238 protein-coding genes and 4 pseudogenes (2 of these 242 running past the window's edge) are annotated in these 222,866 nt (G+C 59.7%); 148 read left to right on the forward strand and 94 right to left on the reverse strand.

Annotation, left to right across the window (positions count from 1 at the left end; genetic code table 11):
* The 10 genes from CS390_RS10655 to CS390_RS10700 form a co-directional block, all read right to left on the reverse strand.
* On the reverse strand, window positions 1-109 hold the beginning of the coding sequence (locus tag CS390_RS10655) for a hypothetical protein (RefSeq protein ID WP_256587598.1). It extends 413 nt beyond the left edge of the window; only the first 109 of its 522 coding nucleotides appear in the window; its start codon is at window positions 107-109; the stop codon falls past the left edge of the window.
* Window positions 109-720: a hypothetical protein gene (locus CS390_RS10660; RefSeq protein WP_099774318.1), complete on the reverse strand. Its 612-nt coding sequence runs from the start codon at window positions 718-720 to the stop codon at window positions 109-111. Before CS390_RS10660 ends, CS390_RS10655 begins: the two co-directional genes overlap by 1 nt.
* 68 nt (window positions 721-788) lie before the next feature.
* Window positions 789-1,607 (reverse strand): DUF2303 family protein, encoded by an 819-nt coding sequence (locus CS390_RS10665; protein ID WP_099774319.1) that lies wholly within the window; start codon window positions 1,605-1,607, stop codon window positions 789-791.
* A 44-nt stretch (window positions 1,608-1,651) separates the two neighbouring features.
* Entirely contained in the window at window positions 1,652-1,999 is a 348-nt protein-coding gene (locus CS390_RS10670; RefSeq protein WP_099774320.1) for a hypothetical protein, read from the reverse strand.
* A gap of 43 nt (window positions 2,000-2,042) precedes the next feature.
* The gene (locus CS390_RS10675) at window positions 2,043-2,282 is read right to left on the reverse strand and encodes a pyocin activator PrtN family protein (protein WP_099774321.1); all 240 of its coding nucleotides are present in this window, start codon (window positions 2,280-2,282) and stop codon (window positions 2,043-2,045) included.
* Window positions 2,279-2,650: a hypothetical protein gene (locus CS390_RS10680; RefSeq protein WP_099774322.1), complete on the reverse strand. Its 372-nt coding sequence runs from the start codon at window positions 2,648-2,650 to the stop codon at window positions 2,279-2,281. Before CS390_RS10680 ends, CS390_RS10675 begins: the two co-directional genes overlap by 4 nt.
* Window positions 2,647-2,928 (reverse strand): phage antirepressor KilAC domain-containing protein, encoded by a 282-nt coding sequence (locus tag CS390_RS10685; protein WP_157767131.1) that lies wholly within the window; start codon window positions 2,926-2,928, stop codon window positions 2,647-2,649. The genes CS390_RS10680 and CS390_RS10685 overlap by 4 nt, the downstream gene beginning before the upstream one ends.
* A gap of 9 nt (window positions 2,929-2,937) precedes the next feature.
* Window positions 2,938-3,510 (reverse strand): deoxynucleotide monophosphate kinase, encoded by a 573-nt coding sequence (locus CS390_RS10690; protein WP_099774323.1) that lies wholly within the window; start codon window positions 3,508-3,510, stop codon window positions 2,938-2,940.
* Entirely contained in the window at window positions 3,507-3,695 is a 189-nt protein-coding gene (locus CS390_RS10695; protein ID WP_099774324.1) for a hypothetical protein, read from the reverse strand. The genes CS390_RS10690 and CS390_RS10695 overlap by 4 nt, the downstream gene beginning before the upstream one ends.
* A 116-nt stretch (window positions 3,696-3,811) precedes the next feature.
* Window positions 3,812-4,624: a helix-turn-helix transcriptional regulator gene (locus CS390_RS10700; protein WP_099774325.1), complete on the reverse strand. Its 813-nt coding sequence runs from the start codon at window positions 4,622-4,624 to the stop codon at window positions 3,812-3,814.
* A gap of 118 nt (window positions 4,625-4,742) precedes the next feature.
* Here CS390_RS10700 and CS390_RS10705 point away from each other — a divergent pair, with 118 nt between their 5' ends.
* From CS390_RS10705 to CS390_RS10730, 6 genes are all read left to right on the forward strand, one after another.
* A complete protein-coding gene (locus CS390_RS10705) occupies window positions 4,743-4,952 on the forward strand; it encodes a helix-turn-helix transcriptional regulator (RefSeq protein WP_099774326.1) in 210 nt (69 codons plus the stop codon).
* Window positions 4,953-5,093: 141 nt separating this feature from the next.
* Window positions 5,094-5,582, forward strand: a complete 489-nt coding sequence (locus CS390_RS10710) for a phage regulatory CII family protein (RefSeq protein WP_099774327.1) — start codon at window positions 5,094-5,096, stop codon at window positions 5,580-5,582.
* Complete coding sequence (locus CS390_RS10715; protein WP_099774328.1) at window positions 5,575-5,778, forward strand: TraR/DksA C4-type zinc finger protein; 204 nt, start codon at window positions 5,575-5,577, stop codon at window positions 5,776-5,778. The genes CS390_RS10710 and CS390_RS10715 overlap by 8 nt, the downstream gene beginning before the upstream one ends.
* Window positions 5,775-8,471 (forward strand): bifunctional DNA primase/polymerase, encoded by a 2,697-nt coding sequence (locus CS390_RS10720; protein WP_099774329.1) that lies wholly within the window; start codon window positions 5,775-5,777, stop codon window positions 8,469-8,471. Before CS390_RS10715 ends, CS390_RS10720 begins: the two co-directional genes overlap by 4 nt.
* Before the next feature lie 328 nt (window positions 8,472-8,799).
* Window positions 8,800-9,276: a hypothetical protein gene (locus CS390_RS10725; RefSeq protein ID WP_256587599.1), complete on the forward strand. Its 477-nt coding sequence runs from the start codon at window positions 8,800-8,802 to the stop codon at window positions 9,274-9,276.
* Between the two features lie 188 nt (window positions 9,277-9,464).
* Window positions 9,465-9,812, forward strand: coding sequence for a phage holin family protein (locus CS390_RS10730; RefSeq protein ID WP_099774330.1), 348 nt, complete (start codon window positions 9,465-9,467; stop codon window positions 9,810-9,812).
* Between the two features lie 49 nt (window positions 9,813-9,861).
* Here CS390_RS10730 and CS390_RS10735 read toward each other — a convergent pair whose 3' ends face one another.
* Complete coding sequence (locus CS390_RS10735) at window positions 9,862-10,110, reverse strand: hypothetical protein (protein WP_099774331.1); 249 nt, start codon at window positions 10,108-10,110, stop codon at window positions 9,862-9,864.
* Between the two features lie 120 nt (window positions 10,111-10,230).
* Here CS390_RS10735 and CS390_RS10740 point away from each other — a divergent pair, with 120 nt between their 5' ends.
* The 28 genes from CS390_RS10740 (at window position 10,231) to CS390_RS10875 (ending at window position 33,109) form a co-directional block, all read left to right on the forward strand.
* The gene (locus tag CS390_RS10740; protein ID WP_099774332.1) at window positions 10,231-10,536 is read left to right on the forward strand and encodes a hypothetical protein; all 306 of its coding nucleotides are present in this window, start codon (window positions 10,231-10,233) and stop codon (window positions 10,534-10,536) included.
* A 179-nt stretch (window positions 10,537-10,715) separates the two neighbouring features.
* Window positions 10,716-11,312, forward strand: a complete 597-nt coding sequence (locus CS390_RS10745; protein ID WP_099774333.1) for a terminase small subunit — start codon at window positions 10,716-10,718, stop codon at window positions 11,310-11,312.
* Between the two features lie 4 nt (window positions 11,313-11,316).
* The gene (locus CS390_RS10750) at window positions 11,317-13,341 is read left to right on the forward strand and encodes a phage terminase large subunit family protein (protein WP_099774334.1); all 2,025 of its coding nucleotides are present in this window, start codon (window positions 11,317-11,319) and stop codon (window positions 13,339-13,341) included.
* 1 nt (window position 13,342) lies between these two features.
* Window positions 13,343-13,549 carry a phage head-tail joining protein gene (locus CS390_RS10755; protein ID WP_099774335.1) on the forward strand — a complete coding sequence of 69 codons (207 nt, stop codon included), beginning with the start codon at window positions 13,343-13,345 and terminating at the stop codon, window positions 13,547-13,549.
* On the forward strand, window positions 13,546-15,027 hold the full coding sequence (locus tag CS390_RS10760) for a phage portal protein (protein WP_099774336.1): 1,482 nt from the start codon (window positions 13,546-13,548) through the stop codon (window positions 15,025-15,027). The genes CS390_RS10755 and CS390_RS10760 overlap by 4 nt, the downstream gene beginning before the upstream one ends.
* Window positions 15,024-16,193: a head maturation protease, ClpP-related gene (locus CS390_RS10765; protein WP_099774337.1), complete on the forward strand. Its 1,170-nt coding sequence runs from the start codon at window positions 15,024-15,026 to the stop codon at window positions 16,191-16,193. The genes CS390_RS10760 and CS390_RS10765 overlap by 4 nt, the downstream gene beginning before the upstream one ends.
* Window positions 16,190-16,537, forward strand: coding sequence for a head decoration protein (locus CS390_RS10770; RefSeq protein WP_099774338.1), 348 nt, complete (start codon window positions 16,190-16,192; stop codon window positions 16,535-16,537). Before CS390_RS10765 ends, CS390_RS10770 begins: the two co-directional genes overlap by 4 nt.
* 62 nt (window positions 16,538-16,599) lie before the next feature.
* Window positions 16,600-17,595 carry a major capsid protein gene (locus CS390_RS10775; protein ID WP_099774339.1) on the forward strand — a complete coding sequence of 332 codons (996 nt, stop codon included), beginning with the start codon at window positions 16,600-16,602 and terminating at the stop codon, window positions 17,593-17,595.
* A gap of 2 nt (window positions 17,596-17,597) precedes the next feature.
* The gene (locus CS390_RS10780) at window positions 17,598-17,912 is read left to right on the forward strand and encodes a hypothetical protein (protein WP_099774340.1); all 315 of its coding nucleotides are present in this window, start codon (window positions 17,598-17,600) and stop codon (window positions 17,910-17,912) included.
* Window positions 17,909-18,577 (forward strand): hypothetical protein, encoded by a 669-nt coding sequence (locus CS390_RS10785; RefSeq protein WP_099774341.1) that lies wholly within the window; start codon window positions 17,909-17,911, stop codon window positions 18,575-18,577. Before CS390_RS10780 ends, CS390_RS10785 begins: the two co-directional genes overlap by 4 nt.
* The gene (locus CS390_RS10790) at window positions 18,570-19,070 is read left to right on the forward strand and encodes a hypothetical protein (protein ID WP_099774342.1); all 501 of its coding nucleotides are present in this window, start codon (window positions 18,570-18,572) and stop codon (window positions 19,068-19,070) included. Before CS390_RS10785 ends, CS390_RS10790 begins: the two co-directional genes overlap by 8 nt.
* Window positions 19,067-19,627, forward strand: coding sequence for a phage baseplate assembly protein V (locus CS390_RS10795; RefSeq protein WP_099774343.1), 561 nt, complete (start codon window positions 19,067-19,069; stop codon window positions 19,625-19,627). The genes CS390_RS10790 and CS390_RS10795 overlap by 4 nt, the downstream gene beginning before the upstream one ends.
* Window positions 19,628-19,675: 48 nt before the next feature.
* Window positions 19,676-19,912, forward strand: a complete 237-nt coding sequence (locus CS390_RS10800) for a hypothetical protein (RefSeq protein WP_099774344.1) — start codon at window positions 19,676-19,678, stop codon at window positions 19,910-19,912.
* 4 nt (window positions 19,913-19,916) lie between these two features.
* On the forward strand, window positions 19,917-20,243 hold the full coding sequence (locus CS390_RS10805) for a GPW/gp25 family protein (protein WP_099774345.1): 327 nt from the start codon (window positions 19,917-19,919) through the stop codon (window positions 20,241-20,243).
* On the forward strand, window positions 20,240-21,121 hold the full coding sequence (locus CS390_RS10810) for a baseplate J/gp47 family protein (RefSeq protein WP_099774346.1): 882 nt from the start codon (window positions 20,240-20,242) through the stop codon (window positions 21,119-21,121). The genes CS390_RS10805 and CS390_RS10810 overlap by 4 nt, the downstream gene beginning before the upstream one ends.
* A 2-nt stretch (window positions 21,122-21,123) precedes the next feature.
* A complete protein-coding gene (locus CS390_RS10815; protein ID WP_099774347.1) occupies window positions 21,124-21,735 on the forward strand; it encodes a phage tail protein I in 612 nt (203 codons plus the stop codon).
* Window positions 21,728-23,617, forward strand: coding sequence for a phage tail protein (locus tag CS390_RS10820; RefSeq protein ID WP_099774348.1), 1,890 nt, complete (start codon window positions 21,728-21,730; stop codon window positions 23,615-23,617). Before CS390_RS10815 ends, CS390_RS10820 begins: the two co-directional genes overlap by 8 nt.
* A complete protein-coding gene (locus CS390_RS10825) occupies window positions 23,614-24,042 on the forward strand; it encodes a phage tail assembly chaperone (protein ID WP_099774349.1) in 429 nt (142 codons plus the stop codon). The genes CS390_RS10820 and CS390_RS10825 overlap by 4 nt, the downstream gene beginning before the upstream one ends.
* 90 nt (window positions 24,043-24,132) lie before the next feature.
* Window positions 24,133-25,296: a phage tail sheath family protein gene (locus tag CS390_RS10830; RefSeq protein WP_099774350.1), complete on the forward strand. Its 1,164-nt coding sequence runs from the start codon at window positions 24,133-24,135 to the stop codon at window positions 25,294-25,296.
* 12 nt (window positions 25,297-25,308) lie between these two features.
* Complete coding sequence (locus CS390_RS10835; protein ID WP_099774351.1) at window positions 25,309-25,818, forward strand: phage major tail tube protein; 510 nt, start codon at window positions 25,309-25,311, stop codon at window positions 25,816-25,818.
* A 12-nt stretch (window positions 25,819-25,830) separates the two neighbouring features.
* The gene (locus tag CS390_RS10840) at window positions 25,831-26,133 is read left to right on the forward strand and encodes a phage tail assembly protein (protein ID WP_099774352.1); all 303 of its coding nucleotides are present in this window, start codon (window positions 25,831-25,833) and stop codon (window positions 26,131-26,133) included.
* A 141-nt stretch (window positions 26,134-26,274) separates the two neighbouring features.
* The gene (locus CS390_RS10845; protein ID WP_099774353.1) at window positions 26,275-28,896 is read left to right on the forward strand and encodes a phage tail tape measure protein; all 2,622 of its coding nucleotides are present in this window, start codon (window positions 26,275-26,277) and stop codon (window positions 28,894-28,896) included.
* Between the two features lie 9 nt (window positions 28,897-28,905).
* Entirely contained in the window at window positions 28,906-29,751 is an 846-nt protein-coding gene (locus tag CS390_RS10850) for a phage tail protein (RefSeq protein ID WP_177442400.1), read from the forward strand.
* Complete coding sequence (locus CS390_RS10855; RefSeq protein ID WP_099774354.1) at window positions 29,726-29,932, forward strand: tail protein X; 207 nt, start codon at window positions 29,726-29,728, stop codon at window positions 29,930-29,932. The genes CS390_RS10850 and CS390_RS10855 overlap by 26 nt, the downstream gene beginning before the upstream one ends.
* A 64-nt stretch (window positions 29,933-29,996) precedes the next feature.
* Complete coding sequence (locus CS390_RS10860) at window positions 29,997-31,043, forward strand: phage late control D family protein (protein WP_099774355.1); 1,047 nt, start codon at window positions 29,997-29,999, stop codon at window positions 31,041-31,043.
* Between the two features lie 41 nt (window positions 31,044-31,084).
* Window positions 31,085-31,636, forward strand: coding sequence for a glycoside hydrolase family 19 protein (locus CS390_RS10865; RefSeq protein WP_099774356.1), 552 nt, complete (start codon window positions 31,085-31,087; stop codon window positions 31,634-31,636).
* Entirely contained in the window at window positions 31,633-32,160 is a 528-nt protein-coding gene (locus tag CS390_RS10870) for a lysis system i-spanin subunit Rz (RefSeq protein ID WP_099774357.1), read from the forward strand. The genes CS390_RS10865 and CS390_RS10870 overlap by 4 nt, the downstream gene beginning before the upstream one ends.
* A 154-nt stretch (window positions 32,161-32,314) precedes the next feature.
* Window positions 32,315-33,109, forward strand: a complete 795-nt coding sequence (locus CS390_RS10875; RefSeq protein WP_099774358.1) for a DNA adenine methylase — start codon at window positions 32,315-32,317, stop codon at window positions 33,107-33,109.
* A 52-nt stretch (window positions 33,110-33,161) separates the two neighbouring features.
* Here the strand turns inward: CS390_RS10875 and CS390_RS10880 are convergent, their stop codons facing one another.
* The gene (locus CS390_RS10880) at window positions 33,162-33,854 is read right to left on the reverse strand and encodes an SOS response-associated peptidase family protein (protein WP_099774359.1); all 693 of its coding nucleotides are present in this window, start codon (window positions 33,852-33,854) and stop codon (window positions 33,162-33,164) included.
* Between the two features lie 101 nt (window positions 33,855-33,955).
* Between CS390_RS10880 and CS390_RS10885 the strand changes: the two genes are divergently transcribed.
* On the forward strand, window positions 33,956-34,381 hold the full coding sequence (locus CS390_RS10885; RefSeq protein WP_099774360.1) for a LexA family transcriptional regulator: 426 nt from the start codon (window positions 33,956-33,958) through the stop codon (window positions 34,379-34,381).
* Window positions 34,374-35,648, forward strand: a complete 1,275-nt coding sequence (gene umuC / locus CS390_RS10890) for a translesion error-prone DNA polymerase V subunit UmuC (protein ID WP_099774361.1) — start codon at window positions 34,374-34,376, stop codon at window positions 35,646-35,648. The genes CS390_RS10885 and umuC overlap by 8 nt, the downstream gene beginning before the upstream one ends.
* A 348-nt stretch (window positions 35,649-35,996) precedes the next feature.
* Here the strand turns inward: umuC and CS390_RS10895 are convergent, their stop codons facing one another.
* The 23 genes from CS390_RS10895 to CS390_RS11005 form a co-directional block, all read right to left on the reverse strand.
* A complete protein-coding gene (locus tag CS390_RS10895; RefSeq protein WP_099774362.1) occupies window positions 35,997-37,409 on the reverse strand; it encodes a hypothetical protein in 1,413 nt (470 codons plus the stop codon).
* Between the two features lie 753 nt (window positions 37,410-38,162).
* Window positions 38,163-38,810: an RloB family protein gene (locus CS390_RS10905; RefSeq protein WP_099774363.1), complete on the reverse strand. Its 648-nt coding sequence runs from the start codon at window positions 38,808-38,810 to the stop codon at window positions 38,163-38,165.
* Between the two features lie 16 nt (window positions 38,811-38,826).
* On the reverse strand, window positions 38,827-40,104 hold the full coding sequence (locus CS390_RS10910) for an ATP/GTP-binding protein (RefSeq protein ID WP_099774364.1): 1,278 nt from the start codon (window positions 40,102-40,104) through the stop codon (window positions 38,827-38,829).
* Between the two features lie 456 nt (window positions 40,105-40,560).
* Window positions 40,561-40,767, reverse strand: coding sequence for a hypothetical protein (locus CS390_RS10915; RefSeq protein ID WP_099774365.1), 207 nt, complete (start codon window positions 40,765-40,767; stop codon window positions 40,561-40,563).
* 557 nt (window positions 40,768-41,324) lie between these two features.
* Window positions 41,325-42,374, reverse strand: coding sequence for a tyrosine-type recombinase/integrase (locus tag CS390_RS10920; RefSeq protein ID WP_099774366.1), 1,050 nt, complete (start codon window positions 42,372-42,374; stop codon window positions 41,325-41,327).
* A gap of 1 nt (window position 42,375) precedes the next feature.
* Window positions 42,376-42,618: a DUF4224 domain-containing protein gene (locus CS390_RS10925; RefSeq protein ID WP_099774367.1), complete on the reverse strand. Its 243-nt coding sequence runs from the start codon at window positions 42,616-42,618 to the stop codon at window positions 42,376-42,378.
* Window positions 42,619-42,663: 45 nt separating this feature from the next.
* On the reverse strand, window positions 42,664-43,146 hold the full coding sequence (locus CS390_RS10930; RefSeq protein WP_256587600.1) for a hypothetical protein: 483 nt from the start codon (window positions 43,144-43,146) through the stop codon (window positions 42,664-42,666).
* A gap of 52 nt (window positions 43,147-43,198) precedes the next feature.
* Window positions 43,199-43,432 (reverse strand): hypothetical protein, encoded by a 234-nt coding sequence (locus CS390_RS10935; protein ID WP_099774368.1) that lies wholly within the window; start codon window positions 43,430-43,432, stop codon window positions 43,199-43,201.
* Between the two features lie 43 nt (window positions 43,433-43,475).
* Entirely contained in the window at window positions 43,476-43,970 is a 495-nt protein-coding gene (locus tag CS390_RS10940) for a hypothetical protein (RefSeq protein WP_099774369.1), read from the reverse strand.
* An 84-nt stretch (window positions 43,971-44,054) separates the two neighbouring features.
* Complete coding sequence (locus CS390_RS10945) at window positions 44,055-44,978, reverse strand: DNA cytosine methyltransferase (protein WP_099774370.1); 924 nt, start codon at window positions 44,976-44,978, stop codon at window positions 44,055-44,057.
* On the reverse strand, window positions 44,975-45,979 hold the full coding sequence (locus CS390_RS10950) for an RNA-directed DNA polymerase (protein ID WP_256587601.1): 1,005 nt from the start codon (window positions 45,977-45,979) through the stop codon (window positions 44,975-44,977). Before CS390_RS10950 ends, CS390_RS10945 begins: the two co-directional genes overlap by 4 nt.
* A gap of 354 nt (window positions 45,980-46,333) precedes the next feature.
* The gene (locus CS390_RS10955; RefSeq protein WP_099774372.1) at window positions 46,334-46,690 is read right to left on the reverse strand and encodes a four helix bundle protein; all 357 of its coding nucleotides are present in this window, start codon (window positions 46,688-46,690) and stop codon (window positions 46,334-46,336) included.
* Window positions 46,691-46,744: 54 nt separating this feature from the next.
* Entirely contained in the window at window positions 46,745-47,359 is a 615-nt protein-coding gene (locus CS390_RS10960) for a DUF1566 domain-containing protein (RefSeq protein WP_099774373.1), read from the reverse strand.
* A 65-nt stretch (window positions 47,360-47,424) separates the two neighbouring features.
* The gene (locus tag CS390_RS10965; RefSeq protein ID WP_099774374.1) at window positions 47,425-48,024 is read right to left on the reverse strand and encodes a DUF1566 domain-containing protein; all 600 of its coding nucleotides are present in this window, start codon (window positions 48,022-48,024) and stop codon (window positions 47,425-47,427) included.
* Window positions 48,025-48,044: 20 nt separating this feature from the next.
* Window positions 48,045-48,860, reverse strand: a complete 816-nt coding sequence (locus CS390_RS10970; RefSeq protein ID WP_099774375.1) for a DUF2303 family protein — start codon at window positions 48,858-48,860, stop codon at window positions 48,045-48,047.
* A gap of 26 nt (window positions 48,861-48,886) precedes the next feature.
* Entirely contained in the window at window positions 48,887-49,234 is a 348-nt protein-coding gene (locus CS390_RS10975; RefSeq protein WP_099774376.1) for a hypothetical protein, read from the reverse strand.
* A 91-nt stretch (window positions 49,235-49,325) separates the two neighbouring features.
* Window positions 49,326-49,490, reverse strand: coding sequence for a hypothetical protein (locus tag CS390_RS24945; protein WP_157767132.1), 165 nt, complete (start codon window positions 49,488-49,490; stop codon window positions 49,326-49,328).
* Window positions 49,487-50,032, reverse strand: coding sequence for a MerR family transcriptional regulator (locus tag CS390_RS10980; RefSeq protein ID WP_099774377.1), 546 nt, complete (start codon window positions 50,030-50,032; stop codon window positions 49,487-49,489). Before CS390_RS10980 ends, CS390_RS24945 begins: the two co-directional genes overlap by 4 nt.
* Window positions 50,029-50,298 (reverse strand): hypothetical protein, encoded by a 270-nt coding sequence (locus tag CS390_RS10985; protein WP_099774378.1) that lies wholly within the window; start codon window positions 50,296-50,298, stop codon window positions 50,029-50,031. Before CS390_RS10985 ends, CS390_RS10980 begins: the two co-directional genes overlap by 4 nt.
* Before the next feature lie 264 nt (window positions 50,299-50,562).
* Window positions 50,563-50,748 (reverse strand): carbon storage regulator CsrA, encoded by a 186-nt coding sequence (gene csrA / locus CS390_RS10990; protein WP_099774379.1) that lies wholly within the window; start codon window positions 50,746-50,748, stop codon window positions 50,563-50,565.
* A gap of 59 nt (window positions 50,749-50,807) precedes the next feature.
* Window positions 50,808-51,029, reverse strand: a complete 222-nt coding sequence (locus CS390_RS10995) for a hypothetical protein (protein ID WP_099774380.1) — start codon at window positions 51,027-51,029, stop codon at window positions 50,808-50,810.
* Window positions 51,026-51,466, reverse strand: coding sequence for a tellurite resistance TerB family protein (locus CS390_RS11000; protein WP_099774381.1), 441 nt, complete (start codon window positions 51,464-51,466; stop codon window positions 51,026-51,028). Before CS390_RS11000 ends, CS390_RS10995 begins: the two co-directional genes overlap by 4 nt.
* Window positions 51,467-51,535: 69 nt before the next feature.
* On the reverse strand, window positions 51,536-51,742 hold the full coding sequence (locus tag CS390_RS11005) for a hypothetical protein (protein ID WP_099774382.1): 207 nt from the start codon (window positions 51,740-51,742) through the stop codon (window positions 51,536-51,538).
* Between the two features lie 667 nt (window positions 51,743-52,409).
* Here CS390_RS11005 and CS390_RS11010 point away from each other — a divergent pair.
* Both CS390_RS11010 and rhuM read left to right on the forward strand, forming a co-directional pair.
* Entirely contained in the window at window positions 52,410-52,727 is a 318-nt protein-coding gene (locus CS390_RS11010) for a DUF1654 domain-containing protein (RefSeq protein ID WP_256587602.1), read from the forward strand.
* A gap of 88 nt (window positions 52,728-52,815) precedes the next feature.
* A complete protein-coding gene (rhuM, locus tag CS390_RS11015) occupies window positions 52,816-53,847 on the forward strand; it encodes a RhuM family protein (RefSeq protein ID WP_099774383.1) in 1,032 nt (343 codons plus the stop codon).
* 61 nt (window positions 53,848-53,908) lie between these two features.
* On the opposite strand, the gene CS390_RS11020 is transcribed toward rhuM, so the two are convergent.
* Window positions 53,909-54,760, reverse strand: a complete 852-nt coding sequence (locus CS390_RS11020) for an XRE family transcriptional regulator (protein ID WP_099774384.1) — start codon at window positions 54,758-54,760, stop codon at window positions 53,909-53,911.
* Window positions 54,761-54,848: 88 nt separating this feature from the next.
* Between CS390_RS11020 and CS390_RS11025 the strand changes: the two genes are divergently transcribed.
* The 43 genes from CS390_RS11025 to CS390_RS11230 all read left to right on the forward strand — a co-directional run bounded on the left by CS390_RS11025 (window position 54,849) and on the right by CS390_RS11230 (window position 86,015).
* Window positions 54,849-55,025 (forward strand): Cro/CI family transcriptional regulator, encoded by a 177-nt coding sequence (locus tag CS390_RS11025; RefSeq protein ID WP_099774385.1) that lies wholly within the window; start codon window positions 54,849-54,851, stop codon window positions 55,023-55,025.
* Window positions 55,026-55,090: 65 nt separating this feature from the next.
* On the forward strand, window positions 55,091-55,513 hold the full coding sequence (locus tag CS390_RS11030; RefSeq protein WP_099774386.1) for a phage regulatory CII family protein: 423 nt from the start codon (window positions 55,091-55,093) through the stop codon (window positions 55,511-55,513).
* Between the two features lie 350 nt (window positions 55,514-55,863).
* Window positions 55,864-56,532 (forward strand): phage regulatory protein/antirepressor Ant, encoded by a 669-nt coding sequence (locus CS390_RS11035; RefSeq protein WP_099776639.1) that lies wholly within the window; start codon window positions 55,864-55,866, stop codon window positions 56,530-56,532.
* 11 nt (window positions 56,533-56,543) lie between these two features.
* Window positions 56,544-57,311 (forward strand): helix-turn-helix domain-containing protein, encoded by a 768-nt coding sequence (locus CS390_RS11040; protein ID WP_099774387.1) that lies wholly within the window; start codon window positions 56,544-56,546, stop codon window positions 57,309-57,311.
* Window positions 57,308-57,976, forward strand: coding sequence for a replication protein P (locus tag CS390_RS11045; RefSeq protein WP_099774388.1), 669 nt, complete (start codon window positions 57,308-57,310; stop codon window positions 57,974-57,976). The genes CS390_RS11040 and CS390_RS11045 overlap by 4 nt, the downstream gene beginning before the upstream one ends.
* The gene (locus tag CS390_RS11050; protein ID WP_256587603.1) at window positions 57,973-58,176 is read left to right on the forward strand and encodes a hypothetical protein; all 204 of its coding nucleotides are present in this window, start codon (window positions 57,973-57,975) and stop codon (window positions 58,174-58,176) included. Before CS390_RS11045 ends, CS390_RS11050 begins: the two co-directional genes overlap by 4 nt.
* Window positions 58,173-58,469, forward strand: coding sequence for a DUF1364 domain-containing protein (locus CS390_RS11055; RefSeq protein WP_099774389.1), 297 nt, complete (start codon window positions 58,173-58,175; stop codon window positions 58,467-58,469). The genes CS390_RS11050 and CS390_RS11055 overlap by 4 nt, the downstream gene beginning before the upstream one ends.
* On the forward strand, window positions 58,466-58,894 hold the full coding sequence (locus CS390_RS11060; protein WP_099774390.1) for a VRR-NUC domain-containing protein: 429 nt from the start codon (window positions 58,466-58,468) through the stop codon (window positions 58,892-58,894). The genes CS390_RS11055 and CS390_RS11060 overlap by 4 nt, the downstream gene beginning before the upstream one ends.
* On the forward strand, window positions 58,891-60,192 hold the full coding sequence (locus CS390_RS11065; protein ID WP_099774391.1) for a site-specific integrase: 1,302 nt from the start codon (window positions 58,891-58,893) through the stop codon (window positions 60,190-60,192). The genes CS390_RS11060 and CS390_RS11065 overlap by 4 nt, the downstream gene beginning before the upstream one ends.
* Window positions 60,189-60,506, forward strand: coding sequence for a hypothetical protein (locus CS390_RS11070; protein ID WP_099774392.1), 318 nt, complete (start codon window positions 60,189-60,191; stop codon window positions 60,504-60,506). Before CS390_RS11065 ends, CS390_RS11070 begins: the two co-directional genes overlap by 4 nt.
* 10 nt (window positions 60,507-60,516) lie before the next feature.
* Window positions 60,517-61,203: a hypothetical protein gene (locus CS390_RS11075; RefSeq protein WP_099774393.1), complete on the forward strand. Its 687-nt coding sequence runs from the start codon at window positions 60,517-60,519 to the stop codon at window positions 61,201-61,203.
* Between the two features lie 386 nt (window positions 61,204-61,589).
* A complete protein-coding gene (locus CS390_RS24950) occupies window positions 61,590-61,760 on the forward strand; it encodes a hypothetical protein (RefSeq protein WP_157767133.1) in 171 nt (56 codons plus the stop codon).
* Between the two features lie 106 nt (window positions 61,761-61,866).
* Window positions 61,867-62,073, forward strand: coding sequence for a hypothetical protein (locus CS390_RS11080; RefSeq protein ID WP_157767134.1), 207 nt, complete (start codon window positions 61,867-61,869; stop codon window positions 62,071-62,073).
* A 287-nt stretch (window positions 62,074-62,360) separates the two neighbouring features.
* Window positions 62,361-62,696 carry a phage holin, lambda family gene (locus CS390_RS11085; protein WP_099774395.1) on the forward strand — a complete coding sequence of 112 codons (336 nt, stop codon included), beginning with the start codon at window positions 62,361-62,363 and terminating at the stop codon, window positions 62,694-62,696.
* Window positions 62,693-63,019: an HNH endonuclease signature motif containing protein gene (locus CS390_RS11090; protein WP_177442401.1), complete on the forward strand. Its 327-nt coding sequence runs from the start codon at window positions 62,693-62,695 to the stop codon at window positions 63,017-63,019. Before CS390_RS11085 ends, CS390_RS11090 begins: the two co-directional genes overlap by 4 nt.
* Before the next feature lie 136 nt (window positions 63,020-63,155).
* Complete coding sequence (locus tag CS390_RS11095) at window positions 63,156-63,623, forward strand: phage terminase small subunit P27 family (protein WP_099774397.1); 468 nt, start codon at window positions 63,156-63,158, stop codon at window positions 63,621-63,623.
* The gene (locus CS390_RS11100; protein WP_099774399.1) at window positions 63,583-65,391 is read left to right on the forward strand and encodes a terminase large subunit; all 1,809 of its coding nucleotides are present in this window, start codon (window positions 63,583-63,585) and stop codon (window positions 65,389-65,391) included. Before CS390_RS11095 ends, CS390_RS11100 begins: the two co-directional genes overlap by 41 nt.
* The gene (locus tag CS390_RS11105; protein ID WP_099774401.1) at window positions 65,388-65,576 is read left to right on the forward strand and encodes a hypothetical protein; all 189 of its coding nucleotides are present in this window, start codon (window positions 65,388-65,390) and stop codon (window positions 65,574-65,576) included. The genes CS390_RS11100 and CS390_RS11105 overlap by 4 nt, the downstream gene beginning before the upstream one ends.
* Window positions 65,577-65,578: 2 nt before the next feature.
* Window positions 65,579-66,850: a phage portal protein gene (locus CS390_RS11110; protein WP_099774403.1), complete on the forward strand. Its 1,272-nt coding sequence runs from the start codon at window positions 65,579-65,581 to the stop codon at window positions 66,848-66,850.
* A complete protein-coding gene (locus CS390_RS11115) occupies window positions 66,847-67,821 on the forward strand; it encodes a S49 family peptidase (protein ID WP_099774405.1) in 975 nt (324 codons plus the stop codon). Before CS390_RS11110 ends, CS390_RS11115 begins: the two co-directional genes overlap by 4 nt.
* A gap of 61 nt (window positions 67,822-67,882) precedes the next feature.
* The gene (locus tag CS390_RS11120) at window positions 67,883-69,196 is read left to right on the forward strand and encodes a phage major capsid protein (RefSeq protein ID WP_099774407.1); all 1,314 of its coding nucleotides are present in this window, start codon (window positions 67,883-67,885) and stop codon (window positions 69,194-69,196) included.
* 54 nt (window positions 69,197-69,250) lie between these two features.
* Window positions 69,251-69,508: a hypothetical protein gene (locus CS390_RS11125; RefSeq protein WP_099774409.1), complete on the forward strand. Its 258-nt coding sequence runs from the start codon at window positions 69,251-69,253 to the stop codon at window positions 69,506-69,508.
* 2 nt (window positions 69,509-69,510) lie between these two features.
* Complete coding sequence (locus CS390_RS11130; protein ID WP_099774411.1) at window positions 69,511-70,062, forward strand: hypothetical protein; 552 nt, start codon at window positions 69,511-69,513, stop codon at window positions 70,060-70,062.
* Window positions 70,063-70,064: 2 nt separating this feature from the next.
* Window positions 70,065-70,448, forward strand: a complete 384-nt coding sequence (locus CS390_RS11135; RefSeq protein WP_099774412.1) for a head-tail adaptor protein — start codon at window positions 70,065-70,067, stop codon at window positions 70,446-70,448.
* Window positions 70,426-70,950, forward strand: a complete 525-nt coding sequence (locus tag CS390_RS11140) for a hypothetical protein (protein ID WP_099774414.1) — start codon at window positions 70,426-70,428, stop codon at window positions 70,948-70,950. Before CS390_RS11135 ends, CS390_RS11140 begins: the two co-directional genes overlap by 23 nt.
* Before the next feature lie 57 nt (window positions 70,951-71,007).
* Window positions 71,008-71,607, forward strand: coding sequence for a hypothetical protein (locus CS390_RS11145; RefSeq protein WP_099774416.1), 600 nt, complete (start codon window positions 71,008-71,010; stop codon window positions 71,605-71,607).
* Window positions 71,604-71,777: a DUF2635 domain-containing protein gene (locus tag CS390_RS11150; RefSeq protein ID WP_083199776.1), complete on the forward strand. Its 174-nt coding sequence runs from the start codon at window positions 71,604-71,606 to the stop codon at window positions 71,775-71,777. The genes CS390_RS11145 and CS390_RS11150 overlap by 4 nt, the downstream gene beginning before the upstream one ends.
* Window positions 71,774-73,273 (forward strand): phage tail sheath subtilisin-like domain-containing protein, encoded by a 1,500-nt coding sequence (locus CS390_RS11155; RefSeq protein WP_099774418.1) that lies wholly within the window; start codon window positions 71,774-71,776, stop codon window positions 73,271-73,273. The genes CS390_RS11150 and CS390_RS11155 overlap by 4 nt, the downstream gene beginning before the upstream one ends.
* Before the next feature lie 57 nt (window positions 73,274-73,330).
* A complete protein-coding gene (locus tag CS390_RS11160; RefSeq protein ID WP_099773777.1) occupies window positions 73,331-73,678 on the forward strand; it encodes a phage tail tube protein in 348 nt (115 codons plus the stop codon).
* Window positions 73,678-73,992, forward strand: coding sequence for a phage tail assembly protein (locus CS390_RS11165; protein WP_099773778.1), 315 nt, complete (start codon window positions 73,678-73,680; stop codon window positions 73,990-73,992). Before CS390_RS11160 ends, CS390_RS11165 begins: the two co-directional genes overlap by 1 nt.
* Before the next feature lie 129 nt (window positions 73,993-74,121).
* Window positions 74,122-76,263, forward strand: coding sequence for a phage tail tape measure protein (locus CS390_RS11170; RefSeq protein ID WP_218195297.1), 2,142 nt, complete (start codon window positions 74,122-74,124; stop codon window positions 76,261-76,263).
* The gene (locus CS390_RS11175) at window positions 76,260-77,630 is read left to right on the forward strand and encodes a DNA circularization protein (RefSeq protein WP_099774420.1); all 1,371 of its coding nucleotides are present in this window, start codon (window positions 76,260-76,262) and stop codon (window positions 77,628-77,630) included. Before CS390_RS11170 ends, CS390_RS11175 begins: the two co-directional genes overlap by 4 nt.
* 3 nt (window positions 77,631-77,633) lie before the next feature.
* Window positions 77,634-78,746: a phage baseplate assembly protein gene (locus CS390_RS11180; protein WP_099774422.1), complete on the forward strand. Its 1,113-nt coding sequence runs from the start codon at window positions 77,634-77,636 to the stop codon at window positions 78,744-78,746.
* Window positions 78,743-79,234, forward strand: coding sequence for a phage baseplate assembly protein V (locus tag CS390_RS11185; protein ID WP_099774423.1), 492 nt, complete (start codon window positions 78,743-78,745; stop codon window positions 79,232-79,234). Before CS390_RS11180 ends, CS390_RS11185 begins: the two co-directional genes overlap by 4 nt.
* Before the next feature lie 7 nt (window positions 79,235-79,241).
* Window positions 79,242-79,637 (forward strand): phage GP46 family protein, encoded by a 396-nt coding sequence (locus CS390_RS11190; protein WP_371917257.1) that lies wholly within the window; start codon window positions 79,242-79,244, stop codon window positions 79,635-79,637.
* Window positions 79,627-80,664, forward strand: a complete 1,038-nt coding sequence (locus tag CS390_RS11195; RefSeq protein ID WP_099774425.1) for a baseplate J/gp47 family protein — start codon at window positions 79,627-79,629, stop codon at window positions 80,662-80,664. The genes CS390_RS11190 and CS390_RS11195 overlap by 11 nt, the downstream gene beginning before the upstream one ends.
* Entirely contained in the window at window positions 80,655-81,257 is a 603-nt protein-coding gene (locus CS390_RS11200; protein ID WP_099774427.1) for a YmfQ family protein, read from the forward strand. Before CS390_RS11195 ends, CS390_RS11200 begins: the two co-directional genes overlap by 10 nt.
* A complete protein-coding gene (locus CS390_RS11205; RefSeq protein WP_099774429.1) occupies window positions 81,258-82,850 on the forward strand; it encodes a hypothetical protein in 1,593 nt (530 codons plus the stop codon).
* 1 nt (window position 82,851) lies between these two features.
* The gene (locus CS390_RS11210) at window positions 82,852-83,286 is read left to right on the forward strand and encodes a phage tail assembly chaperone (RefSeq protein WP_099774431.1); all 435 of its coding nucleotides are present in this window, start codon (window positions 82,852-82,854) and stop codon (window positions 83,284-83,286) included.
* A 40-nt stretch (window positions 83,287-83,326) separates the two neighbouring features.
* Window positions 83,327-83,821, forward strand: coding sequence for a glycoside hydrolase family 104 protein (locus tag CS390_RS11215; protein WP_099774433.1), 495 nt, complete (start codon window positions 83,327-83,329; stop codon window positions 83,819-83,821).
* On the forward strand, window positions 83,818-84,348 hold the full coding sequence (locus CS390_RS11220) for a lysis system i-spanin subunit Rz (protein WP_099774435.1): 531 nt from the start codon (window positions 83,818-83,820) through the stop codon (window positions 84,346-84,348). Before CS390_RS11215 ends, CS390_RS11220 begins: the two co-directional genes overlap by 4 nt.
* A gap of 125 nt (window positions 84,349-84,473) precedes the next feature.
* Window positions 84,474-85,697 carry a ubiquitin-like protein gene (locus CS390_RS24955; RefSeq protein WP_157767135.1) on the forward strand — a complete coding sequence of 408 codons (1,224 nt, stop codon included), beginning with the start codon at window positions 84,474-84,476 and terminating at the stop codon, window positions 85,695-85,697.
* Between the two features lie 114 nt (window positions 85,698-85,811).
* Window positions 85,812-86,015 (forward strand): hypothetical protein, encoded by a 204-nt coding sequence (locus CS390_RS11230; RefSeq protein WP_099774437.1) that lies wholly within the window; start codon window positions 85,812-85,814, stop codon window positions 86,013-86,015.
* 489 nt (window positions 86,016-86,504) lie between these two features.
* On the opposite strand, the gene CS390_RS11235 is transcribed toward CS390_RS11230, so the two are convergent.
* From CS390_RS11235 to CS390_RS11245, 3 genes are all read right to left on the reverse strand, one after another.
* Complete coding sequence (locus CS390_RS11235; RefSeq protein ID WP_099774439.1) at window positions 86,505-86,957, reverse strand: hypothetical protein; 453 nt, start codon at window positions 86,955-86,957, stop codon at window positions 86,505-86,507.
* Window positions 86,958-87,409: 452 nt separating this feature from the next.
* Window positions 87,410-87,718, reverse strand: coding sequence for a hypothetical protein (locus CS390_RS11240; protein ID WP_256587604.1), 309 nt, complete (start codon window positions 87,716-87,718; stop codon window positions 87,410-87,412).
* Between the two features lie 310 nt (window positions 87,719-88,028).
* Complete coding sequence (locus tag CS390_RS11245; RefSeq protein WP_371918248.1) at window positions 88,029-88,643, reverse strand: RBBP9/YdeN family alpha/beta hydrolase; 615 nt, start codon at window positions 88,641-88,643, stop codon at window positions 88,029-88,031.
* A gap of 56 nt (window positions 88,644-88,699) precedes the next feature.
* On the opposite strand from CS390_RS11245, the gene CS390_RS11250 reads away from it, so the two are divergent.
* Window positions 88,700-89,158, forward strand: coding sequence for an Lrp/AsnC family transcriptional regulator (locus tag CS390_RS11250; RefSeq protein WP_099776646.1), 459 nt, complete (start codon window positions 88,700-88,702; stop codon window positions 89,156-89,158).
* 441 nt (window positions 89,159-89,599) lie between these two features.
* Here CS390_RS11250 and CS390_RS11255 read toward each other — a convergent pair whose 3' ends face one another.
* Window positions 89,600-89,812 (reverse strand): hypothetical protein, encoded by a 213-nt coding sequence (locus CS390_RS11255; protein ID WP_065757889.1) that lies wholly within the window; start codon window positions 89,810-89,812, stop codon window positions 89,600-89,602.
* 309 nt (window positions 89,813-90,121) lie between these two features.
* On the opposite strand from CS390_RS11255, the gene CS390_RS11260 reads away from it, so the two are divergent.
* On the forward strand, window positions 90,122-90,439 hold the full coding sequence (locus tag CS390_RS11260; protein WP_065757797.1) for a DUF2513 domain-containing protein: 318 nt from the start codon (window positions 90,122-90,124) through the stop codon (window positions 90,437-90,439).
* Window positions 90,440-90,595: 156 nt separating this feature from the next.
* Here CS390_RS11260 and CS390_RS11265 read toward each other — a convergent pair whose 3' ends face one another.
* A complete protein-coding gene (locus tag CS390_RS11265) occupies window positions 90,596-91,435 on the reverse strand; it encodes an oxaloacetate decarboxylase (protein WP_099774441.1) in 840 nt (279 codons plus the stop codon).
* A 114-nt stretch (window positions 91,436-91,549) separates the two neighbouring features.
* Window positions 91,550-91,897 (reverse strand): hypothetical protein, encoded by a 348-nt coding sequence (locus tag CS390_RS11270; protein WP_065757799.1) that lies wholly within the window; start codon window positions 91,895-91,897, stop codon window positions 91,550-91,552.
* A gap of 257 nt (window positions 91,898-92,154) precedes the next feature.
* Between CS390_RS11270 and CS390_RS11275 the strand changes: the two genes are divergently transcribed.
* Window positions 92,155-92,355 (forward strand): hypothetical protein, encoded by a 201-nt coding sequence (locus CS390_RS11275; protein ID WP_065757800.1) that lies wholly within the window; start codon window positions 92,155-92,157, stop codon window positions 92,353-92,355.
* Between the two features lie 134 nt (window positions 92,356-92,489).
* Here the strand turns inward: CS390_RS11275 and CS390_RS11280 are convergent, their stop codons facing one another.
* Entirely contained in the window at window positions 92,490-93,281 is a 792-nt protein-coding gene (locus CS390_RS11280; protein WP_099774443.1) for a PhzF family phenazine biosynthesis protein, read from the reverse strand.
* Window positions 93,282-93,468: 187 nt separating this feature from the next.
* On the opposite strand from CS390_RS11280, the gene CS390_RS11285 reads away from it, so the two are divergent.
* The 6 genes and pseudogenes from CS390_RS11285 (at window position 93,469) to CS390_RS11310 (ending at window position 97,150) form a co-directional block, all read left to right on the forward strand.
* Window positions 93,469-93,933, forward strand: a complete 465-nt coding sequence (locus CS390_RS11285; RefSeq protein WP_099774445.1) for a DUF3429 domain-containing protein — start codon at window positions 93,469-93,471, stop codon at window positions 93,931-93,933.
* Window positions 93,930-95,249 (forward strand): AarF/ABC1/UbiB kinase family protein, encoded by a 1,320-nt coding sequence (locus CS390_RS11290; protein WP_099774447.1) that lies wholly within the window; start codon window positions 93,930-93,932, stop codon window positions 95,247-95,249. Before CS390_RS11285 ends, CS390_RS11290 begins: the two co-directional genes overlap by 4 nt.
* 88 nt (window positions 95,250-95,337) lie before the next feature.
* Window positions 95,338-95,547 (forward strand): annotated as a pseudogene (locus tag CS390_RS25300) (LysE family translocator); the annotation flags it as partial.
* Between the two features lie 101 nt (window positions 95,548-95,648).
* On the forward strand, window positions 95,649-96,119 hold the full coding sequence (locus CS390_RS11300) for an anti-virulence regulator CigR family protein (protein ID WP_065757805.1): 471 nt from the start codon (window positions 95,649-95,651) through the stop codon (window positions 96,117-96,119).
* Between the two features lie 109 nt (window positions 96,120-96,228).
* Window positions 96,229-96,705 carry a hypothetical protein gene (locus CS390_RS11305; RefSeq protein WP_099774449.1) on the forward strand — a complete coding sequence of 159 codons (477 nt, stop codon included), beginning with the start codon at window positions 96,229-96,231 and terminating at the stop codon, window positions 96,703-96,705.
* 238 nt (window positions 96,706-96,943) lie between these two features.
* Complete coding sequence (locus tag CS390_RS11310) at window positions 96,944-97,150, forward strand: hypothetical protein (RefSeq protein ID WP_065757807.1); 207 nt, start codon at window positions 96,944-96,946, stop codon at window positions 97,148-97,150.
* A 227-nt stretch (window positions 97,151-97,377) separates the two neighbouring features.
* On the opposite strand, the gene CS390_RS11315 is transcribed toward CS390_RS11310, so the two are convergent.
* The 10 genes from CS390_RS11315 to CS390_RS11360 form a co-directional block, all read right to left on the reverse strand.
* Window positions 97,378-97,938 (reverse strand): UPF0149 family protein, encoded by a 561-nt coding sequence (locus CS390_RS11315; protein ID WP_099774451.1) that lies wholly within the window; start codon window positions 97,936-97,938, stop codon window positions 97,378-97,380.
* 177 nt (window positions 97,939-98,115) lie between these two features.
* Entirely contained in the window at window positions 98,116-99,444 is a 1,329-nt protein-coding gene (locus CS390_RS11320; RefSeq protein ID WP_099774453.1) for a hypothetical protein, read from the reverse strand.
* A gap of 214 nt (window positions 99,445-99,658) precedes the next feature.
* The gene (locus tag CS390_RS11325) at window positions 99,659-100,438 is read right to left on the reverse strand and encodes an SDR family oxidoreductase (protein WP_099774455.1); all 780 of its coding nucleotides are present in this window, start codon (window positions 100,436-100,438) and stop codon (window positions 99,659-99,661) included.
* Complete coding sequence (locus tag CS390_RS11330) at window positions 100,438-101,226, reverse strand: SDR family NAD(P)-dependent oxidoreductase (protein ID WP_099774457.1); 789 nt, start codon at window positions 101,224-101,226, stop codon at window positions 100,438-100,440. The genes CS390_RS11325 and CS390_RS11330 overlap by 1 nt, the downstream gene beginning before the upstream one ends.
* Entirely contained in the window at window positions 101,219-102,043 is an 825-nt protein-coding gene (locus tag CS390_RS11335) for a molybdenum cofactor biosynthesis F family protein (RefSeq protein WP_099774459.1), read from the reverse strand. Before CS390_RS11335 ends, CS390_RS11330 begins: the two co-directional genes overlap by 8 nt.
* Before the next feature lie 60 nt (window positions 102,044-102,103).
* A complete protein-coding gene (locus tag CS390_RS11340) occupies window positions 102,104-102,796 on the reverse strand; it encodes a helix-turn-helix transcriptional regulator (RefSeq protein WP_099774461.1) in 693 nt (230 codons plus the stop codon).
* 27 nt (window positions 102,797-102,823) lie between these two features.
* Window positions 102,824-104,122 (reverse strand): FAD-binding oxidoreductase, encoded by a 1,299-nt coding sequence (locus CS390_RS11345; RefSeq protein WP_099774463.1) that lies wholly within the window; start codon window positions 104,120-104,122, stop codon window positions 102,824-102,826.
* A gap of 110 nt (window positions 104,123-104,232) precedes the next feature.
* Window positions 104,233-104,673, reverse strand: a complete 441-nt coding sequence (locus tag CS390_RS11350; RefSeq protein WP_099774465.1) for a heme-binding protein — start codon at window positions 104,671-104,673, stop codon at window positions 104,233-104,235.
* Between the two features lie 49 nt (window positions 104,674-104,722).
* Entirely contained in the window at window positions 104,723-105,982 is a 1,260-nt protein-coding gene (locus tag CS390_RS11355; protein ID WP_218195298.1) for an MFS transporter, read from the reverse strand.
* 99 nt (window positions 105,983-106,081) lie between these two features.
* Entirely contained in the window at window positions 106,082-107,569 is a 1,488-nt protein-coding gene (locus CS390_RS11360) for an aldehyde dehydrogenase family protein (protein ID WP_099774467.1), read from the reverse strand.
* Between the two features lie 358 nt (window positions 107,570-107,927).
* Between CS390_RS11360 and CS390_RS11365 the strand changes: the two genes are divergently transcribed.
* The 6 genes and pseudogenes from CS390_RS11365 to feaR all read left to right on the forward strand — a co-directional run bounded on the left by CS390_RS11365 (window position 107,928) and on the right by feaR (window position 114,543).
* Window positions 107,928-109,097, forward strand: a complete 1,170-nt coding sequence (locus tag CS390_RS11365) for a p-hydroxyphenylacetate 3-hydroxylase oxygenase component (RefSeq protein ID WP_099774469.1) — start codon at window positions 107,928-107,930, stop codon at window positions 109,095-109,097.
* Window positions 109,098-109,172: 75 nt separating this feature from the next.
* Window positions 109,173-110,111 carry a p-hydroxyphenylacetate 3-hydroxylase reductase component gene (locus CS390_RS11370; RefSeq protein ID WP_065757819.1) on the forward strand — a complete coding sequence of 313 codons (939 nt, stop codon included), beginning with the start codon at window positions 109,173-109,175 and terminating at the stop codon, window positions 110,109-110,111.
* Between the two features lie 537 nt (window positions 110,112-110,648).
* Window positions 110,649-111,188 (forward strand): annotated as a pseudogene (locus CS390_RS25655) (methyl-accepting chemotaxis protein); the annotation flags it as partial.
* A 214-nt stretch (window positions 111,189-111,402) separates the two neighbouring features.
* Window positions 111,403-112,902, forward strand: a complete 1,500-nt coding sequence (locus CS390_RS11380; protein WP_099774473.1) for an APC family permease — start codon at window positions 111,403-111,405, stop codon at window positions 112,900-112,902.
* On the forward strand, window positions 112,883-113,467 hold the full coding sequence (locus tag CS390_RS11385) for a DUF3156 family protein (RefSeq protein WP_099776650.1): 585 nt from the start codon (window positions 112,883-112,885) through the stop codon (window positions 113,465-113,467). Before CS390_RS11380 ends, CS390_RS11385 begins: the two co-directional genes overlap by 20 nt.
* A gap of 113 nt (window positions 113,468-113,580) precedes the next feature.
* Entirely contained in the window at window positions 113,581-114,543 is a 963-nt protein-coding gene (gene feaR, locus CS390_RS11390; protein WP_065757823.1) for a transcriptional regulator FeaR, read from the forward strand.
* 260 nt (window positions 114,544-114,803) lie between these two features.
* Here the strand turns inward: feaR and CS390_RS11395 are convergent, their stop codons facing one another.
* Both CS390_RS11395 and CS390_RS11400 read right to left on the reverse strand, forming a co-directional pair.
* Window positions 114,804-115,169 carry a cupin domain-containing protein gene (locus CS390_RS11395; protein WP_065757824.1) on the reverse strand — a complete coding sequence of 122 codons (366 nt, stop codon included), beginning with the start codon at window positions 115,167-115,169 and terminating at the stop codon, window positions 114,804-114,806.
* A 33-nt stretch (window positions 115,170-115,202) separates the two neighbouring features.
* Window positions 115,203-116,501, reverse strand: a complete 1,299-nt coding sequence (locus tag CS390_RS11400; protein WP_065757825.1) for an FAD-binding oxidoreductase — start codon at window positions 116,499-116,501, stop codon at window positions 115,203-115,205.
* A gap of 336 nt (window positions 116,502-116,837) precedes the next feature.
* Here CS390_RS11400 and tyrS point away from each other — a divergent pair, with 336 nt between their 5' ends.
* Complete coding sequence (tyrS, locus tag CS390_RS11405; protein ID WP_099774475.1) at window positions 116,838-118,073, forward strand: tyrosine--tRNA ligase; 1,236 nt, start codon at window positions 116,838-116,840, stop codon at window positions 118,071-118,073.
* Window positions 118,074-118,138: 65 nt separating this feature from the next.
* Here the strand turns inward: tyrS and CS390_RS11410 are convergent, their stop codons facing one another.
* From CS390_RS11410 to CS390_RS11450, 9 genes are all read right to left on the reverse strand, one after another.
* Window positions 118,139-119,593, reverse strand: a complete 1,455-nt coding sequence (locus CS390_RS11410) for an NAD-dependent succinate-semialdehyde dehydrogenase (protein WP_099774477.1) — start codon at window positions 119,591-119,593, stop codon at window positions 118,139-118,141.
* Between the two features lie 15 nt (window positions 119,594-119,608).
* Window positions 119,609-120,412, reverse strand: a complete 804-nt coding sequence (gene hpaI, locus CS390_RS11415; protein WP_065757828.1) for a 4-hydroxy-2-oxoheptanedioate aldolase — start codon at window positions 120,410-120,412, stop codon at window positions 119,609-119,611.
* 10 nt (window positions 120,413-120,422) lie between these two features.
* Window positions 120,423-121,226 (reverse strand): 2-oxo-hept-4-ene-1,7-dioate hydratase, encoded by an 804-nt coding sequence (gene hpaH / locus CS390_RS11420; protein WP_065757829.1) that lies wholly within the window; start codon window positions 121,224-121,226, stop codon window positions 120,423-120,425.
* Between the two features lie 13 nt (window positions 121,227-121,239).
* The gene (locus CS390_RS11425; protein WP_065757830.1) at window positions 121,240-122,544 is read right to left on the reverse strand and encodes an MFS transporter; all 1,305 of its coding nucleotides are present in this window, start codon (window positions 122,542-122,544) and stop codon (window positions 121,240-121,242) included.
* Window positions 122,545-122,590: 46 nt separating this feature from the next.
* Window positions 122,591-122,983 carry a 5-carboxymethyl-2-hydroxymuconate Delta-isomerase gene (locus CS390_RS11430; protein ID WP_065757831.1) on the reverse strand — a complete coding sequence of 131 codons (393 nt, stop codon included), beginning with the start codon at window positions 122,981-122,983 and terminating at the stop codon, window positions 122,591-122,593.
* A gap of 55 nt (window positions 122,984-123,038) precedes the next feature.
* Window positions 123,039-123,896, reverse strand: coding sequence for a 3,4-dihydroxyphenylacetate 2,3-dioxygenase (gene hpaD / locus CS390_RS11435; RefSeq protein ID WP_099774479.1), 858 nt, complete (start codon window positions 123,894-123,896; stop codon window positions 123,039-123,041).
* A gap of 119 nt (window positions 123,897-124,015) precedes the next feature.
* Window positions 124,016-125,476, reverse strand: a complete 1,461-nt coding sequence (hpaE, locus tag CS390_RS11440; RefSeq protein ID WP_065757833.1) for a 5-carboxymethyl-2-hydroxymuconate semialdehyde dehydrogenase — start codon at window positions 125,474-125,476, stop codon at window positions 124,016-124,018.
* Window positions 125,477-125,481: 5 nt separating this feature from the next.
* On the reverse strand, window positions 125,482-126,249 hold the full coding sequence (locus tag CS390_RS11445) for a fumarylacetoacetate hydrolase family protein (RefSeq protein ID WP_099774480.1): 768 nt from the start codon (window positions 126,247-126,249) through the stop codon (window positions 125,482-125,484).
* 11 nt (window positions 126,250-126,260) lie between these two features.
* Entirely contained in the window at window positions 126,261-126,920 is a 660-nt protein-coding gene (locus tag CS390_RS11450) for a fumarylacetoacetate hydrolase family protein (protein ID WP_099774482.1), read from the reverse strand.
* A gap of 201 nt (window positions 126,921-127,121) precedes the next feature.
* On the opposite strand from CS390_RS11450, the gene hpaA reads away from it, so the two are divergent.
* The 13 genes from hpaA (at window position 127,122) to CS390_RS11515 (ending at window position 141,526) form a co-directional block, all read left to right on the forward strand.
* Window positions 127,122-128,024 (forward strand): 4-hydroxyphenylacetate catabolism regulatory protein HpaA, encoded by a 903-nt coding sequence (gene hpaA / locus CS390_RS11455; RefSeq protein ID WP_099774484.1) that lies wholly within the window; start codon window positions 127,122-127,124, stop codon window positions 128,022-128,024.
* Window positions 128,025-128,202: 178 nt separating this feature from the next.
* A complete protein-coding gene (locus tag CS390_RS11460) occupies window positions 128,203-129,459 on the forward strand; it encodes a Bcr/CflA family multidrug efflux MFS transporter (RefSeq protein WP_099774486.1) in 1,257 nt (418 codons plus the stop codon).
* Window positions 129,460-129,558: 99 nt separating this feature from the next.
* The gene (gene hpaR, locus CS390_RS11465; protein WP_083199727.1) at window positions 129,559-129,981 is read left to right on the forward strand and encodes a homoprotocatechuate degradation operon regulator HpaR; all 423 of its coding nucleotides are present in this window, start codon (window positions 129,559-129,561) and stop codon (window positions 129,979-129,981) included.
* Between the two features lie 92 nt (window positions 129,982-130,073).
* Window positions 130,074-130,274: a hypothetical protein gene (locus tag CS390_RS11470; RefSeq protein ID WP_099774488.1), complete on the forward strand. Its 201-nt coding sequence runs from the start codon at window positions 130,074-130,076 to the stop codon at window positions 130,272-130,274.
* A 76-nt stretch (window positions 130,275-130,350) separates the two neighbouring features.
* Window positions 130,351-131,574 carry a DUF1269 domain-containing protein gene (locus CS390_RS11475; RefSeq protein WP_256587606.1) on the forward strand — a complete coding sequence of 408 codons (1,224 nt, stop codon included), beginning with the start codon at window positions 130,351-130,353 and terminating at the stop codon, window positions 131,572-131,574.
* A gap of 10 nt (window positions 131,575-131,584) precedes the next feature.
* Window positions 131,585-134,041: an AAA family ATPase gene (locus tag CS390_RS11480; RefSeq protein ID WP_099774490.1), complete on the forward strand. Its 2,457-nt coding sequence runs from the start codon at window positions 131,585-131,587 to the stop codon at window positions 134,039-134,041.
* A 266-nt stretch (window positions 134,042-134,307) separates the two neighbouring features.
* A complete protein-coding gene (locus CS390_RS11485; protein WP_099774492.1) occupies window positions 134,308-135,084 on the forward strand; it encodes an ABC transporter ATP-binding protein in 777 nt (258 codons plus the stop codon).
* The gene (locus CS390_RS11490) at window positions 135,081-135,803 is read left to right on the forward strand and encodes an ABC transporter ATP-binding protein (protein WP_065757843.1); all 723 of its coding nucleotides are present in this window, start codon (window positions 135,081-135,083) and stop codon (window positions 135,801-135,803) included. The genes CS390_RS11485 and CS390_RS11490 overlap by 4 nt, the downstream gene beginning before the upstream one ends.
* A gap of 108 nt (window positions 135,804-135,911) precedes the next feature.
* Window positions 135,912-137,126, forward strand: a complete 1,215-nt coding sequence (locus tag CS390_RS11495; RefSeq protein WP_099776653.1) for an ABC transporter substrate-binding protein — start codon at window positions 135,912-135,914, stop codon at window positions 137,124-137,126.
* A gap of 73 nt (window positions 137,127-137,199) precedes the next feature.
* The gene (locus CS390_RS11500; protein WP_065757844.1) at window positions 137,200-138,087 is read left to right on the forward strand and encodes a branched-chain amino acid ABC transporter permease; all 888 of its coding nucleotides are present in this window, start codon (window positions 137,200-137,202) and stop codon (window positions 138,085-138,087) included.
* A 2-nt stretch (window positions 138,088-138,089) separates the two neighbouring features.
* Entirely contained in the window at window positions 138,090-139,094 is a 1,005-nt protein-coding gene (locus tag CS390_RS11505) for a branched-chain amino acid ABC transporter permease (RefSeq protein WP_065757845.1), read from the forward strand.
* 94 nt (window positions 139,095-139,188) lie between these two features.
* A complete protein-coding gene (locus CS390_RS11510) occupies window positions 139,189-140,457 on the forward strand; it encodes an OprD family porin (protein WP_065757846.1) in 1,269 nt (422 codons plus the stop codon).
* Between the two features lie 175 nt (window positions 140,458-140,632).
* Window positions 140,633-141,526 (forward strand): EamA family transporter, encoded by an 894-nt coding sequence (locus CS390_RS11515; RefSeq protein WP_065757847.1) that lies wholly within the window; start codon window positions 140,633-140,635, stop codon window positions 141,524-141,526.
* A gap of 98 nt (window positions 141,527-141,624) precedes the next feature.
* On the opposite strand, the gene CS390_RS11520 is transcribed toward CS390_RS11515, so the two are convergent.
* Window positions 141,625-142,119, reverse strand: a complete 495-nt coding sequence (locus CS390_RS11520) for a DUF934 domain-containing protein (protein WP_065757848.1) — start codon at window positions 142,117-142,119, stop codon at window positions 141,625-141,627.
* Window positions 142,103-143,761: a nitrite/sulfite reductase gene (locus CS390_RS11525; protein ID WP_099774494.1), complete on the reverse strand. Its 1,659-nt coding sequence runs from the start codon at window positions 143,759-143,761 to the stop codon at window positions 142,103-142,105. Before CS390_RS11525 ends, CS390_RS11520 begins: the two co-directional genes overlap by 17 nt.
* 219 nt (window positions 143,762-143,980) lie before the next feature.
* Here CS390_RS11525 and CS390_RS11530 point away from each other — a divergent pair, with 219 nt between their 5' ends.
* A complete protein-coding gene (locus CS390_RS11530) occupies window positions 143,981-145,063 on the forward strand; it encodes an ABC transporter substrate-binding protein (protein WP_065757850.1) in 1,083 nt (360 codons plus the stop codon).
* A 417-nt stretch (window positions 145,064-145,480) separates the two neighbouring features.
* On the opposite strand, the gene CS390_RS11535 is transcribed toward CS390_RS11530, so the two are convergent.
* Together CS390_RS11535 and metH are read right to left on the reverse strand one after the other, a co-directional pair.
* Window positions 145,481-145,699 (reverse strand): DUF2970 domain-containing protein, encoded by a 219-nt coding sequence (locus CS390_RS11535; RefSeq protein ID WP_065757851.1) that lies wholly within the window; start codon window positions 145,697-145,699, stop codon window positions 145,481-145,483.
* Window positions 145,700-145,808: 109 nt separating this feature from the next.
* Window positions 145,809-149,516, reverse strand: a complete 3,708-nt coding sequence (metH, locus tag CS390_RS11540; RefSeq protein ID WP_099774496.1) for a methionine synthase — start codon at window positions 149,514-149,516, stop codon at window positions 145,809-145,811.
* A 156-nt stretch (window positions 149,517-149,672) separates the two neighbouring features.
* Between metH and CS390_RS11545 the strand changes: the two genes are divergently transcribed.
* Both CS390_RS11545 and nfuA read left to right on the forward strand, forming a co-directional pair.
* Window positions 149,673-151,973 carry a fatty acid cis/trans isomerase gene (locus tag CS390_RS11545; RefSeq protein ID WP_065757853.1) on the forward strand — a complete coding sequence of 767 codons (2,301 nt, stop codon included), beginning with the start codon at window positions 149,673-149,675 and terminating at the stop codon, window positions 151,971-151,973.
* A 152-nt stretch (window positions 151,974-152,125) separates the two neighbouring features.
* A complete protein-coding gene (gene nfuA, locus CS390_RS11550) occupies window positions 152,126-152,710 on the forward strand; it encodes a Fe-S biogenesis protein NfuA (RefSeq protein ID WP_099774498.1) in 585 nt (194 codons plus the stop codon).
* Between the two features lie 179 nt (window positions 152,711-152,889).
* Here nfuA and CS390_RS11555 read toward each other — a convergent pair whose 3' ends face one another.
* The 7 genes from CS390_RS11555 to CS390_RS11585 form a co-directional block, all read right to left on the reverse strand.
* The gene (locus tag CS390_RS11555) at window positions 152,890-153,699 is read right to left on the reverse strand and encodes a gamma-glutamyl-gamma-aminobutyrate hydrolase family protein (RefSeq protein WP_065757855.1); all 810 of its coding nucleotides are present in this window, start codon (window positions 153,697-153,699) and stop codon (window positions 152,890-152,892) included.
* Between the two features lie 331 nt (window positions 153,700-154,030).
* Entirely contained in the window at window positions 154,031-154,819 is a 789-nt protein-coding gene (locus CS390_RS11560) for an amino acid ABC transporter ATP-binding protein (RefSeq protein WP_065757856.1), read from the reverse strand.
* Window positions 154,820-154,838: 19 nt separating this feature from the next.
* Window positions 154,839-156,080, reverse strand: coding sequence for an FAD-binding oxidoreductase (locus CS390_RS11565; protein ID WP_065757857.1), 1,242 nt, complete (start codon window positions 156,078-156,080; stop codon window positions 154,839-154,841).
* A 27-nt stretch (window positions 156,081-156,107) separates the two neighbouring features.
* On the reverse strand, window positions 156,108-156,818 hold the full coding sequence (locus CS390_RS11570; RefSeq protein WP_065757858.1) for an ABC transporter permease: 711 nt from the start codon (window positions 156,816-156,818) through the stop codon (window positions 156,108-156,110).
* Window positions 156,815-157,534: an ABC transporter permease gene (locus tag CS390_RS11575; RefSeq protein WP_065757859.1), complete on the reverse strand. Its 720-nt coding sequence runs from the start codon at window positions 157,532-157,534 to the stop codon at window positions 156,815-156,817. Before CS390_RS11575 ends, CS390_RS11570 begins: the two co-directional genes overlap by 4 nt.
* 115 nt (window positions 157,535-157,649) lie before the next feature.
* Window positions 157,650-158,408, reverse strand: coding sequence for a transporter substrate-binding domain-containing protein (locus CS390_RS11580; protein ID WP_065757860.1), 759 nt, complete (start codon window positions 158,406-158,408; stop codon window positions 157,650-157,652).
* Window positions 158,409-158,439: 31 nt separating this feature from the next.
* Window positions 158,440-159,309, reverse strand: coding sequence for a MurR/RpiR family transcriptional regulator (locus CS390_RS11585; RefSeq protein WP_065757861.1), 870 nt, complete (start codon window positions 159,307-159,309; stop codon window positions 158,440-158,442).
* 147 nt (window positions 159,310-159,456) lie between these two features.
* Between CS390_RS11585 and CS390_RS11590 the strand changes: the two genes are divergently transcribed.
* From CS390_RS11590 to CS390_RS11630, 9 genes are all read left to right on the forward strand, one after another.
* Window positions 159,457-160,488, forward strand: coding sequence for an Ldh family oxidoreductase (locus CS390_RS11590; protein ID WP_099774500.1), 1,032 nt, complete (start codon window positions 159,457-159,459; stop codon window positions 160,486-160,488).
* A 136-nt stretch (window positions 160,489-160,624) separates the two neighbouring features.
* Entirely contained in the window at window positions 160,625-161,827 is a 1,203-nt protein-coding gene (locus tag CS390_RS11595) for an amino acid aminotransferase (RefSeq protein ID WP_099774502.1), read from the forward strand.
* Window positions 161,828-162,111: 284 nt separating this feature from the next.
* Entirely contained in the window at window positions 162,112-163,389 is a 1,278-nt protein-coding gene (locus CS390_RS11600) for a serine/threonine transporter (RefSeq protein WP_099774503.1), read from the forward strand.
* 826 nt (window positions 163,390-164,215) lie between these two features.
* The gene (tpx, locus tag CS390_RS11605; protein WP_099774504.1) at window positions 164,216-164,716 is read left to right on the forward strand and encodes a thiol peroxidase; all 501 of its coding nucleotides are present in this window, start codon (window positions 164,216-164,218) and stop codon (window positions 164,714-164,716) included.
* A gap of 216 nt (window positions 164,717-164,932) precedes the next feature.
* A complete protein-coding gene (locus CS390_RS11610; RefSeq protein ID WP_099774505.1) occupies window positions 164,933-166,225 on the forward strand; it encodes an MdtA/MuxA family multidrug efflux RND transporter periplasmic adaptor subunit in 1,293 nt (430 codons plus the stop codon).
* Window positions 166,222-169,317, forward strand: a complete 3,096-nt coding sequence (locus CS390_RS11615) for an MdtB/MuxB family multidrug efflux RND transporter permease subunit (RefSeq protein WP_065757867.1) — start codon at window positions 166,222-166,224, stop codon at window positions 169,315-169,317. Before CS390_RS11610 ends, CS390_RS11615 begins: the two co-directional genes overlap by 4 nt.
* Window positions 169,318-169,339: 22 nt before the next feature.
* Window positions 169,340-172,450 (forward strand): efflux RND transporter permease subunit, encoded by a 3,111-nt coding sequence (locus CS390_RS11620; RefSeq protein WP_099774507.1) that lies wholly within the window; start codon window positions 169,340-169,342, stop codon window positions 172,448-172,450.
* Window positions 172,447-173,934, forward strand: coding sequence for an efflux transporter outer membrane subunit (locus CS390_RS11625; RefSeq protein WP_065757869.1), 1,488 nt, complete (start codon window positions 172,447-172,449; stop codon window positions 173,932-173,934). The genes CS390_RS11620 and CS390_RS11625 overlap by 4 nt, the downstream gene beginning before the upstream one ends.
* Window positions 173,935-174,105: 171 nt before the next feature.
* On the forward strand, window positions 174,106-176,187 hold the full coding sequence (locus CS390_RS11630) for a bifunctional diguanylate cyclase/phosphodiesterase (protein ID WP_099774509.1): 2,082 nt from the start codon (window positions 174,106-174,108) through the stop codon (window positions 176,185-176,187).
* Between the two features lie 3 nt (window positions 176,188-176,190).
* Here CS390_RS11630 and CS390_RS11635 read toward each other — a convergent pair whose 3' ends face one another.
* Window positions 176,191-176,448 carry a DUF1652 domain-containing protein gene (locus tag CS390_RS11635; protein ID WP_065757871.1) on the reverse strand — a complete coding sequence of 86 codons (258 nt, stop codon included), beginning with the start codon at window positions 176,446-176,448 and terminating at the stop codon, window positions 176,191-176,193.
* Between the two features lie 303 nt (window positions 176,449-176,751).
* On the opposite strand from CS390_RS11635, the gene CS390_RS11640 reads away from it, so the two are divergent.
* Window positions 176,752-177,948 carry a pyridoxal phosphate-dependent aminotransferase gene (locus tag CS390_RS11640; protein WP_065757872.1) on the forward strand — a complete coding sequence of 399 codons (1,197 nt, stop codon included), beginning with the start codon at window positions 176,752-176,754 and terminating at the stop codon, window positions 177,946-177,948.
* On the opposite strand, the gene CS390_RS11645 is transcribed toward CS390_RS11640, so the two are convergent.
* Window positions 177,937-178,584, reverse strand: coding sequence for a DUF1345 domain-containing protein (locus CS390_RS11645; RefSeq protein WP_099774511.1), 648 nt, complete (start codon window positions 178,582-178,584; stop codon window positions 177,937-177,939). The two genes, CS390_RS11640 and CS390_RS11645, sit on opposite strands and share 12 nt — an antisense overlap.
* A gap of 80 nt (window positions 178,585-178,664) precedes the next feature.
* On the opposite strand from CS390_RS11645, the gene CS390_RS11650 reads away from it, so the two are divergent.
* From CS390_RS11650 to CS390_RS25310, 3 genes and pseudogenes are all read left to right on the forward strand, one after another.
* Window positions 178,665-179,336: a DUF3313 domain-containing protein gene (locus tag CS390_RS11650; protein WP_065757874.1), complete on the forward strand. Its 672-nt coding sequence runs from the start codon at window positions 178,665-178,667 to the stop codon at window positions 179,334-179,336.
* Window positions 179,337-179,598: 262 nt separating this feature from the next.
* Window positions 179,599-180,444, forward strand: coding sequence for a tyrosine recombinase XerC (xerC, locus tag CS390_RS11655; RefSeq protein WP_371918261.1), 846 nt, complete (start codon window positions 179,599-179,601; stop codon window positions 180,442-180,444).
* Window positions 180,445-180,568: 124 nt separating this feature from the next.
* Window positions 180,569-180,664, forward strand: a pseudogene (locus CS390_RS25310) (hypothetical protein); the annotation flags it as partial.
* On the opposite strand, the gene CS390_RS11665 reads toward CS390_RS25310, so the two are convergent.
* Window positions 180,658-181,323 carry an HAD family phosphatase gene (locus CS390_RS11665; protein ID WP_099774512.1) on the reverse strand — a complete coding sequence of 222 codons (666 nt, stop codon included), beginning with the start codon at window positions 181,321-181,323 and terminating at the stop codon, window positions 180,658-180,660. The pseudogene CS390_RS25310 and the gene CS390_RS11665 overlap by 7 nt on opposite strands.
* Window positions 181,324-181,424: 101 nt before the next feature.
* On the opposite strand from CS390_RS11665, the gene lexA reads away from it, so the two are divergent.
* The 6 genes from lexA to CS390_RS11695 all read left to right on the forward strand — a co-directional run bounded on the left by lexA (window position 181,425) and on the right by CS390_RS11695 (window position 188,740).
* Window positions 181,425-182,042: a transcriptional repressor LexA gene (lexA, locus tag CS390_RS11670; RefSeq protein ID WP_065757877.1), complete on the forward strand. Its 618-nt coding sequence runs from the start codon at window positions 181,425-181,427 to the stop codon at window positions 182,040-182,042.
* A complete protein-coding gene (gene imuA, locus CS390_RS11675) occupies window positions 182,042-182,659 on the forward strand; it encodes a translesion DNA synthesis-associated protein ImuA (RefSeq protein WP_065757878.1) in 618 nt (205 codons plus the stop codon). The genes lexA and imuA overlap by 1 nt, the downstream gene beginning before the upstream one ends.
* A 6-nt stretch (window positions 182,660-182,665) precedes the next feature.
* Entirely contained in the window at window positions 182,666-184,081 is a 1,416-nt protein-coding gene (locus CS390_RS11680) for a DNA polymerase Y family protein (protein WP_099774514.1), read from the forward strand.
* The gene (locus CS390_RS11685) at window positions 184,057-187,155 is read left to right on the forward strand and encodes an error-prone DNA polymerase (RefSeq protein WP_218195299.1); all 3,099 of its coding nucleotides are present in this window, start codon (window positions 184,057-184,059) and stop codon (window positions 187,153-187,155) included. Before CS390_RS11680 ends, CS390_RS11685 begins: the two co-directional genes overlap by 25 nt.
* A 193-nt stretch (window positions 187,156-187,348) precedes the next feature.
* Window positions 187,349-188,047, forward strand: a complete 699-nt coding sequence (locus tag CS390_RS11690) for a CoA transferase subunit A (RefSeq protein WP_099774517.1) — start codon at window positions 187,349-187,351, stop codon at window positions 188,045-188,047.
* A 36-nt stretch (window positions 188,048-188,083) separates the two neighbouring features.
* Window positions 188,084-188,740 carry a CoA transferase subunit B gene (locus CS390_RS11695; RefSeq protein WP_065757882.1) on the forward strand — a complete coding sequence of 219 codons (657 nt, stop codon included), beginning with the start codon at window positions 188,084-188,086 and terminating at the stop codon, window positions 188,738-188,740.
* Window positions 188,741-188,828: 88 nt separating this feature from the next.
* On the opposite strand, the gene CS390_RS11700 is transcribed toward CS390_RS11695, so the two are convergent.
* On the reverse strand, window positions 188,829-189,713 hold the full coding sequence (locus tag CS390_RS11700; protein WP_099774519.1) for a dihydrodipicolinate synthase family protein: 885 nt from the start codon (window positions 189,711-189,713) through the stop codon (window positions 188,829-188,831).
* Window positions 189,714-189,738: 25 nt separating this feature from the next.
* Window positions 189,739-190,521: an aldolase gene (locus CS390_RS11705; protein ID WP_099774521.1), complete on the reverse strand. Its 783-nt coding sequence runs from the start codon at window positions 190,519-190,521 to the stop codon at window positions 189,739-189,741.
* A gap of 160 nt (window positions 190,522-190,681) precedes the next feature.
* Between CS390_RS11705 and CS390_RS11710 the strand changes: the two genes are divergently transcribed.
* Together CS390_RS11710 and CS390_RS11715 are read left to right on the forward strand one after the other, a co-directional pair.
* Entirely contained in the window at window positions 190,682-191,224 is a 543-nt protein-coding gene (locus CS390_RS11710) for a helix-turn-helix domain-containing protein (protein WP_065757885.1), read from the forward strand.
* A gap of 26 nt (window positions 191,225-191,250) precedes the next feature.
* Entirely contained in the window at window positions 191,251-192,036 is a 786-nt protein-coding gene (locus tag CS390_RS11715) for an AraC family transcriptional regulator (RefSeq protein ID WP_099774523.1), read from the forward strand.
* On the opposite strand, the gene CS390_RS11720 is transcribed toward CS390_RS11715, so the two are convergent.
* Window positions 192,025-192,612, reverse strand: a complete 588-nt coding sequence (locus CS390_RS11720) for a LysE family translocator (protein ID WP_065757887.1) — start codon at window positions 192,610-192,612, stop codon at window positions 192,025-192,027. The genes CS390_RS11715 and CS390_RS11720 overlap by 12 nt on opposite strands.
* A gap of 272 nt (window positions 192,613-192,884) precedes the next feature.
* Here CS390_RS11720 and CS390_RS11725 point away from each other — a divergent pair, with 272 nt between their 5' ends.
* Entirely contained in the window at window positions 192,885-194,456 is a 1,572-nt protein-coding gene (locus tag CS390_RS11725; protein ID WP_099774525.1) for a TerC family protein, read from the forward strand.
* Here the strand turns inward: CS390_RS11725 and rarD are convergent.
* Together rarD and CS390_RS11735 are read right to left on the reverse strand one after the other, a co-directional pair.
* On the reverse strand, window positions 194,419-195,306 hold the full coding sequence (gene rarD / locus CS390_RS11730) for an EamA family transporter RarD (protein ID WP_099774526.1): 888 nt from the start codon (window positions 195,304-195,306) through the stop codon (window positions 194,419-194,421). The genes CS390_RS11725 and rarD overlap by 38 nt on opposite strands.
* 49 nt (window positions 195,307-195,355) lie before the next feature.
* Entirely contained in the window at window positions 195,356-196,927 is a 1,572-nt protein-coding gene (locus CS390_RS11735; protein ID WP_099774528.1) for an EAL domain-containing protein, read from the reverse strand.
* Window positions 196,928-197,354: 427 nt separating this feature from the next.
* Between CS390_RS11735 and hppD the strand changes: the two genes are divergently transcribed.
* Entirely contained in the window at window positions 197,355-198,431 is a 1,077-nt protein-coding gene (hppD, locus tag CS390_RS11740) for a 4-hydroxyphenylpyruvate dioxygenase (protein ID WP_065758954.1), read from the forward strand.
* A gap of 84 nt (window positions 198,432-198,515) precedes the next feature.
* On the opposite strand, the gene CS390_RS11745 is transcribed toward hppD, so the two are convergent.
* Complete coding sequence (locus CS390_RS11745) at window positions 198,516-199,307, reverse strand: CSS-motif domain-containing protein (RefSeq protein ID WP_065758955.1); 792 nt, start codon at window positions 199,305-199,307, stop codon at window positions 198,516-198,518.
* 168 nt (window positions 199,308-199,475) lie between these two features.
* Window positions 199,476-200,171 carry a type 1 glutamine amidotransferase domain-containing protein gene (locus CS390_RS11750; protein ID WP_099774530.1) on the reverse strand — a complete coding sequence of 232 codons (696 nt, stop codon included), beginning with the start codon at window positions 200,169-200,171 and terminating at the stop codon, window positions 199,476-199,478.
* A gap of 156 nt (window positions 200,172-200,327) precedes the next feature.
* On the opposite strand from CS390_RS11750, the gene CS390_RS11755 reads away from it, so the two are divergent.
* Both CS390_RS11755 and CS390_RS11760 read left to right on the forward strand, forming a co-directional pair.
* Window positions 200,328-200,777, forward strand: coding sequence for a nucleoside deaminase (locus CS390_RS11755; RefSeq protein ID WP_099774532.1), 450 nt, complete (start codon window positions 200,328-200,330; stop codon window positions 200,775-200,777).
* 36 nt (window positions 200,778-200,813) lie between these two features.
* Window positions 200,814-202,064, forward strand: coding sequence for a nitrogen regulation protein NR(II) (locus tag CS390_RS11760; RefSeq protein ID WP_157767137.1), 1,251 nt, complete (start codon window positions 200,814-200,816; stop codon window positions 202,062-202,064).
* 23 nt (window positions 202,065-202,087) lie between these two features.
* Here CS390_RS11760 and CS390_RS11765 read toward each other — a convergent pair whose 3' ends face one another.
* From CS390_RS11765 to mexE, 4 genes are all read right to left on the reverse strand, one after another.
* Complete coding sequence (locus tag CS390_RS11765; protein ID WP_099774536.1) at window positions 202,088-203,140, reverse strand: tetratricopeptide repeat protein; 1,053 nt, start codon at window positions 203,138-203,140, stop codon at window positions 202,088-202,090.
* Between the two features lie 181 nt (window positions 203,141-203,321).
* Window positions 203,322-204,746, reverse strand: coding sequence for an efflux transporter outer membrane subunit (locus CS390_RS11770; protein ID WP_099774537.1), 1,425 nt, complete (start codon window positions 204,744-204,746; stop codon window positions 203,322-203,324).
* Entirely contained in the window at window positions 204,743-207,922 is a 3,180-nt protein-coding gene (locus CS390_RS11775; RefSeq protein ID WP_099774540.1) for an efflux RND transporter permease subunit, read from the reverse strand. Before CS390_RS11775 ends, CS390_RS11770 begins: the two co-directional genes overlap by 4 nt.
* 12 nt (window positions 207,923-207,934) lie before the next feature.
* Window positions 207,935-209,176, reverse strand: coding sequence for a multidrug efflux RND transporter periplasmic adaptor subunit MexE (gene mexE / locus CS390_RS11780; RefSeq protein WP_099774542.1), 1,242 nt, complete (start codon window positions 209,174-209,176; stop codon window positions 207,935-207,937).
* Between the two features lie 230 nt (window positions 209,177-209,406).
* Here mexE and CS390_RS11785 point away from each other — a divergent pair, with 230 nt between their 5' ends.
* On the forward strand, window positions 209,407-209,532 hold the full coding sequence (locus CS390_RS11785; RefSeq protein ID WP_371918250.1) for a hypothetical protein: 126 nt from the start codon (window positions 209,407-209,409) through the stop codon (window positions 209,530-209,532).
* Window positions 209,533-209,592: 60 nt separating this feature from the next.
* On the opposite strand, the pseudogene CS390_RS11790 reads toward CS390_RS11785, so the two are convergent.
* Window positions 209,593-210,262 (reverse strand): annotated as a pseudogene (locus CS390_RS11790) (Fic family protein); the annotation flags it as partial.
* A gap of 271 nt (window positions 210,263-210,533) precedes the next feature.
* A complete protein-coding gene (locus CS390_RS11795) occupies window positions 210,534-211,145 on the reverse strand; it encodes an LLM class flavin-dependent oxidoreductase (protein WP_256587607.1) in 612 nt (203 codons plus the stop codon).
* Here CS390_RS11795 and CS390_RS11800 point away from each other — a divergent pair.
* The 7 genes from CS390_RS11800 to CS390_RS11830 all read left to right on the forward strand — a co-directional run bounded on the left by CS390_RS11800 (window position 211,144) and on the right by CS390_RS11830 (window position 218,318).
* Window positions 211,144-211,326 (forward strand): 4-oxalocrotonate tautomerase, encoded by a 183-nt coding sequence (locus CS390_RS11800; RefSeq protein WP_099774546.1) that lies wholly within the window; start codon window positions 211,144-211,146, stop codon window positions 211,324-211,326. The two genes, CS390_RS11795 and CS390_RS11800, sit on opposite strands and share 2 nt — an antisense overlap.
* 133 nt (window positions 211,327-211,459) lie before the next feature.
* The gene (locus CS390_RS11805; protein ID WP_177442402.1) at window positions 211,460-211,732 is read left to right on the forward strand and encodes an acyl-CoA dehydrogenase family protein; all 273 of its coding nucleotides are present in this window, start codon (window positions 211,460-211,462) and stop codon (window positions 211,730-211,732) included.
* 15 nt (window positions 211,733-211,747) lie between these two features.
* Window positions 211,748-211,945 carry a hypothetical protein gene (locus CS390_RS11810; protein WP_157767138.1) on the forward strand — a complete coding sequence of 66 codons (198 nt, stop codon included), beginning with the start codon at window positions 211,748-211,750 and terminating at the stop codon, window positions 211,943-211,945.
* 3 nt (window positions 211,946-211,948) lie between these two features.
* Window positions 211,949-213,034, forward strand: a complete 1,086-nt coding sequence (locus tag CS390_RS11815) for an efflux RND transporter periplasmic adaptor subunit (RefSeq protein ID WP_099774550.1) — start codon at window positions 211,949-211,951, stop codon at window positions 213,032-213,034.
* 9 nt (window positions 213,035-213,043) lie between these two features.
* A complete protein-coding gene (locus CS390_RS11820) occupies window positions 213,044-216,130 on the forward strand; it encodes a MexW/MexI family multidrug efflux RND transporter permease subunit (RefSeq protein ID WP_099774552.1) in 3,087 nt (1,028 codons plus the stop codon).
* 4 nt (window positions 216,131-216,134) lie between these two features.
* Window positions 216,135-217,574 carry an efflux transporter outer membrane subunit gene (locus tag CS390_RS11825; protein ID WP_099774554.1) on the forward strand — a complete coding sequence of 480 codons (1,440 nt, stop codon included), beginning with the start codon at window positions 216,135-216,137 and terminating at the stop codon, window positions 217,572-217,574.
* Between the two features lie 384 nt (window positions 217,575-217,958).
* Window positions 217,959-218,318: a helix-turn-helix transcriptional regulator gene (locus CS390_RS11830; RefSeq protein ID WP_065758978.1), complete on the forward strand. Its 360-nt coding sequence runs from the start codon at window positions 217,959-217,961 to the stop codon at window positions 218,316-218,318.
* A gap of 30 nt (window positions 218,319-218,348) precedes the next feature.
* On the opposite strand, the gene CS390_RS11835 is transcribed toward CS390_RS11830, so the two are convergent.
* Together CS390_RS11835 and CS390_RS11840 are read right to left on the reverse strand one after the other, a co-directional pair.
* The gene (locus CS390_RS11835) at window positions 218,349-218,540 is read right to left on the reverse strand and encodes a hypothetical protein (protein WP_177442403.1); all 192 of its coding nucleotides are present in this window, start codon (window positions 218,538-218,540) and stop codon (window positions 218,349-218,351) included.
* Between the two features lie 245 nt (window positions 218,541-218,785).
* Window positions 218,786-219,700, reverse strand: coding sequence for a LysR family transcriptional regulator (locus CS390_RS11840; RefSeq protein WP_099774556.1), 915 nt, complete (start codon window positions 219,698-219,700; stop codon window positions 218,786-218,788).
* Window positions 219,701-219,893: 193 nt separating this feature from the next.
* Here CS390_RS11840 and CS390_RS11845 point away from each other — a divergent pair, with 193 nt between their 5' ends.
* On the forward strand, window positions 219,894-220,916 hold the full coding sequence (locus CS390_RS11845; protein WP_099774558.1) for a zinc-dependent alcohol dehydrogenase family protein: 1,023 nt from the start codon (window positions 219,894-219,896) through the stop codon (window positions 220,914-220,916).
* A gap of 58 nt (window positions 220,917-220,974) precedes the next feature.
* Here the strand turns inward: CS390_RS11845 and CS390_RS11850 are convergent, their stop codons facing one another.
* A complete protein-coding gene (locus CS390_RS11850; protein WP_099774560.1) occupies window positions 220,975-222,006 on the reverse strand; it encodes a hypothetical protein in 1,032 nt (343 codons plus the stop codon).
* Window positions 222,007-222,369: 363 nt separating this feature from the next.
* On the opposite strand from CS390_RS11850, the gene CS390_RS11855 reads away from it, so the two are divergent.
* Window positions 222,370-222,866, forward strand: the 5' portion of a protein-coding gene (locus tag CS390_RS11855) for an OmpW family protein (RefSeq protein WP_099774562.1). Its footprint extends 109 nt past the window's final position; the window shows 497 of its 606 coding nt (coding positions 1-497); the start codon lies at window positions 222,370-222,372; its stop codon lies off the right edge, out of view.

The raw sequence follows: 222,866 nt of genomic DNA on the forward strand, positions 1-222,866 counted from the left end.
TGTTCGAGCAATGCCAGTGCTCCTGGATCGGTACCGCCTGGAAAATTTTCTGTGCCAAAGTGGACTGGCTATCCAACATTTGCTGGTGACGAGATGCGGTCATAGCCATTAGCTCTGCACCTGCGTTCGGTCCAGGCGCTCGATCTCGGCCAGGATCAGGGCGCAGGCCTTGACCAGCATGCGGCGTGGGGCTTCCTTCTTTACTGGCCAGCGACAAATGTTATTCAGAGGGGGCCATTCTGGAGTGGTTCCAATCCCAAGCAGGGTGATTACAGCAGCGGCTTTGGCCAACTCACCGGATTTGTAATGTTCGTCGTGCTCCGGCGTGTAGCCTTTTTCCTTAATCTGTCGACGCCGTTCGGCCAGTACTTCTCGAGCTGCGGTGGCATGTATGTTGGCGCGAGGCTTGCCGTGCCAGACTGGATGATCAGCATTGCGCGTCTGGGCATTGCTACCGCATTCCCCGCAGACCCAGCTAGCGGCGTCTGCGTCCAGTTCTGCCAGTTTTGCGCGCAAGCTCTCGCACTCGGCGCCGGTTTTGGCCAGCTCCCCTTCAAGTTCCTCGATCTCAAGTGCATGCAGTGCGTGCCGTTTTGCGAGGCCATCTTCAAAGCCAGCGGTGCTAGCGCGGTGGCGGGTTGTGGCGAACAGGAACGGGAGGAATGCTAGAGTGAACAACCAAAGGGCTACAAGGGCGAGGATGTAGTGCTGCTGTTGCATGTGCTGCGCTCCGTATAGGGTGCCCGCCGCCGTGATCTTTGGTGAGAGGTCGGCGGCGGGCGATGGTGTTACTTGCCTACGCTGAAGGTGCCCAGGGTGAGGGTGGCTGCGCTGCCGACTTCCTGGCTGAGGACTGCTTTGAACTCTTGGGCGATTTCTTCCTGCTGCACTTCTTTGCCCACCCAGCGGAGCTTGAGCGCTGGTTTGTCGCCGCCAGTCAGGATGCTGAGCTTGAGGGTAAAGGTGCGCTCGCCCAGGCCTTCATAGGGAGCGAAGGTGAAGTGCAGGGCGTCGATGCGGATGTCATCGCTGGCCGCTTCGATGCTGTCCATGGCGCTGCGTGAGGCTCCGAAGTTGTGTTCGGAGTGGTTCGCGGCGGAACTTGCCTTGATGGTGATGTTGCGCACGGCGTTCACAGCCGCGCCGATGGCGAGCTGGGTGCCAGTGTCTTGGATCGCGGCCAGGCTGGCGTGCCAGTCTTCCATCCATTCGGCCAGCTCGCGCTGAGTGAGCTGCTTGCCGGCGATGGCAGTCAGCGCCTGGTAAGCGGCGGTTGGCTTCAGCGCCAGTTTGGCCAAGTCGTCGCCATGGCCCGGCAGGTTTGAGTCACCCAGGTTGAAGAAGACAGTGCAGCTCATGCTGTCCTGATCGACAAAGCCTCGAGCGGTGGTCTCCGAGGATTGCGCCAGCACGTAGTCCGCGAAGTCGTGAAGGCTATTTGTGTTCAGCATTCCACGGAAGCGCGACCGATGCAGCTGGAGGTGTTCCAGGCTGCGGACCTGGACGTTATCCGGTAGGGCGACTACGGGCACATGAGTCAGCGGCAATTCTCGCGCTGCTGCTGCGTTGTCGATGATCAGTTCGAGGGTGTCTTTATTCAGGGACATCAGGTATTTCCTTTTTGGTGAGAGGTTTTGGTGCAGCACGGGGTTTAAACTTCGCGGGCCTTGACCGGGGCTTCGTCGCGGGTAAACAGCTGTGCGGTCGGGTCTGTCTGGAACAGGGTCAGCCCTTGAGCTGTTACGTAAAGCGGAGTGTCCAGGGTGGTGTCTTCGCGGCGCTTGCCACGCTTGGTGGGCTCGACAAAGTCCAGGGTGTGGCTGATGGCGACTTGGTTGCTCTGGCCGATCTGTTTGATCTTGAGCTTGATGGTCACTTCCCCGACCTTGCTGTGGTCAACAACGCCGGCGGCAACGTCCGAGAGGGCGCGGCCAATCTGCTGGCTGAATACGCCAGCATTGAGTGAGTTGAAAAAGTCGTTGGTATCAGTTGCTTTCATGTGCTGTGCTCCTGGTTAATGCCCCTGTAGGCCGGGGCCGCCGTCATGCTGCTTGCTGTGCCTGTGCATCCAGGTAGGCGGCAAGGTCGTGCAGATAAACCACAGGCTTGGCGCGTGCCGAGCCGTGCAGCTTGGTGAGCTTGAGTTTGATCCGGCCTGCCCTGATCTCGTCCCGCAGATGGCGATCGGTTCGGATGTGCGGAAAATAGTGCTCCCGAATAGCGGTCAGAGTTGGGCAGGGCGTTGTCCATTGGCGGCGTAGCTGGTTAAGCGTGTCGCTCATGGGGTCTCCCCACGCCCCTCAGTGGGCGGCAGCAACTTGAGGCGGATCAGTTCTGCCAGCCCCTCTTTGGTCTTTCCTGATGCGGCTGCGCAGACTTGCCCCTTGGCATCGGCTACCACTGCGCCCAGAGGGAACTCTGGCGAGTTGGTTGGCGTGACGTAGGCAACCTGGCCTTCAGCGATCACCTGTTCTACGCAGCGAAAGGCTTCGATCAGTTCGACTGCTGCTGGGGGAAGACCCTCCAGCAGTGTTAGGGCCTCAGCAGCTGCACCGGTGAGAGTGGCGCGACTGATCACCGTAGGGTGATTGAGGAACATGGGTACCAGCTTCAGGGCACCGACTGCAGAGGTGATAGCGTTTTGGCTCATGCCACGTTGTCCTTGCTCTGTTGGGTCACTTCGATGCCGAGTTGCTTGGCGAGCCAGGCGACGCCTTTCTCTTTCACGATGACCACGCTGTAGTGGCTGAAGGTGTTGATGCTGGGGTTCCAGCGGCTGCGTGCGTCGACGTACATGTAGCCCCGATCTCGGTGTTTGCTTGCAAGCTCGCCGGATTGGGTCAGGATGCCGATTTCACGCAGACGTTTACGGAATGTCCGTGGCTTCAGGCCGAGCAGGGCGGCGGTCGCGTCGAGGGTTCGATTCATGGCTGTGCCTCACGCTGCAAAGCGCTGAGCGCGTTTAACCAGCACATGTACGAACTCGTCGATCTGGCCGTACAGGTCATCCAGCGAACCGATGTTGTGCAGCACCAGGTCGTTGTCCTGAATGCCAATACCTAGTTCGCTGCTGTGAGGATTGACCTCTGGGGTGTCAGGGCGGATGAGGTGAATAACCACGCCTCCACGCTTGCGGACAAACTCGGCTTCATTCTCGAAGCGCAGATCGCTGATGACGAAGCCCGATGCGGTGTCATACGTTTCAGCCAGGAATGCGAGATTTTGTTCTGCGACCAAGAGCCAGAGTTCCGGGTGGACCAAGTTGCGGCCCCACTCTGTACCGATGGATTGCATCAGCTCGCGTGGCGATTTGCCGAGCCAGCCAATCGACTGCTCCTTGCGATCACCATCAAAGTCGCAGGGGCTCAGGTTGAAGATGTTCATCAGGCCGTCACGCAATGGGTCTGCGAACGCGTATGCCTGGAGATTGTGAGTGTTGACCAGGTGCTTTGCTGCGGTGTCTTTGCCGGAGCGGGCGCGGCCAGCGAGGCCAATCAGAAGTTTGGTCATGCTACGTCACCCCCGAATGGGGCGCCGATGGCATTGCTGGCTTTTACGGCTTTGGCGCGGCCTTTAGGGGAGGTGATGATCAGCAGGCCGGTACGGCGCTGGATAGCCTCAACCGCTGCGCGGGAGCTGCAGGCGGCTGGGTGCAGGTACACCTGGCAGGGTGCGTTGTGCTGTGTGGAATTCATGTCACGTACTCTGTGGTGAGGGGGTACGCGACAAAATTAGTGCCACTGCTTTATTATGTCAACAGTGATACTTATATTTTGGTGTAAAAATTAGGGCGCTTCTCGGCGCCCTATGGTTACAGTAGTACGGAATACCAGAAAACCTTGCCGATTACCTGAATGTGGGACTCCACGTAGTCTCCATCGTAACGCTCGTCTGGATGCTCATCGGAATTGTAACTCCGCAGACGTAGGCCACCACCAGGCATCCTATAGAGCAGCTTCACGCGCAATTGGCCGTCATGATTGATAGCGTACATTTTGCCGTCCTGAACCTGAGTCGCTGCGGTATCTACTCCCACAGTACTTCCGTCAGGCAAGACGGGTTCCATGCTATTGCCGGTAACCGGGACGCAACCGGCAGATGCTGGGTCGATCTGCTTTCTTTGCAGCGTCCGTTTACCAAAGCGCAACTTACGGCCATTTGTCTCCAGCATAACCTCTGAACCCTTACCAGCTGACAGCTCAACTTCCTTGAAAAATGGCAGCTCTACTTCGTCGCTACCGAGCGGCGTGCTGTCGTCCCAAACCTCGATTGGAATGAGTTCCGATCTGATCTCGGGCTTGGATGCTTCACCAATGCTTGGGGCAAAACTATCGTGTGGGGCTCCCAGTACTGGCATACGTGCGAGCTTTGCCAGGCGAGGGCTGACTTCGTCGATCTGGAAATTTAGGAATGCGGCGAGTCGGTACAGGGCGCTAATGTTCAGTGGAATTTTGCCGTTCATGTACTGGCTCACCACGCTCTGACCAGCCCAGCCACAGGCATCTGCAAGCTTCTCTTGGGTTAGAGAGGGATCCTCACGCTTTCTAGCCTGATAGATAGCCTTGAGGCGCGCAGCTTCAGCGCTTCGTATTTCGGGGGTCGGAGTAAGCGGGTCGTAGGTCATACCATCAAATTTATAAGCGAAGCTTATTTTAACCAAACAGTAGGGCTGATTTTTTTGCTTGCGACAATAAAGAAGTAACACTAATATCTGTTGCTGGCAGCCTCTCGAGGACGTAGGTATGAGCAACGAGATTGGTATTCCCCTTTGCGAGTTCGCCAAGGGTAGAACGCAGCCAGAGCTTGCTGCACTGCTGTGCGTATCGCAAAGCGCGGTATCACAGATGATTAACTCGGCTCGCGACATAAGGATCAGAGTCAACGATGCCGGGGAGTGTACGGCCGTGGAAATACGGCCCATTGGAAATCGCAAAAAAACGAATGCTGCTTAAAAGACGCCGGGCCGGGACCCTCTCACCACAAGATCACCCCGGCCCAGCTACGACGACACACAGCACATGCACATCGGTCGTAGTCATAGGATAGGGCGTGCCCGCTTTTATGGCTACACCGTAAACAGGGGATTTACGGTTATGAGTCGCACAGACCTACTGCCGGACGCTGGTCCGGTTCTGTCTTTGCGTCAGGCGCTTTATCGTGCCGGGCGCGACTTCAAGGGCGGTGTTACCGCTCTTGCCTTTCAAATGGTAATCGACAACGACGCCTTACAGAAAAAGCTGAAGCTCGATGAGGAGCGCCGGTGGCTCACCCCAGATGAACTGGAAGAGGTCATTCGCCTTACGGCGGATCCGCGATTGCTGGATGCACTTGTGCGCCCGGCAGGTGCTGTGTGGTACCGCCCGGTACCAGTGCCTGCGACCCATGAGGCTCTGAAGGCCGTAGGCAAACTACTGGAAGAGGCTGGAGAGTTTGTTGCCAGCATGCACGATGGTGCAGCCGACAAACGATGGGAGCAGCACGAAGTGCTCGACCTGGAGCAGCGCGGTATGGACGTCATTCGCGAGGTGCTTGGCATCATGGCCGGCGCACGTAAATCGATGGAGGACCGTCTCCATGGCTGACATCGCTGATCTGGCCAATGAACAGGCCGACTACCACTTGCAGGTCGCGCTGGGGCGCCACAAGCGCCAGGGCGCCAAGCCAAGTGCCGAGTTCTGTGTTGATTGCGATGAGTCCATTCCGTTGCGTCGTCAGCAGTCTGTGCCAGGCTGTGAAACCTGCATCAGTTGCCAGGAACTGCGGGAGCGTTGCAGATGACTGAGCGCAATGGAATGCCTATATCTGCTTGGGCTCGGCGTTACATTGAAACATTCGGTCTCGCGTTGGTGCCGATCGAGCCCGGCGAAAAAGGACCCAAAGGCAAAGGTTGGAACCAGCCAGGTGGCTACATTACCGACGCTCAGGCAGCTGAGGCATTCTGGCAAGACAACCCATCGCACAATCTTGGTGTCGTACTGGGGCCGAGTCGGGTCTGTTCCCTAGACGTCGACGACGTTGAATGGACCCGCTTTGTCTTGCGTGAACAGCTGGGGATGGATCTGGATGCGCTTGCGGAGGCTCACCCTACGGTGGTGGGAAACCCGGCGCGTTTTCGTGTGTTGTTCCGAGTACCCGACGGCATTGATCTCACCCGTCACTCCTTGAGCTGGCCCAATCAGAGTGATCCCGATGGGGCGATATGGAAAGGGCTGATGGCCCAGGCTAAGGCCGCGAAGGATGCTGGTGATTTTGAGCGCGAAGCTGTAATGCGGGCAGCTGCGGATCCTTTTAAAAAGTTCACTGTGCTCGAGCTGCGAGCAGGCCTAGTTCAAGATGTCATGCCGCCTTCAATTCATCCTGGTACCGGTAAGCCTTACACCTGGCGAAACCCGCCAAAGCCAGAGGGGCTGCCGGACTTGCCGTCCGATCTGTTGGCGATCTGGCAGGGTTGGGACGAGTTCAAGCGTGGCGCTGAGGCAGTTTGCCCGTGGGTGCCCAAGGCTGCGTCAATGGCGAAGCCCGCAGTTACAGAGCCTCACCGCATAGCCCCTCGCAGCGGTCGTGAGCTGCCCAAGGTGATCGACGAGTTCAATCGTTCCCACGACATTGAGTCGCTGATCACTGCGCATGGCTATACACGCCACGGTGCCAAGTGGTTGTGTCCTCACAGCAGTAGCGGTCTGCCCGGGATCACCATTACCGATGGAAAGCTGTACTCCCATCACAGTTCAGACCCGCTGGCCAACGGGCATCAAAACGATGCTTTTGATGTGTTTTGCGTGCTTGAGCATGGCGGTGACGTGCAGGCTGCAACCCGCGCTGCTGCTCGCATTCTCGGGTTGAATGCTCCCGTTCGAGTGCCTGCGCCGCCACCAGTTGGTGAGCTTCCCCGCGCCCCATCAGACGACAGCGATCCCGGCGCGGGCCGCTCCTCTGACAATGGGGGCGCGGGGGAGGGTGATGCTCTAGGTATCGAACAATTGCGCCGCCGCTTTGCCTTGGTCGAGGGAACCACTCATGTGTGGGATCTGGATAAGACCAAGGTAATGAAGAAGTCGGGCTTTGAGGCTCTGGTCGGTAAGGCTTTGGCCAAAGAGTGGATCGAGCGGCAAGACAAAAGACTGATTTCGCCTGATCAGGTACAGGAGTTCGAGCAGGCGCGGCGCATGACCACCAAGAAGGGCGGTGCGCTGCAGATGTCGCCGATCGACAGGTACGTCTATATCGACGGTACCAAGGATGTTTGGGACCGAGAAAAGAAGCGCCGTATCGCTGAGGGTGCTGTCAAGATGGCGTTAGGAGATGCCTATGCGCTATGGCTGAACAGTGCGGAAAGGCGGGTTGTCGATGTCGACCATATCGTCTTCGACCCAACTATGACCAAAGACCCGAATCTCTACATCAATACCTTCGAGGGGCTGCCTCTTGAACCTGTGAGAGACGACGCAGCCTGTGAGAACTTGCGCTGGCTGATTTCGTTCCTTTGTAACAATGACGAGCGGGCCGCCGACTGGCTGACCAAGTGGCTTGCATACCCATTGCAGCACTTGGGCGCCAAGATGGACACCGCTGTGTTGATGCACTCCATCATGGAGGGCTCCGGTAAGAGCCTGCTGTTCGCTGATGTATTTGGTGCCCTTTATGGGCAATACGCCGCGACCGTCGGACAGACGCAGTTGGAAGGCAGTTTCAACGCTTGGCAGAGCCGCAAGCTTTGGGCTGTGTTCGAGGAAGTTGTCAGCCGCGACCAGCGCTACAACCAAGTCGGCAAGATCAAGCACATGATCACCGGCAAGACGGTGCGTATGGAGTCGAAGTTCATTAATGGCTGGGAAGAGTCCAACCACATGAACGCCGTCTTTCTGAGCAATGAAATCCTGCCTTGGCCGATCAGCGACAGCGACCGGCGCATGCTGGTGATGTGGCCCACGGAAACCTTGCCTGTCGAACGACAGAAAGCCATTGGGCATGAGTTGGCGAACGGTGGGGTGGCTGCGTTGTATGGCTGGCTGCTGAGTGTCGACCTTGGCGATTTTAACCAGCGCACGAGGCCACCGAAGACTGAGGCGAGGGAGCGTTTGGTTGCGCTGAGCCGGGCTGCTTGGCAGACCTTTCTGCACCTCTGGCGGTGTGGTGACCTGGGGCAGGGTCTGTGGGGCAGTTGCACCACTTCGGACTTGTACGCGCTGTTTCTGGAATGGTGTCAGCGCAACAAGGAGCATTCGATGAGTCAGACGAAGTTCTCTCTGTTCATCAGCTCGGTCGTGGAAAAGACGCGGCCCATTCCCTGGACAGATGGCAACAACAGAAGGTTTGCCGCGTTCTTTTTCCCTGATGACCCCGAGGCTTCCCTGCCCCCATCACTGACAGCGGCCGACCTGGGCAAAGCTGTTGTCGCTTGGCGTGCCAATGCCAAGTTGGCAGGTTGGAATGTGGATGCCTGGGACCATGTGAAGGGGCTTGCCGCATGAGTACGACCTTGGGTGTGGTGGGTGTGTTGGGTTTGTGTTGGGTGGAATTGGTTGTGGCAACACACTGTAAGTGCGCATTTTGCGCGGATTTGCGGTGTGCTGATTGGGGTGTGTTGGGTTTTGCGTCGCGCACGCGCATGCGCGTTGTATTCAGGCAGGGTAATAAGGAGAAAAACATTCCACATGCGAACCCTCAAAAACTCAACAAACCCAACACACTAAACACAGAGCCTCTGAATCTATTGAAATCATTGGTGTTCGGTTGTGTTGGGTTTGTGTCGGGTAGTGCTGTTTTGTGTTGGGTACAGGTTTTTTGGGGGATTCAGGGATGATTGACGACATCGAGAGCTTGATGCGGCATTGGGGCGAGCAGCACGCCCGGCTCGGCCACGAAGCCAGCCTGGGCAGCCAGATGGGCGCGATCATGGACTGGAAGGGCAGCGCGCCGCGTGGCACGCCAGGTACTCGTCCACTCCTGGGTGGCGGATCGGGGATGGACTACGCAGCCGCAGAGGTTGATGCAGCTGTTGCTGAGTTGGAGCGCCGCGATGAGCGCGGGCAGAAACTGGCGCACCTGGCCCGACTCCGTTACCGCCATAGCGTGACGGTGCGTGAACAGATGCAAGAGATTGGTCTGGCTGAAGGGGCGGACCGCACTTATCGCAATTGGGTTCAGGCGCTACACCAACAGGTCGTGGTGATCCTGATGGCTAGGCAAGGTGTGGTTCGCGGCTATACCGTTCGTCGGAGTGACATGCGTCAGAGTTGCGCCAAAGTTGCGTCAAAGTCGCGTCGAAGCGAATGACCGAAAACTGCCTCTTTTCGGTTTTTCCGGTAGGGGGTAAAACGTCGCCACGATATGCGAATTGCGCTTAGGCGCTCCCCAGGCACTGTGCTGTGCAAACCCGCCCCGAGTTGTCGGAGCATCGAGAACCCTGCCATCTGGCGGGGTTTTCTTTTTTCGGCGCCGTGCATTCGACCTATGAGGCCCTCATGACCAATGAGCAACAAGCGTTAATCGAAATGCCAATCTGGATGGTCGTCGTGCTGTCCCTGGTTGGCGGCGTGTCTGGTGAAATGTGGCGGGCTGACAAGGCTGGTGCAAGGGGCTGGGGTTTGGTGCGACGCATCGCGTTGCGGTCAGGTGCCTGCATTGTCTGCGGCCTGTCGACCATCATGCTCATGTACTCCATGGGCGTGTCGATTTGGGCGGCAGCATCCATTGGTTGCCTGACGGCAATGGCCGGTGCCGATGTCGCCATCGGGCTTTACGAACGCTGGGCCGCCAAGCGCCTGGGCGTTTGCGATGTGCCTCCGCCCAGTCACCCTGGTGCTGAGTAAGACGAGCCATCCGGGCTAGCGGACTGTCTCGATCCTGCTGTCGATTAGGTTAGCAGTCGACCTCCTTGATGGTGGGGTTGAACGTGTCCGCGTAGTAACCGCGCACTTTAATCGCTTGCAGCACGTCGTCTTTGTTTATGCCGGTGGGCAGTTCGTCGAAGTCAGCATCGATGTCGCGAGTTGGTTTCAAACCCACCAGAAAGGCCGGCTCGTTAATCGATAGCTTGTGAATGTCCTGGCCCTTTTCAACGATCAGAAGTTTCTCAAGCGCCTGATCGCGATAGATATCTAACTGCATTGTTAAGTCCTTTTTGATGAGAGTGTCGGGCTGACGCTTCTCAACCGGACTTGTTATCACGATTGATCTTTCTTTCACAGCTCGCCATGTCGGTGAGCCATTCGTTAATGGGGTGTGCCTATGAGTAAGCAGGTTTTCTCTGTTTTTCTTCCTGACCGTCGTTCGCCTATTCGCGTCGAAGCTGAAAAATTCCGTTATTTCGGTTGCGAGCTGGCGCTGGAGAATGGCGATGAAGTGGTTGCGCGCTCTTCTGATCGCGGCTTCGTTGTTCGTGACGACGCGGTCATTGATTTCGACTCGGGGCTTGAAGCTGCCCCGCTCGCTGTTTCTGAGATTAAAAGCCATCCTGCCCCTGTATGGCCGTTTTTGGCAGGTGTCGGTGCGGCATTGGCTGCCCTCTATGGGGTCGCGAGCTGGTTGGTGTGATGAGGTGCCTCGGTCGCTGCTGGCTAGGGCCGGGGAGGCCGGGGACCCTGGGGGATTTTCCAGGGTACGGGGTCGGAAACCCGCGGGAAAGTGTTAGCCGCAGGGGTGCCAGCTTACTGAAATTCAATCCATTGAAATTGAAAGGTTCCCATTGAAAAGCCGTTGAAAAAGGAGGGCTCATGACAGAACCGCTTTACATGTCAAAGAGCACCTTCGCGGCTCGTATCGGAAGGTCGCCAAGTTACATCACCTGGTTGAAGGATAACGATCGGCTGGTGCTGTCGCCCGATGGCAAGAAGGTCGACGTCCTTGCCACCGAGGCCCGTATCCACGAAACCGCTGACCCCAGCAAGGCCGCTGTAGCTGCTCGACACCATCAAGACCGGCTTCAAAGAGACGTTTACAGCCAGCTAAGCCCATCGGCCGAGCCGATTCCCACGGCTGCGCCGGAGCATCTGCCTTCGGCTCAGCTACCTGACTTTCACAAGGCTCGGGCATTGCGTGAGCAAAGTCTTGCCGCGATGAGCGTCATTGAGTTGCGCACTAAGCAGGGGTCATTAGTTGAGCGTGAAGCTGTCGAAACAAGCGCATACAACGCTGGCCGATTGCTGCGCGATCAACTGCTACGGCTGTCGTCTCAGCTGGCATCGGAGCTGGCGTCCATGACCGATCCTTGGGAGATCGAACGGCACCTGACGGCGGAGTTGCGTCGTACGCTTGAAGACGCTGAGCGGCTCTCTACGTCAGATCTCCAAAAAGCAATTTCAGCGAGCTAACTTCATGTCTGCCGAATTCCCTGACGGTGCAGAGGTGTACCGCGAGTCGTTTTTCCGTGGCCTTAAACCGGACCCAGACCTTTGGGTCGACGAATGGGCCGATGAGTACATGCGGATTCCAAAGGATACGGGAGCGCCGGAGCCCGGCCAGTATCGCACTGCGCGCACCCCCTATGCCCGTGAGCCTATGCGTTGCTTGTCTCCGGCCCACCCGTGCCGTCGGGTGGTCACAATGGTGGCCTCGCAGTTGATGAAAACCCAGATCGCCTTGAACTGGATTGGCGCCCTGATCCACATGGCCCCTTCAAACATTCTTGCTCTGCTGCCCAACTTGACCCTGGCCAAACGTGTATCTGGGCGCATCAAAAAAACGATCAAGGCAACACCCGTTTTGAGTGAGCGTGTTGCGTCCATCCGTTCTCGCGATACATCCAACACGATGGACACTAAAGAGTTCGAGGGCGGCTCTTTGTACGTCAACACCGCAGGTTCTGCAGCCAACCTATCCGAGCTTTCTGCACGTTACATTTACGGGGATGAGGTGGATCGCTGGATTAACGATGTAGGCCAAGAGGGTGATCCGGTTGCGCTGGCCGAGACTCGAGCAACAAACTTTGGTCGCAACGCAAAGATTTACTTTTCCAGCTCCCCAACCATCAAGGGCGAGTCACGTATTGCAGCCCTCTTCGAGGCCAGTGATCAACGCTACTACTACGTACCATGTCCCACTTGCGGCTTCATGCAGGTGTTGGAGTGGGAGCGGCTGCTCTATGGGGAAGACTTCAGCAATGTGCATTACCAATGCGCCGGTCCAGAGTGTGATGTTCTCATCGAGGAACATCACAAGAGCACCATGCTCGCTCGTGGCGAATGGCGTGCCCATGGTAAAGAAAACTCTCAGACGGTCGGTTTCCACCTGAACGCACTGTATTCGCCAATCGGGTGGCTGTCTTGGAAGTCGCTGGCAATGGAGTTTGAGGAAGCAAAGAAAGAGCAGAAAAGCGGCGAAATGGGCCTGATGCAGGTGTTCTATAACACTCGTCTCGCAAAAGTGTGGGATAGCGCGCAGGAGCAGACCAAGGCCGAAGTGTTGCGTGACCGTGCCCGCCTGGAGCGCTATACGCTCGGTTCAATGCCGGCTGATGTGCTGATACTGGTAGGTTCGGTAGACGTGCAGGCCAATCGTCTCGAAATGATGGTGATGGGTTTCGGTGTTGGCATGGAGCGTTGGCTTGTTGATTTTCAGGTGATATGGGGTGATCCATCCAAGGAGAGCACCTGGTTATTGTTGGACGAAAAACTCAAGGCACGCTACCGACACCCATGCGGCGTGGGTCTGGCAATCCTCGCGGCTGGCATTGACTCGGGTGGTCACCACACCGATGAGGTCTACCAGTTTTGTCGCCTTCGCCGGTGGCGCAACATCTTTGCTGTGAAAGGTGCCAGCAAGCCAGGTAAGCCAGTGATCGCCCAGCGCCCGTCAATGATGGATGTGACGTGGAAAGGCCAAACCGAACGCAACGGTGTCGAGCTCTGGTTTGTAGGTACAGATACGGCGAAGGACTGGATTTACAACCGCTATCCATTTGAGTCTGGACCTGGTGCGCTTCACTTCCCTAATGATCTGCCAGATGAGTTTTTTGATCAGTGCGTAGCGGAGCATAAGGTCGCTCGAAAGGTTAGAGGCCGAGTGCGCACCGAGTGGGTGAAAGGGCATGGGGTCAGGAACGAAGGCCTAGACCTGATGGTGTATTGCCTTGCCATGGCTCATTACTTGGGCATCAATCGTTATCAGGCACACGACTGGGAGCGGGTGCGTCAGGCCTTGGCCCAGGCGGGCCTCTTTGATGAGCCTGAAGCGAGCAAGCAGGCCAATGCACAACCCTCAGTCACTGCTGAGGCTCAAGTAGATCACCCGGTACCAGCACCGCCGTCACCAGTCCGGCACACGGCCCCTCCAGTTACCCGACCAGCACCGCAACCCTTGCAACGCCGCGCTTCAACCAGCGGCTATCTGAAGAGACGTTGATATGGCCTACACCCAGAAGCACCTCGACGCCGTCGAGGCGGCGATCGCACGCGGTGAAAAAACCGTGCGCTACGCCGATCGTACCGTGGAGTACCGCTCGGTTGACGAGTTGCTCCAGGCCCGCGACGTCATTCGTACCAGCCTGGCCAATGCGGCTGGGCCGCGCTCCCGCGTGGTACGGTTTTATCACGGAGGCAAGGGATTGTGACGACACGTTATCCCACGCTGACCCGCTCCGGGTTCCTCCTGCCTGAGCGGCTCAAGGCCAGTTATGAAGGCGCCGCCGATGGGCGGCGTTCTGCAAGCTGGGATGCGCCCGACCTGGGCGTCAACAGCCTGATCATGCCGGCCTTGCGCAATCTGCGCTCCCGTTCTCGGGCAGCAGTGCGTAATGACCCGTACGCGGCCAACGCGATTGATCGCCGCGTCAGCAACCTGATCGGTACCGGCATCACGCCTCAGCCTCGGCTGAAGGATAAAGAGCTGCGCACGCTGCTGCAGGAGGTTTGGGAGGACTGGGTCGACGAGTCCGATGCCGACCAGTTGACTGACTTCTATGGCCAGCAAGCCCTGGTGGCCCGCACCGTCGAGCAGTCGGGTGAGTGTTTCATTCGTCTGCGGCCACGTCGGCAAGAGGACGGTCTTGCGGTACCGCTGCAACTGCAGTGCCTGGCCCCTGAGTTTGTCCCGCACGACAAGTTCGAGGTGACCAGCAACGGCAACGTTATCCGCGCCGGGATCGAATTCAACGGATTCGGTCAACGGGTGGCCTACTGGGTATATCGCTCGCACCCCAGTGACCTGGCCTCGCTCAACGCGGGGCATAACCTGTTGGTGCGTATCCCGGCCAGCCAGATGCTGCACATCTTTGAGCCCGTCGAGCCCGGCCAGTTGCGTGGCGTGCCCCGACTGGCGCCGGTGCTCAAGCGCTTGCGTAGCCTGGACAACTACGACGACGCAGTGCTGTTCCGCCAAGAGGTGGCCAACCTGTTTGCCGGCTTCATTCGCAAGCCTTCTGCCGATGGCCCGCCGATGTTGGACCCGGTCACGGGGGCTCCGATTAAGACAGGCGCTGATGGGTTCACGCCTATGGTGGCGTTGGAGCCCGGCACCATGCAGGAGCTGCTGCCCGGGGAAGAGGTCGAGTTTTCCTCACCACCAGATGGTGGCAACAACTATCCCGACTTCATGCGGCAGCAACTGATGGCTGCGGCAGCCGGGGCGGGGCTGCCGTATGAGCTGATGACCGGCGATATGCGTGAGGTGAACGACCGGGCTATTCGCGTGGTGCTCAACGAGTTTCGTCGCCGGTTGGAGCAACTGCAATTCAGTGTGTATGTACACCAGTTGTGTCGCCCCGTTCGGGCGGCCTGGCTCGACATGGCTGTGCTATCCGGCGCGTTGCCACTGGATGACTACGCGCAGCGGCGGCGCGAGTACTTGCGCACGCGCTGGGTGCCACAGGGCTGGGCCTATATCCATCCCGTTCAGGACGTGCAGTCGCGGACGATGGAAATCAATGCCGGCTTGGCCTCGCGTAGCGAGATGTGCCTGCGCTCCGGTACCGATGCCGAAATTGTGGACGAAGAAAACGCCGCCGATGCGGCGCGTGCCCATGCCTTGGGCCTGAACTACAGCACCTTGTCGGCCTTCGATGAGGATCCCGACGAGAAGGAGAAACCATGAAACCGCTGATGCCGTTTCGCATTTTCAACAAGGCCAAGACCGCCTTGCCGGTCGAAGATCAACACTGGTACCGGATCAAGGCGGAAACCCAGGCTGAACAAACGACCATCGAGATCTATATCTACGGCGAGATCGGTGGCTGGGGCATCACGGCCAACCAGTTCATTCAGGACCTCAAGGCTTTGGACGACGGAGTCTCTCCCGTGGTCGTCGCGTTCAACACCATCGGTGGCGACTTGTTTGACGGCCTGGCCATCCACAATGCGCTGAGCCGTTTGGGCGAACGCTGCACCGCACGCATTGACGCATTGGCCGCCAGTGCTGGCAGCGTTGCGGCGTGCGGGGCACACCGTATGGTCATGGCCTCCAACGCCATGTTGATGATCCACAACCCCTGGACCTACACGGCAGGCGATGCCGAAGACCTGCGCAAGGTCGCGGATGTGCTCGATCAGACCTTGGAGGCCATCATTGCGGCCTATAAGGCGAAGTCACCTGACATCGACGATGCCGAGCTGCGACGCATGGTCAACGCGGAGACCTGGCTGACGGCGCAGGAAGCGCTGGCCTTGGGGCTGGCCGATGAGATCGGTAACGGTGTCGAGGTCAAAGCCTGCCTTGGACAGGGCGCCGCTATGCAGCGCTACCGACAGACGCCCAAGGCGTTGCTCGACCAGCTCAACGCTGTGGTGCCCGAGCCAGATCCTACAGACCCACCGGCTCAACCCGATCCCGAAGATCCGCCGAGCTCGGACGTAACCAACTCGGCCAAGCTGGCCCTGATGATCACCCAAGCTTGCGCAAAGGCAGGCATCAGCAACCTGGTCGAATCGTTGATTGCCTCGACCAAGTTGGCCGACGAAGCCACGGTTCAGGCCGCAATCACCCAGGCCAAGAGCGTGCGTGACCTGTGTGTCGCGGCGCGATTGCCTGAGCTGGCAGTCGAGTTCGTCAAAGCTGGCTTAGACAAGCAAGCCGTGCAGGCACGGCTGTTCGACAAGTTGGTCAGCAGTGGTAAGGGCTTCGAGATCGACAACAGCCTGCCACCGGCCGATGACGAGCCTGAGAAGGTCAAGGCTCAGCTACCCAATCCCAGTTCGATCTGGTCTGCCCGTCGGCAGGCAACGGCTGGTAAATCCAACTCCAGCAAAGGAGCACGTCCATGAGCAATATCAAACAAGAGCCGGTACACGCCGGGGAGTTCCTGCTTAGCGAAGGCGCCGGGAAGATCTCCCGCGAGGCCATCAACGTCGTAGCGGGGCCTGCAGTGATGGCCGGTCAAGTCCTCGGCATGGTCGCCGCCACGGGGGAGTTTGCGCCATACAACCCGGCTGCTGAGGATGGCAGCGAGAATGCCGCCTGCATCCTTTTTGCCTCGCTGGGTGAGTCCGATGTGACGCGGCGCGGTCGTGCAGTAGTGCGCTTGGCCGAGGTGAGCGAGGTCTTGCTGACAGGCCTGGACCCGGATGCCGAGAAAGCCCTGGCCGCCAACTTCATCATCGTTCGCTGACGCGCTCGAAACCTTTTTCTAGACCCCGCCCTGAGCGGGGTTTCTTCTTTCTGGAGTACCCCATGGCTGATATCGCCATTTTTGAAGACGACGCCTTTGGTGTCGCTGCGTTGACCGCTGCCATCAATGAGCAGGAGTTTGTCCCTGGTCGCCTGGCCAGCCTCGGCTTGTTTGAAGAGGAGGGCGTGACCACCCTGACTGTGCAGATCGAGAAGGACGGTGACAAGCTGGCCTTGGTACCGGCTGGTGAGCGCGGCACCTCTGGCTTGGTGGTTGGTGGCAGCAAGCGCATTTTGCTGCCATTCAACACTATTCACCTGCCCGAGCGCTTTACCATCAAGGCGGATGAGATCCAGGGCATTCGTGCCTTCGGTACCCAGACCGAGCTACAGGCGGTTCAGGATGTGGTCAACAAGCGTCTCGACAAGGCGCGTCGCCAGTTGGATGCCACCCACGAATTTCATCGGATGGGAGCGCTTAACGGCAAAGTGTTCGATGCTGATGGCAAGACGGTGTTGCTGGACATCTATGATCGCTTTGGCGTCCAGCGCCAAACCATGTCGATGGGCCTGAATGATCCTGAGACCAACGTGCAGGTGCAGTGTGTTGAAGCGCTCGACATGCAGGAAGATGCACTGGGCAACGTCACCACGACCTCGTCGCGTGCTTTCTGCGGCAAGACCTTCTGGAAGAAGTTGATCGCGCATAAATCTGTGGTCAGAACCTACGAAGGTAGCCAGCAGGCAGCGGCCCTGCGCGGTGATGCTCGCGAAGCCTTTGAGTTCGGCGGTATCACCTGGGAGCGCTATCGCGGCAAGGTCGCTGGTATTGCGTTCATTGCTGAGGATGAAGCCCGCCTGGTGCCAGAGGGTGTTCCTGAGATGTTCCTCTCGGCCTATGCACCGGCTGACTACATGGAGACAGTCAACACCCAGGGGCTGCCGTACTACAGCAAGCTCGAACCCTTGCCGTTCGGCAAGGGTGTTGCCGGCGAGGCTCAGTCCAACCCGTTGCACATCTGCACCCGGCCTCGCGCAGTTATTCGCCTGACGCTCTGATCATGGGCTTTCGCGACCTGATCGACAGTATCGATGGCGCAGTATTTGAAGCGCTTGGCGATACCGCTTACATCGAGGGGCGTGAGGTGCTGGGCATATTCTCGGCACCTTGGCTGCAACCGAAGTTTGGCGGCATCAACACGGCCTTGCGTGAGCCGCACCTGGTGATTCGTGTTTCAGACTCGGCCGGTGTCCAGGTGCGGCAGCAGGTCCGCGTCGAGTTGCCTGCCCATGATGGCGGTGGCGAATACACTTTGACCCGCCTTGAGCCTGGTGGTGATGGACTGGTCACCTTGATTCTGAGGATCAACCCATGAGCGTTGGCAGCTATTACAAGCAGTCAGCCAGCCAGGGCATGATCACCCTGCAGGCTAATCCGGAACACCTCAAGACGTTTCAGGACTTCTCAGTTCTGGTACCCAAGGCGATTGCTGCGGCCCAGCGGCGAGCGATCAACAAGACCCTGCGCTGGCTGCGTACGCACATTGCGCGGGCCGTCAGCCAGAAGGAACGAATTGCGGTCACCGCTGTGCGGCAGCGTTTGCGTGCGTACCCAGTGAGCGGCAAGGGTCAGGGCAAGCTGTGGTTCGGGATCAACCCCATCGAGGCCAGTCGCACCGGCCGGCCCAGGCAGTCTCGGGCTGGCGTGTCTGTGGCGGGGCGCCGCTATAAGGGGGCGTTCTACAAGAAGGTATACGGCGGTCAGGCTGACATCTGGATCCGTACGGCCAGCAAACACTTTAGGGCCAGCGACTACCCCGACAGCGATGTGTCGATGGTGGACGGGGTCAGCACTGGCTGGATCTCTGAAGGCGGCAATGACAGTCGATTCCCTCTGGCCAAGGCCAAGGTCTCGCTTGAAGACGTTCGCCCCCAGTTTGAGTCTTGGACCAATCGTGCTCACCACCGGCTGCTCGAGGTCATGCAGCAAGAGCTGAACTATGAGCTTCAGAAGTACCTGGGGGGTATAAAACGTGTCTGATGAGCCGTTTAGCTTGGATGTCCTGTATGACGCCATTGAACAGCATATTCGCGATGCCATCGCGGGGCTGGCCTATGTGGGGACCATGCCGGACATGCTTGAGCGCGTAGCCCTTCCGGCAGTGGTGTTGGAGCTTACCGAGCTGGAGCCCGGAGAGGATCAGGGCACTGGCGAAGTGGCCCTGATCGCTCGGTTTGAGGCCCGTGTGATTGTGGGGTCTGAGCTCGAACAGTGTCATCAGAAAGCCGCATTCGCTGCGTCCCAGCTTGCGGTGCTGCTGCGCATGCAGACGTGGGGCTTGGCTGTTGGGCATGCCGAGTTTGTGCGTGCAGCACAGGACTGGACGCGCCCCGAGCTTGATGGCTATGCCGTCTGGGTTGTTGAGTGGACTCAGCCGATCTGGCTTGGTACGGAGGAATGGCCTTGGCCGGATGAATTCGGGGGTTACCTGAAATTCACCGACTACCCGGACGATCAGGAGGGGGCCGCATGAGTTCAGCCGTTGCCGAGCATGACCGCATGATCGCATGCCTGATCATTCCGTGCCGCGTAGTCGATGTTGATTTGCTTGAGGCGATGGTGCGGGTTTCTGACGGTGCTGGCTGGACCAGTGCCTGGGTGCGTTGGCACAGCCAGGCCGCTGGCAAAGCCCGTCATTGGCGAGTGCCAAGCATGGGTGAGCAGGGCATTTTGAAATGTCCCAGCGGCGACCCCGCGCAGGGTACTTTCGTTCCAGGGCTTTACGGTAACGCCGGTGCCCCGCCGGACAACCGCGACCACGTCGAGGTGTGGCGCTTCGATGATGGCGGTTCGCTGGTCTACGACTGGAAAGCCAAGAGTTACACCATCAGTGTGCCCAGCGGCACCGTGGCCATCAAGGTCGGTGGCAGTAGTGCGGTCGTTACGGATAACGCGATTGATGCTGCAGCCGCCAACATCACGTTGACTGGTGCCGTACATATCAACGGCCCGTTACGGGTAACGGGCGACATCAACGGCGACGGAAAGATCATCGACGCCGGTGGCAACACCGCAAACCATAAGCACTAGATCAACCCAAGCCCGCCAAGTGCGGGCTTTTTCTTACCTGGAGAAATCATGGCAAAACCAGATGAAGACTCAACACCGGCTGAGCGGCTGCCTACTCCGGCGGGCGTATCGAAGCCAGGCAGTACCGGCCTGTTCCGTGACACTGCCTACACCTCCCGCGTGTTGATCCTGCCGGATGGTCGCCAGTTGGCGGTCGCCCGTGGCCGGGTATCGGTGCCGCCTGACGACATCGTCGCCCTGGAATACCTCGGCAAACACCCGGACATGAAGCCGCTGCAGGAGTAATCCCATGATCGGAGTGGACCGACGCACAGGCCAACCGCTGTCTGGCATCGAGCATCTGCGGCAGTCCATCGAAGACATTCTCAGCACACCCATCGGCAGTCGGCGCATGCGCCCAGAGTACGGCAGCAAGCTACGGCGCTTTGTTGACCTGCCGGTAAACGACGGTTGGAAGAGCGCGGTTCAGGCTGAGGTGGCGCGTGCGCTGGGTCGCTGGGAGCCGCGCCTGAAGCTGGAGCGCGTTCGGGTGATTGCCGTAGTGGGCGGCAAGATCACGTTCCAGCTGAATGGGCAGTACCTGGGCGACAGTGCAATTTTGGAGGTGACGGCATGAGTACCGTGGATTTGTCGGCGCTGCCCGCGCCCCCGGTGCTGGAAGACCTCAACTTTGAAGAGGTCTATCAGGAAGACCTTTCGACCTTTCGGTTGCACATGGCTGATAACTGGAGCGCGGGAGTGGAAAGCGACCCAGTGACCAAGCTACTGGAAGTCGGTGCCTACCGGAAGCTGGGTAACCGGGCACGGGTCAACGATGCCGCCAAGGCGCTCATGCTGGCTCATGCCAAGCGAGGCGACCTTGATCAGCTGGCCGCTAACGTTGACCTCGAGCGGCTGGTGGTACAGGCCGAGGATCTGACGGCCGTTCCGCCCGTTGCTGAAGTCCTGGAGGAAGACGACGCCCTGCGCGAACGGATACAGCTGGTGTACGAAGGCCTGACCACGGCAGGGCCACGCAACAGCTACATCCTGCACGCGCGCAATGCCTCGGGCCTGGTGGCTGACGCTTCGGCTGAGAGCCCTTCACCGGCGACGGTTGTGGTTACGGTGCTTGGCTTGCTCGGTGACGGTGTGGCCGACGACGAGCTGCTGGACGTGGTGCGCGACGGCCTGAGTGACGAAGACGTAAGGCCGCTGGGTGATCGGGTGATTGTGCAGTCTGCCGAGATCCTGCCGTATCGCATTGATGCCGTGGTTTACATGGCCGGTACTGGTTCGGAGAACGAGGCCATTCTTGCCGAGTGCGAGAAGCGCCTGAAGGCGTGGATCAATCCACGGCGCCGGCTCGGCGTCGAAGTGTCGCGCTCGGCCATCGATGCGCAATTGCATATCAATGGCGTGGTAAGGGTGGAACTGACGGGCTGGGCGGATATAAAGCCCACCAAAGCCCAAGCGGCCTGGTGTACTGGCCTTGACGTTGTGCGGGGGCGGTAGACATGAAAAGCCTTCTTCCGCCCAACAGCACATCACTGGAGCGGGCGATTGAAGCCGCTGCCTATGAAAGCCCCGAGATACCCCTACGGACGCTGTACAACCCGGACACCTGCCCAGCGCATTTGCTGCATCAGCTTGCATGGGCCTGGTCGGTCGACCGCTGGGACGAAACATGGTCGGAAGCGGTCAAGCGCTCCGTCTGCCGCTCGGCGTTCTTTGTGCATTCCCGAAAGGGCACCATCGGCGCGATTCGCCGCGTGGTCGAGCCCTTGGGCTATCTGCTCAAGGTCACCGAGTGGTGGCAGACCGAACCCATGGACGAGCCCGGCACCTTCGCCCTGGAGGTGGGCGTGCTCGATACCGGCATCAGCGAGGAAATGTACGCCGAGCTGACCGCGCTGATCGATGACGCCAAGCCGGTCAGTCGGCACATGAAGGGGCTGAACATCAGCCTCGAAACGCCCGTGAACAGCTATGTCGGTATTGCGGTGTATGACGGCGATCAGATCGACGTGTACCCGTGGGAAAACCCCGATATCGACGTGCAGGTGCAGGGCTTCCAAGGCGTGAATGACTACACCCTCGACGAACAGGATGTATACCTGAATGGTTAATCAAAACTCGATCTTCGGCGGCATGCTGACTACGGTCGGCGCCGCCAAGAAAACCAACTGCGATGCCCTCGGGGTGCCGTGGCAGCCGAGCCATATGTTGATCGGCGATGCCAATGGCGCTGATCCGGTACCGAACCCGGGGCAGACCAAGCTGATCAATCAGGTCTACCGCGCACCGCTGAACCAGCTGTATGTGTCGCCGACTGACCCGAACGTGCTGGTGGCCGAGCTGGTGCTGCCGCCCAATGTCGGTGGCTGGTGGATTCGTGAGCTGGCCCTGGAGGACGTCGATGGTGTTTTCTCGGCGGTGGCCAATTGCGCACCGAGCTACAAGCCGCTGCTGCTGCAAGGCTCCGGTCGTAACCAAGTTGTGCGGATGCACATCGTTACCAGCGGCACGGCCAACATTCAGCTCAAGATCGATCCGAGCGTCGTGTTGGCAACGCGTGAGTACGTTGATACCGCGATCATCGCTGCCCTGAACAAACAGGACTTCAAGAATTCGGTGCTGGTAGCGACCACCGAGGCCATCACGCTCAATGGTCTGCAGTCCGTTGACGGCATTCCGGTACCGGTCGGCGCTCGGGTGCTGGTCAAGAACCAGCTTGTAGGCAAGGACAATGGCTTCTATGTAGCAGCGGCCGGTGCATGGGTTCGTTCGGTTGATGCCGACGCCAGTGTAGAGGTAACGCCCGGCCTGTTCGTTCACGTCGAGCAGGGCGCGACCAACGGCGACAGTGTCTGGCAATTGACCTCCGACGCACCGATTACCCTGGGCACTACCGCGCTGACATTTGAGCAGGTGGTGGGGCGTACCGGTGTCGCAGCGGGCACCTACACCAAGGTGACCATCGACAAGAATGGCCGTGTAGTTGCCGGGACGAACCCGACAACATTGGCGGGGCTTGGTATTACTGATGCGTACACCAAGCCCGAGGTGGATTCGATAGTCGCCCAGTCCTCGGCGCTGCCGGTAGGTTCGGTGCTGGCGTTTACGAAGGCCGCCGTGCCGCCAGGGTTCCTTGAGCTTGATGGCAGCGTGCAAAGCAGTGCTGCTTATCCTGATCTGGCCGCTTACCTCGGTACGACGTTCAACCAGGGCAACGAGCCTGTCGGTTACTTCCGGTTGCCGGATTCGCGTGGCGAGTTCCTACGGGGCTGGGATCATGGTCGAGGAGTCGATGCGGGTCGGGCTTTGAGCAGCCTGCAGCTTGATGCTGCGCAGAAAATAACTGGCAAGCTCGGCCGCGTCGTTTCTACTGCTAGTGAAACAGATACGAGTGGACCGTTTACGCCAGGCGACGTGCTAAACGGCATTACCTCTGGCTCTGTAGCCTTGCGATACGTGAACTTTGACAACTCGCTAGTTGCTCGAACTGCAGCTGAAACTCGTCCTCGTAACTTGGCAGTCATGTGGTGCATCAAGGCCTGGAATGCGCCGGTCAATCAGGGGAACATCGACGTGGCGGCCCTGGCACCCTTAGCGGCCAAGGCAACTGAGATCAACTTGGGCGTATCGAAGATTGGTTCCCAGGCACAGGTTGATGCCGGCGAAGTAGACGACGTGATCGTTACACCCAAAAAATTGCGCTGGGGGTTCAATGCGATTTGGGGGGTTAATGGTGGGATTGCGTTCCCGTCGTGGCTCGGTGGATGGATTGTGAACTGGGGGCTTCAGGCCTCAGCACTGTCAGGGACTATCAGCTATCCCATTGCGTACACGACCAGAGCATATGGGATTCAGGGTCAGTACACCCACGCTACCCCGAGCAATGTCAATTACAACATCACATTCAAGGATCTCGCGCTCTCTGGCTTGTCCTCTGTTCCATTCGTATCGGGGATCGCTAACCAATTTCAATGGTGGGGGTTTGGTAAATGAGCAGGTTTTATAGCCCCTCTACGGGGTCGATCTACTTTGCTGCCGTACACGCTTTGATGCCTGATGACGTAATACCGATCGACGCTGAGACCATTGATAAGGTGATTGCAAATCCCCCTATGGGGAAGATGCGTGCGCACCGGCAAGACGGCACCCCCTACCTTGTCGATCTTGTTCTGACCCCTGAAGAAGTTGCCGCGCTGGAGCGCGCATGGCGAGACAGTGTGCTGGCCCAGGCGGTCTGGTTGAGAGATCGCCACCGCGATCAACTGGAAATCGGCGGTAGCACCACGCTGACAGCTGAGCAGTTCCAGGAGCTGCTGGTTTACATGCAATCTCTACGGGATTGGCCGCAATCGCCTGACTTCCCATTGACCGAACACCGGCCAGTGGCGCCGCCCTGGATCGCCGAGCAACACCAATAACGCCCCGCACTGTCGGGGCGTTTTCGTTTCTGGCTTCACCCTTTCAAAAGCCCCGCACGCCGGGGCTTCTTCATGTCTGGAGATTGTTCTATGAGCTTCTTTCACGGCGTTACCGTAACGAACGTCGATACGGGGTCGCGCACGATCTCGCTGCCGTCGTCCTCGATCATCGGTCTGGTCGACACCTTCACCGAGGCTCCGGCCTTCAGCGCCAAGGTTAATGACCTGATGCTGATCACCAGCGAGCGTGAAGCCATCGCGGCGTTTGGCCCCGACTCGGCCATCACCAAGGCCTGTCAGGCCATCTACCTGCGCGCCAAGGCCGTGATCGTCGCCTGTGGCGTGGCCAAGTTGGAAGACCCCGCGCAGCAAACCTCGGCGATCATCGGCGGTGTCAAACTCGACGGTACCCGTACCGGCCTGCAGGCGCTGCTCGACGGCAAAAGCCGTTTCAACGCGCAACCGCGCTTGCTGGTTACCCCCAAACACAGTTCGACCCTTGCGGTCGGTACCGCGCTGGTGGCGCTGGCTGACAAGCTGCGCGGCCTGGCCATCCTCGACGGGCCGAACACCACCGATGAGGCGGTGATGGAATACGCCGAGAACTTCGGCGCGAAGCGTGCCTACCTGGTCGACCCCGGTGTGCAGTATTGGGATACCACGGAAAGCGCAACGGTCAACGCTCCGGGCTCGGCCTGGGTGGCGGGCCTGTTCGCCTGGAGCGATAACGAATATGGCTTCTGGGCCTCGCCGTCGAACAAGGAGTTCGTCGGTATCACCGGCACCACGCGTCCGGTCGAGTTTCTGGACGGCGACGAAACCTGCCGTGCCAACCTGCTCAACAACGCGAATATCACCACCATCATTCGTGATGACGGCTTCCGCCTGTGGGGCAACCGTACCCTGTCCAGCGATCCGAAATGGGCGTTCGTTACCCGTGTGCGGACGATGGACATCGTCATGGACGCGATCCTCTACGGCCACAAGTGGGCAGTCGACCGCTCGATCACCGCGACCTACGTCAAGGACGTGACCGACGGCCTGCAGGCGTTCATGCGCGACCTGAAGAACCAAGGCGCAATCATCAACTTCGAGGTCTTCGCGGACACCGAGTTGAACACCGCCAGTCAGCTGGAGCAGGGCAAGGTGTTCTGGACCATCCGTTTCACCGATGTGCCGCCTGCCGAAAACCCAACCTTCCGGGTCGAGGTCACCAATCAATGGCTGACCGAAGTCCTCGATGCCGCCGCTTAAGGAGCGCACACCATGGCAATGATTCCTCAAACCCTGGCGAACATGAACCTGTTCGCCGACGGCATCAGCTTCCAAGGCGATGTGCCCAGCCTGACCCTGCCCAAACTGGCCCTCAAGACCGAGGAACACCGTGCCGGTGGCATGGATATGGCGGTCGAGCTTGACCAGGGCATGGAGAAGATGGAGGCCGGGTTTGTCACCACCGGCGTGCGGCGTGAGTCGCTGAAGTTCTTCGGCCTGGCGGATAGCACGGCGTTCAATGGCACGTTCCGGGGTTCTTTCAAAGGCCTCAAGGGCAAGATCACCCCGGTCGTGGTCACCCTGCGCGGCATGCTGAAAGAGGTCGATCTGGGCGACTGGAAGGCCGGAGACAAGGCCGAGATTAAACACAACGTGGCGGTCACCTACTACAAGCTGGAGATCGATGGCCGCGTGATGTACGAAATCGACCCGCTTGGCATGAAGCGCGTTATCGATGGTGTCGACCAGCTCGCCGCCCAACGTTCGGCCCTTGGCCTGTAAGGAAAACCCCCGATGACTCAAGCAAAGAAAACCCCTAGCTGGCTGACCCTGAGCGCTGACCGCGTGGTGGTCAGGCTCTCCCGCCCCGTTGAGGCCAATGGCGTGCAGGTTGATAGCTTGTCCCTGCGAGCGCCGACAGTGCGTGACATTCGCAACGCACAGTTGACTGCAGGCACTGACGAAGAGCAGCGCGAACTGAACCTGTTTGCATCTCTGGCCGAAGTCAGTCCAAAGGATCTGGAGGGGGTGGCGCTGAAGGACTACAGCCGTCTGCAGACCGCCTACTTTCGCCTGGTGCAAGACGACGAACTTTGACCCGACCGTGCAAAAGATGGTGGCAAAGCGGCTCGCCAAGGAGCTGAACTTTTCCGCCGCCGAACTCATGACCATGTCGTTTTCCGACATGGTCTGGTGGCTCACGGATTGAGCCTGCTTTCGCACGCATAGGGGGTTCCGATGGCGAACAAGATCGCGTTAGGGCTGGTGATCGGCGGCGCCGTCAGTGCGACGGTGGGCGCCGCCTTCAGTACGGTCAAAGGCCATATCAAAAAACTGGAGCAGCAGGGCAACAACGCCAAGGTGTTGAAGAACACCATCGGCGAAACCATGCGCTTACGTGATGAGTGGAAGAAAGCGCATGACAGCGGCTCGGCCTCGGCCAGTGGCCTGCTGCGCAAGCTGGAGTCCAATCTGGACAGCCTGCGCAAGCAGGGCGTGGAAGTCGGGCGACTGGCCAAGGAGTACCAAGCTCTCGGCCGGATAGCCAAGGGCGCTGATCTGCAGATGAAAGGCCATCAGCAGATCGAGCAGGGCAAGGCCAGCCTCAAGTCGGGGATTGGCCAGGCGGTAGCCGGTGTCGGTGCGGTGGCGGTACCGACCACGATCAGCGCGGGCTATCAGGCGATCATCCGCGACATTGCGATCAAGGCCGACGTGGCCAACAAGCCACAAGAACAGGAAATGACCCGCGCCATTATCCAGACCTCGCAGGATACGGGGATGGGGCGCAATGACGTGGCTGACCTGGTGAACCAACTGGTCGGCGCCGGTATGGAGCTGGACAAGGCGCTGGCCTATGCGCCGGTGGCGGCGAAGTTCGCCGTAGGCCAGGGGGCAAGCGGCGTCGATACAGCCAATATGATTCAGGCGCTGCAGCAGAACGCCAAGATCAGCGACCCCAAGGTCATGGAGAAAGCCCTGGAGGGCATTGCGCTGCAGGGGCAGGCCGGTAGCTTTGAAGCTGCCGACATGGCCAAGTGGTTTCCGCAACTGCTCGCTGGCATGGAGAAGCTGGGTATCAGTGGCCCGGACTCGGTTGCTCAACTGGGTTCGATGCTGCAGGTGCAGATGAAGACGGCCGGCAGTTCGGATGAAGCGGCCAACAACCTCAAGAACTGGATGGAGAAAATCGGTTCGGGGGATGTGGTCAAGGCCTACAAGGATGCTGGCATTGACTACAACGGGTCGCTGAACACCGGCATACAGAACGGTATGTCGACGCTGGAGTCGAGCTTTGCCCTGGCGCAACGCTACGTCGAGGCGACCAATCCCGAGCAGGCCAAGAAGATGGCCGAGGAGACGGCCAAGATCAGCAAGGAGACTGATCCGGCCAAGGCCCAAGCCATGCTCGATGCGCTGGGCAAAGCGCTGCGTACTGGCGATATCTTCGCTGACATGCAGGTCAAGGCGGCGCTGACTGCCTACTCAGCCAACCGAGGCTTGTACGAGAAGCTGAAAAACGACGCCAAAGACGCCACCGGCATTCTCGACAAGAACCTGGCCGAGCGCCGGGAAACCTCGGCGCAGATGTGGACGGAGATGGGGCATGCGGTGGACGACAGCATGCGTGCCATTGGCGATGCCATCCGCCCGGCAACGGACATGGCAGCGCAAGGCCTGACGTGGGTGGCCCGTTCGCTGACCCGCGTTACTGAATCGGCCTCGCCGCTGGTACTGGGGGTTACTGCACTCGGCGCCGGTTTCATCGCCCTGAAGAACGCGATGGCCGTGCTCAAGATCGGCAAGGGCATGCTCAACGTCGCCCGTGGCTCGATGATGGGCGACCCCAAGGTCGTGCAGCGCGTGTTCGTCACCAACGCCCCGGCGTCTGGCGGGGGCGGCGGCGCGGGTGACCTTGGCGATGCGGATGGCAAGCGTGACAAGCGCAGCAAGGGCGGCAAGGGGCGCGCCGGTGGCGGTCTGAGCGTCGGCAGCGTGGTCAAAGGTGCAGCCGCCATCGCGGTTGTTGATGCGGGCATGAAGGCCGTCGACACCTACCAGAACGCCGAAACCCGAGACGAGAAAGCCGAGGGTTATGGCGAGGCGGCAGGCGGTCTGGCAGGAACTCTGGCGGGTGCTGCTGCCGGTGCTGCGGTAGGCTCACTGGTGCCGGTTATCGGTACCGCCGTGGGCGGTGTGGTCGGCGGTATCCTGGGCTCAATGGGCGGGACGGACCTCGGCGGCTGGCTGGGTAAAAAGCTGTTCGGGGGCGAGGATGATCCGGCTGCTGAAGCACCTGCTGCGGTACCGATCTCGCTGCTCAAGCCGGTTCAGGTTGGTCCAGCCGTGCCAAGCCTTGGTGCGACGGCGCAAGCCTTTGCCCCGAAGGCCGGGCCGATTGCTGCTCATGCGGTTGGGCCCGTGTCGCAACCCGTCGTGGCCTCAACGCCGGTGTCCTATGACCCGCGCGACCCTGGCTCAAAAGATCCGTTCCTGCTGCCCGCGCTGACCAACAAGGTCAGGTATCCGGGCGCCGCACCGGTGCGGCCTGATTCGCTGCCACCGCCGCCAAACATGGGGGATGTGGTGCGCTCGATGGCGGTGGCCAAGCCTGCTGCCGAGGCGGTACCGGCGATCCTCAAGGCGCCGGAGGCGAGCAAGCCCGAGCCGAAGCCGGAGCCGCCCAAGATCGACCAGCAGTTCACGTTCTCCCCGGCGCTGTCTGTGACGGTTCAGGGCGATGTGAAAGACCCGGCGCAATTGGCTCGGGATCTCTCGCCGCACCTGCAACGCATGTTCGATGACTTCAGTCGCCAGGCTGCAGCCCGTCAAATGTTTGATGCCCCGCATGTGGGCTAAGGAGGTGTTATGGCCTATGCCGAGCAGATGCAGTCGGCGCTGAAGTCCCTGGTGGCAGCGGGTGAAGCAGGGCGTCGCAATATGGACGACATGCTGGGCCCCATGAACGGTGCCATCAGCGACATGACCGGCGCGGCCTCGGAGCTGGAGAACGTGCCGTTCGTGGGGCCAGCTCTGGGTGAGAAGCTGCAGCGGACCATGCGCGGTATCAACGCCGCGCAAGCCAAGGTCGGTCAGGTGGTGGCCACCTACTCGCGGGCTACCACTGCCATGTCGCAAATTCAGGAGCGTATGGGGGCAATGAAGGAGCAGGCGGCCCGAGCGGGCGCTGCGATCAACCGCATCGCTGGCAAGGTCAGTCCGTCCCTGGCCAACATCCTGCCGACCGGCAGCTTTGCCACCGAGATGACACCAGCCGCCGAGGCGGTGAAGCCGTTCCCGCACCTGCTGATCATTCAGCCGCTCAAGCCCGAGGCGCAGCCGTACTACTTCAACCTGGACACGGCGGCCTTTGATGAGCTGCGCCGGCAGACCGCGTTCCGCTGGGCGGGTCAGGAGCGCCTGACGCGCAGTATCGCCCAGCAGGCGGTGGGGCAGGGCGAGGACAAGCTGAGCCTCAAGGGCGCGATCTACCCGCTGTTCAAGGGCGGGATCAGGCAACTGGACACGCTGCGCAGCATTGGTCGACAACTGCAGCCACTGACCCTGACCACGGGTTACGGCGAGGTGCTGGGTAACTGGTGCCTGCTCAGTGTCGCCGAAGACCAGAGCGCACTGCTCGCGGGTGGCATCCCGCGTAAACAAGGGTTCTCTCTGGAGTTTGTAGCCTATGGCGACGATATGCAGAACGTCTGACGGGGATCTGCTCGACACCCTGTGCCAGAACTATTACGGGCACCTCAACGGCTCTGTCGAGGCGGTGCTCGATGCCAACCAAGGTCTGGCGGATGAGCCCCAACCGTTTCGGGCTGGGGTGCTGATCCGCCTGCCTGAGCTGCAGGCGGTGACCGAGGAAGTCATTCAGCTGTGGGATTAGCCACGGCGTTACGCGTCACGGAGCCCCGCCCAGTGCGGGGTTCTTCATTTCTGGAGCCTGAACAATGCAACCTGTTTTCCGCATCGTCGCTGACAGCAAGGACATTACCTCGCTGATCAACGACCGGCTGTTGCTGCTGCGCACCTCGGACAAGCCCGGTATGGAGTCGGACGAGTTTGAGCTGCGTATCGATGACCGCGATGGTGCTGTAGCGCTTCCCAAGCGCGGCGCGAACATTGAGGTTTACATGGGCTATGCCGGTCAGTCGCTTGCGCGCCTGGGGCGGTACACCGTCGATGAGGTCGAGGTTTCAGGCCCGCCTGACAGCATCGTCATACGCGGCAAGGCCGGTGACATGCGCGGCAGCGGCAAGACCACGCGCAGCGGTAGCTGGGAAGGCGTACCGCTGCAGCAGATCGTGCGGGACATTGCAGCGCGCAATGGCTGGCAGCCGGTGTGTTCAGTGCAAACCAAAGTCCCCCGCGTCGACCAGCTCAATGAGTCGGACTTTAACTTTATCACCCGACTGGCTAGGCAATACGACTGCACGGCCAAGGTCGCTGACGGCAAGTTGATGGTGATGCCGCGACAGGGCGGCCAGAGTGCGAGCGGCAAGACGCTGGGTGTCGTCGTGATCAAGCGCAGCGACGTCAGCCGTTGGCAATTCCGCTTCAGCGACAAGACCACGCACAAGGCCGTGCAGACCAAGCATCAGGACAAGAAAAGCGGAAAGCTGCAGGTGGTCGACCTGGGCAATGATGAATCGCCCGCCGGCTTGCCGCCCGTGCATACCGATCGGCATATCTACCCGAACAAGTCCGCCGCCGAGCAGGCCGCCAAGGCGCGCCTGGCCGCGTTCAACCGCAGCACGGCAGGTGTGCGCCTGGAGATGGCGGGGCGTGTCGATCTGTTCGCTGAACGGATGATCAGCGCCCAGGAGTTTAAAGCCGGGCTTGATGGTGAGTACCTGGTCGATTCGGTCGAGCAGGTGTTTACCCAGTCCGGTTGGTCCACCACCGTCGAATGCAACGGCGGCAAACAGGGCAAGGCCAAGGCGAAGGGCAGGAAGAAAAAGAAAGCGACCAAGCCGCTCAAGGTTGTGCAGCTCTAACCCCTATCGGCCGCAGCGCGGCCATCATTGGAGAACACCGTATGCCTATCACTGCGCAGCAGCTGCTGCAGATCCTCCCCAACGCCGGTGCAAAAGCCGGCGTTTTTGTTCCTGCTCTCAACGCCGCCATGGGCAAGTACGGCATCGTCACCCGGCTACGGATCGCGGCCTTCGTGGCCCAGATCGGTCATGAATCCGGGCAACTGCGCTATGTGCGCGAACTCGGTGGCGACAGCTACCTGGCCAAGTACGACACCGGCAAGCTGGCCAAGGCCTTGGGAAACACACCTGCGCCTGACGGTGACGGTCAAAAGTACCGGGGCAGGGGGCTGATTCAGATCACAGGGCATGACAACTATGAAGCCTGCAGCGAGGCGTTGTTTGGCGATAGTCGTTTGCTCAATACGCCGGAGCTGCTGGAGCACCCGGTTTACGCGGCTTTGTCGGCTGGCTGGTTCTGGCATCGAGCAGGCCTGAACACCTTGGCTGACAAGGGCGATTTTCTGCTGATCACCAAACGCATCAATGGCGGTACCAATGGCCTGGCTGAACGCGAAGCCTTGTACGCCACTGCGCTAAAGGTGCTGCCATGAAGTCGCTGGGCCTGTGTGTTGTGCTGCCCATCGTTCTGCTGGCCCTGTTGCTGGGGCTTGCGCTGGGTGGTTTAGCTGCATGGAAGTGGCAGGCCAATAGCTACGACAAGCAGCTGGCCAAGCAGGACGAAGACTTCCAACGAGAGCGCAACGAAGCCTCTTTGGCCGTGCTCGACTGGCAGCGGGACGAACAGACAAAGCGCCGAGCGCTTGAAGACCGCCTGCAGGCGAATGACGAAACTCACTACAAGGAACTGCTCGATGCGCAACAACTTCAGGCTCGCTTGCGTGACCGCCTTGCTACTGCTGATTTGCGGCTGTCAGTCTTACTCGCCGCCCCCGCCACGGGTGGTAGCAGTGGGGTGCGAGAAGCCTCCGGTTCCAGCGGCGTGGTTCATGGAGGCACGCGAGCCGAACTTGACCCAGCGCATGCTCAACGAATTCTCGCCATTACAGGCGACGGTGACGACGGATTAATCGCCCTACAGGCCTGTCAGGCCTACGTGCGCGAGCTCGTACATTGAAATGAAAGGAGCGAGCCGAGTGGATGCGTCAACATCCGCTCAGCCCGCCGAACCCGCAGACCCTTCCTGCAAGTCCAGCCCAGGCTCCTGCTCCGTGCACAAAGCGCCGCGAGCCTAACACCTGTTTATCCATACAGTAAAGACTTGCTCTCAAATGACGACTCCAATCATTCCCTGGATGGGTGGCAAACGCCGCCTGGCCGACCGCTTGATCCCTCTCTTTCCCCCTCATGAATGCTACGTCGAGGTCTTTGCCGGTGGTGCTGCGCTGTTCTTCATGCGCCCGCAGCCCGCGCCGGTGGAGGTACTCAACGATCTCAACGGTGATCTGGTCACCCTCTACCGGGTGGTGCAGAACCATCTGGAGGAATTCGTCCGCCAGTTCAAATGGGCCCTCAGCTCGCGCCAAATTTTCGAGTGGCAGAAGATGACCCGGCCAGAGACGCTGACGGACATCCAGCGTGCCGCCCGGTTCTTTTACCTGCAGCAGCACGCTTTCGGCGGCAAGGTGACAGGGCAAACTTTCGGTACCGCGACCACCGGCCCTGCCATCAACCTGCTGCGCATCGAGGAAAACCTCTCCGCCGCCTGGCAGCGCCTCGCCGGTACCTACGTCGAGAACCTGCCCTGGTTGGAATGCGCCGAGCGCTACGACCGGGCACACACGTTCCATTACATGGACCCACCGTACTGGCAGACTGCTGGATATGGCCTCGACTTTCCCTTTGAACACTACGAGCGCATGGCCGAGTTCATGCGGCGCTGCAAGGGCAAGGTGATGGTGAGCATCAACGACCACCCTGACATCCGGCGTGTTTTCGAGGGCTTCCATTTCGAGACTTTGGATATCCGCTATACCACCGCGAACCAGCGGCAGGGTAAGGCCGAGATAACCGGTGAGCTGGTGATCATGAACTGGGCGCCGGCTGAGCTGGGAGGGCTGTTTTGATGCTCTCGACTTATGACCTGGTGTTCTGGCTGCTCGACGCCTGGCGAGCGTTTCACGACATAGGGAGCACCACGCTCGGCCCTTGATTGCGCACATTGCCTATGGCTGGATCCACGCGGTACCACTCGAACACGTCAGGGGATTCGCCGAAGTTCAGGGCCATCTGTTCGGCCTGCTCCTTGGGTGTTGCTGGATTCAGCCACTCACGGGCCAGTTCGGGGGCTAACACAACCGGGCGCCTGTCGTGTACATCGACCATCCCGCCAGCCGCGTCGGCGGTGATGATCACGAAACCGTCGTGATTATTGGGTTCAGAGTTGGCCAGGCCTAGGTCCGTACTGAACTGGCCGATTGCGGCGCATAGTGCTGGGCGCCCATCGCGGCGCCTGATCAGGTACGGCTGCTTTTTCGGCCCACCTTCATCGACCCACTCAAACCAGTTGTCTATTGGAGCGATGGCCCTGTGCGGCCAGATCGCCCGAAAGAACGGGCTGTGCGCAACCTTCTCCACTCGGGCATTGATTGGTGCTGCTCGATCTTTGGCCCAGTGCGGCCGCCATCCCCAGCGCACGAGATCCGCGTGCATCTTCTCTTCTTCCAGTCGCAGCAGGGCTACCCGCGTCGTTGGCACGACGTTGTAGCGTTCCAGCGGCTGGTCCCCAATGCTGTTCACTAGAGGGTAGGGCATGCTCAGGGCGTCCACGAAGTCGTGGATACCGTGGTACTGGCTCAACCTTCCGCACATTTTGACTCCCGCCTATCAGAAATCTCCCACATAAAAATTGACCGCAAGGCTCGTAAAACGTTAACTGTATATTTGTACAGTATTTTTTGGAGTCGTGCGTCATGAGCTATTCCATCATAGGCCCAATCGCCGAGGGCGGTCTGAAGCTGCCCCTGTGCCTGTTCCAAGTGCCAGCTGGGTTCCCTTCGCCAGCGGCTGATCACATCGAGGCGCACATCTCCCTAGATGAAGTGCTCAACATCCGGGCACCTCATGTGTACCTGGTATCCATCACAGGTGAGAGCATGCAGGGCGCTGGGATCTTTGATGGAGACCTTGCGGTGGTCGACCGCTCGCTTGAGCCTGCGCACGGGAATATTGTTGTTGCGTTGCTGAACAACGACCCGGTGTGCAAGCGGCTGTGCATCCGAGGCAAGGACGTGATCCTGCTGTCCGAAAATCCTAAATACCCGCCGCGCTACGTTCTAGAAGGGGACGAGCTGTCGATCTGGGGCGTGATCACCGGCAGTGTACGCAGCCATGTCTAAAGCGCCTGTGTTTGCATTGATTGATTGCAACTCGTTCTACGCATCGTGCGAGAGGGTGTTTCGACCGGACCTGGCCAAGGTGCCGATTGTCGTGCTGAGCAATAACGACGGCTGTGTCATTGCACGCAGCTACGACGCGAAGCCCTTCGTGAAGATGGGGGAGCCGTACTTCCAGATCAAACACAAGCTCAAGCAGCATGGCATCGTGGCGTTCTCCTCGAACTACGCCCTGTACGGCGATATGAGCGAGCGGGTCATGACCCTGATCGAATCTATGGTCCCGGCGGTCGAGGTCTACAGTATCGACGAAGCGTTCGCCGATCTGACCGGCATGATTGGTCTGGACGAATTGGGGCGGCGGATCCGCAGCCAGGTGCTTCGTTGCACTGGTATTCCTGTCGGCGTCGGTATTGCTGGCACCAAGACCCTGGCCAAGCTGGCGAACCATACGGCCAAGCGCCTGCAGGCGCAGACCGGTGGTGTGGTCAACATTTGCGACGCGTTCAAACGCGACTGGGTGCTACGTAACACGGCTGTATCCGAAGTGTGGGGTGTAGGCCGTCGCTTGAGCGCCCACTTTGAAGGCATGGGCATCAAGACAGCAATGGACCTGGCCAAGGCTGACCCGTGGATGCTGCGCAAAAAATTCAGCGTGGTAGTCGAGATGACCGCTCGCGAGCTGGCCGGTACTCCTTGCCTGGAGCTCGATGAGCCCGATCCGCCAAAGCAGGAGATCTGCTGCAGCCGAATGTTCGGCAAGCGCCTGCAGGCATTGGCGCCAATCAAAGAGGCGGTGGCCACCTACATGATGCGCGCCTCGGAAAAGCTGCGGGCGCAAGGCTCTGTATGCAAGAAGATCAGGGTGAGCATTCGCACTGGCATGTTCAGCCCTGATGAGGCCAAGTACGCCAATGGGGTGCTCGTCGAGTTGCCGTACCCGACTGACGATGTACGGTTACTGACGAAGGCTGCGGTTGATTCGCTTGAGCGCGTGTTCCGTCCTGGCTTCAATTACAGCAAAGCTGAAGTCCTGCTGATGAACCTCAGTCAGCGTGGCCAATATACAGACGACCTGTTCGCTGCGGCTCAGCCCACTGAAGCCAGTCGGGTGATGGCGGTGCTTGACCAGATCAATGAACGATGGGGTAGGGGAACGCTTCGATCCGCTAGCGTGCCGGTGGATCCTGGCTGGGGGATGCGTCGAGAGATGATGAGTCGGAGTTATACAACACGGCTGGATGAACTTTGGAAGGTTAGTTGTAATTAATTCATGTGTGAGGCGTTTTTATTTGTCGTGCGTTAATAATCTTGGAGTGGTTGATATGTGATGGCTTTGTATTTTGTAAGTTTGCTTGTGCGTCGAAAGTGCTAGCGGTTTCTGTGCTGATCAATTTTCTTTGGGCGCCAGTTGTGGATAATATTCAAAATGCTGGTCTGGTAAAGTTGCTGGGTTTATAAGTTGATATTCTTCATTGCTTGCTGCGTTAAAGGCTGGGTTTTGAGTGTGCGCTTGTTTTTGGTGTTATAATGTGCCGCTGTGGTGCGTTTTGGTATCACTTCATACTGCTCCAGTTTATCCCAGCGTAAGCCCCGGCCTACGCTGGAGTTTTAGGAGTTAAAAAAATAGTTTTATCATGTCTGAAGCTGCATTAAGTCCGCCTCTTCCATCGCTACCGCTTTTTGGTAGTGTGAATGTATATCGTGAATCTTCCTGGTATGTTAGCTTTAGGTGCTTCCCTTCGTCGCTGATTTCAAAGCCTAGTTTTTCTAGTGTTGTGCGTGTTCGAGATGACATTTCGCGGTAGCCCCTTAATGTTTCTCTAATAGTATGAGATATTTCTGTCGAGATTTTTTTTGGCGCTGGTTGATTTGCTATGCTTTGGAGTATGTGGAGGCGTCTACTATCCTCTGGTACGCGCTCACATTGATCGCGTAAAGCGTCTAAGATAATCCACAGAATCTCGTCGTCAAAAAAGTCTTCTTCATCGCCGATATTTATTTGTAGTCCGCCTTGTACTGGGTTTTTGGATCGTAACGCTTTGGAAACTCCTTCCAGTCGATGAACTTCTCGCTTTAATGTTTCTATTTGTTCTTCTTTTGCTTTGATCTCTGCATCAAAAGCTTCGATGTATGCGCTAACATCCAACGATTCTTCGCTTTTTAGTTTTTGAATAAGCTTCCGATTTTTTGTTTCTCTAAGCGCCTCTATCGAACACTCTCTCAATGGCATGCGTTGCGAGATCATGGATCTGAGTTCGGTAAATATTTCAACTTCAAAAGCTTTCGTGCTTTTGTCGCTGCTCTTTCTGTGTATTGATACGCCGCCATCAGAAGGCCAATAAATTCCTATTGCGCCTCCATATACATTTTGGGAGTTAACATATGTGCGTAGCTTGTTAGAAAAAGCTCTGTTTGGCTCAACTACTACATGGGCGAGCCCTGAAAGGCTTCGTGCTAATCGATCTGGTATGGCGGCACAAAATCCCGAGTGATACTTTGTTATGAGAACGATGGGAAGTCTATTTCCAGTTTCTCCATTAATCAGGTCAGCGGCGTACTGTAGGTCTATTAAGGTGTCTTTGAGTTCAACGTGCTCATGATTTACTTTGAGGTCGCCGTCAATCCCGCCGCCATAACGATCAATCAATCGGATGATGATTAGTGGTTTCTTTATTTCAGGGGTTTTGGTGGTTGCGATAAATGAGTTGCAGTAAGCTTTGACGTTTACCCATGCCTCGCCGGTTTGAGGTAGCGTAAGAAAACTTACAGTAGTCACCCAGGCGTGACTTTGATCTTTCTTGGTGTAGACGAAGGAGTGAATTTGCATTTTTTCGTCATCAGCATACTCGAATTCTATGGTTTCTCTTGGTGCGGTTTTTTTAAACTCAGCTACTTTAATATTTTCCAGTAATTGGGATTGCGTAAAATTCGTGTGAGGCGATTCGCTAATCCAATATAAACACTCTTCCAGAATCTGAATGGGAGTTGTTCCATTCGCAAGCGGAAAGTCTGTCGAGAAAATTTGCATACGTCGTCCTTGTGGTGGCTATTTGCTAGCAAATCTATCTGAGCCTCTCGGCAAGAGCAATCAGAAAAAACATCAAATTCAAGTGCCGTCAGCTGTAGATCATAAGAGGTTCAGCCTCTACCACTCGGTCATGCCAAAGCGGAGCGTTATCCGCATCGAAGCTGACAGCTTCACTCACTACGGTTGCGAGATGGTGTTGTACAAAGGCGATGTAGTGGTTGCGCGTTCCTCTGATCGCGGTTTCGTTGTGCGTGACGATCTAGTGTGCGAATCCGACAGTGTGGATCAACTTGCTCCGGCCGCGGTGACTGAGTTCAAGGTCCGTTCCGTTCCGCTCCGATTTGCCATTCCTGGCAGGTGCGGCTATCCGGTGGGCGTTCGATGGCTTCCATTTTGAAGCTTTGGAAATTCGTTACAGCAACACGAACCAGTGGCAAGGAAAGGCCGATGTCACCGACGAGCAGGTAATCATGAACTGGGTGCCTGCAGCTTTGGGTGACCTATTTTGATGCGGTGCTGTTGCGTTTGGTGGGGCAAAAATCGGGCAATCTGTACGCCAATCTATGCCATTTAAAGCTGATTAGACGTTCTCAAGACTTATAAAGAAAAGCCCGGAAGCCACTTATTTAGTGGGACTTCCGGGCTTTTTCGTCAATGCCTGAGCATAATCGGGGTGTGAAAATTCTTTTCAGTCGTGAATACAATTAACGCGCAAGTTCAATAAAAATGTCACGTTGCCCAAGTGGGTAATTGTCATGTGAATTCATCGATAGCATCCAATAAGGTCGGCATATCAGTATAGGGGTTCAGATGGTGCGGTTTGGTGCGCCCCGTCTGAGCACTAGCTAATGCCCTTTCATTGATTCTTATTGCGCGTTGTCGTGCTTGTGCTATGTTGGGTTTTAAATGATTAAAAATGTCTAGGCTTGCCTTGTGGTAATCTTGTCCAATAGTGTCCTTGATGAGGCGCTTTAAATTACTATTTGTGATTAAATCATCAAAGCAGCTGTAGGCAGTGGAGCTGTCAATAAAGTGTAATAATATCCATTGTTCAAAGCATACATTGGTTAGAGCGATATTGATGTCGTTGTCTTTTGCTCTTTTGTATGCCTGGTCATGTAGTTTGTCGTCATACTTTGTTATGGATTCTCGGTCATAGACCACCCAGAATACATCACCCTTAGGTGTTGAGTTGTTGCGCTTTTGGCTAATAGCAACATCTACCAGTTCGACAGGTGTGTTTTTTCTTGTCTTCTCAATGCATATTACGTTTCGCAAAGCCCGGTCTTCAAGGGTGCCTATGTACCCTGTGATATAGTTAGGTTCTGTTTTCGCTCCCTCACAATAAATATGCATTTTTCGGGGGAGCTTCCTAATTGCTTTAGCCCTAGGTCTAGGCATGACGACCTCGATGAATTTAAAGATTGGCAGCGAAAAGTTCTTTAATTTTTTCGTATTTTATGTGGGGTAACGCGCCGAATCTACCTTCGTCATACCAGTCACTATAAGGGCTATTAGATTTCACCGTGCTCTTGTCAAATTCATCGAGGGAATAAAATGAGGTGGCGCCTTCACTTTTTTCGGTGAACCAGATTTGGTCTCTACGCATGAGTTGGGGGGACATAAGTTTTATGTCATGAGTGGTGAAAATCAACTGAGCGTTGTTTGTATTGACGGTTGGGTCGTTGAAGAGTCGAATTATAAGTTCGGCCAAGTGAGGATGGAAGCTACTGTCAAGCTCATCGACAATAAGAACCGATCCCAATAAAAATGAGGAGATAAGTAGCGGTAGGAAACTAAAGAGGCGTTGAGTGCCGTACGACTCTTCGGTTAGTGGGATTTTTATCACTTTTCCTTCGTCTGATAAGTGAGAGAAGTTAAATTGATATTTGCTTCTATTGATTATCTCCTCTCTAATTTCCTTTGGGATATACTGTGGTATGCTTGCCTTGATTTCTTCTAGATGTGCGTTTTCTTTGCGCTCGATGCCAATGATGCCGGTATCAATCCCTGCTAGGAAATCGCTGATTGTATTTAAAGAGTCGTCATTATCTAAAAAACTTCCAGTGAATAACGGGGAGTTTGGCTTTATGTGCAGAAGTCTTTCAAAGTACTGGTAGACAGATCTTACAATTTCTGCTCCGGCCGCGTTATTGCCTGCTTTGCCAAGATAGCTATTATTTGGAAAGAAAGGAATTCGTTTTTGGCCGCCCTTATAGTGGCTTCCAAAGCTAATTGTTTCCCAAGTGTCTTCGGGATCGCGCCTGAAAATATTTGCTTTCTGCCGGGTTGGATAGAAATCTAGACTTTCCGAAATAATTTTATATTTGGTGAAAGAGATCGCGTAATTGTATCTGAGGCCGTCGGCGTTTAGAAATTCAACTTCAAAGCTGATTGGGGCATTTGCATTTTCCTTAGACAAGCAGTAGGGCTCGTAGCATGGTATTGCAGCTCCTTCCTTCAGGTCGTCAGTTGAGGAAATTAGAAAGTCTAATGCGACAAGTCCGAGAAGTATGTTGGATTTTCCCGACGCGTTGGCGCCAAAGATTCCAGCTGTTCGCAATATATTTACTTTATCGTTGTTAGTGGAGCATATGTTGCTAAGTAAGTGGCTCTTTGGATTCTCAACATTCATGCTGAGTGTTTGCTCATCGCGTATGGAGCGAAAATTGCCTACTGTAAAGTCGATGATCACGTTAGCTTGCTTCCAGTCTTGGTGGCGTTTTTGAACAAAATTTTCCAAAAATCGCTTGAGTAAGCGATTAGACGCGTTTTCATACAAAAGTCAAGAATTTTTGCTTTGCTTTGCTTTGCTTTGCTTTGCTTTGCTTTGCTTTGCTTTGCTTTGCTGTGGTGCACTCAGGAGGCGCGGCGGCTGCGCGTGGACCAGGGAAACTGTGGTGCTTATCACGCTGTGTTGAGTTCCGCGCGGAGAAATCGCAGCCGGCCTCGAAGTTGTTGGCGCCCGAGTTGGCCTGGTACAAAAATGGGACAGCCGTTTATGGAGCAGTACAGGGGCTTTTGTTTTCAAGGTATTCAGGAAAGCAAAGCCCAATCTATCGCGGCTCTGATCATTCCGCTGCCAAATGCTGGCACGGGCCGCTCAGTAAGACTTGAGAGTGCTGCCGCATGCCGAGAAGCACCGGCAGGTTTAAGATCGCAAGCGCTGTATCCCAACCCAGATCGCTTCGCTATGTATATCTAGTGTTGTGAGGGCTACCATTACATTGTCGTGGATGTGAGTCGAGCCACGCTGACTGACCCAGAGCGATACTTCTTCCAGCGCCGATCTGATGGCGGTTTGGTTCATCATCAGCAGTTCCAATGTATCGGCGGTAATAGTCGCTTTCTCGTCCATGTGTGATGTCCTGAATCCTTTGAGAGGGAGCTTTTAGGGTAAATTTAGGGCAAATACCAAGCCGTACTAGGCTAAAGCGGGCCATGTGTACGATTGAGACTAGCCGCGTTTTTTGGCCTTTGGCGGCCCGCGCGCAAATAGCTGAGCTTGAATCGTTACGCGTCGAAGCGCTCGGGTGCCATGCTGAAGGGATCTAATAGCCTTGGTCGGCACTCCAGACGAACATGCCTACGCTTCGCCAGCCCAGCCAAGCGTCTTTGACAGCAGCAGTGACGAGATCAGAGAGGGTGAAAATCTGTTCCGCAACGAATTTCCGTGTCCGCGTATTCAGCGGCTTGCAGAGGTGCTGAACCTCCACTGATGCGGAATCAATTTATCCATAACCTATTGAATTTATTAGGTTTGCAGATCGGATTGCAAATCCGTCTACGCCGGTTCGATTCCGACCTCGGCCTCCATATTTGAAAGCCCCGCAGATTAACGTCTGCGGGGCTTTTTCGTTGTGGTGCGGAAAGCCAAGAGTTCCGAAACTTTGAGGGTGGAGTTCCGAAACTTTCCTACTTCGAAGGCTTGGCGATGGCGCCGACCCGGCGGTAAACGCGCTCGGTAATGCCTTCCTTCGAGTGCCCAAGAAGCAAGCTGGCATCGCCCAAGTCTGTGATCTCCGAGGCCGCCTTGGGCCGGATATCGCGAAACTGGAACTGCGCGATCCGGTTGGCCAGCTCGGGCTGCTTCTCACTGATGGCCCTCAATCGGGCCGACTCCCGCGCCTCCTGCCACCGGTTGCGCAGCATCTCCCAGGACAGCCGCTTGCCGCTGGCGCTCAGGATGAAAAACGGTGACAGGTGGTCTCGGTTCCTGAGCTTAATTCGCTCCAGCAGCGTACCAAGGCTGTTGTTCACCCCATCCACTTCCAGGATGATCCTCAGTCGCTTGCCCGTCTTGCCTTGGCTGACCAGCAGGTAGACCCCTTCTACATCGTCCTTCCGCATGGACAGTACATCCGCCGGCCTCTGGCCAGTCAGGTATGCCAGGTCCATCGCATCCTTCAGCTCCGCCGGGGCCTCCTCATACACCGCTCGCCATACCGCCTCGTTGGCATAGTAATCGCGCGGCTTCTCTTTGTTCTTCCTTACCCCCAAGCATGGATTCTGCTGCGTCGTCAGGCCCCATTCCCGGGCCGTGTTGAATACGTGCGACAGCAGCGCAATCTCGCGGTTGGCTCGGGTCTTCGCAGATCGACTATCTCGGTACTGCGCGATCATGGCCGGCGTGATGGCATCGATCGGCGCCGAGTCGAACACCGTGCGCAGCTGCTTCAGTTCGTAGATGTTGTCCTTCTGGGTCCGGGGCGCCTTCTTGGGCAGGATGTGCCGCTCGTACTGGTCGAAGATCCCCTTCATGGTTGTGAGCTCGGCCGGCACGGCTTTCGCCTCCAACTCGGCCCATTTGAGTTTGGCCTGGGCCAGATCGGTACCGAGGGGAATCTCCTTGCCAACCGGGTCGCGGTAGTAGTACCCGACCCATACCTTGCCGTTCTTCCTGGTGCGCTTGCGCCGGTAAACTCCCGGCGGCAGGTCGCGATTCTCGGTACTTCTGGGGCGCATTTCATTTCACTCGGGAAAAGTCAGGTGTCCATGCCGTGGTCGGCAAGGGTGGAGGTGTAACAGGCAGCACGCCTACCGTGACGCCTAGCTTCATGCGGGCGTACTGGCGGCCCACCAGGGGGCGGCCGCCGCGGCTCTCGACAAAGTGCCAGTGACGCTCATTTAGCCAGCGGCGCTGCCAGCCCCTGGCCTTGTATCCGGTCAGTTCAGCCAGTTCTGTGTCCGAAAGGATTTCGGTTTCCATGGGATAGGCTCCACGCCGCGCATGGCGGCAGAGGTGGGGAGGGGTTTAGGCGGGGGTCTTTGCTATAACCGTCTTGGCATCAGCGATGATCTGGTTCAGTGCCTTGAGGCCTGCGTAACCGTCATAGCAGTTCACTGGGTAGTCCAGATCCCACTGAACTAGGCGTCTGAGCAAGGTTTCCATTTCTTCCTGCAACTCACCCTCGGCCCGACCGATTTCCCAGAATTGCTGCCCCCAGTGGTCTGCCGGTGGCGGATTGGTGTTTTGCTTACCGAAAGCCAGTGCACCGACGATCGAGTCACACAGGTCGGCCTTGTAGTCGTTGTCACCGTCAATGCTCAGGCCGCGCCGACGGAGGGCGCTTACCACCTCGTTTTTATCAAGGCCCTGATCTTCGATGACGATGTCCCGCTCTGGCTCGCCCGGGGTATAAATCACCAAGGCCAACTTGGCGCCTGGTAGGCAATGCTCGCTGAGTTTGACCAGCGCATCATTGGCTGCTTCGTGGAATCGCTGAACTGCTGACATAGGGATACCTCGCCCGCCTATCGGCAGGCTTGAGTTGTTGTAGGGGGAGGGGTTACTGAATTTTGCCGGTTAGGCGTTCGCGCCATGTCAGGCGCCGGGGTAAGTGCTCACGGTCATCCACCTCGACCACTACATAGGCTGTGCGGTCGAAGGCGGCATCACGTCGCGCAGCAAGAAGGCACGCTTCGTCATCAGCAGCTTCATGACTGGTTGCGTTCAGCTCATGCACGTTGAAGCCTTTGCTATGGACGTGCCATCCGTGGATCACTGCGATGAACCTGCTCATAGCCTCGGCCCGTTCGAGATCGGGAGGCAGAGGGCGAGGCGGGTCATTGCTCGACCTCAGCAGATTCTGGAATTTCCTCGAACTTGTAGGTCTTGATGACCCTTTCCTCGACGCCGGCGACCTTGATGAACTTGGCCTCATCCACCCACGGGTAGGCATTCGGCTCGCCGTGCTTGCCTCCGCCGCTCATCTCGCAGAAAGCCAGGGCCCGGCCATAGGGCAGGATGAAGGCTTTAACGTCGATCTCGTAGTTACGATTCCAGCTGTAGTGGCACCAATACGGGATTCCGTGAACATCTTCGGCCTCGTAGCGCACCTCGTTGATGGCGTCGTCATGCTCGTTTTCGTCGAACAGAGCCTCCAGCAAATCACCTGGTGCTGCGGCCAGAAAAGCCAGGTCGATGTCGATATCCTGTCCGTCATCGTCGGTGAGCGTGTAGGTGTAGCCGAACTCAAGTCCTTTGCGCATGACAAGCAGCTTGGCCAGTTGACTTGCAGTGAGCGTGCTCAGGGTTTCGTGGATATTTGCATCAAGCATAGGGATTCCTTGGCCGCCATATCGCGGCTGTTCAATAGAGGGGAGAGGGGTATTTCCAGATGGAGTACAAATGTACTCTTTACTTTATGCGGCCTTCAGTAAGGCCTCAATCACGCGCTGCCCGGCCAGCGGCGGCACAGCGTTGCCAGCCATGTGCATGGTCAGCCGGTGGTTGTCCGGACGCAGGGTGTCAGCCGGGAACGACATCGCGGCCAGTGCCTCGCTGGCGCTGAGCATCCGCATGCGGTCGCCGTCGACCAAAGCCCAGCGATCAAGGGTGGTAATGGTGCCGATCGGCCGGCTTATGTCGCGCCCGGTGGTGCCAGAGCCTTTGCCGTAGTAGGGCATGATGAATCGCTCGCCGAAGCGCTGGCGCCCGTTGCGTACCCGATCAAGCGTAGCCTGGGCCCGGCCTGGTTTCTCGATCTGTGACCAACGCCCGGCATCGAAGTCGAGGAAGCTGGCTGCCGGCACATGTCGTTCCTGCGGCAGCTGCAGCATCAGCGGTGCCTTGCTGCGCGTCAGGACCATGAACAGGCGCACCCGGTGCTGCGACACGCCGAGGTCGGCGCAGTCCACGATGTGCGGAGCTGCCTGATATCCCAGCGCCTGTACCGCTTGCAGCCAGGCCGGGTAAAGCACCCAGTCGGTGAACTCCGACACGTTCTCGATCACCGCCGCTTGTGGCTGGTGGAACTCAAGGGCCGATACCGGCGCCCAGGCCGTGGATCGTGAAGCGTCGTGCTCCGGGTTTCCCGACTTCTTTCCCCGTGCCTTAGCGTGGCCCTGGCAGCAGGGCGATGCCAGCAGGATATCGTGCGCCGGCACCTGCTCCCAGCGTGCCTGGTGCAGGTCTTGGCAAGCGTGCTGCGTTTCGGGGTGGTTGGCGCTGTGCCATTCAACGGCTACCGGCCAGTGGTTTGCCGCCCAGAGAACCTGGACGCCTGCGGCGCGCGCGCCGGTGCTCCATCCGCCGAGGCCGGCGAACAGATCGATTGCTGTTGTCATGTTTTCCTCGGGTAGGTCTTGGTCAGATTTCCATTGACGACATGCCCGCGCCGCAACACCAGATTGGCCAGGGCGGCGCGGTCTTTCTGACTGTGGCTGGCTTGAGTCATCAGTCCGAAGTAGCTGTTGGCGGTTTCGCGAAGCTGCTCAGGTGGCGCCGCTGCGGTCCGCTTCATAGCCTGGGCCACTGATCGTTTCCGAGTAGTGCGGCGCCATGGCTTGATGACATGGCCAACGAAGTCGACGCCGCGCTCAACCGGCTGCAGGATGGTCTTCGTCGGGTTTAGCTTGGCGCCTAGCTTCGGCAGGAAGGCTTCGATCTCGGCCAGCCATGCGTTCAACTGCTGCGGTGATTCGTGCAGTAGAATGAAGTCATCGACGTAGCGGACGTAATGCCTGACCCTAAGCCGGTGCTTGCAGAATTGGTCCAGAGCATCGAGGTAGACGTTGGCGAAGAACTGCGATGACAGGTTGCCAATTGGCAGGCCAAGGTATTCAGGCTGCGCAGTGAGGCGTTTGTGCTGCGGAACTCGGTTGAACAGGTGCGCCGGGCTGCGGGTCAGATAATCCCAGCGCGGGTCGTGCATCAAGATCTGCTCGGCCAAGGCCAGCCACCAAGGCTCATCAATCTTGGCCGCCAGTTGCTGGCGTAGCACCTGCTTGTCGATAGCGACGAAGAAGTTGGCCAGGTCGCACTTCAGGTAGAAGACCGGCTTCGACCAGTTCTGCGTGGCGCTGCGGATCTTCGACTCAAGACGCTTGGCGGCGTAAAGCGTGCCGCGCCCTGGGATGCAGGCACAGCTGTCCGCTATGAAGCTGGCGTAGAAGCGCGGGGCCACATGGTTGTACAGCAGGTGGTGAACGATCCGGTCCCGAAAGTCCGCTGCCCACACCTCCCGGGCCTTGGGTCGGGTTACGACGAAGCAAATAGAGCGGCCTGGCCGGTATTGGCCGGTTACCAAGTCGCTGTGTAGCGTTGTCAGGTTCCGTTCCAGGTTCATCTCGAAAGCCAGTGCGCTGGCGCTGTTGCGCTTGGAGCGTCGGCAGTCGTAGTAGGCCTGGACTAGATCGCTGAACGGGTATGGCGTTGAAGCTGCGGACGGGGCGGACGCGGAGCTCGTTGTTCTTGTCGTTGTTGTTCTGATTGCCATCATCGAAGTTCATGTTGAATGCGTTGTTGGCGGAGCGCTGCGACCAGTCGTGCTATCTACGTCGCCCTGCCGAATCTTCAGCAGGGAAACTGCGCTGGACCTGCGCGACGCTTTAGGTCGGCGGTATCCAGGGTGCGCATGGCGGTGACCAAAGGTCAGCGGCACGACCAGGTTCAATTCGCACAGACCAGAAAGCCGTAACTCTCAGGTAGCGGGCGCGGTTGGGGTTGAGCGCTTCCAGGCGTTGGCCTGCTTTCCGATTGAGGTGGTGACCTCCATCGTCTTTGCATGTTGCGAGACGCTGATGAAGCGACTTTCTTTGAACAGTCGCATCAGGAACTCAATCACCTGGACTTTCTCGACGAGCTGGATCAGGTGAGGATGCTTATCCCGTGTGGCATTGGCCCGGGCGATCAACATCAGGACATCGATGCACTCATCGATGACGCGCTTGCCGAGTGACTGTTTCAGGTCGCGTGGTATGTTTCGGGTCAGGTTCGTGGCCATTTGCAGCAGGCCAAGCGAGGCCTTGTATATCTGCAGGTCCATGTGCATTGCCATTCGGCTCGCCCTCCAAGAGCGACCGGCCGCAAGCGGCCGGATTAAATAAACGAATCAATCAATGAGCGACCTGCGGACGGGGCGGACGCGGAGCTCGTAGTACTTGCCGTAGCCGTGCTGAGTGCCACCAACGAAGTGCATGCAGAACGCGTAGTCGGCGGAGCGCTGCGAGCTTGACCAGTACCAGCGTGCCTGGAAGGCTTCCGGAGAGTCTTCGCGGAATGCCACGATAGCTGTCTGCGTAGGCGATTCCTCGGTGTACAGCAGACCAGCCGGAAGGCTGTTGGGGTTATCGCCATCACGGTTCCAGCAGTAGTTCTCGCGGCTGGTCGGCTTGAAGTGGCGGTACTGCAGCTCCTGCACGTCACGAGCAGGGATCGCCCAGTCGGTGAAGCCACCGATATCCAGAGCCAGCACCTTCTGAGCCAGATCGCTGCCAGCGGCTGCCATGGACTCAGTGTTCGCTCGGCTGTCGGTGAAGCTGTCGGCGCCTTCGATCTTGACGCCGTACTCGCCCCAGGCACCGACCAGTTCATGCGCTGCACCGGCAGTGATGTTGGCGTAGCGCTTACCACCCTCGACGGTGACGCCAGAGAAGAAGCCGCCCTGGAATGGCTGGCCGATCTCGGGAAGCTGTACTGCAGGTGCCACTTTCTCTACTGCGCTCATGTGCTGCTCCTTTCTGAAGGCAACAAAAAAGGCGCTGATGCGCCCTGATTTGAATGAATGAAGGATTAAATAAACAACCTGCGGACGGGGCGGACGCGGAGCTCGCCGCCCTTGCCGATGAAGTACTGATCGCCACCATCGAAGGTCATGGTGAATGCGTAGTAGGCGGAGCGCTGCGAGCTCGACCAGTAGTAGCAGTCCTGCGCGAACACCTCGGGGCAGTTCACCCAGCAGTGATACAGCTCGGCCGCTGCCGGCAGGTAGAAGTCGTGATGACCATCAGCCTTGTACTCAGCACAGGCGTTTGCGGCTGGGTGCTGGGTTTCTTCGTTGCAAAGCCATTCGGTGTTGGCCTTGCCGTCGGTCTTGCTGGTCGACTTCGATTCTTCCCGGTAGCCGCCCCATTCGTGGTCGCCAGCGTCGGCAGCAGCGATGATCAGGTAGTGCGCCGGCACATCACCACGGGCCGCTACGATGCCGCCGTTGATACCGCCCTGGCCCGGCCATGGCTTGCCGACAGCAGGGATATCAGTAAGCGCTGTGGTTTCAGCCTTCATGGCGCCACTGGCTGCGAGGGCCGCACTGAGCACGGCCAGGGCTGGCATGGCTGCCTTTGGCGAGGAATGAATGTTAAGGGTGAGGTTCTTAACGTAAATCGATTGCATGATGATTCCTCGGTGCGGGGTTACTTCGCGTCGAAAGTGCCAAGGGAGAGCGAAGCGGCCGCCCCTACTTTTTCATCGAGCACCGCCTTAAATTCTTGGGCGATCTCTTCGCGCTGCGCTTCTTCGCCAATCCAGCGCAGCTTCAGTACTGGCTGCGCGCCACTGGTGATGACAGAAACGCGCAGTCGGATTACCTGCTCGCCCAGACCCTCGAACGGGATGACCTTGAAGTCCAGCCAGGCCGGCAAGGTTTCTTTGCTGCTGGCCTCGATCTGATCCATGGTGCTGCGGCTGGCGCGGGTCTCGCCAACTGCGTGATCACTTTCCGACGAGGCCTTCACAGTGATAGTGCGTACTGCAGCGATTGCCTTGGCGATCGACATGCCGCTGCCATCTTCGGCCGTTGCCACCAGGTGCTGGTGCCAGTCTTCAATCCAGTCGCTCATGGCCTTCTGGTTCAGAGCCTGGCCACCCACCGCCTGTACAGCGGCGAACGCTGCCGAGGCCTTCAGGCGCAGCACGGCTCGATCATCGGCGTGGCCCGGGTTCAGTGGGGTGCCGATGTTGAAGAGCACAACGCAGCTCATGGCGTCCTGGTCGATGAAGCCTTTGGCGTCAGGCGCTGCGCGCTCCACGACGTACCCGCTGAAGTCAGCCAGCGAATGGGTGGAGTAGGTGCCACGGAAGCGGCTACGGCCTGCCTGGAAACGTTCCAGGTCGATAACTGTGGCGCTTTCAGGAACCAGAACGGTCGGGGTGTTGGTCGGCAGGACTTTGCCGGCGGCGGCCAAGGCGTTATCGGTGATGAGCTGGACTGCTTCTTTGCTGAGAGACATTCGTGTTTTCCTTGCGAGCGATGAGGTTAGTTGCGGGGAATTACAGGTGCTTGTTCACGACTGAACAGCTGGTCGTGCTTTTCGGGGAACAGGGAAAGCTTGCCGCCGACGCCGACGTGCATTGGTGTATCGAGGCTGGTGTTCTCGCTGCGGGTACCGCGCTTGGTTGGCACCTTGTAGTCGAGCTTGTGCTTGATCTTGACCTGGCTCGACTCGCCAATCTGGCTGAAGTCGAGAGTGATGGTCAGCTTCCCGGCTTTGCCGTAGTCCACGACGCCGGCGGCGACTTCGGAAAGGGCGTGGCCGATCTGGCTGGCGAAAGCGCCACCGTTAAGCTCCTCGAGGAACTCGGCTGTATCGGTTGGGGTTGGCATGATTTCGTCTCCGTGGGCAGGATGCCGCTGGGTGGTAGGTCGATATGCTGCTGGCGCCGGCCATGCCGGACGCGGCTTGAAATTCGGCGGATCATGGGTGGCACACCTCCAGAGCCTGCTGGCGTGTGCCGGTGGCGGGCATGACGCAAAGCTGCTGATTGTTGGTGCGGTAGATGCCCCAGGCTGTGCTGGTTGCTCTGGCCATGCAGGCGGCATACTTGATCGCCTCCAGGTGGTTGGTAGTGGCGATGATCATTGGTCGTGCTTCGCTCTACTGCTGATCGGCCTGGCAGGGAAGTCGATCTCGTAGTCGCTGATCAGGCGATCCAGCAGCTTGTCGCTGATACCCATCTGCTTGGATGCCTGGTAGCGCGATAGGCCGCCATTACGCAGCGCCTTCAGTTGCTCCAGCTTGGCCGCATCTGCCACCCGGTCGATGGCTCGACCCTTGCCGCGCCGTGCGGTGCTGACCTTGAACAGGAAGCCGCCTTGCTTGGCGATACGATGCAGCGTGGCCGTGGAGTAGCCGGTCGCTCTGGCCGCTTCGTTGTAGGTCATTGTCTTGGCCATCTCGCGTATCTGCTCGATGCGCCTGGCTTCTTCATCGCGGTGTTTCAGCGCTGCTGCCTTGCGTTCGCCGACCGGTAGCTGGTTGTTGAACTGGGCCTGCGGTCGAGGGACGTACTCGAATGGCTTTCCCACGGTCACCTGACCACCATCAGCGAAGAAGCGGTCGATCTTCGCGTTAAGGTCAGCCAGGATCTGATGGCGCGGATCTGGGATAGGTTCGCCGATCATTGCCGTGGTACCAGTTTCTGGTCTGTTGCAGTCTCCATGGCTTCAACGAATACCATCGCCGCCTTGTAACTGAAGCAAAAGCCTTTGGTCTTACCGGTGGCCAGCTCCACGACGTGATAGGCCTTGCCCTTGGTGACCACTTGGTAGCGCACTCTCTGCACGGGTGCTGGTCGACCGATCATTGCGTAGAAGTCCGTAGTTGCGAGGTGGGCGCGCAGGCGAAGGGCAGCCAAGCCCTCCACGCGCTCCTGCATGGCTGGGTGCATGTTGGATTCCTCTAGGTTTTGATGCCCGTCGACCGGGCGGGGAAGGGCTAGCCGGTGGTGGCTGTATTGGAGTGTGATCTGGCCGGTACTGATCTCCGGCTTGGCGGCCTAACTCTCTGATGTCTCAGTAGCTAGCCAACGAGACTAGGTTTGCGCATCAGCCTGCGCATCCAGATCACACCCCGATGCAGCCTGGTGATGGGGGACCAGGTGATCGGGCAGTTAACGTCAGGCTGACGTGGCGCTGGTTGTTCTTTGGCGGAGTCAGGCAGCTTCTGGGCTGCACTTCTCCGCCTGGATTCGCTCGTAGATCTCTTCACGATGCACGGCGACCTCTGCCGGCGCTGCGATCCCCAGCTTCACCTGCTGGCCCTGGACGCTCAGCACGGTCACGCTGATGTCGTCATTGATGCGGATGGTTTCGCCAATGCGGCGGGTGAGTATCAACATGGTCCTTCTCCTTGGTTGTCATCCCGCTGCCCACTCAGTGAATGGGCAGAAGTGATGCTCTATTGCTGCGTGCGTAGCTCGCTGCGCGGAACCCAGCCTGCGCCGGTTTTCACCATGCAGCCGACAAACGCTGCATAGCGCGTCTCACGCTCGGTTTGCTGGCCGTACCAAGCGCAGGATGTTCGATTGATCAGGTTTCCGGCGATCACCAGGAACGCCAGAAAAGCGACCATCACCAACAAAACGCCTTTTGCTGGGTTGGCGGAGAGCCAGGCGGTCACAGATAGTCCTTGAGGCGCACGTTCAGCTTCGCCGCTGCGCGTTCCAGCACCTCGATTTCCGCCGGCTCGATCTCGCCGTCTGACTCAGCAATGGTCAGCATGAAGTTGATGACCGTTTCGGCATCGCCAGGGGTGTGGGCCAGGTCGCCCAGCTCGCGCTCGGCGTTCATGCGGATGATGCGAGGGCCGCCCTCATTGAAGTCAGCCTTGGCCTTGTCGATCAGGTTGCCCAGTTCGGGCCCGAAGCCCTGCAGCTTCGGTTCGTTGCGCAGCAGGCGATCGATCTTGTCCAACTCAGCCGGCTCGATCTCGCCGTCAGCTGCGGCGACGTAAAAGCAGCCGTAAACGATGGCCTGCAGCAGGTCCCGGTTTTCCAGCTTGCCCAGTGCGGCGCGAGCCTCGCGGCCTTTGCCGAACAGCTTTTTCAGTCCCAACATGGTGAATCCTCTGGCGTGGTGGTTGATTTCCCGTCTGGCCCTGTCACCAAGGCCAGCCAGTGAAATCGGTCATGCATGCATCTGCACCGTTACGAAGCCATTGCTGGCCACGACATGTGTCCAGCGCTTGAACCAGACCGCGTCGCCGAACTTCTTCATCGCTGCGCGGCGTACCGCGATCACGATGCTTTCGACTGTCTCGCCCCTATCAGGCAGGGCAAGCCACTCAAGGCGCTTACCGTTGCCTATGTGTGATTCGATGTTGAACTGAGCCATGTCCCTATCTCCCGATTGATTTCCCGGATATCACTCAACGAGTGGCATCTGGTGAAATCCCGGCCTCGCTACTGGCGACAGGCCGGGTGTGTTGCATCAACGGTGATCAGTTCGCTTCCCCGCTGCTGATTGCAGGTCCGCGATTCGCTGGGGTGGGCCGCGAGCTTCCTCCAGCGCCGTCAATCAGCGGTGACGGCGCCTTCAAAGGTCCATACGAGATGCAGCGCTAAAGCTCTGTTTGGCCCCGGTTGAGTGGGTCAGGGCTGCATCAAGTCCGGCGCCCCTCATAGCCGAAGCTCAGGGCGCTAATTCTGAAACTGGTATTCCTGGGCTCCGTTACTCGCCACGGTTGGCTGGGCGCATTTCTTTCCATACGTTTACGGTTTGGGCTGCCATCACTACTCAGATACGGCGCAGCAGGGTGGGAGTCGCCCACGCCCGGTGCGTCAGTCTTTTCGCTGGCTGGCAGCCTTTCTGCGGTTGGGTTGTTAAAGAGCGTTTGGGTTGCCCCTGGCATCGCTGTCTGGCCGGCAGTTTTCCGGCAATGCGATAAGTTCAAATGCAAGCGAACTTGCATTAATAAAAGCATGCTTGTGGATTAAATGCAAGCAAGCTTGTGTTGTTTTTCATTACTGTATATCCGTACAGTTACTTGGAGTGATTGGAAGTGCCCACGCTAGGAGAGAGGTCAAAGCATCAGGAGTTGACTGGCTTGGAGAAGCTTGGTCTGAGGGTTTCAGCGATGATCAATTCGCCACTGGCCCAACAGGGGAGGAAGGTGCTGATACACCGGCTAGACACGGATACCGATCAGGACTGGGAAGTGATGATGGATCTGCTTGCAGAGACTGACGGCCTGGAAATGACCTTCTGCGATGACGGGTCGGTGATCCTGGAATGGGATGCACCAACTGACGACGATCGGGTGATCGAGATGGAGTGGGAGGTGGAGTCGGTGGAGCGGGAAGAGGAGGCGCCTTTCTGATTTAAACGGGCAAAGCAAGCTGCGAGAGAACCTTGTTCTGCTGATGGCATAATGGCATTTGATTTTTGACCTGGCACTGGAGCTGACAATGCCAAAGGATATACAGCCTTACCCTGTTGTTTCCGAAAAAGCCATGCTGTTCGCGGACGATGGCGTCGAAGTCAGCTTGAGATTCGATCCCGAGGAGCAGTCGATTTGGGCTACTTACCAAAACATCGCTGACCTCTTCGGGGTGGATGTTTCGGTCGCGAAAAAACACGTAAAAAATGTCTACGTCGATGAAGAGCTAGAGAAGATAGCAACTAGTGCAAAATTTGCACTAGTTCAAATTGAGGGTGGACGACCGGTTCAGAGAGAGGGCGTACTGCATTTCAATCTGGATATGATTATTTCCGTCGGCTATCGAGTGAACGCAAAGAGAGCGGTTCGGTTCCGTCAGTGGGCAACCAAGACTCTTAAGGCTTTCATTGAACAAGGCTACGTCATCAACGAGAAGGCTTTACGGGAGTCCCCCGAAAAGCTGAACCAGTTGGCGGCTGCCGTGCGAGCCCTTCGCTCGGAAGAGAAGCAGGTGTACGCCAAGGTCCGGGAGTGCTTCAAAATATGCTCCTCTGACTATGATCCTGGATCTAAGCAGGTCAGGAGTTTCTATGCGCTTCTGCAGGACAAGTTTCATCACGCAGTAACAGGCATGACGAGCTCCAAACTTATTCTCGATCGGGCCGATCATCATGCGGAAGGCATGGGCGTTCAGACGATGCGTGGCGATTTCCCTACGCTTGATGAAGCCAAGACGGGCAAAAATTACCTGCGTAGCGATGAGCTGTATCGACTGCACATCCTGTCGGAGCAATTCATGCTTTTCGCCGAGGGGACAGCGCTTGCGAAGCGCGAGATGACAATGGACTCTCTACACAAACAGCTAGATCGACTGCTGGTCCTCAACGACTATCCGGTTTTCAGCGGATATGAAGACTTCATCAAAGAGGAGGCGGTGAACCATGCAAAGCAAGAGCTCGGCCTCTATAAAAAACGCAAGAAGATCGAGGCTTTAGGTTATGCGTACGACGAGGAAGCCCTGGCCGCTGGTGAGTATGACGAACTGCTGATCGAGCATTGAGGTATTGAGAGCTGGATAGTGACCCCTGTCCAGCTGCTCATGTTGCCTCGGTGCAATATCATTAAACCTTGCGAGCATTCCACACAAGAAGCACCTTGGCGTGGATCGTTACGTCGTCGATCCGTGCCTCTAGATCCTTGTTCTTAGGGTTGTCAGAGATCAGCCACACGTGATCTTCATCCTTCCGCTGCAAGCGCTTGATGAGCAGGTCGCCATGCCAGCTCAGCACGTATACCCCTTCACCTGCGTAGTCATTGACGCCACGGTCAACAATCACGGGATCCTTGTCGTTGATCGTGCCCTCCATGCTCTGGCCCCATCCAGTGATGATCGCCAGGGCTTGAGGGGAGGTGTAACTCACGCCCTTATCACGCAGCAGCTCCTCGCGAATGACCACGTTCCGGATTACTTCGTTGTACTCTGGAGGCAGCTGGCCATGGCCCATTGCGGCGCGTACGTCGTACTGTGGGATCGAGATATCGCCTTCTGTAGCTGTATTAACGGCAAGCAGATTGCTGCTGTCGCCTGACCCAGAAGGATCAGCCTCTACAGCCTGGATTATTTTCCGGCGCGCCTCATCCGAAAGACCTTTGCCATGCTTCTCGAGCATGCGTTGAACCAAATCCGCCGATGACGTTGGTGCAGACTGACGACTGATCCCCGTCGGTCCAAGGTCACGCTTGCGCGGCGGCTCGTCTTTGCCTGAAAGAAGCCAGTCCACAGTTGTGTCGTAGCCATCTGCGATTGCTACTAGGTTCTCGTTTTTGATGTTCTCGGTGTCACCCGCAAACCACTGGCGAACGGCTTCGTAGCTGATGCCGCATGTGGTTGCAATGTCTCGTTTCACGCTACGAACGCCGATCGTGGGCTTCCTTGCGAGTACGAGTTTCGTGATTCGGTCAGTGATTTTCATGAGGGCAATCTACAAGAGTGCTTGTCAAGCATGCTTGTTTTGTAAATACAAGCATGCTTGAATATGAAGGCAAGCAAAGGAGGTCGTCATGACCAAAAACCAAGCAATTCAACATTTCGGGTCCATCTCGGTGTTGGCCAAAGCTCTTGGTGTCACCTATGAGGCAATTCGCCAGTGGGGTGAGGTACCGGAGCTGCGGCAGTACCAGATTGAGCGAATTACCAAGGGTGCCCTCAAGGCTAAGCAAAAGGGCGAAGCTGCCTGAGCACGAACCAAATTATCTGCCGGCAGGCATTACGCCACCACTGAAACAGAACTGGGATTTTACGAATGGACAAGTTTTTGCGGGCCTGCCACGACGCAGTAAAGGACAACGATGCCAAGACCCTGAGCGCAAAGATGGGCGTTCCCCACGTCAGTCTGCTGCAGCGCGCTAACCCGGATAACGATGCTCACCACCTGACCATCGAGCATCTGTTCGGGATTCTCCTGCATACCGAAGACATGCGTCCGCTGAAGGCGCTGGCGGATTCGTTCGGTTTCGACCTGGTAGCGAAGGAAGCACCAGTTCCCAAGGCGCTCACTGCAGCAATGATCAGCGTCGGTAAGGAAGTAGCCGAGCTGACTATCGCTGTGCACGTCGCACTTGAGGACAACCACGTTTCCCAGATCGAGAAAGCCCAGATCAGTAAAGAGATTGATCACGTCCGCAAGAGCCTGGACGAGATGGCGGCATCGGTTAAGGCCGCCTGATCGCGAGCCACAGCAGCACCGAAACACCATCGGCGGGGGCCGATGAGCAACAACGGCGTAGTCGGCAGTTGAGCCGCTCGCACCAGGAAGACCATTAAGGGGAAGGAAATGGACGGCAGTACATCAGGACGCGCGGGGACATTGAACGCTGAGGGCGGTAGCTCAGTCGGCGGGATTGGTCACGTCTGCGGGAAAGCAATTGCCTGAATCGCAGGCACAAAAAAGCCGGTGGCTAGACCGGCTTCTTCAACAACATCGTGGAGTCGATTATGCACACTGCAATCGATGCAGGCAATAGCGCCACTGTCGCGTCAGGTTCTGGCATCACCGCGAATCTATCGCGTCAGGTCATGTCGTCGCGAGAGATCGCCGAGCTGACCGGAAAGCGTCACCCTGACGTCAAGCGCGACATCCAGGCCATGGCGAAAGACTTGAAGGAAGATGTGAGCAGTTTTGCGCGCATCTATCTTGACGGTATGAACCGCCAGCAGACCGAGTACCTGCTGGACCGGGAGCACACCGACTGCCTGCTGACTGGCTATAGCGCTGGCCTGCGCATGAAGGTGATTCGCCGCTGGCATGAGCTGGAGGGCAGGGTGGTCGCTCACCTTCATGTGCCGACGAACTTCGCCGAGGCCCTGCGCCTGGCTGCTGAGCAGGCCGAACAGAATCAGCAACTCCAGCAGGTCATCGAAAAGCAGGCCCCGAAGGTAGCTGCTATCCAGCGTCTCGCTGGCGCTGGCGGAGCGATCTGCATCACTGACGCGGCCAAGCACCTGCAAGTTCCGCCCTCGAAGCTATTCGCCTGGCTACAGCAGCATCGCTGGATCTTCCATCGCAACGGATCGACGCGCTGGATCGCTTATCAGCCTCGCATCAGCGCCGGTCTGATGGTCCACAAGGTCACCGCCCTGAAGCCGGATGCCGAAACCGGTGCCGATCGCGCTGCGTATCAACCCCTCGTCACCCCGAAAGGCCTTGCTCTGCTGGCCGAAAAGAATATTGGAGCCTCGCTGTGAGTGTTCAAGCTATGACCTGGGCGCTCTCTCGTCGCGACCTCGGGAAAGACTCAAGCGCACGCCACGTGCTGCTGTGCCTTGCCAACTATGCCGGTACCGATGGCCGTGGCGCCTTCCCATCGGCCAAGACCTTGACCGAAGACACGGGCCTCTCTGAGCGCACTGTGCGGTCGAAGCTGGATCTACTGGAAGAGAAGGGCTTGATCGTTCGAGGTAACCAGGCACTGGCTGCTGTGTACATCGATCGTCACGACCGCCGCCCTGTGGTTTACGACCTCCAGATCAAGCGGGGTGCAGTGGCTGCACCTCGTAACGAACGGGGTGCAACTGACGACACGGGGTGCAACGTACAGCAGAACGGGGTGCAATCTACGACAGAACGGGGTGCAGCCATTGCACCCAATCCGTCACTTAACCATCAAGTAACCGAAGAGCAGCAGCCGCGCGAGTTGCAGGATGTGATCGCCGATCAAGATCGCCAGGCGCTGGAGTCCCAGGACTACCTGCAGCGGTTCGCCATGTTCGCCGAATGGAATCCACCGGTCGACAAGGTGTCCGTCCAACTGACCCTGGCCGGCCTCACCCTCGAAGCGCTCACCGAAGAGGCGCTGAAGGGCTTCCTGGGCTTCTTCGTCGCTAGACCCAAGGTGTTCGACAGCAATGGCGGCTGGTGCTTCCGTCTGGCCAAGTGGCTCAAGAGCGAGAAGGCCAAGGCTGCAGCCGAAGCAGAACTGGACGAGACCAAATCCAACTGGGCACAGAAGGGGGTGCGCCTGTGACCGCGACCAATGTTCGACAACTCCTCGCCAGTCGCAAAACCGATCCAACCTACCAGCCACCGGCTGAGCCAGGCCATGTACCGATTGATCCAGCAACCCAGCAGGTCATTGAGGATTTGTTCCTACGGTTGCGCGGCGCCTGCGGCGCTTGGCGCCAATCTTGGCCAACACCTTCCGTGATGGATGCGGCCAAGCTGGAATGGCTCGGCGAGTTCATGCGTTCCGGGATCACTCGCCTCGAGCAGATCGACCACGGCATGCGCGTGCTGAGCGCGAGCAAGTCCGCGTTCGTTCCGGCGCCGGGCGTGTTCGTCAGCTGGTGCTTCGCGCCGGAAGGCTTGGGCCTGCCCAGCGTCGAAAAGGCCTACGCCCAAGGCCTGCGCAACTGCCATCCAGCTATGCGTGGATCGGCGAAGTGGATGCATCCAGCCGTTTACCACGCAACTGCTGCCGCCGGTTTCCATAGTCTGCCGCTGATGTCGCGTGAGCTCGGGCTGAGCTGCTTCGAGAAGCACTACCTGGCGCAGTGCCGGAAGATTTGGAAAGGCGAGAGCCTGGGGCCGGTACCGGTCGCCGAGCTTGCTGCACCGCCCGCGCCACGCACTCTCGATGTGGGGCGTGCCGCGCTGCAGGCGCTGCGTGCGGGTCGAGGTGCACGCGCATGACCGATCCGATGCTGGCTGCGCCTGACCTCACTGAGTACCGCTGGGCGCTATACGCCTGCGGTCACCTGCTGGACCTCACCAATAAGCCCCAGCCGCCTGTTGGCCTGTACCGCGACGAAGCGTCGGCGCGAATTCATGGCCTGCGTATGTGGCCATCCACTTTCACTGTCATCGATCTTCACGGAGACGACCGCCCATGAAGCAATCCAAGCTGACCAAAGCCGCGCGCGGTCGGGAGTGCCAGGTGCGCATTCCAGGCGTTTGCAACGGCAATCCCGAAACCACCGTGCTGGCCCATTACCGGATGTCCGGCACCTGCGGCGTCGGCATGAAGCCGAATGACCTGCAGGGTGCTCATGCTTGCAGCGCCTGCCATGACGCTTGTGATGGCCGCAGCAACGTTGTCGACCGTGAGACGGCTCGCCAATACCACGCCGAGGGTGTCATGCGCACGCAGGCCGTCCTGATCCGTGAGGGGGTAATTGCTGCATGAAGACCGCCAAGCCAGCGCTATTCGGTACGAAGAAGCCCCGTGCCAAGCCTGTCGACCGCGAAGGCCTGGAGCAGGCCGCGCTGATGCGGGAAATCGAGCTCCGCTACCCGCAGGTCTTTGAGCTGATCTACCACGTGCCGAATGGTGGTCACCGGCACAAGCTGGTGGCGGCCAAGTTGAAGCAGCAGGGTGTGAAGGCCGGTATCCCTGACCTGGTGCTGACCATGGCGCGTGGTGGTTTCTTCGGCCTGTACATCGAGTTCAAGGCAACCATTGAGCCTGCCCCCGTGTCGGCCAGTCAGTCGGCCTGCTTGCGCCGGTTGAATGAGCAGGGCTATCTGGCGGTCGTTTGCCGGGGGCACTTCGATGCCATGGAGCAGATCCGGGCATATCTGCGCATGGCGCCGACCAAGGTGGCCGCATGAGTGCGACGCGGGAAGTGAAGTTCAGCGAGGCCGAGCTGCGCCGCCAGGCTTCCGATAGGTCTGTGCGCGACCTACGCGATCCTCGCCACCCGGGCCTATACCTGCGCTTCTGGAGTACTCGCGACCGTGGCACCTGGCATCTGGTGCGCGGTAAGCGGTGGGTGCCAATCGCTCGCTGGCCAGACCTGAGCGTTGCGGCGGTGCTGGAGGTGCTGCCGGCACTGCGGCAACGCCTGATGCGTGACCCAGCCACTGCGCCGGTTGCTTCGGGCATGGATACCGTTGGCCGGCTACTGGACTGGTACGGTGACCGGATGTCCCGTGACCGCTCGCTGTCGGCCAAGCGTAAGGCCGGCGCTCGCTCCGCCATCGCCCGGCACCTGAAGCCGCGCCTGCATTACTTGACGATGGTTGATGTCTGTGCCGACAGCCTCGACAAGCTTCTGATGTGGCCGTGTCAGGCCGAAGTGTCGCTATCGTACCTGCGCCAGATGTTCGCGCTGCTGCTGACTGCCTTCCGCCAGGCCCTGCAGTTGGGCCTCATCGATCGCAACCCCATGGCCGGGATGCGCTTTAGTGATTTCACCAAGGCCAAGATCCTGCCCAAGGCAGCGCGCCTGCGAGACGTGCAGCTTCCTGAGGTGATTCAGAAGCTGGTCCAGGCGTTCGATGCAGCGCCCGGTGACGCCATGCTCGCCCTGATGATGCTTGCCCACGGCACGCGGATCGGTGAAACCCGCCGTGCGCGCTGGAGTGACATCTCGCTGGCAGCGGCCGAGTGGTTCATCCCCGCAGCGCACACGAAGACCCGCACCGAGCACCGCTTGCCGCTGACTGCTCAGCTCAGGGCGCTGCTGGTCCGCTATCGAGCTATCCAGCAGGCTCATGGTTACGATGGAGCCTACCTGTTCCCGAGCCGCCGTGGTCAGCCGCTGAGTGAGGCTCAGGCCAGTGCCGTGTTCACCCGGCTGGGGAAGGGCGCCTGGACCAGCCATGACCTGCGCAAGGTCTCCCGCACCACCTGGACCGACCTCGGTATCGACGGTCATATCGGCGAGATGCTGCTCAACCACTCGCTAGGCAAGATTGCCAGCACTTACATCCACACCCAGGCTATGCAGCAGCGCAGAGCGGCTCTGGAAAAGTGGCACGCGTGGCTTGACGGTATCGGCTTCAGCGCCATTCACGGCCTTAAAGAGGCCTTATCCGAGATTTCACGGAATCGCATGCAGCCCGCTAATGGCGCAGCTTCAAGCAACCTTACCGAATTTGTTATTAGCGAGGATTCAAAGGCATGAAAAAGAGCCATGGCCCCGCCTTCCGCAAGCAGGTGATCGAACTGGCCCAGTGCCCAGCATGCCGGGGGGTGGCGGTCATCGAAGGGGTGTTTCACGAGATGGCCTGCGTGCAGTGCAACGCCTCTGGCTGGGTAGTGGCAGCGACTGGTGAGGCGCTACCGGTGGATGAGCTGGTCACCCAGTTGAGCCTTCGTTTGCAGGCTGCTCAGCGGCAGATCGAACAGTTGAATAAGCCAGTGCTCATGGGGCCGGCTGCGCAGTACCAACAGAACAACCGTCGCGGTGCCGGCGGAACGAATTACACCGGGGATTGAGGGGAAGGACATGATCTATAGCAGCGTATCGGGGGCGGTAGTCGCGGCATTGGCAGCAGGCGAGAAGGGCGCTGCAAAAGGGCAGGCATGGCAGAAGCTGTATAAGGCCGCCGAAGAGGAGGCCGGCTGCCTGGCCTCGTTGAGCAGTCCTTCACATGGTCTGGATCGTACCCAGGTGGATTACTGGCTTTCGGCGCGCCTGCATCACCTGCTGATCCCGCGACACTGGGATGCCCTGGTGGCGAAGTACAGCACCAGTAAGGTGAAGAAGGTTCAGGCGATCACGGCGGTGAGGCCTCTTATTGCCAGCCCGGCACCACAGCTATTCATCTACAAGGCGGTGACGGCCTGGGCGATCCCGAAGTTGAAGGGCGCTCGTCGAAAGGCCCCGCGCTCGGTGTCAATTGAGGTCCCGCTGGACGCTTCACCATGGCGCCGGGAGGCGACGGTAAATGCTGCAGTCGCTGCAGGTCAGGCAGAGAGGCGCCGGATCGAGGCGCTGGAAGAGGATGTGATCATTCTGGCGGACAGCTTCTACGACATGAACACCTGGGACCTGGACGCTACATCCGAGCCAACACGGCGCCGCTGGAGAGCGCAAATCAACGAGAAGCTCGACGGCATGGTAGATGACGCCCTGGCTGAGGTGCGGGTGATTCTGGAGGCCGAAGGCCTGCTGATGAAAGACGCCGCATGATTGCTTGTTGACATCAGTGAGCAACTGAGCGAAATTATCCCCATCCTGTCATTCCTGCGCGTGTTGAGGAGTGGCTCTAAAAAACCCGGCCATCGTGTCGGGTTTTTTGTTACTAAGGTGGTCTCCCATCTGTCGAAAATTTTCGTTTTTCGACATCCGCGCCACGAAATCATTAATTTGCAAATTGTGGCGCGAACATCGCGGATTAGAGACAACTTTGAGGGCATAGTGACACTATGTCACCGAAATATCGGCCGAACAGCGCTAATTTCCCTCGAAATTGGATAGAACTCCCCCTAGATTTGCTAGTCGAAACGTTGCATAACGTAGATACGTGACGCAGAATGCGCCCCGTTTTTGCAACCGACTGCCTCAAGGAGAGGGACATGACTCTGGATTTCAGAACGTTACGCTTGGTTTTTTCGGGCGCGATCGTTGGCGTAGCGATCGCCGGTCTGCTTGGCTTCGACACTTCGTCCTTTGGGGCGGCTGGTGTGGCCTCCCTCATTGGTGCAGGCGGCACCGTTGCCGCGCTGAAATTTGTGGCCATCATCTGAAATGCCTCTCGACTTGGGCCTAGATGCCTGGACTGTTGTAGTAGGCTTCATTGCGGTGGTCCTGCGATATTTGATGCAGGGATTCAGCGTTAAGAAGGATGAGTGCGTGGTCGCTTTTCTGAATGGCGCTACGATTGTTCCCTTTGCAGTCTTGGTTTCATCGGCCTTCAGCCCTGACTTCCTTGAGCTGGCGATGACCACCAAAGGCTCCATGGCACTGGCGGGTGGTGTCGGGATATTTTCAGTGGCAGGCGACGTGCTCGCTCCCAAGGATCTGCGCCGTCGCTCTCGTACACAGGTAAACGAGGCCTAGCAATACCATTTACCCTCGGCATTTGGCCGAATAATAATTTTTGAGCCCTGGCATTTGCCGGGGCTTTTTCGTTTATGCAGATGACGTGCGCAGGCAGCTGCGCTAAGTCGGTAGTGGCGTCGATCAAAGCCGTGCGCTCCCTGATCGGCTACGCGATGAGAGGCTGGGGTACGTGACCCAGCGATCCAGCCCATCAAGCCGGGTAAGCACCGGCCCTCTGCACCCATACGAGCCTTGGCACCTGCCGGGCCTTTTAACTTGCGCTCCCTGCTACGGGAGGATCTGAGATGCCAAACATGCCCGACAAACCAGACACCTGGCTGCTTGTGCTCGCCTGGCTGAGCCAGCACGCCCCAACCATCTATGCTGGTGCTCTGTCGTTTGTCGTCGGCGCACTGCGGATCATTTACGGTGGTGGCACGCGGCGGCAGGCACTGCTCGAGGCCTCGCTATGTACCCTGATCACCATCGGCCTTATCCCGCTGCTCGAGTACTTCGGTCTGCCCCAGAACTTCGCAACGGCTGCCGGTGTGTTCATTGGCTTTCTGGGAGTGAAGAAGATTGCTGATTTGGCTGACCGGTTTGCCGAGTTCAAGCTGCCGCGTCGGGGAGCTGATCAATGACGCTGCCTTCGCCAGGCGTTGAAAAACAGCCAAAGCCCTATAGCTACCGCTGGCAACAGGCCCGATTGGGTTGGCTGCATAAGAATCCTTTGTGCGTTAGATGTGAGAAGACAGGGCTCGTCGTGTCGGCCACCGTCGTCGACCACATCAAACCACACCGCGGTGACATGACCCTGTTCTGGGATCGGACCAATTGGCAATCGCTGTGCACCAACTGTCATAGCTCCTACAAGCAACGCCTTGAGAAGTCAGGACGCGAGGTTGGGTGTGACGTCAGCGGAAGGCCGCTGGACCCACGGCACCACTGGAATCGGCCCTCCTGAAAGCCTCTGGGCGCTGCGGGGCCCCATGATCCAGGGTAGGGGGGGTGAAAATGTTTTTCTTGAAAACTTTCCTGACCGTTCGCCCCCCTTCGTGCGCAAAGCCGCGAAATGAAATGATTTTTTTTGGGATCAAAAAATGGCTGGGAGACGACCGACCCCGACAGAGCTGAAGCTGGTCAGGGGGAATCCCGGCAAGCGCCCGATCAACAAGAAAGAGCCACTGCCAGCCAAGCGCATTCCCAGCACTCCGGCGCATCTCACTGATGAAGGTCAAGTGGCCTGGGGGCGACTCACTGTCCTGCTCGATCGCATGGGCGTGCTAACTGAGGCAGACGGCTTTGCGCTTGAGCGACTCTGTGATTGTTACTCCGAGATTCTCGCTTTACGCGAACTTGTTGACGCCAATGGGCGAACCTACGAGACCACCAGCACCCAAGGTGAGCTGGTGATTAAAGCGAACCCTGCTGTTGCCATGCTCGCTGACGCCGACCGACGCTTTAAAAGTTACCTGGTCGAATTCGGCCTCACCCCAGCCGCCCGATCTAAAGTCCAGATAAAAGCCGATGACGACCAAGAAGACCAGTTCGCGGAGTTCTTCGGTTGAGGATCCTGCTACCCAGTATGCGCGTGAAGTGCATTCCGGTGAGCGAGTCGCCGGGCCGGACATACGAAACGCATGCGCCCGTCATCTGAAGGACTTAAAGGAAGGGCATAAGCGCGGGTTGGTTTGGGATCTGGAGGAGGCCAACAAGGCCATTCGGTTTTACCGCACGGTCCTGAAACTGAACGGCGGTGAGTTCGAAGGTCTGCCATTTGAGCTGTTGCCTTGGCAGAAATTTATCGTCGGCAGCATTTTTGGTTGGAAGACCAATGATGGTTACCGGCGCTTTCGCGTGGTTTACGTCGAGAGTGGGAAGGGCTCAGGAAAGTCACCGTTAGCCGCCGGAGTGGGGCTGAAAGGCTTGGTCGCAGACAATGAGGCACGGGCCGAAATCTACGCGGCGGCGACGAAAAAAGACCAGGCGATGATCCTGTTTCGAGACGCCGTTTCGATGGTGCAGCAGTCGCCGGAGCTGACGAAGCGCCTGGCCTGCAGTGGCACCGGTCAGAACATCTGGAACCTGGCTTACCTCAAGGCTGGATCGTTTTTCCGCCCGATCAGCTCCGACGACGGTCAGTCAGGTCCCAGGCCGCACATGGCGTTGATTGACGAGGTGCATGAGCACAAGACCAACCTTGTCGTGGAGATGATGCGAGCCGGCACCAAGAGTCGTAAACAGGCACTGATTTTCATGATCACCAACAGCGGCTCAAACAAGCGCGGACCGTGCTGGGAGTATCACGAGTACGGGTCCAGGGTTGCTTCCGGCGCGCTGATCGACGACGGTTTTTTCGCCTACATCTGCTCGCTGGATGAGGGTGATGATCCGATCAAGGATGAAAGCTGCTGGTTCAAGTCGAACCCGTCACTGCAGGACGCCGATCTACCAGGCATGAAGTACTTGCGTGAACAGGTGACGGAGGCGCGAGGGATGCCGAGTAAAGAGGCGATGGTTAGGCGGCTGAACTTCTGCGAGTGGACGGGCGCCGAATCGCCCTGGATCTCATGGGATGTTTGGAGCCAGGCCGAAGAGCGCGTACCTATGTCGGTCCTGCGAAATCGCCCGTGTGTAGGTGGACTGGACCTGTCCAGCACCACTGACCTTACATCCTTTGTGTTGCTGTTCTATCCGACCTATGAGGATCCGCACTGGCGGCTGCTTCCGTATTTCTGGATTCCCGATTTCGAGCTGGATAAACGTGAAGCGAGGGACAAGGTGCCTTATGCGGCCTGGATCAAGTCGCGGGATCTTGAAACAACGCCGGGTCGAGCCATCAGCAAGCTGCATGTACTTCGCAGGATGCAGACCATTTGTGACTTCTTCCAGGTGGACAAGATTGCTTTTGACCGGTGGCGTATTGAAGACATGCGTCAATTGATGACTGAGTACGATATCGCGCTGCCGCCGCTGGTTGAATTTGGGCAGGGCTTCAAGGATATGGGGCCAGCGGTAGACGAATTTGAGCGCCGCTTGCTTGGGATGGCCGAACTCAGGCCTGAAGGTGGCGATTCATCAGATGAACTCTTTGATGATGCACCCCCAGTCGAAACGGTGGAGTCCTTGCGTCATGACGGTAACCCAGTCATGACCTGGTGTGCGGGTAACGCGGTGATCGTTTCTGACCCGGCAAACAACCGCAAAGCAGATAAGGCCAAGGCTACCGGGCGAATCGACGGGATTATCGCGGCCATTATGGCGACTGGTATCAGCGGGGCAGTCTCAAGCGGTAGCAGTGGCACATCCATCTATGACGAAGGAGTCGGGGTTTGAACATCATCGCAATTGCAGCGTGGCTGGCTGGTCTGTTCGGCTTCGGCCTGCTGGTCGGCGGGGTCGCTCTGATTCATGTGCCCACTGCTTTTATCATTGCGGGGCTTGGCCTGATTGGCTGGGCATGGCTGGCTGACAAGGCTGCCGCCCGTGCTCAATTCAAACGCAATCCCGAAGGGGGCTGAGCATGTTCTTCAGCAATCTGCTTGGCGCCAATGAGGGTGCAGTTTCCGAGGGGAGTAGCGGCTTCTGGCGCGGCCTGATTGGCTCTGGTCGGTCGGCCGCAGGGGTGACTGTCACGCCGGACACCGCTTTGGCAATCACGGTTCTCCAGAATTGCGTCACGCTGTTGGCAGAGAGCATTGGCCAGTTGCCGCTTGAGATGTACCGCCGGCTCGGGGATGGCAAGCGTGAGGTCGCTTCAGGTCATCCGCTTTACGATGTGCTGCGCTACCAACCCAACCCGTGGCAGACACCCTATGAGTACCGCGAAGCCGGGCAACTGGCATTGGGGTTGAGAGGCAATTGCTACAGCTACATTGAGCGGGGTGATGACGGCGCAGTGAAAGCGCTTTATCCACTTCACAACGATAAGGTGCTGGTCCTCAAGGGCGGAGATCTCCGGCCGGTGTATCGCATTGGCGGACATGAGCCGTTGCCTATGCGCTTGATACACCATGTGCGTTGGCACACGAAAAACCATTACACGGGCCTGTCGCCCATTGAGTTGCATGCAGATGCGGTCGGCTTGGCCCAGGCGGTTAGGCAGTACGCGGGCAAATCATTCGCCAACGGTACCGCCGTCAGCGGTGTAATTGAGCGACCGCGGGAGGCGCCGCCAATTAAGGAACAGGTCAGCATCGACCGTATCCTCGATCAGTGGGGGACCAAGTTCTCAGGCATCGACAACGCCAAGAAGGTCGCGATGCTGCAGGAGGGTATGACCTTCAAGCCGGTATCGATGAATAACGTTGATGCCGAACTACTGGGCATCCTCAAGGCTACCGGCCTCGATCTGGCGCGGATCTACAAGATCCCCCCTCACATGGTTAACGACCTGGAAAAGGCCAGCTACAACAGCCTTGAGCAACTGCTGATTCAGTACGTGATCTTTGCCTTGATGCCATGGGTCAAGCGGCATGAGCAGGCGATGATGCGCGACTTTTTACTGCCGGCCGAACGGCGGGAGTACTTCATTGAGTTCAACCTTTCCGGCTTGCTGCGAGGCGACCAGAAGAGCCGCTACGACGCATATGCGATCGGTCGCCAATGGGGATGGCTGTCGATCAATGACATTCGCCGCCTGGAAAACATGCCGCCGGTGGCCAACGGTGATAGCTACCTGCAGCCGCTGAACATGACTGATGTGGCGCATGGCCTACCCAACATGAACAACCCCGACGTCCGCGCTCAGCTCGAGCAGCAGCGCGACGACATCTTGAGGATGCTTGCCGCATGAAACGACATCTGCGCGCCGCCAGTCTGCTGTTCAATCAGCCGCTGTTGACCACCCCCGATATGCTGGATATGGCTGTGCGCTGGGCCAACCAGACGATGAGCCTGAATATCGTCAATTTGAACATGGGAGGAGCGGCAGCCGATCCCAAGCTGTTTTATGACGATGAGGATTACCAGGCGCAGCAGGATCGCCGCGAAGAGCAGCGCCGTGCTGCGATCGCCCAAACGGGTGTTGAGGTGATTCCGGTGCACGGGGTGCTAGTGAGTCGCGGCAGCCATCTGAATGCTTGCGAAACGATGACCAGCTACGAGGGGTTACGTGCAGCGCTGAATCAAGCGGTGGCCGACCCCATGGTCGAACACATTGTGCTCGACATTGACAGCCCAGGCGGCAGCGCAGTCGGAGCCTTTGAGCTGGCAGCGGATATTCGCACAGCAACCAAGATCAAGCCCATCACCGGCTTGGTCAACTTCATGGCGTACTCTGGTGGCTACCTGATTGCAGCCGCATGTACAGACGTAGTGGTCAGTCTGACCTCTGGCGTGGGGTCCATTGGCGTGATTGCCAGCCACATGGACCGGTCCAAGATGATCGAGGGTATGGGCGTCAAGGTCACCACGGTGTTTGCAGGGGCGCACAAGAATGACCTGAGCCCAAACGAGCCGATCACTGATCAGTCACTTCAGGTGCTCAATGAGATTGTCCAGGAGAGCTACCAGCTCTTCACGACCCATGTTGCCGAGTACCGTGGTCGCGACGTGACCGACATCATTGCCACTGAGGCCGGATGTTATCGCGGCGCGACTGCCATTGCTGTTGGCCTCGCAGATCGCCTGGAGTCACCGCAGCTCGCGGTAGATAACTTGTCTCAAGCCGTCGCCATCAGTCGCGCGCAACGACAGGGCGGCGCTCAAGCACGACAGCGAATCAGTGTGCAGGCCTCAGCCTTCGCCATTCAGTCTCAACTCTGACCGCGTTCGCGGCAGTGATCTCAACCGCCTATTGGCGGTTTTTTTATGCCCAGGAGGCAGTATGTCCCTCGTAACTCAATTGCGTAGCGAACGCGCCACTATCAATGGCCAGATTCAGGCGCTGGCCCAACTTGAAGCTGCGGGCACCTCGCTCAGTGCAGAGCAGTTGGCCCAGTTCGAGCAGCTCAGCGTTCAGTTCAACAGCCTGACCGACAAACTTTCTCGAGCTGAAGCCGCCGAGCGAATGGCCGCGACCAATGCAGTGCCCGTCGATGAGAGCGCTCAAGGCCTGAATGGTCCGCCCGGCAACATCAGTGGCCCATTTACTGCCAAGCCTGTGCCAGGTGCCAACATGGCGCAGATGGTTCGCGTGCTCGCTGCAGCGCGCGGCGATCAGCATGCCGCCGCCAAGATGGCGAAGGATTCAGGCTACAGCCCTGAAATCGCCATGGCTCTGAGCACCGTTACTCCGGGTGCTGGCGGGGTTCTGGTGCCGCAAAGCTTCTCCAGCGAAGTAATCGAATTGTTGCGACCGAAGTCGGTGGTGCGCAAGCTCGGCGCTGTCTCCTTGCCGCTGCAAAACGGGAACCTCACAGTACCGCGAATTAAAGGCGGCGCAGTCGTCGGCTACATCGGTACCGAGGAGGATATGCCGGCTACCGATATGCAGTTCGACGATCTGAAACTGTCGTCGAAAAAGCTGGCGGCCCTGGTTCCGATCAGCAACGACCTGCTTGCGTACTCGGGCACCAACCCGAGCGTTGATCGTCTTGTCGTCAACGATCTGACTGCCTCTGTAGCAACGGCAGAAGACCTGTCCTTCCTGCGTGGCGCAGGCACCGGCAACCTGCCCAAAGGGCTGCGTTTCTGGGCGCCGGCTTTCAACGTGTTCGCGGCACCGGCAGCAGTGACGCTTGAGGCTGTCGAGTTTGCCTTGTCTGCCTTGATCCTGCGCCTGGAGAATGCCAACTCCAATATGACCGCTCCCGGCTTTGCCATGGCGCCGCGTACCAAGCGCTGGCTCTCGGCGCTGCGTGATGGCAATGGCAGCAAGGCCTATCCAGAGCTGGACCAGAACATGCTGAAGGGCTTCCCAGTAGGCTCCTCTACCCAGATCCCGATCAACCTGGGGGCCGATGGCGATGCCTCGGAAATCCATTTCGCAGACTTCGCGGACTGCTTCATTGGCGAAGACGACGCGATGGTCATCGACTTCAGCAAGGAGGCTACCTACAAGGACGGCAGCGGCAACGTCATCAGCGCCTTCCAGCGTGATCAGACGTTGGTGCGCGTGATTGCCAAGCATGACTTCGGCCCACGGCACGTTGAGTCGGTGGCAGTGATGACCGACGTCAAATGGGGCAGCACCCTCTAACACACCCGGCCCGGAGCTCCGGGCCTTCCATGACTCAGTTTAGGGGAGCATCCCATGTCCAAAGTTATCGTTACCTTTGAAAAAAACTGGCGCGGTTACGCTGCCGGAGAAACTGCAGGCTTTGATTCCAGCGTTGCAGATAGCTTGATTGAGGCAGGCTACGCCATTGAGGCTGACAAGAAGGCTTCAAAAAAGGGCAAGACTGGTGCGAATAGCAATGCACCCAGTGCGGCACCGAGTAGTGCCGGAGCAGATGAGTCCGGTACCGGTAGCAAGCCAGGTGCGGAATCGGATGCTGATGGGAAGCCCTGATCATGGCGCGCCGTATCGCCTACACGGGGCCGCCTGTGCTTACGCTGGAGCAGGTTGCGTATCAATGTCGGGCTGAGCCGGAAGATCTGCAATCAGAGTTGATCGAGCAGATCATCATTCCCGGTGTTACCGCGCAATGCGAGTCGAAAACTGGCGCCGCGATTCGGGCTGCCCTGTACGAAGAGGACTGGCCTGAGCACTACGCCTCGGGGCACTCGCTGGATATTGGGCAGGTAACACAGGTTGAATCAGTTCACCTGCTGGACGACGGTGAAAGCCCTGAGCTGTTTTCCGGTGCGGTTGAGGTTCGTTCCAGTGGGCGGGAAAGCTATCTGCATTTCCCTGGTGGCCGGCCATCAGGTGCTCTGCGTATTCGATACCGTGCGGGCGTGAACATTGAGGCCTACCCCGGAGTGTTGAGTTGGTTGCTGATGGCGGCGGAAACGGTATTCACCCACCGGGGGCTTTTGGTCATCGGGCAAACGCTGGCCGAAGTCCCGGCGAGTTTCGTCGACCACCTGTTGGCGGATATCACCGTGCCGCCGAGGTTCTAGCCATGGCGATCAGAGAGCCTTCCTCGGGCGAGCTTCGCGCTCGCATGGCTGTTCGAGTTCGTGTCGACAAGCCAGCAGGCGCCGGCCTGGCGCCTGAGTTCACCCACGTTTGCAACCGCTGGGTAAAGGTTGAGCCGCTGGGAACGGCGACCTATGCCAATGCTCAGCAAACCGGCAACAAGATCACTCACCGCCTTTACTGCCGTCACATTCCGGGTTTGGACTCTGCGCATGAACTTGTTTGGCATGATCGGGTGTTTCGCGTCCGCCGGCCAACCGATCTGGCGGGGCGCATGGTGTGGTCGGTGATCGAAGTTGAGGAGCTGGGGCCAGATGGTCCGCCGGCCAACGAAGGGGGAAGCGATGAGCAATTCGGTTTCCGTTGATGGTTACCTGCATATCGAAGGCTTTGAAAAGTTCGACTTTGAAGCCTTCAACAAGCGCAAGGTTCGGGCAGGCATGCGCAAGGTTGGTGCCTTGGTTACTGGCCGTGCGCAGATGAACCTGGCGCTTGGCGGTGGGCAGGCGGGCTACCCAGAAAGTCGAACCGGCGCGACGGTCGATTCGATCAGCTACAAGGTGTCGCGCTCTGGCTTTCTGGTCCGTATTGCGCCGACCAAGACCGAAAGCATGGAAGAGTTCTATCCCGCGTATCTGCACTATGGGGTGCGGCTTGGGTCCAGGCCTCGGGCGCTTGCCCCGGGTAAGGGGCGTGGCAAGAGTAATCGCCGTGCCAGTGGCCAGCGGCAGGCGTTGGTGGCTGCCCGGAAAGGAAACGGGTGGCGCATCACGCCGCGAGACAACTACATGACCGATGCCTTGGCGGATACCAAGGCGGACGTCCAGCGCATCTTGCGGCAGACCTTTGCCGATGCGTTTTTGAACTGACGCCCCAGGCGCCGCCCAAGCCCCGTAATGGGGCTTTTTTGTGCCCGAGAGGAAAGCATGCGAATCACCCCAGTGATCGAGCAACTGAAACAGCGCTGCCCGTCTTTTGAAAGCCGGGTGGCGGGCGGTCTGGATTGGGACCCGGTAAAGGGCAGTGCGCTGATGAAGCTGCCTGCAGCGTATGTGATCCCCACCGGTGACGGGGCCGATGAGCCGGAGCAGCAGAACGTCATTGTTCAGCAGGTCAGGGACGCCATTGATGTGTGCGTCGTACTGAAGAACTACGACGAGCGCGGGCAGCAGGTTGCCGACCAGTTGCATTTGGTTCGGGCCAGTCTCTGGCGTGCTCTGGTTGGGTTTGAGCCTGATAAGGATTACGGGCAACTGCTGTATGACGGCGGGTCTTTGCTGCTGATCGACCGTGATCGGGTGGTTTACCGGTTCCGGTTCTTTGCTGACTTCCAGCTAGGCAACTTAACCATTGGGTCTGGTACCAGCCCGGAAACGTGGCAGGCATGCACGCTGCTGGGCCTTCCTCCGCTGGAAGGGGTCGACACGTCGTTCGACTTTATCGACCCCGTGGTCGACCGCAATGTCGCCCCCGAGGGGCCTGACGGGCGTATCGAAATCAAAACCCGAGAGGACTTATCTCAATGACTCAGATTTACCTGAAGCCGGTAGCGGGGCGTGACAACCCGATGCCGGAGAAGGGCGGCGAACTGCTGCCCGAAGAGGGCGCCTATGTGCCCCGCAACGCGTACTGGGTGCGCCGCCTGAATGCGGGTGACGTGGTAGAAGCCAAGCCCAAGAAAGAGGCCAAGGTATGAGCGTCGGTTTCAGCAACATTCCGTCTGATATTCGTGTCCCGCTGTTCTACGCCGAGGTTGATAACTCGATGGCGAACAGCGGCGCCGGTGCCGGACTTCGCCGCCTGATCATTGGCCAGGTCAACGACAACGCCGATGCCGCCGAAATCGGTAGCCTGGTGCTGGTGTCGCGTACCTCTGAAGCCATTGCCATCGGCGGCGCCGGCTCGATGCTGGCCGCAATGCACCAAAAGCACCGCGCTATCGACATTGCCGGTGAGGTCTGGTGCCTGCCGTTGAAGGTCGACACCGGCGTGGCAGCGACCTGCAGCGTTACCGTAACGGGCAACGTGACAGCGGCGGGCTTGATCAATCTGTATGTGGCTGGCCAGCGTGTGCGCTCTGCCGTGGTTGCCTCGGCGTCGGCTGAGGCCGTGGCCACCGGCTTGGCGACCAGCATCAACGCCGCCACTGAGCTGCCTGTTACCGCTATGGCTGCAGGCGCTGTCGTGACGCTGACGGCAAAGTTCAAGGGTGACCTCGGCAACGACATTCAAGTCGAGCTGAATCGCCTGGGCCGCGTCAATGGTGAGGTGACACCGGCAGGCCTGGTGCTGGAAGTCACTGCCATGACTGGCGGTGTCGGTTCGCCTGACATGGCCATGGCGCTGGCGGCGCTGGGCGATGAAGAGTTTGAGTTCATTACCCAGCCCTGGACCGACAGCGCTACGCTCGATGACTGGAAAGAAGTCATGGATGACAGCGCCGGTCGCTGGTCGTGGGCCAAGCAGCTCTATGGCCATGTGTACAGCGCCAAGCGCGGTACGCTCGGCCAGTTGGTGGCGGCAGGGCGCTTGCGCAATGACCCGCACATGACGATTCACGGCTTTGAGCCCGGCGTGCCCCAGCCCGTCTGGGAGGTCGCGGCGCAGTGGGGGGCACGCACGGCGGTGTTCATCAGCGCGGACCCGGCTCGGCCCACGCAGACCGGTGTGTTGGGGGCTATTGCTCCCGCTGCTGCGAGCGACCGTTTCATGCTGTCCGAGGCGGATTCCCTGCTGAAAAGCGGCATCGCTACGGCATCGAGCAGTGGCGGCGAGTACCGCATTCAGCGCGCCGTGACGACCTACCAGCGTAACGCCTTCGGCCAGCCGGATGACTCCTATCTGGACAGCGAAACACTGCACCAGTCGGCGCACGTTATCCGCTACCTGCGCAGCCGGATTACCAGCAAGTACGGGCGCTGCAAGCTGGCCAACGATGGCACCAACTTCGGTGCTGGCCAGGCAATCGTCACGCCGCTGGTGATCCGTGGCGAGCTGATCGCGGCGTACCGCGAGCTGGAGCGCGCCGGGATCGTTGAGAACACCGAGCTGTTCAAGGCGCAGCTGATTGTCGAGCGCGACGCGAGCAACCCGAACCGCCTGAACGTGTTGTTCCCGCCGGACCTGGTCAATCAGTTGCGCGTGTTTGCGCTGCTCTATCAGTTCCGCCTGCAGTACGAAGACGCGGCGTAACCCTTCCACATCCACCCCGGCCCGCCTTGTGCGGGCTTTTTTATGGGAGATCCCTTTATGGGTCAGAAAGTCGCGGGCACCTGTTACATCAAGGTCGACGGCGAGCAGTTGACGATTACCGGCGGCGTTGAGGTGCCGTTGTCCAAGTTCAAGCGCGAGACGATTACCACGGGGGTGTTCAAGGAAGAAGACCTGACGCCCTATGTGTCGGTCGATGCGGTCAAAACCCCGGGTTTCCCTCAGGCGAAGCTGGAAAACGGCACCAACATGACGGTCACCGCCGAGTTCAAGGACGGCAGTTGTTACGTGCTGTCCGGTGCGTATGTGGTGGACGAAATGAAAATGTCTGCCGATGACGCAAAGGTTGCGATCAAGTTCGATGGTATTTCTGGAGACTGGCAATAATGAGCACTACTACCCATAAGTTGGCCGTACCGATTCAGGCTCACGGTGATCAACTGACCGAACTGACCCTGCGTCGCCCAACCCCTCAGGAAATTCGCAACATCAAAGTGTTTCCCTACGTCTTGGGCGAAGACAATCGACCAGTTGCCGAAACTGAAGCTGCATCGAAGTACATTGCTGTGTGTGCCGGCATTCCCCCCAGCTCGGTTAACCAACTGGACATTTTCGACCTGAACACACTGGTGTGGATGGTCATTGGTTTTTTCCTGAAGCCGGCGACGAAAGCCCCCGATTCCGAAGCCCCGAGCAACTGACCGAGTTGGTCTATGACCTCGCCTGGTTCTGGAAAGTGAACCCGAACGAGGTCATGAACTGGCCGTTAGACCAGTTGTTTGAGAGTGAAGAAAACGCGTGGCGAATCCAGGCGATGTTAGGGGGCGGCAATGGCGGATAAGTTCCAGCTAAAGGCGCTCATCACTGGCGTCGACAAGTTGTCGCCGGTGTTGAGTGGGGTGCGCAAGAACGCAGCCGTTCTGCGCAAGCAGTTGAATAGCTCAGGCCTCGGCAAAATCACCTTCATGGATGCGATTCAAGGGGGTGCCATTGCGACCCCTTTTGTCATGGGGGTTCAGGCTGCCATCGGCTTTGAAAGCGCGATGGCCGACGTCAAGAAGGTCGTCAACTTTGAGACGCCGGCCCAGTTCAAGGAAATGAGTGAGGACGTGCTGAGCATGTCCGAGCGGTTGCCGATGGCTGCCGAAGGCATCGCGCAGATTGTCGCGGCGGGTGGTCAGTCGGGTATCGCCCGGGAAGACCTGAAGCAGTTTGCTGAAGACGCGGTGAAAATGGGTGTCGCCTTCGACCAGACGGCTGACGAATCCGGCAAGATGATGGCAACGTGGCGCACGGCGTTCCGCTTGACCCAAGATGGCGTGGTAGAGCTGGCAGACCAGATCAACTACCTGGGGAACTCTGGGCCAGTCAATACCAAGCAGCTGTCCTCGATCGTGACCGAAGTGGGGGCGCTGGGTGAGGTAGCGGGCTTTTCCTCGGCGCAGATCGCAGCGATTGGCGCCACGATGGTCGGCGTGAAGCAGGATGTTGCGGCTACGGGCATCAAGAATTTCATGCTGGCCATGACAAAGGGGACGGCTGCGACCAAGTCACAAGCCGAGGCCTTCAAGTCGTTGCGCCTGGACTCCAAGAAAGTCGCGGAGGGCATGCAGAAGGATTCGCAGGGCACCATGCTAGACCTGCTCAAGCGGATTTCCGAAGTGGACGCGGCCAAGCGTCCGGCGCTGCTGACCAACCTGTTCGGCAGTGAGTCAGTGGCGGCAATTACCCCGCTCTTGACCAACTTGCAGCTGTTGAAAAGCAATCTGGCCAGTGTTGGGGATTCGACGAAATACGCCGGTTCCATGCAGGGAGAGTACACGTCTCGGGCGGCTACGACGGCAAACGCTCTGCAGCAGTTGAAGAACCGCGTGACCCGGCTGGGCATTACGGTCGGTTCTGTACTACTGCCGCCGCTTAACGACTTCATGGCGACGGTCGGGCCGATCATCACCGGCGTGACCCAGTTGGCCGGCGCGCACCCGTGGCTGATCAAGAGCATCATCGGCGCAGCGGTCGGCTTCACCGTGTTGCGCTTGGCCACGGCGGGGGCTACTGCAGCACTCGTGCTGATGGATGGCGTGGCAAAAATGAGCGTTATCGGCCTAGTTGTGCGTGGTGTTGCGATTGCAGCGGGTGTGCTGATTGCGAACTGGTCGACTGTGGCGCCTTTTTTTTCGGCGCTATGGGAGCTTATCAAGGCATATACAGTGCCCGCCTGGGATGTCTTCAAGGCGTTCGCTTCCTGGACGCCGCTAGGCATGATCATCGAAAACTGGGAGCCGGTATCCAAGTTCTTCAAAGATCTGTGGGATACGGTCAGTAAGTACATCGAACCCATTATGAAATTCATGGGGATGGATGACGGCGGCGAGGGCATCACGGCCAAAGTTCAGCGCGCCGCTTATGCCAAAAACCAACTAAACGGCGAGGTCTTGGGGCAGGGGGATGGCGCCTTGTTGGTGGCCAACGCAGGCGCCCAGGCCGCCGCTAATCAACAGGCCATGGCCGCTCGGTTCAGCATTCCATCTACTGGTGATTTGCTAAAAGCGCCAGTGCCTGGAAGCCTGAATGAGCCGATTGCTCAAGCCCCTGAGTTGATGCCAGAGGCCACGAGGGTGGCCAGCCTGATGCGTAACCCTGCCAATCAGCCGTTGCCCGGCATGGCGCCATTGGCGTTGGTTAGTGTGGTACCGGGTACTCAGATTGCTCAGGCTTCGGGTACTGGTCGACCAAGTCTAAGCGCGGGTGGCTCGGCCTTGCCTGCAGGAAGCCTGCCGCAAAGCCGTGGCTCGTTGGTTCAGGCTGCTGCTGCGACAGCCGCGGCTCGCACCGAACTGGAGGGGTCAATGGTGGTGCGCTTTGAAAATGCACCGCCGGGCATGCGTGTTGATCCTGCGAAGACCAATCAACCTGGGCTGTCGGTAAGCCCGTCAGTCGGTTATCGCTCATTGGGTAGGGAGGCAGGATGACGACGTGGCGCGATCAACTGCACCCGGCTTCGTTTCGCGGCGTGGCGTTTCTGGTCGACAGTGACGCTACGCCAGTCGGGCGGCGGGTGCAGGTCCACGAATACCCCCAGCGGGACAAGCCGCTGGTGGAGGACATGGGCAGCAAGACCCGCGAAATCAAACTGACGGCCTTTATCGGCGGTGACGATTGCCTGGATCGGCGGGACGATCTGCTCAATGCCCTGGATAAACCCGGGGCGGGCGAGCTGGTACATCCGTGGTTCGGGCGCTTGCTGGTCACCGCCGGGGATGGCTGCCAAGTTTCGCATGAGCGCCGCGAGGGCGGCATCGTGCGGTTTGAGCTGGTGTTTATCGAAGCCGGGGAAAAGGGCTACCCGGTCGGGGTGCCGAAGGCATCTCGGCAGGTAGAGGCGTCCAGCGAGAGCTTTCTGGAGTCCGCGCTGGCCCGCTACAAAGCTGCAATGGCGGTGGTCAATCGGGCACGCATGGCGGTCACGGCACTGCAGAACAGTATCGCCGGGATTCAGATGGCGATTCAGCGGGAGTTTAGCCAGGTGCTTGGCCTTGTCAGTTCGGCTGAGGCGCTGGCCGACATGCTGATCAATGCCCCGGGTAATTTCTCGGCCATGATCCGGGCGCAGTTTTCCAGCGTGGGTGGCAGCACTCGGTCGTCGGGTTACAGCTGGTCGCCGTCGTCCAGCAGCTCGGCCACGGTGGCGGCTGACCCTGAATTTGCCAATACCGTGGCGCGCCTGGCGAGCACCGAAGAGGTCTTTTCGGGGTTCGTGGATTCAGGTCGTGGCATCACGTCACAGCTTGAGCTGGCCCGGCAGTTGATGGCCGAGCAGCAGTTCGATGACCTGATGACCAACCCGCCGGGTGGGCTGGCGACAGCCGCTGCCGTCAAGGCGGCACGGGAGTTGATGCGTGATGCCTTGATCGTCAAGGCAGTGCGGGCAGCGGCACTGATGCCGGTGGTGTCGGCGCCTGCCGTACTGCCCGGTGTTCCAGCCTTGGTGCAGCAGGTGGCGTCACCCCTGGGGCGGCCAGAAGTACCGGCAGCAGATGACGTGATTAGCCTGCGTGATGGGCTTAGCGCGGCGCTGTGGGAGGCCGGGCTGTCGGCATCGCATGAACACTTTGAGCTGATCGAGGCGGTGCGAAAGCACGTTAAAGGGCATCTCTCCGAGGTGGCCCGCTCTGGCGTTCGCCTGGTTGAGATTGAGCCCAAGGAAAGCCTGCCCGCGTTGGTGCTGGCCTATCAGTGCTTTGGCGACGCATCCCGCGCCGCTGAAATCGTTACGCGTAACAAGGTGCCGCACCCGGGGTTTTTGCCTATCGGTGTGCTGCACATCGCCCAGGAGTAACCCATGGACCCGTTAAACGCTGTCACGCTGCGCGTGAACGGCCTGGATTATCGCGGCTGGAAGAAAGCCAGCATCAGTGCCGGCATCGAGCGACAGACCCGAGATTTTTCGCTGGATGTGACGTGGCGCTGGCCGGATCAGGCCGAGGAAATCCCGGTAAGGCAGGGCGACTTCTGCGAGGTGTTGATAGGTGATGACCTGGTGCTGACTGGCTGGGTCTTCGCCACCCCGGTGAACTACGACAGCAAGACGGTGAACCGGGCGATCAGCGGGCGTTCGCTGACGGCTGATCTGGTCGACTGCTCGGCGATCAATCAGCCCGGGCAGTGGCGCGGCCAGAGTGTGCAGCAGATCGTTCAGAGCCTGGCCGAGCCTTACGGGGTCAAGGTGCTGAGCCAGGTGGCCGAGACTACCAAATTGGCTGAGCACAGCATCGAGCCCGGGGAGACGGTGTTTGAGTCGATAGACCGGCTGCTAACGCTGTCGCGGCTGCTGTCCACCGATGACTCCCGGGGGCGCCTGGTGATCATCAACCCGGGCAGCGCGGGGCGGGCGGTTGACCGGCTGGAACTGGGCCAGAACATCCTGACCGGCTCGGCGTCGCTCGACTTTTCCGGGGTGTTCTCCGACTACAAGGTTGTTGGCCAGCGTTCGGGCACGGATGACGAACACGGCGCCAAGGCCTCCGAGGTACAGGCTGAAGTCACGGACCCGCGTGCGGCGCGTAAGCGGGTGCTGATGATTCACGAAAGCGGCCAGATGACCCCCGGCCTTGCCGAGGCGCGGGCGAACTGGGAGCGCGGCAGCCGCATGGGTAAGGCGCTGACCCTGCAGTACAAGGTGCAGGGCTGGCGGCAGTCGAACGGGGCACTGTGGCTGCACAACATGATTGTGCGGGTGGTCGACCCTTGGGTCGGTATCGACCGCGACATGCTCATCAGTGAAATCCAGTACAGCCTGGATGAGAGCGGCACCGTGGCCAACATCACGGTGGCCCCGCCGGACAGCTTCGACCCTGAGCCGAAAGACCCGTACAACAGCCGCAAGCTCAAGAAAGGCGGCAAGGCGGACAACTTTGAATACTTGATCCCAGCAGATTGGAAGCCCGAGCAATGAGCGGACTAAAACAGATTTTGGCCCGGGGCGTGGTCACGCTGGTCAAGGCCACGAGCAAGATGCAAAGCCTGCAGATGCGCCTGTTGGCCGGTGAAGTGAAAGACGGCATGGAGCACTTCGAGCCCTATGGCTTCACCTCAAACGCGCACCCGGGCGCCGAGGGGATCGCGCTCTTTGTGGGGGGCGACCGTTCGCACGGCGTGGTGGTGTGTGTCGCTGATCGACAGTTTCGCCTGCAGGGGCTGAAAAGTGGCGAGGTGGCGTTGTACACCGACGAGGGCGACCGCCTGCACTTCAAGCGCGGGCGGGTGATCGAGGTCGAGACGCTGACGCTCAAGGTCAAGGCCGACACCGCTGTCGAGTTTGACACGCCGGTGATTCGCACCACGGGCCGTATCGAGTCTGCGGGCGATCAGGTGGCTGGTGGTGTGAGCCAGATGCAGCACGTTCATGAAGGCTCGGACAAAAAGCCAGTGGCAGGAGGGTGATATGCCGCTGATTGAAAGCGACGACACCGACCGGGCTTGGCGTCGGGCAACAGAGATCAGTCTTTTGACCTGGCGCCGTGCAAGCCCTGATGACCCGCTCGATGACGCCCAGCGCTTTGGCTGGTGGGGCGACAGTTTCCCCACGCAGGCCAACGACCGCATTGGCTCACGCCTGTGGCTGTTGCGCCGGCGGACGCTGACGGCGGACACCGAGCGGGATGCTCAAGCCTTCGCCCGCGAGGCCTTGGCCTGGATGCTGGAAGACGGGCGCGTTACGGCCGTGGGCGTAACGACGACACGCGGTGTTGACCGGCTGGCAATGCGGGTGGTGTTGACCTTGCGCGATGGCCGAACCATCGACGTTCCATTTGAGAATTTATGGGTGGTGATCAATGCCGTTTGAAACCCCAAGTTTGCCCGCGCTGATCAGCCGGGCGCAGTCTGACCTGGGCGGCTCGGCCCTGCTGCGATCCGACGCCGAGGTGCTGGCTCGGGTGCAGGCGGCGGCTTCCTTCGGGCGCTACGGGCATCAGGAATACATCGCCGCGCAGATCCTGCCGGACACAGCGGATGAAGACACCTTGCGCCGAATGGCCCGGGTGCGGCTCAAGCGTGACCGCTTGGAGGCGGTGGTTTCCAGTGGTGCTGCGACCTTTACCGGTGCAGCCTCGGCGCTGCTCGATGCAGGCGTGCTGCTGCAGCGTGATGACGGTGTGCGCTTTCGGGTGACGGCCAGCGTTGTCTTGGCCGGTCAGAGCGGTACGGTCAAGCTGGAAGCCTTGGAGGCCGGGCAGTTGGGTAATACCCCAGCCGGTACGGTCCTGCGCTTGATCTCCCCGGTGCTGGGCATCAATGACACGGTGACTGTCGATGCGCCTGGCCTGCAGGGCGGTACCGAACAAGAGAGCATTGAGGGGCTGCGCGCCCGGGTGATTCGCTCGTATCAGGTGATCCCCCACGGCGGCAACCAAGATGACTATGTGACCTGGGCGTTGGAAGTCCCGGGCGTCACCCGTGCCTGGCTTGTGCGGCACTGGATGGGGCCGGGCACGGTTGGTGTGTTCTTCGTCCGTGATGGTGATCTAGACCCCATCCCCAGCGCCGCAGCCTGCGAAGAGGTGCGGGCATACATCGAGAGACAGCGCCCGGTCACGGCTGAACTGTACGTACTGCCGCCCCTGGAAAAGCCGGTTCAGTACGAACTGAAGATTATCCCCGACAGCGGCGCAGTACGCCGGGCAGTGGAGGCTGCCCTGGTCGATCTGCACAACCGCGAGTCGGACCTTGGCGCCGGTCTGCTTTGGACGCACATCGGCGAGGCCCTCAGTGGTGCGCTAGGTGAGCGTGATCATCAGCTGATCAGCCCGGCTGCCGACGTGGTAGCGGCGCGCAACGAGATGCTGACCTATGGGGGTGTGCTGTGGCGATAAGGACCGCCTCCGACTACTACGCGCAGTTACGGGCGTTGCTGCCGCCCGGTCCCGCGTGGGACAAAGAACTGAACCCCGAAGTGGACAAACTGCTGCAGGCCGCCGCCCAGGAGCTGGCCCGGGAGGATCTGCGCGCCGCCGACCTGCTGGAGGAAAGTTTTCCCGAAACCGTTCGGGAGCTGATCCCCGACTGGGAGCGGGTCATGCAGTTGCCTGATCCCTGTTTGGGGGATTCGCCCAAGTTTGAGGATCGTCAGCTGGCGGTGCGCCGCCGTCTGGTCGAGGTCGGTGGCCAGTCACCGGCGTACTTCGTTGAGCTGGCCATCAGTCATGGCTACCCCGAGGCCCGCGTAATTGAGCACCGAGCCCCACGTTTCGGGCGCTCACGCTTCGGTACGGCGCACTTCGGTACGTGGGTCGCGCAGTTCATGTGGACGCTTGAAACCGGGCCTCGGCGCCGCCTTGGTCGCCGGTTCGGCGTGAGCTACTTCGGCGAGCAATTCGGCGGCAATCCAAGCGGCGCCCTGGAGTGTGTGCTGCGCCGTAGTGCGCCGGCGCATGCAGTTGAATTTATTAAGTATGGTGAGGACTGAATGGATTATCCAAAGAGCGTGCCCAATGTCGGCCTGGTGGATGGCCAGTTTGCCGACGAAAACCCCGCAACCGGTCAGGTGGGTTCCCTGATCCCTTCTGCCTGGGGTAACGCGGTCACCCAGGAGCTGCTGAACGTGATCAAGGCGGCAGGTTTTGCGCCTGCCGAAGGTCAGACCAACCAGTTGCTCAAGGCCATTCAGGGGCTGGTGTCTCAGGGCATTAAAAACTCTGTCCGGGTTGCAACCACGGGCGCCATTGCACTGAGTGGCATCCAGACAATCGACGCCATTGTGCTGGTGGCCGGTGACCGGGTTCTGGTGAAGAATCAGGCCAGCGGTGCACAGAATGGTATCTACGTCGTGGCTACTGGAGCATGGGTGCGTGCGCCCGATGCTGACGAAAGCGTCGAGGTGAAGCCGGGCATGCTGGTCGGTGTGGATGCCGGGACGGTCAACGGTGGCTCTGTCTGGCGGCTGTCCAATGCTACGCCGCCAACGCTGGGGACCACGGCACTGACCTTTGAGCAGGTCTTTGGCAAGACCGGGGTAGTTGCGGGTAGTTATAAAAGTGTCACGGTGGGTACTGATGGTCGTGTTACGGGAGGCACTAACCCGACTACCTTGGCCGGCTTTGGCATCACCGACGCCTTTACCAAGGCTGAAAGTAATGCGGCCATGCAGGCGGCAATTGATGCCTTGGTGGGCTCTGCTCCAGATGCATTAAATGCTCTCAATGAGTTGGCAGCGGCCCTGAACAACGACCCTCAATTTGCTACCAATGTGCTAAATCTGCTGGCGGGCAAAGCGGACAAGGGGAACACTCTCGCGGCCTATGGCATCACGGATGGAGTCAAGTCGGCAACGAGTGCCGGTGCGCTTGCGAAGTTCAACGCCATCGTACCAAGCAATTTCTATTTTGGTGCTGGAAGCGCTTCAGCGGGCGCCACCCCGGGCGCACCTCCGGGCAGCTCAAATGGTGCATTAGGCATTATTGCGATTACCCCGCGCGCTGACTTCACCTACTACCTAGTGTTTGAGTACAGCACGACAAAGGCTGTTAGCAATGTTTGGATCGGTCGCTACGCCAGCACGGGTGAGCTGTTCTGGCTGTCGCTTTTAACTGGTGAGTTTGCCACTCAGAGCGATGCTGAGACGGGTACTGACGAAACCAAGCCAATGAACGCTAAGAGGGTGTGGCAGGCCATCACCAAGCGAATCGCCAGCCTGACGCAGGTCAACGACGGTGCAAACGACACCACGATGGTCACTCCAAAAAAGCTGAAAACTGGAGTTGCTTACTCGTTTGGGTCTTCCGGGTACATCGGTCTACCGTCCTGGCTTGGCGGATTCATGGTGCAGTGGGGCCGAGTGAGTGGGGCTGCTGGGTCGGTCGTTCAAGCGTTTCCCACGTCGTTCTCCAGTAACTGCTACGGGGTGATGGGTTGCCCTATCTTGGGCAGCCTGAACCGTGTGGAAAGCCTAAACGTCAGTGCGTTGGCTGCCATGAACTTTACCTGCAGCCGTTCTTACTCTGCCGGTGGTACAGCAGCAGGCTCGGCTACCGAGCACTTTTACTTGGCATGGGGGGTATGACATGAAGTACGCCGTTTTTGATCCTGTTACTTCGGTTCTGATTGGTCGGTTCGACAGCCGGCGCTGTGACGTGCCTGAGGGCGCCATTGAAATCAGCGAAGAGACGTTCCTGCGCTCGATCAATGAGCGTGATGGCCAGTGGGTTCGCAACAGCGATGGGGGCGTGATTAAAATCCCATTCCCAGCTCGCACGGCGGAGCAACTGGCTGATGACGAACGCGCCTGGCGAAATGCTGAAATAAATGCCACGCAGTGGCTTTCCGCTCGGCACCGCGACCAACAGGAAATAGGGGCTGACACCACACTGACGTCTGATCAGTTCCAAGAGCTCTTGGTCTACATGCAGGCGCTCCGCGACTGGCCCCAGTCGGAGCAGTTCCCCGTGATCGAGCACCGACCCGTTGCACCGCCCTGGATCGCCGAACAACACCAATAGAGCCCCGCACTGACGGGGCTTTTTTTCGCCTGGAGAAACCATGGCCAAGATTTCTGACTCCCTGGCTGGCAGCAAGAATGCGCTCGCCTTCCTCGACATGCTGGCGTGGTCGGAGGGTACCTCGACCAGCAAATACACCCGCAACGATGGCTATGACGTGATTGTCGGCGGCCTCAACAGCCCGAACACGTTCACCAGCTATGCCGGCCATCCTGGCGTTCTAGTGACCGTGAACACGAAAGGGCTGAAGTCGACCGCTGCAGGGCGATATCAGCAGCTCCAGCGCTACTGGCCGCACTACCGTGATTTGCTAAAGCTGCCGGACTTCGGGCCCGTCAGCCAAGACAAGCTGGCCTTGCAGCTGATCAAGGAGCGCGGCGCGCTGGCGGACGTACATGCCGGCCGCATTGAGGTCGCGATTTCAAAGTGCCGGAACATTTGGGCCAGCTTGCCAGGAGCGGGCTACGGGCAACATGAGCGCAAGCTGGACGACCTGATCGCCCACTACATTGCTGCTGGCGGGAGGCTGGCATGACCTGGTCAAGAGCACTTGGCGCGCTGGCAGTGCTGGCGCTGATTGGCCTGGCCTTCTGGTCGACCTACCAGCACGGCCGCTCAACCATGGATGCCGAGTGGCGGGCGACGAGTGCCGAACAGGCTGAAGCCTTCCAGCGAGAACGCAACCAGGCCTCTGTGGCCGTTCTCGACTGGCAGGAAGACGAGCAGGAACAGCGCCGAGCGCTTGAAGACCGCCTGCAGGCAAATGACGAAACCCACTACAAGGAACTGCTCGATGCGCAACAACTTCAGGATCGCTTGCGTGACCGCCTTGCTACTGCTGATTTGCGGCTGTCAGTCTTACTCGCCGGCCCCACCACCGCCACGAGTGGTAGCGGTGGGGTGCGAGAAGCCTCCGGCTCCAGCAGCATGGTTCATGGAGGCGCGCGAGCCGAACTTGACCCAGCGCATGCTCAACGAATTCTCGCCATTACCGGCGACGGTGACGAAGGACTAATAGCCCTGCAGGCCTGTCAGGCCTATGTGCACGAGATCGTGCATTGAAATGAAAGGAGCGAGCCGATCACTGAGAGATTGCGGCTGTCTGGGTGATATCGCCGTGCTACTATCGTCGGCTTTTTATTACCCAGTCGGTATCTTTCGTGATGCTCCCTATTGTTCGAGTTTCCATGCTTGCTCGTGCCTTATTGCTAGTACTGGCATGTGTTGTAACCGCACCAGCATTCGCCATGCAGATATTCGTCAAGACCCTCACTGGCAAGACAATTGCGTTGGAGGTGGAAGCTAATGACACGGTCGAGAATGTCAAATCCAAGATTCAGGATAAGGAAGGCATTCCTCCCGACAAGCAGACCCTGAAGTTTGCCGGTAAAACGCTGGAGGAGGGCCGTACTCTTGCGGATTACAACATTCAAAAAGAGTCGACGCTTCACCTTGTGATGGTGCAGGTCGTATTGCAGCCGAGTGGGCTAGATGGACTTGTCCGACAGGCAAGTGACGTGTCAAGACTCGCGGTGGGTTCTGCTGTTTTAGTACTGAGCGGGAACCACGGGCACCCATTGGATTTTCGCGTTGCCGCCGGTAAGCAAAATTGCGCTTGGCTGGCCGGAGATTGGGGCGGGGATGACTTGGGCGGTGGGGGCAGCTCGGTTGGGGTTGCTGAGGTCGGAGGGTGCCAGCGTCTTACGGAAAGCGGCGCGCAGCTTGGGCTTGCAGTAGGTAAGAGCCGTGTACGCGATAGCTCTGGAGGGGCGAATTCCATCAAAGAGCAAGGAACCTACCTGCTGGTGGAGTTCATCGCGCCAGTGACCGCGTTGTCACCTGATCTTTGGTCGACTCTGACCGGGTATTACAACCATGGTGATGCTGACATGCGCCGTGGTTATTCGACGCTTTCAGGGAGCGATGGCTCAAGCGCTACTCCAGGGGTCGATACCGTGGCGTTGCGTAGCCGGTTGGACTGGGACGCTCTATGGCGGCCCATGGGTGTGGAGCTCTCACCCTATGTAGACTTGAACTATGTGCAAACGCGAGTTTCATCCTATAACGAGGCCGGTGGTAGTCAGGTCATGTCGCTGGGTGAACGCAATCACAGCATTTCTGAGCTTCGGCTCGGGATGAATGGCAAATACCTTTTAGCGGATCACCTTGAGTTGCTCGCAGGCATTGAAGGGGTTCGCCGTGTTCATGATGATGCTGACCCGATAGACGCCTATTGGGGGTCGCAGCATTTCCGCCTGGACGCAGAACAAAGCGACCGAGCCTGGATGCGCGGTCAGCTCGGAGTTGCGTGGTTGATGCTGGATAGCCGGTTGATGTTCTTGCTCAATGCCACCAATGAGGGAGAGCAGCCAGCACGCTGGGTGGCTATGAGCTGGACAGGTTCGTTCTGACACGACCGCGACGAACCGTCGCCTCTAGCCCCAAAACCTTTGCCATGAAGGAAAACATTGCCAGGCAAGCCTCACTGCCTATATTTCAGTCTATTAAATGATCTGGATACAGTCATGGACGACCTGGAAGAGAAGATGAAAGCCGGTGAGCCGTTATGGCTGCAGGCAATGGATGCAGTACGCCGATACAACGAAGCCAAAGGCGTTCTCCCTCGGGAAGAGGTTGAGCGCCTTAACCTAGAGGCCGAGTCGCTGATGCAGGCCGTGATTGAGTATCAGCAGCGGGTACTGGGTGGTTTGGTGAATACGTTGCACTGAGGTGGTGTGTGCGGTCGGCAGGATGCCGAGCTAGTAGCCGCTGAAGTCTCGGCCTGCGCTATCCATTGAATCGAAAGAATAGTTTCGTTTTATACTCTGCAGAATAGTTACCGCATAAAAACGAAGGTTTGCTTTCGTTTGGCAGCTCACATCCCCGAGGCTGAGCAGGCCTGATCAATTTCGGGTGATGCCCGGTAAGAGGGGGTGGTGTTCGTTCGGCAGGACGCCGGAGAGGAAGGCAGAGTGATACCAATTCTGATACCAAACTTTGCGTTTTGGTGGGGGGGAGAGGGGAATTTGGCCCAGCAAAATCAACGCATAGACACCCGCTAACACCAATCCCATACGGCATGGTGATGTTAGCGGTGGTGTTTTGTATGCCGGAGGTAAGTAGACCGTTTTATTGTCAGCATTGATCCCCACCCCCGAATAGGTACTGATTGTTGCCACTTAGTCAGGAAAGCGTCTAGTTTCGGCTTATGCTTGTTGCTAGGCTAGTACCGATGATACTGAGGCAGCCATAAGCCGACGGGCCTTTGAAATTTCCAGTTCGTACTTGCCATCAGGCTCATAATAGCGAGCGGCTTCTACAGCAAGGCTAACTGGGCCATAGTAAATAATTGAGAGCCCGCCTTCATTGTATTGGATCATCATAAGGTCATCGACTTTGTCTATTGTTGATTTTCCGATAGGGACGAAGCCGGTCTTTTGCGCTGTAGTCTTTACGCTAACTCTTCGTTCATTTTTACAGATTACGTCGAAGCCATGCTGATTGGTGATGTTTGCGAGAGTACCGCCGACTTTCAGTGCGCAATAAAACTCACCAAGTCGTCCAATCAGATGGCGAACTTCCGTTGGCTTAACGCCAAACTCGGCTGTCTCTAACTGAATTAATTCAAGGTACTTGTTGAAGAGTTGCTGTATGCGGTCCGTCGTTACCATTTGAGCTCTGCTGTGACATTGGGCGCGGAGCCTCAGTACAGCTCCCGAGCGCGTTGCGCCAAGGGCGCTGATATTGTCTTCGGAGGCTAACGTAAGGCAGCCATTCAGTCTACCTTTTGTATTGGCGCTGCGTACATTCTTGCGGATGACGATGTGGTCAGGGTGGCGTGCGTAGGATGGGTGAAATCAGTTCCAAAACTCAGAGTGAGCACCCTTGTAGAATGCGGCTTTCAGGGCGACGGTAGTCTAAAAGTTTTGGAACTGAAAAGCGGCTCAAGGCCGCAGCGGGCGGGATTCTTTCTATCGGATTGCAAATCCGTCTACGCCGGTTCGATTCCGACCTCGGCCTCCATATTTGAAAGCCCCGCAGATTAACGTCTGCGGGGCTTTTTCGTTGTGCGCCGAAAATTACCGAAGTCCCAAAACAAATTAGGCGTAGTCCCAGAACTAGATCACTTGGAAGGCTTCGCGATAGCGCCTATGCGCCGGTATACGCGCTCTGTGATCCCCTCTTTCGAGTGTCCCAGCAGCACGCTTGCATCGCTCAGATCGTTGATCTCCGACGCTGCCTTCGGTCGGATATCGCGGAACTGGAACTGGGCGATCCGGTTGGCGAGGTCCGGCTTTTTCTCGACCTCGGCCTTCACCTTGGCGGCCTCACGGGCGTCCGCCCACCGGTTGCGCAACATAGGCCAGCTCATACGCTTGCCGTGCTCGTTGACAATGAAGAACGGCGAAAGGTGCTCGCTGGTTCTGCGCATGATTCGCTCAAGCAGCAGGCCCAGGCTGTTTTTCGCCCCTCCACTTCCAAGACGTAAGGGTCAATTACGTACCTGACGTGACAAGTAATCAGTCGATCATTCCATTGAATATTGGAAAAACATATTTTACACATGGTATATGCCAGACAGTCTATAACCGCTTCGGGTCAGCTTCTTCCTCTGGCTTACACCCGGTAACCAAGTCAAACGTAAGCCGGGTAATGACATCGGCATTGTCTGTCAGCATCTCAAGATGCTCGCGGACTCGCTCATGCGTGTTCGTTGAGCCTCGCTCTTTAAAGCACATCGTCTAAGGGTTGAATCGAGGCTCAAGAAGCTCTTTCAACAACGCTCTACCTTGAGGCCAATCACCGAACCCATTGGCCGAACTGATATGTCCTTGGTCTCCGATGTTCACCAGACGGCTGCCCCAGGCATCAGCACATCGCAAGCTGAAGTCTGTATCTGCATAGGGGTCATTGGTGCTTGCGACAACAACACTAGGGAATGCGAAACGTTTCAGCTCCAACGGACTAAACCCCAGCGCCTTGTTTGGAAAAGTTGGGCGATCAGGGTCAGGTACGGCAACCAGTAAGGCGGCTCGGATCGCTGTGTGTCTACTCTGCGCCCAATGGGCAACCTGCAAGCAGCCGAGACTATGGGCTACCAACACCGTGTTAGGTCCAGTTCGGCGAATAGCAGCCTCCAGATTATCGACCCATTTTGCGCAAACGGGGCGCTTCCAATCTTGCCCCTCGATACACTCCATAGAGGTATCGCTGTTGGCCCATATTGTTTGCCAATGCCCTGGTCCGGAATTGCCAATGCCTGGTAGAAGCAATATTGAAGGTGTCATTTCTTGTTTCTCGGAAGTGGTGTCCGCAAAATGTAGCGAATGAGGCATCGACCGTGGATGGCAAGTCATTTGAAATGAAGTACCTTTGACCGATGACTCATCGGATTATTCAGCGGGGAGGGCGCATGGGGCTTGATAGCAAAGACCTGCAGATTCTGGAGGCTCTACAAAAAAATGCACGGCAAAGTCTGGCATCGTTGGGTAAACGCATTGGGCTTTCGCAGCCAGCTATGAGCGAGCGAGTCCAGAAGCTTGAAGCTGCTGGTGTCATAGAAGGTTATTGCGCTCGAATAAATTTGCGTAAGGTAGGACTAGGTCTGCAAGCAATCCTACGCGTTCGCACAACCCATCAGCACATCAAGCATTACCTGGATTTATTTAATGACATACCTGAAGTTTTAGAAGCAGACAGGATCACCGGGGAGGATTGCTTCATCGTTCGCTGCGCGTTTTCTCAACCCGCTGACTTGGAGTCCATAGTCGATGCGCTGGCTGTCCATGGTTCAGTCACAACCTCGCTGGTTCTGTCCAATGCTGTACGCAAACCGGTACCTGTACGTTCAATAAGTGGGTCAGACAATTAACTGTCTGCAAGATGGGGTTGTCCATATTTCAAGGTCCTTCCTGTAAGTCCTCCTGCGGGGCTTTTTCGTTGTGGGCTGGAAACCGATAGTCCCAAAACTTTTAGAGGGCAGTCCCAAACTTTCTCATTTTGAGGGCTTTCTGTACTGGGCAACCATGGCAGGGGTGATGGCGTCGATTGAGGCGTTAGAGAAGGGCGGGGATTGGATCGTCCGGCATGGTGTTTCCTCCGTTTCGAAGCAAACGTAGCAGGCACAAAAAAGCCCGGCGCTTGGCCAGGCTCTCTGTAGACGGGGCCAAATCCCTTTGGCTGAACTCATTATGTTCTGACGGTGTTACGAGCGGATGACAGGGCAGTGAAAAGCCCGTAAAGACGGGTCTACTTCGTTTGGTAGTTGCCTGTTGCTGGGGCGTCTGTGGAAACCGGTTTAACGCTTATTTCCTTAGTGCAGTGTCACAGCCCTGCGACTTTCGCCAATCCTGATTCGGTCCAGCGCCCGGTTTAACGCATCCAAGGCATCGAGGAGGGCTTTCGCCTCGGCCTCGCGGCCATCGCCCCAAAGGCGTTCAGCCATTTTGTTCAGGGCCTGAATGGATTTTTCAATGTCAGCAGCGGTTGCTGTGGCGGTGTCTGTTGGCGGCTTCTTTTTCGGCATTTTTAGAGACTCTGCAGCGCCCACAACAATGCCGACCGTCCGGCAATTCTCGTCAAGCGGCTCAATCGGGCATCCAGGGGGCAGCGGCTTCAAGAAAAATCTCCCCTCACATCCTGAAGTATGTCTGGAGAGTCGTGCGTAACCTCGCCATCCCTCATGGCGACAGAGCCAGCCTTTAGCTTGCTGCTACAGAGGGCCGCTTGAGGGCCTATTGCGTTCCCGCTCGGCGGGGAGCATGAAAAACCCGACCACCGCGTCGGCATTTTGTATGTGTTTTCCATCCCTCTGACTATTCTCAACTGACCTGAGATGGCAGAAGAGAACGTGAATATGAAGCGGAATTGGAACTACATCAAGGGCCTTCTTGAGCAAGTTGAACGGGCCAACAGAAAAGGGGTTCTTCAAGAGGATGCCCTGAAGGGAGCGCTAGGCCCGGACATTCATGATCACGCCAAAAAGGAACAAGGGACCCATGCACTCCAGCTCATCATCAAGGAAGCGTTTGTGGAGTACACCTTGGATGCTGCAGGCGTTGAGACGTTGATCTCTCTCACATGGAAAGGCCATGACCTGCTTGACGACATGAGAGCGAACGTTGCCAAGTACGAGTTCAAGTCATTTGGTTAATTCTTATCTTTCTAAGCTCCGTCATCGAACGGGGCTTTTTTGTGCCAAGGAAACACGATTCACTGCAGCCAGGGCAACCTGCGGGGAGGCCTGGGCACTGGTAGCCTGCACACCTGCATAGAGTCGTTCTCTGCCTAGCCTGATTACAACGCAAACCTAGTCAGATTTCCTGGCGGGGGCCATGAGCGAATTGGCCTCTTGGAAGCTGATGGCGTTACTGGCGAAGTTGAACGTCCCCATGGTTTTTACCTCCAGCGCCGCGCGGATAAACTCACCCAGTGCGGCCCGGGCCAATGAACTACCGAGGCTGATTCTTCGGACGCCAACCGCTGCAAGCTCATCCACGGTGAACGTAGAGCCTGCCAAGCCCATCACCACGTTGACTGGTTTTTGTAACGCCTCGCACACCCGCTGGATAGCATTCAAATCGGGCAGGCCGGGGGCGAAGAGGACATCGGCTCCAGCCTGCTCAAATGCAATGAGTCGGCGAATGGTGTCGTCCAGATCATGTACGCCAGCACTGAAGTTTTCAGCACGCGCCACAAATACAAAAGGCAGTGACAGGCTGCGTGCAGCCTCAACACCCGCAATAACTCGCTCCAGCGCATGGTTGAATGCGTAGATTGGCGCTTGCGGGTTACCCGTGGCGTCTTCGATTGAACCGCCAACGAGACCAATTGCAGAAGCCATGCGGATAGTTTCGGAAACCTCCTCAGGTGAGTCTCCAAATCCGTTTTCAAGGTCGGCACTGACAGGTAAATGGGTTGCCTCGACGATGCTTTGAGCATTGGCAAGTATCTCCTCGCGCGACACCGCGCCTTCCGCATCCCGACGGCCCAGGCTAAATGCCAGACCGGCACTGGTCGTTGCCAAAGCCTCAAACCCCATGGACGTCAGAATTTTTGCGCTGCCAGCGTCCCACGGGTTCGGCAGGACAAGGGGGTGTCTGCGCGTATGAAGCGCTTGAAACGCCAAAGCTTTATCCAGGCTATTCATGTAGGTTCCAGTCGTTGGTTTGAGCAACAGCCAGGTAGCCATAGCCGAATCGCTGATGTCGGCGGTGTGCTTCGCTCAGCCAGGCGTAAGCAGCCAGGCTGAGCAGAGCGTCAATCAGGTGCAGTTGCGCAGAGCCTGATAGTCGAAGTCTTTCATCTTCGCCCAACCAAACACTTTACCTGCATCGCGCTCCGGGTCAGCGGCGTCGTAATCAGGAACCGTCAGTAGCTGCACAAAGCCATTTGCTTCCGCGCCAATGGTGAATGCGCTGAACGTCTTCAGGACAGAATTGCCAGCCTGAGCATTGGGTTCGCTGAAAATTACAACGTTTTGCTTGAACTTCAGACTTCCATCTTTGGCAACGGTCGTTTTAGGGTAGACGCACTGGCCAACATTGCTGGATGCAGAGGCCATGGCGGGTCCAAAGGCAGCCAGTGCCGCAACCAGAATAAGCTTTTTCATTCTCGATCCTTGACGCTTTAACGTGGAGTCGCCAAGGCTATCACAGTGATGTCTATTTGATATCTCTTCGGTTCCAACACTCGATGTGAACACCCCAGTGGCATGCGGCCTGTAGGGCTGCTCGCCAGTTCTGATCGCTTCTCGTTGAGTATTTTCACCGCATCCGAAACAGTCCTCAGCCGCTCACCCGGGTGGCTATTTGAGGTTGGATGGGGTATTACGGGTAACCGGCATTGGGCCGGGCCAAGGAGGTTGTTGTGAGCCTGAATCAAGCGCAAGTCGACGCGGTAGAACACCTTCTGATGGCTTTCCTGAAACACTCCGAGAATGCCCAGATTGTTGCGAAGGTGTACGAGGACGCGTATGCGTCCATCATGGGGAGCGATGGGCCGGCAGGCACAGCGGAAAAGATGGCCTCCCTTGAGCACTTGAATAACCTTCGGTTGCAGGCCAAGTAGTCAGCGTTTCCGGCGGGTTCTCAGAGCCTCGCGCTTGCGTAAATGCCCACGCTTGCGCGCCACAGTTGGTGATGCTGTTATGTGTGGCGCGCAACGGCAGCTTTTCGCTAATGGCGGCTCCATTTCTGGCCGCTTTACACGCTAATGAGCCCCTCTAGATATTGCACCGCGTGCCCTGATACAAACACCCGGCCTGCCTCAATGCGGCAGTCCAGCACACCGCGTCGGCGTGAGGCCTGCAACGCTAACAATCGCGATTTCTTCAAACGCTCTGCCCAAAAGGGTGCCAACCCCGCATGAATGGATCCGGTGACCGGATCTTCGTCACCGCCGTTGGCTGGCCAGAAGTAGCGCGAGACAAAGTCGTACTGCTCACCTGGTGCCGTCACGACCACATCACGCGGGCCCAATTCGATCAATTTGTCGAGCTGTGGCACCACGGTCTCGACCTGCTGTTGATCGGCATAGATGGCAAAGTAGGCTTGTCGGTTGACCCAATATTCGCTGGGCGTGATCGAAAGACCTTCCACCAATTGGGCAGGCACATCAACAAGCGGCTGAGGCGCGAGCTCAGGAAAATTCAACTCGATCTCACCGCTGGGTAACTGCGTCACCGGGATCTCTCCAACCGCCTTGGCCCAGAACGTGATGCATTTGGAGACACCCGGTTGGTTGAACAGCACAAAAGCGCTGGCCAAGGTTGCGTGGCCGCAGAAGTTGATCTCGGTGAGTGGTGAGAACCAGCGAATCTCATACTGCCCGTGCGCGTTACGGACAAAGAACGCTGTTTCCGGTAGCGAGTTTTCAATCGCAATTGACTGCATCATCTCTACGGGAAGCCAAGACTCAAGGGGGACTACGGCTGCAGGACTGCCGGAGAAGACTTCGGAAGTAAATGCATCGACTTGGTAGAGTTTAAGGCGCATGAGGAGTCCATTCGAAACAGGGGGGAACGGTACGTTAGCAAGAGGGTTCCGTGTCCAGTAGTGACAGACCTGTGTTTTTTGGAGGATACAGCCGCTCATTTGGATACGGGTTGAGCGCATACGCTGAAGTCACGTCGGGGCTTTTGGGCCTACAGTCTTAAATGTCTGCGATTGATAAGGAGTTCAAATGAACCTGTTGTCTTCGACCTTGCCGCCACGACACGTTGCTCTGCTGGGTTATGGCGGCTTGCTGCCGTTTATCGGTCTGGCGCTGCTGCTCCCGTTTTCTCTTGAATATCGGCCGTTGTGGTCGGTGGCGCTGGTCACCTACGGCGCGGTCATCCTGAGCTTCGTTGGCGCCTTGCACTGGGGCTTCGCCATGACCGTGCAAGACCTGAGCGCCGAGCAGCGCCGCGACCGGTTCATCTGGAGCGTCATCCCGGCCCTTGTCGCGTGGGCTGCCACGTTACTGCCGGTGTCCTGGGGGTGTTTGCTGTTGATCGTCGGGTTTGTTGCCCACTATTGGCAGGACCGGCAGCTGTTTCGGGTCATTAGCTTGCCCGTTTGGTATCTACCGATGCGATTGCGGTTGACCAGCGTGGCGAGCCTCTGCCTGCTGCTTGGCGCGGGCGTTATGGCGACCCACTCGTGAAGCCGCGAGAGCCCGGTTCGTCGTCTGTGCCGGGCAGTCGTTTGTCGCGGCTGATACGTTTTGGCAGCTTGGCCTCGGGCGTTGCGAGCGGCATGCTGGCCGAAGGCGCTCGGCAGTTGGCACAAGGCAAACGTCCGGCGCTCAGTGACCTGCTGTTGACGCCTGGCAATGTACAACGCGTGGCAAATCAGCTGTCGCAACTGCGTGGCGCCGCCATGAAAGTCGGGCAGTTGTTGTCGATGGACGCAGGCGATTTGTTGCCGCGCGAGCTCAGCGACATCCTTTCCCGTCTGCGCTCGGACGCGCATCCGATGCCCATGAGCCAGCTGGTGGCAGTTCTCAACGAAAGCTGGGGCAAGGGCTGGGAAGGGCGCTTCGAACGGTTTTCCTTTACCCCATTGGCGGCGGCGTCCATCGGCCAGGTTCATGCGGCGCAAGGCAAAGACGGCCAACGGCTGGCGATCAAGGTGCAATACCCAGGCGTGCGCGAGAGCATTTCCAGCGATGTGGACAACGTCGCTACCTTGCTGAGCATCTCTGGGCTGCTGCCTAAAGGCATGGACGTTGCGCCGCTGCTCGAAGAGGCCAAGCGTCAACTGCAGGACGAAGCGGATTACCTCAAAGAGGCCGAGCACTTACGGCACTTTCATCAACTGTTGGCCGACAGTCCTGACTTTCTGGTTCCTCGTGCGTACACCGAGTTCAGCTCGCCAACCATTCTGGTGATGTCTTTCGTCGATGGGGTCGCGATGGAGTCATTGGAGCACGCGCCTCAGGCAGAGCGCGACCGGATTATCGCGTTGCTGTTCGGCCTGCTTATGCGCGAGGTGTTCGAGTTCCAGTGCGTGCAGACCGACCCCAATTTTGCCAATTACCGCTATCAGCGGGACACCGGCCGGATGGTGTTGCTCGATTTCGGCGCCACGCGCCGTTATGCCCGCAACAGCACCGAGGCCTTTCGTCGCTTGCTGATTGCAGGCCTGCGTGAAGACCGCGCCGCCATCACCGACGCCGCGCTGGCCGTCGGCTACTTTCAGCCTGAAACCCTGCCCAGACATCGGGCGTTGCTGACCGACCTGATCGCCCAGGCCTGCGAGCCGCTGCGGCATCAAGGCGCCTATGACTTTGCGGCCTCTGACCTCGCCGTACGCCTGCGCGATGCCGGGTGGAAACTGGGCGCCGACCGCGACTTCTGGGGCACTCCGCCGGTGGAGGTGCTGTTTTTGCATCGCAAGATGGGGGGCTTGTACCTGTTGGCCGCGAAGCTGAAGGCGCGGGTGAATGTGCGGAGCCTGTTTGAGCCTTACTTGGTTTGAACGTTTTGCGTGCAAACAGCTGGCAGGCAATGCTGCTCACCTAAGGGCAACGCTGCAATTCCTTGCCTGCGCCGCAAGGCTTTTCTAGCCCCAACGGGGCTCAGCCATACAGATGTTGGTGTACGGCATAGGGTTCGCTGCGCTCACCGCGGTGGGATTTGCGCTCATGGGTGTGTTTGCCACAGCGCTATCGCAGTGCCTGCGTCAGCGACCGCGACTCGTCAATGGGCTGAACGTGGGGGCGGGGCTGACCTTTGTCGCGTCGGGTATGTCGATTGCTGCGCTCTCTCAGAAGTAGCAGTCGATGCGCCGCCGTACGTGATGAGCGAGTGTTTATGGAACCAAAAGCCTCTGGAGCGTCTACATTCCAGAGGATCATCACTTTCTGAGAGTACGGATATGTTCAGATCTCGCGCGTTGATTGCAGCGGTTACCTGTTTGACGCTGGTTTTCGGTTCTGCCACGGCTGTGGCTGATCCTGGTAATGGCAAAGGGCAAGGTGGGGGCAAGGGAAACCCGCACAATAGCCAGGACTACGGCAACCAGGGCGGTCATGGCAACAACGGAAAAAACTCAGGAGGCAGTGACTGGCATAATGGCCCCAGCATCAACCGGGCAAGTGTCCTGGGCATCGTTGGTGGCTATCGAGATTACTGGAGCCCAGGGCCAGCCTTGCCACCCGGCATACAAAAGAACCTGGCCCGCGGTAAGCCGCTTCCGCCGGGAATCGCTAAAAAGCTCGATGGTCGGCTGATTGGCAGGTTGCCTCACTATGATGGGTACGAGTGGCAACAGGTGGGTGCTGACCTGATCCTGGTTACGCTGGCAACCGGGCTCATTTATGAGGTCATCAACGGTGCTTTCGATTGACGATTGAGTGATCACCGTCACAAAGCACAGCCGTCCGTCGTGAGGGCGTGAACTGTTGAGTGGTTGGCGCGTCATAGGACGTGCAATATCAACCTTCACGGAAGCCATCATGCGTTTAAAAAACAAGAGTCTCGTTGCTGTAATGTCGTGCGTCATGGCGCTTGCAGCTGCCCCATTGCTCCCTGCTGGCCTGTCCATCATGGGCTCCGCTTATGCGAAGGATGGTGGTGGTCACGGTGGCGGTAATGGTGGTGGTCATGGCGGGGGCAATGGCGGCGGCAATGGCAATGGTGGTGGTCACAGTGGTTCAGGCCACGCCGGCAACGCTGACAGTAACGGTCGTGGTAAAGGGCTGGACGCTGATCATGCCGGCAAGGCTGTTCGCGACCATGGCACAAGCGGCAACCACTTCGGCAGTGATCGCAATAGTGATCGCGGCCATGGCACCACGACGTCTGGCATTGCCCATTCCAAAGATACGCGCGGTGTCACTAAAGCCACTGCAATTTCGACGTCTACCCCAGGCGACCACAATTCGAAGGGGTTGAGCAAAGCAGGGACGTCGGGATCGAAAAAATCGCATTGAAATTGATGGAAGGTCTTCAGGACTGATGCGCTGACCTGAACGTCTGGCTGAGCATTGCAGTTTGCTGCTTGAGTTCCTGGCTTCAAAAGCCCCGCAGATCAACGTCTGCGGGGCTTTTTCGTAGAGGGACGGGAGGCGGTTGTTTCTGGTTCTTGGCAATTGGCCACTATTTGAGTGCCTGCCGAGTTCTGATGCTGATAAAGTGGTCGCCACAATCACTTTGGGAAGGAGATCCCGCATGAAGTCTGCTTTAGCATTGGTGTTCACAGCCGCTGTCGCTGCATCCGTGACCGGCTGCGTGGTACAGAGCACCTATAGCAAATCTGTAGCAGTTACCAAGGATGCAACTGGCCGTGTGGTCCAGACCGTAGAGACTGAAACGGTTGTTCAGCCAGGCCAAGGCTATCCGATTCGCCTGGAAAAAATTGCTGGTGTTCAGCCTTAACAGTGGGGCTGGCGACAGAGTGTTTGAACACTCGGCTTGTGCCTAACGCTGTCCATGTAAAGAAATAGCGCCGTTTGTCTTTATAAAGGAAACGGCGTTTTTTGGGGCGCGTGATGTGGTTGATCGAGTGAGTTCAATCACTCCAAGGGCTGAAGTGACTGCACTATGGTCTTGCGCGGTCCTTTCAGTCGCTTTTCGTGAGTGGGGGGCTGCCTTAACCAGGCCAATCATCCCTGGCGCTGAGCAACCCAGTAGTCATGCAGTGCGCGGGCAGCCGGCTCGATGGCCTCTACCTGCAAGCGGTGCCGAAGCACATCCAAGTCTGCCGGAAGTTCGAAGTTGTCTTGTTCGGCGCAGGTGCTGATCGCCTGGAACAGTGCCGCTTGAGGTGCTGGCAGCTCAGGCCAGTTGCCTACGGCGACCCCGCGCAGGTAACCGAAGCACCATTCTTCAGCCAGCGTGAGTGCCTGGCCCTGGTGTTCGGTCTGTTCAAAGCGTGCCTTGAAGGCTTGCGCGTCGAGGGCCAATTGCGAGGCCAGCGTGTTCATGTGGCGTACGCTCAACTCAATGAACTGCCTGCACTCCTCAGGGCTTTCCCAGTCCGGGTTTTGCCCGCCCCAGATGGCCGGGAACCACTCGGCGATGTCCACCTGCACAGGGCTGGAGACCAGCGCGGTGAAGTAGCCGTCGAGTTCGGAGGGGTTGAGCACTGAGTGATCATCGCCGTACTTCAGCAAGGTGTCTTCGATAAAGGTGAAGTCAGTGGCGTCTAGGGGATGGGTGTGCATGGGGCTGTTCCTCGGTCTACGCGCGTAACGTGAGAGCGTCGCTTGAAAAAGGCGTGGAGGATGGCGCTTCTGGCGGTTTTAATCCAGCCCGGCTTGTTGGGGCCACGCTGACCTGCAACGTACCCAGCCCTCTGGATGCGACCACCGCTCGATGTGTGCGGTGGTCATGTGGAGTCGTTAGAACGGAACGGCCACGGTGAGTTGGCTGTAGACGTTGGTGCCGTTGCCGCCCACCTGGTTGCCGCCGTTGGTTTCATCCTTCTTGGGTTGGTACAGGCCAACCAGCGGGCTGATCACCAGGTGCTCGTTGACCGCCCATTCGACGTACAGGTCCAGTTCGCGAGCGTCCAGGTTCAGCGCATTGCTCTTGTGCAGGGTGTTGAAGTCGAAGTACAGCGCGCCGACGGTGACGTTTTCCAGCGGGTTGGCCTTAAGACCAACGTGGTGCACGCCGGTGTTGCTGTTGAACGGGCCGGAGTAGTTGGCGGCCACTTCACCCTGGAACCAGGTGCCGTAGCCGGTGCTCAGGCCGTTGAATAGCGGGTCCCAGCCTTCGGAGTAACGGCTGTAGCGGTAGGTCAACTTCGGTGCCCAGGCGACATCGGCAAAGGTGTAGCCGGCCTCGGCGTACCAGGCTTTTTCGGCGCCAGCGTCCTTGTCCTGCCAGGCGTACTCGAAGGCGAAGCTGGCGTTTTCGATGCCTGCGTTGCCTTCGCCGCGCAGGCTGTAGACATCCATGCCATCACGTTGCTTCTGGAAGTCGCTGGCCCATTGCTCGCTGACACCCAGGCCATGAATCCAGGTCAGGCCCAGGGTGCCGACGTCAGCGGTGTAGTCCAGGGTGCCGGCGGCCAGTTCGGTCTCGGCCTGTGCGCGGTTGTCGGATTTGAGCCAGAGCATGCTGCCATGCAGGCCGTCCTTGCCTCCCAGGCGCAATACGGCGGTGCGGTCAAAGGCATGACGGGCGGCAAGGTAGTAAGCGCCGCCACGGTTCAGTGCGCCGTCGGCCGGGCCGTTGCCCAGGTTCGGGCCGTCGTCGTTAAGCAAGAAGCCGCTGCCGATCTTGACCACCTGGCGGCCTGCGGAGATATCGACACCGTCCTTGCCCAGCACCGGGAACAGATCGGCTGAACGCCAGCCCAGGTAGGCGTCTTCAATCTTGGTGGTGCGTTCGGAACCGTCGGTATTGCCTGCCGCGTCGCCGTCACCCCAGGTGCCCGAACTGACCCAGTTGAGTGCGCCATAGGCCGTACCGTTGCCGCCCAGCCCTTGATCGCCGCTGACGCCGTACTTGATGAAACCTTCCCGCCAGGTGGAGCCACCCGTTGTGCCATCGTAGTTCTTGCGGCTGTTGAACAGGCCATAGACCGCGAGAAAGTCGGCGTTCAGGTGTGTGTCGTCGTCGGCATACAGTGCGTAAGCCATGGCGGTCTGGCTGGTGGCGAGTGTGGCGACGCTCAGGCCGATGGCCTGTACCCACGGCAACAGGTGAATTTTTTTACCCATGAAACTCTCCCTCGTTTTTTCTTCGTAGCACGGACGGCTGCGTTTTTTGATTGAAGGACTACCTTGTTCAGACAAGATCGTCGTCGCGTGCTGGCTGGCGACGGGCTATTAGCGCGTTGTTGTGGGGGGCAAGTCTTGTTCGTGGCTGCCAGTGCCCTTGATCCCGGCGGCCAGTGTCGGCAGTTGCTCGGCTGCCGCCACGGTCGCGTGTTGCTCAAGGATGTTGCGGGGCTGAGGCCTGGGTTTCAGGTAGCGTTGCACCGCCGTCGACAATGAGGGTTTGCCCGGTGATGTAGGCAGCCCGCTCCGAGGCCAGGAACAGCATGGCGTTGGCGATGTCCTGCGGTTCGCCCAGACGACCCAGGGGAACACCCTGAGCAATGCGCGCATTGAGTGCTTCATCGCCCAGGTTGGCCATTGCAGGTGTACGCACCATGCCCGGTTCGACTCCGTTGACCCGCACGTTGCAGGCGGCCAGCTCCAATGCCGCGCTGCGGATGAAACCGTTGACCCCGGCCTTGGACGCGGCGTAGTGGCTCAGCCCCGGAAAGGCGACCCGGGGACCGGTGACCGATGAGGTCACAAGGACAGTGCCGGCGCCCTGGCGCTGGAACAGTGGCAGGGCGCCCTGGGTCAGCCAGAACAGTGCCGAGAGGTTCACCGCCAGTGTGCGCTGGAGGACCTCGGGGGTGATCTGGGCGAACGGTGTCAGGGGAAAGTAGCCTGCGTTATGCACCAGCACATCCAGCCGCTCAAGGCGTGCGAGCAGGCTGAAGATTGCCCCGGGGGCCGCCAGGTCGATGCCAATGGCTTCGGCCGTTCGACCTTCGGCCTGCAATGAAGCCACCAAGGCGTGCGCCTGAGCCAGGTTGAGATCAGCGATCAACACCTTGGCACCACTGGCGGCGAAGCCCTCGACGATGCTGCGGCCTATGCCTTGTGCGCCGCCGGTGACCAGGACGGTCTGCCCGCTGAAGTCGAAGTGTGTACTCATCAGGCACCCTCCAGGTGGGTGTAGGCCAGGGTCGGCACATCGACGATGCTTGAGCCGCCGTCCGCAGCAATGACCGCCCCGGTGATGATCGAGGCCTGGTCGCTGATCAGAAATTGGCAAAGCGTGGCGATTTCGTCGGCACTGGCCGGGCGCCGCAGTGGCACATCGGCGGTAACCCGACGGTAGGCCGCCTCCAGATCTTCGTGGTAGTGCTGCATCAATGGCTGCATTTCCTCATCGGCCATGGGCGTGCGCACCCAGCCTGGGCAGACGCAATTGACCCGCACGCCCAGAGGGCCGTAGTCGCGCGCCAGCGACCGGTTGAGGCCGATCAGCGCGTGCTTGCTGGTGGTATAGCCGCACACTTGCGGGCCCGCAGCGAGAGCGGCAATCGATCCCATCAGGACGATGCTGCCGCGTCGCTCGATCAGCAGCGGAAGGCAGGCGCGGGCGCTGTGGAAGGCGCTGTCGAGGTTACTGCGCAGCGCTGCATGCCAGCCGTCGTCGGAGGTGCCCAGCGCCGCACCAAGGCCATGCCCACCGGCGCAGGCGATCAGTGCGTCGAGGCCACCGAAGCGCTTGCGGATCTGCTCGATGAAGCCGGCCCAGGCCTGGCTGCTGGCGGCATCGCCGACCAGCACCAGCGCGCCCGTTGCGGCAGCGACCTGTTCCAGTGCTTCCCGGCGACGACCGACCAGCACCAGGTTGGCGCCCTGGTCGGCCAAGCGTCGCGCGCAGGCTGCACCGATCCCGGTTCCGCCACCGGTAATCAGGATCGTCTTAGTCATGCGCGTGGACCGTGGTGTTGACCAGGTTGCAGTAGGAGGACACCGGGAAGTTCGACAGTTCATCGAAACTGCCGCCGGCATAGCCGAAAATCTTGCCGTCGCTGCGGTGGTTTTTCAGGTCGATCATCACCAGGCCCAGCGTTGGCACGATCTTCTCGCGCCAGACGAACAGGTAGAGCTGATCGGCGATCTTGTAGTAGTGCGCGCGGTCGGTGTCGCACAGGCCTTGTTCGACACCTTTCAGGCACTGCCAGGCGTAGTAGTGTTCGTTCAGGTAAATGTGCTCGTAGACCTCGGTCGGGCTGTAGCGGTAGCAGTTACGGATACCGACCAGTTCTTGCGTCGGTGCATGCGGGCAACTGCCTTCGCGCCATGGTGTGTCCAGGCTGCCGTGGAAAAATTGTGCGTCCACGCGGGTCAGGCTTTTCCCGGCCAGGGCCAGGTGGTAAAGGCCCTCATGGGTTTCTGGTTCACGCGGCAGACGGCCGATAACGGCGGTAAAGGAGTGTGTCAGGGTGTCCAGTACCAGCGAGATCGACCAGTCCTGGCCGTGCTCGCTCTTGAGGAAATCCACCAGGTAGATCCCCGGGCGTATCGAGGTCGCGCGGTAACTGGCACTGCCGCTGGAGTGGCCGTCGGCGGCGGCCCAGTGCAGCTGTTCGGCGTCGAAGCGGTGGACGATTTCCCAGCCATTGGCGAAGAACAGGTTGAATTGCTTGCCGGTCAGTTCGGCGAGCTGCGGCAGGATAAACGCTTCGGGGGCGAAGCCCTCGGCCAGGGCGCCTACAGTGATCCAGTCTGAGTGGGGGGTATTCATGGTGGTTGCTCGTGCGGTGGAAGATGCACGGATGGTGCCTCCCGCTGGCGCACGGCGGTATCAACCAGAGGGTTGAGTTCCAGTGTTTTCCGGGAGGAACAGTGCCCCGACCAACTCGGTGCGGTTTTTCACGCCGACCTTGCGGAACAGGTTGATCAGGTGGGTTTTCACCGTTGGCAGGCCAAGGTCGAGATGGCGCGCCAGTTGTTTGTTGCTCACGCCTTCCTGTAACAGCACGGCTATCTCGCGTTCGCGTGGGGTCAACCGTTGCAGGCGATCATCCCTCGGCGTGTTTGGCAGCTGACGCGCCGCTAGTTGCATCAGGCCGTGCAGCGGTAACAGGCTTTGCAGTTCGTGCGCCTGGAACAGGCCCAGACCGCTGCAGCGCAACAACGACAGGCCGGCGGCCGGGCGGCCATCGACGTGGGCAATTACCTCGACCACGTCCACCACCTGATGCTGGTTGAGAAAGCGCTGGTACCGGCGGCCGTTCGCCTCGCTCTGGTAAGCCAGGCCTTGGCGCAGCGACACCACCGGCAAGCCGATGGCCATGCAGTTGCTGGGTTGCAGTGGGTCGAGGTGACGGTAGTGCTCCAGGTAGGTCTGGTGCATGGGCGCTTGCATGCCCAATAGCTGGAAATCACAGGCTTGTAGCTGCGTGTCGATGCGATAGAACGCCCCTAGCGACGTGGGTACCTGCTGGCTGAAGGCGTGCAGGCAGTGTTGGCCGAGTGCTTCGGTGTAGGCAGGCATGGTGCAGTCTTCGTCCGCAGCAGGGGGTTAACGGCGGCCAGACCAGAAGCCTGACAGTTGGTGCCAGCTTTTGCCGGCACTGAGCAGCAGTGGCCGGAAATGATCCTTGCCATACACCTGAATACGTCTGACCGAACTGATCAAGTCGTAGCGCGCCGAGCCTTCGCTCATGCCCTCGGCCAACACCTTGCAAATGATGTGGCTGGGGGTGACGCCAAAGCCCGAGTAGCCCTGCACGAAGAAGGCATTGGCGCGGCCGGGCAGGGTGCCGATCTGCGGGAACAGGTTGGGGCTGCAAGCCATTGGGCCACCCCAGGCCAGGTCGATGTTGACGTCCTTCAGGTACGGGAAAATCTTCAGCATCAGCCTGCGGTTCCACGCTTTCAGGTCAAGCGGGATGTGCTCGATGAACGGTGTGGCTGAACCGAACAGCAGGCGATTTTCACGGGTGACGCGGTAGTAGTCGATGATCGGCCGAATGTCGCTGTAGGCCCCACGGATGGGGCTGATGCGCTGGATCAGTGCGTCCGACAGCGGCTCGGTCATCATCTGGAACGCATAGGTGTTGATCGTGCTCTTGTGCAGCTCGGGCTCCAGCTTGTTGAGAAAGCTGTCGCAGGCCCAGAGCAGTTTGCTTGCCTTGACCGACCCTTTGGCTGTGCGCACGGTGATCCGTTCGCCGTAGGACACCTCCAGTGCCGGGCTGTACTCGAAGATCTTTACGCCATGACTGGCCAGTGCCTGGGCTTCCCCCAGCAACAAGTTCAAGGAGTGCACGTGACCGCCGCCCATGTGCAGCAGGGCGCTGCTGTAGGCGTCCGAGCCGATGATCTGCTTGACCTCGGCGCCGGCCAGGAAGCGGATCTCGTGTTTTGAATCTAGGGACTTGAACGCTGTTTCCCAACTGCGCAGGGTCTTTTCCTGGCGGCGGTTGAAGCCCATGTAGCCATAGCCGTGGCAGAAGTCCGCGTCGATGGCGTACTTGGCGATACGCGCCTTGATGATGTCGGCACCGAGGTCACTGATCTCGAAGATCGAGCGCAGGCCCGCTTCGCCGACATCCTGCCTGATCTTTTCCAGGTCGTGGCCAATGCCCGCCATGATCTGCCCACCGTTGCGCCCGGTGCCGCCAAAGCCCAGGTAGCGTGCCTCCAGCACAACGGTATTGGTGATGCCTTTTTCGGCTAGCTCCAATGCGGTGTTGATGCCGGAAAAGCCACCGCCAATGACCACGACATCCGCTTCCAGGTCGGCTTGCAGGTCCGGGAAGTGCAGGTCGTACTTCCTGGTCGCTGTGTAGTAGGTTGGCGTTTCGATGTTGATCATGGCTGCCACCTGGAACAAAGGTTGTGAGGTAAAACAGGATGCACCCTTTGAGGCGACGGTGCGGGCCTTGGCCGTCAAGCGAGCTAGAGGTGTAACCGTTGATCTTGAGTCTAGTGGCCGAGCAGCGTGCTGACGCGTTCGACGGCGGCCTCGGCACAATGGCCATCGACGGCTTCGGAGGCACCGGAAACGCCAATGGCGCCGATTACCTGCCCCTCATGCAGGAAGGGTGCGCCACCACCAAACAGGGCCATATTGCGTTGCAGCGGCAAGCCTTGGCGGACGCCCTCGGAGCACTTCTCCAGGCGGGCTTGCCAGCCCTGCGTGGCGATGCCGAAGCCCACGGCCGTCAGTGCTTTGTTCAGGGCAATGTCCTGCGATGGCCGGGGCGCCCTGTCCATGTGCGCGCTGTGAATCGGCAGGCCGCTTGGGTCGACCACGACCAGGCTGATGCGTACCTGTTCTTCTTCGGCTTTTTCCAGGGCCGCTTGCAGCGCCTGCATGGCCAGTCGCAGGGTGATGGTGGGTTGCTGGCGTAGCAGTTCGTTCATGTCGCGACCTTGTCTGTTCAGTGATCGGTTGAAACGGCCGGGTGCGTGCTCAATGCGTTTCGCTGGGCTGTGCCTGTTGCCGGGCGCTTCGGCGTTGCGCCAGCAGTTGCCAGGCGCAGTAAAGCAGGAGCAAGGCGCCGGCGATCTGCATGGCCCATGGGCCGCCAAAGCGTGCCGCGAGCAGGCCGGCGAGCAGGCCACCGATGGCGTCGAAGCCGAAACGGGTCGAGGTGTAGAGCGATACCACCCGGCCACGCAGCACTTCAGGTGCCTGGCTCTGCAGCAGGATGTTGGTGCCGACGTTGTTGATCGTCACGCCGAAGCCCAGCACTGCCATTGCCGCCAACGACAGTGCCAGCTGGGTACTGGCCGCAAACACCAGCAAGGCGACGGCACTGGCGCCGGCGGTGGCGATGATCAAGCGCTGCAGTTGTTCGGCGGACCGGTGAGCGGCGAGCAGCAGGGTCGAAAGCAGCGAGCCGAACCCGGCCGCCCCCCAAAGCCAGCCCAGCGTCCTCGCATCACCGGCGAAGATGTCCCGGGCGAACACCGGCAGCAGCACGGCGTAGCTTGAGGCCGTGATGTTCACGATCAGTACCCCGAGAATCAGGCCGCGTACCGATGGCGTCTGCAAGGCGTAGGTCAGGCCTTCGCGGAAGACGCTGCGCATGCTGCCATTGGCGCGCACACCGGCGCTCATGCGCACGGCCAGCAGGCCGGTGATCAGTGCGCCGTAGGACAGCGCGTTCAGGGCGAAGCACACCGCCTCGCCGGTCATGCCGAGCAGCAGCCCGGCCAGCGGCGGTCCGACGAAGCGTGAGCAGGTAAACAGCGAGGCATTCAAGGCCAGGGCATTTGGCAGGTCGTCGACATCATCGACGAAACGGCTGAGCAGCGATTGGCGCAGCGGTGTGTCCACGGCATTCAGCACGCCCAGGACGAACGACATGAGCACGATCAGGTTCGCGCCAATGTGGCCGCTGTAGGTCAGCAGCGCCAGTAACAGTGCCTGCAGGCCCAGCAGGCTCTGGGTCAGTATCAGCAACCTGCGTTTGTCGTGGCGATCAATCCAGGCCCCGGCAATCGGGCCGACAAACAACTGTGGCAACAGGCTGGCGCAGGTGGTGATGCCCAGCAGCGCTGCGGAATCAGTCAACCGGTAGACCAGCCAGGACAACGCCACCATCTGCACCCAGGTGCCTAGCGTGGAAATCGCATGGCCAACGAAGTACAGGCGAAAGTTACGGTGGCGCAGCGCCCGGATCGAGGAGGGCCAGCGAGACGACGTGGAAGGTTGGGGGTGGTTCACGACAAGGCGCCCGTCAGCGGCTGATAATGTTCACATATTAACTTAGTGTGCCGTCCTGTCATGCGCCTGTGCCAACAGATTATTCGCCTTGCACCGCGTTCAGTAGCGAATCATCACCGACTTCAGTTCGGTGAAGTCATCGATGAAGGCCCCACCGAATTCACGGCCGATACCCGAGGACTTGGTTCCGCCAAAGGGGACGGCCGGGTCGAGCAGGGTGTGCATGTTGACCCAGACCGTGCCGGCTTCGATTTCCGGTACCAGGCGCAGCGCTTTGGACAGGTCGTTGGTCCATAGGCTGGCGCTCAGGCCGTAGGCGGTGTTGTTCATCAGCGCCAGCAGTTCCTCTTCGGTGTCATACGGGAAGAAAGTCGCGACCGGGCCGAAGGTTTCTTCATTGAGCAGGGTGTCGTTCACCGAGTTGGCCAGGATGATCGTCGGCTCCACGTAGCAGCCGGGGCCTTCGCTGATCTGGCCGCCATGAATGATGGTGCTGTTTTCGGCGCGGGCGGTAGCGAAGAACCGGGCCAGTTTCTGCTGGTGTTGCTTGTTCGCAACCGGGCCAAACTGGGTGCTTTCATCCAGTGGCGAGCCAACCTTCAGTTGTGCCAGGCGTTTGGACAGCGCGTCCATCATCGGCTCGATCTGCGAGCGGTGGACGAAGAAGCGTTCTGCGGCGGCGCAGATCTGCCCGGAGTGAAGGAAGCCGGCTTCGATCATGCCATTGACGGCCTTGTCCATATCGACGTCAGGCAGAAAGCCCGCCGAGTTCTTGCCGCCCAGCTCCAGGGTGGCACGGGTCAGTTTGGCACCCATCGCGCCTTGGCCCACGGCGATGCCGGTCGGGACCGAACCTGTGAAGGACACCTTGTCGGTGCCTGGGTGCTCGATCAGCGCCTTGCCGACACTGCCGCCGCCGGTCAGCACGTTGAGTGCTCCGGCAGGCAGGCCCGCTTCACTGGCCAGCTCGGCGATGCGCAGGATGGTCAGCGGGGTGAACTCGCTTGGTTTGATGATGATGCTGCAACCGGTGGTCAAGGCCGAGGCCAGCTTCCAGATCGCGATCATGGTGGAGAAGTTCCACGGCACAATGCCGACCACCACGCCAATCGGTTCGCGCAGGGTAAAGGCGCTGTAGCGCTCGCCAGCAAAGGAGGGCAGCGACGGGGTGATGGTTTCGCCAGTGATCTTGGTTGCCCAGCCGGCGTAGTAGCGCAGGAAGTGGGCCGCCTGATCGACCTCGAAGGCGCGCGAAACGTGGATGATCTTGCCCGATTGGCAGGTTTCGATCTGCGCCAGCTCCTCACGGTGGCGCTCCAGCAGGTCGGCGAGCTTGAACAACACGCTGGCGCGTGCCGCCGGGCTGGTGCGTGACCAGACCTTGAAGCCGCGATTGGCCGAATCGACGGCGTGCTCGACATCGGCCTGGGTCGCATCGCTGACCTGCGCAATCGCCTCGCCAGTGGCCGGGTTCAGCACCGTGAGCCTGTTCGTTGAGCTGCTGGCGACATAACCGCCGTCGATGTACAGGCTATGGTCGCGCTCAAGGAAGGCGTTGACCGAGGGAAGCAGTGCGATATCGCTCATGCTGGGCAGACTCCAGGCAGGGAAGCAGGCGGCGGCTTGCCGCGCTGAAATAGACGTATGGCACGAGCTTACCCGGCGCTGGCGGGGCGATCTTGACTCTGCCTGTCAGCGACATGTCTGTGCCTGCCATCAGGCAGGCAGGCGGCTGCTGTCGGATATGGCCTGAAGGGGGTGTTGGCTATGGAAAGTACAATCTTCCATCTGGAACGTGCATTTTCCTGGGCGAGACTGCCTCGCATACTGGCCCGGCATTCGTAAGTGAGCGGCGCCTGGTCTACTGCGTCCAGCGCTCAATGCCGCAGCCAAATGGGTTTTGGCTGCGGCAGGTCACTTGGGTCCAATAATAATGAGCCAGACCATGAAAAAGCCAAACTCCTTGCTGGAAGATCTCAAGTCCATTCTGCCAACCATCGCCGCTAATGCGGACGAGGCCGAGAAGGCGCGTACCGTACCTGCCGAGAACATTGCGCTGCTCAAAGGCACTGGCCTGCACCGCGCATTTCTGCCGAAGAAGTTCGGTGGCCTGGAAATTTCCCTGCCCGAGTTTGCCGAGTGCATTGCACTTCTGGCCGGCTCCTGCGCCAGCACCGCCTGGGCCATGAGCCTGCTGTGCACCCACAGCCATCAGTTGGCGATGTTCCCGGCCAAACTGCAGGAGGAGATCTGGGGCAGCAACCCCGATGCCACCGCCAGCAGCAGCATCGCCCCGTTCGGGCGTACCGAAGAGGTTGAAGGTGGCGTCACCTTCAGCGGTGAAATGGGCTGGAGCAGTGGTTGCGATCACGCCGAGTGGGCGATTGTCGGCTTTCGCCGCAAAAACGCCGAGGGCATTCAGGACTACTGCTTCGCCGTGTTGCCGCGCAGTGACTACCAGATCCGCGATGACTGGTACGCTGTCGGCATGCGCGCCAGTGGCAGCCGCACCTTGATCATCGACAACGCCTTCGTGCCTGAGCACCGTATCCAGAAGGCCAAGGACATGATGGAAGGCAAGTCCGCCGGCTTTGGCCTGTACCCCGACAGCAAGATTTTCTACGCACCTTATCGCCCGTATTTCGCCAGTGGCTTCTCCACCGTGAGCCTGGGCATTGCCGAGCGCATGCTTGAGGTCTTCCGTGAGAAAACCCGTAACCGTGTGCGGGCCTACACCGGTGCTGCCGTAGGTGCCGCCACCCCGGCGCTTATGCGTCTGGCCGAGTCCACCCATCAGGTCGCCGCTGCCCGCGCCTTGCTGGAAAAAAGCTGGCAGGACATTGCCGAGCACAGCGAGCGCCACGAGTACCCAAGCCGCGGCACCCTGGCATTCTGGCGGACCAATCAGGGCTACGCTGTAAAGATGTGCATTCAAGCGGTTGATCGCTTGATGGATGCGTCTGGCGGCGGTGCGTGGTTCGAGAGCAATGAAAGTCAGCGCCTGTTCCGTGATGCGCACCTGACCGGTGCTCACGCCTACACCGACTACGATGTCTGCGCGCAGATCCTCGGCCGCGAACTGATGGGCCTTGAGCCTGATCCTTCGATGGTCTGACTCAGCGTTTTTTCTCGTCACGCGTATCGAATAACAACAAACGAGGCTGTCGTCGCGACAGCCCGGGAGTCTTGCATGTCCACCCTTACTGAAACCACCTTCGACGCACGGGCCTTCCGCCGGGCGCTTGGCAACTTTGCCACGGGTGTCACCGTAGTGACGGCTGCCGATGCCAGCGGCCGCAAAGTTGGCGTGACCGCCAACAGCTTCAACTCGGTGTCCCTGGACCCGCCACTCATCCTGTGGAGCATCGACAAGCGCTCGAGCAGCCTTGAGGTGTTCGAGGAGGCCAGCCACTTTGCGGTCAACATCCTGGCGGCAGACCAGATCGACCTGTCGAACAACTTTGCCCGCCCCAAGGATGACCGCTTCGCCGGGATCGTCTACGAGGCCGGTGAGGGTGGCGCACCGCTGCTCGCGGATTGCTCAGCGCGTTTCAGTTGCGAGAAGTACCAGCAACTGGACGGCGGGGACCATTGGATTCTGGTCGGCAAGGTAGTGGCGTTCGATGATTGCGGGCGTTCGCCACTGCTGTATCACCAAGGGGCCTACTCCATGGTGTTGCCACACACACGCATGACCAAGCGTGAGGAGGGGCAGCCGCCCAGCAGCAACTTCCAGGGCCGTCTGAGCCATAACCTGTATTACCTGATGACTCAGGCCTTGCGGGCCTATCAGACCAGCTACCAGCCTCGGCAACTGTCTACCGGCTTGCGCACCAGTGAGGCGCGCATGCTGATGGTGCTGGAGAACGATGCGGGGCTGGGCCTTGCTGACCTGCAGCGCGAAGTGGCGATGCCCGAGCGCGAGATCGTCGAGGCTGTTGCCAACCTCAAGCGCAAAGGGCTGGTGTCCGATGACCACGAGCGGGTGGTGTTGACGGGTAAGGGCATTGAAGAAACCGAAGCCCTGTGGGCGATTGCCCGTGAACAGCAGGACAAGGTGTTTGGTCAGTTCAGCGAAGAGCAGATCGAAACCTTCAAGACTGTGCTCAAGGCGGTGATCAAGCGCTGACGCCCTGGCAGCGGCGAACAACTACACTTGGCACGGCGGCGCAAGACGGCGATTTGGGAATACGGTCAACTCACTATCCCCCCGACTGGATAGCCAAACGGTGCGCTGATGTTTTTCAAACGCAATCACTGGGCAGGTGAGTTGACTGAGGTCTTGCTGCAAATAATTGCCGGCCAGCCCGGTGCGGCGCATCAGGCGCCGTTGCTGGCCAGCCATCCGCAGTTGCGGGCGACGCTGGAAACCCTTGGCGTCGAGCGCCAACAGGTCGGCCAGCAGTTGGCGCAGGCGCAGGCCACTGCGGCAGAACTGGCCACCCGGCTCGATCAGGAACAACACCATCTGCAGAGCGCACAGGCGCAGCAGACGCTTCTGCAACAGCGTTGCGAGGCGCTGCAGGCCGCGTTACTGGATCAACAGCACGAGACCCAGGCGCTTGTTCAACAGGCACAGATCTGGGCGTTGTTGCAGTCGACCCTCACCGAAGGCACCTGGGGCATCTCGGTCGCCCATGGCGATGTGCGCCATCCTTCCAGCTCAATGCGTATCTCTAACCCGTTCCGTGCACTGATGGGCTACCTGCCGCAGGAGTTGCCCGATGGTTGGGACGCGCAGGTCAGTATCACGCACCCGGACGACCTGGCTGAGATCATGGCGGTTTTCGACCGGGAGATCCTCAAACCCGGTGGTAGCGGTGAGTATGTGTTCGAGTACCGGATGCAGCACAAGACCCGCGGTTTTATCTGGTGCCGTGAGCGTGGTCGTGCGGTACGTGATGAACAGGGCGTGCTGACCCGTGTGTTGGGCGCGGTGCGCGACATCAGTGACGAGCGCAGTGCACAGGCCAGTCACGAACAGATGCTGACCCAGAATCAGGCGACTTACGCGCAGATCGCGACTGTTGTCGGGGTCATCAAGAGCATCGCCGAGCAGACCAACCTGCTGGCCTTGAATGCCGCGATTGAAGCGGCACGTGCCGGTGAGGTGGGGCGCGGCTTCTCGGTGGTCGCCGATGAAGTGAAGAAGCTTGCCGAAAGTACCCGCCAGGCCACCCAGCAGATCCAGGCCATGTTGCACCGGCAGTAAAACCAGCGAGGTCGGTTGCAGGCAAGCGCTCGACCTTCATATGTGGCAGGCTGCAACAAAGACGACGGCAGCCTCGGGCAAGACGATGAGCGGAGGCGAAGCGCACAGTGGACGTACACGGTGACAACCCGCACCTGGAAGGGGCCTTGCAGGTTGACGGGTTTTGTCGCCATTTATGTCACACACTGAAGTCAGGGGCATTATCCAGATGTCAATCAATAAAAAGCTCACCGAGCATCTGAATCGCGGCACCGTCGGATTTCCCACGGCACTGGCCAGTACGGTTGGTCTGATCATGGCCAGCCCGGTCATCCTGACCGCAACCATGGGGTTCGGGATTGGTGGCAGTGCCTTCGCGGTGGCCATGGTGATTGCCGCTGTCATGATGCTGGCTCAGTCGACGACCTTTGCCGAAGCAGCCTCGATCCTGCCAACCACCGGCTCGGTCTACGACTATATCAACTGCGGCATGGGGCGCTTTTTCGCCATTACCGGTACGCTTTCAGCCTACCTGATCGTCCATGTCTTCGCCGGTACCGCCGAGACCATCCTCTCAGGGGTCATGGCCCTGGTGAACTTTGAGCACCTCAATACCCTGGCCGAATCCGCCGGTGGCTCGTGGTTGCTGGGTGTGGCGTTCGTGATCGTGTTCGGCATTCTCAATGCCTTTGGCGTCAGCGCCTTCGGTCGTGCGGAGATCATCCTGACCTTCGGTATGTGGACCACCCTGATGGTGTTTGGCCTGCTTGGCCTGATCTCTGCGCCGGCAGTAGAGTTGGACGGCCTGTTCGGTGAGTCGTTGGTGGGCACCGACCTGATCACCATCCTGTCGCTGGTTGGCATGGCCATGTTCATGTTTGTCGGCTGCGAGTTCGTCACGCCGCTAGCCCCGGACCTGCGCAGGTCTGCCTCGGTGATGCCCAAGGCCATGGCCCTGGGGTTGCTGGGTGTGGCGTCGTGCATGTTCATTTATGGCGCGGCAATGAAGCGTCAGGTCGAGAACATCGTGCTTGATCCGGCCACCGGGCTGCACCTGTTGGACACGCCGATGGCCATTCCGAAGTTTGCTGCCCAGGTCATGGGTGACATTGGCCCGCTGTGGCTGGGTATCGGCTTCCTGTTCGCCGGCGCTGCGACCATCAATACCCTGATGGCCGGCGTACCGCGGATTCTCTACGGCATGGCGGTGGACGGTGCATTGCCCAAGGTGTTCACCTACCTGCATCCGCGCTTCAAGACGCCGCTGCTGTGCATCCTCGTCGCGGTACTGATTCCTTGCCTGCACGCCTGGTACCTGGGGGGTAACGCAGACAACATCCTGCACTTGGTACTGGCTGCGGTCTGCGCCTGGAGTACGGCCTACCTGCTGGTGACCCTGTCGGTGGTCATCCTGCGCATTCGCCGTCCTGACCTGCCACGTGCCTACCGCTCGCCGCTCTTCCCGCTGCCACAGATCCTCTCCAGTGTCGGTATCCTGCTGGGGATGTGGTTCATTACCCCACCGGGCATGAACCCCGCCGACATCTACGTTCCATTCGGCATCATGCTGGCGGCCACGGCAGCCTATGCGCTGTTCTGGACACTGTGTGTGCAGAAGGTCAACCCGTTTGCCCCGGCACGGGTCGAAGACGTCCTGGCGGTGGAGTTCGCCAACGAGCCTGGCATTCACGTTAGCGGTCATGTCCATCATGCTAGCAAAGCTGTTTGACCTGTTCAGCGCCCAGCGGGCCCCGGCCGGTTACCGGCCAGGGGTCACCCTGGAGTTGCTGCGGCGTAACCTGGGAATACACCGTTTCCACTTGGCGGAGACGGGCCGTGCCGAGTTTGATCTGGGGGCGACGGGGCTGCGCGTGCAGGTCAGCGAGCGTACTCAAGCGCAGTTGCTGATGCATCTGGTCATGACCGAGTTCCGTCTCCAAGTGCCTGCCTTTGAACAGGGCAACGTCCACTTTGATCTGCACCATACTGGCTCGCTCAAGCGTACCGGTATTCGTTGCCGCTACCGTAGCGGCGACCGGACGCTGTTCGAGGCCGTGTCGAAGCGGCTGCTGGGCGACGCCAGGCTCAGCGCGGCGCTGATGCCGCTGGATTTCAAGCACCTGAGCATCGAATACGCGCTCAATGGCTGGACGGTTACTCTGGAACACATGGGGGGCAGCGAAGTCGTCAACCGTATGCCTGCCTTTCGTCGCTACGTAAAATTCAGCAGCGAACAGAAAGTGCTGCTCGAGCATACGCTGACGGCTCTGCAACGCGTGTTACTGGCACGTTAGCCAAAGGGTGGCATGAATACTGCTCCACATTGCGTGATGGATTATGGTTGTGCGCTCATTGGTAACATGTTAACAATTGAGTCATAAAAATAAGTTCGCGTGTGGAGGTATTCATGAGCATCCCCCAGCTTGATGGCAACAGACTGGAGCGTTGGACCACAGCCATGCAAAGTGTCTGTGGCCGTTTCGAGACCGAGTTGGCGTTTAACCGGTCGTTGTTCATCGGTGAAATATCGACCAGCCTGCGGGCTGGTCTGCAACTGTCCAACCTGCGAACCAATGCGGGCAACATCAAGCGCTTTGGTGACAACCCTGACCGTGACGATGACCAGCATTGTTTCCTGGTCAGCCAGCGTACCGGTTATTCGCAAATCACTCAGGGGGGCGTCAAAATCCAGCTTGCGCCGGGTGAGATGCTCTTGATGGACTCTGTCGGCCCCTGCGAAATCACCCCGTTCGGTTTGATTGAACACACCTCGTTGTCGTTGTCGCGCACTGAGGTGCGCAAGCACCTGAAAGGCCAGGGCGAGACCTTTGGCAAAATTTCCTCCAGTAACGCGTGTGGCCGCATGTTGCATGTGTTGATGGATGAGCTGTGCAAGGACACCGATGAGCACTCCTCGGCCAATGCGCAAGGTGATGCGCTGCAGAGTGCCTTTATTTCATTGCTCAGCCCGGGTTTCGAGCGCGCCGACGCCAGTAGCACTTCGTTGACCGTCAATGGTGTCAACCTGCGCAGCTACGTGCAGAAGGTGATCGATGAATCACTGACCCAGCCAGGCTTGAGCCCGGCAAGCCTGGCCAGTCGCTTGAACATTTCGGTGCGCCACCTCTACCGTCTGTTTGAGGAGGAGGGCGACAGCGTTTGCCGCTACATTCAGCGTGCCCGCCTCAAACGCAGTGCCGACGACCTTTCCAACCCGTTCCTGAAGACCGAATCGATTACCGCCATTGCCTACAAATGGGGGTTTACCGACTCGGCGCACTTCAGCCGCTCGTTCAAGAAGCAGTTCGAACAATCGCCGAAAGATTTTCGTGCTCACGTACTCAGCGCCGCTATGGCCGGCACGGCGTAACCGATAACCTAATCACTCGATAGCACGTTTACCCAGGACGTCCGTATGTCGTCGGCAAGCTCGGTGCGCACTACCTACCTTTCGGTCGGTAGTGTCATTGGGTGAGCCGGTACGGCAGTGAATGCGCGGTGCTTGCATCGTTGGCAAGCCAACTCCCACAAAGGGGTGCCGCAGGCTTTGAAAGCGGCTACGTTGGCTGGAAAAAACAAACCCCCGCTGAGAAGCGAGGGTTTGTTGGTGAAGGGGAGCCTTGAGACGGGTCAGACGACCGCGAAGTAGTGCTTCACAAAGCTCTCGCTGACGACTTCCCAGAGCACCGGCGTGCCCTTGGTCACGAACCAGCTGTCGCCGGCTTTGTAGCGCGTGCTCTGGCCGGTGGACTCATCAGTGAGCAGCACTTCGCCGGTGACGACCACGGCCTGTTCGTTGAATGGGTAGACCATGCGGAACTTGCCTTGGGTCGTGCCGAAGTAGGCGCTGCTGACCGGATCGGTCGGTGCACCGAAGGTCATTTTGCCGAAGGCTTTGACTTCGCCTTCCAGAATCTCGGAACCCAGGTCGGCAACGGTGCCCCAGGCGTCGAGTTCGGACAGCGCAATGTTGTTCTGTACAGTTGTAAGGGTCATGGCAGTGCTCCAGTGAGTGAACGATAAGGGGTTTCAACGCCGGCCGTTGAAGTAGCCGGACAGCTGATGCAGGCTTTTGCCGGCCGTCAGCAGCAGGGGGCGAATGTGGTCTTTGCCGAGGATCTGGGCGTGTTTGACCGAGCTGATCAGGTCGTAACGCGATGAACCTTCGCTCATGCCCTCGGCGAGGATTTTGCAAATGATGTGGCTCGGGGTGACGCCGAAGCCCGAGTAGCCTTGTACATAGAACGCATTCGGGCGGCCGCTGAGTGTGCCGATCTGCGGGAACAGGTTGGCGCCGGTGGCCATTGGGCCGCCCCAGGCCAGGTCGATCTGCACGTCCTTCAGGTACGGGAAGATCTTAAGCATCAGGTTGCGGTTCCAGGCCTTCAGGTCCTTGGGGATGTGTTCGATGAATGGTGTGGCGGCACCGAACAGCAGGCGGTTCTCATTGGTGACCCGGTAGTAGTCGATGACTGGGCGAATATCGCTGTAGGCACCGCGGATCGGGCTGATGCGCCGGATCAATTCGTCGGACAGCGGCTCGGTCATCAGTTGGAATGCGTAGGTGTTGATGGTGCGTGCGTGCAACTCTGGCTCCAGCTTGTTGAGGAAGCTGTCGCAGGCCCACAGCAGCTTGCGCGCTTTCACCGAGCCGCGCCCGGTACGCACGGTGATCTGCTCGCCGTAGCTCACTTCCAGGGCCGGGCTATGTTCGAAAATACGTGCGCCCAGGCCGACCAGCGCTTTGGCCTCACCGAGCAGCAGGTTCAGCGAGTGCACATGGCCACCGCCCATGTGCAGCAGGGCGCTGCTGTAGGCGTCCGAGCCGATGATCTGCTTGACCTCGGCGCCGGCCAGGAAGCGGATTTCGTCCTTGCTGTTGATCGATTTGAAGTCTTTCTCCCAGGCGCGCAGGGTTTTTTCCTGGCGGGCGTTGAAGCCCATGTAGCCATAGCCGTGGCAGAAGTCTGCGTCGATGGCGTACTTGGCAATACGGTCCTTGATGATGCCGGCGCCCAGTTCGCTGATCTCGAAGATCTCGCGCAGGCCTTGCTCGCCGACACTGCTCTTGATCTTCTCCAGGTCGTGCCCGATCCCGGCCATGATCTGCCCGCCATTGCGGCCCGTACCGCCAAAGCCCAGGTAGCGTGCCTCCAGCACCACAACGTTGGTGATGCCTTTTTCGGCCAGTTCCAGCGCAGTGTTGATGCCGGAGAAACCGCCGCCAATCACGACGACGTCCGCTTCAATGTCACTTTCCAGCGTCGGGAAACTGAGGTTGTATTTCTTGGTAGCCGAGTAGTACGTAGGCGTTTCGATAGTGATCATGGCGCAGCCTGAACGGTTGAATTGGCACGACGGCAGGGCTTTTCGCAAGCACTGTCCCCTGGGGCCTATTAAGTTCCTAACGAGCGGTAGGTGTCTTGACTCTGCGTGCCGACGGCTTTGATCCGGCCTGCCAGCGCAGGCGTTTCAGGCCGGGCCGCTTGACGGCAGCCCTTGCATTTCGGATGATCGTTTCATGAATACATTAATGACCTGTCGCAGCGACTATTACGGCTACCCGCTCACCCCATGAGGCGGTAGTTGCTGCGTGCACCCGATCCGCCTGAGGCGAATCGGATAGTGCTCCCTTCTCCTCGGGCCTTACCCCTGGAGACAGCAATGAACGACACCCAAGACCGTTTGATCGACCACCTGCAGGCGCGGGGCTTTATTCACCAGAGTACCGACCTGGAAGCCTTGCGCACGCACTTGGCCACGGGGTCAAGAACGATCTACCTCGGCTTTGATGCCACCGCCGACAGCCTGCACGTAGGCCACCTGCAAGGCCTGATGCTGATGCGCTGGCTACAGAAGGCCGGGCACCGGCCGATTCTGTTGATCGGTGGCGCCACGACCCGTATCGGTGACCCGAGCTTTCGTGACGAGAGCCGGCCGATCCTCAGCGAAGCGCAGATCCAGGCCAATATCGCTGGCATTACCCGCACTTTTGGCCGTTACCTGAACCTGGGTGAGGGCGCTGGTTTTGTCGTCGATAACGCGCAATGGCTCGATGGTATTGGTTACCTGCAGTTTCTGGATCAGGTGGGGCGCTACTTCTCCATCAACCGTTTGCTGACCTTCGACGCGGTTCGCCAGCGCCTGGAGCGCGAGCATTCATTGTCGTTTCTTGAGTTCGGCTACACCCTGCTGCAGGCCCACGACTTTACCGAGCTGGCGCGCCAGTACGATTGCACTGTGCAACTGGGCGGTGCTGACCAGTGGGCCAACATCATCAATGGTGTGGAACTGGGGCGCCGTCGCGACAACCGCCAGCTGTTTGGCCTGACCATGCCGCTGTTGACCAGCAGCGATGGCAAGAAAATGGGCAAGTCGGTCAGTGGCGCGGTGTGGTTGGACGGTAGCCGCCTGGCACCGTTCGATTTCTGGCAGTTCTGGCGCAACTGTGATGACCGCGATGTCGGGCGCTTCCTGGCGCTGTTCACCGAGCTGCCGCTGGAGGAGATTCAGGCGCTCACGGCGCAGGGCGGTGCCGCGTTGAATCAGGCGAAGTGCGTATTGGCTGACCACGCCACGGCGCTGGCCCATGGCGAGGCGGCGGCACAGCAAGCCCATGCGGCGGCAACCGCTGTATTTGCCCACGGTGAGGCGGCGGAGCTGACCACGCTGAATATTTCGCGCGCCCAGGTGCAGGCCGGTATCAGCCTGGCCGAGTTGCTGGTCGAGACGGGCTTGCAGGCATCACGCTCAGCGGCACGTCGTCTGGCTGAGGGGCGTGGGCTGCGGCTGGATGGGGAGCTGGTTGAGTCGGCTGAGCGGGAAATGGACCGGCAGGCCAGCCAATGGCGGGTAAGCCTGGGCAAGAAACGCCATTTCGACATCAAGGTGGTGGGCTGACGCGAGCGGGGTTTAGCAGAAACACGGCCTGCTCAGCAGGCCGTGTTGGTCAATGGACCTGGCCGTTACTTGATACCCAGGCACATGTACTTTTGCTCGATGTAGTCATCAATGCCGTACTTGGAGCCTTCGCGGCCCAGGCCGGATTGCTTGATGCCGCCGAAGGGGGCCACTTCGGTAGAGATCAGCCCTTCGTTGACGCCGACCATGCCATATTCCAGCGCCTCGCTGACGCGCCAGGCACGACCGAGGTCGCGGGTATAGAGGTAGGAGGCCAGGCCGAACTCGGTGTCGTTGGCCATAGCGATGGCTTCTGCTTCGGTGTCGAAGCGGAAGATCGGTGCCAGTGGCCCGAAGGTTTCGTCACGGGCCACCAGCATCTGCGGGGTTACATCGCCCAGCACGGTAGGCTCGAAGAAGTTGCCGCCCAAGGCATGGGGCTTGCCGCCGGCGAGCAGCGTCGCGCCTTTGCCCAGCGCATCGTTGATGTGTTCTTCGACCTTGGCCACCGCCTTGGCATTGATCAAGGGGCCTTGCTGGACGCCGTCGGTATCGGCACTGCCAACCTTGAGCGCCTTGACGGCGCTGGCGAGGCGTTCGCTGAAGGCCTCGTAGATGCTGTTCTGCACCAGAATACGGTTGGTGCAGACGCAGGTTTGCCCGGTGTTGCGGAACTTGGAGCCAATCACGCCTTCAACAGCCGCATCCAGGTCGGCATCGTCAAAGACGATAAAGGGCGCATTGCCGCCCAGTTCCAGGCTGACTTTCTTGATGGTTTCAGCGCATTGCGCCATCAACAGCTTGCCGATACCGGTCGAGCCGGTGAACGAGAGCTTCTGCACCAGCGGGTTACCGGTCAGCTCCGCTCCGATCTCGCGCGAGCGGGTGCCAGGCACAATATTAAGCACGCCTGCAGGAATACCGGCACGCTCGCCCAACTCGGCTAGCGCCAGTGCCGACAATGGGGTTTCCGAGGCCGGTTTGACGATAACGGTGCAGCCTGCCGCCAAGGCCGGGCCGACCTTGCGGGTGATCATGGCGTTGGGGAAGTTCCACGGGGTAATCGCGGCGACGACGCCAATCGGCTGCTTGATGACCAGCAGGCGACGGCCTGGCTTGTCGTGAGGAATGACGTCGCCATAGACCCGTTTGGCCTCTTCGGCGAACCATTCGATAAAGCTGGCGCCATAGGCAATTTCGCCACGGCTTTCTGCCAGCGGCTTACCCTGTTCCCAGCTCAGCAGGCGCGCCAGGTCTTCCTGGTTGGCCATGATCAGCTCGAACCATTTACGCAGAATCGTGCTGCGCTCTTTAGCGGTTTTGTCGCGCCAGGCCGGCAGGGCCGCATGAGCAGCGTCGATGGCGCGGGCAGTTTCGGCCTGGCCGAGGGAACTGACGGTAGCGATGATTTCGCCGTTGGCCGGGTTGCTCACGCTGAAGCGGGCATGGTCGTCCGCCTCAAGCCATTGGCCGTTGACGTAGGCGTGCTCGCGTAGCAGTTTCAAGTCGTTGAGTGTCATGGTCATGCTCAGCAGTTAGTAGACGCTGCCGCCCGCGCTGGTGGGCGCGGCGCAGCCTTTGAATTTGCCGGCCAGGGCCTGCAGGCCACGCATCAGCACGGTGGTATCGACACCGACGGCGACGAAGGCTGCGCCCAGTTCGATGTAGCGTCGGGCAAGTGCTTCGTCAGCGCTCAGAATGCCGGCGGCTTTGCCAGCCTGCTGGATCCGCACGATGGCGTCTTCGATGGCCGCCTGGACTTCGGGGTGGCCGGGGTTGCCACGATGGCCCAGTGAGGCACTGAGGTCGGCCGGGCCGATGAACACGCCGTCGACGCCGTCGACCGCTGCGATGGCGTCCAGGTTGGCCAGGCCTTCACGGTTTTCGATCTGCACCAGCAGGCACATCTGCTGGTCGGCGTGATCCAGGTAGCCGGGAATGCTGTTCCAGCGCGAGGCGCGGGCCAGGGCGCTGCCAACCCCGCGAACACCTTGCGGCGGGTAGTGGATGGCGCGGACCAGTTCGCGCGCCTGCTCGGCGCTTTCGACCATGGGCACCAGCAAGGTCTGGGCGCCGATGTCCAGCACCTGCTTGATCAGGGCGGTATCGCCGATCACCGGGCGAATGATCGGTTGGCTCGGGTAGGGCGCCACGGCTTGCAACTGGCCGAGCATGCCGCGCAGGTCATTCGGGGCGTGTTCGCCATCGATCAGCAACCAGTCGAAACCGGCATTGGCCGCCAGCTCCGCGCAATAGGCATCGGCCAGGCCGAGCCACAGGCCGATCTGGGCTTCGCCACTTTTCAGGCGTTGCTTGAAGGTATTGATGGGCATGTCCATGGGCTGCTCCTCAGACAAAACGGCAAGCGATGGAGCCGAGCATGTCGTAGTCGACATGGAAGGTATCGCCTGGGTTGGCCGCAACCGGACGGGTGAATGAGCCGCCAAGAATGATCTGACCGGCTTCCAGGGTGACGTCATACGGCGCCAGTTTGTTTGCCAGCCATGCCACGCCCTTGGCCGGGTGGTTGAGTACGGCCGCAGATACGCCGGACTCTTCGATCACGCCATTGCGGTAGAGCACGGCAGGTACCTTGCGCAGGTCGATCTCGGTCGGGCGCACGGCCCGTCCGCCCATGACCACGCCGGCGTTGGCGGCGTTATCGGAGATGGTGTCGAAGACCTTGCGGGTGGCCTTGGTCTGCGGGTCGATCTGTTGAATGCGCGCGTCGATGATTTCCAGCGCCGGGATTACCCACTCGGTGGCGTCGAGCACGTCGAACACGCTGACGTTCGGGCCCTTTAGTGGTTTACCGAGGATGAACGCGAGCTCCACCTCGACCCGAGGCACGATGAAGCGGTCGAAGGGAATGTCGCTGCCTTCTTCGAACATCATGTCATCGAGCAGGGCGCCGTAGTCCGGTTCGGTGATGTTCGAGGACACTTGCATGGCCCGTGAGGTCAGGCCGATCTTGTGCCCGACCAGCTTGCGACCGTCCTTGATCTTCTGCGCTACCCAGGCGCGCTGGATGGCATAGGCGTCTTCGATGGTGATGGCCGGGTGTTCGAGCGAGAACTGGCGGACTTGTTCGCGCGAGCGTTCAGCACGGTCGAGTTGGGCAGCGGCTTGCAGAATCAGGCTGTGGTCAAGCATGGAAAAGGCTCTCTTACTGTGGATTAACGATGGCAGCCCGGGTGCGCAGCACCAGGAAACCGCCCAGAGCGATGAACAACGCCAGTACATACAAGGCCAGGCTGGCGCTGTGCGTGGTGTCGCGCATCCAGCCGATCAGGTAAGGCGCAAGAAACGAGGCGATGCTGCCGAACGAACTGATCAGGGCGATGCCGGCCGCCTGGGTACTGTTGGAAAGAAATGCCGGTGGCAACTGCCAGAACATCGGCAAGGCGGCACTGGCCCCCATACCGGCGACAACCAGACCACTGAGCACCATGACCGGATTGGTGGGTGCCAGGCCGGCCACTGCGATCCCCAGTGCCGACATCAGCAGCGGTACGCACAGGTGCCAGCGGCGCTCCCGGTGACGATCCGAAGAGCGTCCGCAGGCGATCATGAACAGGCAGCCGAACAGGTAGGGCACGGCGCTGAGCAGGCCGACCTTGCCGTCGCTGCCGATGCCGGCGCCGTGAATCAGGGTGGGCATCCAGAACGCCAGCGTGTTGACCGCCAGCATCACCGCAAAGTACACGGCGACCAGTAGCCAGACCTGCGAGTCCTTGAGGATGCCGGAGAACGAGGTAATGGACTTGCGTTGCTCTTCATGGCTGAGCTGTTCGCGCAACTGACGTTTCTGCTCGTCGGACAGCCAGTTCACGGTTTCGAAACTGTCAGGCAGGCACTTGAGTACGATCAGGCCCAGCAGTACGACAGGAGCGCCTTCGATCAGGAACATCCACTGCCAGCCACGCAGCCCGGCAAACTCATGGAAACGCTCGAGGATACCGCCCGACAGCGGGCCGCCAATTACCCCGGCCATCGGTACGGCAATGGCGAACAAGGCGGTGACCTGCGCACGGCGCCCGGCCGGGTACCAACGGTTGAGAAAGACCAGGATGCCGGGGAAGAAGCCTGCTTCGGCCACACCCAGCAGGAAGCGCAGTACGTAGAACCCGCTCGCGCTGTCGATCCACAGCATGCCGGTGGAGAGCATGCCCCAGACCACCATCAGGGTGGCGATCCAGCGGCGCGGGCCAACCCGGTCCAGGGCCATGTTGCTGGGTACGCCGAACAGTGCGTAGGCGACAAAGAACAGGCCTGCGCCGAAACCGTAGACGGTATCGCTGAAGTGCAGGTCGGTGCTCATCTGCATCTTGGCGAAGCCAATGTTGATGCGGTCGAGGTGGGCAAACAGGTAACAAATCAGCAGCAGGGGCATCAGTCGCCAGGTGACGATGCTGTGGGTACGGTCCTGGGTAGCGGCGGTGATGCCTTGAACGCTATGGGCTGTGTTCATGATCTTGTGCTTTTTATTAGAGAGATCAGGGGTAAAGGCAACGAGGTCAGTTGCCTTGTGATTTGAGGAACGCGTGGACGTTGTTTTCCTTGAAGTTCAGGACCTCGTGCAGCTCGATCATCTCGAAGGACAAGGCCAGCAGGCGTTCGGCCTGCAGGGGCGCAAAGTGCGCCTTGATCACCTCGAACAGGGCTTCGGCGACACGCTGGCGGGTGGCCAGGTCCCGGCCATGGCCGACTTTCAGGGTCATGTGCACGAAGGCATAGTCGTGCTTGCCATCGGCCATGCGCCAGGTATCCAGGCGAACGGCACGGCTGCGGATGCCGCCCAGTGGGAACACGCCACTGGCGCCCAAGGTGGCATGAACCTTCTCGAACAGGCCGGGCAGGTCGGCCTGCTCTTCGAGGTTGTCGGTGTACTCGGCAATGAAATGCGGCATGGGAACTCCTCTGCGCCGGGCAGCCTTGAGCCTGTCGCTCAAGGCTTGCGCTACGTTAAACCGGGAAGATGGCGTTGATTTGGCCGGTACCAGAGCTGCCGAACGGCTCGGTGAGCACCTTGACAGGCTTGTTGTAGTCGGCACCACCGAGCAGGCCCAGGAGCATCGCGGTGTCATGCATGCCGCCTTCGCCAAAGCAGTGCGCGGCGTAGTCCGGGAGCATGGCGCAGAACTCCTTGAAGCGGCCTTGCTTCCACAGCTCGACCACGCGCATGTCCATCTGCTTGTCGAATTCGCGGGTCCAGTTGTGGATGTTCGCTTCAGCGTTGCGGTCGTCCGAGAAACGGTGCGACAACGAGCCGGAGGCCAGCACCAGGACCTTGCGGTCGCTCTTTTCAATGGCCCGGCGTACGGCGGCGCCGAATGTGAAGCTGTCTTCCAGGCGATGCCAGGCACACCAGGCCGCAACCGAAACGACATTGAATTTTTGCTCGTCCGGAACGTCCATGTGCATGTAGCGCATGGGCACCAGGGTGCCGTACTCCAGCTCCAGGCTCGGAATGTTGTGGGCCAGGGTGCGCACGTCGGCGGCATTCGCCTCGGCGGCGATCAGTTCACCCAGTTCCGGGCAGCCGGGGTACTCAAAGTGCATGTCCTTAATGAAGTGCGGCAGCTCGTTGCTGGTGTAGATACCCTTGAAGTGTTCGCCACAGTTGACGTGGTAGGCACTGTTGACCAGCCAGTGCACATCGAACACGACGGCGGTATCGGCGCCCAGTTCGCGCGCGCGGCGGCCAATCTCCTTGTGGCCGGCGATGGCGGCTTCACGGCAGCCATGGTGTTTGCCCGGTAGTTCGGAAAGGTACATCGATGGCACATGACAGACTTTGGCTGCCAGGACGACTTCGCCCATGATGAAACTCCTGAAAATTGTTCTTGTTGTGCGTTGTAGGAGCCGGCCTTGCCGACAATGTGCTCACCCTATACAGGGTGCTGTCGTTATCGCCAACAACGGCGGCTCCCGTGCGGGTATCAGACGCCCCAGCGTGGAATGTGGTGGCTGCCCATGGAAATGCACACGTTCTTGATCTCGGCGAACACTTCGAAGCTGTACTGGCCGCCTTCACGACCGGTGCCGGAACCCTTCACGCCGCCGAACGGCTGGCGCAGGTCACGCACGTTCTGGCTGTTGATGAAGACCATGCCCGCTTCGATGCCACGCGCCAGGCGGTGGGCCTTGCCGATGTCCTGGGTCCAGATGTAGGAGGCCAGGCCGTATTCGGTGTCGTTGGCCAGTTGCAGTGCTTCGGCCTCGTCCTTGAACGGGATCAGGCAGACCACAGGGCCGAAAATCTCTTCCTGGGCAATGCGCATCTTGTTGTTCACGTCCGCGAATACCGTCGGCTGGATGAACTGGCCGCGGCTCAGGTGCGCCGGCAGGTTGGCCGGGCGCTCCAGACCACCGGCGAGCAGGGTGGCGCCTTCTTCGATACCGATCTTGATGTAGCCGGTGACCTTGTCGTAGTGGGCTTGAGTGATCATCGAGCCTACTTGGGTTTTCGGGTCTTGCGGGTCGCCGACGATCAGGCGCTTGGCACGGGCGGCGAACTCGGCAACGAATTGCGGGTACACGCTTTCCTGGATGAAGATCCGGCTGCCCGCGGTGCAGCGCTCGCCGTTCAGCGAGAAGATGGTGAACAGTGCCGCATCCAGTGCGCGCTCAAGGTCGGCATCTTCAAAAATCAGCACCGGCGACTTGCCGCCCAGCTCCATGGAGTACTTCTTCAAACCGGCGGTCTGCATGATCTTCTTGCCGGTGGCGGTGCCGCCGGTGAAGGAGATGGCGCGCACATCCGGGTGACGAACCAGGGCGTCGCCGGCGGTGGCGCCGTAGCCCTGGATCACGTTCAGCACGCCGTTGGGGATGCCGGCTTCAACGGCCAGGCGACCCAGCTCGTTGGCGGTCAGTGGCGACAGTTCGCTCATCTTCAGGACGGCGGTGTTGCCCAGTGCCAGGCACGGCGCCGTCTTCCAGGTGGCGGTCATGAACGGCACGTTCCACGGCGACACCAGGCCGCATACACCCACTGGCTGGTACAGGGTGTAGTTGAGCATCTGGTCGTCGACCGGGTAGGTGTGACCGTCCATGCGGGTGCAGACTTCAGCGAAGAAATCGAAGTTGTGCGAGGCGCGCGGGATCAGCACGTTCTTGGTCTGGTGAATCGGCAGGCCGGTATCCAGGGTTTCCAGTTCGGCCAGGTGTGGCACGTTCTGCTCGATCAGCTCGCCGAGTTTGCGCATCAACCGCGCACGTTCCTTGGCCGGGGTGTTGGCCCATTTCGGGAACGCTTCCTTGGCGGCGGCAACGGCCTGTGCGACTTCTTCAGCACCACCACTGGCGACTTCACCGATGGCCTCGCCGGTGGCCGGGTTGTAGTTGACGAAGGTGTCTTTGCTCTCGACCTCGCGGCCGTTGATCCAGTGTTTGATCATGGTGTTCAAGCCTTTTTGTTCTTGAAGAAGTCAGTTTCACTGACAATGCGGTTGACCAGGCGACCGACGCCCTCGACTTCAACTACCACCTCATCGCCTGGCACGACATCGGCCAGGCCTTCAGGTGTGCCGGTGGCGATCATGTCGCCCGGCTGCAGGGTCATGAAGCTGGAGAAGTATTCGATCAGGTAGGGGATGTCGAAAATCATGTCCCGGGTGCTGCCTTCCTGTTTCAACTCGCCGTTGATCCAGGTGCGCAGTGTCAGGTTGCTTGGGTCTGGTACGTCCGCCACATCGACGATCCATGGGCCGACCGGGGTGGTGGCGTCACGGTTCTTCACCCGCAGGTTGGGGCGGTAGTAGTTCTCGAGGTAGTCGCGGATCGCGTAGTCGTTGCACACGGTGTAGCCGGCCAGGTACGCCAGGGCGTCTTCGCGCTTGACGTTGCGTGCCGGTTTGCCGATCACCGCCACCAGTTCGCACTCGTAGTGCATGTAGGCGACGTTGTCCGGGCGCCAGGTGGTCTGTTTATGGCCGGTATAGGTGCCGGGCGACTTGATGAAGGCCAGTGGCTCGGTCGGCGGTGCGAAAGCCAGCTCGGCGGCGTGGTCGGCATAGTTCAGGCCCAGGGCGAACATGCTGCCGGTGGCCGGTGGCAGCCACTCGACCTGGTCTTCGTTGATACGGCGACCATCGGCCAGGTGCAGGACGTTGTCGGCGTCGACCGTGGCGAGGTGAACCTCGTCTTCAAAGCGGATACGGGCGTGTTTCATGAGGGCTCCTCTTACTCGGCCACGATGTGGTTAACGAGGCGGCCCAGGCCGCTGATTTCGACTTCGACGCGGTCGCCAGGCAGTACATCGACACGGCCTTCAGGGGTGCCGGTGATCAGCAGGTCACCTTCATGCAGGGTCATGAACTCGCTGAGTTCGGCAATCAGCTGCGCCACCGAGCGGACACAGTTGGCGGTGCTGTTGGACTGGCGCAGTTCACCGTTGACCCAGAGCTTGATATCGAGCGTCTGAGGGTTGGCAACCTGCGAGGTCGGCACCAGCTCCGGGCCGAACGAGCAGAAACCATCACGGCATTTGGCTTTCACGGCAGGGCGGTAGTAGCTGTCTTCCGGAAGGCTGAATTCGTTGACGATGGTGTAGCCGGCCACATAGTCCAGCGCATCTTCGACACTGACGCGGCTGGCGTCCTTGCCAATGACCACGCCCAGCGCGGGGCCTGGTTGCAGGTGCTCGATGCCTTGGGGGTAAACCACTGCATGGTCATGCTGGTTACGGGTGTTGGGGGTCTTGATGAACAACACCGGTTTGACCGGCGGTTGCTTGTAGGGCGGCTCGTTAAAGGCGGCGAGGTGCTGATTCAGCAGCCCCTGATAGTTCAGTGCAACGCCGAACAAGGTGCCGGTCGCAACGTCATGCAGGGCACGGCTCATGCTTTTCTCCTGGCAGGGGCAGGACATGGGCTGCCCTGCGTCTATTTGTTAATGTGTTATCGTTATAATTAATATGTTAACGACCGTCAAGGTATTTGCCATCGCGTCGGCCTTTACCGTGGCAGTGGTACGATGGGCAAACGCCGCGTGACTTGCGAACAGGTCCAGCGTGGCGACCAAGAACAGCATGAGTAGCCCGCGATGAAAGATCGCCATCCGATTCCAAACATCAACATCGGCAAGGTGTACGACCAGCGCTACAGCGATAGCGAAGTGCATTACGACAAGCTGGGTAATCTCGCCGGCTTTTTCGGCCGCAACATGCCGGTGCACCGGCACGACCGCTTTGTTCAGGTGCACTACGTCAAGAGCGGTACGGTGCGGGTTTATCTGGATGACCAGCAGTACGTGGAGGCGGGGCCGATGTTCTTCCTCACGCCGCCGACCATCCCGCACTCGTTTGTCACCGAAGCCGATGCCGACGGCCATGTCCTGACCGTGCGCCAGCAACTGGTCTGGCAACTGATGGAGGCAGAGCCCGGCTTGATCCCGGGGCCGCGTTTGCCGGCTGCCTGCGTGGCCCTCGGTCGGCTCTCGGGGGCGTACCAGGAAGAGGCGCGTCGCCTGGAGTTCCTGTTCGAGACATTGCGCGAAGAAAACAGTCAGTCGTTGCCTGGCCACGCTTCGGCACTGTCGAGCCTGACGCGCTTGATCATGATCAGCCTGTTGCGGCTGTGCGCCAATTCGCTTGAGGCAACACCGGCTCGGCACGAAGACTTGCAGATCTTCCACCGCTTCAATGAGTTGATCGAGCGCCACTACCGCGAGCACTGGGCGCTGTCGGCCTATGCTTCGGCCATCGGCGTGACCGAGGCGCGGCTCAATGACGTATGCCGACGCATCGCTGACTTGCCGTCCAAGCGTTTGGTGCTGGAGCGGGTCATGCAGGAGGCGAAGCGGCTGCTGTTGTTTACCGGCAGTTCGGCCAACGAGATCTGCTATCAGCTGGGCTTCAAGGATCCGGCGTACTTCAGCCGGTTTTTTCAGCGTTACGCGCAAATCACGCCAGGCGAGTACCGGCAGCGTCAGGTGGGCTTGCGATAGGGAGTGCATGGCGCCTCTGCCTTTTTTATTGGCCGATGGTGGCGCCTGCAGGGCTGCGCGGAAATGGCTTTTCCGGGTGATGTATTGCACTTTTCATGACGGGTAGGCGGTAGGGCTCTTCAGTTGCATAGTTAATATGCTAACGTTCTCGTCCCTGTTCGTCGGTGTCTGTGTGCCCATGACTACTGTTGCCCGTCCCGATCGCTTGCTTGTGCTGCTGGCTGCGCTCGTTGCCTTTGCCCCGTTGTCGATCGATACCTACCTGCCCAGCTTGCCGGAGATCGCCAATAGCCTGGCGGCCAGCCAGACGCAGGTGCAAATGACCATCGGCGTTTTTCTGCTCGGCCTGTGCGTCGGCATGTTGTTTTACGGGCCGCTTTCAGACCGCTTTGGTCGCCGCCCGATTCTGCTGGCCGGCCTGGCGCTGTACCTGCTGGCCAGTGTCGGCTGCATGGCCGCATCCAGTGTTGAGCAGTTGATCGCCTGGCGTTTCTTTCAGGCGTTGGGTGGTGCCGCAGCGTCGGTGCTGGCCAGGGCCATTGTCAGGGACCTGTATCCGCTGAATCAGGCGGCGCGAGCGCTGTCGTTGATGCACCTGGTGACCATGATCGCCACCCTGGCGGCACCGCTGGCGGGCAGTGCGCTGCTGAGCCTGAGTGGTTGGCGCAGTATATTCGGCGCATTGCTGCTGTTCTCGGTGCTGTGCCTGTTGGCGTCGCTGCGCTGGATCCCGGAAACCCACCCGGCCAGCCGCCGTGGCCGTTCAGTGGGCGCTGCGTTTGCCGCCTACTGGCACATTGGCACGCAACGTCGGGCCTTGGGCTGCATGCTGTGCATGGGGTTTTCCTTTGGCGGGATGTTTGCCTTCATCACCGCCTCACCGTTCGTCTATGTGGAATATTTTGGCGTTTCGCCAAGCGACTACGCCTGGCTGTTCGGGATGAACATCGCTGGAATCATCGTCATGACCTTCGTCAACGCACGGCTGGTCACTCGGGTGGGAACGCTACCGATGCTGGGCGTAGGCGCGGTGTTGGCGGCGCTTTCGGGGGTGGCCTTGGCTGTGGTCGGCTTCACCGGGGTGGCCGGCCTGGCGGCAATGGCCACGTGCATCCTCGTGTATGTAAGCGTTACCGGGCTGTTGGGTGCCAACAGCGTGGCGCGTCTATTGGCCCTGTACCCTCAGCAGGCTGGCGCCGCCGCTGGTTTGGCGGTGTCTGGGCAGTTTGCCTGTGGCGCCGGTTTCAGTGCGCTGGTCAGCTACTTCGCCAATGGCACGCCATTGCCGATGTGCCTGGCCATAGCGGCTGCCGGTGTTGCCAGCCTTGGTGCGTTCCTGCTGATCTATCTGGGGCGTGGCGAGGCGTGTTCGGGGTTGGCAGGCCAGTTCCAGCCGGGGAGTGCCCCTGGAGGTCGCCAAGGTTCTAGTGGGTAACAATTTGTATTTTGTTAACATGTTTATTTTTCGTAGGTGCCCTTGCTGCCACTTCGGGGCACCCTTAAACTGCCACCTCATTCATTGTTTAACTCAATCATGGCTATTCCCAGACCTTCCCTGACCCTCACGTTGCTTCAGGCACGTGAAGCGACCATGTCCTTTTTCCGCCCTGCGCTGAACGCCCAAGACCTGACCGAGCAGCAATGGCGGGTCATCCGTATCCTGCGTCAGCAGGGCGAGCTTGAAAGCCATCAACTCGCGCACCTGGCGTGCATTCTCAAGCCAAGCATGAGTGGTGTGCTCAAGCGCCTGGAGCGCGATGGCCTAGTGTCACGGCGCAAATCCACGGAAGACCAGCGGCGTATCTTCATCAGCCTGACCGTGCAGGGCCATCAGTGCTTCCTGGAAATGAGCGAGCAGATGGAGCGTAACTACCAGGAGATCCAGCGTCAGTTCGGTGAAGAGAAACTCGACCAACTGATGGGCTTGCTGAACGAATTGAAGAAGATCAAACCCTGAGCGCGGGGGTTCCTGAAGCGAACCATTGACGATTACGCCAAGCACGCCTATACAGGCGCCTTGGATGTATTGGCTCAATGCAGGAACCCTTCATGAACGACGAGATTGATATTCACGAACCCGAGCACGATCACCTGCTCGATCATGAGTTCGATGAAGACTTCGATGCGGTAGAGGCTGAAGCCAACCCGCTGTTCGACCACGCCGATGACGACGACAGCGAAGACGACGACGCCGAGTGGGATGAACTTGATCGCGAAGATCAAGAAAGTTGGGAGCGTAACCTCGACTGATCGCTGGCCGTGATGCCTGCTTGCCACGGCCCCTTTCCCATACCCGCACGTTTAAAAACCCTCAGGACACGCTGCCATGAGCCAGCCACAAGGCCCCGTCATGCCTAATGTTTGTGCAAATTCTCCTCAAGACGATGCTGTTTACGAACAGCAGGCGGATGTTCTGAGCGATGCGGCATTCGCGGACGTGAGCAGTGCACCCAAGGCTATCGAGGTGATCTGCCGGTTCATCCGCTCCTATGATCAGCACCGTCATGAGATGCCGCTGGCGCAGTGGCTGGTGCACGAGTTCAACCAGCAGCCAGACCTGTGGGCGAACAAGGCTGAGGCTGAACGTGTCGCGCAGGTGCTCATTGATTCGGTAACCCGCACAAACCAGCACAAGGCCTCGCTGCAGCAGCACCTGGACATGGGCAAAAGCGCGACCAACTGGCTGGCCAGGGAGTTGGAGCAGGACGCCCAGCGTAACCCCGACCTTAACCTGCCGGACTACGCCGCTCAGGTGCAGGGGATGCTGCAGTCGGCCAATGCTGCGCTGTTGCCGGGGATGCAGCCGGACATCCGCCAGACCACGCTGCCCAGTGAAGTGCTGCGCCCAAGTATCTGGGACGACAACGCCCGGCTGGCGGTCAGTAAGGAGATCAACAATCAGGCGCTGCTCAATGCGGCGCTGAATGCCTCCTGCCACGGTGCACGCATTCTCGGCCAGCGGGCCTGGAACTGGATGCGGGGTGAGGAAAACGCACCGGCCAGCGAGGCCCTGCAGGCATTTTTCGACAGCTCGCTGAAGTCGGCCCAGCACGTCGGCGCACAGGTTGCCGTTTCGGGCGGGGTGCTGGTGGCCGCCAAGCGCGGTTGGCTGGGCCTGCCCGCTGAAACGCCGGTCGAGGTGATTGCTGCAACGACCTATACCGGTCTTGAGCAGGCCAAGGCGCTGTACAAGTTGGGGCAGGGTGACATCCTTGCCGACAGTGCCATTAATGCCATCGAACAGACCACGCTGGTGGCCGCGCGATCATTGGCGCAGATGGCCGAAGAAAAAGGCGCAGAGCTCGGCACGCAGTGGGGCATGTCGCTAGGCGCAGCGTTTGGCCCTCAGGGCGTGGCCGTGGGTGGCATGTTGGGCGGTATTGCCGGGCGTCTTGGTGGTAAGGCGGTGGGCGCACTCATTGAAAAGGGCGGCCGGAAGATTGTCGAAGTGGCCAGCAAGGTCGTCAGGAAAGTCAGCGAGGGGATCAGGGAGGCGGTGTCGGCGTTTGCCGATGGCGTGAAGAATTTCGTCGGTGGGTTGTTCAACTGAGGTGATGTCGATGACGAACAAACCGGTATTTTCGGCGCAACTGGAAGCGCAGTTGCGCGCCGGTGCCCCCGCCATTTTCATCCACTCCGCCGAAGAAGCCCGTGTCGATCAGTTGCTGATCGCGCTTCAAGAGCGGCTCGGGCTCAAACGTATCCATGAGTGGAACCTGGGCCATGGCTGGGTCGACTTCACGAACAAACAGCCGCTGAGCAACCCGGACTCTGGCACTACCGAGCTGGAGCATGCGCTGCTTCAGTTGCTGGATGCAGACCTGGAGCAGACGCTGATTCTGATCAAGGGGGCGCGGCTTGCGCTGGAGAACAACCGCCTGGCGATTGCCCGCCTCAAACAATTGCTCAACCGAATCGAGCGTGGCCATGCCATTGGTTGTTCGGTCATCCTGGTGTCCGAGTCGGTGTGCATCCCTGCTTCGATCGAGTCTCAAGTCACCTTGTTGCCGCTTCCACTGCCGGATCGCGAGGACATTCAAGCGCTGCTGGCGCAGGCCGATGCCAGTGGGCAACTGACCCTGCCAGGCGATCTGGTTGACCTGGCGGTGTCCGGACTGAGCGGGTTGACCGCCAGCGAGATCGGCCGGTTGTTGCGGATAGTCAGCCTGCAGACGCCGGTGCTGACTGAGCAGGGGTTGAAAACCATGCTCCATGAGAAGGAACAGATCATCGCCAAAAGCGGTGTACTGGCGTTGGTTCGCGTCGATGAAGCGCCGGACGACATCGGCGGGCTGGAGAAGCTCAAACACTGGCTGGCACAACGTGCGGCCATTGTGTCGCAGTTGGACAAAGCCACCCGGCAAGGGGTCAAGGCACCGAAAGGGGTACTGATTGCAGGCATGCCCGGTTGCGGTAAATCGCTGACCGCCAGGGTCGCTGCCAGCCTGTTCCAATTGCCCCTGCTGCGCCTGGATATCGGCTCGCTGCTGGGGAAATACGTCGGTGAAAGCGAGCACAACATGCGTCGCGCCTTGAACATGGCGGAGATGGTCAGCCCGTGCATTCTTTGGGTCGATGAGCTGGAGAAGGCCTTTGTCGGCATGGGCGGCGGCAATGCCTCGGAAGTCACTGCGCGGCTGCTGGGCTACTTCCTGACCTGGATGCAGGAGAAGACTGGAGCGGTGTTCGTCATTGCCACCGCCAATGACATCAGCGCACTGCCACCTGAGTTGTTGCGCAAAGGCCGTTTCGACGAGATTTTCTACGTCGGCTTCCCCAACGCGGTGGAGCGCGAACATATTCTGAAGATTCACCTGCGCAAGGCCCGCCAGCCGGTGGACGGCTTGGACTTGCCTGAGCTTGTCCAGCAGTGCCGTGACTACTGTGGTGCGGATATCGAGAACGCGGTCAACGAAGCCCTGGCCAATGCCTTCATTGCTGGCAGCCCGCTGACGCAAACGCATTTGGCCGAGGCTATCCAGTCCACCATTCCTTTGCGGGAAACCTTGCGCGAGCAGGTTGGTAAGTATGAAGAGCTGTTCGAGAAGCTCAAGTTGCGCCCGGCGTCCGAGTATCAAGGCTTGAGTGTGGCACAGATGATCAGGATGGCCGCAGACCCCAATCAGGTGAAACGTGAAGAAGTGGCAAGCAACCCCGATTGCCCGGACGATCAACTGGAGAAGCTGGCGGGTGATTCGCAACGCAGTGTGGTGAAGGCGGTTTACGAGAACCCACGCTGCCCTGAGCGGCTGTTGACGATGCGTATCAACATTGCACAGAACAGCCCGCTCTACGATGTTGAACTACTCGCGTTGGCCTGCCTGAACGATAACGCGCCAGAAGATTTGCTGGTGCGTCAGGTCAAGGACGGGCAGGTTGCCAGGGAGCTGCGGGCCAAATTGGCCGGTCGCGTGAAAGGCCCGATGCTGCTGCAGTTGTTGGCGAGCGACCCGGAGGTTGAGGTGCGTCGAGGGCTGGCGAGCAACCCGGCCCTGCCTGAAGTCATGCAGTTGCAGCTGCTCAAGGACAAGGATACCTCGGTCGTGGCGGCGTTGATTCTCAACCCTTCGTTGGCGAGTGGCGCAGAACGGCAACTGCTTGAACATGGCGACAGCAGTATCAAGCAAGCCTTTGCCAAACGCCCTGAACTGACCGAGGCCGAGCAGCAGCTGTTGCTGAAGAATGCCGATGCGGCACTGAAGATCATGCTTTCGCTGCATCCGAAGCTGGCGCACGGTGTGCAGTTGCTACTGGCCAAAGACCCGCTGCAGAGCGTACGGCTCAACCTGGCCGGGAATCCGGGCTTGAGCAAGGCGACGCAGGTGGTGTTGGCTGGGGATACGTACGGCGCTGTGAAAGTGGCGCTGGCCAAGAACCCGGGGCTATGCCTGGATGACGCGGATCAACTGAGCTTGAAGAAATACGTCCTGGAAAACCGCCATTTGGCAGGTGGCTTCGGTGTCGGAGTAGGGGGCTCGCTGGCAGGCGTGTTCAGCTGGTCTGGCAAAACGAGCTAGGTCGTTTGCGCGTCTGCGAAAAACCAACTACGGCGTAGATCACAGCCAAGTATCGTTTCAGCACGGGCAAAGTGTTTTATCCCGATTTTGCCCGTCATTTCCCGACATTTTTTGTCACATTTCGCCACTGTTAAAATTTCTTCCTGCTCTTCATGTTATTACCGTTTACGTAAAGGTAATCTTCGTCTAGTGTTTGCGTTTACGTAAAGGGAAGAACACCCGCAGCGCCATAACCAATAAAAATAATCAAGGTTAGAGGGCTACACATGTCACCAGAGTTCGTGTTGGAAACACGTGGCTTGACCAAGGAATTTCGCGGTTTCACCGCGGTCGACTCGGTAGATCTACGTGTACAGAAGGGACACATCCACGCGCTGATCGGGCCTAACGGGGCCGGCAAAACCACCGTATTCAACCTCCTTACCAAGTTCCTCACGCCCACCCGTGGCGAGATCCACTACCTTGGCAAGCCGATCACCGGCATGCAACCCAACGAAATCGCCCGTCTTGGTCTGGTGCGTTCTTTCCAGATATCGGCGGTGTTCGGCCACATGAGTGTGGTGGAAAACGTGCGGGTAGCGCTGCAGCGCAAGTTGCGCAACTCGTTTCATTTCTGGAAGTCCGAACGCAGCCTCGACGCCCTCAATGAGCGTGCGTTGCAGATGCTGGATGACGTCGACCTGCTCTCCTATGCCGATACCTTGACCATCGAGTTGTCCTATGGGCGCAAGCGCGCGTTGGAGCTGGCGACCACGCTGGCGCTGGACCCGACCGTGCTGTTGCTCGACGAGCCGACCCAGGGCATGGGCCACGAGGACGTTGAAATGGTCATTGGCCTGGTGCGTCGCGCGGCAGTAGGGCGCACCGTACTGATGGTGGAGCACAACCTCAATGTGGTCAGCCAGTTGTGCGACCGCATTACGGTACTGGCGCGTGGTTCGATCCTCGCTGAAGGTGACTACGCCAGTGTTTCGGCAAATCCGCAGGTGCGTGAAGCCTACCTGGGCAGTGAAGCAGTCTGCCTCGAGGAGGCCCACGCATGAGCAGCCTGAACGTTCCGGATTTCGAGCAACTGCGTATCAGCGACCTGCATGCCTTCTATGGCGAGTCGCATATCCTGCACGGCATCGACATGCAGGTACGGCGGGGTGAACTGGTCACCTTGTTGGGGCGCAACGGCGCGGGGCGCTCGACGACCTTGCGCGCGATCATGAACATGGTCGGCCGCCGCACCGGCTCGATCATGGTCAATGGCAACGAAACCATCGGCATCGCCGCTCACCTGATCCCGCGTCTGGGGGTCGGTTATTGCCCTGAAGAGCGCGGTATCTTTGCCAGCCTCAACGTCGAGGAAAACCTGCTGCTGCCGCCAATGGTGCGCAGCGATGGCATGAGCCTGGACGACATCTACGCGATGTTCCCCAACCTTTATGAGCGCCGTTTCAGCCAGGGCACACGCCTGTCGGGTGGCGAGCAACAGATGCTGGCGATGGCGCGCATCCTGCGCACCGGGGCCAATCTGCTGCTACTCGATGAGATCACCGAAGGCCTGGCCCCTGTCATCGTGCAGAAGCTGGCCGAGGTGTTGATCAAGCTCAAGCAGAAGGGCCTGACCATCGTACTGGTGGAGCAGAACTTCCGTTTTGCGGCGCCGCTGGCCGATCGTCATTACCTGATGGATCACGGCCAGATTGTCGAGGAAATCAGTGCTGCCGAGCTGGATGCGAAACAGGAACTGCTGAACCGCTGTCTCGGCGTCTGAGCGCCGTTTAACCCCTGTGCTGTTTACGTCGGCGTGGCGTCAGTCATGCCGGGCGGGGGTCGCTTTGCCCTTTACAACAACAATAACTGTGGAAAGTGGGTGAACTACATGAAGGTTTTCCAAAAGACTGCTTGCGCCATGCTCGCCTCCGGCCTGATCGCCGGTGCTGCCCAGGCCCAGATCAGCGACGATGAAATTCGCATTGGTTACCTGGCCGACATGTCCGGTACTTACCGTGACCTTTCCGGCCCGGGCGGCCTGGAGGCGCTGAACATGGCGGTCGAAGATTTCGGCGGTCAGGTCAATGGCAAGAAAATCGTGGTCTTCAGCGCCGACGACCTTAACAAGCCGGATGTCGGTGCCAACACCGTGCGTCAGTGGGTCGATGAGCGCAATGTCGACATGGTCACCGGGATGGTGGCGTCCTCGGTCGTGCTGGCGGCAAGCAAGGTGGTGGAACAGTCCGGCAAACTGGCGCTGATCTCCGGTGCGGCCGCCTCAAGCCTGACCAACGAATATTGCTCGCCCAACCACATCCACTGGACCTATGACTCCTACGCCCTGGCCAATGGCACGGCCAAGTCGGTACTCGCTTCCGGGGGCAAGAACTGGTTCATCCTGACCGCCGACTATGCCTTCGGTCATGCGATGGAGAAGGACATCACCAAGGTCGTCCAGAGCGACGGTGGCAAGGTGGTTGGCACGGTTCGCCATCCGTTCCCCAGCAGTGATTTCTCCTCCTACATCCTCCAGGCCCAAGGGTCTGGTGCGGATGTGATTGCCTTCGCCAACGCCGGTGCCGACACGGTCAACTCGCTGATGACCGCAAGCCAGTTCGGTGTTGCCCAGTCCGGGCAGAAGCTGGCGGGTATGGTGGTGTTCCTCAACGACATCCATGCCATGGGCCTGGACGTTACCCAAGGGTTGATGCTGACCACGGGCTGGTACTGGGACATGAATGATGAAAGCCGTGCCTGGGCCCAGCGCTACTACAAACGCTTCGGCAAGATGCCGGGCATGGTTCCGGCGGGCATCTACTCGGCAACCACGAACTACCTGAACGCAATCAAGGCCACCGGCAGTGACGAGGCGCAGGCGGTACGAACCCAAATGATGGCCACCCCGGTCAATGACATGTTCGCCAAGAATGGCAAGATCCGCGCTGACGGCCGCATGGTTCACGACATGTACCTGGCGCAGGTGAAAACCCCGGCCGAGTCGAAGGGGGAGTGGGACCTGTACAAGATCGTCAGCACCATTCCTGGCGATGAGGCCTACCGGCCGATGTCCGAAAGCACCTGCAAACTGCTGCCGAAAAGCTGACCGGCAACTGAATCAGGCTACGCGCCCGGTTGCTTGCAGCCGGGTGTCACGGACTTCCAGCGGATGGTAATTCATGACTATCGTATTCGGCATTCCCCTGAGCGTACTGCTCGGTCAACTGCTGCTCGGGCTGATCAACGGGACGTTCTATGCCTTGCTCAGCCTGGGCCTGGCGATCATCTTCGGCTTGCTGCGGATCATCAACTTCGCCCATGGCGCCCAATACATGCTCGGTGCGTTCGCGGCCGTGCTTGGGCTCAATTACCTGGGTGTGAACTACTGGGTCGCCCTGGTGCTGGCACCGTTACTCGTCGGCGCGCTGGGCATGCTCATCGAGCGCGGCCTGTTGCGGCGCATCGCCGGTGAAGACCACCTCTACGGGCTGTTGCTGACCTTTGGCCTGGCGCTGATCGTTGAAGGCACCTTCGTCAAACTGTTCGGTGTATCCGGTTCCTCCTACCCCATGCCTGAGCAACTCAAGGGCGGCGTCAACCTGGGCTTCATGTTTCTGCCCATCTACCGCGCCTGGGTGGTGGTAGCGGCCTTGGTGGTGTGCCTGGCGACCTGGTTCATGATCGAGCGCACGCGCCTGGGTTCCTACCTGCGTGCGGGTACCGAAAACCCGAAATTGATGCAGGCGTTCGGCATCAACATGCCGCTGCTGATCACCCTGACCTATGGCTTCGGTGCTGCCTTGGCGGCCTTCGCCGGCGTATTGGCTGCACCGATCTACTCGGTGACGCCGACCATGGGCGCCAACCTGTTGATCGTGGTGTTCGCCGTGGTGGTGATCGGCGGCATGGGTTCGATCATGGGCGCGATTGTCACCGGCCTGGCCATGGGCCTGATCGAAGGGCTGACCAAGGTGTTCTATCCAGAGGCGGCCAATACCGTGGTGTTCCTGGTGATGGTACTCGTGTTGCTGGTTCGTCCTGCGGGACTGTTCGGGAAAGAGGTGTGACGATGACGAGTCTGGAGATCAAGCAGGGCGCTGGCGTCCTGCAACCGAATGTCGTACAGGAGCGTCGTCAGGCGGCGGCACGGCGCAAGCGCTGGTTCTACCTGGCGCTGTTGGGCGTAGCGCTGCTCGCACCACTGGCGGTGTACCCGGTGTTCCTGATGAAACTGCTGTGTTTTGCGCTGTTTGCCTGTGCGTTCAACCTGCTGCTGGGCTATGCCGGGCTGTTGTCGTTCGGCCACGCGGCGTTTCTCGCCTCGGGCGGCTACGTCACGGGTTACGTGCTGAGTGCGTACAGCGGCCTGGGAACCGAGTTGGGCATTCTTGCCGGAACCCTGGCGTCCACCGCGCTCGGGCTGGTGTTTGGCCTGCTGGCGATCCGGCGCCAGGGTATTTACTTCGCGATGATCACCCTGGCCTTGGCGCAGTTGGTGTTCTTCATCTTTGTCCAGGCGCCGTTCACTGGTGGTGAGAACGGTCTGCAGGGCGTGCCCCGTGGGCAGTTGTTCGGGGTCTTCGACCTGAACAACAACCTGACCCTGTACTACTTCGTCCTGGCCGTATTCGTGTTCGGCTTCGCCGTGATCCAGCGCACGATCCATTCACCTTACGGCCAGGTGCTCAAGGCCATCCGCGAGAACGAACCACGGGCGATCTCGCTGGGCTACAACGTCGAGGCGCACAAGCTGCTGGCCTTTGTGATTTCCGCAGCGTTGACCGGCCTGGCCGGTTCGACCAAGACCGTGGTGTTCCAGCTGGCCTCGTTGACCGACGCGCACTGGCACATGTCCGGCGAGGTGATCCTGATGACCCTGCTCGGTGGCGTCGGCACGGTGTTTGGCCCACTGGTCGGCGCCGGCATCGTGGTCACCCTGCAGAGCTACCTGTCCAATGGGCCTTTGGGTGAGTGGGTGCATGTGATCCTCGGTTTGATCTTCGTCATCTGCGTGCTGTTGTTCCGGGTCGGCATCGTCGGCTGGGTGCTGAAACTCGCACGGCGCAATTTCTAAGGGCAGCGTTGCAGGCAACGCTGGGGGAATACCGCACAGACGCTGGTCTGGGCTTGGTACGGGTGCATCAGCACGCTAATAAGAAGAGAGACCTATGAGCGCAATTCGTTCTACCCGCATTCTGTTGTTACCTGGCCTTGCCGGGGCCATTGGCGTTTGCTCACCGGCGTCCGCTGCGTTTCTGGAGGACAGTAAAGCCAGTGTGGAGATGCGCAACTTCTACATGAACCGCGACTTCCGCCAGCACGCGGCGCCGCAGAACAAGGGTGAGGAATGGGCGCAGGGTTTCATCATGCGCTATGAGTCCGGATTCACCGAGGGCACCGTAGGCTTTGGTGTCGACGCCTTGGGCCTGCTCGGGGTCAAGCTCGACTCAAGCCCCGACCGTGCTGGCGCAACCGGCTTGCTGCCGCGCGGCGCCCAGTCGAAGCGGGCACCTGACGACTACAGCGAGCTGGGGCTGGCCGCCAAGGTCCGGGTATCGAAATCCACCCTCAAGGTCGGCACCCTGATCCCCATGCTGCCGGTGCTGACGCCGAACAACTCGCGCCTGCTACCGCAGACCTTCGAGGGTGGTTGGCTGAACTCCATGGACCTCAGTGGCCTGACCTTCGACGCCGGGCGCCTGACTCAGGTGAACCAGCGCGACTCGACCAACCGTGAAGACATGACCCTGATGAAGGGCCCTCGGCGCAATATCGTCACCACCGGCAAGGCGACATCGGACAAGTTCGATTTCGTCGGTGGTACCTACGCCTGGAGCAAGACGCTGAGCACGGGTTACCACTACGCGCAGTTGGAAGACCTGTACAAGCAGCATTTCCTGACGTTGGTGCATGTATTGCCCATCGCCGAAGGGCAATCCTTGAAGTCTGACCTGCGTTTTGCCGATGCCAGCGATGATGGCCGCAGCAACGTCGACAACACCTTGCTCAGTGGCATGTTCACTTACACCCTGGGGGCTCATGCTTTTGGTCTCAGCTACCAGAAAATGAACGGTGATACCGGCTTTGCCAACGTTCAGGGTGCCGACCCTTACCTGGTCAACCTGGTGCAGATCAACGACTTCGCCAATCAGGACGAGCGCTCCATGCAAGCCCGTTACGATTACAACTTCGCGGCCTGGGGTATTCCCGGCCTGACCTTCATGACCCGCTACGTCAAAGGTGATCAGATCGAGCTTGGCGCGGCAGGCGGCGAGGGCAAGGAATGGGAACGTAACACCGATATCGGCTATGTCGTTCAAAGTGGTCCACTGAAGAACGTCGGTATCAAATGGCGAAATGCAACCTACCGCTCCAGCTTTGCCAGCGACATCGACGAAAACCGCCTGATCCTCAGCTACAGCCTGCCGCTCTGGTAAGTGCGGTAACGTGCTGAACAGGGCCCGACTCGGCAACGATCGGGCCTTTTTCCTGCGTGGTTGTGAATAGCTGCAGCGATGACGCAAACAGACTATCGGGTGGCAGTTGCGGGTATGACGGGCCCGCGCATAAGGCTATGCTGTTTCGACATATTACAAGGCGTGCGAGGGAAGGATGCCAGTCAAGGATCTGCTGTTGGCGTTGGTGGTGATCATCGCCTGGGGTGTCAATTTCGTGGTGATCAAGGTGGGCCTCGATGGGCTACCACCCATGCTGCTGGGCGGGCTGCGCTTTTTGCTGGTGGCGTTTCCGGCGATTCTGTTTATCAAGCGTCCCGCGCTTCCCTGGCGTTGGCTGATTGCCTACGGCGCCACGATTTCGCTGGGCCAGTTTGCCTTCCTGTTCGAGGCCATGGGTAACGGCATGCCACCGGGGCTGGCGTCCTTGGTGTTGCAGTCGCAGGCCTTCTTCACCCTGTTTTTCGCCGCCATTTTTCTTGGCGAGCGCCTGCGTGTGGCCAGCGTGCTGGGGCTGCTGGTGTCGGCGGGTGGGCTGGTGTTGATTGGCAGTGAAAATGGTACCAGTGTCCCGGTTTTCGCCCTGATCCTGACGTTGTGTGCTGCCGCCAGTTGGGCGATAGGTAACATCATCACTCGACGCTTCGGCAATGTGGACCTGGTTGCATTGGTCATCTGGGGCGGCTTGATTCCACCGCTGCCGTTTTTTGCGTTGTCCTGGTGGCTGGAAGGGCCGGCGCTGATTGAAGCTTCGCTGCGGGGTATCGGCCTGAGCTCGATCCTCTCGCTTGCATACCTGGCCTTTGTCGCCACTATGATCGGCTACAGCCTGTGGAGCCGGTTACTGTCGCGTCACCCGGCGGGCAAGGTCGCGCCATTTTCGTTGCTGGTACCGGTGGTGGGGCTCAGTTCCTCGGCGCTGCTGCTGGATGAGCGATTGAGCGATGTGCAGTGCTGGGGCGCATTGCTGGTCATGGGCGGTTTGTTGATCAATGTGTTTGGCCCGCGCCTGCTGCAGCGTTTGCGTACAACTCAAGCGCAAGTGTCCTGAAGCGCGGGTGGCCTGAAAAAAAACACCCTGCGAAGGCGTAGGCCTTGCAGGGTGTTTTGGTGTGACTCAGCGTTGCCCGCATCTGCGGGCTTTCGCTATCAGCGGCGGCGGAACAGCGGCAGCGGCTGGTCGGTGGCGGCCTGATAGGTCACCGAGAAGTCCTTGAGGCTTTCCAGGGCTTCGTACGGGTCCTTGTCGGCACGTACCGCGAAGGCATCGAAACCACAGCGGGCCATGTAGAACAGCTGGTCGCGCAGCACATCGCCGATTGCGCGCAGCTCGCCCTTGAACTGGTACCGGTCACGCAGCAAACGTGCGTTGGAGTAGCTGCGGCCATCGGTGAATGCCGGGAAGTTCAAGGCGATGACCTGGAACTGGTCAGCATCTTCACCGATTTCCTCGGCTTCTTCGTCGCTGTCCAGCCACACGCCCAGGCCGCCATCGCGGGCCTTGAGGGCATGGGCGTGATCGCGCCACAGCTGCAGCGGTACGATGTAGTCGTCGCAGTTGCTCAGCTCGTCCAAGGTGACGTCCTTGGGCAGCAGGTGCCAGGTTTCGTCGACGACCTGGTTGTTCTTAATGATTCGCTGCATAGACGCGCTCCTTGAAGGGGTCAATGCCAATACGTTGATAGGTGTCGATGAAGCGCTCGTCTTCGGTACGTTGTTCTACGTACACGTCGATCAGCTTTTCGATCACATCCGGCATGGCATCCTGGGCGAACGAAGGGCCGAGGATTTTGCCCAGGCTGGCATCGCGGCTGGCGCTGCCACCGAGGGAAACCTGGTAGAACTCTTCGCCTTTCTTGTCCACACCGAGAATACCGATGTGGCCCACGTGGTGGTGACCGCAGGCGTTCATGCAACCGGAGATGTTCAGGTCCAGCTCGCCGATGTCGAACAGGTAGTCCAGGTCATCGAAGCGGCGCTGGATGGACTCGGCAATCGGGATCGACTTGGCGTTGGCCAGGGAGCAGAAGTCGCCGCCCGGGCAGCAGATGATGTCGGTCAGCAGGCCGATGTTCGGGGTGGCGAAGCCATTTTCGCGCAGCTCAAGCCACAGTGCGTGCAATTGGCGTTGCTCGACGTCGGCCAGAATGATGTTCTGCTCGTGGGAGGTGCGCAGTTGACCGAAGCTGTAGCGCTCGGCCAGGTCGGCAACGGCGTCCAGTTGCTTGTCGGTCAGGTCGCCTGGGGCCACGCCAGTCGGTTTCAGCGACAGGGTGACAGCCACGTAGCCTGAGCGTTTGTGCGCACGGGTGTTGCGCGCACGCCAGCGGGCGAAACCTGGGTGTTGCTGCTCCAGTTCGGCCAGCTCGTGGTCGAGGTTTTCCAGCGCCTTGTACTCAGGGTCAACGAAGTGCTTGGCGACGCGGTGCAATTCGGCTTCGGTCAGCGTGGTGCTGCCGCCACGCAGGTGAGCCATTTCGGCATCGACCTTCTCGGCGAACACTTCTGGAGTGAGCGCCTTGACGAGGATCTTGATCCGCGCCTTGTACTTGTTGTCGCGTCGGCCGTAGCGGTTGTAAACCCGCAGGATGGCATCCAGGTAGCTGAGCAGGTCCTGCCACGGCAGGAACTCGTTGATAAATGCACCCACCACCGGGGTACGGCCCAGGCCGCCACCGACCAGTACACGGAAACCCAGATCGCCGGCTGCGTTACGCACCGGTTCCAGGCCAATGTCATGAACTTCGATAGCGGCGCGGTCGTTGACCGAACCGTTGATGGCGATCTTGAACTTGCGCGGCAGGTAGGCGAATTCAGGGTGGAAGGTGGTCCACTGGCGAACGATCTCGCACCATGGGCGCGGGTCGATCAATTCATCGGCGGCCACACCGGCAAACTGGTCGGTGGTGACGTTGCGCAGGCAGTTGCCGCTGGTCTGGATCGCGTGCATCTGCACGGTAGCCAGTTCGGCCAGAATCTCCGGAATGTCTTCCAGTGCCGGCCAGTTGTACTGGACGTTCTGCCGGGTGCTGATGTGGGCATAGCCCTTGTCGTAGTCGCGCGCGATCTTCGCCAGCATCCGCGTCTGACGCGACGTCAGCTGGCCATAGGGCACCGCGACCCGCAGCATGGGGGCAAAACGTTGGATATAGAGGCCATTCTGCAGGCGCAGGGGGCGAAACTCTTCTTCACTGAGCTCACCGGCCAGGTAGCGTCGGGTCTGATCACGGAACTGCTTGACGCGGTCCTCGATGATCCGCTGATCGTACTCGTCGTATACGTACATAAGGGTCCTGTTTTCAGGCTGCAGGCAGCTAATCGCGCGCACGGCCGCGCACTCCGGAGCGGAGCTGTGGAAAGATATCAGCTTGTGTTTATGCGCAAAAGTGAAGTTTTTGCATATGCAAAGAACCATTTGGACTAAGTGAGACTGTGTTGCGTTTAGCCATCGGGCAGGTTGGGGGCGTTATACTGCGCCGCTTTATTCTGTGCGAGCCTGTTCCCCATGCTGAAAGCTCTGGCTAGATGCCTGTTGCTGAGTCTGCCATTGGCAGCCAATGCTCAGGTGCCCTCGGTGGTTTTTTTGAACCCGGGGTATTCCAATGAGACTTTCTGGCTCAGTTACTCGCGCTTCATGCAAGCGGCTGCCAGTGATCTTGGCATGCAGTTGCGGGTCGAATACAGCGAACGTGAGCCGGCGCGTGCCATGACGCTGGCACGGCAAGTGCTGGAGGGGCCGCAGCGCCCTGACTACCTGGTGCTGGTCAATGAGCAATATATAGCGCCGGAGATCATTCGCCTGTCCCGTGGCAGCGGGGTAAAGCTGTTTCTGGTCAACAACGGTTTGACGCCCGACCAGACGCGGCTCATTGCCGACAGCCCGGACAAATACCCGCAACCTATCGCGACCCTGGTCACAAATGACGAGGAGGCGGGCTATCGCATGCTCACGGCATTGATTGCCCAGGTGCCGGCGCCTGCGAAGGGCCAGCAAATCGAATTGCTGGCGTTTTCCGGGATGAAAATCACCCCGGCCTCGCAACTGCGCGAGCGCGGCATGCGTCGGGCGCTTGCCGAGCACCCCGAGGTGAACCTTCGCCAAGTGGTCTATGGCGGTTGGGGTCGGGAACGGGCGTATGAGCAGGCCAGTCAGTTGCTGCATCGCTATCCGAACACCCAACTGGTCTGGTCGGCTAACGATGAAATGGCCTTTGGCGCGATGCAGGCGTTCGAGGAAGCCGGGCGCAAACCCGGCAAGGATGTCTACTTCAGTGCCGTCAACAGCTCGCCAGAGGCCTTGCAGGCGCGTATCGACGGGCGCCTGAGCGTACTCATGGGTGGGCATTTCACACTCGGTGGCTGGGCCATGGTGTTGTTGCACGACGATGCGCTCGGGTTGCCGATCAGCCGCGATGGCCAGCATCGGTACCAGGTGCCTGTGCTTCAGCTCATTGATCCCGCTCGAGCCCGGCGCTGGCTGAAGCTGGTCAACGAGCCCGACTATGGCCTGGACTTCAATCGTTTCAGCGCCGAAGGCAAGGCGCGCAGTTTTCGCTACCCATTCCTGACGGCGCCGGTGGACTACTAGGCTCTGTACGAAAAGCCTTGATACTCGGTGATGCTGCGTTGAAAACAGCCTCGGAATGCTCATTTACAACCCGTAAACTCCGCTTCCTCGGCTGTTTTCGCCTTGCCTGACCTTCGTCTCAAGACTTTTCATACAGACCCTAACCGACGAACAGCCAAAAGACCTGGCTTGAGCAAAGGGCATCGCTGGGCTTAACTGCTACAGGTGTCATGCATTCCCATAACCACTACAAGAGGCGATGCAATGGGAAATTCAACCAAGTCGGTTAAGAGTGACAGTCATGTCGACGCTTGGGCGACACTCTGCCTGATCATCCTGGTGGTCGTGACAGCCGTGTACTGGGTCAGTCATCAGTGACATCACCCGCTGGGTAGCATGAGACCGCCTGCAGCATGGAACCTGCGGGCGGTTTGCGTTTCAGGCGGCGGTCAGGTGCAGGGCCAGTTTTACCAACCCCAGCAGTACCAGAATAAACAGCAAGGTGAACAGCGTACCCAGGACAATGAAGTGACTGGGTTTGCCGTGGGTGAAATCGCGCGCGCGGTTCTTGTTGCTCTGCACGCCGAAGGCGGCGGCCAGCACGCTTTGCAGCATTTGCCAGAAGGTCGGTGGCTTGCCTTGGGCGGGGTCGTCCATGATCAGCTCCTGTGGGCGGAAGGCCTGTCCACAGTGTAGCCCCTCAAGGAGCGTCTGCGGGGCGCGACACAATGTCGACCCTGCAACCGCCCATACCGATGACCGATGCTTAAGCGTCGTACCCCAGGTTGGGTGCCAGCCAGCGCTCGCTGACGCTCAGGTCCTGGCCTTTGCGCGCCGTATAGCTCTGCACCTGATCCTTGTCGACCTTGCCCACGGCGAAATACTGTGCCTGTGGGTGGGCGAAGTACCAGCCGCTGACCGCTGCTGCCGGGAACATTGCATAGTGCTCGGTCAGGGTGACGCCGCTCTGGCCTTGCTCGCCGATTTCGGTACCGTCGAGCAGTTGGAACAGGGTGCCTTTTTCAGTGTGGTCCGGGCAGGCGGGGTAGCCAGGGGCCGGACGGATGCCCAGGTACTGTTCCTTGATCAGCGCTTCGTTACTCAGTTCCTCGTCTTTGGCATAGCCCCAGTACTGCTTGCGCACCTGTTCGTGCAGCCATTCGGCGCAGGCTTCGGCCAGGCGGTCGGCGAGTGCCTTGACCATGATCGAGCTATAGTCGTCGCCTTTGTCCTGATAGGCCTTGGCGACTTCTTCGGCACCAATGCCGGCGGTGGTGATGAAACCACCGACATAGTCGGTCACGCCGCTGTCTTTCGGTGCCACGAAGTCGGCCAGGGAGAAGTTGGGCTTGCCGTCGGTCTTGATGGTCTGCTGGCGCAGATGGTGCAGCAGGGCCAGTGGCTGGCCATCCTGTCCATAGACTTCGATGTCGTCGTGGTTGACCTGGTTGGCCGGCCAGAAGCCGAACACTGCCCGGGCGCTGATCAGTTTTTCATCGATCAGCTTGCGCAGCATCTGTTGGGCGTCTTCGTACAGCGCCGTGGCCGCTTCGCCGACGACTTCGTCGGTGAGGATGCGCGGGAACTTGCCCGCCAGGTCCCAGGAGATGAAGAACGGCGTCCAGTCGATGTACTCGGCCAGTACGTTCAGGTCGATGTTTTCCAGTACCTTGGCGCCGGTGAAAGTCGGCACGACCGGCTGATAGCCAGCCCAGTCGAACGATGCCTTGGCCGCGATGGCCTGAGCGTAGCTCAAGCGCTCGGTGCGGGCGCTGCGGTTGGCGGTACGTTCACGTACTTCGACGTACTCCTGGCGGGTCCGCTCGACGAAGCCGGCTTTCAGCTCCTTGGACAGCAGCTGCGTGGCGACGCCGACGGCACGCGAGGCGTCAGTGACGTATACGACGGCGTCGTTGCTGTACTTGGGCTCGATCTTGACCGCGGTGTGCGCCTTGGAGGTGGTCGCGCCGCCGATCATCAGCGGCAGGTGGAAGTCCTGACGCTGCATCTCGCGGGCGACATGCACCATTTCGTCCAGTGACGGCGTGATCAGCCCGGACAGGCCGATGATGTCGCACTTCTGCTCGCGGGCCACTTGCAGGATTTTTTCGGCCGGCACCATCACGCCGAGGTCGACGATGTCGTAGCCATTACAGCCCAGCACCACGCCGACGATGTTCTTGCCGATGTCATGCACGTCGCCTTTTACCGTGGCCATGAGGATCTTGCCCTTGGCTTCCGGCTTGTCGCCTTTCTCGGCTTCGATGAACGGAATCAGGTGGGCCACCGCCTGCTTCATCACCCGTGCCGACTTGACCACTTGCGGCAGGAACATCTTGCCGGCGCCAAACAGGTCACCCACCACGTTCATGCCGCTCATCAGCGGGCCTTCGATGACCTCGATCGGACGTGCGCACTGTTGGCGGCATTCCTCGGTGTCCTCGACGATAAACGCAGTGATGCCTTTGACCAGGGCGTGCTCCAGGCGCTTGCCGACGGGCAGTGAACGCCATTCCTCGCTTTCGACTTCCTTGGTGGCGCCGCCACCCTTGTAGTCATCGGCGATGGCCAGCAGGGCGTCGGTGCCTTCGGGGGTACGGTTGAGTACCACGTCCTCGACCCGTTCGCGAAGGGCAGGGGGGATCTCATCGTAGATCTCCAACTGACCGGCGTTGACGATACCCATGGTCAGGCCGTTCTGGATCGCATGGTAGAGAAACACCGAGTGGATCGCTTCACGGACCGGGTTGTTGCCCCGGAAAGAGAACGACACGTTGGACACACCGCCCGAGGACAGTGCATGGGGCAGGTGGTCGCGGATGTAGGCGCAGGCTTCGATGAAGTCCACGGCGTAGTTGTTGTGTTCCTCGATGCCGGTGGCCACGGCGAAGATGTTCGGGTCGAAAATGATGTCTTCCGGCGGGAAGCCCACTTCATTGACCAGAATGTCGTAGCTGCGTTGGCAGATTTCACGTTTGCGCGCGGCGGTATCGGCCTGGCCGACTTCGTCGAAGGCCATCACCACCACGGCAGCGCCATAGCGCTTGCACAACTTGGCGTGATGCTTGAAAGCGTCGACGCCTTCCTTCATCGAGATCGAGTTGACGATGCCCTTGCCCTGAATGCACTTCAGGCCCGCTTCGATCACCTCCCACTTGGAGGAGTCGATCATGATCGGTACGCGGGAGATGTCTGGCTCGCCGGCAATCAGGTTGAGGAACTTGACCATGGCCGCCTGGGAGTCGAGCATCCCTTCGTCCATGTTGATGTCGATGACCTGGGCGCCGGCTTCGACCTGCTGCAGGGCGACTTCCAGGGCTTCGGTGTAGTTTTCTTCGCGGATCAGCCGGGCGAACTTGGCGGAACCGGTGATGTTGGTACGCTCACCGACGTTGACGAACAGCGAGTTGCGGTCGATGGTGAACGGTTCCAGGCCCGACAGTCGGCAGGCCTTGGGGATGTCTGGAATAGCCCGTGGTGGGTACTTGGCCACTGCTTCGGCAATCGCCTGGATGTGCGCAGGCGTGGTCCCACAGCAGCCGCCGATAATGTTCAGGAAGCCGCTGGCGGCGAACTCTTCAACGACGGCGGCCATTTCCGCCGGGGTTTCGTCGTACTCGCCGAACGCGTTCGGCAGGCCGGCGTTAGGGTGTGCAGAAACCTGGGTGTCGGCCTTGCTCGACAGTTCTTCCAGGTACGGGCGCAGGTCCTTGGCACCCAGGGCGCAGTTCAGGCCCACCGAAATCGGTTTGGCATGGCGTACCGAGTTCCAGAACGCTTCGGTCGTCTGCCCGGACAGGGTGCGGCCCGAGGCATCGGTAATGGTGCCGGAAATCATGATCGGCAATTCGACATTGTCTTCCTCGAACACCTGCTGCACGGCGAAGATTGCCGCTTTGGCGTTGAGAGTGTCGAAGATGGTTTCGATCAGGATCAGGTCGGCCCCGCCTTCGATCAGGCCACGGGTGGCCTCGATGTAGTTGGTCACCAGTTCGTCGAACGTGACGTTGCGGTAGCCGGGATCGTTGACGTCCGGGGAGATCGAGCAGGTGCGGCTGGTCGGGCCGAGCACGCCGGCTACGAAGCGTGGGCGATCCGGGGTTTCCAGTGTCTTGGCGTCGGCCACCTGGCGGGCAATGCGGGCGCCCTCGACGTTCAGTTCATACACCAGCGCTTCCATGCCGTAGTCGGCCTGGGAGATCTGCGTGGCGTTGAAGGTGTTCGTCTCCAGAATGTCGGCACCGGCATCCAGGTACGCTTTCTCGATTGCGGCGATGACGTCGGGGCGCGATAGCAGCAACAGGTCATTGTTGCCCTTGACGTCGCTGGGCCAGTCGGCGAAGCGCGTGCCACGATAGTCGTGTTCCTCCAGACGGTAGCTTTGGATCATAGTACCCATGCCGCCATCGAGGATCAGGATGCGCTCTTTGAGTGCTTTCTGAAGTGCTTGGAAACGAGCGCTGCGGTCAGACATAGGACTACCTGGTCGGGCAAAGACAAAAGTTGCGGAATAATAACAAAGCTGCGCGGTTTTTAGACGTGTCACTGATTTGCATGAATTTCATTCATGTTGGCACGGTGCTGCCACCGGTAGAATCGTGAGGCTTTTAATTTCCAGGACAATTGGCACATGGTGCATCGTTTACTTGCCGGCGCCGTCGCGCTGCTGATCAGTGGCATGGCGTTGGGGCAAGCGCCTCAATCCAGCCCGGCTATTTCCTATACCCGGGACATTCAACCCATCTTCACTGAGAAATGCGTTGCCTGCCATGCCTGCAACGATGCCGCCTGCCAGCTCAAGCTGGAAAGTGCTGAAGGCGCCGAGCGCGGCGCTTCGAAGGTGCCGGTCTACGAGGGCAACCGCACGACTGCAGTGCCCCCGACCCGATTGTTCTACGACGCCCACAGTGTCGATGCCTGGCGGCGCAAGGGCTTCTACTCGGTGCTGGATAACCAGGGCAGCCAGGCCGCGCTGATGGCGCGGATGCTGGAGCTGGGGCATTCAACCCCGCTGAAGCCAAACGCCAAGCTGCCTGAAGACATCGTGCTGGGCTTGAACCGGGAAAATGTCTGCCCGCTGCCCGGCGAGTTCGACGCCTATGCCAAGGCGCATCCCCGTGAGGGCATGCCGTTGGCGGTCACCGGCCTGACCGATGCCCAGTACCAGACCCTGCAGCGTTGGTTGGCGGCGGGCGCGCCAGTTGAGCACAACCCGATCCAGCCCAGCGCCAAGGAGGCGGCACAGATCCAGGAATGGGAAGCGCTGCTCAACAGCCCGGGTTCGACCGAAGCGCTGGTAGGCCGTTGGCTGTATGAACACCTGTTTCTGGCACACATTTACTTTGTTGGCGGGGAGCCGGGGCACTTCTTCCAATGGGTACGTTCCCGTACACCCAGTGGCCAACCCATTGACCTGATTGCCACGCGTCGGCCCAACGATCCGCCTGGCACCGACTTCTACTACCGGTTGATGCCCGTACAGGGCGTCATCGTACACAAGACCCACATCACCTACCCGATGGGGCCGCAGAAGCTCAAGCGTGTCAAACAGCTGTTCTACAGCGGCGACTGGCACGCGGCTGCGCTGCCGGGCTATGGTCCACGCCACCGCGCCAACCCGTTCGAGACGTTTGAGGCAATCCCGGCGATAGCGCGCTATCAGTTCATGCTGGATAACGCCGAGTATTTCGTCCGCACCTTCATTCGCGGCCCGGTGTGCCGTGGGCAGATCGCCACGGATGTGATTCGTGACCACTTCTGGGCGCTGTTCCAGGAGCCGGCCCATGATCGCTACCTGACGGATGCCAAGTATCGCGCTGAAGCCACGCCATTGCTGGCAATGCCTGGGCAGATCGACGATGTTGGCAGCATCTTGACCCTCTGGCACACCTACCGTGACAAGCGCAACGAGTATGAAAGCCTGCGACGGGAAGCCTATGCCGACATGCCGGCGCCTAGTTGGTCAAGCCTATGGGCGGGTAATGACAACGCCTTGCTGACCATCTTCCGGCATTTTGACAGCGCCTCGGTCAACAAGGGCCTCATTGGTGACGTGCCGCTGACCTTGTGGCTGTTCGATTATCCGCTGTTCGAGCGTACCTACTATCAGCTGGCGGTGAACTTCGATGTGTTCGGCAACGTGTCGCACCAGGCCCAGACCCGGCTGTACTTCGATCTGATCCGCAATGGCGCCGAGGTAAACTTCCTGCGCCTGATGCCGGCCAACAAGCGTGGTGCCATCCTCAGCGATTGGTACCAGAACGGCGGCAAGGTGAAAATGTGGATGGACTACGAGGAGATCGATACCAGCACCCCGAGCGCCCTGAAGCTGGACAAGCGTGACCCGAAACGTGACTTTGGCCTCAAGCTGATCGAGCGGACCGGTAGCCTCAACGCAGCTCCTGACCCGATCAATCGCTGCCATGGCGCCTACTGCTCACGGCCACAGATGACTGAAGAGTTCCGCGATGTCGAACAGTCTCTGAGCCGCTTGGCTTCGCGTCCTGCAGCAGGGCTGAAAGTGATCAACCAGTTGCCGGAAGCGACCATGCTGCGTATAGAAGGCGAGGGCGGCAAGCGGCAGGTCTACTCCATGCTGCGCAACCACGCCCACAGCAACGTTGCCTTCATGCTGGGTGAGGAGTCGCGGTACCAATTGGGGTTGGATACCTTGACCCTCTACCCCGGCGTGATGAGCAGCTACCCGAACTTCATGTTCAATATTCCGGCCCGGGATGTACCGGAGTTTGTCGAGGACATGGAAGCGGCCCGTGACGACACCGCCAAATTCGAGCGTATTGTCATGCGTTGGGGCGTACGCCGCAGTCATCCGCAGTTCTGGCAGTATTTCCATGACCTGAGCACCTACATCAAGGAAACCGAGCCGGTGGAAGCGGGTGTACTGGATATGAACCGCTACGAAAACCTCTAGGGCGATTCTCCCTTCATCAGGCCGCTTCCGGCGTTTGGGCTTTCTGCTCAGGACGCCCGAAGCGGCTGTTGTTTCCCGACAAAAATACTGGGACTTTGTTCGCGCGTCAGGTTGGCGTAAACTGCCGCCAAGTCTGTGAGGAAACCACTTCAATGAGTGCCATAACGATTACCGATGCTGCGCATGATTACCTGGCTGACCTGCTGTCCAAGCAGAACACCCCAGGCATCGGCATACGCATTTTCATCACCCAGCCGGGCACCCAGTACGCCGAGACCTGCATCGCCTACTGCAAGCCGGGCGAAGAGAAGGCCGAAGATACCGCCCTGGGCCTGAAGAGCTTCACCGCCTGGATCGATGCGGTCAGCGAGCCTTTCCTTGAGGATGCCTTGGTCGACTACGCGACTGACCGCATGGGTGGTCAACTGACCATCAAGGCGCCGAACGCCAAGGTTCCGATGGTCAATGCCGACAGCCCTATCAACGAGCGTATCAACTATTACCTGCAAACCGAGATCAACCCGGGGCTGGCCAGCCATGGCGGTCAGGTCAGTTTGATTGAGGTGGTTGATGACGGCATTGCCGTACTGCAGTTCGGCGGTGGTTGCCAGGGCTGCGGCCAGGTTGACGTGACCTTGAAAGAAGGCATCGAACGTACCCTGCTTGAGCGTATTCCCGAGCTCAAGGGCGTACGTGACGTCACCGACCACTCTCAGAAAGAGAACGCCTACTACTAGGGTGTTTGCGACAGATTGACAAAGGCCTGGCGCTGCCAGCGCCTTTGCGCGTTAGCGCAGTCGATCAGTCGGAAAAGAAGGGTAGGCGTGTCATTCGCAACAAATGATGGTCGCCCCTGTATCGCCAGCAAGGTTGGCTCTCAGTGTGAGTTGGCCTTGCTGGCGATGCATCGCAGCACTCAGGCTGCGATTTCAGGCTTTTTTAGTGCAAGACGCACGCGTTGGCGGCAGGCATCGCCGAAGGCCTGGAACATCTTGACCGAGTCCGGGTTTTTCGCAGCTTGCCACTCCGGGTGCCACTGCACGGCGAAGAGGAACGGCGACAGGCTGGGTGCATGGACGGCTTCGACCAGGCCGTCTTCGGCGTGGGCGATAGGCTCAAGGCCTTTGCCGAGGGTTTTCAAGCCCTGGCCATGCAGCGAGTTGACGCGAATTTCATCGGTCTGCAACAGTTCACGCAACCAGCTGTTCGGTGCAAGGCGTACGCCGTGTACAGCCTGGTACTGGATGTCCACTGGGTCTTCCGGGTTTTCCCGATGGTCGTTGAAGCCTGGTTCGGCATAGACCTTCTGATAGATATCGCCACCCAGCGCGACGTTGATTTCCTGCATGCCGCGGCAGATACCGAAGATTGGCAGGCCACGCGCAATTGCGGCATGCACCAACGGGATGTCGAACAGGTCGCGAGCCTTGTCCTGGGCTTTGCCTGGGGTGTGGTTTTCCTGGCCGTAAAGGCTTGGGTCGATGTTGCTGCCCGCACCGGTCAGGTAAACACCGTCGGCCATGTTCAGGTATTGCTCAAGGTCGTCGGCACCGCAGCAGGTCGGTACCAGAACCGGTACGCAACCTGCCAGTTCGACCAGTGGAACGATGTACTTGTGGGTCATGACCTGGTAGTCGTGGCCCTTGCGCTCCTGGGCACCCATGGTCATCAGGACGACGGGCTTGCGGAGGGTCTGATTCTTATTGCCAATGTTGCTGTTGGGCATATGTCACCTTTGGACAGGCGCAGCCTGTCATTGTTGTGCAGGCGCATCGATACAGCCTGATGCTACCTGAGGTTTCGAGCACTGCCGGAAGGCACGCAATGGCCTGTTTCCAGTCGAAACCTGTTACATAGCTTGCCAGCGCCGTTAAATATGTCAAACAGCTTTGTGTAAAATTATTGCTTAGTAAGCTACTAATTTTGCCGTTAAGCTTGCTAAGTGTTTGAAATATAGAGGTAATTTTTGATTTTTGTAGTTCATTATATTTAACGTTTTTGGCGCGCGCTGCGGGAGTATGGGCCTTGGCGAGACAGGATCGCGCAAGGCCCTTGGCTCAGTGCAGGATCTGCGCAAGGAAGCCTTTGGCCCGTGCGCTTTGAGGGTTGTTGAAAAACGCCTCAGGCGGGCTGTCCTCGATGATCTGGCCACCATCCAGGAACAGTACGCGCTCTGCCACCTGGCGGGCGAACCCCATCTCGTGGGTAACGCACAGCATGGTCATGCCGGTGTCGGCCAGCCTTACTAGCACGTCCAGTACTTCGGCGACCATTTCCGGGTCGAGTGCCGAGGTGGGCTCGTCGAACAACATGATTTTCGGTTTCATGCACAGTGCCCGTGCAATCGCCACCCGCTGTTGTTGCCCGCCAGAGAGCTGGCTGGGGTACTTGCCTGCCTGGCTTTCGATGCCGACCTTGTTCAAGTAGAAACGTGCGCGCTCCTCGGCTTCCTGGCGTGACAGGCCACGCACGCTCATGGGCGCCAGGGTGCAGTTGTCGAGCACGCTCATGTGCGGGAACAGGTTGAAATGCTGGAACACCATGCCGATCTCGCTGCGTACTTGAGCGGCTTGGCGGGTGTTTTCGGCAAGGTCGGTGTCATTGACCCGAATCGTGCCCTTTTCAGCGATCTCCAGGCGATTAATGCAGCGGATCAGTGTCGACTTGCCCGAGCCTGAAGGCCCGCAGAGGACGATGCGCTCGCCTTCGCGTACCTGCAGGTCGATATCGCGCAGTACATGGTAGGCGCCGTAGTACTTGTTCAGGCCTTCAATCTTCACCACGACGTTGCGTGGGTCGGGCTGGGCGATGGGTTGGGCAGAGGCAAGGCTCAGGGGGCTAGGCATTGTTATTGTTCTCCCGAAGTCAGTTGAAGCGCTGTGCACTGTAGGGCGCAGGGTCGGTGAAAGGCTTGGCACCGGTGATCATTTCCGCCAGCAAGCGGCCGCTGACCGGGCCCAGGGTCAGGCCGTGGTGAGCATGCCCGAAGTTGAACCACAGGCCTTTGTGACGCGGTGCCGGGCCAATGACCGGGCGCATGTCCGGCAGGCATGGACGGCGCCCCAGCCAGGGCTCGGCTTCGATGCGCTCGCCGAGAGGGAAGAGCTTGCGTGCGATGGCCTCGCAGCGTTCCAGCTGGATTTGATTGGCCGGCGCGTCGCTGGCGGCAAATTCGATGCCGGTGGTCAGGCGGATGCCCTTGACCATGGGGGCCAGTACGAAGCCACCCTGTACGTCGCAGATCGAGTGCGTCAGCTCGGCACCAGCGCGGGGGCGATAATGGGCGTGGTAACCCCGCTTGATCTCCAGCGGAATGCTGTAGCCCAGCGGCTTGAACAGATCGGCGGCTTGCGGGCCAAGGGCGATGACGACCTCAGCTGCGGTGATCGGCCCCTGGCGGCTGTCGACCTGCCAATCGCCGGCCACCTGGCGCAGGGTGCGGGCGTCGCCATGAATGAACTGGCCACCGCGTTTGACGAACAGTGCGGCATAGCCGCGCGTCAGGCCACCTGGGTCGCTGACTGTTTTGGGGTCTAGCCAGTGGATGCCGCCAACGACGTTTTCGCTGAGATCGACTTCGCGGGCGTGCAGTTGTTGGCGGTCGAGGATCTCATAGCGCAGGCCGTAGGGCTTGAGCGCGTGGGCCTCATCCTGTGCAGTGGCAAAGGCCTCGGCATTGCGGTACACCTCGATCCAGCCCTTGGCCTTGATCAGGTCGCCGAGTTCGGCAGCTTCGATCAGAGCGTCGTGCTCCTCTACGCAGCGTTCCACCAGTGGCAGCATGGCGCGGGTGGCTACGGCGACACCGGCAGGCGAGGAGTTCTGCCAGTACTTGAGCAGCCAGGGGCCAGCCTTGGGCAGGTAGCGCAGGCTGTAGCGCACATCGGGTTGGCGATTCAGGCTGTAGCGCAGCAGGCGGGAAAGCTCGCGGGGGAAGGCGTAGGGGATCACGCTGGAGCGCTCGATCAGCCCGGCGTTGCCGTGGCTGGTGCCGCTGCCGGGCTCGGCGCGGTCGATCAGAATCACCTTGCGCCCACGGGCTTGCAGGTGCAGGGCGGTGCTGACGCCGACGATACCGGCGCCCAGAACGATGGTTTGGCATTGCATGGAACGGTCCTCGAAAGGCTGCACGGTTTAGCGCAGGTGACGGCCCAGACGGCCTTCGATGTGTTTGAGGCTGCGTCGCACGATCTCGACGATCAGCAGGTAGAGCACTGCAGCCCAGAGGTAGATCTGGAAGTCGAAACTGCGCGAGAAGGCCAGTTTGGTGATACCCATCAGGTCATAGATGGTCACCAGCGAAGCAATGGCGCTGGCCTTGATCATCAGGATCAATTCGTTGCCCAGTGGGCCAACGGCGACAATCAGTGACTGGGGCAGGATGACCTTGAAGAAGGTGGTCGAGCGCTTCAGGCTCAGCGCCTTGGCGGCTTCATACTGCCCGGGAGCGACCGCCATCAGGCTGCCGCGGAAGATCTCGGCTTGGTAGGCGGCGGTGTTCAGGGTGAACGCCAGCAGGGTGCAGTACCACGCCTCGCGGAAAAACCACCAGAGCCCGACGTCCTGCCAGAAGCCCTTGAAGGAACTCAGGCCGTAATACAGCATGAACAGTTGGGCCAGCAGTGGCGAACCGCGGAAAAAGTAGATATAGCCGGCACTCAGGCGCTGCACGACCAGGTTGTTCGACAGCCGCGCCAGGGCCAGCAGCAGGCCGAGGATTGCGCCGAGGGTGAACGAGATTGCCACCAGTTTGGCTGTCACCAGCAGGCCATCGACAAAGCGCGGGCCGTAGCGCTCCAGCAGCTCGGGATCGAGGAACAGCCTTAGCAGATCATCGAAAGTCATGGGCGTGCGCTCCGCAGGTGGCGACTGAAATACCGCTCGATAACGCTAAAGGCGCGTCCTGACAGGGCCGAAAACAGCAGGTAGCCAAAACAGGCGACGGCATAGAAAAACATGGGCTCCTTGGTAACGCTGACCGCCAGGTTGGTCTGGCGCATCAGGTCCACCAGGGAGATGGTCGAAACCAGCGACGTGTCCTTGAGCAGTGACAGCCAGTTGTTCGACAGGCCGGGCAAGGCAATACGTACCAGTTGCGGAAACACCACTTTGCGAAAGGTTGTGGTCTTGCTCAGGCCCAGCGCCGCCGATGCTTCGTATTGGCCCTTGGGCACGGTCTTGAACGCTGCCAGCCAGATCTCACTGGAAAAGGCGGCGAAGACGAAGCTGAAGGCGATCATCGCGGCCAGGAAGGTGTTGATCAGCACTTCACCTTCATAACCCATGGCGGCGAGGATTTTCTGTGCTGCTATCTGGCAGCCGTAATAGATGATCAGCAGGGTCAGCAGCTCTGGCAGGCCACGGAACACGGTGGAGAAGACGGTAGCTGCAGCCTTCGGGAAGCGCTTTGGCGAGCGGGCGGCGAGGGCGACACCCAGCCCCAGGGGCAAGCCAATGGGCAGGCAGGCCAGGGCCAGGCTGATGGTGACTACGGCGCCGGCCAGCAATGCCTGGCCCCAGCCGCCGCTGGCAAACGACAGCAGTGACAGTTGTTCGATCATGCTCGAACCCTCTTTTTTGACCGTGCAGGAGCCGGTATGGCATCGACGCGTTGTCACCGCGATCTAGGCCTGGCGCCTATCGCCGGCAAGGCCGGCTCCTGCAGGGATGTGGGGCTTATTGGTAGATATCGAAGTCGAAGTAGCGGCTGGAGATCTTCTGGTAGGTGCCGTCGGCGACGATCTCGTCCAGCGCCTTGTTCAGGCGTTCGCGCAGGGCGTCGTCGTCCTTGCGAACGGCGATCGAGGCATCGGCGGTGGTGCCTTTGACATCGCCAATGAACTTGCAGCAGTCCTTGCCGGACTTGTTCAGCCACTCGATCAGCGGAAACTTGTCGGCAATCACGCCATCCAGGCGGCCTGCGGCGAGGTCGGCGTTGGCTTCATCAAGGGTAGGGTAGAGCTTGACCTCGGCGCCGGCCTTGCCATAGACGTCTTCGGCATAGATGGCCTGGGTCGAGGACGATTGCGCGCCCACGGTGTAGCCCTTGAAGTCGGTCTGCGCGTCGGTGATCTTGCTGTCCTTGGCCACGGCGACCGAAAGGGGGGTCTTGTAGTAGTGGTTGGTGAAGGCGATCTTCTTGCGGCGCTCTTCGGTGTTGATCATCGACGCGACCACAGCATCGTATTTCTTGGCCATCAGTGCCGGAATGATCCCTTCCCAGTCCTGGGCGACCAGGGTGCATTGCACCTGCATGCGTTCGCACAGGGCGTTGGCGATATCGACGTCGAAGCCGTGCAGCTTGTTATCCGAGTCGACGTAGTTGAAAGGGGGGTAAGCGCCTTCGGTGGCGATTTTCAAGGTTTCTGCCTGGGCTGCGCCGATTCCGGCGAGCATCAGTACGCAAGCGCTTGCAAGGTGGACGACTCGTTTCATCATGTACCTCGATTGGTATTTTGCACTCTGGCTATTGTTTGTTCGTTGACGTGTAGCCAACGAATTCGTTGTGTAGAGCGGCAGTGGCTTCCAAGCGTTTTTCAACATCCGGTCCGAGTTTCTTGCAGACCTCGTTGACCATCAGGTGTACCCACGACAGCATCGTCGCGGTGGACTCCCAGAACAGATTGAAATCGGTGGGTATACGAAAGACTTCGTCGGCGTGGGCATCGGCCCAGTCGCAGAAGGTGTCGGTAACCAGTGTTACCGGGATGCCCGCTTCCTGTGCCTTGCGACACAGGTTCAGGGCATGGCGTGAGTAGCGGCGCGCCTCGAACACCACCAGGGCACAGTCGTCTGGCTGGCTGAGCAGCACGTCGCCAAAGTGCCCGGCGCTGCCATCGACGGCGTGCACGCCATCACGCAGGTATTGCAGCAGGTGCACCATGCACAGGGCGATTCCGCGCTCGGTCTGAAAGCCGGCGACGAATATCTTCCGTCGTTCAGAGAGGCGTTGGGCGACGCTGTGCCAAAGCGCGGTGTGGCTGTATTCATGCACCCGCACCAAGGCTGCGACTTCCAGTTCAAAGCTGCGAGAGGCACCTTCTTCAGACTCGCGCCGTTGTTGGCGGAATTCTTGCAGGCGATCACCAACCAGCCAGGGGCCATCGCCCAGGTCATTCTTGAGGTCGTGTTTGAGCGCCTTGAAGTGTTCATAGCCCAGTGCGCGGCAGAAACGGCCGACACTGGACTCGCTGATGCCAAGTTTGTCGGCGATGCTGGCAGCGGTCTGGAAAGGCAGTTCATGCAGGTTGCCCAGCATGTAAGTGGCGATCTTGCGCCCAGACGCCGAGGCGTTCTGCAGGCTGCTTTCCAGGCGTTGTTTGATCGGTTGGCTCACGGACGACTCTCACGGCGGTTGCGCTTGGCGAAGAAAATGAATGTTTTCTGTCATCAAGTCAACATTTGACAGATAGCTGTCACTGCGCGAGAGTTTCCAGCCTGCTCATCGCTGTAGCCCAGTCCAATTCCAACAAGGGAGCTTCAGATGTCCGCACGTCCTGATACTGCAGTCGCGCACCTTGCCTTTGCCGAACTGCAGGCTTTGCTGCATCGGATATTCGTTCGTCATGGTACCAGTGAGGCCGTTGCCGACGCGCTGGCGTACAACTGCGCCAGCGCTCAGCGTGACGGCGCCCACAGCCACGGTGTTTTTCGCATTCCGGGGTATGTATCGACCCTGGCCAGTGGCTGGGTAGACGGCAAGGCGCAGCCAGACGTCGAAGATGTCGCCTCTGGTTATGTCCGGGTTGATGCCAGGGGTGGTTTTGCTCAGCCTGCACTGGCCGCTGCCCGTGGGTTGCTGGTGGAAAAGGCGCGCAGTGCCGGTGTGGCGGTGCTGGCCATTCACAATTCCCACCACTTTGCGGCCCTGTGGCCAGACGTAGAGCCGTTCGCCGAAGAGGGGTTGGTTGCCCTGAGCGTGGTCAACAGCATGACCTGCGTGGTCCCTCATGGTGCGCAGCGGCCGTTGTTTGGCACCAATCCGATCGCCTTCGCTGCACCTTGCGCGGGCAGCGACCCCATTGTCTTTGATATGGCCACCAGCGCCATGGCCCACGGCGACGTGCAGATTGCTGCGCGCAAGGGAGAGCAATTGCCGGAGGGTATGGGGGTGGACAGCCAGGGTCAGCCGACTTGTGACCCCAAGGCGATTCTGGAGGGTGGGGCGCTGCTGCCTTTTGGTGGGCACAAGGGTTCGGCGTTGTCGATGATGGTCGAGCTGCTGGCAGCAGCGTTGACGGGCGGTAACTTCTCGTTCGAGTTCGACTGGTCGCAGCACCCCGGTGCGAAGACGCCCTGGACCGGGCAATTGATCATTGTCATCGATCCTGCCAAATCAGTGGGTAATCGCTTTGCCGAGCGCAGCCGCGAGCTGGTGAGCCAGATGCATGAGGTGGGCTTGAAACGTATGCCGGGTGAGCGGCGTTATCGCGAGCGCGAGTTGTCGGCGCAGCAGGGCGTGACCCTGACGGTGCAGGAGTTGGAGCAGTTGCGAGCCCTTGCGGGAGAGCAATGAGCCGATGACGGCGATGCGGGGCCGTGCAGTGCTGCACTGACGAGTTGCACGCGAAGACATGTTCCTTGGCGTTCAGTACAGGTATCCTCGCGACAGCTGTTAGTCCGAACTGTCCTGACCCAAGGAGCTGCACGCTGTGTTCAAACATGTTGATGCCTATGCCGGCGACCCGATTCTCTCGCTGATGGAGACCTTCAAGGCCGACCCTCGTGCCGACAAGGTCAACCTGAGTATCGGTCTGTATTACGATGCTGCCGGTGTGGTACCGCAACTGGGCGCTGTGGCCGAGGCGGAAAAACGCCTGGCCGGCCAGCCTCACCAGGCGTCGCTGTATCTGCCGATGGAAGGCCTGGGCAGCTATCGCCAGGCTATCCAGACCCTGCTGTTCGGCGCCGGTCATCCTGCGGTAGAGGGTGGACGTGTGGCTACCGTGCAGACCGTTGGCGGTTCGGGGGCATTGAAAGTAGGGGCTGACTTCCTCAAGCGTTACTTCCCGGAGTCGCAGGTCTGGGTCAGTGATCCGACCTGGGACAACCACCGCGCAATCTTTGAAGGTGCAGGTTTCAAGGTCAACACCTACCCGTACTTTGATCAGCAGAGCCGCGGGCTGAATTTTGACGGCATGCTCGCGACGTTGCAGACCCTGCCGGCCAACAGCATTGTGCTGTTGCACCCATGCTGCCATAACCCTACCGGTGTCGACCTGAGCCAGGCGCAGTGGCAGCAGGTGATCGAAGTGGTCAAGGCGCGCAGCCTGATCCCGTTCCTTGACATTGCCTATCAGGGCTTTGGCGAAGGCCTGGTAGACGATGCCTACGCCATCCGTGAAGTTGCCCGTGCAGGCGTACCCTGCCTGGTCAGCAATTCGTTCTCGAAGATCTTCTCGCTGTATGGCGAGCGCGTAGGCGGCTTGTCGGTAGTCTGTGACGATCTGGACAGTGCACAAAGTGTATTGGGCCAGCTCAAGGCCACCGTGCGTCGCAACTATTCCAGCCCACCGAACTTCGGTGCCCAACTGGTCGCAGCCGTGCTCGGCGACGCGGGCCTGAATGCCCAGTGGGAAGCCGAAGTGGAACAGATGCGCCTGCGTATTCTTGAAATGCGCCAGGGGCTGGTCGATGCCTTGGCCGCGCTGTTGCCGGGTCAGGACTTCCAGTTCTTCCTGCGTCAGCGTGGCATGTTCAGCTACACCGGCTTCAGCGTTGAGCAGGTTCGTCGTCTGCGTGACGAATTTGGTGTGTACCTGATCGATAGCGGTCGGGTCTGCATGGCGGGCCTGCGCCCGGACAACCTGCAGCAGGTGGCGAAGGCGTTTGCTGCGGTGCAGCGTCAGGCGTAACGCCGCGCCTGTGCTGACACCTCACTGATACCCTCGCAGGCAAGCCTTGCTCCCGGCGCTCACCGAGCCGCGTGGGGGCTGGCCTGCCTGTGATGAGGTAGTACCTGTTTGACGTTGTTTTCCTGGGTGATGTTGCACCAAGTGCAACCGTTCCTCTGGTAGCACTTTGCAAGTGCAACCAATCAGCGCAAAATCGCGCCCCCTTACTATAGGTTGGGAGCGATGAGGCGTCTGTTTCGCAGCTCCTGGCCCTGTTGTAGTCTTGCGAGTGGAGTTGCACCCGGATGAACGAGCAGGCCCCAAGCGTTGATCAGCGCTTTGAATCGACCCCCGTTGCCCTTGGCAACTGGGCCCGTCATGACACCACCTGGATGCTGGGCCTGTTCGGCACGGCTATCGGCGCAGGCACCTTGTTTCTGCCGATCAACGCGGGTCTCGGCGGTTTTTGGCCGCTGTTGGTCCTGGCGCTGTTGGCATTTCCGATGACCTTCTTTGCTCACCGTGGGCTGACCCGTTTCGTGTTGTCAGGTCGCGATGGCGCGGATATCACCGAGGTTGTAGAGGAGCACTTCGGGCTCAAGGCCGGTGCCTTGATCACAATGTTGTACTTCTTTGCGATCTTCCCGATCTTGCTGATCTACAGCGTGGCCTTGACCAATACCGTCAGCAGCTTCATGGAGCACCAGTTGCACCTTACGCCGCCGCCGCGTGCGGTGCTGTCCCTTGTGCTGATCCTCGGTTTGTTGGCCGTAGTACGGTGTGGTGAACAGGCCACCGTCAAAGCCATGAGCCTGTTGGTGTACCCGTTTATCGTCGCCCTGGCGTTTCTGGCGGTGTTCCTCATTCCCCATTGGAACGGCGGCATCCTGACGACGGCCAGCGAAGTTCCGTCGGCCTCTGCGTTTCTGCATACCCTGTGGCTGGCGATTCCGGTGATGGTGTTTTCGTTCAACCACTCACCGATCATCTCGGCCTTCGCCGTCGACCAGAAACGCCGTTACGGTGTGAACGCTGAGCAGCGCAGCGGGCAGATCCTGGCCCGTGCCCACTTGTTGATGGTGGTGATGGTGCTGTTCTTCGTGTTCAGTTGCGTATTGACCCTGACGCCAGCCCAACTGGCCGAAGCCAAGGCGCAGAACCTGTCGATCCTGTCGTACCTGGCCAACCATTTCAGTAACCCGACCATTGCGTTTGCCGCGCCGCTGATTGCCTTCGTGGCCATTTCCAAGTCATTCCTGGGTCACTACATCGGTGCCAGCGAAGGCCTCAAGGGCATGATCGTCAAAAGCGGCTGGCGCCCGGGTGCCAAGGCGCTGGACCGGGTTACCGCAGCGTTCATGCTGGTGGTGTGCTGGATCGTTGCCACGCGCAATCCAAGCATCCTCAGCATGATCGAAACCCTTGGCGGGCCGGTCATCGCAGCCATTCTGTTCCTGATGCCGATGTACGCCATCCGTCGTGTACCTGCCATGCGTCAGTACAGCGGTGCGCTGTCCAACGTGTTCGTGGTCGCGGTGGGCCTGGTGGCCATTTCGGCGCTGGTGTATTCGCTGTTGGGCTGATGCCTTGTGCTGAGGGCCAGGAAGGCCCTTCAGCGCGGCCCCGCGGGGTATCAGGTCCGACATCGTGAATGGATATGCCTGCTTTCATCAGGTTTGGTGGGCGTGTTTGTGGTGGGTGGCACTCGCCTTCGCGAACATATCCATTCCCTGCAGTGGCACCACCGACAGGTTTCGCCTTTTACGGCGACCCACTTTTGAACGGCACAAAAGTGGGCAAAACGCCCTGTCCCGACATCCGGCCCTACGCTGCGCTTCGGGTTCCTTCCTTACGCCATCGCTCCCGTGTGGGCGCGCCGACGGGCCATCCATGGCCCATCAGCACTTGCGAGGCATCCCTGCCTCGCACCCCACTACGCGACGGCTCCACTCAGCCTCCTGAAGGGACACCCTGCAGCGCCTGCTACTGCGCGCACTGACAAAAAAGCCAATGCAGGAAATCCACTCTATCCACTAAGGCGTCTGCCTTTCCGGCAGTGCTTTTTTCATACGCTGAACCCGCAGCGCAGCGCAGCGGAGGGCCGGATGTTGGGACGAGGGTTTTGGTCACATTTGCCCGACAAGAGTGACACGCCGTAAAGGCGGAACGGGGCATCAGGCCCGACATCGCGAATGGACATGCCTGCTTTCATCAGGAGGGTGCGTGTTTGAGGGCGCTTGACCAATCCCGCTAATTGGGCGAACAGTATGCCGAGGGCCGGGTTTAAGCTTGCAGATTGTCTACAAGAATTGTCTGAAAACTCAACAATTTTTGTCTGCCCATAGGTGACGGGGCACTTTCGTGGTTAACTCTGGTCCTTTACTCAACTCCCGCATAAGGACTCCGTTCATGGCTCAAGTGACTCTTAAAGGCAATCCGGTTCAGGTCAATGGGGAACTGCCGCAGGTTGGCACCCAGGCACCTGCGTTCAGCCTGGTCGGCGCTGGCCTGGCTGATGTGTCGCTGAAAGACTTCGCCGGCAAGCGCAAAGTGTTGAACATTTTCCCGAGTGTCGATACCCCGACCTGCGCCACGTCCGTGCGCACCTTCAATGCCAAGGCCAACGATGTCGCCAACACCGTTGTGCTGTGCATCTCGGCTGACCTGCCGTTTGCCCAGGCCCGTTTCTGCGGTGCCGAAGGCCTGGAAAACGTCAAGAACCTCTCGACCCTGCGCGGCCGTGAGTTCATCGAAAACTACGGTGTTGCCATTGCTGACGGCCCACTGGCTGGCCTGACGGCACGTGCCGTAGTGGTTCTGGACGAGAACGACAAGGTGCTGCACAGCGAGTTGGTCAAGGAAATCGCCGAAGAACCAAACTACGACGCCGCCCTGGCTGCGTTGAAGTAACGTTGAAGTAATCCGACGCCATCGCCGGTAATACCGGCGATCAAGGCGTATGGATTTGCAAGCGTTTGTAACGGCCTGGCCTTCGTCCAGGCCGTTTTTATTTATAGTTCAGCATCTTGCCTCTGTCAGCGCTAAGTAAATTGCCGGTAAAGGCGCTTTGCTTAACGGTCTCATCTGCTTATCGTTCAGCCTTCTCAAAAGATATCCCTGCGCACAATGGTCGATCACCCAATGCATGCTTCTGCTTCCCGTTCCCCTCGTCCCTGGCTCGTTGGCCTGCTGATCCTGTTGCTGGTCGTCGGCCTGTGTTGGTGGCTGTGGCCTTCGACACCGGTAAAAGACACCAGTATGGCGCCAGGAAAGGGCGGTCGACCGGGCTTCGGGGCCTTTGGTGGGCCGGTGCCGGTGCGTGTGGCGCCTGCTACCGTGGCGGACTTTCCGGTGTACCTAAAGGCATTGGGCACGGTTACGGCCACCAACACGGTGAACGTGCGCAGCCGCGTGGCCGGTGAGTTGGTAAAGGTCAACTTCCAGGAGGGGCAGAAGGTGAAAGCCGGTGATCTGCTGGCTGAGATCGATCCGCGCAGCTACCAGATCGCCTTGCAACAGGCAGAAGGCACCCTGGCGCAGAACCTGGCACAACTGAAAAATGCCCAGATCGACCTGGAGCGTTACAAGGGCCTTTATGCTGAAGACAGCATCGCCAAGCAGACCCTCGATACCCAGGCGGCCTTGGTTGAGCAGTATCAGGGCACCATCAAGACCAATCAGGCGGCCGTTGGCGATGCCAGGCTGAACCTGGAGTTCAGCAAGATCCGTGCGCCGATCGGTGGTCGTCTTGGCCTGCGCCAGCTTGATGTCGGCAACCTGGTGGCGGCCAACGACACCACGGCGCTGGTGGTCATCACTCAAACCCAGCCGATCACCGTCGCCTTTACCTTGCCCGAGGCCGAACTGTCGACGGTGCTTGCGCGTTATCGCAGTGGCGCCAAGCTGGCGGTGGAGGCCTGGGATCGGGGGGATCTCAAGCAGCAGGCCGTCGGGGTGCTGAGCAGCCTGGACAACCAGATCGACACCACGACCGGTACCCTGAAGTTCAAGGCACGCTTCGAGAACCAGGACGAAGTGTTGTTCCCCAACCAGTTCGTCAATGTGCGCTTGCTGGCCGATACGCTGAAAGACGTGGTGTTGGCCCCGTCGGCAGCGATTCAGTTCGGTACCGAGGGCTCCTTCGTGTATGTGATGGACGGCGACAAGAAGGTGCGCATCCGCAAACTCAAGGTCGGTGCCAGCGATGGTGAGCACACTGTGGTGATCGAGGGCCTGGCCAAGGGCGAGCGGGTGGTGCTGGAAGGCACCGACCGTTTGCGTGATGGCAGTGATGTGGATGTGGTCAATGACAGTTCCGAGGTGCCAGCGACCCCCGGCCAGCACTTGCAGGGGCAGGAGCAGCAGGATGCCTCGGCGCGCCCGGGTGCTCAGGGTGCCAAGGGTAAGGCGGGCGCATGAACCTCTCGCGGCTGTTCATCCTGCGCCCGGTGGCGACCACACTGAGCATGCTGGCTATCGTGCTGGCGGGCCTTATCGCCTACAGGTTGCTGCCGGTGGCGGCTTTGCCGCAGGTCGATTACCCGACCATTCGGGTCATGACGCTTTATCCCGGTGCCAGCCCTCAGGTGATGACCAGCGCTGTCACCGCGCCGCTTGAGCGCCAGTTCGGGCAAATGCCCGGGCTGACCCAGATGGCTTCCACCAGCTCGGGCGGTGCTTCGGTGCTGACCCTGCGGTTCAGCCTGGACATGAACATGGATGTCGCCGAACAACAGGTGCAGGCGGCGATCAACGCTGCCAGCAACCTGCTGCCCAGCGACCTGCCGGCGCCACCGGTGTACAACAAGGTCAACCCGGCCGATACCCCTGTGCTGACCCTGGCCATCACCTCGAAAACCATGCTGTTGCCCAAGCTCAATGACCTGGTCGATACCCGGGTCGCGCAGAAGATCGCGCAGATCAGCGGGGTAGGGATGGTCAGCATCGCCGGCGGCCAGCGCCAGGCGGTACGCATCAAGGTCAACCCCGATGCCCTGGCGGCGGCCGGGCTTAACCTGGCCGATGTGCGTACATTGATCGGTGCGTCCAACGTCAACCAGCCCAAGGGCAACTTTGACGGCCCGACCCGGGTGTCGATGCTCGACGCCAACGACCAGCTGCGTTCGCCCGAGGAATACGCCAACCTGATCCTGGCCTACAACAATGGCGCGCCGTTGCGGCTCAAGGACGTTGCCGAGATCGTCGACGGTGCCGAGAACGAGCGTCTGGCGGCCTGGGCCAACCAGAACCAGGCAGTGCTGCTCAATATTCAGCGCCAGCCGGGGGCCAACGTCATTGAGGTGGTCGACCGGATCAAGACCCTGCTGCCGTCGATTACCGACAACCTGCCAGCCGGCCTTGATGTCGTGATACTCACTGACCGTACCCAGACCATTCGGGCCTCGGTCAAGGACGTACAGTATGAGCTGTTGATCGCCATCGCCCTGGTGGTCATGGTCACCTTTGTCTTCCTGCGTCGCTTGAGCGCCACCTTGATTCCCTCCATCACCGTGCCGCTGTCATTGATCGGCACCTTCGCGGTGATGTACCTGGCGGGCTTCTCGATCAACAACCTGACGCTGATGGCACTGACCATTGCCACCGGCTTTGTGGTGGACGATGCCATCGTCATGCTGGAGAACATCTCCCGGCATATCGAAGAAGGCGAAACGCCGCTGCAGGCTGCGCTCAAGGGCGCCCGGCAGATCGGCTTTACCCTGGTGTCGCTGACCTTCTCCCTGATTGCGGTATTGATCCCACTGCTGTTCATGGCCGACGTGGTGGGCAGGCTGTTCCGTGAGTTCGCCATTACCCTGGCCGTGGCCATCCTGATTTCCCTGGTGGTTTCGCTGACACTGACGCCGATGATGTGCGCGCGGCTGCTCAAGCGTGAACCCAAGGCAGAGGAGCAGAGCCGCTTCTACCGTGCTAGCGGCGCCTGGATCGACTGGATGATTGGTCATTATGGCCAGGGTTTGCAGTGGGTGCTGCGTCACCAGCCGCTGACCCTGTTGGTGGCGGTGGCAACCCTGGGCCTGACCGTCGTGTTGTACCTGATGGTGCCGAAGGGGTTCTTCCCGGTGCAGGACACCGGGGTTATCCAGGGGATTTCCGAGGCGCCGCAGTCGGTATCGTTCGCCGCCATGAGTGAGCGTCAGCAAGCCTTGTCGGCGATCATCCTCAAGGACCCGGCGGTGCAGAGCCTTTCGTCGTATATCGGGGTTGATGGCGACAACGCAACGCTGAACAGTGGCCGCTTGTTGATCAACCTCAAGCCGCACAATGAACGTGACCTGACTGCGGCCCAGGTGATCCAGCGTCTGCAGCCAGAGGTCGACAAGCTGGTCGGTATGCGCCTGTTCATGCAGCCGGTGCAGGACTTGAGCATCGAAGACCGGGTCAGCCGCACGCAGTACCAGTTCAGCCTGTCATCGCCGGACGCCGAGTTGCTGGCGCAGTGGAGCGGCAAGCTGGTCGATGCCTTGCGCCTGCGGCCGGAACTCACTGATGTTGCCAGCGACCTGCAGGACAAGGGCTTGCAGGTGTACCTGATCATCGATCGCGATGCGACCGGACGCCTGGGTATCAGCGTTGCCGACATCACCAACGCGCTCTATGACGCCTTCGGGCAGCGCCAGATCTCCACCATCTACACCCAGGCTACCCAGTACCGTGTGGTCTTGCAGGCTGCTGACGCTGCCACCCTTGGCCCACAGGCGCTGGAGCAGGTCTACGTCAAGAGCGCCGATGGTGGGCAGGTCCGCTTGTCGAGCCTGGCACGTATCGAGCAGCGTCAGGCGCAGTTGGCAATTGCCCATATCGGCCAGTTCCCGGCAGTGATGATGTCGTTCAACCTGGCGCCCGGTGTTGCGCTGGGCGAGGCGGTCAAGGCGATTGAGCAGGTGCAGCAGAACATTGGCATGCCGCTCGGGGTGCAGACACGCTTCCAGGGTGCAGCCGAAGCGTTCCAGGCCTCGCTGTCGAGTACCTTGTTGTTGATCCTGGCTGCCGTGGTAACCATGTACATCGTGTTGGGGGTGCTCTACGAGAGCTACATCCACCCGGTGACGATCCTCTCGACCTTGCCGTCTGCTGCGGTCGGGGCCTTGCTGGCCTTGCTGCTCAGTGGCCATGACCTGGGGATGATTGCAATCATCGGCATCATCCTGCTGATCGGTATCGTCAAGAAGAACGCGATCATGATGATCGACTTCGCCCTGGAGGCTGAACGTACCCGCGGTGTTGATCCACAAACGGCGATCTATGAAGCGGCGTTATTGCGTTTCCGGCCCATTTTGATGACCACCCTCGCGGCGCTGTTCGGCGCTGTGCCGTTGATGCTGGCTACGGGCTCCGGCGCAGAGCTGCGTCAGCCACTGGGCCTGGTGATGGTGGGAGGCCTGTTGGTCAGCCAGGTGCTGACGCTGTTCACTACGCCGGTGATCTACTTGTATTTCGATCGGCTGGCGCGGCGTTTCAGTGGTCGCAGTGCCGCGGGAGTGCCGGTATGACGTTGGACTGGAGCTGCCGCCGATGAACCTGTCCGGCCCGTTTATTCGCCGTCCGGTGGCGACGATGCTGTTGAGCCTGGCGATCATGCTGCTGGGGGGCGTGAGTTTCGGCTTGCTGCCGGTGGCACCGCTGCCGCAGATCGATTTCCCGGTGATTGTGGTGTCGGCCAACTTGCCGGGGGCCAGCCCCGAGGTCATGGCCTCGACCGTGGCGACCCCGCTGGAGCGCTCGATGGGCGCCATTGCCGGGGTCAACACCCTGACCAGCCGGTCCAGCCAGGGCTCAACGCGGGTGATTCTTGGTTTTGAGCAAGGGCAGAATATCGACGCCGCTGCCCGCGAAGTGCAGGCGGCGATCAATGCCTCGCGCAACCTGTTGCCCAGCGGCATGAAAAGCATGCCGACCTACAAGAAGATCAACCCGGCCCAGGCACCGATCATGGTGCTGGCGCTGACGTCCAGTGTGTTGCAGAAAGGTCAGTTGTACGACCTTGCTTCGACCATCTTGTCGCAGAGCCTGTCCCAGGTGCCCGGGGTTGGGGAGGTGCAGATTGGTGGTAGCTCGCTGCCGGCGGTGCGCATCGAGCTGGAACCACAGATGCTTAACCAGTATGGCGTGGCCCTGGATGACGTGCGCGAGACCATCGCCAACGCCAACCAGCGCCGGCCCAAAGGCTTCGTCGAAGACAGTGCGCGCAACTGGCAGGTTCAGGCTAACGATCAACTGTACGAGGCCAAGGATTATGAGCCCCTGGTGATCCGTTACCAGGACGGTTCGGTGCTGCGCCTGAGCCATGTGGCCAAGATCAGTGATGGCGTGGAAAACCGCTATAACAGTGGCTTTTTCAATGATCAGGACGCGGTGCTGCTGGTCATCAACCGCCAGACCGGGGCCAACATCATCGAGACGGTGGCGAAGATCAAGGAGCAGTTGCCGGCCCTTGAAGCGCTGATGCCGGCCAGTGTCAAACTGGATCTGGCCATGGACCGTTCGCCCGTGATCAAGGCCACCCTCAAGGAGGCTGAGCATACCTTGCTGATTGCGGTGGCCCTGGTCGTCCTGGTGGTGTTCCTGTTCCTCGGCAACCTGCGCGCCTCGCTGATTCCGACCCTGGCGGTACCCGTATCGCTGGTGGGTACCTTCGCAATCATGTACCTGTGCGGTTTTTCCCTGAACAACCTGTCGCTGATGGCGCTGATCCTGGCTACTGGGCTGGTAGTGGACGATGCCATCGTGGTGCTGGAAAACATTTCCCGGCACATCGATGAAGGCATCGAGCCGATGCGTGCTGCGTTTCTCGGGGCCAAGGAGGTGGGTTTCACATTGTTGTCGATGAACGTGTCGCTGGTGGCGGTGTTCATCTCCATCCTGTTCATGGGTGGCATTGTTCAGTCGTTGTTCCGTGAGTTCTCCATCACCCTGGCGGCCGCGATCATCGTCTCGCTGGTGGTGTCGCTGACCCTGACACCGATGCTCTGCGCCCGCTGGCTCAAGCCGCACCCGGTTGGCCAGCAGACCCGCCTGCAGCGGTGGAGCGAGCAACTCAACCAGCGCATGATGGCCGGTTATGACCGCACCCTGGGTTGGGCACTGCGTCATCGTCGGCTGACACTCATCAGCCTGTTGCTGACCATCGGTGTGAACATTGCCCTTTACGTCGTGGTGCCCAAGACCTTCATGCCGCAGCAGGACACCGGCCAGCTCATGGGGTTCGTGCGTGGTGACGATGGCCTGTCGTTTTCGGTCATGCAGCCGAAGATGGAGACCTACCGTCGGGCGTTGCTCCAAGACCCTGCGGTGGAAAGTGTCGCTGGCTTCATCGGTGGCAACAGCGGCATCAACAACGCCATGGTGTTGGTACGCCTGAAGCCGATCAGAGAACGCAAGGACTCGGCACAGAAAGTCATCGAACGTTTGCGCAAGAACATGCCCAAGGTGCCGGGCGGGCGCTTGTTCCTGATGGCGGATCAAGACCTGCAATTTGGCGGTAGTGGGCGCGAGCAGAGCTCTTCACAGTTTCTCTACACCTTGCAAAGCGGCGACCTGGCCTTGTTGCGCGAGTGGTACCCGAAGGTTGTTGCCGCCCTGAAGACCTTGCCAGAGCTCACCGCGATCGATGCGCGTGAAGGCAGCGGTACCCAGCAAGTGACGCTGGTGGTCGATCGCGAACAGGCCAAGCGCCTGGGCATAGACATGAACATGGTCACTGCGGTGCTGAACAATGCCTACAGCCAGCGGCAGATCTCGACCATCTACGACAGCCTGAACCAGTATCAGGTGGTGATGGAGGTCAACCCGCAGTACGCGCAGGACCCACGTACCCTGGAGCAGGTGCAGGTGATCACAGCGGCAGGCGCGCGCGTGCCGCTGTCGGCGTTTGCCCGCTATGAAAACAGCCTGGCCAGCGACCGGGTCAGTCATGAAGGGCAATTCGCCTCTGAAGACATCGCCTTCGATATTGCTGAAGGCTACAGTCAGGAAGCGGCCATGGCCGCCGTGGAGCGTGCAGTGGCCAAGGTCGGCCTGCCCGAAGAGGTGATCGCCAAGCTGGGCGGTACCGGCAATGCCTTTGAGGAAAGCCAGAGAGGCCAGCCGTTCATGATTCTCGGCGCACTGCTGGCGGTGTACCTGGTGCTGGGCATTCTGTATGAAAGCTACATTCACCCGCTGACCATTCTGTCGACGCTGCCGTCGGCCGGGGTCGGTGCCTTGCTCACGTTGTACCTGGTGGGCAGCGAGTTCAGCCTGATCTCGTTGCTGGGGCTGTTCCTGCTGATCGGGGTGGTGAAGAAAAACGCCATCCTGATGATCGACCTGGCCTTGCAGCTGGAGCGGCATGACGGGCTGAGCCCCGAAGAATCGATCCGTCGCGCGTGCCTGTTGCGTTTGCGGCCGATCCTGATGACCACCCTGGCGGCCATCCTCGGTGCGCTACCGCTGTTGCTCAGCGGTGCCGAGGGTGCCGAGATGCGTCAACCGCTGGGCCTGACCATCATTGGTGGGCTGGTCTTCAGCCAGATTCTCACGCTTTACACCACCCCTGTGGTCTACCTCTACCTGGACCGTCTGCGCCATCGCTTCAACCGTTGGCGTGGCGTGCGTACCGATGCTGCTCTGGAAACCCCGCTATGACTCAACGCCCGTTACTTTCCGACCGCACCCTGCAGCAGTTGCTGGCCGCTCGAGGCTCACGCTTGCTGGCGACCGGCATGTGCCTGGTGATGCTCAGTGCCTGTACCCTGAGCCCGAATTACCAGCGCCCGGAAACCCCTGCGCAAGCGCCGTTCAAGTATGCCGAAGGCTGGACACCGGCAACGCCGTCCGATGCATTGGCCCGAGGCGCCTGGTGGGAACTGTATCGCGATAGCCTGCTCAACGACCTGATCGTGCAACTCAATGCCAACAACCAGACGGTCGCCCAGTACGAGGCTCAGTACCGTCAGGCCCAGGCCTTGGTGCGCAGTGCTCGCGGCTCGCTGTTTCCCAGTATTGACTTGAGCGCCGGCAAGACGCGCTCAAGCCAGGGCACCGGTAGCAGCAGCTCGAGCCTGAGCAATAACAGCAGTGGTATCCGTAATACCTACAGCACCCAACTGGGCGTGAGTTGGGAGGCTGATCTGTGGGGCAAGCTGCGCGAGGGGCTGGCTGCCAACGAGGCCAGTGCTGAAGCGAGCCTGGCCGATATGGCGGCGATTCGTCTGAGCCTGCAGTCGGAGCTGGTGCAGAATTACCTGCAACTGCGGGTGCTGGATGAGCAAAAACGCCTGCTTGAGGCGACTGTCGAGGCTTACCAGCGTTCGCTGAAAATGACCGAGAACCAGTACCGTGCCGGCATCTCCGGCAAGGATGCCGTGGCTCAGGCACAAACCCAGCTGAAAACTACCCAGGCTGACCTGATCGATCTGATCTGGCAGCGTGCCCAGTTGGAAAACGCGATTGCCGTATTGCTTGGCAAGGCACCGTCCGAGTTTGCCTTGGCGGCGAGCGATCGCATCCCGGCGTTGCCTCAGGTGCCGCTGGCCTTGCCGTCACAACTGCTGGAGCGTCGTCCCGACATCGCGTCGGCTGAACGCAAGGTGATGGCCGCCAATGCCAGTATTGGCGTGGCCAAGGCGGCTTACTTCCCCGACCTTAGCCTTAGCCTCAGTGGTGGTTACAGCAGTAGCAGTTTCAATGACTGGGTCAGCCTGCCGAACCGTTTCTGGTCGGTCGGGCCGCAACTGGCCTTGACCTTGTTCGACGGCGGCAAGCGTGCCGCTGAAGTCGACCGTACCGAAGCGGTCTATGACCAGACCGTCGCCCAGTACCGGCAGACGGTGCTGGACGGTTTTCGTGAGGTGGAAAACTACCTTGTGCAGTTGAAAGTGTATGAGGATGAGGCCCAGGTACGTAACGAGGCGCTGGCCTCGGCCCGCGAGTCGTTACGTTTGACCAATAATCAGTACAAGGCGGGCTTGATTGGTTACCTGGATGTGGTCAATGTGCAAACCACAGCCTTGAGCAATGAGCGCAGTGTGCTGACCTTGTTGCAGGGGCGTCTGGTGGCCAGTGTGCAGTTGATCGCGGCCCTGGGTGGTGGTTGGGACACACAGACGGCGTTCGCCCCGCAGCCTTGACGGTTCTGTCAGCGAGGGTGGCGGTACGGTGCCCGCTTTGGCACGGTGCCGCAGCCCGCGCAGGTTGGAACGTACCCACTGAAACTCCGTGCGTTTCGCTAAAGCTTGAGTACAATCATCGGTTTTATCGGGCCTCAACACAGGTCCTCCAACCCGGTTGTCAAAGGCCTCATGTTGATTGGTAGTTACTCCCCCTCGCTGGTATTGATTTCCCTGTGTGTGGCCATCCTTGCATCGTATACCGCGCTTGACCTCTCCGGCCGCATCGCGACGGCCAAGGGGCGTGCGGTACACCTGTGGATGGGCGGAGGGGCCATGGCCATGGGCTTTGGTATCTGGTCGATGCATTTTATCGGGATGCTCGCCTTCAGCCTGCCGATCCCGCTGGGGTATGACATCACCTTGACGGCCTTGTCATTGCTGGTTGCGGTGTTGTCGTCGGGTTTCGCCCTCTGGCTGGTCAGCCAGCCGCGCTTGCCTTGGCGTACGTTGGGGCTGGGTGCCCTCATCATGGGTGCCGGCATCAGTTGCATGCATTACACCGGCATGGCGGCCATGCGCATGCAGCCGGGCATCGATTACGACCCCGTGTTGTTCTTGGCCTCCTTGCTGATCGCCGGGGGCGCATCGGCGGCGGCGCTGTGGATCGCATTTCGCTTGCGCCTGCACACGCCTTATGTTCGTCAGTTCCGTGGCTGTGCCGCCGTGGTGATGGGGATTGCCATTGTCGGCATGCACTACACCGGCATGGCCGCGGCCAACTTCGCCGATGGCAGTTTCTGTGGTGCCCAGGGCGGTCTGAGCGGCAGTGGTCTGGATTATCTGGTGTTGATCACCACCCTGGCGGTATTGGCCGTGGAGTTGTTGACGTCGGTGCTGGATGCGCGCCTGGAAGCGCGCACGGCAGAACTGGCGCGCTCGTTGACGCTGGCCAACGAGGAACTGACCCAACTGGCCTTGCATGACACCTTGACCGGGCTGCCCAATCGTACCTTGCTGGCCGACCGGATCGATCAGGCCATCAGCAAGGTGGCGGAGCAGGGCGGCTGTTTTGCCCTGATGTTTATTGACCTGGATGGCTTCAAGCCGGTCAACGATGCCTTCGGTCACCATACGGGGGACCAGTTGCTCAAAGAGGTTGCCTTGCGTCTGCGCGGGCACCTGCACAGCCAGGATACCTTGGCGCGTATTGGCGGCGACGAGTTTGTCTTGCTGGTAGAACTGGATGAGCCGGATGATGCCCTGGGTGTCGCGACCAAGCAGGTCAACCTGATATCGCGACCGTTTCGCATCAGCGATCAAAACCTTCAGGTATCCGCCAGCATCGGTATTTCCCTGTACCCCGGCAACGGCACCGATCAGCACGAGCTGCTGCGCAATGCCGATGCGGCGATGTATCACGCCAAAAGCGCGGGCAAGAACGGCTACAGCTTTTTCGATGCGTCGATGAACAGCAATGCCCGCTTGCAGCTGCAATTGCTTCAGGATCTGCGCATGGCGCTGGAGCAGGGGCAGTTTCGTCTCTTCTACCAGCCCAAGTTCGATGCCCAGAAGTGCCAGCCCATTGGCGCGGAGGCCCTGCTGCGCTGGGAGCACCCACAGCACGGTCTGTTGCTGCCGGATCGTTTCATTGTGCTGGCGGAAAAGACCGGCCTGATCATCCCCATCGGGGATTGGGTGCTGAATGAAGCGTGCCGGCAAATGCGCCTGTGGATCGATCAAGGTTATGCCGATTGGCGTATCGCCGTGAACCTGTCGGCGATCCAGTTCTGCCATGCCAGCCTGGTCGAGAGCGTTGCCGGGGCATTGGCACGGCATCGCTTGCCGCCCAATACCCTGACGCTGGAGATTACCGAGACCACTGCCATGCGTGATGCCGATGCCAGTTTGCTGGTATTGCAGCAGCTCTCGGACATGGGCGTGGACTTGTCGATCGACGACTTTGGCACGGGCTACTCCAGTTTGATGTACCTCAAGCGGCTGCCGGCCAACGAGCTGAAAATCGACCGCGGTTTCGTGCGTGATCTGGAACAAGATGGCGACGATGCGGCCATTGTTTCGGCAATTGTTGCGTTGGGCCAGGCGCTGGGCTTGCGCATCGTTGCCGAAGGGGTGGAAACCGATCGGCAACAGGACTTCCTGACGCGTTTGGGCTGTGACTCGCTGCAGGGCTATCTGTTGGGTCAGCCGCAGTCCGCCGAAGACTTCATGGCCAGAATCGAGTCGGCCAGCCAGGCCGGTGTACCGGCCTAGCTGTCATGCCGAGTGCAAGGTGCTGGACGGTGCAAAGGCATCGAGCTTGGCCTCCACGGCCTCGATGATCAACTCGACATCGGTAGCCTGCATCACGGTGGCGCAAGGAATGCCGGTAATTGCCAGCAAGGTTTCGCCCGTAGCGCGGTCAAACAGGCGGGCTACCATGCTGCTGGGCGCATCCATGCTTGCCTCAAAGCCTAATGGATGGAAATGCCAACGCATTACCTGACAGGCGTTTGGAAACGTCAGTTTGCTCATGCTGGCCTCCTTGATTTTCAGCGTCACACGGTGTGTTGGCTATTTCTCAGGGTACAGCGCGACCCTAACCATAGCATTCACTGGGGGGTTGTCCGGGACCTGAACGCGGTTTATCACCGGATTTTTGACCCTGGTCATGGCCCTTCGTTCGGATAGTTTTTCAACGCAAACGTTTGTCTTTGGGGGTTGAGCCGCCAGGCACACGGCATTCTGCTATTTTTACCGGCAGTCGGCTGGGATGCCCGCCTGGAGGTTTCTGACCAGCGGTACGCCCGAGGTGTGCCATCAGTCAAGGAGCCTTCCATGCAGTATTCAACCCTGACCCAACGTATAGCCGGTGATGGTGCTGCCGTCTGGAACATTCATTACCGAGCCTTGGAACTGCAGCAGCAAGGCCGTGACATTTTGTTGCTGTCGGTTGGCGACCCTGATTTCGACACGCCGAAGTCGATTGTCCAGGCGGCGGTCGACAGCCTTGCTGCAGGCGATACTCATTATTCGGATGTGCGTGGCAGCCTGGCCTTGCGTCAAGCCATTGCCCACCGACATGCACGGCTCAGCGGGCGAGCGGTGGATGCGCAAGAAGTCGTCGTGCTGGCCGGAGCACAGTGTGCACTGTACGGCGTGGCCCAATGCGTGTTCAATCCCGGGGATGAGGTGATTGTCGCCGAACCCATGTATGTCACCTATGACGCGGTGTTCGGTGCTTGTGGGGCCAAGGTGGTGCCCGTCGCGGTCAAGCCCGAAAAGGGGTTTTGTATTGAACCGGCGGATGTCCGGGCGCTGATCACCCCGCGCACGCGGGCCCTGCTCATCAATAGCCCGCACAACCCTTCAGGCGCCAGCCTGCCACGGGCCACATGGGAGCGCCTGGCGCGGCTGTGTATTGAGCATGACTTGTGGCTGATCTCCGACGAGGTCTATAGCGAATTGCTGTATGACGGCGAACATGTCAGCCCGGCGAGCCTGCCGGGTATGGCTGAGCGTTGTGTGACAATCAACAGCCTCTCCAAGTCCCATGCCATGTCCGGTTGGCGGGTAGGGTGGATGATCGGTCCGCCAGCCCTGGCCGATCACTTGACGCACTTGGCCCTGTGCATGCTCTATGGCCTGCCGGACTTCATCCAGAATGCGGCTCGGGTGGCCCTGGAGCACGAACTCCCAGAACTTGTGCAGATGCGCGAAGCCTACCGCGAGCGGCGTGACCGGGTGTGCGCCAGCCTGGAAGGCTGTGCGGGAATCCGTGTGCATAAGCCGGATGGCGGCATGTTCGTGATGATCGATATCCGTGAAACCGGCTTGAGTGCCCGGGCCTTCGCTGAGCGCCTGCTGGAAGAGCATGGTGTGGCGGTGTTGCCCGGCGATGCATTCGGCCCCAGTGCCGCAGGGCATCTGCGTCTGGGCCTGGTACTGGACAGTTCGCGACTGGTGTTGGCCTGCCAGCGCATTGCACGCTGTGCGGTGCAAGCGCTTGAGGGGCAGGGCCCGTCAGCTCAGTAAGCCGGCAGCAATATTGATCGTGAAACCCAGGATGGCCGTATTGAAGAGAAAACCGATCAGTGAGTGCGCCAATACCACGCGGCGCAGCTCACGCCCGGCGACGCCGACATCGGCGGTTTGTACGGCCACGCTCAGGGTGAATGAGAAATAGTGGAAGTCCCAGTAATCGGGGTTGCATTCGCCATCGACAAAACGCAACAAGGGTGCCTTTGCCTCATCGGTGTAGAACAGCCGCGCATAGTGCAGGCTGAAGACAGTGCCGATCAACAGCCATGAACCGCTTACGGTGAGCCCGGTGAAGGCATAGCGCAACAGCTGTTGGCCATTCTCCAGGCCCCGGCTGCCGACCAGTTCGAGGGTGACGGCGGCCAGGCTGGCGATGGCGGCGATACTCACGGTGAACAATACCAGACCGGCATTTTCGTCTTCGATGCTGGCCACCTTGCGAACCCGTTCCGGGTTGGCTCGCAGGGTCAGCCAGAGCACCAGTGCCAGGTAGAACCAGACACCGATGTTCCAGCCAATCAAGATGTGCTGGATCAGGTCATGTGCGGGAATCAGTATGCCTGCAATAGCGCCCAGTAGAGCCGCTGCGCTCAAGCGTGGATGAGTGTGTGCCAGTTTGTGAAATGCCATGCTGCCTCGTTTTGTTGGATGCCTGCGCAACTCTAGCCTATACCTACAGAGCCTTCCTTTGCGCGCCATGGAGCGAGAGCATGAAAAGAGCGTTGATCGTCGGTACGCTGTGCCTGAGCGGGCTTGTTCTGTCCGGCTGTTCGAGCAAAGTCGTCGAACCGGAGCAATATTCCGGTTTCCTCAGGGACTACAGCCGTTTGACTGAGAACACATCGCCTTCCGGGGCAACGGTGATGCGCTGGGTGGACCCTGACCTGAAGGTTGGCCGTTACACGAGCGTCTACATCGAGCCCAGCCAGTTCTACCCCAAACCTCAGGCGACCGAGCGTATACCGCAAAGTACCCTGCAAGGTATCACCCGCTACTATGACGCAGCACTCAAGCGAGAAATCAGCAAATCGATGCCGCTGGCCACGGGGCCTGGCCCAGGCACTATTGTCGTCAGGCCGGCAATCACTGCGGTCAGCAGCAAGACCGAAGGCTTGAAACCGTATGAAGTGATTCCGATCGCCTTGGTTGCTGCTGCTGTGAGTACCGCTTCGGGAATCCGTGACCAGGAAACCGAGATCGCCACCGAAGCGGCATTTCTCGATGGTGGTAATAACAAGGTACTGGCTCAGGTCGTGCGCAAGGGCAGCGGCAAACCCCTGGAGAATGAAAAACAGGTATTGGTCCCGGACGATGTCAAGGTCGTACTGGATGCGTGGGCCTCGGACCTGAACCTGTCGTTCCAGAAACTCAAGTCCCATTAGGTTCGTTGGTTTGTCCTGATGTCGACTGCTCGACCGGGGTATCGGTTTCCATGATGGGAGGGCTTGTCGGCTATTGGCAGCAGCGTTACGCGGGATGAGTTACCATCCGCCCGGTGCCAGGTCAAAATGCTTGGCAATCAATGACCTGGCTCTGGCCTCAGATCATGCTAGCGCTGCTACAGGACCTCCCGTTTTGCCCGATTCACTGCATAACCCGCTGCTGCAATACCTTGCGCGCCTGGCGCCCTCCAGCCAGTTGACCATGAAGTACGTCCTGCAGGATGCTGCCGACCGGCTCGGCTTTGAGGATTGCGACATTGCCGAGGTACCTTGGCACCTGCTCGACCCCGCACATGTCACCTCGCTGGTGGCGGCGCTGCGTGCCGACGGTTTTACCCCCAACACCTCATCGCTGTATGTCAATGCGGTACGGGGCGTCATGAACGAGGCGTGGCGGTTGAGCCTGATCAGCCACGAACACCTGCTGAAAATTCGCACGGTGAAAGCGACCCAGGGTGTACGCCTGCCCGTGGGGCGAAACCTCAAGCGCAGCCTGATACGCGAACTCATGGAGGTGTGCGCCGCTGACCCACGCCCACAAGGGCTACGCGATGCAGCGGTAATTGCCTTGCTCTATGGCACAGGGATGCGCAAATCCGAGTCGGTCGATCTGAAACTGTCGCAGATCGACTTTTCCGAGCGCAGCCTGCAGGTGCTGGGCAAAGGCAACAAACAACTGATCAAGTATGCGCCGGCCTGGGCGTTCGACAGGCTCAATGCCTGGTTGGCCTTTCGTCGTTCGCAACTGCCGGAAGGGCAGGCCGATGACGACTTCCTGTTCAACCGCATACGACGGGGCAGCCATATCACCCGCGAACGCATCACCAAGCATGCGATCTATTACATCGCCCGCCAGCGGGGGCAGCAGGTCGGGGTGAAGATCATGCCCCACGATTTTCGCCGCTCGTTCATTACCAGGGTGATCGAAGAGCACGACCTGTCGATTGCCCAGAAACTTGCGCACCACAGCAACATCCAGACCACTGCCAACTATGACATGCGCGACGACAACGAGCGGCGGCGGGCGGTGGATCGTTTTGATATGTAGCGGTCGGCGTCGCGAGCTTCCCGCTCAGTGGATGCTCGAGGCCAGCTCGAAGATCGGTATATACATCAGGATCACGCCGAGCAACCTTCGGCTATCTGCGCACTGGCGCGTCCTGTGCAACGACGGCTGCGCGTGTGGCAGCGGGGCGTTCTGTACCGGCCCTCGGGGTGCTGTGTATTGCCTGACGCCAAGTGGCAAGAAAAGCTACCGGCGTCACTGAGCCTGGTTGGACATCCCGTCGATCAATGCCCACAAGCGGGCATCGGTGAAGTCCTCCACCACCAGTTGCGCGCCAGCGGCTAGCAGCAACTCTGGCCGTTGGCTGGTGCTCAGGCCAACAGTGAAAATGCCGGCCTTGCTGGCTGCCGTTACTCCAGGAATCGAGTCTTCGAACGCCAATGCGTATTCGGCGCGCGCGTGCAGGCGCTCAAGGCCGGTGAGATAGGGCAGGGGGTCGGGCTTGGCACAAGGCAGTTCCTCGGCCACCAGGATATGTCGAAAACGCCCGGCCATACCCATGGCGGCGAGCATGTGCTCGGCGTTGGCCCGTGGTGCATTGGTGACGACGGCCATGCCCAGGCCGGCAGCCTCGCCATGCGCAAGCAGGCGTGACAGGCCGGGTGTCGGTTGCAGGCGTGGCGACAAGGCGCGAAAGCGCTCCTCCTTGCGCTCGGCGAAGGCCCGGTGCTCGGCAACCGAGCGTTCCGGGAACAGGTAGCGGCACAAATCGGCATTGGCCCGGCCACTGACATGCGCATCGAACTCTTCTTCGGTAAAGACCCGGCCTTCTTCGAGCAACAACTGCTGCATGGCCAGCAGGTGCAGCTTGTCGGTATCGGTCAGGGTGCCGTCGAGGTCGAACAGCAGGGCATTGAGCATGGTGGGTTTCCGCTACAGGTCTGATGGCGACGATCATAACGGACTCATTTCGCCTTGAGGCGATCAATGGGGCTGGTCAGTGATTTACGAAAAGAGTACAAATGTACTCCATGACTAGATTATCGCCCAAACGCACCGCCATCCTGACCTTCATCCGTGAACGCATTGCCGAGCACGGTCAGCCACCGAGCCTGGCCGATATCGCCCAGGCCTTTGGTTTTGCTTCGCGCAGTGTGGCGCGTAAACACATTCAGGCCCTCTGCGAGGCGGGGCTGATAGAGGTCACGCCGAACCAGGCACGCGGTATCCGCCTGGCCGGTGTGTTGCGTCGGCCCGAGGTGCTGGAGATTCCGGTGCTGGGGCAGGTGGCGGCCGGGCGACCGATTGGCCCGGATATCGATATTCATGAGCAATTGCTGCTGGACCCGCAGTTGTTCAGCCGTACCCCGGACTACCTGCTCAAGGTGCGTGGTGACTCGATGATCGACGACGGTATCTTCGATGGCGATTTGGTCGGCATCAAACAACAAGCCGATGCCCGTGACGGGCAGATCGTGGTTGCCCGCCTGGACGGTGAGGTGACCATCAAGCGCTTCCAGCGTGCCGATGGGCATTACCGCCTGTTGCCACGTAACCCGGCCTATGCGCCGATTGACGTTGGCCCCGAACATGAGCTGGTGATCGAAGGTGTGTTCTGTGGCCTGCTGAGGCGCGGCTGATGGGTGCCGTGGTCAGTCTCGACGGGCTGCTGGACACGCGCCAGGTCTGGAAAGGGCGGCCGGTTGCCCCACCGCGTGAGGTACAACCCACCGGGCATGCGCCGCTGGATGCAGCCTTGCCCGATACCGGCTGGCCGTCCGGGGCGCTGACCGAAGTGCTGCTGGCGAGTGCTGGCAGTGGCGAGCTGCAGTTGCTCTGGCCGAGCCTGGCGCGCTTGACCACAGGCGGCGAGCGGGTGGTGCTGGTAGCGCCACCCTATATCCCGTATGCCCCTGCCTGGCAGGCCGCTGGTGTCGACTTGCGCTGGCTGTCGCTGGTGCAGGCCGACCCGAGCGAGGTACTCTGGGCCACCGAACAATGCTTGCGCTCGGGCAGTTGCGCCGCAGTGCTGTGTTGGCCGCAGCATGCCGATGATCGGGCCCTGCGCCGTTTGCAGGTCGCTGCCGAAACGGGCCAGGCCCTGGCATTTGCCTGTCGTCCTCAACACGCGGCGTTGAACCCTTCACCGGCGGCCTTGCGTATTGCCGTCGATTGCCAGCCAGCACAGTGGCGGGTGCTCAAGTGCCGTGGCGGACGGGCACCGACAACCCCCATTGCTGCGTGCTGGCGAGGCTGATGCACCATGCTCTGGGCCTGTATCCTGCTGCCGCAGCTGGCACTCGATGGTGTACTGCGCGGGCGTGATGAGCCCGACGCACCGTTGGTATTGATCAGCGGGTCTAGCCAGCGCCGGGTGTTGCAGGCCGTCAACCCGGCGGCCCATGCCCTTGGCTTGCGTGCGGGGCAAACGCTGAGTACAGCGCAAGCCCTGGCCCAGGGGTTTACGTGTGTTGAGCATGACCCCGCAGCCACGGAACACTTGCAGCAATTGCTTGCGGCCTGGGCGTACCGCTTCAGCTCGCAGGTCAGCCTGGATTACCCCCGAGCCCTGTTGCTGGAGGTCGAGTCCAGCCTTGGGCTGTTCGGGCCCTGGCCTGTGTTTGAGGCGCGCTTGCGTGAGGAGTTGACGGCCCTCGGTTTTCGCCATCGCATCGTGCTGGCCAGCAACCCGGTAGCCGCCCGGATGCTTGCCAATGGGCATGACGGGCTGACCGCTTTCTGCCCCGAACAAACCCGCGCCGCCTTGGTACGGATGCCCGTTGAGCGTATCGGTCTACCGCCGGACGCCGCCACGGCGCTTGTGCGCATGGGGTTGCGCCGCCTGGATCAGGTGCTGGCGCTGCCGCGTGATGCGCTGGCCCGACGTTTCGCCGCGCCGGTGCAGTTGCATCTGGATCGGCTGCTGGGTCTGCGGGCCATGGCATTGACGTGCTACATGCCGGCAGACCGTTTCGATGCGCGGCTGGAGCTGAATTTCGATGTTGAATCCCATCAGGCGCTGTTGTTCCCCTTGCGCCGGTTGATCAACGACCTGACGGTGTTCCTGGTCGGACGGGATGTGGGGGTTCAGCGCTTTACGCTGCACCTGGAGCATGCCGAGGTCGAAGACACCCGCGTGGTGGTCGGCTTGCTGGCGGCTGAGCGTGAGGCGGGCATGTTGTTCGAGCTGGCCCGTGGGCGGCTGGAGGCGCTGCAGCTAGCGGCACCTGTGCGTAATCTGCGTTTGCTGGCTGAGGATTTGCCACGTTTCGTACCGCCGCTGGCAGAGCTTTTCGAAGCCCGGCCGCAGCAGTACCAGCCATGGGAGCAGTTGCGCGAGCGGTTGCGTGCGCGCCTTGGCGATGACGCCGTAGGGACGCTGCAGGTGCAGGCAGACCACCGTCCCGAGTGCGCCTGGTACTCAGGGGAAGGGCGTTCGGCTGACGTGTCGCTGCCGGCTGCGCCGCGTCCTGGCTGGTTGTTGGCCGAGCCGCAAGCGTTGCTGCCTGAGGGTTTGCAGGTGTTGGCCGGGCCTGAACGTATCGAGTCCGGTTGGTGGGACGGTGACGATATACGCCGTGACTATTACCTGATTGAAACCGCCAGCGGCCAGCGCGGCTGGGCCTACCGCAATGTCGGCGACAGTCGTGCGCTGTGGTTGCAAGGCTGGTTCGCATGAGCGTTGCTTATGCCGAACTGCACTGCCTGTCGAACTTCAGTTTCCAGCGCGGCGCCTCCAGTGCGCAGGAGCTGTTCGAGCGTGCCCGCCAGCAGGGTTACCAGGCTCTGGCAATCACTGATGAATGTACCTTGGCCGGTATTGTGCGGGCTTGGCAGGCAGCGAAGGACAGTGGCCTCCCGCTGATCATTGGCAGCGAAATACGCCTGGAAAATGGCCCGAAACTGGTGCTGTTGGTGGAGGACCTGTGTGGTTATCAGCACCTGTGCAGGCTGATCACCCTGGGGCGTCGTCGGGCAAAGAAGGGCGAGTACTGCCTGTACCGCGATGACTTCAACAGCCCTCTCCCGGGGCTGCTGGCGTTGTGGGTGCCGGATGACGAGCGTGACGCCAGCAACGGCCACTGGTTGCGTGAAGTGTTTGCTGAGCGCCTGTGGCTGGCGGTGCAGTTGCACCGTGGCCCGGACGACCGCCAGCGGCTGGCGAACCTGCTGGCGCTGGCCGCTGAGACCGGCATTCCTGCGGTCGCCTGTGGCGATGTGCATATGCATGCCCGTGGACGTCGGGCCTTGCAGGACTGCATGACCGCTATCCGCCATCACACGACCGTGGCCGAGGCCGGGCACCGTCTGTTCGCCAATGGCGAGCGACACTTGCGACCGTTGCAGCACCTGGCCGAGTTGTACCCACCCGAATTGCTTCAGGCCAGTGTGCAAGTCGCCGAGCGCTGCCAGTTCGACCTCGGTCAATTGCGTTATCAGTACCCTCGGGAAGTGGTGCCGCACGGCCATACCTCGACCAGTTGGCTACGTCAGTTGTGCGAGCACGGTCTACGTTGGCGCTGGCCTGAGGGTGTCGACGACAAGGCCCGTGGCATGCTGGAGCATGAGCTGGCCCTGATCACCGAGCTTGGTTACGAAGGGTACTTTCTCACGGTCCATGACATCGTGCGGTTTGCCCGCGAGCAGGGCATCCTCTGCCAGGGGCGGGGCTCGGCAGCCAACTCGGTGGTGTGCTTCGTGCTGGGTATCACCGAACTGGACCCCATGACCTCGCACCTGTTGTTCGAGCGTTTCCTCTCCCGCGAGCGTAACGAGCCTCCGGACATTGATGTCGATTTCGAGCACGAGCGCCGCGAAGAGGTGCTGCAGTATGTGTTTCGTCGTTATGGGCGTCATCGCGCAGCGCTCACGGCCGTGGCCAGCACCTACCATGCCGCCGGTGCCGTGCGGGATATTGCCCGGGTGCTGGGGTTGCCGCCCGATCAGATCAACGCATTGGCTGATTGCTGTGGCCGTTGGAGTGACCGTGTGCCGTCTGCCGAGCACCTGCGTGAAGCGGGTTTCGACCCTGAAAGCCCGTTGTTGCACCGGGTACTGGCACTGACGGGGACCTTGATCGGCTTTCCCCGGCACTTGTCCCAGCACCCGGGCGGTTTTGTCATTTCCGAGCAGCCATTGGACAGCCTGGTGCCGGTGGAGAACGCGGCCATGGAAGACCGTACGGTGATCCAGTGGGACAAGGACGACCTCGACCTGGTCGGGTTGCTCAAGGTCGATATCCTGGCCTTGGGCATGCTCAGCGCCTTGCGTCGGTGTTTTGACCTGCTTGAGCGCCATCGTGGGCGTCGCTTGAGCATCGCCACGGTGCCTCCCGAGGATGCAGCGACGTATGCCATGATCGGTCGGGCCGATACCATCGGCGTGTTCCAGATCGAGTCGCGGGCGCAGATGGCCATGTTGCCGAGGCTCAAGCCGAAGACGTTCTATGACCTGGTCATTGAAGTGGCGATTGTTCGCCCTGGGCCGATTCAAGGCGATATGGTCCACCCCTACCTGCGTCGCCGCAACAACGAAGAACCTGTCGATTTTCCTTCGCCCGCGCTGGCGAAGGTGTTTGAACGCACCCTTGGCGTGCCGCTGTTCCAGGAGCAGGTCATGGAACTGGCTATCGTCGCGGCAGGCTACAGCCCGGGCGAGGCCGATCAACTGCGTCGCTCGATGGCCGCGTGGAAACGTCATGGCGGGCTGGAGCCGCACCGTGAGCGCTTGACTCGCGGCATGCTCGACAACGGTTACACCGAGGCCTTTGCTGCGCGGATCTTTGAGCAGATCAAGGGTTTTGGCAGTTACGGATTTCCCGAGTCCCATGCGGCCAGCTTTGCCTTGCTGACCTACGCCAGTTGCTGGCTCAAGTGCCATGAGCCCGCTATTTATGCCTGCGCGTTGATCAACAGTTGGCCGATGGGCTTCTATAGCCCGGACCAGATTCTTCAGGATGCGCGGCGACATGGCATCGAGATTCGCCCGGTGGATGTGTGCCACAGCAACTGGGATTGCAGCCTGGAGCCGGTCACCGATGATGCCTTGGCGATTCGTCTGGGGCTGCGTCAGGTGCGAGGCTTTCGTGAGGAATATGGCCGGCGTATTGAGCAGGCGCGCGCCGTGAAGGCATGGGCCGATGTCAGCGATCTGAGCCTGCGGGCCGGTCTGGATGCACGCGCACGTGAGTTGCTGGCCGATGCTGGAGCCTTGCAGGGGCTGGTCGGGCACCGTTACCAGGCACGCTGGGAAGTGGCGGCGGTTCAGGCCCAGTTGCCGTTGTTCGCCGGGCTGGCGGCGCCTTCAGACGAGGCGGTGGCCTTGCCCGCGCCAACCTTGGGTGAGGACCTGTTCGCCGACTACAGCAGCACCGGCACGACCCTGGGGCCGCATCCATTGGCCTTGCTGCGGCGTCGCCTCGAAGGCCTGGGTTGTCGCAGTTCGCAGCGGCTGGTCGAGTTGGCTCATGCTGACAAGGTCAGCGTCGCCGGTATTGTCATCGGACGACAACGACCGCAGACCGCCAGTGGGGTGACTTTCGTCACCCTGGAGGACGAATTCGGCATGATCAATGTGGTGGTCTGGCGCGCGCTGGCCGAGCGTCAGCGCCGCATCTTGGTGGGGGCACGGCTGTTGCGGGTGGTGGGGCGGCTGGAGTGCGAGAGTGGGGTGCGCCATGTGATTGCCCGACGCCTTGAAGACCTCAGCCCGCTGTTGAGCGGGCTGGACGTGCGCAGCCGGGACTTCCATTGATGTTTCAGCGCGTCGCCCAGCGCCGCTTGCGGGTCGATGCCTGCGCAGCGAGCGGAAGAGGGTCTATTATTTTTTAAAACCAATTAATCAATGAAAAAAACAAAATTAACAAATGAGTCTGGAGGGGTGAAGATGGCCCAGACGCTCCTCCGACACCTGAGGTCGGTTCTACAACTACAAAAGGCGGATCAGCATGGCCGGACTGGACAAGCGCGTAGCAACCTATGAAGAGGCCCTCGAAGGCCTGACCGACAACATGACGGTACTGGCCGGCGGTTTCGGCCTGTGCGGCATCCCGGAAAACCTCATCACTGAAATCAAGCGCCGTGGCGTCAAGGGCCTGACCGTTGTCTCCAACAACTGCGGTGTCGATGGGTTTGGCCTGGGTGTGCTGCTGGAACAGCACCAGATCCGCAAGATGGTTGCTTCCTACGTAGGTGAAAACGCCGAATTCGAACGCCAGTTGCTCAGCGGCGAACTGGAAGTGGAATTGACCCCGCAAGGCACCCTGGCGGAAAAAATGCGCGCTGGCGGTGCGGGTATCCCGGCGTTCTATACCGCCACCGGTTACGGCACCCCGGTTGCCGAAGGCAAGGAAGTGCGCGAGTTCAATGGGCGCAAGTACATCATGGAAGAAGCCATTACCGGCGACTTCGCCATCGTCAAGGGCTGGAAGGCCGATCACTACGGTAACGTGATTTACCGCAACACCGCACAGAACTTCAACCCGCTGGCCGCTACGGCCGGGAAGATCACCGTGGTCGAAGTCGAAGAAATCGTCGAGCCAGGTGTCCTGCTGCCCAGCGAGATCCATACCCCAGGCATCTATGTCGACCGGGTAATCGTCGGCACCTTCGAGAAGCGCATCGAGAAGCGCACTGTCAAAGCCTGACCCGCCCCCGCACAGAACAACAAAGAGATCCTGACCATGGCACTTACCCGCGAACAAATGGCCCAGCGCGTCGCCCGCGAACTCAAGGACGGCTACTACGTGAACCTGGGCATCGGTATTCCGACCCTGGTGGCCAACTATGTCCCGGCCGATATGGACGTGATGCTGCAATCGGAAAACGGCCTGCTCGGCATGGGTGAATTCCCGACCGAAGCACAACTGGATGCCGATATGATCAACGCCGGCAAGCAGACCGTAACGGCGCGCCGCGGCGCTTCGATTTTCAACTCTGCCGAGTCCTTCGCCATGATCCGTGGCGGCCACGTCGACTTGACCGTACTGGGTGCTTTCGAGGTGGACGTGGAGGGCAACATCGCCTCCTGGATGATCCCGGGCAAACTGGTCAAGGGCATGGGTGGGGCGATGGACCTGGTGGCCGGTGCCGACAACATCATTGTCACCATGACCCACGCCTCCAAGGATGGCGAGTCCAAGTTGCTGTCGCGCTGCAGCCTGCCGCTGACCGGTGCAGGCTGCATCCGCAAGGTACTCACCGACCTGGCTTACCTGGAGATCGAGAACGGTGCGTTCATCCTGCGCGAGACCGCTCCGGGCGTCAGCGTCGAGGAAATCATCGAGAAAACGGCCGGTAAGCTGATCGTCGCGGACGATGTGAAGGAAATGACCTTCTAAGCAGTCGTTTTATCTTGACCGTACCGGGCCTGTCGCCCGCAAGACGGGTTCCTGCAAAGAGCGGAGCCTGCCTTGCGGGCGGGCATTGTCAGATCAGTTGATCCAGCAACGCCTGCAACTGCATACGGCCAGTTTCATTCAGCCCGAACACCGGGCGACGCGGCTCGCCCACGGGCAGGCCGGTTAGCGCCAGGCCGGCCTTGATGGTTGCCGGCAAGCCACCCTTGAGAATGAAGTCGAGCAATGGCAACTGTTGGTAGAACAGTGCTTTTGCGCGCTCCAGATCGTTGGCTTGTACTGCCTGATAAAGGGCCAGGTTAAGTGCCGGAATCAGGTTGGCGGCGGCAGTACACCAGCCTGTCGCGCCTGCCACGAATGCTTCCAGCGCCAGTGGGTTGCAGCCGTTGTAGAACGGCACCTGGCCTTCGCCGAGCACCTGCAGTTTGTGCATGCGCTGGATATCGCCAGTGCTCTCTTTGACCATGGTCACGTTCTCCACCGTCTTGACGATGCGCAGAATCAGCTCCACCGACATGTCGGTGCCGCTGGTGGCCGGGTTGTTGTAGAGCATGATCGGCACACCAATGCTGTCGCCAATGGCCTGGTAGTGCTGGAGAATCTCCGCTTCACTGAGTTTCCAGTACGCGGTCGGCAATACCATGACCGCATCGGCGCCCAGGCGTTCGGCCAGTCGCGCACGGCGTATGGCGCCGGCAGTGGTCAGGTCGGAAACACTGACGACCGTTGGGACGCGGCCGTCGATGTGCGCCAGGCTGAACTCCGCCACCTGATCCCATTCGTGATCACTGAGGTAGGCGCCTTCGCCGGTGCTGCCCAAGGGCGCGATAGCGTGAGCGCCGCCTTCGACCAGACGATCGATAGAACGACCCAGCGCGGGCAGATCAAGGCCTTCGCCGTCTGCGGTAAAGGGCGTGATGGTGTAGCCGATGATGCCGTGAATTGCGGTGGACATGGACGAGGCTCCGATAAGAATGTGATCAGTTCAGGCAGTCGGCGTGCTGGCGCAGGCTTTGCCGGGCATAGTAGTTGAAGGCGGCAACGTGGCGCTTGGGGCGGGCGATCCAGTCATGGGCTTCACGACCAAGTGCCGGCTCGATCGGTTTGATCTGCCCTGCGGCCATGGCCAGTAACTGCAGCTTGGCGGCACGCTCGATCAGCTGTGCTATCACGCAGGCCTCTTCAACACTGGCCCCCGTCGCCAATTGGCCGTGATGCGAGAGCAACAGCGCCCGCTTGTCACCCAGTGCGGCGCTGATGATTTCGCCTTCTTCGTTGCCCACCGGTACCCCGGGCCAGGCCTCCAGGAACGCGCAGTCTTCGTACAGTGGGCAGAGGTCCATATGGGAGACCTGCAGGGGAACTTCCAGCATGGACAAGGCCGCGACATGGGTCGGGTGGGTGTGAATGATGCAATTGATGTCCGGGCGAGCACGGTACACCCAGCTATGGAAGCGGTTGGCCGGGTTGGGCATACCATCGCCTTCGAGCACTTCAAGGTCCTCATTGACCAGCAACAGGTTGCTGGCCGTGATTTCATCGAAACCCAGGCCCAACTGTTGGGTGTAATAGGTCCCGGGCTGCGGGCCACGTGCAGTGATTTGCCCGGCCAGACCGGAGTCGTGGCCATGCTCAAAGAGAATCCGGCAGGTGAGGGCCAGCTTTTCTCGGGTAGTCCACGTATTATCGGCAAGCGAGCCTTGCATGTGCGCAAGGGCCTGCTTGATCAATTGATCCTTGGGCAGTGTTAATGTCTTGGCCATGGAGATGTCCTGTGCAGTAGTCATGGGTGTCAGGGAGGTATGTCGCCGGGTTGCTGGGAGGTGGCGCGGCGACACGCATATGACACAAAAGATGCTATATGACACAAAGTGTCATTGACAAGGCAAAATCGCACACGCCTGTGGGGATCTACGGCTTCGCATGTCTATCCGATTGAAATTATTGAGAAAAAAATTGGGGATAACGCTGGAGGCGCTGGCTGAAAAAGCCGGTATGACCAAGAGCTACTTGTCCAAGGTCGAGCGCGGCCTGAACACCCCTTCGATTGCCGCTGCCTTGAAACTGGCCAGTGCGTTGAACGTCAAGGTTGAGGAGTTGTTTGCCGCTGACACGCCAACGCAAGAGCGTTATAGCCTGGTGCGCAGCCACCAGCGCCAGTTGCTGCCAGGTGCCCGCGAGGTCTCCGGCTATGCCGTGCTTGCCAGCCAGATCAGCCATCGCAGCCTGTTGCCGTTCATGCTCAGCCCGCCAAGCGAGTTCAGCGATTCAACATTCAAGGAGCATGAGGGCGAAGAGTTCCTGTTTGTTCATGAGGGCCAGGTAGAAGTTGACTTCATGAACGAGCGGGTCATTCTAGAGCGCGGTGATGCGCTGTATTTCAACGCACAGACACCGCATCGATTGCGCTCGCTGGGGCCACAACCCGCGCAGTTGCTGGTGGTGGTGCATGAGATGAACGGGTAGACGAGCCTTCAGGACCTGAGCCAGCCATGAGCATTCATTCACAATTCTGGCGTGACCCGGCCTTGCCCTTCATTGAGGCCCGCAGCGTGCAAGACGGACGCAAGGTCTGTTATGCGCGACATTCCCACGCCGGCTTTTCCATCGGTGCCGTCACGGCGGGGCGCAGCACCTACCTGAACGGTGATCACTGGCACGAGATCAGCGCAGGCACGGTGGTCATGATGAACCCGGGTACGGTGCATGCCTGCAACCCGATTGCCGATCAGCCCTGGTCCTACCTCATGCTGTATGTCGATATACCCTGGCTTGAGCGATTGGGATTTCAGCCATTGGCGGCGACCCATACCACGTCGGTACAGGTGTACAGCGAACTCTTGAGGCTGTATGCGTGGCTGGTTGATCCAGCACGCAGCCCCCAGGAGAAGGCCGCGGCAGCAGAGGCATTCTTTGTCCAACTGCTGGATCAATTGGGGCCCGTTTGGGTCGAGCCAGCGCAGGGCAACCAGCGTCTGGAGCGTGCCGCCGACTATATTCGCCAGCACTGCACCGAGCCGCTGAAACTGGAGGACATCTGTCAGGCCGCCGGGCTATCGGCGTCTTACCTGATTCGGGCCTTCAAGCAGCATTACGGCCTGACGCCTCACGGCTACTTGCTTGACCATCGCATCCAGTATGCCCGGGCGCAGTTGCGTCGGGGGCGGCTGATTGCCGAGGTGGCCGCCGACGCCGGATTTGCCGATCAGGCCCACCTGCAGCGGGCTTTCAAGCAGCACCTGGCCGCCACGCCCGGGCACTACCGTTCAGCCGAGTAACAGGTAGATCGCGCTGGCCACTAACAATAGCGCCAGGCTGCGATTGAACAGGCGCATGCGTCGTGGGTTGTTCAGGTAATGGCTGATGACACTACCGGCCCAGGCCCAACTGGCGACAGACAGATAACAGATCACGAAATACAACCCGGTGAACTGCCACAGCAGGCCGACCTCGCCCTCGCCGACGTACGCGCCAATACCGGCAACGCTCGCCAGCCAGGCCTTGGGGTTCAGCCATTGCAGTGTTGCCCCGTAGAGCATGGAGGGCGGCTCTTCACGGTTCCCTGCGCCAAGCTCGCCATTGTCGCTGCTCAGCTTCCAGGCCATGTAGAACAGAAACAGCACACCCCCCGCCTGCAGCAGGCGGGCCAGGCCGGGCCAGTGGCGTAACAGCTCGTGAAGGCCAAGCCCGACCAGCACCAACAGCAGGCAAAAGCCTAGCGTCGCCCCCGTGACATGCGCCAGGCTGGCGCGCAAACCATGCCGGGCTCCGGCACCGAGGGCGACGATATTGACCGGGCCGGGAGAAATCGAAGCGGCCAGCGCAAAGGCGGCCATGGATAACATCAGGCTCATAGTGACCTTCTGGGTTAAGGGGAACGGTCACATAGCCTAAGCAGCAGGGGAGGCAGGGTATTGAAGAAAATCACCCTGGTGAGGCGTCATGGAGGAGGGCGTTACAGCTTTTGTAATAGTTTCCCGCTATATCAAGAGCACCTGACGCTTGTAGGATAGATGTCCCTTATTGATATCAAGGTTGATATGACTTCGTTCTCGGAGCCCCCCAGTAGCTGGCCGTCCTGGCCTTTCTCTCGTCCCTGTGACGCCTTGCTTGCGAGTACCTCCCCATGGAATGGCTAGCCGATCCCACGGCCTGGCTGGGCCTTGCCACGCTGATTGTCCTGGAACTGGTACTGGGCATCGACAACCTGGTATTCATCGCCATCCTTGCCGACAAACTGCCGCCGCATCAGCGTGATCGCGCGCGGGTGATTGGTTTGAGCCTGGCGCTGATCATGCGCTTGGGCCTGCTGGCCAGTATTTCCTGGATGGTGACCCTGACCGCGCCGCTGTTCGAGATTCTCGACAAGTCGTTCTCCGGGCGAGACCTGATCATGCTGTTTGGTGGTGTGTTCCTGTTGTTCAAGGCCACCATGGAGCTGCATGAGCGCCTTGAGGGGCATGTTGCCCAGACAGGCGGAACAGTTCGTCACGCGGCTTTCTGGCCCATCGTGGCGCAGATTGTGGTGCTCGACGCCGTGTTCTCGCTGGATGCCGTGATTACTGCGGTGGGTATGGTCGAGCACTTGTCGATCATGATGATCGCGGTGGTGTTCTCCATCGGCATCATGATTGTCGCCAGCAAGCCGCTGACTCGCTTCGTCAATGCCCACCCGACCGTGATCATGCTCTGCCTGGGCTTTTTGATGATGATCGGCTTCAGCCTGACGGCCGAAGGCCTGGGTTTCCACATACCCAAAGGTTACCTGTATGCCGCGATTGGTTTTTCGATTCTGATCGAAGTGTTCAACCAACTGGCCCGTGTGCGCCGCAAGCGCAGCCTGCAGCAGCACCGACCACTGCGTGAGCGCACCGCCCATGCCGTGCTGCGTCTGCTCGGCGGGCGCCGGCTCGAGGCAGACGAAGTCGGCGAGGAGATCGCCGATCTGGTCGAGGGTGGAACCGAACAGGTGCTATTCGATCGCCGCGAGCGTGTGATGATCAGTGGCGTGCTGAACCTCGCCGAGCGCCCGATCAAGACTGTGATGACGGCTCGGGCCGAGGTCGATGTCATTGACCTGGCACAATCGGCAGAGGCGATTCGCACGGCACTGATGCATTCGTCCTATTCGCGTTTGCCTTTGATCCGTGATGGGAACGTCGAAGAGCCGTTGGGTTTTGTGCACAAGAAAGAACTGCTCAAAGAGCTGCTGGCCGGCAATGAGCCAGACCTGGAGCGCCTGGCGCGCACACCGTTGCATGTGCTGGAAAGCTTCAGCGTGCTCAATGCCCTTGAGCAAATGCGCAACCAGTCGACTCACATCGCCTTTGTGGTGAACGAGTTCGGCGATTTCACGGGTGTGCTGACCATGACCGACATTCTTGAGTCGATTGCCGGCGAGTTGCCGGATGCCAGTGAGATCGAGGGGCCGGACATCGTCGAAGGCCCAGAGGGGTACCTGGTCAACGGCGCCTTGAACCTGAGCCAGATTCAGGCCCGTACCGGCTTTGTAGCCAAGGCCACCGAGGATTACCAGACCCTTGCGGGCCTGGTCATGAGCTTGCTTGACCGGTTGCCGATGGTCGGCGACAAGCTGAACTGGAACGGCTGGCAGCTCACGGTGGTGGCGGTGGCCGAGCGCAGGGTGCGGCAGGTGCGCCTTACGCCAGGCGGCGACGCTGACGCAGCAGGTGCTTGATGCCCTCAAGCACCAGCACCACCACAGCCAGCCAGATCGGGATATAGGTCAGCCATTGGTCGGCGTCGATGCTTTCACCCAGCATCAGCGCTACCGCGACCAGCAATACCGGCTCGACATAGCTAAGCAGGCCGAACAGGCTGAACGCTAACAGCCGGCTGGCCAGTACGTAGCAAATCAGGGCCAGCGCGCTGATCACGCCGAGCAGCGGGATCAGCGCGTAAAGCCCCGGATGCTCAACCAGATCGGCCGCCGACAGTGGTCCCTGTACAATGAAATAGAGTGCCGCTGGCAGCAGCAGGCACATGTCGGTCCACAGCCCGCCCAGGTGATCGGTGCGCAGTTTGCGCCGCAGTACGAAATACACAGGGTAGCCGCCGGCCACCAGCAGGGTCTCCCAGGCGAAGCTGCCATGTTGGTAGAGCGCGTGGGCAACACCGGCCATGGCGCAAAGCACGGCCAGTTTTTGCAGGCGTGACAGACGTTCGCCATAGACCATGCGCCCGGTCAGCACCATGCTCAGCGGCAGCAGGAAGTACCCCAGGGAGACTTCCAGGCTACGACCGTGTAGCGGTGCCCAGAGAAACAGCCAGAGCTGCACGCCCATCAGTGCCGACGTGGCGCACAAACCCAGCAGTAACACCGGCTTCTGACGGATTCTGGCGAGTAACCCGATGACCAGTGACCAGTCCCTGGAAATCAGCATGAACAGGGTAACGCAGGGCATTGTCAGCAGTACGCGCCAGCCGAAGATCTCCTCACCGTCCAGCGGGCTGAGCAGCGAGGTGTAGAAATACATCACGGCAAACAGGAACGAAGCCATGACGGATGAAACGATACCTTTGGACAAGGGTGCCTCTAACTAACGCAAGTGACAGAACGGTTGACCTGCAATGATCTCAGGGGCAGGAGGGCTGGGCAACCGCAGGCTCCTTTTTCTGGTGGGCCAAGGCGTCGATGAAACCGTTCAGCGGCAAGGGCTTGCCGAACAGGTAGCCTTGCTGGAAGTCCACTTGGCGTTGGGCCAGGTAATCCCGTTGCGCCTGTGTTTCTACGCCTTCGGCAACGACGCCCATGTCCAGCTTGTTGGAGAGCTCGATGATGCTGTCGAGAATGTGCAGTGACAAGGCATCCACACCGATCATGCCGACAAAACTCTTGTCGATCTTCAGGTAATCCACCTTGAACTGGCGCAGGTAGGTCAGGCTCGACTGACCCGTGCCGAAGTCATCCAGGGCAATCATCACCCCCAATTCGTGCAGCTTGGCGAACAGGTTGAACGTGCAGTCGGTGGGGGTTATCAGCGTACGCTCGGTCAGCTCCAGGGTCAGCCGAATGCGCCCAGTTGGAAAGGCCGCCAGCAGCTTCTGGCAGTCATCGTAGAGCGCCAGGTCCTGGCAGTGGGCTGCGCTGATATTGATACCGATATGAAAACCTTCCTCGAAGTTGTGCGCATGGGGTGCCAGTTGTTCAGCGACCTGCTGCATCAGGCGACGGGTCATTGGGATGATCTGGCCACTGTGCTCGGCGCAGGGAATGAACAGGTCAGGACGTACCAGGCCGTCACGCGGGTGCATCCAGCGCATCAGCACTTCGACGCCGGCCCAACGATAGTCACCCTGGCGTACGACGGGTTGAAAGTACGGCACGAATTCATCTGCCTCGAGTGCCCGTTGCAGTTCGGCCCGAGGCGAATTGGCGCGTTTCAGTTGCCAGTTGCAGGCTACTCCGGCAATGATGCCGAGGAAGATCAGCAGGCCGAACAAGGGGCCGTACTGGCGTTGCATCAGGCGCCATACCTCGCCCTCCGGGTAGCCGCTATGGACCGTGAAGCTGAAATGCGAGGACTTCAGGGCTGTCGGGGCCACGGCAAAGTCTGGCACGGGGTCGTTGCGCACCCGGCCGTCAGTTCCCATCCAGTGCGTGCCCACCTTTACACGCAGGTCGGAATCCGGGTCGATCAGGCGCAACAGGTGTATCAAGTGATCGCCATCGACGGTTGTGATTGCTCCCTTGCTGCCTTCACTGAGGCGGTAGACCAGCAGCGGGTGCCCTGGGGAGACGGAGTTGCCATCCATCAGCCAGAGGCTACCGTCGGTATAGTCGCCTGGGTTGACTGCTTCGCGGTAGCTGCCGAACAGTGAGCTGCAGTAAAGGACATCGTCGTAGAACAGGTTGGTCGAACGAACGAAGGTGCCCCGCGTGACCTGTTCACGCAAGGGCAGCTTGACTTGCTCGCAAGGTTGGCCCGCCAGCGGCAGCAGGTTGCGTGCGGCCTGGGCGATGTTGTCCAGCACCCGGTCGAACTGTTCGATGGCGTGCTCTGCGTTGAGCTGTGCTCTGGCTTGCAGCTCTCGCTGTGCCTGCCAGTTCAGCAGAAGCACGCCGCAAATTACCGGAATGAAACCCACCAGCCAGGGCAGCAGGACGCGTCCAGTGGAGCGGCTGCGGCGTTTTCGCGAAAGGGGCATGGTTGACTACCTGTCATGGCAAAGGGTCCTTCGTTGGCAAGCATAGCGCTTGCCCCGCCCGCCTGTGATAGCGGGTGTGGCAGTAGTCTATTATGGCTACAGTGTACTCACCATCCTGATAGGGCACCGGCGTTGTCCGAGAGTGTGCCCTGCAACCCCCATGGCCGTGCAAGCAGTGGCGTGAACTAAAGTGCGGACAAATGTTTTTACGCCATGTAGAATCAGGTTACGCATACAATAATAAGGTTCTCCGCCTCCGGGGAATCAAACCCGCCGAGAATGGGTCCATATGAAGTGTCATGGGTTCAAACTGATCTTTGGTGACTACCTCGCACGCAGTGTGAGGGGCATCTCCTGCGCGCCACCCCGTCTGCTCGACATCGATAGCAATTGAACCTGTTTTTACCGTATTGATGAGGACACGAGCATGGCTGATATCTTTGACAACCCGATGGGCCTGATGGGCTTCGAATTCATCGAGTTTGCTGCACCGACCCCCGGGGTTCTGGAGCCGATCTTTCAGATCATGGGCTTCACCAAAGTGGCGACCCACCGCTCCAAGGACGTCCATCTGTACCGCCAGGGCGGTATCAACCTGATCCTCAACAACGAACCCAAGAGCATTGCCTCGTACTTTGCTGCCGAGCACGGTCCGTCGGTGTGCGGCATGGCGTTTCGCGTGCGTAATGCCCACGAGGCGTATGCCCGTGCACTGGAACTGGGTGCGCAGCCGGTGGAAATCGAAACCGGGCCAATGGAGCTGCGCCTGCCAGCGATCAAGGGGATTGGCGGCGCGCCACTCTACCTGATCGACCGCTTCGAGGAAGGCAGCTCGATCTACGACATCGACTTCAATTTCATTGAAGGTGTCGACCGTCATCCAGAGGGTGCGGGCCTCAAGATCATCGATCACCTGACGCACAACGTTTATCGTGGTCGTATGGCCTATTGGGCGGCGTTCTACGAGAAGCTGTTCAACTTCCGCGAGATCCGCTACTTCGATATCAAGGGCGAGTACACCGGCCTGACCTCCAAGGCCATGACCGCACCGGATGGCATGATCCGCATTCCGTTGAACGAAGAATCGTCCAAAGGTGCAGGGCAGATCGAAGAATTCCTGATGCAGTTCAACGGTGAAGGCATTCAGCATGTGGCCTTCCTCACCGATGATCTGCTCAAGAGCTGGGATGCCCTGAAAAAACTGGGCATGCGCTTCATGACCGCACCGCCGGAGACCTACTACGAAATGCTTGAAGGCCGCTTGCCTGGCCATGGCGAGCCGGTAGAAGAGCTGAAGGCGCGGGGCATTCTGCTCGACGGCTCCTCGCAGCCTGACGACAAACGCCTGCTGTTGCAGATTTTCTCGGAGACCCTGATGGGGCCGGTGTTCTTCGAATTCATTCAGCGCAAGGGTGACGACGGTTTCGGTGAAGGTAACTTCAAGGCACTGTTCGAGTCGATTGAACGTGATCAGGTACGCCGTGGTGTATTGGCTACCGACTGATTACCGATAGCGTGATACACAAGAGGCCAGCGTTCGTACGCTGGCCTCTTTGTTTTTCAGGTGATGATGCCTGCTCGTGCAGCCCTAAAGCTTGCGGTTGCGTCGGGAAAACAGGCTCCAGTACACAAAGGCGGAGGTAATGATGCCGACCAGTAGTAGCGAGGGCGCACTGGCAAGCATGTTGCTGCGCACTTCCTGCCAGGTGCTACCGTCCGCAAAGCCGCTGTGTACGATAAAGCCGTGTTTGTGGGACACGACGTGAAGGTACTGTTCGTTGATGTTGGTGTGGCTTATATCTTCGACAATGTCCGTCGCTGACAAGTATTCCGTACCGAATTGAACGACCACGGTCGCGGGCTCCTTGATGGCACTGATCATTTGCTGCAAAAGTAAGCCGTTGGTCAGCGCCAGTACCCCGAACGGGTATTCCTGAAGGCGGTAGTACAGAACTGGGGAGTCGGGTGTTACCTGGTTACCGGCGGCCAGCAACAGTTTCTGGTTATGGAAAGTGCCTGGGTCGACGATGATTTCGCTCTCTCCATGTTGAGTGCTGCAGTAGGCGCGGTTTTCTCTCAGCAGCACCAATGAGCGCAGATTCGGCTCGGAGACGACTTCCACGCGCAGTTTGGGCATTGCTTTATCACAGGCCAGCTCTGCAAGACTGAGCACTTTACTGCTGGTAGTGTGCAGCGTTTCGATAACGGTCTCGATTCGATCAAGCGCTTCATGAGCGGCTTTTTCAGCCGCCTCCAAATGCTTTCGGTCTACTTGCAGGGCAATGATCAGCAGGCCGCTGGCCACAGGGGTCAAACCGATCAACATGATCGTCAGGAATTCGAGCAGGACACGGCCTGCGCGTTTTTTATGGATAGCCACGGTTCACCTCTGGACGCTGAGTGAAAGCCAGGGCTCGTATGCCCCGTAGAGGGGCGTTGCGAGCTTTTCGACTGTGTCGTCAGCATAAAGGGTGTTGTGGGGCGCTCCTGTAGTCCCTGAAAACGATCCGCCGTGGTATCGGTCAACAGCGTTGGTCAGGCGTATCGGTCAGGCACGCGGCAGTGTTGCCAGTACCCGCTGCGCTACTGCCGCAGCAGATGCCGGATTTTGCCCGGTAATAAGCCTGCCGTCCTTTGAGTCAACGGCGACAAAGGACGCCCAGGGCTCTTCAGCTTTCTGATAGAGGCCGCCGCGTGCGATCAACTCGGTTTCCGTTAAAAACGGAACGGTTTTGTCCAACTCTGCCAGTTGTTCTTCGATATTGGAGAAACCCGTGACCTCACGGTCCTTGACCAACAAGGTGTGATCGCTGAGCTTGATGTTCAGCAAGCCAACGGCGCCATGGCACACGGCCGAAACAATACCGCCGTTGTCAAAAATCGTTCCAGCAATGCCTTGCAATGCCGTGTTTTCCGGGAAGTCCCATATCACGCCATGACCACCGGTGTAATAGATGGCATTGTAGTCCTGCACCTTGACCTGCTTTGGGTTCAGGGTCGTGCCCAGCCTGTTCATGAAGGCCTTGTCTTCATACCAGGCCCAATCGATGTCGGCAGCCATGCTCAGGCTATGTGGGTCGATGGGGACATAGCCACCCGCAGGGCTGACATAGTCAACTACCAGGCCCGCTTGTTGAACCGTATCGACAAAATGCACCGCTTCGCCCAACCACAACCCTGTGGCGCGTTTGAGTGAGGGGTATTTGGCAGTATTGGTCAACACCACCAGGATTTTCTTGCTCATTACGCTCCTCCTTAGACGATCGGCGTTTTGACGTACACCGGCAGCTCAATCTCGGACTTTTGAGCATAGCTGTCGGCTTGAAAGGTGCCATGGTGACTGCCGCGTTAATGGCCTTGTGCTAGTGTTCATTTATCCAAATGCCATTGAGTCAGCCTTATGAGCACTAACCATTCGTCATTCATGCAGGCGGCTATCGATGAGGCCCGCGCCGGTCTCGCCGAGGGCGGCATTCCGATTGGCTCGGTGATTGTCTATGAGGGCCGGATTATCGGGCGCGGCCACAATCGTCGGGTGCAGTCGGGCAGTGCAATCCTGCATGGCGAAATGGACGCCTTTGAGAATGCCGGTCGCCAGCCTGCCAGCGTGTATAGGCAAGCCACCCTTTACACCACATTGTCACCCTGCTCGATGTGTAGTGGGGCGATTCTGCTCTACGGTATCAAGGAGGTGATCATCGGTGAGAACAGTACGTTCATGGGGGAGGAGGCCCTGCTCAAGTCGCGGGGCGTGAATTTGCAAGTGTTGCAGGATCCCGACTGCATCAAGCTGATGAACGATTTTATCGCCGATAACCCCAAGTTGTGGAACGAAGATATCGGTCTATAAGTTTCAGTTGCAGCATTTGAGGACATGGAGTCGACAATGCGCATGACGCACCTTGCCACGCCGCTCATGCCACCGAGCGAAATGGGTGAAAAAGTCAGGCAGTTCCCTTGGGAAGACACGCCGCTGGGGCCTATCTTGAGCTGGCCCGCGACCTTGCGCATTGCGGTGGATATGCTGCTGGTATCAAAGGTGCCGACGTGTCTGGTGTGGGGGGCGCAACTCTCCACGATCTATAACGACGCCTTCAACGAGATGATGGGCAAGCGCCAGGTATTGGGCTGCAGTTTTGATGACGTGCTGGGTGAGAGTTGGGAGAAGGTTGGCCCGATCCTGTTCAAGGCGCTTTCGGGTGAAGCGACGCTGCTCGAAAACCTTCCGTTGATCATCAACCGTAATGGGGCATCAGAACCCAGTTACTTCACCTTCAGTTGCACGCCTGTACGGGATGAGAGTGGCGCCATTGTCGGGGTGCTCGACAAGGTGATCGAAACAACGGCCCATGTTCAGTCCGAGCAGCAATGGCGCATGCTGGCGTTTGCCCATGAACAGCAAGTGCGGGCGCGCACCGCCGACCTTGAGCATCTCTGGCAGTTGTCAGGTGGCATGGCGCAGGATGTGAAAAACCTGCTGGGCGGTATTTGCTCCAGCCTGGCATTACTGGAGCAACGTTTGGCGCAGGGGCACCTGGAGCGTCTGGACACCTGTATTGAAAGCGCCAGGGGGGCGGCAAACCAGGCCGTTGCACTGGCAGATCGGTTACTTGCCTTTTCTTGTTTCCAGGCGCTTGACCCTCAACCTGTCAATGTTACTCAACTGATTGATGGCATGGCAGCAGTGTTAAGCCAATCCCTCGGCTCGCAGATCACCCTGCAGATGCACCTGGAGCTGTTGCCCTGGACGGTGCTGGTGGATGTCGAGCAACTGCAGCGCGCGTTGCAGAGCCTCTGTTTGAATGCCTGTGATGCCTTGCCGAACGGCGGCAGGGTGATCGTCAGCACCGGCAATGTGCGCTATGACGCGTGCGAGCAGGGCCATGACGGCCTGCTGCCTGGCGATTACACCTACGTGCAGGTAGAGGATAACGGTTGTGGCATGGGGCCTGAGGCTGTGGTGCGAGCCTTCGAGCCATTTTTTACGGGCAAGTCTGCAGGGCAGGGGCATGGACTGGGGTTGGCGATGATCTACGGTTTTGTCCGGCAGTCGGGGGGACGCGCCTTGATCGAGTCCGAACCTGGCAAGGGCACCCGGGTAAGACTGCTGTTGCCTCGGCACTTGACTCAGGATTGAGTGTTGCGCAATCGCCGCAGCGCTCAGAGGCCTTGTTGTACCAGCGGATCGTCTGGGTTCTGCTGTTCCAGTTGGGCCAACAGAACCTGTACATTCTGCAACTGGCCGGTTTCCTTCCAGTAGTTGATCAGCAAGACCCTGGCCTTGCGGTTGGCCGGTTGTCGGGCAAGGATGGTTTCCAGCTGTTTCTGTGCTGCATCGGTCTGGTCGAGGTCGTGCAGGCTGGTGGCCAGGGTATAGCGGTAATCGTTGTTGGCCGGTTCAAGCTCAAGCGCTCGGGCAAACGCCAGCAGTGCATATTCATCCTGATGATGACGCAGCAGCCAGAGGCCCAGCTCATGTTGCAGGAAGGCAGACTCGGGGTGGCGCTGCAGGGCCTTGGCCAGCACCTCGCGAGAAGCGTCAGTATGGCCTTGGCGCTCAAGCAGGCGCACCTGGGTTGCCAGTGCCTGCAAGTCATCGGGCGCCAGGCTCAATGCGCGCTCCAGTGCGATGCCTGCCTGGTCGAAGCGTTGTTCGTGCATGTACAGCCGTGCCAGATGCACTTGAGCGGAGGGGGCGTCGACACTTTGCAGTACGTGTTGGTACTGTTCCAGTACATCCTGCAACGGGCCAAAGTACAGGCCGATTTCATCAGGGCTGAGCCCCAGCAGGGCGTCGGCAGCGGCAAAACGTACGCTTTGATCCTTTTCATCGAGCAACGGCCCCAGCAACAGGCTGCGCTGCGCTGCCGGAACCAAGGCGGCAAGGCTGGTGATTGCGGCGCGGCGTACCTGCGGGTCTTCATGCTGCAGGTCTTTGCTGGCCAGCTTCAACGCCAAGGGAGAAGGGTAGTTTGGCAATTCGGCATGCAAGCTGGCTCGGCGGATGGGCGACAAGTCGTTGCGGGCCAGTTGCTGGTAGAGCACGCGTGCGGCGCCTGGCAGGCCGTCATGGGCCTGGGCCAAGGCGTTAGCGTAGCTGTTTGTGAGCGCTGGGGAAGGCTCAGGGCTGTCGTCGCGCCAAAAGTAATTGCCCAGCCCGAGAACAATGAGCAGGGCCAGACTGATCAGCGTGTAAGTTTGACGCTTGGGCATGCTGAATCCGCGTGTACGGCTGGAGCCAAAAGGGCAGCTTGTGGCAGTGCGCTGTTGGAGTCAAATCGGTTGTCGGCGTGACGCCTGGGGGCGGGCAATTCCAGGCCTGATAAAAAAGCCCCGCAAGCCATGAGCTGCGGGGCAAAGGGTTGGTTTGCAACCAACCAAAGGAGCCGTTGCGTCAGTGCGCCGAGGCGACGGTTTCGGCTTGCCAGCCTCCACCCAGTGCCTTGTAGATGGCGACGACACCGCTATAGAGTTCAACTTCCGCTTGGGCCTGGGCATCTTCGGCGCTGAGCCGTTCACGCTCGGCATCCAGTAGCACCAGGTAGTCCACCGTACCTTCGCGGTAGCGAATGGATGCCAGCTCGGCCGCCTTGCGACTGGCCTCACTTTGGCGCAGCAGCGCAAGCAGGCGTTGCTGGCGCTTGCTGTAGTCGCTGAAGGCATTTTCCGACTCTTCCAGGGCGAGCAACACCTGCTGCTCGTAGCTGGCCAAGGCGCCTTCGGCTTCAGCATTGGCCCCGCGCAAGCGGGCTTTGACGCTGCCCAGGTCGAAGGCTGCCCAGGTAATGCTCGGGCCCAAGGCCCATGCCTGTGCTGCCGAGGAGCCCAGTTGGGAGCCGCGTGCGGCCGTGAAACCGAGAAAACCGCTCAGGCTGACCCGTGGGAACAGGTCTGCGGTTGCCACCCCGACATTCGCGGTCGCCGCCGCCAACTGGCGTTCGGCACTGCGGACGTCTGGGCGGCGCTTGAGCAGCTCGGCAGGATCACCGATCGGCAGCGCCTTGGCGATGGCGGGCAGTTGCGCCGGGGACAGGTCGACGCTCAAGGTGTCCGGACGCTGACCCAGCAGGGTGGCGATACGGTTACGTGCCCGTACCTGTTCTGCCTGCAATTGCGGCACCGTAGCTTCTACTGCGGCCAGACGCGCATCGGCACGCACCACATCCAGCTCATTGCCGACGCCGGCCTCGTTCAGGGTCTGCGTAATGGCCCTGGAGTCCTGCTGGGTTTTCAGGTTGGCCACGGCGATCTTTTCACGCAGCTGGGCGCCGCGCAGCTTGCCGTAGGCATCGACCAGCTCGGCGATCAGGCTGACCTGCAGCTGCTGCAAGTCGGCTTCGGCAGCATCCTGCTGCGCCTCACTGGCTTCCAGTTGCCGCTGGATGCGGCCAAACAGATCGAGCTCCCAGGCCATATCCAGGCCCAGGTCATAGCGCTCGCTGTTGACCCGATGGTCGCTCTGGCCTGGAATCTGGCCTTTACCCAGATCACTGCTGGCGCGGCTGGTCACGGTTGGCAGGGCATCGTTGCTGACGTCATCGCGGATCGCCCGCGCGGACTTCAGGCGGGCGAACGCCACGCGCAGCTCACGGTTATCGGCCAGCGACTGAGCCACCAACTGGTTCAGCACCGGGTCATCGAACTGGCGCCACCAGGCTGCTTCAAAACGGTTGCGGTCGAAGGCTTTAGGCGCCTCCGGCTGGTCCGCTGCACTCAGGTGTACCGCTGCGGTATCGGGTGCGCGGTAGTCTGGCCCGACCGCACAGGCGGCAAGGGCCAGCACCAGCAGGCTGGGCATCAACAGTTTAACGTGGCTCATGCGTGCTGCTCCCGCTGGGCAACCCGGGCCGCCTTGCGGGCCTGGCTGCGTTCGACATAACGACGGATCAAGACAAAGAACACCGGGGTCAGCAACAGGCCGAAGAACGTTACCCCGATCATCCCGGAGAACACCGCGACACCCATGGCATGACGCATTTCAGCACCGGCACCGGAAGAGAACACCAGTGGCACGACACCCATGATGAAGGCGATCGAGGTCATCAGGATGGGCCGCAGACGCAGGCGGCAGGCTTCCAGTACCGCTGCCAGCGGGTCGAGGCCTTCTGCCTGCTTATCCTTGGCGAACTCGACGATCAGAATCGCGTTCTTGCAGGCCAGGCCCACCAACACGATCAGGCCGATCTGGGTGAAGATGTTGTTGTCGCCACCGGACAGGATCACCCCGGTAATGGCCGACAGCAGCGTCATGGGCACGATCAGGATCACGGCCAGTGGCAAGCTCCAGCTTTCGTACTGGGCTGCCAGCACCAGAAAGGCCAGCAGCACACAGAGCGGGAACACGAACAGCGCGGTGTTGCCGGCAAGGATCTGCTGGTAGGTCAGTTCGGTCCATTCGAAGGTCATGCCGTTGGGCAGTTCTTCCTTGAGCAGCTTCTCCATGGCTTTCTCGGCTTGCCCGGAGCTATAGCCTGGCGCTGCGGCACCGTTGATTTCGGCCGTGATAAAGCCGTTGTAGTGCATCACCCGGTCGGGGCCGGCGGTGTCGCTGACCTTGATGAAGGTCGCCAGCGGGATCATCTCACCTTGGTTGTTGCGCACCTTCAACTGGCCGATCTGCTCGGCATCAAGGCGGAACTGCTGTTCAGCCTGGACGTTAACCTGATAGGTGCGGCCAAAACGGTTGAAGTCGTTGGTGTACAGCGAACCCAGGTAAATCTGCAGGGTGTCGAAGATGTCGTTGATCGCCACACCATGGGTCTTGGCTTTTTCGCGGTCGATAGCGGCATCGACCTGTGGCACGTTGACCTGGTAGCTGGTGAACAGCCCCGCCAGCTCCGGTACGCCCCGGCTCTTGGCGATAATGTTCTGGGTTTCCTTGTACAGCGCTTCATACCCCAGGTTGCCACGGTCCTCGATCTGCAGGCGGAAGCCGCCGATGGTACCCAGGCCCTGTACTGGCGGTGGGGGGAAGATCGCGATGTAGGCGTCCTGGATGTCCGCGAACTGGGCATTCAATGCGGCAGCGATGGCGCCGGCCGACTGGCTGGGGTCCTTGCGCTCATCGAAGGGCTTGAGCGGAGTGAACACGATGCCGCTGTTCGGGCTGTTGGTGAAACCGTTGATCGACAGGCCCGGGAAGGCGACCGCATCGGCAACGCCAGGCTGCTTGAGGGCAATCTCGCTCATCTTCTTGATCACCGCTTCCGTACGGTCAAGGCTGGCCGCATCGGGCAACTGGGCGAAGGCCACCAGGTACTGCTTGTCCTGAGCCGGGACGAAACCGGTTGGCGTCGAGGTAAAGCCCAGCCAAGTCATGACCATCAGCCCGCCGTAGACGAACAGGGCAATGCCGCTGCTGCGGATAACCCGTCCCACGGTGCCCACGTAGCTGTGGCTGGCGCGTTCGAAGAAACGGTTGAACGGGGCGAACAACCAGCCGCCCAGCAGGCGCTCAAGTGCCTTGGAGAAACGGTCCTTGGGCGCATGGTGGTCTTTGAGCAGCACCGCTGCCAAGGCTGGCGACAAGGTCAGCGAGTTGAAGGCCGAGATCACGGTGGAAATGGCGATGGTCAGGGCAAACTGCTTGTAGAACTGCCCGGTGAGGCCGGAAATGAACGCCGCCGGTACGAACACCGCGCACAGCACCAGTGCCGTGGCGATGATGGGCCCGGTCACTTCGCCCATGGCGCGCTTGGTGGCTTCCAGCGGGGTGAGGCCAAGGCCAATGTTGCGTTCGACGTTCTCCACCACGACGATGGCGTCGTCGACCACGATCCCGATGGCCAGCACCAGGCCGAACAGCGACAGCGCGTTGAGCGAGAAGCCGAACAGGTGCATGACCGCAAAGGTACCGATCAGCGAAACCGGCACTGCCACCAGCGGAATGATCGAGGCGCGCCAGGTCTGCAGGAACAGGATGACGACCAGTACCACCAGGATCAGCGCTTCAAACAAGGTATGGACGACCGCTTCGATGGAACCACGGACGAACACGGTCGGGTCATAGACGATGCTGTAGTCCATGCCTTCAGGGAAGTTCTGCTTCAGCTCGTTCATCTTGGCCCGCACTTCATCGGAGATCTCGATGGCGTTCGAACCTGGACGCTGGAAGATCGGGATGGCGACGGCGGGTTGGTTGTTCAACAGCGAGCGCAGCGCGTACTGGCTTGAACCGAGCTCGACCCGGGCGATGTCTTTCAGGCGAGTGATTTCACCGTCGGCACCGGAACGGATGATGATGTTCTCGAACTCTTCTTCGCTGACCAGACGGCCTTGGGTGTTGACCGACAGCTGGAAGCTGGTGGTGCCCGGTGCGGGTGGCGCACCCAGTTGCCCTGCGGCAACCTGACGGTTTTGCTCACGGATTGCGGCCACCACATCGCTGGCGGTCAGGTTGCGCGATGCGGTCTTGTTCGGGTCAAGCCAGACCCGCAGCGAATAGTCGCCCATGCCGAACAACTGCACGTCGCCGACACCGCCCAGGCGTGCCAGCTCGTCCTTGATGTTGAGGATCGCGTAGTTGGACAGGTAGAGCATGTCATAGCGGTTATCCGGCGAGGTCAAGTGCACGACCATGGTCAGGTCGGGCGAGGCCTTGTCGACGGTAATGCCGATCCGCGTCACTTCTTCGGGCAGTTTCGGCTGGGTTCGGGTCACGCGGTTCTGCACCTGCACTTGCGCGTTGTCCAGGTCGGTGCCCAGGGCGAAAGTGATGGTCAGCATCAGCTTGCCGTCGGCGGTGGACTGCGAGGACATGTACAGCATGTTCTCCACGCCGGTGATGGCCTGCTCCAGTGGCGCGGCGACGGTTTCACCAATGACCTTGGGGTTGGCGCCCGGGAAGTTCGCGCGCACTACCACCGTCGGTGGTACCACTTCCGGGTACTCGCTGATCGGCAGCTGGAACAGCGAAATGCTGCCAGCGATCAAGATCAGCAGTGACAGCACTGCGGCGAAGATCGGCCGAGTGATAAAAAACTTGGAAAAATTCATCGGTGGTGTCCCTTAACCGCGTGGTGCCTGGTTACTGGCGAGCTTGACCGTGGTGTTGCCCATCGGTTTGCCCTGAGTGCTGGCTTCAAGTGCCTGACGTTGCCGGGCGAGGGCGGCCAAGGTCGCTTCGCTGGCCATCGGTGTGTCCTGCGGGGTGACTGGCGAGCCAGGGCGAACCCGCTGCAGGCCCTTGACCACGATGCGCTCGTCCTTGTTCAGACCGCTACGAACGATGCGCAGGCCTTCCAGCTTCGGCCCCAGTTCGACCGCGCGATAATCGGCCTTGTTGTCCTTGTCCATCACCAGCACGAACTTCTTGCCCAAGTCGGTACCGACGGCTTCGTCGTTGATCAACACCGCAGAGTAAGTGGCACTGCCGACCAGCTTCAGGCGAGCATACAGCCCGGGGGTGAACTGCCCGTCGCGGTTGTCGAACACGGCACGGCCGCGGATGGTGCCGGTCTTGGGGTTCACCTGGTTGTCGACGAAGTTCATCTGCCCCAGGTGTGGGTTGCCCTGTTCGTTGGACAGGCCGAGGTACACCGGGGTGCTCTGGCCACGCTGACCGTCGCGGGCCAATTGGCTGTATTTGAGGTAGACCCGCTCGTCGGCATCGAAGTAGGCATACACCTTGTCGGTGGAGACCACACTGGTCAGCGGCGTGACATCGGCGCTGACAATGTTGCCTGCGGTGTACTGGGCGCGGCTGACGCGACCGCTGATGGGGGCGGTGACGCGGGTGAAACTCAGGTTCAGCCGGGCCAGGTCCAGTTGTGCCTGAATCGCCGCGACGCCGGCGCGTGCTTCTGCAGCGGCGCTGGTGCGCGACTCGGCCAGCTCGGCGGAAATCGCATTGCTGCTGCGCAGGCGCTCGCCACGTTCGGCTTCGTTGGCGCTGCGGGTGGCGGTGGCACGGGCTTGCTGCAGTTGTGCCTCAAGGCGGCGGACTTCGGCCTGGAACGGGCGCGGGTCGATCTGGAACAGCAGGTCGCCTTTCTTCACCTGAGCGCCTTCGGTAAAGGCCACCTGATCGATCTGCCCGGAGACGCGAGGCCGAACCTCTACGGTTTCCGGCGCTTCCAGCCGGCCGGTGAACTCGTCCCATTCATTGACAGGCTGCTCCAGCACCTTGGCCACACTGACCGTGGGCGCACTGGGTGCCTGTACGGCTTCAGGGGTACGGCCGCAGGCACTCATGACCAGAAGTGCCAAAGCGGCGAGGGGATAACGCAAGGGTTTGAGTGTCTGCTCCATGGAGAGAATCCGCCAATTATTGAAAGTGGGCGAATTCTGCGTGCTAGAGCGGTCAACAACGAATCGAACGAGGCGAAGGTAACTATCACTGGGAATGATGGATGGTGTTGGATCCCTATCATCAGTATCAGCGATAGGCGTCGCCTGGCCCGTCCAGGGGCGCGTGGTTGGGCATCAGGCCTGCTGGCGGGTCGCTGCTCAAGGGCAGGGCGAAAAATCTGGAGCCTTATGTGGGACTGGATAACCTCACGGACCGGCGTTACTACGACAACTTGCGGATCAATGACAACGCTGGTCGTTACTACGAACCTGCTCCAGGGCGGACGTTCTATGCGGGGCTGAAGGTGCAGTTCTGAGTGGGGGGCAGTGCTCAGCTTGCGGTACACGAACGCGTACCGCTGATTTAGAAATCGATCTCAAGGACTGTCCGGGACCTTAACCGAGTCCGGTTCCTCGAATGCGGAGCGCACGGCTTCCACAACACGTTCTGCCCGGTTAGCGTCGTCCAGTTGCGGATACGCTTTTTTCAGCTTGCCAGATACCTGCCAGCCGTTCTCCTTGAGAGAACGAATGATCCGGCTCGCATCCTGATCCGGCATTTCCAGCACCTCTTTGAGCCGTTCCTGAGCACGCTGGAAAATAACCAGCACACGGGCCTCGTCTGCCATTTCGGTACGGACCGTATGCGCAAAGACCTGTGCCGCGTAAAGAACGCGTTCGGCCAAATCGATAGGATGCTGCGTATCGTTGCATGAGTGGCCGCGAAAACACCTCCAGCGTACGGTCGTAGCGTGTCCGGAAATCGATCGAGCTCGTGATGGTGGCCGACACTGGCAGAATCACGCCATCCGGCACCATGTTATCGCGGACCAGGGTGTCATTGATCAGGAAGCGGTGGATCCGGCCATTGCCGTCCCGCATGGGGTGGATGTATACAAAAGCGAAAGCGATAGCTGCTGCTCGAGCCAGCGGCTCGGCGCCCCGCGTTGCCAGCTCGAATGCTTTCAGGCCTTCGAGCAGTTGCGGCAGCACCTCAAATTTCGGCGCAATGTAGTGCACGATGTGCTCGCGCATGGTCGCTTGCCCTCAAGTCAGGCCCAGGCCCTAGCGGCGCTTGGTGTGTTGGGGCCACAACATGCCAGCATGTGCTCAAGGTTGGGCTTAAGCCTGTAGGTACGCACTCACCCAGTCTTGAAATGCCGAGGCTGTGTGCCTTGCAACCAGGCGTTCAGCCGGTGCTACGGGCCTTTGATCCATAGCGGCAAGCCGGCCTCCTCGATGCTGGACGAGTCCTGATTGGAGACTGCCCATTGATGCTCGATCAGGGTGATAGCCGGCAGACATCGAATTTTCTTGCTCAGACCTCGACCGGTGCGTGTTGCGCCAGCCGACCGGCATGGGTTGGCGCCGGGGCCGCGCCGGGATGGCGTGCCTTGGCGGTTTCACGGCGCAGAATTGGGAGGACCTCGCTACCGAACAGCTCAAGCATTTCCAGTACCTCGGGCAGTGGGATACCGGCATGGTCGAAGAGGAACAGCTGGCGCTGGTAATCGCCGAACTGCTCGCGGAAGGTCAGGGTCTTGTCGATGATTTCCTGAGGGCTGCCGACTGACAAAGGGGTATCGGGCATGAACTCTTCCAGCGAAGGGCCATGGCCGTACACCGGCGCGTTGTCGAAGAACGGGCGGAAACGCTCGCGGGCGACTTGCGACTGGCGGTTGACGTAGATGTGCCCGCCAAGCCCGACGATGGCCTCCTGAGGAGTGCCATGGCCGTAGTAGGCGTAGCGAGAGCGATAGAAGGTGACCAGGCGCTGGAAGTGACCCTTGGGCCAGAGGATATGGCTGGCAAAGAAACCGTCCCCGTAGCGCGCCGCCTGTTCGGCGATCTCTGGGGTGCGGATCGAGCCATGCCAGTCGATGTTTTCCTCCCGCCAGAGCATGGGTAAGCAGACAAGGAGATCTTTCATGCCAGAAGTCATCGCCTATGCAGCCGCTGCCCGTTCCCAGCAGCAGAAGAATAAATTGCTGCGTTCGGTCACTGACTACGTTGCCAGCAGATTCGAAACTGCCCGCGAGCACATGGTGCAGATCGTCAAGGCGCAGCCTGGCGACAAGGCCAGGGGCGGGATCCCTTTCGACGAGCGCTGAAGGCCATACATGCGGCTTATTACAGAAAGATTGTACGAGTACATTGAAATAGTACGTTAATGTGCGTACAGTCGTATTGTTCGATGTCGATACGGACCTCCAGGATTCATCTCACCCCAGCAAGGAGCTGAACATGAGGACAGTGATGCAGTGGCGTGACTTGCCTGCTGAGGCCGAGGAATGGATAGCGCGTATCGAGGCGGTTCGGCCGCTGATTCGGCAGTATCGCGATTACGCCGAAGAACAAGGTGAAGCCCATCCCAAAGTCATTGCCGAGCTGTGCAAGCTGGGCTTTTCCCGTCTGTGCGTGAGCAAGGACTTTGGTGGCCAGCAACGGGATATCCGCGTCATTTCGCAGATCGTACAGCGCCTGGCCGCGCTGGATACCTCGGTTTCGTGGCCTTAGGTGCGGATGTTTTTCATGCCGCGCAGCGAGTGCCGCATCACCAACACCTACGTCCAGCAGGCCGATGGCGATGGCCTGAACGTGCGGGTCGGGCTAGCCGGGTCGATGCTCAACGAGCATGCCGTCAACACGGTCGGGCCAGTGCAGATGCAGGTTGGAGTTTTTCAAATGTTGAATTTCCAGGCGGTCGCCACCAGAGGCGACAGGGAGTAAGTCATGCGGGCGAAACACTATCTAGGGAAGGTAACGGCATCGGTGGTCACGCTTGCTGTGCTGGGCGGCTTGACGCTGCGTTACATGGCTCACGGAGAGGAACCGGCGCCCGCCCCTGCACTGGTACCCGCGGCACTGGCTCTGGTCCGGCAAGTGCCGTACACCTATTACCAGGTCGCCATCGGCCAGATCGAGGCTCGCCAGCAGGTGCTGCTGTCGGCCGAGGTCAGTGGGCAGGTGGTGGCGCTGGCCTTCGACTCGGGCGATCGGGTCAAGGCGGGCAATGTGGTGGTCAGGCTCAACACTTCGCCGGAGGAGGGTGAGCTCACCCGCCTGCGTGGCGAGTTCGAGGCCGCCAAGACCCATTACGCACGGCTGCAGGCGCTGGCGCGCAATGGTGCCGAGAGCCAGCGGGCGCTGGACAGCGCACGGGCGCAGTTCGATGCGGCCAAGGGCAACCTGGAGAACATCCAGGCGCAGATCGCGCAGAAGACCATCCGGGCACCATTCTCCGGCGAGCTGGGCATCCGCCAGGTTCACCTGGGCGACTACGTCCAGGCTGGCCGACCGTTGGCCACGCTCACCGACCTCAACGGGCTGCGGGTCAACTTCACCGTGTCCGAGCGTGACAGTGCCAGCATCGTCAAGGGGCAGGCCGTGGAAGTGGCGGTCGATGCCTGGGGCGGCATGACGTTCGATGGCGTGGTCAGCGCCATCGATCCGCAGGTCAACAATTCCCATGTGATTCGTGTCCAGGCGCTGCTCAAGGACCATCAGGACAAGCTGCGCCCGGGCATGTACGCCAAGGTGAAGGTGCAACTGCCGGGCAAGGACGAGCTGGTCGTGCCGGAGACCGCGATCACCTACAACGCCTATGGCGAGAGCGTCTTCGTCACCTGCGAGGAAAATGGCCAGAAGAAGGTGCGGCGCAAGAACATCAGCATCGGCGAGCGTCGCGATGGCTTGGCGGTGGTGCTCAAGGGGTTGCAGGCCGGTGAAGAGGTGGTGACGTCCGGGCAGATCAAACTGCAGGACGGCGTTGCCATTGAGCCCGTGACCGACACGGTGCGACTGAACGTCCAGCGCTGAGGAGCGATCATGCATTTCACTGATATTTTCCTGCGCCGCCCGGTGCTGGCGCTGGTGGTCAGCACGTTGATCCTGCTGTTCGGGATCATGGCTTTCAGCAAGCTTCCGGTGCGTCAGTACCCGATGCTGGAAACCTCTACCATCACTATCACTACCCAGTACCCCGGCGCCTCGTCGGAGCTGATGCAAGGCTTCGTGACGCAACCGATCAGCCAGGCCGTGGCCTCGGTCGAAGGCATCGACTACCTGTCGTCCACCTCTACCCAGGGAAAGAGCCTGGTGACCGTGCGCATGCAGCTCAACAGCAACTCGATCAATGCTCTGACTGAGGTGATGGCCAAGGTCAACCAGATCCGTTACAAGCTGCCTGAAGAAGCTTATGACCCGGTGATCGAGCGCACCTCGGGCGGCTTCACCAGTGTCGCCTACGTGGCGTTTTCCAGCGAGCAGCTGTCGATGCCCGAAGTGGCCGACTACATCTCGCGAGTGGTCGAGCCGATGTTCTCGGGGATCGATGGTGTCGCCAAGATCAACGTGCTGGGCGGGCAGACCCTGTCCATGCGCCTGTGGCTTGACCCGGACTTGCTGGCCGGCTACGGCATCACGGGCCAGGACGTGGCGGATGCGATCAAGGAAAACAACTTCCAGGCCGCGCCCGGCCAGGTCAAGGGCCTGTATGTGGTCAGCAACCTGCGGGTCAACACCGACCTGAGCAGCGTCGACGACTTCAAGGACATGGTCCTGCGCAACGACAACGGCAACATCATCCGGGTGCGCGACGTCGGTACCGTGGAGCTGAACGCCGCGTCGTTCGACACCAGCGGTGCGATGAGCGCGGTCCCGGCGATGTTCCTGGGCCTCGACGCGGCTCCCACCGGCAACCCACTGACCATCGTCAACGCGGTCAAGGCACTGATCCCCGAAATCGAGAAGACCCTGCCGCCAGGCGTCAAGGTGCAGATCCCGTTCGAGGTGGCGCATTTCATCCAGTCCTCCATCGACGAGGTGACCCATACCCTGGTCGAGGCACTGGTGATCGTGGTCCTGGTCATCTACCTGTGCCTGGGCACCTTCCGCACCGTGCTGATTCCCCTGGTGACCATTCCGCTGTCGATGCTGGGTGCAGCGGTGCTGATGCAGATGTTCGGTTTCAGCCTGAATCTGCTGACCTTGCTGGCGATGGTGTTGGCGATCGGCTTGGTGGTGGATGACGCCATCGTGGTGGTGGAGAACGTTCACCGTCACATCGAAGAAGGCAAGACACCGTTCGAGGCGGCCTTGCTCGGCGCCCGTGAGGTGGCCGGCCCGGTGGTGGCGATGACCTTCACCTTGGCGGCGGTGTATGCGCCTATCGGTCTGATGGGGGGGCTGACCGGGACGCTGTTCAAGGAGTTCGCGCTGACCCTGGCCGGCTCGGTGGTGGTATCAGGCATCGTCGCCCTCACGCTGTCGCCGATCATGAGCACCCGCCTGCTCGATGCCAAGTCGAGCGAAGGCTACATGGCGCGCAGGGCCGAGGCTTTCTTCAGTTGGCTGGCCGAGCGTTATGGCAAGTTGCTGGGCATGTCGTTGTCCATGCGCTGGATCAGCCTGGCCATCGCCCTGATGATCTTCTTCAGCCTGCCAGTGCTGTACAAGTCGGCGCAGAGCGAACTGGCCCCGCTGGAAGATCAGAACATCCTGCTGACCGCGATCAAGGCGCCGCAGCATGCCAACATCAATTATGTCGAGGCGTTTTCCCAGAAGCTCCACGAGGTGTTCCAGGAATTCCCTGAAGGCTACAGTGACTGGGTGGCCAACGGTACCGACGGCTTGTCCAATAGTGTCGGCGGCATCAACCTGGTGGATTGGGACAAGCGCGAGCGCAGTGCCAATCAGATCCAGCCACTGCTACAGCAACGGGTGAGCCAGATCGAAGGCACCAGCATCTTCGTCTTCCAGATGCCGCCGCTGCCAGGTTCCACAGGTGGCCTGCCGGTACAGATGGTGGTGCGCAGCGACCAGGACTACCAAGCACTGTTCGACGTAATGGACAAGCTCAAGGCCAGTGCTCGCAGTAGCGGCCTGTTCGCGGTGGTCGACAGCGACCTTGATTTCAACAACCCGGTGGTCGAGGTTCAGGTCGACAGGGCCAAGGCCAATGCCATGGGTATCCGCATGAGCGACATCGGCAGGACGCTCAACAGCCTGATCGGCGAGAAGTACGTCAACCGGTTCGCCTATCATGGCCGTTCCTACGATGTGATTCCCCAGTCGGTGCCCCAGGACCGCCTGACCCCCGAGGCGCTCAATCGCTACTACGTCAAGGACCAGCACGGCAACCTGGTGCCGCTGTCGACCCTGGCTACCATCCAGGTCAAAGTCGAGCCGAACCTGCGTCCGCAGTTCAACCAGCAGAATGCCGCGACCTTCCAGGCCATCCCGATGCCAGGCGTGACCCTGGGCGACGCCGTGGCCTTCCTGAGCGAGCAGGCCAGGCAGTTCCCGGCTGGCTACACCTACGACTGGCAGTCCGATACCCGGCAATATGTGCAGGAGGGCAACACCTTGGTGCTGACCTTCGCCTTCGCCCTGGTCATCATCTACCTGGTGCTGGCAGTCCAGTACGAAAGCTTCATCGACCCGTTCATCATCCTGATCAGTGTGCCATTGTCGATCTGCGGGGCGCTGCTGCCGCTGGCGCTGGGCTACACCTCGCTGAACATCTACACGCAGATCGGCCTGATCACGCTCATAGGGCTGATCAGCAAGCACGGCATCCTAATGGTAGCGTTCGCTAACGAACTGCAGATGCAGCACGGCATGGGCAAGCTGGAGGCGATCCGGCATGCGGCCGAGGTGCGCCTGCGGCCAATCCTGATGACCACTGCGGCCATGGTGGTGGGGCTCGCACCGTTGATCTTCGCCACCGGCGCGGGTGCCAACAGCCGCTTCGGCTTGGGCCTTGTGATTGTCGTCGGCATGTTGATCGGCACCTTGTTCACGCTGTTCATCCTGCCGACGGTCTACAGCCTGTTGAGCACTGGCAGGCAGCCAAAGGTGCTGCCCGTCGCGGAGCACGACGGCCAGGTCATCGATGCCGCGGCGCGGGGATAATCCAATGTTGAAAATGACACGATGTGCACGGCCGCTGTCGCTGGCGGCCCTGGTGGTAATGGGTGGTTGCGTGAACTACGCCGGCATCGACCATCGTCAGACCCTGCTGACCCCCGAGGGAGCGCCTTCGGCGTCCCTGGCCGACGCGCGGCTGCCAGCCGCGCCCTGGCCGACCGACAATTGGTGGCAGCAGTATGCCGATGCCCAGCTCGACCGTCTGGTGGCCAAGGCCTGGGCGAGCAACCCCGGATTGCAGGAAGTGCGGGCGAGGGCGGACAAGGCCAACGCCTATCAGGAATACTACGACGCCGACTGTGCTCCACAGGTCGATGCCGCAGGTGGTGTTTCCCGCTCGCGGCTGTCGCGCAGCGAGGACTTCGCCGGACAGGGCAATCGCTATGTCAGTGTGCGCAGCCTGGGCGTGACCTTCGACTACGACCTTGACTTGTGGGGCGGCAAGCGCAGTGCCTGGGAGGCTTCGGTCAACCAGGCCCGGGCCGCGGAGGTCGAGCTGCAGTCGGCGCGCTTGCTGCTGGCCGCCAACGTGGTCAAGGCCTACAACCAACTGACCTATGCCTGGGACGTGGTCGACCTGAGTGAGCGTGATCTCAAGCGTTTGCGCAACCTGCAGAGCCTGACCGGTGACCGCTTCCATAACGGTTTGGACAACAAGTCCCAGCTGCAGCGGGTCGATGGCCTGGTGGCGCGCGCCGAGGCGAGCCTGCTGGGGGCGCGCAGCGATGTGGAAATTGCCCGCCTGCAGCTATCGGCCCTGCTCGGCGCGGGCGTTGACGGTGCCCGCGACATCGTCCGGCCCAAGCCGCTGAAAAGCACCGAGGCGGCGCTGCCGGAGAGCCTGCATGCCGAACTGCTTGGGCGGCGTCCAGACATCGTCGCGGCCCGCTGGCGGGTTGAGGCCGAGTCTCGCACGGTGGCCTCGGTGAAGACCCGTTTCTATCCCAACATCAACCTGCGTGCCGCAGGCGGTATCCATGCCATGTCTGGCGACAGTTTCAACGACACCGTCAGCCGGTTCTGGAACATCACGCCAACCGTGACCGTGCCGTTGTTCGATGCCGGTCGCCTGCGTGCCGACCTCAAACAGAGCAACGCCGACCTGGACCTGGCGATCGCCCGCTACAACGCCACGTTGAACACGGCGTTGCACCAGGTCGCGACGTCGGTGACCGAACTGCAGGCCGTCAACCGGCAGATCGGCCTGCAGCGTACTGCGCGAGATACGGCCCAGTCGTCCTTCGACCTGGCTGTAGAGCGGTTTGAAGTCGGGGAAAACAACTTCCTCGATTCGCTCAATATCGAGGAGCAATTGATTGAGGACGAACTGCGTCTTGCCCTGTTGAGCAGCAAGCAGATTGACTTGGCAGTGGGCCTGGTGACGGCACTGGGCGGTGGTTACCAGCCCGAGTCAGTGAACGTTCAGTAGATGCCCGTCTTCCGGCGCCAGGGTTGCATTCTGGCGCCGGCTTTACACCTTGAAACAATCCCTTCATCCGCTCGCATGGTTTTCAACCCTTTGTTTTGCAAGGCACAATGGGTTGCGCCTCAAGGGCCTCCGGTAGCACGTTTGCCGTGTCTGGTTCACGGAGCGCTGCAAAACTGGTGTATAGTCCTATATTGCTCGTACTAACAAACAGTCGCGATTCCAGATGCAGGCAGCCATAGGCTGACGGCCCGAGGTCAATGGGAGGTTGCTTTCCCCCAAGGGCGCGACATGGAATCGTACCTGTTCAATACGAGGAAACCGCTGTGCCGACGCGCTTCCATGCTTCAGTACGCGGTGATCCTTGTAAGGTTATTGAGGTATCGCATGTACACTGCCAACCACCCCAGCATTGAACAGATCCGCCTGGAAAACGTCCTGACAGCACTTGGCAATCCGTTGCGCCTGACCGTGCTGAAGGTACTTTCCGATGGTGAGGAACACCCTTGTGGGCGCATTCTCAAGGGGGCATCGAAATCGACCATGACCCACCATTGGCGTGTCCTGCGTGACAGCGGTGTGATCTGGCAACGCCCTTATGGTCGCGAGAACCTGCTGTCGATTCGCCGCGAAGACCTGGAGAGCCGTTTCCCCGGGCTGTTGAGCTCTCTGCTCGAAGCCGTTGCGAATGACCCGCAGACCGTGCAGGTCATTCGCGACAACGAAGCACGTTTGGAGGAAGGCTGAGTCGCCTTCCTTCCTGGGCGCGCCCCTGGCTCAGATCGCCAGCTTGAGCGGTGTGCCAGCAGGCCCATGCAAGACTGGCCTAGTGACTGGGTAGAGGATGCTGTGGCTGCCCGCGCCGCGGATTTCGTTGATCCGGCAGTCGAAGCCCACCATTGCCTCGTCCATCGTTGGTGCGTCACTGCGGCCGGTGGACCACTTGGTGGCGAGGAAACGCTGTTTCATATCTAGGTGTTTATTGGCGAAAATTCCCGACAGGTGCTGATGGTCGAGACGGCGCTGCCGAGTCGGGCCATGGCATTCATGGCGTTTCATCAACCAGCGAAGGCAGCCAGGCGATCGTGCAGTGGTTGCTGGAGCAGCCGATACTGGCTGGTCTCATGGCGCGGCAGAAGAGCCAGCATGGTTAACTTGAACGGGCGGATGCAGGGCCGACCTATGAATAAGGCCCCACAGGTTTGTCGCAAGCGTCAAAGGCTATCCGGATCCCCAAAGAACATCTGAATCCGCGAACGCAGCCAGCGTTCACCCGGGTCGTTGTCCTGAGCGCCGCGCCAGGCCATGTGCAGCTCAAAGCTGCGGACGTCGATCGGCAGTTCTTCGGCGCGCAAGCCGCCTGCAGCGGTCAGCACTTCGGCGGTGTAGTCGGGCACGATGGCCAGGATGTCGGTGCCGGTCAGCAGGCTACCCAGGCCATTGAACTGTGGCACGGCCAGTACGACATGGCGCTTGCGGTCGAGTTTGGCGAGTTCTTCGTCGATAAAGCCACTCAGGTCACCAGCGAACGACACCAGTGCATGGGGGCGGCAGCAGAAGTCGTCCAGGCTGAGGCTGCCCGGCATGCTGTCGGCCCGCAGCAGCTTGGGTTTGCTGCGCCGCAGTACCTTGCGCTTGGCATTTGCCGGCAGGTCACTGGTGTAACTTACACCCACCGAGATCTCGCCCGAGGCGAGCAAGGCCGGCATCAGAATGTAGTTCACCCGCCGCACGACCAGCACGATACCCGGTGCTTCGGCGCGAATGCGTTTGAGCAGTTGCGGCAGCAGGGCAAACTCGGCGTCGTCGGAGAGGCCGATGCGAAAGACCGCCGTGCTGGTGGCGGGGTCAAAGTCGGCCGCACGGCTGACGGCGGTGGAGATGGAGTCCAGCGCGGGGGAGAGCAGGGCGAAGATCTCTACCGCACGTGCCGATGGCTCCATGCTGCGGCCGGTGCGAACGAACAGCGGGTCGTCGAACAGCGTGCGCAGGCGCGACAGTGCGGCACTGATGGCCGGCTGGCCGAGGAACAGTTTCTCCGCTGCACGGGTCACGCTGCGTTCATGCATCAGGGTTTCGAAGACGATCAGCAGGTTCAGGTCGACGCGGCGCAGGTCGTTACGGTTCATCGCTTTGCTTCACTGGATGGGGCAGGGGTGAATCTTAAGGGGAAAGGCTGCTACCCTGCACCGAATAAATTGAACGTATGCCAGTACCTTCAATCAATGACAGGCATGTCGACTATTAATAGCCACGGATGGCCTAACCAGGAAAGCCCCGATAGAGTTCAGGGTATTAGCGATTCACTTGGCGAGGTTTGCGATGTCCCGCATGATCCGTTTCCACAAGTTCGGTCCGGCCGAGGTGCTCAAATGCGAAGAGCAGGCAGCGCCGACCCCGGCTGCCGGCGAGGTGCAGATTCGCGTCCAGGCGATCGGCGTCAGTTGGTACGACGTGCTCTGGCGGCAGAACCTCGCCTCGTCTCAGGTTCGCCTGCCGGCCGGCATCGGGCATGAGATGGCGGGCGTGGTCATGGCCGTGGGTGAGGGTGTCGATGACCTCGCCGTTGGTGACAAGGTCGCCAGCTTTCCGGCCAGCAGCGCCAATACGCACCCGGTGTACGGTGAAGTCATTGTGTTGCCGCGAGATGCCTTGACGCGCTACCCCGATGTCCTCAGCCCTGTCGAGGCCAGTGTTCATTACACGCCCTTGCTGATTGCCTATTTTGCCTATGTCGACCTGGCCAGGGCCAAGGCCGGGCAGACGGCGCTGGTGACCGATGCCAGCCACTGTGCCGGGCCTGCCTTCGTGCAACTGGGCAAGGCGCTGGGCATTCGGGTCATCGCTGCCACCAAGCAAGCGAGTGAGCGTGACTACCTGCTTGGTTTGGGTGCCGAGAAGGTGATCGTCACTGAAGAGCAGGACCTGCTCATGCAGATCAACAAGTACACCGAAAACCGTGGCGTTGACATGGTGCTCGATGGGCTGGGCGGGCCGCAGATGTCGTTGCTGGGCGATGTCCTCGCACCGCGTGGCAGCCTGGTGCTGTACGGCTTGCAGGGCGGTAACCAGACGCCGTTCCCGGCGTGTGCGGCCTTCCAGAAGAACATTCAGTTTTTCGTTCACTGCATTGGCAACTTCACCGGCAAGCCGGAGCTGGGCATTGTTCAGGACCATGTGGCATTGCAGCGTGCACTGCGTGACATCAACCAGTTCACCGCCGACCACTTGCTGACACCCCAGATCAGCAAGGTCTATCCGTTCGAGGCGTTTGTCGCCGCGCATCGGCATATGGATGAGTGCCCGTGTGGCGGGCGGATTGTGCTGGAGCTTGCTCCTCACTGACGACTGAGCCTGTTGAGCCGCAGTGCCTGTATCGTTTGATTTAATGACAGGCTAGGCCTTACGGTTGCGGTTCGTAAGGCCCTGGCGGGGCATCGGTAGCGCGAACGCTGCTTTCGATCTGCTCTGCCAGGTAATACACCCCGGCCATGACTCCCGAGGCTCGGTTTTCCAGCAGTGTTGCCCATTCTTCGTCCAGGGCGACGTTCAATATGACCCTGAGCTGCTCGACCATTTCAGGCCGCTCACTGTCATGCATCAGCGCACCAACGCCCGTCACTACCAGTGAAATCATCATTCCGGCAACCCGGCCAACGGCGGCCGCCGTTGCGCTCGCCGCACCGCGCACGGGCAGGGTGGACTCCAGTTTTTCGCTGGTGCGTTGTGCAACCGAGGACAACACCGCATCTGCCTGGTCTGCGCCACCTGCGCCCGTCGCGGTGCGCACCTGCGTTACCAGTGCCGCATACGCCGGCAGTTTGCTGACAGGGTTGGTGTAGACCAACTGGTAAAGCGATGCATTGAGGGCAGGGGGTGGCCCCAGGCTGATCGCAGGGATACGGCTGAGCCGCAGGTTGAATTGGTCGGGCGGTAAACGATAGCGCTGCACGATACCCTGAAGTTGCGGACCGAGCAGTTGGGCGTACAGCGCGATGGCTTGTTGCATGACCGCATCGGGATCAATCTCCTTGGCGACCGGCTCCAATACCCGTTCGTGATATTGCTCTTGAAGGTATGCGGCCAGGCGCTTTTCGCCGGGTTCAGTGTCATTGCCGGCGTTCATTTTGTACCAGGCAACCTTGATGGTCAGCCATTGCTGGGTCCAGTAGCTGGTGAACCAGGGAATGAAGTCGGCTTCGGTCTGCTGGTAGACGCGGTCCCGCCAGGCTTTCATCGAGCGGCGTGCGTAGTCTTTGACCGACTCTGTGACTGCCTGCGAAGCACTGACAATTTCCCAGTCCACCTGCTGCCAGGTGGATTCAGGTATCACCACGGGCGCTTGCGTTTCGGGTGCCGGCGCTTTTGAGGCGCAGCCAGGGATTCCCGCCAGCAGTGCAATGATCAAGGTCACGGTCAGGGCGCGTCGATTCAAGACCGCGGTCCCCCAGAAGAGGTTCGAGAATGGGTGGGTTCTGCTATGCCTGAACCCCCGCCCGTACGCTACTTGTTAAGTATAGGTGGCGAACCGTTCGTTCAGCGCCCGTGCGGTACAGCGCCTTCTAATGTGCGCAAGCTGCTGTCCAGTAGCTAACAGCGTTGCATGAGGGCTGTTGCGCGAACAACAGTAGCGGTGTTCTTCCTGAAAAAATATTCAATAAAAACAATTGGATACGATTGGCACAAAAGCTGCTGATAGTCCTGCAGCCTGTCCGCCGGACATACCGAAACAGTGCCTTAGCCGGTGCGGTGTTTAGCCCGCACCCAGGTCCAATCGAAATCGACAAGGAAGAACCGCATGTCAATACACTGGCTTCGCTATGCCGCCCTGGGGGGGCTGCTGCTGGCGGCGAATGGCCTCGCTCTGGCGGCAGACAGCCCTTGGCAAGTGCGCCTGGGCGTCAGCAATATCGTCCCAACCTCCGACTCTGGCAGCATTCAGCCTGGCACGGTCGATATCGACAGTGATGCCGGCCCGACCTTCAACCTGGCGTACTTCCTGACACCAAACCTTGCCATCGACGTACTGGGCGGCTTGCCGTTCAAACACGACATCAAACTGAACGGCAGCAAGGTTGGCAGCACCAAGCAATTGCCGCCGATTGTCTCGCTGCAGTGGCATTTCGCCCCCGACGCCCGTGTGCGGCCCTTTGTCGGTGTCGGCCTGAATTACACCTATTTCTACGACGAGCATCTGGATAACGGCGCCAAGCTGGAGCTTTCCGACTCTTGGGGAGCCGCCTTCCAGGCGGGGCTCGATATTGCCATTGATGACCACTGGAGCCTCGGCGGCGA

It is taken from the genome of Pseudomonas sp. HLS-6 (genome assembly GCF_002753995.1).
GTDB lineage: Bacteria > Pseudomonadota > Gammaproteobacteria > Pseudomonadales > Pseudomonadaceae > Aquipseudomonas > Aquipseudomonas defluvii.

Bases quoted from the DNA above. Each gene is read 5' to 3' on its own strand.
- CS390_RS24955 (WP_157767135.1), top strand. From the start codon at position 84,474: ATGCTTGCTCGTGCCTTATTGCTAGTACTGGCATGTGTTGTAACCGCA.
- nfuA (WP_099774498.1), top strand. From the start codon at position 152,126: ATGAGTGCCATAACGATTACCGATGCTGCGCATGATTACCTGGCTGAC.
- CS390_RS11180 (WP_099774422.1), top strand. From the start codon at position 77,634: ATGGACCCGTTAAACGCTGTCACGCTGCGCGTGAACGGCCTGGATTAT.
- CS390_RS10915 (WP_099774365.1), bottom strand. From the start codon at position 40,767: ATGGACGAGAAAGCGACTATTACCGCCGATACATTGGAACTGCTGATG.
- CS390_RS11825 (WP_099774554.1), top strand. From the start codon at position 216,135: ATGTTGAAAATGACACGATGTGCACGGCCGCTGTCGCTGGCGGCCCTG.
- CS390_RS11815 (WP_099774550.1), top strand. From the start codon at position 211,949: ATGCGGGCGAAACACTATCTAGGGAAGGTAACGGCATCGGTGGTCACG.
- CS390_RS11640 (WP_065757872.1), top strand. From the start codon at position 176,752: ATGCAGTATTCAACCCTGACCCAACGTATAGCCGGTGATGGTGCTGCC.
- CS390_RS11795 (WP_256587607.1), bottom strand. From the start codon at position 211,145: ATGAAAGATCTCCTTGTCTGCTTACCCATGCTCTGGCGGGAGGAAAAC.
- CS390_RS10960 (WP_099774373.1), bottom strand. From the start codon at position 47,359: ATGAGCGCAGTAGAGAAAGTGGCACCTGCAGTACAGCTTCCCGAGATC.
- CS390_RS11530 (WP_065757850.1), top strand. From the start codon at position 143,981: ATGCTGAAAGCTCTGGCTAGATGCCTGTTGCTGAGTCTGCCATTGGCA.
- CS390_RS11555 (WP_065757855.1), bottom strand. From the start codon at position 153,699: ATGCCCAACAGCAACATTGGCAATAAGAATCAGACCCTCCGCAAGCCC.
- CS390_RS10665 (WP_099774319.1), bottom strand. From the start codon at position 1,607: ATGTCCCTGAATAAAGACACCCTCGAACTGATCATCGACAACGCAGCA.
- xerC (WP_371918261.1), top strand. From the start codon at position 179,599: ATGAAGTACGTCCTGCAGGATGCTGCCGACCGGCTCGGCTTTGAGGAT.
- CS390_RS11485 (WP_099774492.1), top strand. From the start codon at position 134,308: ATGTCACCAGAGTTCGTGTTGGAAACACGTGGCTTGACCAAGGAATTT.
- CS390_RS10920 (WP_099774366.1), bottom strand. From the start codon at position 42,374: ATGCGCCCCAGAAGTACCGAGAATCGCGACCTGCCGCCGGGAGTTTAC.
- CS390_RS10755 (WP_099774335.1), top strand. From the start codon at position 13,343: ATGGCCTACACCCAGAAGCACCTCGACGCCGTCGAGGCGGCGATCGCA.
- CS390_RS11360 (WP_099774467.1), bottom strand. From the start codon at position 107,569: ATGAGCGATATCGCACTGCTTCCCTCGGTCAACGCCTTCCTTGAGCGC.
- CS390_RS10690 (WP_099774323.1), bottom strand. From the start codon at position 3,510: ATGACCAAACTTCTGATTGGCCTCGCTGGCCGCGCCCGCTCCGGCAAA.
- CS390_RS10950 (WP_256587601.1), bottom strand. From the start codon at position 45,979: ATGAACCTGGAACGGAACCTGACAACGCTACACAGCGACTTGGTAACC.
- CS390_RS10685 (WP_157767131.1), bottom strand. From the start codon at position 2,928: ATGAATCGAACCCTCGACGCGACCGCCGCCCTGCTCGGCCTGAAGCCA.
- CS390_RS11160 (WP_099773777.1), top strand. From the start codon at position 73,331: ATGGGTCAGAAAGTCGCGGGCACCTGTTACATCAAGGTCGACGGCGAG.
- CS390_RS10715 (WP_099774328.1), top strand. From the start codon at position 5,575: ATGGCTGACATCGCTGATCTGGCCAATGAACAGGCCGACTACCACTTG.
- hpaD (WP_099774479.1), bottom strand. From the start codon at position 123,896: ATGGGCGAAGTCGTCCTGGCAGCCAAAGTCTGTCATGTGCCATCGATG.
- CS390_RS10905 (WP_099774363.1), bottom strand. From the start codon at position 38,810: ATGCCTAGACCTAGGGCTAAAGCAATTAGGAAGCTCCCCCGAAAAATG.
- CS390_RS11430 (WP_065757831.1), bottom strand. From the start codon at position 122,983: ATGCCGCATTTCATTGCCGAGTACACCGACAACCTCGAAGAGCAGGCC.
- CS390_RS11615 (WP_065757867.1), top strand. From the start codon at position 166,222: ATGAACCTCTCGCGGCTGTTCATCCTGCGCCCGGTGGCGACCACACTG.
- CS390_RS10820 (WP_099774348.1), top strand. From the start codon at position 21,728: ATGGTTAATCAAAACTCGATCTTCGGCGGCATGCTGACTACGGTCGGC.
- CS390_RS10840 (WP_099774352.1), top strand. From the start codon at position 25,831: ATGACTCAAGCAAAGAAAACCCCTAGCTGGCTGACCCTGAGCGCTGAC.
- CS390_RS11195 (WP_099774425.1), top strand. From the start codon at position 79,627: ATGCCGTTTGAAACCCCAAGTTTGCCCGCGCTGATCAGCCGGGCGCAG.
- CS390_RS11695 (WP_065757882.1), top strand. From the start codon at position 188,084: ATGGCACTTACCCGCGAACAAATGGCCCAGCGCGTCGCCCGCGAACTC.
- hppD (WP_065758954.1), top strand. From the start codon at position 197,355: ATGGCTGATATCTTTGACAACCCGATGGGCCTGATGGGCTTCGAATTC.
- CS390_RS11830 (WP_065758978.1), top strand. From the start codon at position 217,959: ATGTACACTGCCAACCACCCCAGCATTGAACAGATCCGCCTGGAAAAC.
- CS390_RS11525 (WP_099774494.1), bottom strand. From the start codon at position 143,761: ATGTACGTATACGACGAGTACGATCAGCGGATCATCGAGGACCGCGTC.
- CS390_RS11770 (WP_099774537.1), bottom strand. From the start codon at position 204,746: ATGAGCCACGTTAAACTGTTGATGCCCAGCCTGCTGGTGCTGGCCCTT.
- CS390_RS11240 (WP_256587604.1), bottom strand. From the start codon at position 87,718: ATGCGCAGAACCAGCGAGCACCTTTCGCCGTTCTTCATTGTCAACGAG.
- CS390_RS10770 (WP_099774338.1), top strand. From the start codon at position 16,190: ATGAGCAATATCAAACAAGAGCCGGTACACGCCGGGGAGTTCCTGCTT.
- CS390_RS11715 (WP_099774523.1), top strand. From the start codon at position 191,251: ATGAGCATTCATTCACAATTCTGGCGTGACCCGGCCTTGCCCTTCATT.
- CS390_RS11070 (WP_099774392.1), top strand. From the start codon at position 60,189: ATGAAAAAGAGCCATGGCCCCGCCTTCCGCAAGCAGGTGATCGAACTG.
- CS390_RS11265 (WP_099774441.1), bottom strand. From the start codon at position 91,435: ATGAATAGCCTGGATAAAGCTTTGGCGTTTCAAGCGCTTCATACGCGC.
- hpaI (WP_065757828.1), bottom strand. From the start codon at position 120,412: ATGGACATGCCCATCAATACCTTCAAGCAACGCCTGAAAAGTGGCGAA.
- CS390_RS11630 (WP_099774509.1), top strand. From the start codon at position 174,106: ATGTTGATTGGTAGTTACTCCCCCTCGCTGGTATTGATTTCCCTGTGT.
- rhuM (WP_099774383.1), top strand. From the start codon at position 52,816: ATGCCAAAGGATATACAGCCTTACCCTGTTGTTTCCGAAAAAGCCATG.
- CS390_RS11175 (WP_099774420.1), top strand. From the start codon at position 76,260: ATGACGACGTGGCGCGATCAACTGCACCCGGCTTCGTTTCGCGGCGTG.
- CS390_RS11490 (WP_065757843.1), top strand. From the start codon at position 135,081: ATGAGCAGCCTGAACGTTCCGGATTTCGAGCAACTGCGTATCAGCGAC.
- CS390_RS11535 (WP_065757851.1), bottom strand. From the start codon at position 145,699: ATGGACGACCCCGCCCAAGGCAAGCCACCGACCTTCTGGCAAATGCTG.
- CS390_RS11120 (WP_099774407.1), top strand. From the start codon at position 67,883: ATGTCCCTCGTAACTCAATTGCGTAGCGAACGCGCCACTATCAATGGC.
- CS390_RS10845 (WP_099774353.1), top strand. From the start codon at position 26,275: ATGGCGAACAAGATCGCGTTAGGGCTGGTGATCGGCGGCGCCGTCAGT.
- CS390_RS11645 (WP_099774511.1), bottom strand. From the start codon at position 178,584: ATGGCATTTCACAAACTGGCACACACTCATCCACGCTTGAGCGCAGCG.
- CS390_RS11365 (WP_099774469.1), top strand. From the start codon at position 107,928: ATGAAAAAGCCAAACTCCTTGCTGGAAGATCTCAAGTCCATTCTGCCA.
- CS390_RS11335 (WP_099774459.1), bottom strand. From the start codon at position 102,043: ATGAATACCCCCCACTCAGACTGGATCACTGTAGGCGCCCTGGCCGAG.
- CS390_RS11040 (WP_099774387.1), top strand. From the start codon at position 56,544: ATGACCTGGGCGCTCTCTCGTCGCGACCTCGGGAAAGACTCAAGCGCA.
- CS390_RS11280 (WP_099774443.1), bottom strand. From the start codon at position 93,281: ATGCGCCTTAAACTCTACCAAGTCGATGCATTTACTTCCGAAGTCTTC.
- CS390_RS11035 (WP_099776639.1), top strand. From the start codon at position 55,864: ATGTCGTCGCGAGAGATCGCCGAGCTGACCGGAAAGCGTCACCCTGAC.
- CS390_RS11325 (WP_099774455.1), bottom strand. From the start codon at position 100,438: ATGAGTACACACTTCGACTTCAGCGGGCAGACCGTCCTGGTCACCGGC.
- CS390_RS11600 (WP_099774503.1), top strand. From the start codon at position 162,112: ATGAACGAGCAGGCCCCAAGCGTTGATCAGCGCTTTGAATCGACCCCC.
- CS390_RS11480 (WP_099774490.1), top strand. From the start codon at position 131,585: ATGACGAACAAACCGGTATTTTCGGCGCAACTGGAAGCGCAGTTGCGC.
- CS390_RS11445 (WP_099774480.1), bottom strand. From the start codon at position 126,249: ATGAAACACGCCCGTATCCGCTTTGAAGACGAGGTTCACCTCGCCACG.
- CS390_RS10925 (WP_099774367.1), bottom strand. From the start codon at position 42,618: ATGGAAACCGAAATCCTTTCGGACACAGAACTGGCTGAACTGACCGGA.
- CS390_RS11085 (WP_099774395.1), top strand. From the start codon at position 62,361: ATGCCAAACATGCCCGACAAACCAGACACCTGGCTGCTTGTGCTCGCC.
- CS390_RS11650 (WP_065757874.1), top strand. From the start codon at position 178,665: ATGAAAAGAGCGTTGATCGTCGGTACGCTGTGCCTGAGCGGGCTTGTT.
- hpaH (WP_065757829.1), bottom strand. From the start codon at position 121,226: ATGCTTGACCACAGCCTGATTCTGCAAGCCGCTGCCCAACTCGACCGT.
- umuC (WP_099774361.1), top strand. From the start codon at position 34,374: ATGTCTAAAGCGCCTGTGTTTGCATTGATTGATTGCAACTCGTTCTAC.
- lexA (WP_065757877.1), top strand. From the start codon at position 181,425: ATGTACTCCATGACTAGATTATCGCCCAAACGCACCGCCATCCTGACC.
- CS390_RS11450 (WP_099774482.1), bottom strand. From the start codon at position 126,920: ATGAGCCGTGCCCTGCATGACGTTGCGACCGGCACCTTGTTCGGCGTT.
- CS390_RS11320 (WP_099774453.1), bottom strand. From the start codon at position 99,444: ATGGGTAAAAAAATTCACCTGTTGCCGTGGGTACAGGCCATCGGCCTG.
- CS390_RS10930 (WP_256587600.1), bottom strand. From the start codon at position 43,146: ATGTCAGCAGTTCAGCGATTCCACGAAGCAGCCAATGATGCGCTGGTC.
- hpaR (WP_083199727.1), top strand. From the start codon at position 129,559: ATGGCTATTCCCAGACCTTCCCTGACCCTCACGTTGCTTCAGGCACGT.
- CS390_RS11560 (WP_065757856.1), bottom strand. From the start codon at position 154,819: ATGCCTAGCCCCCTGAGCCTTGCCTCTGCCCAACCCATCGCCCAGCCC.
- CS390_RS11425 (WP_065757830.1), bottom strand. From the start codon at position 122,544: ATGAACACAGCCCATAGCGTTCAAGGCATCACCGCCGCTACCCAGGAC.
- CS390_RS10705 (WP_099774326.1), top strand. From the start codon at position 4,743: ATGAGCAACGAGATTGGTATTCCCCTTTGCGAGTTCGCCAAGGGTAGA.
- CS390_RS11625 (WP_065757869.1), top strand. From the start codon at position 172,447: ATGACTCAACGCCCGTTACTTTCCGACCGCACCCTGCAGCAGTTGCTG.
- CS390_RS11250 (WP_099776646.1), top strand. From the start codon at position 88,700: ATGGGGCTTGATAGCAAAGACCTGCAGATTCTGGAGGCTCTACAAAAA.
- CS390_RS11475 (WP_256587606.1), top strand. From the start codon at position 130,351: ATGAGCCAGCCACAAGGCCCCGTCATGCCTAATGTTTGTGCAAATTCT.
- CS390_RS10725 (WP_256587599.1), top strand. From the start codon at position 8,800: ATGATTGACGACATCGAGAGCTTGATGCGGCATTGGGGCGAGCAGCAC.
- tpx (WP_099774504.1), top strand. From the start codon at position 164,216: ATGGCTCAAGTGACTCTTAAAGGCAATCCGGTTCAGGTCAATGGGGAA.
- CS390_RS11395 (WP_065757824.1), bottom strand. From the start codon at position 115,169: ATGACCCTTACAACTGTACAGAACAACATTGCGCTGTCCGAACTCGAC.
- CS390_RS10730 (WP_099774330.1), top strand. From the start codon at position 9,465: ATGACCAATGAGCAACAAGCGTTAATCGAAATGCCAATCTGGATGGTC.
- feaR (WP_065757823.1), top strand. From the start codon at position 113,581: ATGAGCATCCCCCAGCTTGATGGCAACAGACTGGAGCGTTGGACCACA.
- tyrS (WP_099774475.1), top strand. From the start codon at position 116,838: ATGAACGACACCCAAGACCGTTTGATCGACCACCTGCAGGCGCGGGGC.
- CS390_RS11725 (WP_099774525.1), top strand. From the start codon at position 192,885: ATGGAATGGCTAGCCGATCCCACGGCCTGGCTGGGCCTTGCCACGCTG.
- CS390_RS10895 (WP_099774362.1), bottom strand. From the start codon at position 37,409: ATGCAAATTTTCTCGACAGACTTTCCGCTTGCGAATGGAACAACTCCC.
- CS390_RS11165 (WP_099773778.1), top strand. From the start codon at position 73,678: ATGAGCACTACTACCCATAAGTTGGCCGTACCGATTCAGGCTCACGGT.
- CS390_RS11765 (WP_099774536.1), bottom strand. From the start codon at position 203,140: ATGCCCAAGCGTCAAACTTACACGCTGATCAGTCTGGCCCTGCTCATT.
- CS390_RS11635 (WP_065757871.1), bottom strand. From the start codon at position 176,448: ATGAGCAAACTGACGTTTCCAAACGCCTGTCAGGTAATGCGTTGGCAT.
- imuA (WP_065757878.1), top strand. From the start codon at position 182,042: ATGGGTGCCGTGGTCAGTCTCGACGGGCTGCTGGACACGCGCCAGGTC.
- CS390_RS11185 (WP_099774423.1), top strand. From the start codon at position 78,743: ATGAGCGGACTAAAACAGATTTTGGCCCGGGGCGTGGTCACGCTGGTC.
- CS390_RS11060 (WP_099774390.1), top strand. From the start codon at position 58,466: ATGAAGACCGCCAAGCCAGCGCTATTCGGTACGAAGAAGCCCCGTGCC.
- CS390_RS11145 (WP_099774416.1), top strand. From the start codon at position 71,008: ATGCGAATCACCCCAGTGATCGAGCAACTGAAACAGCGCTGCCCGTCT.
- CS390_RS10870 (WP_099774357.1), top strand. From the start codon at position 31,633: ATGAAGTCGCTGGGCCTGTGTGTTGTGCTGCCCATCGTTCTGCTGGCC.
- CS390_RS11050 (WP_256587603.1), top strand. From the start codon at position 57,973: ATGACCGATCCGATGCTGGCTGCGCCTGACCTCACTGAGTACCGCTGG.
- CS390_RS10800 (WP_099774344.1), top strand. From the start codon at position 19,676: ATGGCAAAACCAGATGAAGACTCAACACCGGCTGAGCGGCTGCCTACT.
- CS390_RS11330 (WP_099774457.1), bottom strand. From the start codon at position 101,226: ATGACTAAGACGATCCTGATTACCGGTGGCGGAACCGGGATCGGTGCA.
- CS390_RS11545 (WP_065757853.1), top strand. From the start codon at position 149,673: ATGGTGCATCGTTTACTTGCCGGCGCCGTCGCGCTGCTGATCAGTGGC.
- CS390_RS10935 (WP_099774368.1), bottom strand. From the start codon at position 43,432: ATGAGCAGGTTCATCGCAGTGATCCACGGATGGCACGTCCATAGCAAA.
- CS390_RS10875 (WP_099774358.1), top strand. From the start codon at position 32,315: ATGACGACTCCAATCATTCCCTGGATGGGTGGCAAACGCCGCCTGGCC.
- CS390_RS11515 (WP_065757847.1), top strand. From the start codon at position 140,633: ATGCCAGTCAAGGATCTGCTGTTGGCGTTGGTGGTGATCATCGCCTGG.
- CS390_RS10750 (WP_099774334.1), top strand. From the start codon at position 11,317: ATGTCTGCCGAATTCCCTGACGGTGCAGAGGTGTACCGCGAGTCGTTT.
- CS390_RS10745 (WP_099774333.1), top strand. From the start codon at position 10,716: ATGACAGAACCGCTTTACATGTCAAAGAGCACCTTCGCGGCTCGTATC.
- CS390_RS11800 (WP_099774546.1), top strand. From the start codon at position 211,144: ATGCCAGAAGTCATCGCCTATGCAGCCGCTGCCCGTTCCCAGCAGCAG.
- CS390_RS11030 (WP_099774386.1), top strand. From the start codon at position 55,091: ATGGACAAGTTTTTGCGGGCCTGCCACGACGCAGTAAAGGACAACGAT.
- CS390_RS10810 (WP_099774346.1), top strand. From the start codon at position 20,240: ATGAGTACCGTGGATTTGTCGGCGCTGCCCGCGCCCCCGGTGCTGGAA.
- CS390_RS10830 (WP_099774350.1), top strand. From the start codon at position 24,133: ATGAGCTTCTTTCACGGCGTTACCGTAACGAACGTCGATACGGGGTCG.
- CS390_RS10940 (WP_099774369.1), bottom strand. From the start codon at position 43,970: ATGCTTGATGCAAATATCCACGAAACCCTGAGCACGCTCACTGCAAGT.
- CS390_RS11140 (WP_099774414.1), top strand. From the start codon at position 70,426: ATGAGCAATTCGGTTTCCGTTGATGGTTACCTGCATATCGAAGGCTTT.
- CS390_RS11840 (WP_099774556.1), bottom strand. From the start codon at position 219,700: ATGAACCGTAACGACCTGCGCCGCGTCGACCTGAACCTGCTGATCGTC.
- CS390_RS11460 (WP_099774486.1), top strand. From the start codon at position 128,203: ATGACTACTGTTGCCCGTCCCGATCGCTTGCTTGTGCTGCTGGCTGCG.
- CS390_RS10740 (WP_099774332.1), top strand. From the start codon at position 10,231: ATGAGTAAGCAGGTTTTCTCTGTTTTTCTTCCTGACCGTCGTTCGCCT.
- CS390_RS11205 (WP_099774429.1), top strand. From the start codon at position 81,258: ATGGATTATCCAAAGAGCGTGCCCAATGTCGGCCTGGTGGATGGCCAG.
- CS390_RS10965 (WP_099774374.1), bottom strand. From the start codon at position 48,024: ATGCAATCGATTTACGTTAAGAACCTCACCCTTAACATTCATTCCTCG.
- CS390_RS11065 (WP_099774391.1), top strand. From the start codon at position 58,891: ATGAGTGCGACGCGGGAAGTGAAGTTCAGCGAGGCCGAGCTGCGCCGC.
- CS390_RS11470 (WP_099774488.1), top strand. From the start codon at position 130,074: ATGAACGACGAGATTGATATTCACGAACCCGAGCACGATCACCTGCTC.
- CS390_RS11500 (WP_065757844.1), top strand. From the start codon at position 137,200: ATGACTATCGTATTCGGCATTCCCCTGAGCGTACTGCTCGGTCAACTG.
- CS390_RS11370 (WP_065757819.1), top strand. From the start codon at position 109,173: ATGTCCACCCTTACTGAAACCACCTTCGACGCACGGGCCTTCCGCCGG.
- CS390_RS10710 (WP_099774327.1), top strand. From the start codon at position 5,094: ATGAGTCGCACAGACCTACTGCCGGACGCTGGTCCGGTTCTGTCTTTG.
- CS390_RS10855 (WP_099774354.1), top strand. From the start codon at position 29,726: ATGGCGACGATATGCAGAACGTCTGACGGGGATCTGCTCGACACCCTG.
- CS390_RS11245 (WP_371918248.1), bottom strand. From the start codon at position 88,643: ATGACTTGCCATCCACGGTCGATGCCTCATTCGCTACATTTTGCGGAC.
- CS390_RS10955 (WP_099774372.1), bottom strand. From the start codon at position 46,690: ATGGCAATGCACATGGACCTGCAGATATACAAGGCCTCGCTTGGCCTG.
- CS390_RS11090 (WP_177442401.1), top strand. From the start codon at position 62,693: ATGACGCTGCCTTCGCCAGGCGTTGAAAAACAGCCAAAGCCCTATAGC.
- CS390_RS11100 (WP_099774399.1), top strand. From the start codon at position 63,583: ATGACGACCAAGAAGACCAGTTCGCGGAGTTCTTCGGTTGAGGATCCT.
- CS390_RS10700 (WP_099774325.1), bottom strand. From the start codon at position 4,624: ATGACCTACGACCCGCTTACTCCGACCCCCGAAATACGAAGCGCTGAA.
- CS390_RS10970 (WP_099774375.1), bottom strand. From the start codon at position 48,860: ATGTCTCTCAGCAAAGAAGCAGTCCAGCTCATCACCGATAACGCCTTG.
- CS390_RS10795 (WP_099774343.1), top strand. From the start codon at position 19,067: ATGAGTTCAGCCGTTGCCGAGCATGACCGCATGATCGCATGCCTGATC.
- CS390_RS11705 (WP_099774521.1), bottom strand. From the start codon at position 190,521: ATGGCCAAGACATTAACACTGCCCAAGGATCAATTGATCAAGCAGGCC.
- CS390_RS10825 (WP_099774349.1), top strand. From the start codon at position 23,614: ATGAGCAGGTTTTATAGCCCCTCTACGGGGTCGATCTACTTTGCTGCC.
- CS390_RS24945 (WP_157767132.1), bottom strand. From the start codon at position 49,490: ATGATCATCGCCACTACCAACCACCTGGAGGCGATCAAGTATGCCGCC.
- CS390_RS10865 (WP_099774356.1), top strand. From the start codon at position 31,085: ATGCCTATCACTGCGCAGCAGCTGCTGCAGATCCTCCCCAACGCCGGT.
- CS390_RS10860 (WP_099774355.1), top strand. From the start codon at position 29,997: ATGCAACCTGTTTTCCGCATCGTCGCTGACAGCAAGGACATTACCTCG.
- mexE (WP_099774542.1), bottom strand. From the start codon at position 209,176: ATGGAGCAGACACTCAAACCCTTGCGTTATCCCCTCGCCGCTTTGGCA.
- CS390_RS11300 (WP_065757805.1), top strand. From the start codon at position 95,649: ATGTTCAGATCTCGCGCGTTGATTGCAGCGGTTACCTGTTTGACGCTG.
- hpaE (WP_065757833.1), bottom strand. From the start codon at position 125,476: ATGATCAAACACTGGATCAACGGCCGCGAGGTCGAGAGCAAAGACACC.
- CS390_RS11755 (WP_099774532.1), top strand. From the start codon at position 200,328: ATGAGCACTAACCATTCGTCATTCATGCAGGCGGCTATCGATGAGGCC.
- CS390_RS10670 (WP_099774320.1), bottom strand. From the start codon at position 1,999: ATGAAAGCAACTGATACCAACGACTTTTTCAACTCACTCAATGCTGGC.
- CS390_RS10835 (WP_099774351.1), top strand. From the start codon at position 25,309: ATGGCAATGATTCCTCAAACCCTGGCGAACATGAACCTGTTCGCCGAC.
- CS390_RS11230 (WP_099774437.1), top strand. From the start codon at position 85,812: ATGGACGACCTGGAAGAGAAGATGAAAGCCGGTGAGCCGTTATGGCTG.
- CS390_RS11025 (WP_099774385.1), top strand. From the start codon at position 54,849: ATGACCAAAAACCAAGCAATTCAACATTTCGGGTCCATCTCGGTGTTG.
- CS390_RS10945 (WP_099774370.1), bottom strand. From the start codon at position 44,978: ATGACAACAGCAATCGATCTGTTCGCCGGCCTCGGCGGATGGAGCACC.
- CS390_RS11125 (WP_099774409.1), top strand. From the start codon at position 69,251: ATGTCCAAAGTTATCGTTACCTTTGAAAAAAACTGGCGCGGTTACGCT.
- CS390_RS11565 (WP_065757857.1), bottom strand. From the start codon at position 156,080: ATGCAATGCCAAACCATCGTTCTGGGCGCCGGTATCGTCGGCGTCAGC.
- CS390_RS10985 (WP_099774378.1), bottom strand. From the start codon at position 50,298: ATGCACCCAGCCATGCAGGAGCGCGTGGAGGGCTTGGCTGCCCTTCGC.
- CS390_RS11095 (WP_099774397.1), top strand. From the start codon at position 63,156: ATGGCTGGGAGACGACCGACCCCGACAGAGCTGAAGCTGGTCAGGGGG.
- CS390_RS11285 (WP_099774445.1), top strand. From the start codon at position 93,469: ATGAACCTGTTGTCTTCGACCTTGCCGCCACGACACGTTGCTCTGCTG.
- CS390_RS11400 (WP_065757825.1), bottom strand. From the start codon at position 116,501: ATGATCACTATCGAAACGCCTACGTACTACTCGGCTACCAAGAAATAC.
- CS390_RS11495 (WP_099776653.1), top strand. From the start codon at position 135,912: ATGAAGGTTTTCCAAAAGACTGCTTGCGCCATGCTCGCCTCCGGCCTG.
- CS390_RS11520 (WP_065757848.1), bottom strand. From the start codon at position 142,119: ATGCAGCGAATCATTAAGAACAACCAGGTCGTCGACGAAACCTGGCAC.
- CS390_RS11665 (WP_099774512.1), bottom strand. From the start codon at position 181,323: ATGCTCAATGCCCTGCTGTTCGACCTCGACGGCACCCTGACCGATACC.
- CS390_RS11310 (WP_065757807.1), top strand. From the start codon at position 96,944: ATGAAGTCTGCTTTAGCATTGGTGTTCACAGCCGCTGTCGCTGCATCC.
- CS390_RS11610 (WP_099774505.1), top strand. From the start codon at position 164,933: ATGGTCGATCACCCAATGCATGCTTCTGCTTCCCGTTCCCCTCGTCCC.
- CS390_RS11115 (WP_099774405.1), top strand. From the start codon at position 66,847: ATGAAACGACATCTGCGCGCCGCCAGTCTGCTGTTCAATCAGCCGCTG.
- CS390_RS10885 (WP_099774360.1), top strand. From the start codon at position 33,956: ATGAGCTATTCCATCATAGGCCCAATCGCCGAGGGCGGTCTGAAGCTG.
- CS390_RS10780 (WP_099774340.1), top strand. From the start codon at position 17,598: ATGGGCTTTCGCGACCTGATCGACAGTATCGATGGCGCAGTATTTGAA.
- CS390_RS11000 (WP_099774381.1), bottom strand. From the start codon at position 51,466: ATGTTGGGACTGAAAAAGCTGTTCGGCAAAGGCCGCGAGGCTCGCGCC.
- CS390_RS10775 (WP_099774339.1), top strand. From the start codon at position 16,600: ATGGCTGATATCGCCATTTTTGAAGACGACGCCTTTGGTGTCGCTGCG.
- CS390_RS10980 (WP_099774377.1), bottom strand. From the start codon at position 50,032: ATGATCGGCGAACCTATCCCAGATCCGCGCCATCAGATCCTGGCTGAC.
- CS390_RS11845 (WP_099774558.1), top strand. From the start codon at position 219,894: ATGTCCCGCATGATCCGTTTCCACAAGTTCGGTCCGGCCGAGGTGCTC.
- CS390_RS11130 (WP_099774411.1), top strand. From the start codon at position 69,511: ATGGCGCGCCGTATCGCCTACACGGGGCCGCCTGTGCTTACGCTGGAG.
- CS390_RS11005 (WP_099774382.1), bottom strand. From the start codon at position 51,742: ATGGCTCAGTTCAACATCGAATCACACATAGGCAACGGTAAGCGCCTT.
- CS390_RS11340 (WP_099774461.1), bottom strand. From the start codon at position 102,796: ATGCCTGCCTACACCGAAGCACTCGGCCAACACTGCCTGCACGCCTTC.
- CS390_RS10765 (WP_099774337.1), top strand. From the start codon at position 15,024: ATGAAACCGCTGATGCCGTTTCGCATTTTCAACAAGGCCAAGACCGCC.
- CS390_RS11570 (WP_065757858.1), bottom strand. From the start codon at position 156,818: ATGACTTTCGATGATCTGCTAAGGCTGTTCCTCGATCCCGAGCTGCTG.
- csrA (WP_099774379.1), bottom strand. From the start codon at position 50,748: ATGTTGATACTCACCCGCCGCATTGGCGAAACCATCCGCATCAATGAC.
- CS390_RS11220 (WP_099774435.1), top strand. From the start codon at position 83,818: ATGACCTGGTCAAGAGCACTTGGCGCGCTGGCAGTGCTGGCGCTGATT.
- CS390_RS11710 (WP_065757885.1), top strand. From the start codon at position 190,682: ATGTCTATCCGATTGAAATTATTGAGAAAAAAATTGGGGATAACGCTG.
- CS390_RS24950 (WP_157767133.1), top strand. From the start codon at position 61,590: ATGACTCTGGATTTCAGAACGTTACGCTTGGTTTTTTCGGGCGCGATC.
- CS390_RS11235 (WP_099774439.1), bottom strand. From the start codon at position 86,957: ATGGTAACGACGGACCGCATACAGCAACTCTTCAACAAGTACCTTGAA.
- CS390_RS11055 (WP_099774389.1), top strand. From the start codon at position 58,173: ATGAAGCAATCCAAGCTGACCAAAGCCGCGCGCGGTCGGGAGTGCCAG.
- CS390_RS11620 (WP_099774507.1), top strand. From the start codon at position 169,340: ATGAACCTGTCCGGCCCGTTTATTCGCCGTCCGGTGGCGACGATGCTG.
- CS390_RS11380 (WP_099774473.1), top strand. From the start codon at position 111,403: ATGTCAATCAATAAAAAGCTCACCGAGCATCTGAATCGCGGCACCGTC.
- hpaA (WP_099774484.1), top strand. From the start codon at position 127,122: ATGAAAGATCGCCATCCGATTCCAAACATCAACATCGGCAAGGTGTAC.
- CS390_RS11255 (WP_065757889.1), bottom strand. From the start codon at position 89,812: ATGCCGAAAAAGAAGCCGCCAACAGACACCGCCACAGCAACCGCTGCT.
- CS390_RS10850 (WP_177442400.1), top strand. From the start codon at position 28,906: ATGGCCTATGCCGAGCAGATGCAGTCGGCGCTGAAGTCCCTGGTGGCA.
- CS390_RS11805 (WP_177442402.1), top strand. From the start codon at position 211,460: ATGAGGACAGTGATGCAGTGGCGTGACTTGCCTGCTGAGGCCGAGGAA.
- CS390_RS11385 (WP_099776650.1), top strand. From the start codon at position 112,883: ATGCTAGCAAAGCTGTTTGACCTGTTCAGCGCCCAGCGGGCCCCGGCC.
- CS390_RS10735 (WP_099774331.1), bottom strand. From the start codon at position 10,110: ATGCAGTTAGATATCTATCGCGATCAGGCGCTTGAGAAACTTCTGATC.
- CS390_RS11410 (WP_099774477.1), bottom strand. From the start codon at position 119,593: ATGACACTCAACGACTTGAAACTGCTACGCGAGCACGCCTACGTCAAC.
- CS390_RS10975 (WP_099774376.1), bottom strand. From the start codon at position 49,234: ATGCCAACCCCAACCGATACAGCCGAGTTCCTCGAGGAGCTTAACGGT.
- CS390_RS11350 (WP_099774465.1), bottom strand. From the start codon at position 104,673: ATGAACGAACTGCTACGCCAGCAACCCACCATCACCCTGCGACTGGCC.
- CS390_RS10695 (WP_099774324.1), bottom strand. From the start codon at position 3,695: ATGAATTCCACACAGCACAACGCACCCTGCCAGGTGTACCTGCACCCA.
- CS390_RS10675 (WP_099774321.1), bottom strand. From the start codon at position 2,282: ATGAGCGACACGCTTAACCAGCTACGCCGCCAATGGACAACGCCCTGC.
- CS390_RS11760 (WP_157767137.1), top strand. From the start codon at position 200,814: ATGCGCATGACGCACCTTGCCACGCCGCTCATGCCACCGAGCGAAATG.
- CS390_RS11020 (WP_099774384.1), bottom strand. From the start codon at position 54,760: ATGAAAATCACTGACCGAATCACGAAACTCGTACTCGCAAGGAAGCCC.
- CS390_RS11305 (WP_099774449.1), top strand. From the start codon at position 96,229: ATGCGTTTAAAAAACAAGAGTCTCGTTGCTGTAATGTCGTGCGTCATG.
- CS390_RS11590 (WP_099774500.1), top strand. From the start codon at position 159,457: ATGTCCGCACGTCCTGATACTGCAGTCGCGCACCTTGCCTTTGCCGAA.
- CS390_RS11750 (WP_099774530.1), bottom strand. From the start codon at position 200,171: ATGAGCAAGAAAATCCTGGTGGTGTTGACCAATACTGCCAAATACCCC.
- CS390_RS11720 (WP_065757887.1), bottom strand. From the start codon at position 192,612: ATGAGCCTGATGTTATCCATGGCCGCCTTTGCGCTGGCCGCTTCGATT.
- CS390_RS11170 (WP_218195297.1), top strand. From the start codon at position 74,122: ATGGCGGATAAGTTCCAGCTAAAGGCGCTCATCACTGGCGTCGACAAG.
- CS390_RS10815 (WP_099774347.1), top strand. From the start codon at position 21,124: ATGAAAAGCCTTCTTCCGCCCAACAGCACATCACTGGAGCGGGCGATT.
- CS390_RS11270 (WP_065757799.1), bottom strand. From the start codon at position 91,897: ATGAAAAAGCTTATTCTGGTTGCGGCACTGGCTGCCTTTGGACCCGCC.
- CS390_RS10785 (WP_099774341.1), top strand. From the start codon at position 17,909: ATGAGCGTTGGCAGCTATTACAAGCAGTCAGCCAGCCAGGGCATGATC.
- CS390_RS11735 (WP_099774528.1), bottom strand. From the start codon at position 196,927: ATGCCCCTTTCGCGAAAACGCCGCAGCCGCTCCACTGGACGCGTCCTG.
- CS390_RS11345 (WP_099774463.1), bottom strand. From the start codon at position 104,122: ATGATCAACATCGAAACGCCAACCTACTACACAGCGACCAGGAAGTAC.
- CS390_RS11110 (WP_099774403.1), top strand. From the start codon at position 65,579: ATGTTCTTCAGCAATCTGCTTGGCGCCAATGAGGGTGCAGTTTCCGAG.
- CS390_RS11810 (WP_157767138.1), top strand. From the start codon at position 211,748: ATGCCGCGCAGCGAGTGCCGCATCACCAACACCTACGTCCAGCAGGCC.
- CS390_RS10660 (WP_099774318.1), bottom strand. From the start codon at position 720: ATGCAACAGCAGCACTACATCCTCGCCCTTGTAGCCCTTTGGTTGTTC.
- CS390_RS11580 (WP_065757860.1), bottom strand. From the start codon at position 158,408: ATGAAACGAGTCGTCCACCTTGCAAGCGCTTGCGTACTGATGCTCGCC.
- CS390_RS11150 (WP_083199776.1), top strand. From the start codon at position 71,604: ATGACTCAGATTTACCTGAAGCCGGTAGCGGGGCGTGACAACCCGATG.
- CS390_RS11700 (WP_099774519.1), bottom strand. From the start codon at position 189,713: ATGTCCACCGCAATTCACGGCATCATCGGCTACACCATCACGCCCTTT.
- CS390_RS11575 (WP_065757859.1), bottom strand. From the start codon at position 157,534: ATGATCGAACAACTGTCACTGCTGTCGTTTGCCAGCGGCGGCTGGGGC.
- CS390_RS11510 (WP_065757846.1), top strand. From the start codon at position 139,189: ATGAGCGCAATTCGTTCTACCCGCATTCTGTTGTTACCTGGCCTTGCC.
- CS390_RS11680 (WP_099774514.1), top strand. From the start codon at position 182,666: ATGCTCTGGGCCTGTATCCTGCTGCCGCAGCTGGCACTCGATGGTGTA.
- metH (WP_099774496.1), bottom strand. From the start codon at position 149,516: ATGTCTGACCGCAGCGCTCGTTTCCAAGCACTTCAGAAAGCACTCAAA.
- CS390_RS11690 (WP_099774517.1), top strand. From the start codon at position 187,349: ATGGCCGGACTGGACAAGCGCGTAGCAACCTATGAAGAGGCCCTCGAA.
- CS390_RS11135 (WP_099774412.1), top strand. From the start codon at position 70,065: ATGGCGATCAGAGAGCCTTCCTCGGGCGAGCTTCGCGCTCGCATGGCT.
- CS390_RS10880 (WP_099774359.1), bottom strand. From the start codon at position 33,854: ATGTGCGGAAGGTTGAGCCAGTACCACGGTATCCACGACTTCGTGGAC.
- CS390_RS11315 (WP_099774451.1), bottom strand. From the start codon at position 97,938: ATGCACACCCATCCCCTAGACGCCACTGACTTCACCTTTATCGAAGAC.
- CS390_RS11210 (WP_099774431.1), top strand. From the start codon at position 82,852: ATGAAGTACGCCGTTTTTGATCCTGTTACTTCGGTTCTGATTGGTCGG.
- CS390_RS11155 (WP_099774418.1), top strand. From the start codon at position 71,774: ATGAGCGTCGGTTTCAGCAACATTCCGTCTGATATTCGTGTCCCGCTG.
- CS390_RS10680 (WP_099774322.1), bottom strand. From the start codon at position 2,650: ATGAGCCAAAACGCTATCACCTCTGCAGTCGGTGCCCTGAAGCTGGTA.
- CS390_RS11820 (WP_099774552.1), top strand. From the start codon at position 213,044: ATGCATTTCACTGATATTTTCCTGCGCCGCCCGGTGCTGGCGCTGGTG.
- CS390_RS11505 (WP_065757845.1), top strand. From the start codon at position 138,090: ATGACGAGTCTGGAGATCAAGCAGGGCGCTGGCGTCCTGCAACCGAAT.
- CS390_RS10805 (WP_099774345.1), top strand. From the start codon at position 19,917: ATGATCGGAGTGGACCGACGCACAGGCCAACCGCTGTCTGGCATCGAG.
- CS390_RS11260 (WP_065757797.1), top strand. From the start codon at position 90,122: ATGGCAGAAGAGAACGTGAATATGAAGCGGAATTGGAACTACATCAAG.
- CS390_RS11835 (WP_177442403.1), bottom strand. From the start codon at position 218,540: ATGAAACAGCGTTTCCTCGCCACCAAGTGGTCCACCGGCCGCAGTGAC.
- CS390_RS11775 (WP_099774540.1), bottom strand. From the start codon at position 207,922: ATGAATTTTTCCAAGTTTTTTATCACTCGGCCGATCTTCGCCGCAGTG.
- CS390_RS11075 (WP_099774393.1), top strand. From the start codon at position 60,517: ATGATCTATAGCAGCGTATCGGGGGCGGTAGTCGCGGCATTGGCAGCA.
- CS390_RS11215 (WP_099774433.1), top strand. From the start codon at position 83,327: ATGGCCAAGATTTCTGACTCCCTGGCTGGCAGCAAGAATGCGCTCGCC.
- CS390_RS10720 (WP_099774329.1), top strand. From the start codon at position 5,775: ATGACTGAGCGCAATGGAATGCCTATATCTGCTTGGGCTCGGCGTTAC.